The sequence below is a fragment of the Lysinibacillus sp. G01H genome, assembly GCF_028872195.1.
GTDB lineage: Bacteria > Bacillota > Bacilli > Bacillales_A > Planococcaceae > Lysinibacillus > Lysinibacillus capsici.
In genome coordinates this window covers 2,422,205-2,652,890 of sequence record NZ_CP118397.1, presented here as the reverse complement: position 1 = coordinate 2,652,890, position 230,686 = coordinate 2,422,205, and the positions used below count along the sequence as shown (strand labels likewise).

The 230,686-nt window shown below is 36.1% G+C and carries 255 protein-coding genes, 7 pseudogenes and 1 other annotated feature (2 of these 263 cut by a window edge); of the genes and pseudogenes, 195 read left to right on the top strand and 67 right to left on the bottom strand.

The window, feature by feature from the left end; genetic code table 11:
* On the top strand, positions 1 to 2,542 hold the 3' portion of the coding sequence (locus PSR12_RS13580; protein WP_274769352.1) for a cation-translocating P-type ATPase. 65 nt of this gene lie to the left of the window's left edge; only the last 2,542 of its 2,607 coding nucleotides appear in the window; its start codon lies beyond the left edge, outside the window; its stop codon occupies positions 2,540 to 2,542.
* Positions 2,543 to 2,588: 46 nt separating this feature from the next.
* Here the strand turns inward: PSR12_RS13580 and PSR12_RS13575 are convergent, their stop codons facing one another.
* Positions 2,589 to 3,071 carry a DUF3231 family protein gene (locus PSR12_RS13575; protein WP_255600825.1) on the bottom strand — a complete coding sequence of 161 codons (483 nt, stop codon included), beginning with the start codon at positions 3,069 to 3,071 and terminating at the stop codon, positions 2,589 to 2,591.
* Between the two features lie 97 nt (positions 3,072 to 3,168).
* Positions 3,169 to 3,825 carry a cupin domain-containing protein gene (locus PSR12_RS13570; protein ID WP_369354208.1) on the bottom strand — a complete coding sequence of 219 codons (657 nt, stop codon included), beginning with the start codon at positions 3,823 to 3,825 and terminating at the stop codon, positions 3,169 to 3,171.
* Positions 3,826 to 4,064: 239 nt separating this feature from the next.
* Here PSR12_RS13570 and PSR12_RS13565 point away from each other — a divergent pair, with 239 nt between their 5' ends.
* The 5 genes from PSR12_RS13565 (at position 4,065) to PSR12_RS13545 (ending at position 9,204) form a co-directional block, all read left to right on the top strand.
* Positions 4,065 to 4,286, top strand: a complete 222-nt coding sequence (locus tag PSR12_RS13565; RefSeq protein WP_274769349.1) for a transcriptional regulator — start codon at positions 4,065 to 4,067, stop codon at positions 4,284 to 4,286.
* Complete coding sequence (locus PSR12_RS13560) at positions 4,283 to 5,542, top strand: Y-family DNA polymerase (RefSeq protein WP_257522396.1); 1,260 nt, start codon at positions 4,283 to 4,285, stop codon at positions 5,540 to 5,542. Before PSR12_RS13565 ends, PSR12_RS13560 begins: the two co-directional genes overlap by 4 nt.
* 176 nt (positions 5,543 to 5,718) lie before the next feature.
* A complete protein-coding gene (locus PSR12_RS13555) occupies positions 5,719 to 6,813 on the top strand; it encodes a tyrosine-type recombinase/integrase (protein WP_274769348.1) in 1,095 nt (364 codons plus the stop codon).
* Positions 6,810 to 8,810, top strand: a complete 2,001-nt coding sequence (locus PSR12_RS13550; RefSeq protein ID WP_274769347.1) for a tyrosine-type recombinase/integrase — start codon at positions 6,810 to 6,812, stop codon at positions 8,808 to 8,810. The genes PSR12_RS13555 and PSR12_RS13550 overlap by 4 nt, the downstream gene beginning before the upstream one ends.
* On the top strand, positions 8,800 to 9,204 hold the full coding sequence (locus tag PSR12_RS13545) for a DUF6262 family protein (RefSeq protein WP_274769346.1): 405 nt from the start codon (positions 8,800 to 8,802) through the stop codon (positions 9,202 to 9,204). Before PSR12_RS13550 ends, PSR12_RS13545 begins: the two co-directional genes overlap by 11 nt.
* A 53-nt stretch (positions 9,205 to 9,257) precedes the next feature.
* Here PSR12_RS13545 and PSR12_RS13540 read toward each other — a convergent pair whose 3' ends face one another.
* Complete coding sequence (locus PSR12_RS13540; protein ID WP_274769345.1) at positions 9,258 to 10,253, bottom strand: DGQHR domain-containing protein; 996 nt, start codon at positions 10,251 to 10,253, stop codon at positions 9,258 to 9,260.
* 132 nt (positions 10,254 to 10,385) lie between these two features.
* On the opposite strand from PSR12_RS13540, the gene PSR12_RS13535 reads away from it, so the two are divergent.
* The 5 genes from PSR12_RS13535 (at position 10,386) to PSR12_RS13515 (ending at position 20,080) form a co-directional block, all read left to right on the top strand.
* Positions 10,386 to 10,745: a helix-turn-helix domain-containing protein gene (locus PSR12_RS13535; RefSeq protein WP_274769343.1), complete on the top strand. Its 360-nt coding sequence runs from the start codon at positions 10,386 to 10,388 to the stop codon at positions 10,743 to 10,745.
* Positions 10,746 to 11,225: 480 nt separating this feature from the next.
* Complete coding sequence (locus tag PSR12_RS13530; RefSeq protein WP_274769341.1) at positions 11,226 to 12,239, top strand: hypothetical protein; 1,014 nt, start codon at positions 11,226 to 11,228, stop codon at positions 12,237 to 12,239.
* 11 nt (positions 12,240 to 12,250) lie between these two features.
* Positions 12,251 to 12,388, top strand: coding sequence for a hypothetical protein (locus tag PSR12_RS13525; protein WP_274769339.1), 138 nt, complete (start codon positions 12,251 to 12,253; stop codon positions 12,386 to 12,388).
* Between the two features lie 17 nt (positions 12,389 to 12,405).
* Positions 12,406 to 17,442 (top strand): hypothetical protein, encoded by a 5,037-nt coding sequence (locus PSR12_RS13520; RefSeq protein ID WP_274769337.1) that lies wholly within the window; start codon positions 12,406 to 12,408, stop codon positions 17,440 to 17,442.
* A gap of 748 nt (positions 17,443 to 18,190) precedes the next feature.
* Positions 18,191 to 20,080 (top strand): hypothetical protein, encoded by a 1,890-nt coding sequence (locus tag PSR12_RS13515; RefSeq protein WP_274769335.1) that lies wholly within the window; start codon positions 18,191 to 18,193, stop codon positions 20,078 to 20,080.
* 506 nt (positions 20,081 to 20,586) lie between these two features.
* Here PSR12_RS13515 and PSR12_RS13510 read toward each other — a convergent pair.
* Entirely contained in the window at positions 20,587 to 23,364 is a 2,778-nt protein-coding gene (locus PSR12_RS13510; protein WP_274769333.1) for a TrlF family AAA-like ATPase, read from the bottom strand.
* Between the two features lie 434 nt (positions 23,365 to 23,798).
* Positions 23,799 to 24,134, bottom strand: coding sequence for a YolD-like family protein (locus tag PSR12_RS13505; protein ID WP_274769332.1), 336 nt, complete (start codon positions 24,132 to 24,134; stop codon positions 23,799 to 23,801).
* A 150-nt stretch (positions 24,135 to 24,284) separates the two neighbouring features.
* On the opposite strand from PSR12_RS13505, the gene PSR12_RS13500 reads away from it, so the two are divergent.
* Positions 24,285 to 24,632 (top strand): YolD-like family protein, encoded by a 348-nt coding sequence (locus tag PSR12_RS13500; RefSeq protein WP_274769330.1) that lies wholly within the window; start codon positions 24,285 to 24,287, stop codon positions 24,630 to 24,632.
* The gene (locus PSR12_RS13495) at positions 24,616 to 24,969 is read left to right on the top strand and encodes a YhjD family protein (RefSeq protein WP_221680351.1); all 354 of its coding nucleotides are present in this window, start codon (positions 24,616 to 24,618) and stop codon (positions 24,967 to 24,969) included. The genes PSR12_RS13500 and PSR12_RS13495 overlap by 17 nt, the downstream gene beginning before the upstream one ends.
* Before the next feature lie 61 nt (positions 24,970 to 25,030).
* On the opposite strand, the gene PSR12_RS13490 is transcribed toward PSR12_RS13495, so the two are convergent.
* The 5 genes from PSR12_RS13490 to PSR12_RS13470 form a co-directional block, all read right to left on the bottom strand.
* Positions 25,031 to 25,765 (bottom strand): hypothetical protein, encoded by a 735-nt coding sequence (locus PSR12_RS13490; protein WP_221680352.1) that lies wholly within the window; start codon positions 25,763 to 25,765, stop codon positions 25,031 to 25,033.
* Between the two features lie 204 nt (positions 25,766 to 25,969).
* Positions 25,970 to 26,446: a GNAT family N-acetyltransferase gene (locus tag PSR12_RS13485; RefSeq protein ID WP_274769327.1), complete on the bottom strand. Its 477-nt coding sequence runs from the start codon at positions 26,444 to 26,446 to the stop codon at positions 25,970 to 25,972.
* Between the two features lie 87 nt (positions 26,447 to 26,533).
* Positions 26,534 to 26,818 (bottom strand): hypothetical protein, encoded by a 285-nt coding sequence (locus PSR12_RS13480; RefSeq protein ID WP_221680354.1) that lies wholly within the window; start codon positions 26,816 to 26,818, stop codon positions 26,534 to 26,536.
* A gap of 364 nt (positions 26,819 to 27,182) precedes the next feature.
* Positions 27,183 to 27,308 carry a YjcZ family sporulation protein gene (locus PSR12_RS13475; RefSeq protein ID WP_081011033.1) on the bottom strand — a complete coding sequence of 42 codons (126 nt, stop codon included), beginning with the start codon at positions 27,306 to 27,308 and terminating at the stop codon, positions 27,183 to 27,185.
* A gap of 246 nt (positions 27,309 to 27,554) precedes the next feature.
* Entirely contained in the window at positions 27,555 to 27,779 is a 225-nt protein-coding gene (locus tag PSR12_RS13470; RefSeq protein ID WP_004224247.1) for a hypothetical protein, read from the bottom strand.
* Between the two features lie 199 nt (positions 27,780 to 27,978).
* Here PSR12_RS13470 and PSR12_RS13465 point away from each other — a divergent pair, with 199 nt between their 5' ends.
* On the top strand, positions 27,979 to 28,959 hold the full coding sequence (locus PSR12_RS13465; protein ID WP_274769325.1) for a DUF2268 domain-containing putative Zn-dependent protease: 981 nt from the start codon (positions 27,979 to 27,981) through the stop codon (positions 28,957 to 28,959).
* Positions 28,960 to 29,634: 675 nt separating this feature from the next.
* Here the strand turns inward: PSR12_RS13465 and PSR12_RS13460 are convergent.
* The gene (locus PSR12_RS13460; RefSeq protein ID WP_221680357.1) at positions 29,635 to 31,191 is read right to left on the bottom strand and encodes an S-layer homology domain-containing protein; all 1,557 of its coding nucleotides are present in this window, start codon (positions 31,189 to 31,191) and stop codon (positions 29,635 to 29,637) included.
* Between the two features lie 373 nt (positions 31,192 to 31,564).
* Between PSR12_RS13460 and PSR12_RS13455 the strand changes: the two genes are divergently transcribed.
* From PSR12_RS13455 to PSR12_RS13420, 8 genes are all read left to right on the top strand, one after another.
* Complete coding sequence (locus tag PSR12_RS13455; RefSeq protein WP_257522391.1) at positions 31,565 to 32,287, top strand: SDR family NAD(P)-dependent oxidoreductase; 723 nt, start codon at positions 31,565 to 31,567, stop codon at positions 32,285 to 32,287.
* A 335-nt stretch (positions 32,288 to 32,622) separates the two neighbouring features.
* Positions 32,623 to 33,171 (top strand): hypothetical protein, encoded by a 549-nt coding sequence (locus PSR12_RS13450; protein WP_221680359.1) that lies wholly within the window; start codon positions 32,623 to 32,625, stop codon positions 33,169 to 33,171.
* Positions 33,172 to 33,551: 380 nt separating this feature from the next.
* Positions 33,552 to 34,613 carry a suppressor of fused domain protein gene (locus PSR12_RS13445; protein WP_221680360.1) on the top strand — a complete coding sequence of 354 codons (1,062 nt, stop codon included), beginning with the start codon at positions 33,552 to 33,554 and terminating at the stop codon, positions 34,611 to 34,613.
* 65 nt (positions 34,614 to 34,678) lie between these two features.
* Positions 34,679 to 36,340, top strand: coding sequence for a DUF6138 family protein (locus tag PSR12_RS13440; protein ID WP_274769322.1), 1,662 nt, complete (start codon positions 34,679 to 34,681; stop codon positions 36,338 to 36,340).
* Between the two features lie 14 nt (positions 36,341 to 36,354).
* Positions 36,355 to 37,050 carry a DUF4274 domain-containing protein gene (locus tag PSR12_RS13435; protein ID WP_257522389.1) on the top strand — a complete coding sequence of 232 codons (696 nt, stop codon included), beginning with the start codon at positions 36,355 to 36,357 and terminating at the stop codon, positions 37,048 to 37,050.
* Positions 37,051 to 37,067: 17 nt separating this feature from the next.
* The gene (locus PSR12_RS13430) at positions 37,068 to 37,868 is read left to right on the top strand and encodes a hypothetical protein (RefSeq protein ID WP_257522388.1); all 801 of its coding nucleotides are present in this window, start codon (positions 37,068 to 37,070) and stop codon (positions 37,866 to 37,868) included.
* 160 nt (positions 37,869 to 38,028) lie between these two features.
* Positions 38,029 to 38,496 carry a DUF4259 domain-containing protein gene (locus PSR12_RS13425; protein ID WP_221680364.1) on the top strand — a complete coding sequence of 156 codons (468 nt, stop codon included), beginning with the start codon at positions 38,029 to 38,031 and terminating at the stop codon, positions 38,494 to 38,496.
* A gap of 21 nt (positions 38,497 to 38,517) precedes the next feature.
* A complete protein-coding gene (locus tag PSR12_RS13420; protein WP_221680365.1) occupies positions 38,518 to 38,985 on the top strand; it encodes a hypothetical protein in 468 nt (155 codons plus the stop codon).
* A gap of 61 nt (positions 38,986 to 39,046) precedes the next feature.
* Here PSR12_RS13420 and PSR12_RS13415 read toward each other — a convergent pair whose 3' ends face one another.
* Together PSR12_RS13415 and PSR12_RS13410 are read right to left on the bottom strand one after the other, a co-directional pair.
* Positions 39,047 to 40,081 (bottom strand): YdcF family protein, encoded by a 1,035-nt coding sequence (locus PSR12_RS13415; protein WP_221680366.1) that lies wholly within the window; start codon positions 40,079 to 40,081, stop codon positions 39,047 to 39,049.
* 102 nt (positions 40,082 to 40,183) lie between these two features.
* Positions 40,184 to 41,362 (bottom strand): immunity 26/phosphotriesterase HocA family protein, encoded by a 1,179-nt coding sequence (locus PSR12_RS13410; protein WP_274769318.1) that lies wholly within the window; start codon positions 41,360 to 41,362, stop codon positions 40,184 to 40,186.
* A 183-nt stretch (positions 41,363 to 41,545) separates the two neighbouring features.
* Between PSR12_RS13410 and PSR12_RS13405 the strand changes: the two genes are divergently transcribed.
* The 4 genes from PSR12_RS13405 (at position 41,546) to PSR12_RS13390 (ending at position 44,127) form a co-directional block, all read left to right on the top strand.
* Positions 41,546 to 41,980, top strand: coding sequence for a GNAT family N-acetyltransferase (locus PSR12_RS13405; protein ID WP_221680368.1), 435 nt, complete (start codon positions 41,546 to 41,548; stop codon positions 41,978 to 41,980).
* Positions 41,981 to 41,992: 12 nt separating this feature from the next.
* The gene (locus tag PSR12_RS13400; protein WP_257522382.1) at positions 41,993 to 42,484 is read left to right on the top strand and encodes a nucleoside 2-deoxyribosyltransferase; all 492 of its coding nucleotides are present in this window, start codon (positions 41,993 to 41,995) and stop codon (positions 42,482 to 42,484) included.
* A complete protein-coding gene (locus PSR12_RS13395; RefSeq protein ID WP_221680370.1) occupies positions 42,484 to 42,798 on the top strand; it encodes a YbjQ family protein in 315 nt (104 codons plus the stop codon). The genes PSR12_RS13400 and PSR12_RS13395 overlap by 1 nt, the downstream gene beginning before the upstream one ends.
* Positions 42,799 to 43,206: 408 nt before the next feature.
* Positions 43,207 to 44,127, top strand: a complete 921-nt coding sequence (locus PSR12_RS13390; protein ID WP_274769315.1) for a helix-turn-helix transcriptional regulator — start codon at positions 43,207 to 43,209, stop codon at positions 44,125 to 44,127.
* A 31-nt stretch (positions 44,128 to 44,158) separates the two neighbouring features.
* Here PSR12_RS13390 and PSR12_RS13385 read toward each other — a convergent pair whose 3' ends face one another.
* Complete coding sequence (locus tag PSR12_RS13385) at positions 44,159 to 44,590, bottom strand: hypothetical protein (protein ID WP_221680372.1); 432 nt, start codon at positions 44,588 to 44,590, stop codon at positions 44,159 to 44,161.
* 93 nt (positions 44,591 to 44,683) lie between these two features.
* Between PSR12_RS13385 and PSR12_RS13380 the strand changes: the two genes are divergently transcribed.
* From PSR12_RS13380 to PSR12_RS13355, 6 genes are all read left to right on the top strand, one after another.
* Positions 44,684 to 46,372, top strand: coding sequence for an AAA family ATPase (locus tag PSR12_RS13380; RefSeq protein ID WP_274769312.1), 1,689 nt, complete (start codon positions 44,684 to 44,686; stop codon positions 46,370 to 46,372).
* A 198-nt stretch (positions 46,373 to 46,570) separates the two neighbouring features.
* Complete coding sequence (locus PSR12_RS13375) at positions 46,571 to 47,080, top strand: TetR/AcrR family transcriptional regulator (protein WP_274769310.1); 510 nt, start codon at positions 46,571 to 46,573, stop codon at positions 47,078 to 47,080.
* A gap of 92 nt (positions 47,081 to 47,172) precedes the next feature.
* On the top strand, positions 47,173 to 47,592 hold the full coding sequence (locus PSR12_RS13370; protein WP_274769309.1) for a DUF3995 domain-containing protein: 420 nt from the start codon (positions 47,173 to 47,175) through the stop codon (positions 47,590 to 47,592).
* Positions 47,593 to 47,637: 45 nt separating this feature from the next.
* Positions 47,638 to 48,255 carry a histidine phosphatase family protein gene (locus tag PSR12_RS13365; RefSeq protein WP_274769307.1) on the top strand — a complete coding sequence of 206 codons (618 nt, stop codon included), beginning with the start codon at positions 47,638 to 47,640 and terminating at the stop codon, positions 48,253 to 48,255.
* 78 nt (positions 48,256 to 48,333) lie between these two features.
* Complete coding sequence (locus PSR12_RS13360; RefSeq protein ID WP_274769305.1) at positions 48,334 to 49,170, top strand: D-alanyl-D-alanine carboxypeptidase family protein; 837 nt, start codon at positions 48,334 to 48,336, stop codon at positions 49,168 to 49,170.
* Positions 49,171 to 49,939: 769 nt separating this feature from the next.
* Positions 49,940 to 51,202 carry a polysaccharide deacetylase family protein gene (locus PSR12_RS13355; protein WP_263081832.1) on the top strand — a complete coding sequence of 421 codons (1,263 nt, stop codon included), beginning with the start codon at positions 49,940 to 49,942 and terminating at the stop codon, positions 51,200 to 51,202.
* A gap of 48 nt (positions 51,203 to 51,250) precedes the next feature.
* Here the strand turns inward: PSR12_RS13355 and gltS are convergent, their stop codons facing one another.
* Positions 51,251 to 52,435, bottom strand: a complete 1,185-nt coding sequence (gene gltS / locus PSR12_RS13350; protein ID WP_221680378.1) for a sodium/glutamate symporter — start codon at positions 52,433 to 52,435, stop codon at positions 51,251 to 51,253.
* Positions 52,432 to 53,397: a formimidoylglutamase gene (gene hutG, locus PSR12_RS13345; RefSeq protein ID WP_221680379.1), complete on the bottom strand. Its 966-nt coding sequence runs from the start codon at positions 53,395 to 53,397 to the stop codon at positions 52,432 to 52,434. Before hutG ends, gltS begins: the two co-directional genes overlap by 4 nt.
* Before the next feature lie 140 nt (positions 53,398 to 53,537).
* Between hutG and PSR12_RS13340 the strand changes: the two genes are divergently transcribed.
* From PSR12_RS13340 to PSR12_RS13320, 5 genes are all read left to right on the top strand, one after another.
* Positions 53,538 to 54,431: a LysR family transcriptional regulator gene (locus PSR12_RS13340; RefSeq protein ID WP_274769303.1), complete on the top strand. Its 894-nt coding sequence runs from the start codon at positions 53,538 to 53,540 to the stop codon at positions 54,429 to 54,431.
* Between the two features lie 145 nt (positions 54,432 to 54,576).
* A complete protein-coding gene (locus PSR12_RS13335) occupies positions 54,577 to 55,812 on the top strand; it encodes an acyl-CoA dehydrogenase family protein (protein WP_257522371.1) in 1,236 nt (411 codons plus the stop codon).
* The gene (locus PSR12_RS13330) at positions 55,809 to 56,585 is read left to right on the top strand and encodes an SDR family oxidoreductase (protein WP_221680381.1); all 777 of its coding nucleotides are present in this window, start codon (positions 55,809 to 55,811) and stop codon (positions 56,583 to 56,585) included. Before PSR12_RS13335 ends, PSR12_RS13330 begins: the two co-directional genes overlap by 4 nt.
* 13 nt (positions 56,586 to 56,598) lie before the next feature.
* The gene (locus PSR12_RS13325; RefSeq protein ID WP_274769301.1) at positions 56,599 to 57,642 is read left to right on the top strand and encodes a phosphotransferase family protein; all 1,044 of its coding nucleotides are present in this window, start codon (positions 56,599 to 56,601) and stop codon (positions 57,640 to 57,642) included.
* A 276-nt stretch (positions 57,643 to 57,918) separates the two neighbouring features.
* Positions 57,919 to 58,152, top strand: coding sequence for a DUF3955 domain-containing protein (locus PSR12_RS13320; protein WP_274769300.1), 234 nt, complete (start codon positions 57,919 to 57,921; stop codon positions 58,150 to 58,152).
* 35 nt (positions 58,153 to 58,187) lie between these two features.
* On the opposite strand, the gene PSR12_RS13315 is transcribed toward PSR12_RS13320, so the two are convergent.
* A complete protein-coding gene (locus PSR12_RS13315; protein WP_274769298.1) occupies positions 58,188 to 58,673 on the bottom strand; it encodes a tetratricopeptide repeat protein in 486 nt (161 codons plus the stop codon).
* 210 nt (positions 58,674 to 58,883) lie between these two features.
* Positions 58,884 to 59,147 carry an SMI1/KNR4 family protein gene (locus tag PSR12_RS23900; RefSeq protein ID WP_446720635.1) on the bottom strand — a complete coding sequence of 88 codons (264 nt, stop codon included), beginning with the start codon at positions 59,145 to 59,147 and terminating at the stop codon, positions 58,884 to 58,886.
* 185 nt (positions 59,148 to 59,332) lie between these two features.
* On the opposite strand from PSR12_RS23900, the gene PSR12_RS13305 reads away from it, so the two are divergent.
* On the top strand, positions 59,333 to 60,175 hold the full coding sequence (locus tag PSR12_RS13305) for an alpha/beta fold hydrolase (protein ID WP_274769296.1): 843 nt from the start codon (positions 59,333 to 59,335) through the stop codon (positions 60,173 to 60,175).
* 645 nt (positions 60,176 to 60,820) lie between these two features.
* Here PSR12_RS13305 and PSR12_RS13300 read toward each other — a convergent pair.
* Both PSR12_RS13300 and PSR12_RS13295 read right to left on the bottom strand, forming a co-directional pair.
* The gene (locus PSR12_RS13300) at positions 60,821 to 61,396 is read right to left on the bottom strand and encodes a GNAT family N-acetyltransferase (RefSeq protein WP_274769295.1); all 576 of its coding nucleotides are present in this window, start codon (positions 61,394 to 61,396) and stop codon (positions 60,821 to 60,823) included.
* 16 nt (positions 61,397 to 61,412) lie between these two features.
* The gene (locus PSR12_RS13295; RefSeq protein ID WP_274769294.1) at positions 61,413 to 62,279 is read right to left on the bottom strand and encodes an AraC family transcriptional regulator; all 867 of its coding nucleotides are present in this window, start codon (positions 62,277 to 62,279) and stop codon (positions 61,413 to 61,415) included.
* Between the two features lie 267 nt (positions 62,280 to 62,546).
* On the opposite strand from PSR12_RS13295, the gene PSR12_RS13290 reads away from it, so the two are divergent.
* The gene (locus PSR12_RS13290; protein WP_274769292.1) at positions 62,547 to 63,302 is read left to right on the top strand and encodes a class I SAM-dependent methyltransferase; all 756 of its coding nucleotides are present in this window, start codon (positions 62,547 to 62,549) and stop codon (positions 63,300 to 63,302) included.
* A gap of 47 nt (positions 63,303 to 63,349) precedes the next feature.
* Here the strand turns inward: PSR12_RS13290 and PSR12_RS13285 are convergent, their stop codons facing one another.
* Positions 63,350 to 64,543 (bottom strand): Ger(x)C family spore germination protein, encoded by a 1,194-nt coding sequence (locus tag PSR12_RS13285; protein ID WP_274769290.1) that lies wholly within the window; start codon positions 64,541 to 64,543, stop codon positions 63,350 to 63,352.
* 141 nt (positions 64,544 to 64,684) lie between these two features.
* On the opposite strand from PSR12_RS13285, the gene PSR12_RS13280 reads away from it, so the two are divergent.
* Positions 64,685 to 65,068, top strand: coding sequence for a VOC family protein (locus PSR12_RS13280; RefSeq protein WP_274769289.1), 384 nt, complete (start codon positions 64,685 to 64,687; stop codon positions 65,066 to 65,068).
* 161 nt (positions 65,069 to 65,229) lie between these two features.
* On the opposite strand, the gene PSR12_RS13275 is transcribed toward PSR12_RS13280, so the two are convergent.
* Positions 65,230 to 66,144 carry a class I SAM-dependent methyltransferase gene (locus PSR12_RS13275; protein ID WP_274769287.1) on the bottom strand — a complete coding sequence of 305 codons (915 nt, stop codon included), beginning with the start codon at positions 66,142 to 66,144 and terminating at the stop codon, positions 65,230 to 65,232.
* A 133-nt stretch (positions 66,145 to 66,277) separates the two neighbouring features.
* On the opposite strand from PSR12_RS13275, the gene PSR12_RS13270 reads away from it, so the two are divergent.
* Complete coding sequence (locus tag PSR12_RS13270; protein WP_009370377.1) at positions 66,278 to 66,742, top strand: hypothetical protein; 465 nt, start codon at positions 66,278 to 66,280, stop codon at positions 66,740 to 66,742.
* A gap of 1,369 nt (positions 66,743 to 68,111) precedes the next feature.
* Here PSR12_RS13270 and PSR12_RS13265 read toward each other — a convergent pair.
* Positions 68,112 to 68,377 (bottom strand): annotated as a pseudogene (locus PSR12_RS13265) (class I SAM-dependent methyltransferase); the annotation flags it as partial.
* 38 nt (positions 68,378 to 68,415) lie between these two features.
* Positions 68,416 to 69,840 carry a VanZ family protein gene (locus tag PSR12_RS13260; protein ID WP_274769285.1) on the bottom strand — a complete coding sequence of 475 codons (1,425 nt, stop codon included), beginning with the start codon at positions 69,838 to 69,840 and terminating at the stop codon, positions 68,416 to 68,418.
* 425 nt (positions 69,841 to 70,265) lie between these two features.
* Between PSR12_RS13260 and PSR12_RS13255 the strand changes: the two genes are divergently transcribed.
* Positions 70,266 to 70,427, top strand: coding sequence for a hypothetical protein (locus tag PSR12_RS13255; RefSeq protein ID WP_004225101.1), 162 nt, complete (start codon positions 70,266 to 70,268; stop codon positions 70,425 to 70,427).
* Positions 70,428 to 70,895: 468 nt separating this feature from the next.
* Here the strand turns inward: PSR12_RS13255 and PSR12_RS13250 are convergent, their stop codons facing one another.
* Together PSR12_RS13250 and PSR12_RS13245 are read right to left on the bottom strand one after the other, a co-directional pair.
* Positions 70,896 to 71,357 carry a DinB family protein gene (locus PSR12_RS13250; protein ID WP_221680391.1) on the bottom strand — a complete coding sequence of 154 codons (462 nt, stop codon included), beginning with the start codon at positions 71,355 to 71,357 and terminating at the stop codon, positions 70,896 to 70,898.
* A gap of 162 nt (positions 71,358 to 71,519) precedes the next feature.
* Positions 71,520 to 71,723 carry a hypothetical protein gene (locus tag PSR12_RS13245; RefSeq protein WP_004225104.1) on the bottom strand — a complete coding sequence of 68 codons (204 nt, stop codon included), beginning with the start codon at positions 71,721 to 71,723 and terminating at the stop codon, positions 71,520 to 71,522.
* Positions 71,724 to 71,957: 234 nt separating this feature from the next.
* Here PSR12_RS13245 and PSR12_RS13240 point away from each other — a divergent pair, with 234 nt between their 5' ends.
* Entirely contained in the window at positions 71,958 to 72,467 is a 510-nt protein-coding gene (locus PSR12_RS13240; RefSeq protein WP_221680393.1) for a ClbS/DfsB family four-helix bundle protein, read from the top strand.
* A gap of 339 nt (positions 72,468 to 72,806) precedes the next feature.
* On the opposite strand, the gene PSR12_RS13235 is transcribed toward PSR12_RS13240, so the two are convergent.
* Positions 72,807 to 72,989, bottom strand: a complete 183-nt coding sequence (locus tag PSR12_RS13235) for a hypothetical protein (protein WP_274769281.1) — start codon at positions 72,987 to 72,989, stop codon at positions 72,807 to 72,809.
* Between the two features lie 999 nt (positions 72,990 to 73,988).
* On the opposite strand from PSR12_RS13235, the gene PSR12_RS13230 reads away from it, so the two are divergent.
* Together PSR12_RS13230 and PSR12_RS13225 are read left to right on the top strand one after the other, a co-directional pair.
* Positions 73,989 to 74,669 (top strand): TraR/DksA C4-type zinc finger protein, encoded by a 681-nt coding sequence (locus PSR12_RS13230; protein ID WP_274769280.1) that lies wholly within the window; start codon positions 73,989 to 73,991, stop codon positions 74,667 to 74,669.
* Positions 74,670 to 75,582: 913 nt separating this feature from the next.
* Complete coding sequence (locus PSR12_RS13225; protein WP_274769278.1) at positions 75,583 to 75,714, top strand: hypothetical protein; 132 nt, start codon at positions 75,583 to 75,585, stop codon at positions 75,712 to 75,714.
* Between the two features lie 79 nt (positions 75,715 to 75,793).
* On the opposite strand, the gene PSR12_RS13220 is transcribed toward PSR12_RS13225, so the two are convergent.
* Complete coding sequence (locus tag PSR12_RS13220; protein WP_221680402.1) at positions 75,794 to 75,994, bottom strand: hypothetical protein; 201 nt, start codon at positions 75,992 to 75,994, stop codon at positions 75,794 to 75,796.
* A gap of 214 nt (positions 75,995 to 76,208) precedes the next feature.
* Here PSR12_RS13220 and PSR12_RS13215 point away from each other — a divergent pair, with 214 nt between their 5' ends.
* Together PSR12_RS13215 and PSR12_RS13210 are read left to right on the top strand one after the other, a co-directional pair.
* Positions 76,209 to 76,436 carry a hypothetical protein gene (locus tag PSR12_RS13215; protein ID WP_274769276.1) on the top strand — a complete coding sequence of 76 codons (228 nt, stop codon included), beginning with the start codon at positions 76,209 to 76,211 and terminating at the stop codon, positions 76,434 to 76,436.
* Between the two features lie 89 nt (positions 76,437 to 76,525).
* Positions 76,526 to 76,762 (top strand): DUF3953 domain-containing protein, encoded by a 237-nt coding sequence (locus PSR12_RS13210; RefSeq protein ID WP_274769274.1) that lies wholly within the window; start codon positions 76,526 to 76,528, stop codon positions 76,760 to 76,762.
* Between the two features lie 18 nt (positions 76,763 to 76,780).
* Here the strand turns inward: PSR12_RS13210 and PSR12_RS13205 are convergent.
* Positions 76,781 to 77,074 (bottom strand): annotated as a pseudogene (locus tag PSR12_RS13205) (PBSX family phage terminase large subunit); the annotation flags it as partial.
* 330 nt (positions 77,075 to 77,404) lie between these two features.
* On the opposite strand from PSR12_RS13205, the gene PSR12_RS13200 reads away from it, so the two are divergent.
* From PSR12_RS13200 to PSR12_RS13190, 3 genes are all read left to right on the top strand, one after another.
* Positions 77,405 to 77,590 (top strand): hypothetical protein, encoded by a 186-nt coding sequence (locus tag PSR12_RS13200; protein ID WP_274769273.1) that lies wholly within the window; start codon positions 77,405 to 77,407, stop codon positions 77,588 to 77,590.
* A gap of 386 nt (positions 77,591 to 77,976) precedes the next feature.
* Positions 77,977 to 78,150: a hypothetical protein gene (locus tag PSR12_RS13195; RefSeq protein WP_274769271.1), complete on the top strand. Its 174-nt coding sequence runs from the start codon at positions 77,977 to 77,979 to the stop codon at positions 78,148 to 78,150.
* Between the two features lie 60 nt (positions 78,151 to 78,210).
* On the top strand, positions 78,211 to 78,345 hold the full coding sequence (locus PSR12_RS13190; protein WP_274769270.1) for a hypothetical protein: 135 nt from the start codon (positions 78,211 to 78,213) through the stop codon (positions 78,343 to 78,345).
* A gap of 19 nt (positions 78,346 to 78,364) precedes the next feature.
* On the opposite strand, the gene PSR12_RS13185 is transcribed toward PSR12_RS13190, so the two are convergent.
* Entirely contained in the window at positions 78,365 to 78,562 is a 198-nt protein-coding gene (locus PSR12_RS13185) for a hypothetical protein (RefSeq protein ID WP_274769269.1), read from the bottom strand.
* A gap of 117 nt (positions 78,563 to 78,679) precedes the next feature.
* Positions 78,680 to 78,880 carry a hypothetical protein gene (locus tag PSR12_RS13180; RefSeq protein ID WP_274769267.1) on the bottom strand — a complete coding sequence of 67 codons (201 nt, stop codon included), beginning with the start codon at positions 78,878 to 78,880 and terminating at the stop codon, positions 78,680 to 78,682.
* Between the two features lie 342 nt (positions 78,881 to 79,222).
* Between PSR12_RS13180 and PSR12_RS13175 the strand changes: the two genes are divergently transcribed.
* Positions 79,223 to 79,591, top strand: a complete 369-nt coding sequence (locus tag PSR12_RS13175) for a hypothetical protein (protein ID WP_274769265.1) — start codon at positions 79,223 to 79,225, stop codon at positions 79,589 to 79,591.
* Between the two features lie 205 nt (positions 79,592 to 79,796).
* Here the strand turns inward: PSR12_RS13175 and PSR12_RS13170 are convergent, their stop codons facing one another.
* Together PSR12_RS13170 and PSR12_RS13165 are read right to left on the bottom strand one after the other, a co-directional pair.
* Positions 79,797 to 80,243, bottom strand: a complete 447-nt coding sequence (locus PSR12_RS13170) for a GNAT family N-acetyltransferase (protein WP_221682963.1) — start codon at positions 80,241 to 80,243, stop codon at positions 79,797 to 79,799.
* 312 nt (positions 80,244 to 80,555) lie between these two features.
* On the bottom strand, positions 80,556 to 81,317 hold the full coding sequence (locus tag PSR12_RS13165) for a glycosyltransferase family 2 protein (RefSeq protein ID WP_221682962.1): 762 nt from the start codon (positions 81,315 to 81,317) through the stop codon (positions 80,556 to 80,558).
* 598 nt (positions 81,318 to 81,915) lie between these two features.
* Here PSR12_RS13165 and PSR12_RS13160 point away from each other — a divergent pair.
* The 4 genes from PSR12_RS13160 (at position 81,916) to PSR12_RS13145 (ending at position 85,378) form a co-directional block, all read left to right on the top strand.
* On the top strand, positions 81,916 to 82,500 hold the full coding sequence (locus tag PSR12_RS13160) for a type II toxin-antitoxin system HicB family antitoxin (RefSeq protein ID WP_274769263.1): 585 nt from the start codon (positions 81,916 to 81,918) through the stop codon (positions 82,498 to 82,500).
* 782 nt (positions 82,501 to 83,282) lie between these two features.
* Positions 83,283 to 84,641 carry a (R)-1-hydroxy-2-aminoethylphosphonate ammonia-lyase gene (gene pbfA / locus PSR12_RS13155; RefSeq protein ID WP_274769262.1) on the top strand — a complete coding sequence of 453 codons (1,359 nt, stop codon included), beginning with the start codon at positions 83,283 to 83,285 and terminating at the stop codon, positions 84,639 to 84,641.
* A gap of 210 nt (positions 84,642 to 84,851) precedes the next feature.
* Entirely contained in the window at positions 84,852 to 85,040 is a 189-nt protein-coding gene (locus tag PSR12_RS13150; protein ID WP_004225125.1) for a hypothetical protein, read from the top strand.
* Positions 85,041 to 85,249: 209 nt separating this feature from the next.
* Positions 85,250 to 85,378, top strand: a complete 129-nt coding sequence (locus PSR12_RS13145; RefSeq protein ID WP_004225126.1) for an IS3 family transposase — start codon at positions 85,250 to 85,252, stop codon at positions 85,376 to 85,378.
* 33 nt (positions 85,379 to 85,411) lie between these two features.
* On the opposite strand, the gene PSR12_RS13140 is transcribed toward PSR12_RS13145, so the two are convergent.
* Complete coding sequence (locus PSR12_RS13140) at positions 85,412 to 85,615, bottom strand: hypothetical protein (RefSeq protein WP_274769261.1); 204 nt, start codon at positions 85,613 to 85,615, stop codon at positions 85,412 to 85,414.
* Positions 85,616 to 86,177: 562 nt separating this feature from the next.
* On the opposite strand from PSR12_RS13140, the gene PSR12_RS13135 reads away from it, so the two are divergent.
* The 11 genes from PSR12_RS13135 to PSR12_RS13085 all read left to right on the top strand — a co-directional run bounded on the left by PSR12_RS13135 (position 86,178) and on the right by PSR12_RS13085 (position 96,785).
* Positions 86,178 to 87,608, top strand: a complete 1,431-nt coding sequence (locus tag PSR12_RS13135; RefSeq protein WP_274769260.1) for a calcium-binding protein — start codon at positions 86,178 to 86,180, stop codon at positions 87,606 to 87,608.
* Between the two features lie 172 nt (positions 87,609 to 87,780).
* The gene (locus PSR12_RS13130; protein WP_221682958.1) at positions 87,781 to 88,608 is read left to right on the top strand and encodes a M23 family metallopeptidase; all 828 of its coding nucleotides are present in this window, start codon (positions 87,781 to 87,783) and stop codon (positions 88,606 to 88,608) included.
* Positions 88,609 to 89,006: 398 nt separating this feature from the next.
* A complete protein-coding gene (locus PSR12_RS13125) occupies positions 89,007 to 89,432 on the top strand; it encodes an acyl-CoA thioesterase (protein WP_221682957.1) in 426 nt (141 codons plus the stop codon).
* 11 nt (positions 89,433 to 89,443) lie between these two features.
* Positions 89,444 to 89,818, top strand: coding sequence for a DUF423 domain-containing protein (locus PSR12_RS13120; RefSeq protein ID WP_221682956.1), 375 nt, complete (start codon positions 89,444 to 89,446; stop codon positions 89,816 to 89,818).
* Between the two features lie 162 nt (positions 89,819 to 89,980).
* On the top strand, positions 89,981 to 91,312 hold the full coding sequence (locus PSR12_RS13115; RefSeq protein WP_274769257.1) for an SPFH domain-containing protein: 1,332 nt from the start codon (positions 89,981 to 89,983) through the stop codon (positions 91,310 to 91,312).
* A gap of 14 nt (positions 91,313 to 91,326) precedes the next feature.
* Positions 91,327 to 92,430 carry a TFIIB-type zinc ribbon-containing protein gene (locus PSR12_RS13110; protein ID WP_257522345.1) on the top strand — a complete coding sequence of 368 codons (1,104 nt, stop codon included), beginning with the start codon at positions 91,327 to 91,329 and terminating at the stop codon, positions 92,428 to 92,430.
* Positions 92,431 to 92,872: 442 nt separating this feature from the next.
* Entirely contained in the window at positions 92,873 to 94,078 is a 1,206-nt protein-coding gene (locus PSR12_RS13105; RefSeq protein ID WP_274769254.1) for an EAL-associated domain-containing protein, read from the top strand.
* 310 nt (positions 94,079 to 94,388) lie between these two features.
* A complete protein-coding gene (locus PSR12_RS13100; RefSeq protein WP_274769252.1) occupies positions 94,389 to 95,033 on the top strand; it encodes a copper amine oxidase N-terminal domain-containing protein in 645 nt (214 codons plus the stop codon).
* 16 nt (positions 95,034 to 95,049) lie between these two features.
* A complete protein-coding gene (locus tag PSR12_RS13095) occupies positions 95,050 to 95,307 on the top strand; it encodes a hypothetical protein (RefSeq protein ID WP_221682952.1) in 258 nt (85 codons plus the stop codon).
* Positions 95,308 to 95,335: 28 nt separating this feature from the next.
* Positions 95,336 to 96,241 carry an FAD:protein FMN transferase gene (locus PSR12_RS13090; RefSeq protein WP_221682951.1) on the top strand — a complete coding sequence of 302 codons (906 nt, stop codon included), beginning with the start codon at positions 95,336 to 95,338 and terminating at the stop codon, positions 96,239 to 96,241.
* A complete protein-coding gene (locus tag PSR12_RS13085; protein WP_221682950.1) occupies positions 96,231 to 96,785 on the top strand; it encodes a ferric reductase-like transmembrane domain-containing protein in 555 nt (184 codons plus the stop codon). The genes PSR12_RS13090 and PSR12_RS13085 overlap by 11 nt, the downstream gene beginning before the upstream one ends.
* A 140-nt stretch (positions 96,786 to 96,925) precedes the next feature.
* On the opposite strand, the gene PSR12_RS13080 is transcribed toward PSR12_RS13085, so the two are convergent.
* Both PSR12_RS13080 and PSR12_RS13075 read right to left on the bottom strand, forming a co-directional pair.
* Entirely contained in the window at positions 96,926 to 98,173 is a 1,248-nt protein-coding gene (locus PSR12_RS13080) for a sensor histidine kinase (RefSeq protein WP_221682949.1), read from the bottom strand.
* A gap of 1 nt (position 98,174) precedes the next feature.
* Complete coding sequence (locus tag PSR12_RS13075) at positions 98,175 to 98,840, bottom strand: response regulator transcription factor (RefSeq protein ID WP_221682948.1); 666 nt, start codon at positions 98,838 to 98,840, stop codon at positions 98,175 to 98,177.
* Positions 98,841 to 99,056: 216 nt separating this feature from the next.
* Here PSR12_RS13075 and PSR12_RS13070 point away from each other — a divergent pair, with 216 nt between their 5' ends.
* Both PSR12_RS13070 and PSR12_RS13065 read left to right on the top strand, forming a co-directional pair.
* On the top strand, positions 99,057 to 99,608 hold the full coding sequence (locus PSR12_RS13070) for a hypothetical protein (RefSeq protein ID WP_274769247.1): 552 nt from the start codon (positions 99,057 to 99,059) through the stop codon (positions 99,606 to 99,608).
* 670 nt (positions 99,609 to 100,278) lie between these two features.
* Positions 100,279 to 100,671: a RidA family protein gene (locus tag PSR12_RS13065; protein WP_221682946.1), complete on the top strand. Its 393-nt coding sequence runs from the start codon at positions 100,279 to 100,281 to the stop codon at positions 100,669 to 100,671.
* A 52-nt stretch (positions 100,672 to 100,723) separates the two neighbouring features.
* Here the strand turns inward: PSR12_RS13065 and PSR12_RS13060 are convergent, their stop codons facing one another.
* A complete protein-coding gene (locus tag PSR12_RS13060; protein WP_221682945.1) occupies positions 100,724 to 100,975 on the bottom strand; it encodes a hypothetical protein in 252 nt (83 codons plus the stop codon).
* A gap of 425 nt (positions 100,976 to 101,400) precedes the next feature.
* On the opposite strand from PSR12_RS13060, the gene PSR12_RS13055 reads away from it, so the two are divergent.
* Positions 101,401 to 102,255 (top strand): malate synthase, encoded by an 855-nt coding sequence (locus tag PSR12_RS13055; RefSeq protein ID WP_221682944.1) that lies wholly within the window; start codon positions 101,401 to 101,403, stop codon positions 102,253 to 102,255.
* 359 nt (positions 102,256 to 102,614) lie between these two features.
* On the opposite strand, the gene PSR12_RS13050 is transcribed toward PSR12_RS13055, so the two are convergent.
* Positions 102,615 to 103,661: a DUF418 domain-containing protein gene (locus PSR12_RS13050; RefSeq protein ID WP_257522337.1), complete on the bottom strand. Its 1,047-nt coding sequence runs from the start codon at positions 103,659 to 103,661 to the stop codon at positions 102,615 to 102,617.
* Between the two features lie 90 nt (positions 103,662 to 103,751).
* Entirely contained in the window at positions 103,752 to 104,705 is a 954-nt protein-coding gene (locus PSR12_RS13045) for a helix-turn-helix transcriptional regulator (RefSeq protein ID WP_221682942.1), read from the bottom strand.
* 101 nt (positions 104,706 to 104,806) lie between these two features.
* Here PSR12_RS13045 and PSR12_RS13040 point away from each other — a divergent pair, with 101 nt between their 5' ends.
* On the top strand, positions 104,807 to 105,337 hold the full coding sequence (locus PSR12_RS13040) for a dihydrofolate reductase family protein (RefSeq protein ID WP_274773485.1): 531 nt from the start codon (positions 104,807 to 104,809) through the stop codon (positions 105,335 to 105,337).
* A gap of 14 nt (positions 105,338 to 105,351) precedes the next feature.
* Here PSR12_RS13040 and PSR12_RS13035 read toward each other — a convergent pair whose 3' ends face one another.
* Positions 105,352 to 106,359 carry a serine hydrolase domain-containing protein gene (locus tag PSR12_RS13035; RefSeq protein ID WP_274769244.1) on the bottom strand — a complete coding sequence of 336 codons (1,008 nt, stop codon included), beginning with the start codon at positions 106,357 to 106,359 and terminating at the stop codon, positions 105,352 to 105,354.
* Between the two features lie 140 nt (positions 106,360 to 106,499).
* On the opposite strand from PSR12_RS13035, the pseudogene PSR12_RS13030 reads away from it, so the two are divergent.
* Positions 106,500 to 107,020 (top strand): annotated as a pseudogene (locus tag PSR12_RS13030) (AAA family ATPase).
* 31 nt (positions 107,021 to 107,051) lie between these two features.
* On the opposite strand, the gene ku reads toward PSR12_RS13030, so the two are convergent.
* Positions 107,052 to 107,873 (bottom strand): non-homologous end joining protein Ku, encoded by an 822-nt coding sequence (ku, locus tag PSR12_RS13025; protein WP_221682938.1) that lies wholly within the window; start codon positions 107,871 to 107,873, stop codon positions 107,052 to 107,054.
* 106 nt (positions 107,874 to 107,979) lie between these two features.
* On the opposite strand from ku, the gene PSR12_RS13020 reads away from it, so the two are divergent.
* Positions 107,980 to 109,797 (top strand): DNA ligase D, encoded by a 1,818-nt coding sequence (locus PSR12_RS13020; RefSeq protein ID WP_274769242.1) that lies wholly within the window; start codon positions 107,980 to 107,982, stop codon positions 109,795 to 109,797.
* 215 nt (positions 109,798 to 110,012) lie between these two features.
* On the opposite strand, the gene PSR12_RS13015 is transcribed toward PSR12_RS13020, so the two are convergent.
* Positions 110,013 to 110,975 (bottom strand): MBL fold metallo-hydrolase, encoded by a 963-nt coding sequence (locus PSR12_RS13015; RefSeq protein WP_274769240.1) that lies wholly within the window; start codon positions 110,973 to 110,975, stop codon positions 110,013 to 110,015.
* A gap of 138 nt (positions 110,976 to 111,113) precedes the next feature.
* Between PSR12_RS13015 and PSR12_RS13010 the strand changes: the two genes are divergently transcribed.
* The 6 genes from PSR12_RS13010 to PSR12_RS12985 all read left to right on the top strand — a co-directional run bounded on the left by PSR12_RS13010 (position 111,114) and on the right by PSR12_RS12985 (position 116,872).
* Complete coding sequence (locus PSR12_RS13010; protein WP_274769238.1) at positions 111,114 to 112,589, top strand: methyl-accepting chemotaxis protein; 1,476 nt, start codon at positions 111,114 to 111,116, stop codon at positions 112,587 to 112,589.
* Positions 112,590 to 112,865: 276 nt separating this feature from the next.
* Positions 112,866 to 113,339 carry a GNAT family N-acetyltransferase gene (locus PSR12_RS13005; protein WP_221682934.1) on the top strand — a complete coding sequence of 158 codons (474 nt, stop codon included), beginning with the start codon at positions 112,866 to 112,868 and terminating at the stop codon, positions 113,337 to 113,339.
* A 46-nt stretch (positions 113,340 to 113,385) separates the two neighbouring features.
* Positions 113,386 to 114,042, top strand: a complete 657-nt coding sequence (locus tag PSR12_RS13000; RefSeq protein ID WP_257522333.1) for a hypothetical protein — start codon at positions 113,386 to 113,388, stop codon at positions 114,040 to 114,042.
* Positions 114,043 to 114,201: 159 nt separating this feature from the next.
* Positions 114,202 to 114,957: an SDR family oxidoreductase gene (locus PSR12_RS12995; protein ID WP_274769236.1), complete on the top strand. Its 756-nt coding sequence runs from the start codon at positions 114,202 to 114,204 to the stop codon at positions 114,955 to 114,957.
* Positions 114,958 to 115,300: 343 nt separating this feature from the next.
* Positions 115,301 to 116,176: a cation diffusion facilitator family transporter gene (locus tag PSR12_RS12990; protein WP_274769235.1), complete on the top strand. Its 876-nt coding sequence runs from the start codon at positions 115,301 to 115,303 to the stop codon at positions 116,174 to 116,176.
* A 495-nt stretch (positions 116,177 to 116,671) separates the two neighbouring features.
* A complete protein-coding gene (locus PSR12_RS12985) occupies positions 116,672 to 116,872 on the top strand; it encodes a cold-shock protein (protein ID WP_004225195.1) in 201 nt (66 codons plus the stop codon).
* Between the two features lie 291 nt (positions 116,873 to 117,163).
* Here PSR12_RS12985 and PSR12_RS12980 read toward each other — a convergent pair whose 3' ends face one another.
* From PSR12_RS12980 to PSR12_RS12965, 4 genes and pseudogenes are all read right to left on the bottom strand, one after another.
* Positions 117,164 to 117,562 carry a hypothetical protein gene (locus tag PSR12_RS12980; RefSeq protein WP_004225196.1) on the bottom strand — a complete coding sequence of 133 codons (399 nt, stop codon included), beginning with the start codon at positions 117,560 to 117,562 and terminating at the stop codon, positions 117,164 to 117,166.
* A gap of 218 nt (positions 117,563 to 117,780) precedes the next feature.
* On the bottom strand, positions 117,781 to 117,897 hold the full coding sequence (locus PSR12_RS12975; protein WP_004225198.1) for a YjcZ family sporulation protein: 117 nt from the start codon (positions 117,895 to 117,897) through the stop codon (positions 117,781 to 117,783).
* A gap of 348 nt (positions 117,898 to 118,245) precedes the next feature.
* A pseudogene (locus PSR12_RS12970) lies at positions 118,246 to 118,353 on the bottom strand (manganese catalase family protein); the annotation flags it as partial.
* Positions 118,354 to 118,442: 89 nt separating this feature from the next.
* Positions 118,443 to 118,952, bottom strand: coding sequence for a DUF3231 family protein (locus PSR12_RS12965; RefSeq protein ID WP_274769230.1), 510 nt, complete (start codon positions 118,950 to 118,952; stop codon positions 118,443 to 118,445).
* 270 nt (positions 118,953 to 119,222) lie between these two features.
* Between PSR12_RS12965 and PSR12_RS12960 the strand changes: the two genes are divergently transcribed.
* The 9 genes from PSR12_RS12960 (at position 119,223) to PSR12_RS12920 (ending at position 124,898) form a co-directional block, all read left to right on the top strand.
* Complete coding sequence (locus tag PSR12_RS12960; protein ID WP_221682930.1) at positions 119,223 to 119,360, top strand: hypothetical protein; 138 nt, start codon at positions 119,223 to 119,225, stop codon at positions 119,358 to 119,360.
* A 95-nt stretch (positions 119,361 to 119,455) separates the two neighbouring features.
* The gene (locus PSR12_RS12955; RefSeq protein ID WP_274769228.1) at positions 119,456 to 120,301 is read left to right on the top strand and encodes an MBL fold metallo-hydrolase; all 846 of its coding nucleotides are present in this window, start codon (positions 119,456 to 119,458) and stop codon (positions 120,299 to 120,301) included.
* 342 nt (positions 120,302 to 120,643) lie between these two features.
* On the top strand, positions 120,644 to 120,997 hold the full coding sequence (locus tag PSR12_RS12950) for a YfzA family protein (protein WP_274769227.1): 354 nt from the start codon (positions 120,644 to 120,646) through the stop codon (positions 120,995 to 120,997).
* Complete coding sequence (locus tag PSR12_RS12945) at positions 120,954 to 121,325, top strand: GntR family transcriptional regulator (protein WP_036076388.1); 372 nt, start codon at positions 120,954 to 120,956, stop codon at positions 121,323 to 121,325. The genes PSR12_RS12950 and PSR12_RS12945 overlap by 44 nt, the downstream gene beginning before the upstream one ends.
* A gap of 5 nt (positions 121,326 to 121,330) precedes the next feature.
* Positions 121,331 to 122,197, top strand: a complete 867-nt coding sequence (locus tag PSR12_RS12940; RefSeq protein ID WP_004225204.1) for an ABC transporter ATP-binding protein — start codon at positions 121,331 to 121,333, stop codon at positions 122,195 to 122,197.
* A complete protein-coding gene (locus PSR12_RS12935) occupies positions 122,190 to 122,795 on the top strand; it encodes an ABC-2 transporter permease (protein WP_274769223.1) in 606 nt (201 codons plus the stop codon). Before PSR12_RS12940 ends, PSR12_RS12935 begins: the two co-directional genes overlap by 8 nt.
* Positions 122,796 to 123,126: 331 nt before the next feature.
* Positions 123,127 to 123,501, top strand: a complete 375-nt coding sequence (locus tag PSR12_RS12930) for a DUF6713 family protein (protein WP_274769221.1) — start codon at positions 123,127 to 123,129, stop codon at positions 123,499 to 123,501.
* Positions 123,502 to 123,596: 95 nt separating this feature from the next.
* The gene (locus tag PSR12_RS12925) at positions 123,597 to 123,965 is read left to right on the top strand and encodes a hypothetical protein (protein ID WP_237898097.1); all 369 of its coding nucleotides are present in this window, start codon (positions 123,597 to 123,599) and stop codon (positions 123,963 to 123,965) included.
* 453 nt (positions 123,966 to 124,418) lie between these two features.
* Positions 124,419 to 124,898: a GNAT family N-acetyltransferase gene (locus PSR12_RS12920; protein ID WP_257522325.1), complete on the top strand. Its 480-nt coding sequence runs from the start codon at positions 124,419 to 124,421 to the stop codon at positions 124,896 to 124,898.
* Between the two features lie 131 nt (positions 124,899 to 125,029).
* Here PSR12_RS12920 and PSR12_RS12915 read toward each other — a convergent pair whose 3' ends face one another.
* On the bottom strand, positions 125,030 to 125,971 hold the full coding sequence (locus PSR12_RS12915) for a DMT family transporter (RefSeq protein WP_274769220.1): 942 nt from the start codon (positions 125,969 to 125,971) through the stop codon (positions 125,030 to 125,032).
* A 290-nt stretch (positions 125,972 to 126,261) separates the two neighbouring features.
* Here PSR12_RS12915 and PSR12_RS12910 point away from each other — a divergent pair, with 290 nt between their 5' ends.
* On the top strand, positions 126,262 to 126,822 hold the full coding sequence (locus PSR12_RS12910) for a hypothetical protein (RefSeq protein ID WP_257522324.1): 561 nt from the start codon (positions 126,262 to 126,264) through the stop codon (positions 126,820 to 126,822).
* A 334-nt stretch (positions 126,823 to 127,156) separates the two neighbouring features.
* Here PSR12_RS12910 and PSR12_RS12905 read toward each other — a convergent pair whose 3' ends face one another.
* Positions 127,157 to 127,321, bottom strand: coding sequence for a DUF2197 domain-containing protein (locus PSR12_RS12905; protein ID WP_274769218.1), 165 nt, complete (start codon positions 127,319 to 127,321; stop codon positions 127,157 to 127,159).
* A 28-nt stretch (positions 127,322 to 127,349) separates the two neighbouring features.
* Complete coding sequence (locus tag PSR12_RS12900) at positions 127,350 to 127,910, bottom strand: TetR/AcrR family transcriptional regulator (protein ID WP_274773484.1); 561 nt, start codon at positions 127,908 to 127,910, stop codon at positions 127,350 to 127,352.
* Positions 127,911 to 128,482: 572 nt separating this feature from the next.
* Here PSR12_RS12900 and PSR12_RS12895 point away from each other — a divergent pair.
* From PSR12_RS12895 to PSR12_RS12885, 3 genes are all read left to right on the top strand, one after another.
* Complete coding sequence (locus tag PSR12_RS12895; RefSeq protein WP_221682922.1) at positions 128,483 to 128,887, top strand: helix-turn-helix domain-containing protein; 405 nt, start codon at positions 128,483 to 128,485, stop codon at positions 128,885 to 128,887.
* Between the two features lie 255 nt (positions 128,888 to 129,142).
* Positions 129,143 to 129,532, top strand: a complete 390-nt coding sequence (locus PSR12_RS12890) for a VOC family protein (protein ID WP_009370423.1) — start codon at positions 129,143 to 129,145, stop codon at positions 129,530 to 129,532.
* 726 nt (positions 129,533 to 130,258) lie between these two features.
* The gene (locus tag PSR12_RS12885; RefSeq protein WP_221682921.1) at positions 130,259 to 130,579 is read left to right on the top strand and encodes a DUF1827 family protein; all 321 of its coding nucleotides are present in this window, start codon (positions 130,259 to 130,261) and stop codon (positions 130,577 to 130,579) included.
* Positions 130,580 to 130,792: 213 nt separating this feature from the next.
* Here the strand turns inward: PSR12_RS12885 and PSR12_RS12880 are convergent, their stop codons facing one another.
* Positions 130,793 to 130,990 (bottom strand): hypothetical protein, encoded by a 198-nt coding sequence (locus PSR12_RS12880; RefSeq protein ID WP_274769217.1) that lies wholly within the window; start codon positions 130,988 to 130,990, stop codon positions 130,793 to 130,795.
* A gap of 193 nt (positions 130,991 to 131,183) precedes the next feature.
* Between PSR12_RS12880 and PSR12_RS12875 the strand changes: the two genes are divergently transcribed.
* Both PSR12_RS12875 and PSR12_RS12870 read left to right on the top strand, forming a co-directional pair.
* The gene (locus PSR12_RS12875) at positions 131,184 to 131,432 is read left to right on the top strand and encodes a hypothetical protein (protein WP_004225224.1); all 249 of its coding nucleotides are present in this window, start codon (positions 131,184 to 131,186) and stop codon (positions 131,430 to 131,432) included.
* Between the two features lie 485 nt (positions 131,433 to 131,917).
* Entirely contained in the window at positions 131,918 to 132,226 is a 309-nt protein-coding gene (locus PSR12_RS12870; RefSeq protein ID WP_342456131.1) for a phosphatase PAP2 family protein, read from the top strand.
* 241 nt (positions 132,227 to 132,467) lie between these two features.
* Here the strand turns inward: PSR12_RS12870 and PSR12_RS12865 are convergent, their stop codons facing one another.
* The 3 genes from PSR12_RS12865 to PSR12_RS12855 all read right to left on the bottom strand — a co-directional run bounded on the left by PSR12_RS12865 (position 132,468) and on the right by PSR12_RS12855 (position 133,779).
* On the bottom strand, positions 132,468 to 132,893 hold the full coding sequence (locus tag PSR12_RS12865) for a ferritin-like domain-containing protein (RefSeq protein ID WP_274769215.1): 426 nt from the start codon (positions 132,891 to 132,893) through the stop codon (positions 132,468 to 132,470).
* Positions 132,894 to 132,959: 66 nt separating this feature from the next.
* Positions 132,960 to 133,223, bottom strand: a complete 264-nt coding sequence (locus PSR12_RS12860; protein WP_255601712.1) for a translation initiation factor 2 — start codon at positions 133,221 to 133,223, stop codon at positions 132,960 to 132,962.
* Between the two features lie 214 nt (positions 133,224 to 133,437).
* Positions 133,438 to 133,779, bottom strand: a complete 342-nt coding sequence (locus PSR12_RS12855; RefSeq protein WP_004225235.1) for a hypothetical protein — start codon at positions 133,777 to 133,779, stop codon at positions 133,438 to 133,440.
* A gap of 1,173 nt (positions 133,780 to 134,952) precedes the next feature.
* On the opposite strand from PSR12_RS12855, the gene PSR12_RS12850 reads away from it, so the two are divergent.
* The 3 genes and pseudogenes from PSR12_RS12850 (at position 134,953) to PSR12_RS12840 (ending at position 136,445) form a co-directional block, all read left to right on the top strand.
* Complete coding sequence (locus tag PSR12_RS12850; RefSeq protein ID WP_274769214.1) at positions 134,953 to 135,219, top strand: hypothetical protein; 267 nt, start codon at positions 134,953 to 134,955, stop codon at positions 135,217 to 135,219.
* A gap of 151 nt (positions 135,220 to 135,370) precedes the next feature.
* Positions 135,371 to 135,889: pseudogene (locus PSR12_RS12845) on the top strand (terminase small subunit).
* A 334-nt stretch (positions 135,890 to 136,223) separates the two neighbouring features.
* Positions 136,224 to 136,445, top strand: a complete 222-nt coding sequence (locus tag PSR12_RS12840) for a hypothetical protein (protein WP_221682909.1) — start codon at positions 136,224 to 136,226, stop codon at positions 136,443 to 136,445.
* Positions 136,446 to 136,523: 78 nt separating this feature from the next.
* Here the strand turns inward: PSR12_RS12840 and PSR12_RS12835 are convergent, their stop codons facing one another.
* Together PSR12_RS12835 and PSR12_RS12830 are read right to left on the bottom strand one after the other, a co-directional pair.
* Positions 136,524 to 137,015: a DUF2798 domain-containing protein gene (locus tag PSR12_RS12835; RefSeq protein ID WP_221682908.1), complete on the bottom strand. Its 492-nt coding sequence runs from the start codon at positions 137,013 to 137,015 to the stop codon at positions 136,524 to 136,526.
* Positions 137,016 to 137,154: 139 nt separating this feature from the next.
* Positions 137,155 to 137,391, bottom strand: coding sequence for a hypothetical protein (locus PSR12_RS12830; protein WP_274769211.1), 237 nt, complete (start codon positions 137,389 to 137,391; stop codon positions 137,155 to 137,157).
* A gap of 596 nt (positions 137,392 to 137,987) precedes the next feature.
* Between PSR12_RS12830 and PSR12_RS12825 the strand changes: the two genes are divergently transcribed.
* The 17 genes and pseudogenes from PSR12_RS12825 (at position 137,988) to PSR12_RS12740 (ending at position 148,388) form a co-directional block, all read left to right on the top strand.
* The gene (locus PSR12_RS12825) at positions 137,988 to 138,422 is read left to right on the top strand and encodes a helix-turn-helix domain-containing protein (protein ID WP_274769209.1); all 435 of its coding nucleotides are present in this window, start codon (positions 137,988 to 137,990) and stop codon (positions 138,420 to 138,422) included.
* A 156-nt stretch (positions 138,423 to 138,578) separates the two neighbouring features.
* Complete coding sequence (locus PSR12_RS12820; RefSeq protein ID WP_112118261.1) at positions 138,579 to 138,794, top strand: helix-turn-helix transcriptional regulator; 216 nt, start codon at positions 138,579 to 138,581, stop codon at positions 138,792 to 138,794.
* Positions 138,787 to 139,179 (top strand): DUF2178 domain-containing protein, encoded by a 393-nt coding sequence (locus PSR12_RS12815; RefSeq protein WP_274769207.1) that lies wholly within the window; start codon positions 138,787 to 138,789, stop codon positions 139,177 to 139,179. The genes PSR12_RS12820 and PSR12_RS12815 overlap by 8 nt, the downstream gene beginning before the upstream one ends.
* 345 nt (positions 139,180 to 139,524) lie before the next feature.
* Positions 139,525 to 139,761: a DUF3953 domain-containing protein gene (locus tag PSR12_RS12810; RefSeq protein ID WP_004230330.1), complete on the top strand. Its 237-nt coding sequence runs from the start codon at positions 139,525 to 139,527 to the stop codon at positions 139,759 to 139,761.
* A 334-nt stretch (positions 139,762 to 140,095) separates the two neighbouring features.
* Positions 140,096 to 140,902, top strand: coding sequence for a GIY-YIG nuclease family protein (locus PSR12_RS12805; protein ID WP_112118264.1), 807 nt, complete (start codon positions 140,096 to 140,098; stop codon positions 140,900 to 140,902).
* 168 nt (positions 140,903 to 141,070) lie between these two features.
* Positions 141,071 to 141,355 (top strand): hypothetical protein, encoded by a 285-nt coding sequence (locus PSR12_RS12800; RefSeq protein ID WP_274769204.1) that lies wholly within the window; start codon positions 141,071 to 141,073, stop codon positions 141,353 to 141,355.
* Positions 141,356 to 141,428: 73 nt separating this feature from the next.
* Positions 141,429 to 141,785 carry a hypothetical protein gene (locus tag PSR12_RS12795; RefSeq protein ID WP_274769203.1) on the top strand — a complete coding sequence of 119 codons (357 nt, stop codon included), beginning with the start codon at positions 141,429 to 141,431 and terminating at the stop codon, positions 141,783 to 141,785.
* A gap of 156 nt (positions 141,786 to 141,941) precedes the next feature.
* Positions 141,942 to 142,304, top strand: coding sequence for a DUF2513 domain-containing protein (locus tag PSR12_RS12790; RefSeq protein WP_274769202.1), 363 nt, complete (start codon positions 141,942 to 141,944; stop codon positions 142,302 to 142,304).
* Positions 142,305 to 142,364: 60 nt separating this feature from the next.
* Positions 142,365 to 142,688 carry a hypothetical protein gene (locus PSR12_RS12785; RefSeq protein WP_274769201.1) on the top strand — a complete coding sequence of 108 codons (324 nt, stop codon included), beginning with the start codon at positions 142,365 to 142,367 and terminating at the stop codon, positions 142,686 to 142,688.
* A 7-nt stretch (positions 142,689 to 142,695) separates the two neighbouring features.
* A pseudogene (terS, locus tag PSR12_RS23895) lies at positions 142,696 to 143,515 on the top strand (phage terminase small subunit).
* Positions 143,515 to 144,728 (top strand): annotated as a pseudogene (locus tag PSR12_RS12770) (PBSX family phage terminase large subunit). Before terS (PSR12_RS23895) ends, PSR12_RS12770 begins: the two co-directional pseudogenes overlap by 1 nt.
* A gap of 12 nt (positions 144,729 to 144,740) precedes the next feature.
* Entirely contained in the window at positions 144,741 to 145,250 is a 510-nt protein-coding gene (locus PSR12_RS12765) for a phage portal protein (RefSeq protein WP_274769196.1), read from the top strand.
* A complete protein-coding gene (locus PSR12_RS12760) occupies positions 145,207 to 145,992 on the top strand; it encodes a phage portal protein (protein ID WP_274769194.1) in 786 nt (261 codons plus the stop codon). The genes PSR12_RS12765 and PSR12_RS12760 overlap by 44 nt, the downstream gene beginning before the upstream one ends.
* Positions 145,992 to 146,147, top strand: coding sequence for a hypothetical protein (locus PSR12_RS12755; RefSeq protein WP_274769193.1), 156 nt, complete (start codon positions 145,992 to 145,994; stop codon positions 146,145 to 146,147). Before PSR12_RS12760 ends, PSR12_RS12755 begins: the two co-directional genes overlap by 1 nt.
* Positions 146,148 to 146,257: 110 nt before the next feature.
* Positions 146,258 to 147,160, top strand: coding sequence for a phage head morphogenesis protein (locus PSR12_RS12750; protein ID WP_274769191.1), 903 nt, complete (start codon positions 146,258 to 146,260; stop codon positions 147,158 to 147,160).
* Positions 147,161 to 147,301: 141 nt separating this feature from the next.
* On the top strand, positions 147,302 to 147,523 hold the full coding sequence (locus PSR12_RS12745) for a hypothetical protein (protein WP_066036394.1): 222 nt from the start codon (positions 147,302 to 147,304) through the stop codon (positions 147,521 to 147,523).
* 205 nt (positions 147,524 to 147,728) lie between these two features.
* Positions 147,729 to 148,388, top strand: a complete 660-nt coding sequence (locus PSR12_RS12740; protein ID WP_274769187.1) for a DUF4355 domain-containing protein — start codon at positions 147,729 to 147,731, stop codon at positions 148,386 to 148,388.
* Positions 148,389 to 148,588: 200 nt separating this feature from the next.
* On the opposite strand, the gene PSR12_RS12735 is transcribed toward PSR12_RS12740, so the two are convergent.
* Positions 148,589 to 149,767: a tyrosine-type recombinase/integrase gene (locus PSR12_RS12735; protein WP_274769186.1), complete on the bottom strand. Its 1,179-nt coding sequence runs from the start codon at positions 149,765 to 149,767 to the stop codon at positions 148,589 to 148,591.
* 128 nt (positions 149,768 to 149,895) lie between these two features.
* Positions 149,896 to 150,399, bottom strand: coding sequence for an ImmA/IrrE family metallo-endopeptidase (locus PSR12_RS12730; protein ID WP_274769185.1), 504 nt, complete (start codon positions 150,397 to 150,399; stop codon positions 149,896 to 149,898).
* A gap of 163 nt (positions 150,400 to 150,562) precedes the next feature.
* Between PSR12_RS12730 and PSR12_RS12725 the strand changes: the two genes are divergently transcribed.
* Positions 150,563 to 151,786: a DNA cytosine methyltransferase gene (locus tag PSR12_RS12725; RefSeq protein ID WP_274769183.1), complete on the top strand. Its 1,224-nt coding sequence runs from the start codon at positions 150,563 to 150,565 to the stop codon at positions 151,784 to 151,786.
* A gap of 25 nt (positions 151,787 to 151,811) precedes the next feature.
* Here PSR12_RS12725 and PSR12_RS12720 read toward each other — a convergent pair whose 3' ends face one another.
* The 3 genes from PSR12_RS12720 to PSR12_RS12710 form a co-directional block, all read right to left on the bottom strand.
* Positions 151,812 to 153,494 carry a hypothetical protein gene (locus tag PSR12_RS12720; protein ID WP_274769182.1) on the bottom strand — a complete coding sequence of 561 codons (1,683 nt, stop codon included), beginning with the start codon at positions 153,492 to 153,494 and terminating at the stop codon, positions 151,812 to 151,814.
* Between the two features lie 60 nt (positions 153,495 to 153,554).
* Entirely contained in the window at positions 153,555 to 153,884 is a 330-nt protein-coding gene (locus PSR12_RS12715) for an ATP-binding protein (protein ID WP_274769180.1), read from the bottom strand.
* Positions 153,885 to 154,207: 323 nt separating this feature from the next.
* Positions 154,208 to 154,564, bottom strand: a complete 357-nt coding sequence (locus tag PSR12_RS12710) for a helix-turn-helix domain-containing protein (protein WP_274769179.1) — start codon at positions 154,562 to 154,564, stop codon at positions 154,208 to 154,210.
* Between the two features lie 157 nt (positions 154,565 to 154,721).
* Here PSR12_RS12710 and PSR12_RS12705 point away from each other — a divergent pair, with 157 nt between their 5' ends.
* The 19 genes from PSR12_RS12705 (at position 154,722) to PSR12_RS12620 (ending at position 163,560) form a co-directional block, all read left to right on the top strand.
* Positions 154,722 to 154,955, top strand: coding sequence for a helix-turn-helix transcriptional regulator (locus tag PSR12_RS12705; RefSeq protein ID WP_274769178.1), 234 nt, complete (start codon positions 154,722 to 154,724; stop codon positions 154,953 to 154,955).
* 70 nt (positions 154,956 to 155,025) lie between these two features.
* Positions 155,026 to 155,292 (top strand): helix-turn-helix transcriptional regulator, encoded by a 267-nt coding sequence (locus tag PSR12_RS12700; RefSeq protein ID WP_237898081.1) that lies wholly within the window; start codon positions 155,026 to 155,028, stop codon positions 155,290 to 155,292.
* Between the two features lie 187 nt (positions 155,293 to 155,479).
* Positions 155,480 to 156,202 (top strand): Rha family transcriptional regulator, encoded by a 723-nt coding sequence (locus PSR12_RS12695; protein ID WP_274769176.1) that lies wholly within the window; start codon positions 155,480 to 155,482, stop codon positions 156,200 to 156,202.
* Positions 156,199 to 156,507, top strand: coding sequence for a hypothetical protein (locus PSR12_RS12690; RefSeq protein WP_257522303.1), 309 nt, complete (start codon positions 156,199 to 156,201; stop codon positions 156,505 to 156,507). The genes PSR12_RS12695 and PSR12_RS12690 overlap by 4 nt, the downstream gene beginning before the upstream one ends.
* A 133-nt stretch (positions 156,508 to 156,640) precedes the next feature.
* A complete protein-coding gene (locus PSR12_RS12685; RefSeq protein WP_237898078.1) occupies positions 156,641 to 156,919 on the top strand; it encodes a helix-turn-helix domain-containing protein in 279 nt (92 codons plus the stop codon).
* Positions 156,907 to 157,182 (top strand): hypothetical protein, encoded by a 276-nt coding sequence (locus PSR12_RS12680; protein ID WP_274769172.1) that lies wholly within the window; start codon positions 156,907 to 156,909, stop codon positions 157,180 to 157,182. Before PSR12_RS12685 ends, PSR12_RS12680 begins: the two co-directional genes overlap by 13 nt.
* A gap of 60 nt (positions 157,183 to 157,242) precedes the next feature.
* Positions 157,243 to 157,377: a hypothetical protein gene (locus PSR12_RS12675; RefSeq protein WP_255409617.1), complete on the top strand. Its 135-nt coding sequence runs from the start codon at positions 157,243 to 157,245 to the stop codon at positions 157,375 to 157,377.
* Positions 157,378 to 157,570: 193 nt separating this feature from the next.
* Entirely contained in the window at positions 157,571 to 157,729 is a 159-nt protein-coding gene (locus PSR12_RS12670; protein ID WP_274769170.1) for a hypothetical protein, read from the top strand.
* Positions 157,730 to 157,834: 105 nt separating this feature from the next.
* Entirely contained in the window at positions 157,835 to 158,554 is a 720-nt protein-coding gene (locus tag PSR12_RS12665) for an ERF family protein (RefSeq protein ID WP_274769169.1), read from the top strand.
* Positions 158,551 to 158,730 (top strand): hypothetical protein, encoded by a 180-nt coding sequence (locus tag PSR12_RS12660; protein ID WP_274769168.1) that lies wholly within the window; start codon positions 158,551 to 158,553, stop codon positions 158,728 to 158,730. The genes PSR12_RS12665 and PSR12_RS12660 overlap by 4 nt, the downstream gene beginning before the upstream one ends.
* A 14-nt stretch (positions 158,731 to 158,744) precedes the next feature.
* Entirely contained in the window at positions 158,745 to 159,866 is a 1,122-nt protein-coding gene (locus PSR12_RS12655) for a DNA replication protein DnaD (RefSeq protein ID WP_274769167.1), read from the top strand.
* Positions 159,853 to 160,152 (top strand): DUF6877 family protein, encoded by a 300-nt coding sequence (locus tag PSR12_RS12650; protein WP_274769166.1) that lies wholly within the window; start codon positions 159,853 to 159,855, stop codon positions 160,150 to 160,152. The genes PSR12_RS12655 and PSR12_RS12650 overlap by 14 nt, the downstream gene beginning before the upstream one ends.
* Complete coding sequence (ssb, locus tag PSR12_RS12645; protein WP_274769165.1) at positions 160,149 to 160,733, top strand: single-stranded DNA-binding protein; 585 nt, start codon at positions 160,149 to 160,151, stop codon at positions 160,731 to 160,733. The genes PSR12_RS12650 and ssb overlap by 4 nt, the downstream gene beginning before the upstream one ends.
* A gap of 12 nt (positions 160,734 to 160,745) precedes the next feature.
* Positions 160,746 to 160,934 (top strand): DUF6011 domain-containing protein, encoded by a 189-nt coding sequence (locus tag PSR12_RS23890; RefSeq protein ID WP_312130982.1) that lies wholly within the window; start codon positions 160,746 to 160,748, stop codon positions 160,932 to 160,934.
* Positions 160,924 to 161,469 carry a Holliday junction resolvase RecU gene (locus PSR12_RS12640; RefSeq protein ID WP_274769163.1) on the top strand — a complete coding sequence of 182 codons (546 nt, stop codon included), beginning with the start codon at positions 160,924 to 160,926 and terminating at the stop codon, positions 161,467 to 161,469. Before PSR12_RS23890 ends, PSR12_RS12640 begins: the two co-directional genes overlap by 11 nt.
* A 2-nt stretch (positions 161,470 to 161,471) precedes the next feature.
* Positions 161,472 to 162,215 carry a hypothetical protein gene (locus PSR12_RS12635; protein WP_274769161.1) on the top strand — a complete coding sequence of 248 codons (744 nt, stop codon included), beginning with the start codon at positions 161,472 to 161,474 and terminating at the stop codon, positions 162,213 to 162,215.
* Between the two features lie 11 nt (positions 162,216 to 162,226).
* Positions 162,227 to 162,745, top strand: a complete 519-nt coding sequence (locus PSR12_RS12630; protein ID WP_257522295.1) for a hypothetical protein — start codon at positions 162,227 to 162,229, stop codon at positions 162,743 to 162,745.
* Positions 162,726 to 163,157: an ASCH domain-containing protein gene (locus PSR12_RS12625; protein ID WP_274769158.1), complete on the top strand. Its 432-nt coding sequence runs from the start codon at positions 162,726 to 162,728 to the stop codon at positions 163,155 to 163,157. Before PSR12_RS12630 ends, PSR12_RS12625 begins: the two co-directional genes overlap by 20 nt.
* Positions 163,158 to 163,185: 28 nt before the next feature.
* Positions 163,186 to 163,560: an XF1762 family protein gene (locus PSR12_RS12620; RefSeq protein ID WP_274769156.1), complete on the top strand. Its 375-nt coding sequence runs from the start codon at positions 163,186 to 163,188 to the stop codon at positions 163,558 to 163,560.
* A gap of 113 nt (positions 163,561 to 163,673) precedes the next feature.
* On the opposite strand, the gene PSR12_RS12615 is transcribed toward PSR12_RS12620, so the two are convergent.
* Positions 163,674 to 163,910, bottom strand: a complete 237-nt coding sequence (locus PSR12_RS12615) for a hypothetical protein (RefSeq protein WP_274769154.1) — start codon at positions 163,908 to 163,910, stop codon at positions 163,674 to 163,676.
* A gap of 139 nt (positions 163,911 to 164,049) precedes the next feature.
* On the opposite strand from PSR12_RS12615, the gene PSR12_RS12610 reads away from it, so the two are divergent.
* Positions 164,050 to 164,484: a helix-turn-helix domain-containing protein gene (locus tag PSR12_RS12610; RefSeq protein ID WP_274769152.1), complete on the top strand. Its 435-nt coding sequence runs from the start codon at positions 164,050 to 164,052 to the stop codon at positions 164,482 to 164,484.
* A gap of 13 nt (positions 164,485 to 164,497) precedes the next feature.
* Here the strand turns inward: PSR12_RS12610 and PSR12_RS12605 are convergent, their stop codons facing one another.
* The gene (locus tag PSR12_RS12605) at positions 164,498 to 165,319 is read right to left on the bottom strand and encodes a hypothetical protein (RefSeq protein WP_274769150.1); all 822 of its coding nucleotides are present in this window, start codon (positions 165,317 to 165,319) and stop codon (positions 164,498 to 164,500) included.
* Positions 165,320 to 165,682: 363 nt separating this feature from the next.
* On the opposite strand from PSR12_RS12605, the gene PSR12_RS12600 reads away from it, so the two are divergent.
* The 36 genes from PSR12_RS12600 (at position 165,683) to PSR12_RS12425 (ending at position 192,413) form a co-directional block, all read left to right on the top strand.
* Positions 165,683 to 165,922: a DUF3953 domain-containing protein gene (locus PSR12_RS12600; protein WP_342456105.1), complete on the top strand. Its 240-nt coding sequence runs from the start codon at positions 165,683 to 165,685 to the stop codon at positions 165,920 to 165,922.
* 422 nt (positions 165,923 to 166,344) lie between these two features.
* Positions 166,345 to 166,980 (top strand): hypothetical protein, encoded by a 636-nt coding sequence (locus tag PSR12_RS12595; RefSeq protein ID WP_274769148.1) that lies wholly within the window; start codon positions 166,345 to 166,347, stop codon positions 166,978 to 166,980.
* Positions 166,981 to 167,172: 192 nt separating this feature from the next.
* Entirely contained in the window at positions 167,173 to 167,652 is a 480-nt protein-coding gene (locus PSR12_RS12590) for a hypothetical protein (RefSeq protein ID WP_274769146.1), read from the top strand.
* 39 nt (positions 167,653 to 167,691) lie between these two features.
* Positions 167,692 to 168,483, top strand: a complete 792-nt coding sequence (terS, locus tag PSR12_RS12585; RefSeq protein ID WP_274769145.1) for a phage terminase small subunit — start codon at positions 167,692 to 167,694, stop codon at positions 168,481 to 168,483.
* Positions 168,483 to 169,793 (top strand): PBSX family phage terminase large subunit, encoded by a 1,311-nt coding sequence (locus PSR12_RS12580; RefSeq protein ID WP_274769144.1) that lies wholly within the window; start codon positions 168,483 to 168,485, stop codon positions 169,791 to 169,793. Before terS (PSR12_RS12585) ends, PSR12_RS12580 begins: the two co-directional genes overlap by 1 nt.
* A 9-nt stretch (positions 169,794 to 169,802) precedes the next feature.
* The gene (locus PSR12_RS12575; RefSeq protein ID WP_274769143.1) at positions 169,803 to 171,248 is read left to right on the top strand and encodes a phage portal protein; all 1,446 of its coding nucleotides are present in this window, start codon (positions 169,803 to 169,805) and stop codon (positions 171,246 to 171,248) included.
* Entirely contained in the window at positions 171,241 to 172,254 is a 1,014-nt protein-coding gene (locus PSR12_RS12570; protein ID WP_274769142.1) for a minor capsid protein, read from the top strand. The genes PSR12_RS12575 and PSR12_RS12570 overlap by 8 nt, the downstream gene beginning before the upstream one ends.
* 96 nt (positions 172,255 to 172,350) lie before the next feature.
* Positions 172,351 to 172,938, top strand: coding sequence for a phage scaffolding protein (locus tag PSR12_RS12565; protein ID WP_274769141.1), 588 nt, complete (start codon positions 172,351 to 172,353; stop codon positions 172,936 to 172,938).
* A gap of 12 nt (positions 172,939 to 172,950) precedes the next feature.
* A complete protein-coding gene (locus tag PSR12_RS12560; RefSeq protein WP_274769140.1) occupies positions 172,951 to 173,265 on the top strand; it encodes a hypothetical protein in 315 nt (104 codons plus the stop codon).
* Positions 173,266 to 173,294: 29 nt separating this feature from the next.
* A complete protein-coding gene (locus PSR12_RS12555) occupies positions 173,295 to 174,311 on the top strand; it encodes a major capsid protein (RefSeq protein ID WP_274769138.1) in 1,017 nt (338 codons plus the stop codon).
* Between the two features lie 12 nt (positions 174,312 to 174,323).
* Positions 174,324 to 174,506, top strand: a complete 183-nt coding sequence (locus tag PSR12_RS12550) for a hypothetical protein (RefSeq protein ID WP_274769137.1) — start codon at positions 174,324 to 174,326, stop codon at positions 174,504 to 174,506.
* Positions 174,507 to 174,517: 11 nt separating this feature from the next.
* Entirely contained in the window at positions 174,518 to 174,862 is a 345-nt protein-coding gene (locus PSR12_RS12545; protein WP_274769136.1) for a head-tail connector protein, read from the top strand.
* Position 174,863: 1 nt separating this feature from the next.
* The gene (locus PSR12_RS12540) at positions 174,864 to 175,256 is read left to right on the top strand and encodes a hypothetical protein (protein ID WP_274769134.1); all 393 of its coding nucleotides are present in this window, start codon (positions 174,864 to 174,866) and stop codon (positions 175,254 to 175,256) included.
* Positions 175,256 to 175,654 (top strand): HK97 gp10 family phage protein, encoded by a 399-nt coding sequence (locus PSR12_RS12535; protein WP_274769132.1) that lies wholly within the window; start codon positions 175,256 to 175,258, stop codon positions 175,652 to 175,654. Before PSR12_RS12540 ends, PSR12_RS12535 begins: the two co-directional genes overlap by 1 nt.
* On the top strand, positions 175,647 to 176,111 hold the full coding sequence (locus tag PSR12_RS12530) for a phage tail terminator family protein (protein WP_274769130.1): 465 nt from the start codon (positions 175,647 to 175,649) through the stop codon (positions 176,109 to 176,111). Before PSR12_RS12535 ends, PSR12_RS12530 begins: the two co-directional genes overlap by 8 nt.
* Entirely contained in the window at positions 176,059 to 176,262 is a 204-nt protein-coding gene (locus tag PSR12_RS12525; protein ID WP_274769129.1) for a hypothetical protein, read from the top strand. Before PSR12_RS12530 ends, PSR12_RS12525 begins: the two co-directional genes overlap by 53 nt.
* A complete protein-coding gene (locus PSR12_RS12520) occupies positions 176,262 to 177,557 on the top strand; it encodes a phage tail sheath subtilisin-like domain-containing protein (RefSeq protein ID WP_274769128.1) in 1,296 nt (431 codons plus the stop codon). The genes PSR12_RS12525 and PSR12_RS12520 overlap by 1 nt, the downstream gene beginning before the upstream one ends.
* A 17-nt stretch (positions 177,558 to 177,574) precedes the next feature.
* Positions 177,575 to 178,042 (top strand): phage tail tube protein, encoded by a 468-nt coding sequence (locus PSR12_RS12515; RefSeq protein ID WP_205443772.1) that lies wholly within the window; start codon positions 177,575 to 177,577, stop codon positions 178,040 to 178,042.
* 14 nt (positions 178,043 to 178,056) lie between these two features.
* Positions 178,057 to 178,458 carry a phage tail assembly chaperone gene (locus PSR12_RS12510; RefSeq protein WP_036075119.1) on the top strand — a complete coding sequence of 134 codons (402 nt, stop codon included), beginning with the start codon at positions 178,057 to 178,059 and terminating at the stop codon, positions 178,456 to 178,458.
* Between the two features lie 244 nt (positions 178,459 to 178,702).
* Complete coding sequence (locus PSR12_RS12505) at positions 178,703 to 179,065, top strand: hypothetical protein (RefSeq protein ID WP_036075121.1); 363 nt, start codon at positions 178,703 to 178,705, stop codon at positions 179,063 to 179,065.
* Between the two features lie 68 nt (positions 179,066 to 179,133).
* Entirely contained in the window at positions 179,134 to 181,635 is a 2,502-nt protein-coding gene (locus PSR12_RS12500; protein WP_274769123.1) for a tape measure protein, read from the top strand.
* Positions 181,632 to 182,330 carry a LysM peptidoglycan-binding domain-containing protein gene (locus tag PSR12_RS12495; protein WP_274769122.1) on the top strand — a complete coding sequence of 233 codons (699 nt, stop codon included), beginning with the start codon at positions 181,632 to 181,634 and terminating at the stop codon, positions 182,328 to 182,330. Before PSR12_RS12500 ends, PSR12_RS12495 begins: the two co-directional genes overlap by 4 nt.
* 1 nt (position 182,331) lies before the next feature.
* Complete coding sequence (locus PSR12_RS12490) at positions 182,332 to 183,297, top strand: XkdQ/YqbQ family protein (protein ID WP_274769120.1); 966 nt, start codon at positions 182,332 to 182,334, stop codon at positions 183,295 to 183,297.
* Positions 183,294 to 183,734, top strand: a complete 441-nt coding sequence (locus PSR12_RS12485; RefSeq protein WP_274769118.1) for a DUF2577 domain-containing protein — start codon at positions 183,294 to 183,296, stop codon at positions 183,732 to 183,734. The genes PSR12_RS12490 and PSR12_RS12485 overlap by 4 nt, the downstream gene beginning before the upstream one ends.
* Complete coding sequence (locus tag PSR12_RS12480) at positions 183,728 to 184,144, top strand: DUF2634 domain-containing protein (protein WP_036075134.1); 417 nt, start codon at positions 183,728 to 183,730, stop codon at positions 184,142 to 184,144. The genes PSR12_RS12485 and PSR12_RS12480 overlap by 7 nt, the downstream gene beginning before the upstream one ends.
* The gene (locus tag PSR12_RS12475; RefSeq protein WP_274769115.1) at positions 184,137 to 185,228 is read left to right on the top strand and encodes a baseplate J/gp47 family protein; all 1,092 of its coding nucleotides are present in this window, start codon (positions 184,137 to 184,139) and stop codon (positions 185,226 to 185,228) included. Before PSR12_RS12480 ends, PSR12_RS12475 begins: the two co-directional genes overlap by 8 nt.
* Positions 185,225 to 185,881, top strand: a complete 657-nt coding sequence (locus PSR12_RS12470; RefSeq protein WP_274769113.1) for a putative phage tail protein — start codon at positions 185,225 to 185,227, stop codon at positions 185,879 to 185,881. Before PSR12_RS12475 ends, PSR12_RS12470 begins: the two co-directional genes overlap by 4 nt.
* Complete coding sequence (locus PSR12_RS12465; RefSeq protein ID WP_274769111.1) at positions 185,878 to 186,186, top strand: hypothetical protein; 309 nt, start codon at positions 185,878 to 185,880, stop codon at positions 186,184 to 186,186. The genes PSR12_RS12470 and PSR12_RS12465 overlap by 4 nt, the downstream gene beginning before the upstream one ends.
* On the top strand, positions 186,179 to 186,778 hold the full coding sequence (locus tag PSR12_RS12460; RefSeq protein WP_274769110.1) for a hypothetical protein: 600 nt from the start codon (positions 186,179 to 186,181) through the stop codon (positions 186,776 to 186,778). Before PSR12_RS12465 ends, PSR12_RS12460 begins: the two co-directional genes overlap by 8 nt.
* A 2-nt stretch (positions 186,779 to 186,780) precedes the next feature.
* Positions 186,781 to 189,408 carry an Ig-like domain-containing protein gene (locus PSR12_RS12455; RefSeq protein ID WP_274769108.1) on the top strand — a complete coding sequence of 876 codons (2,628 nt, stop codon included), beginning with the start codon at positions 186,781 to 186,783 and terminating at the stop codon, positions 189,406 to 189,408.
* Positions 189,408 to 189,629 carry a hypothetical protein gene (locus tag PSR12_RS12450; protein ID WP_274769106.1) on the top strand — a complete coding sequence of 74 codons (222 nt, stop codon included), beginning with the start codon at positions 189,408 to 189,410 and terminating at the stop codon, positions 189,627 to 189,629. Before PSR12_RS12455 ends, PSR12_RS12450 begins: the two co-directional genes overlap by 1 nt.
* A complete protein-coding gene (locus tag PSR12_RS12445; protein WP_376747240.1) occupies positions 189,626 to 189,766 on the top strand; it encodes an XkdX family protein in 141 nt (46 codons plus the stop codon). The genes PSR12_RS12450 and PSR12_RS12445 overlap by 4 nt, the downstream gene beginning before the upstream one ends.
* A gap of 84 nt (positions 189,767 to 189,850) precedes the next feature.
* Positions 189,851 to 190,054 carry a hypothetical protein gene (locus tag PSR12_RS12440; RefSeq protein ID WP_274769105.1) on the top strand — a complete coding sequence of 68 codons (204 nt, stop codon included), beginning with the start codon at positions 189,851 to 189,853 and terminating at the stop codon, positions 190,052 to 190,054.
* 64 nt (positions 190,055 to 190,118) lie between these two features.
* Positions 190,119 to 190,523, top strand: a complete 405-nt coding sequence (locus tag PSR12_RS12435) for a phage holin family protein (protein WP_274769103.1) — start codon at positions 190,119 to 190,121, stop codon at positions 190,521 to 190,523.
* Positions 190,520 to 191,191 carry a M15 family metallopeptidase gene (locus tag PSR12_RS12430; protein WP_274769101.1) on the top strand — a complete coding sequence of 224 codons (672 nt, stop codon included), beginning with the start codon at positions 190,520 to 190,522 and terminating at the stop codon, positions 191,189 to 191,191. Before PSR12_RS12435 ends, PSR12_RS12430 begins: the two co-directional genes overlap by 4 nt.
* 403 nt (positions 191,192 to 191,594) lie before the next feature.
* Complete coding sequence (locus PSR12_RS12425; RefSeq protein WP_274769100.1) at positions 191,595 to 192,413, top strand: hypothetical protein; 819 nt, start codon at positions 191,595 to 191,597, stop codon at positions 192,411 to 192,413.
* A gap of 194 nt (positions 192,414 to 192,607) precedes the next feature.
* Here PSR12_RS12425 and PSR12_RS12420 read toward each other — a convergent pair whose 3' ends face one another.
* Complete coding sequence (locus PSR12_RS12420; protein WP_274769098.1) at positions 192,608 to 193,270, bottom strand: hypothetical protein; 663 nt, start codon at positions 193,268 to 193,270, stop codon at positions 192,608 to 192,610.
* Positions 193,271 to 193,826: 556 nt separating this feature from the next.
* Here PSR12_RS12420 and acnA point away from each other — a divergent pair.
* Both acnA and PSR12_RS12410 read left to right on the top strand, forming a co-directional pair.
* Entirely contained in the window at positions 193,827 to 196,532 is a 2,706-nt protein-coding gene (gene acnA, locus PSR12_RS12415) for an aconitate hydratase AcnA (protein ID WP_004227840.1), read from the top strand.
* 216 nt (positions 196,533 to 196,748) lie between these two features.
* A complete protein-coding gene (locus tag PSR12_RS12410; protein WP_221682898.1) occupies positions 196,749 to 198,239 on the top strand; it encodes an S-layer homology domain-containing protein in 1,491 nt (496 codons plus the stop codon).
* Positions 198,240 to 198,294: 55 nt separating this feature from the next.
* Here PSR12_RS12410 and PSR12_RS12405 read toward each other — a convergent pair whose 3' ends face one another.
* Positions 198,295 to 198,879, bottom strand: coding sequence for a DJ-1/PfpI family protein (locus PSR12_RS12405; RefSeq protein ID WP_274769096.1), 585 nt, complete (start codon positions 198,877 to 198,879; stop codon positions 198,295 to 198,297).
* 141 nt (positions 198,880 to 199,020) lie between these two features.
* On the opposite strand from PSR12_RS12405, the gene PSR12_RS12400 reads away from it, so the two are divergent.
* The 6 genes from PSR12_RS12400 (at position 199,021) to ileS (ending at position 206,063) form a co-directional block, all read left to right on the top strand.
* A complete protein-coding gene (locus tag PSR12_RS12400) occupies positions 199,021 to 199,464 on the top strand; it encodes an Lrp/AsnC family transcriptional regulator (protein WP_221682896.1) in 444 nt (147 codons plus the stop codon).
* A gap of 63 nt (positions 199,465 to 199,527) precedes the next feature.
* Positions 199,528 to 200,043 carry a sigma-70 family RNA polymerase sigma factor gene (locus tag PSR12_RS12395; protein WP_221682895.1) on the top strand — a complete coding sequence of 172 codons (516 nt, stop codon included), beginning with the start codon at positions 199,528 to 199,530 and terminating at the stop codon, positions 200,041 to 200,043.
* Positions 200,036 to 201,004: a DUF3221 domain-containing protein gene (locus tag PSR12_RS12390; protein ID WP_274769092.1), complete on the top strand. Its 969-nt coding sequence runs from the start codon at positions 200,036 to 200,038 to the stop codon at positions 201,002 to 201,004. Before PSR12_RS12395 ends, PSR12_RS12390 begins: the two co-directional genes overlap by 8 nt.
* Before the next feature lie 102 nt (positions 201,005 to 201,106).
* A complete protein-coding gene (locus tag PSR12_RS12385) occupies positions 201,107 to 201,748 on the top strand; it encodes a hypothetical protein (RefSeq protein ID WP_274769090.1) in 642 nt (213 codons plus the stop codon).
* Positions 201,749 to 201,767: 19 nt separating this feature from the next.
* Positions 201,768 to 202,610: a DUF2785 domain-containing protein gene (locus tag PSR12_RS12380; protein WP_257522256.1), complete on the top strand. Its 843-nt coding sequence runs from the start codon at positions 201,768 to 201,770 to the stop codon at positions 202,608 to 202,610.
* 59 nt (positions 202,611 to 202,669) lie between these two features.
* Positions 202,670 to 202,908, top strand: a binding site (T-box leader).
* A gap of 62 nt (positions 202,909 to 202,970) precedes the next feature.
* Entirely contained in the window at positions 202,971 to 206,063 is a 3,093-nt protein-coding gene (ileS, locus tag PSR12_RS12375) for an isoleucine--tRNA ligase (RefSeq protein ID WP_274769089.1), read from the top strand.
* A gap of 42 nt (positions 206,064 to 206,105) precedes the next feature.
* On the opposite strand, the gene PSR12_RS12370 is transcribed toward ileS, so the two are convergent.
* The gene (locus PSR12_RS12370; protein WP_274769087.1) at positions 206,106 to 206,708 is read right to left on the bottom strand and encodes a LysE/ArgO family amino acid transporter; all 603 of its coding nucleotides are present in this window, start codon (positions 206,706 to 206,708) and stop codon (positions 206,106 to 206,108) included.
* Positions 206,709 to 206,818: 110 nt separating this feature from the next.
* On the opposite strand from PSR12_RS12370, the gene PSR12_RS12365 reads away from it, so the two are divergent.
* Both PSR12_RS12365 and PSR12_RS12360 read left to right on the top strand, forming a co-directional pair.
* Positions 206,819 to 208,273 carry an aminotransferase-like domain-containing protein gene (locus PSR12_RS12365; protein WP_257522254.1) on the top strand — a complete coding sequence of 485 codons (1,455 nt, stop codon included), beginning with the start codon at positions 206,819 to 206,821 and terminating at the stop codon, positions 208,271 to 208,273.
* A 324-nt stretch (positions 208,274 to 208,597) separates the two neighbouring features.
* Positions 208,598 to 209,782, top strand: a complete 1,185-nt coding sequence (locus PSR12_RS12360) for an oxalate decarboxylase family bicupin (RefSeq protein WP_274769086.1) — start codon at positions 208,598 to 208,600, stop codon at positions 209,780 to 209,782.
* Between the two features lie 36 nt (positions 209,783 to 209,818).
* Here the strand turns inward: PSR12_RS12360 and PSR12_RS12355 are convergent, their stop codons facing one another.
* Positions 209,819 to 210,970: an MFS transporter gene (locus tag PSR12_RS12355; protein WP_274769085.1), complete on the bottom strand. Its 1,152-nt coding sequence runs from the start codon at positions 210,968 to 210,970 to the stop codon at positions 209,819 to 209,821.
* A gap of 97 nt (positions 210,971 to 211,067) precedes the next feature.
* Between PSR12_RS12355 and yeiL the strand changes: the two genes are divergently transcribed.
* From yeiL to PSR12_RS12340, 3 genes are all read left to right on the top strand, one after another.
* Entirely contained in the window at positions 211,068 to 211,730 is a 663-nt protein-coding gene (gene yeiL / locus PSR12_RS12350) for a transcriptional regulator YeiL (protein ID WP_221682886.1), read from the top strand.
* Positions 211,731 to 212,116: 386 nt separating this feature from the next.
* Positions 212,117 to 213,868: a methyl-accepting chemotaxis protein gene (locus PSR12_RS12345; protein WP_274769083.1), complete on the top strand. Its 1,752-nt coding sequence runs from the start codon at positions 212,117 to 212,119 to the stop codon at positions 213,866 to 213,868.
* 38 nt (positions 213,869 to 213,906) lie between these two features.
* Positions 213,907 to 215,601: a methyl-accepting chemotaxis protein gene (locus tag PSR12_RS12340; RefSeq protein ID WP_274769082.1), complete on the top strand. Its 1,695-nt coding sequence runs from the start codon at positions 213,907 to 213,909 to the stop codon at positions 215,599 to 215,601.
* A gap of 22 nt (positions 215,602 to 215,623) precedes the next feature.
* Here PSR12_RS12340 and PSR12_RS12335 read toward each other — a convergent pair whose 3' ends face one another.
* Positions 215,624 to 215,935 (bottom strand): hypothetical protein, encoded by a 312-nt coding sequence (locus tag PSR12_RS12335; RefSeq protein ID WP_257522250.1) that lies wholly within the window; start codon positions 215,933 to 215,935, stop codon positions 215,624 to 215,626.
* A 284-nt stretch (positions 215,936 to 216,219) separates the two neighbouring features.
* Here PSR12_RS12335 and PSR12_RS12330 point away from each other — a divergent pair, with 284 nt between their 5' ends.
* The 12 genes from PSR12_RS12330 to fabG form a co-directional block, all read left to right on the top strand.
* Positions 216,220 to 217,200, top strand: a complete 981-nt coding sequence (locus tag PSR12_RS12330) for a diaminopimelate dehydrogenase (protein ID WP_009371727.1) — start codon at positions 216,220 to 216,222, stop codon at positions 217,198 to 217,200.
* 633 nt (positions 217,201 to 217,833) lie between these two features.
* A complete protein-coding gene (locus PSR12_RS12325) occupies positions 217,834 to 221,022 on the top strand; it encodes a winged helix-turn-helix domain-containing protein (RefSeq protein ID WP_274769080.1) in 3,189 nt (1,062 codons plus the stop codon).
* Between the two features lie 361 nt (positions 221,023 to 221,383).
* On the top strand, positions 221,384 to 222,202 hold the full coding sequence (locus PSR12_RS12320) for an alpha/beta fold hydrolase (RefSeq protein WP_274769078.1): 819 nt from the start codon (positions 221,384 to 221,386) through the stop codon (positions 222,200 to 222,202).
* A 1-nt stretch (position 222,203) separates the two neighbouring features.
* Entirely contained in the window at positions 222,204 to 222,737 is a 534-nt protein-coding gene (locus PSR12_RS12315) for a GNAT family N-acetyltransferase (RefSeq protein WP_221682880.1), read from the top strand.
* Between the two features lie 769 nt (positions 222,738 to 223,506).
* Entirely contained in the window at positions 223,507 to 224,742 is a 1,236-nt protein-coding gene (locus PSR12_RS12310; protein ID WP_274769077.1) for a substrate-binding domain-containing protein, read from the top strand.
* Between the two features lie 60 nt (positions 224,743 to 224,802).
* Positions 224,803 to 225,579, top strand: coding sequence for an ABC transporter ATP-binding protein (locus PSR12_RS12305; protein WP_274769075.1), 777 nt, complete (start codon positions 224,803 to 224,805; stop codon positions 225,577 to 225,579).
* A complete protein-coding gene (locus PSR12_RS12300; RefSeq protein ID WP_274769074.1) occupies positions 225,554 to 226,261 on the top strand; it encodes an ABC transporter ATP-binding protein in 708 nt (235 codons plus the stop codon). Before PSR12_RS12305 ends, PSR12_RS12300 begins: the two co-directional genes overlap by 26 nt.
* Before the next feature lie 16 nt (positions 226,262 to 226,277).
* Positions 226,278 to 227,150 carry a branched-chain amino acid ABC transporter permease gene (locus tag PSR12_RS12295; protein WP_004227888.1) on the top strand — a complete coding sequence of 291 codons (873 nt, stop codon included), beginning with the start codon at positions 226,278 to 226,280 and terminating at the stop codon, positions 227,148 to 227,150.
* Positions 227,147 to 228,163, top strand: coding sequence for a branched-chain amino acid ABC transporter permease (locus PSR12_RS12290; RefSeq protein ID WP_202340961.1), 1,017 nt, complete (start codon positions 227,147 to 227,149; stop codon positions 228,161 to 228,163). Before PSR12_RS12295 ends, PSR12_RS12290 begins: the two co-directional genes overlap by 4 nt.
* Positions 228,160 to 229,164 carry a 3-oxoacyl-ACP synthase gene (locus PSR12_RS12285; RefSeq protein WP_274769070.1) on the top strand — a complete coding sequence of 335 codons (1,005 nt, stop codon included), beginning with the start codon at positions 228,160 to 228,162 and terminating at the stop codon, positions 229,162 to 229,164. Before PSR12_RS12290 ends, PSR12_RS12285 begins: the two co-directional genes overlap by 4 nt.
* A gap of 12 nt (positions 229,165 to 229,176) precedes the next feature.
* Complete coding sequence (phaZ, locus tag PSR12_RS12280; RefSeq protein ID WP_274769068.1) at positions 229,177 to 230,088, top strand: intracellular short-chain-length polyhydroxyalkanoate depolymerase; 912 nt, start codon at positions 229,177 to 229,179, stop codon at positions 230,086 to 230,088.
* Positions 230,072 to 230,686 carry the 5' portion of a 3-oxoacyl-ACP reductase FabG gene (gene fabG / locus PSR12_RS12275; RefSeq protein ID WP_274769066.1) on the top strand. It continues 117 nt past the right edge of the window, so only the first 615 of its 732 coding nucleotides appear in the window; its start codon is at positions 230,072 to 230,074; the stop codon falls past the right edge of the window. The genes phaZ and fabG overlap by 17 nt, the downstream gene beginning before the upstream one ends.

The following is a 230,686-nucleotide window of genomic DNA, read 5'->3' as shown; positions in this document are numbered from 1 at the left end:
TTTGACTGATGATGACGTCCAAAAGAGGCAACAAGTCTATGGCTATAATGTATTAGAGGAAGGGCAAAAAACAAGTACGTTGGCTGTTTTTATGGGCCAATTCAAAGATTTATTGGTCATCATTTTACTCGTTGCTGCCGTCGTTTCCTTTCTACTAGGAGAAGTAGAAAGCACCATTGTGATCATGATCGTGGTTATTTTAAATGCCATTTTAGGTACAGTGCAGCATGTGAAGGCCGAACAATCATTAGATAATCTGAAAGCATTGACCTCTCCCATTGCCAAGGTCATGCGTAATAATCAACTAGTAGAAATTCCTTCTGAAGAAATTGTAGTAGGCGACCTTCTGATGTTGGAGGCGGGAGATTATATTAATGCGGATGGAAGACTACTAGAAAGCCATAATTTACACATCAACGAAAGCTCTCTTACAGGCGAATCAATTGCTGTGGCAAAAAGTACAGACCCCATTCGGAAACAGAATATCACCATTGCGGATAAGAAAAATATGGTGTACTCAGGAAGTTTTGTGACCAATGGACGTGGCATCGTGATGGTTACGGCAATTGGGATGCAGACGGAAATCGGAAAAATTGCGAATTTACTCGATACAGCCAAGGAAAAGAAGACGCCATTACAAATTAGTCTCGATCAATTCGGTGAAAAATTAGCCTTAGGAATTACGCTAATTTGTTTAGCAATCTTTACGATTGATCTTATCCGAGGACGAGCATTAGTGGAATCCTTTATGTTTGCTGTATCTCTTGCTGTGGCGGCTATCCCTGAGGCTTTAAGTTCTATCGTGACCATTGTATTAGCTTTTGGCACCCAAAAGATGGCAAAGGAAAATGCGATCATCCGCAAGCTTTATGCTGTGGAGAGCTTGGGGAGTGTATCGGTCATCTGTTCTGATAAAACAGGTACTTTAACAGAAAATAAAATGGTGGTACAGGAAGTTTTTGTGGACCAGAAGAAAATTCCTCATGATTGGCTCAATCCAATAAATCCAGTGGAAAAAGAGCTAATGGTAAAAGCGCTTTTATGTAGTGATGCTGTCGAGCGTGACCAGAAGGAGATTGGTGATCCTACAGAAATTGCGCTCGTGAAATTGGGGAAACAGTATGGTTTAGATGAATTGAAGATACGTGAGCAATATCCACGATTGGCTGAAATTCCATTTGATTCGACGAGGAAGCTTATGAGCACTGTCAATCAGATGGACAAGCAGCCTATCATGATTACCAAAGGGGCTCTGGATGTACTCTTACCAAAAGTGACGCGAATCAAAACATCAACAGGTATTTTTGAGATAACCCCGCAGCATCGCCAGAAAATCGAGGCGGTGAATCGTGATTTTTCTATGAATGGTTTAAGGGTGCTAGCCATTGCTTATAAGGAGGTATTGCCTCTACAAAAAGTCGATCCACGAGCAGAACGAGATTTAATCTTTGTCGGCTTAGTAGCGATGATGGACCCTCCAAGAAAAGAGTCGAAAGAGGCTGTGGAAAGCTGTATAAAGGCAGGTATTAAACCCGTCATGATTACAGGAGACCATAAAATTACAGCAACCGCGATTGCCGAACAAATTGGTATTTTGCAAAATCCAGCTGAAGCTATAGAGGGACATGCGCTCGAAGGCTTAACGGATCAAGAGCTGCAAGATAAAGTACAGGATTATTCTGTTTATGCCCGTGTTACACCCGCCCAAAAAATTCGAATTGTTAAAGCATGGCAGGATAAAGGACATGTGGTTGCCATGACAGGAGACGGTGTCAATGATGGACCTGCTTTGAAGCAAGCTGATATTGGGGTGGCTATGGGTGTAACAGGCACAGAGGTTGCAAAAGATGCCTCATCCATGATTTTAACGGATGATAATTTTTCAACAATTGTTAAAGCAATCGCCAATGGCCGTAGCATCTATACAAATATTAAAAATGCCATTCTGTTCTTATTATCTGGAAATGCAGGCGCTATTTTTGTCGTGTTATATGCAACGGTTCTGGGCTTACCTGTTCCTTTTGCACCTGTCCATCTTCTATTCATCAACTTATTAACAGATAGTCTGCCTGCTATTGCCATCGGTTTAGAGCCAAATAATAAGAAAACAATGAAGGACAAGCCTAGAAACATTCATACCCCTTTATTAAATAAAGCCTTTACCACACAAGTTGTGCTTGAAGGGATATTAATCGCCATTTCCACCATTATTGCGTTTCAAATCGGTTTATCGACAGGCGATACGTTAACAGCAAGCACGATGGCCTTTACAACACTATGCCTGTCAAGGTTAGTGCATGGCTTTAATTCTCGATCCAAACAATCTATCTTTGCGATTGGTGTATTTTCGAATAAATATACGTGGTTCGCCTTTATCATTGGTGTGCTAAGTTTACACATGGTCTTATTTATGCCGATGCTTACAACGGTCTTTGAGGTAGCTCCATTAACACCAGCACAGCTAGGCTTTATTTATAGCCTGTCGGTGTTACCATTCCTAGTCAATCAATGGTATAAGCTACTGTTCGTAAGAAATCGATAAAGATTAAAAAAAAGCTTCCGTTAGGTATTCAAACGGAGGCTTCTTTTTAGTGTGTAGAGGCTAATAACCAGCCTTTACTCTTACTTAGGTCAATCAATTTCGCTCCAAGTAGGGCATAACGCATATGGAGTTCACCATATTTGGTTAGATGTGTTTTCTTTACTGCTAGTTCTAAAGCTTGGCTTACGGCAATCAAAGAGGAGGCAATATTCATCGATAAAATAGCACTTATTTCGCCATCATTAATGAAAGATTTTCCACGAATATCCGTTATTTTCATTTTACTGTATTCTATCGATGCTGTTGGTGCCAGCACACCGTTTTCCTTTAATAGCAGGGTTAGCTGTTTATTTTCCTCTTTTAAACATTGAATAAATTCCAATGTAAGGATTTTTAAGTTTTTATCACGCGTATGCTTAAAAAAAGCATGACTGGAAGCAATATAGCCTTGATTGATCCCAAGCTGTGACCAAAGCTTGAAAATCTCCTTAAATTGTAGCGATGCTAGATTTTCATTTATCATTGTCATCCTGACACTTCCTAACTCTTAGTTTGATTTAAGATTAGGATGTAGCAGTAAATGACATTCTATTCATCTTTTACAATAAAAAATGAATAAGAGGTCGCTAATAGTAGGTACCATAAGGGTACAAAGGAGGGTAACGGTAGGGATAAGGGTATGGACATGGTTTCATATATTGCTGTGGCATGGTTGGTTTATAAGGGGCTTGATCCGTTGCTGACTCGATTCGATTACAGCCTTTTGCTGGTCCAATATAAGTCGTAGGAACAATCGGTGCAATCGTTTTCTTCCATTGTTCTTCATCTAAACAATACGTATGGGCCATCATATGGGCTGGTGTGAATTTTAAGATATCAGAGCCTAAAATGACCTCAGGCGTTGGCGCATCAAAAATAGCAAGTAGATGCGTGTCATCTTCTGTGGCTACTTCATAATGCCACCAGCCCTGTGGGACATTGGCAACCTGCCCAGGCTTGATAGGATAGTGTTGAATTTTCTTGGTAAATGGATTCAATAGAGAAACCGTTGCTGCTCCTGCAATACAATAGACAAGCTCTGCTGCATTTTGATGGTAATGTGGCTCGATGACATTGTCTTTACTTAAAAAAATATCAAGTAAAGATGTATTTTCTAATGTATTTAATTGTTCCACACCGAGAATATTAATGTAATTTCGGGAGTCTTTTTTAAAAAGCGTACTTTTATTGACATCAAAAGTGAACGCTGCAGAAGGGGAGCTATAATCGATGTTTGATCTGATACTTACATCCTTTCTCATATAAATTGAGCTATTCATCATCATAGATTATGTTTTAGGTGCTCCTAGACTTACACAAATGCCTAGCTACAGCTAGCCTCTGTCTGTATAAAAATTAGCTAAAATTACCACTTCTATTTCAGAACATACGTGCGTATAATAAAAACACAAACGTTTGTTCTTGGTTGTTAAAAACTCTGTTCAACATGAATGAAAACAGAGTCAGTAAAGGAGCATTCAACATGAAAGAGCAGTTGAGAAAAGCCATGCATCGTCACCAAATCGTCCACATGATGTATATAGCGGAATCAGGTGCCATTACGAAAAGGCGCGTGAAAATCATCCACATTAAAGGTGATTCCTTTACCGCCTTTTGTTTTACAAGGCTAGCGAAGCGTACGTTTCGTATTAACAATGTTCTAGCCCTTCTGCCCATTCTCCAACGGGAGTCTGAGGTAATATGAATTACAACGATTTCCCACAGAAAGATATTTTTTGTATTGATATGAAGTGCTTTTATGCAAGTTGTATTGCCATGCTAGAAGGGCTAGATGTGCTGACAGATCCAATTGCCGTCATCGGTAATTTTGAACAACCTGGCAGTATTGTGCTGGCTGCATCACCAGTGATGAAAGAAAAATTTAACATTAAAACAGGGAATCGGCGTTATGAAATTCCCAAACATCCAGATATTAAGTTGTTTGAACCAAAAATGTCCTTTTTTCTAGAGATGTCCATGGCCATTACGCGTCTGATTGCACAATATGTCCCTCCAGAGGCGATCCATGTTTATAGTGTGGATGAAAGCTTTATAGATCTAACAGGCACGGAGCAACTTTGGGGTTCGCCTGAGCAGGTAGCCAAATTGATTCAGGAAGACATCTATGAAAAGTTTCGCATTCCGTCCGCCATTGGCATGGGACCAAACATGTTGATGGCTAAATTAGCATTAGATTTAGAGGCAAAAAAAACAGGCTTTGCCAAATGGACCTATGCCGATGTGCCAACAAAGCTTTGGCCCGTGCGTCCTCTGTCTGATATGTGGGGGATTGGGAAACAGATGGCAGCCAATTTAAATGCGATGGGCATCCAAACAGTCGGTGGATTAGCCCATGCCGATTTAGCCGAATTAGAAAAGCGCTTTGGTATTATGGGTAATCAATACTATTACCATGCATGGGGCATTGATCTCTCCACATTAGGTGAGCCATTAGTGAACAATGCGGCATTAAGCTTTGGGAAGGGCCAAATGCTCATGAAGGATTATCACACACGAAGGGATATTGCGGTTGTACTCCTCGAAATGTGTGAGGATGTGATGCGACGTACACGGGAAGCAGGCTATGTCGGGCGGACTGTTAGCCTGGGGCTCTCTTACAGTCGCAATGCGATGACGAAAGGGTTCCATCGCTCAAGAACCATCGAAAGTCCAACCAATGAGACTCTTGTTATGTATCAGGCTTGTCTGGCCTTACTAGATGAGCATTTTGCGGGTGAGCCAGCGCGTCAATTATCTGTTAGACTGACAAACTTAGAGCCAGAACGTAGCATTCAGCTTGATTTATTTGATGAGCGTAAGGACCAGCGGCAGGTCATTGGTCATGTCATGGATGCGATTCGTAGAAAATATGGAGTGGTGGCCTTATTACGAGCAGCCTCCTATACCAGCGCTGGTACGGCTATTTCACGGAATCGCTTAGTGGGCGGGCATTTAGCATAAGGAGTGGAAAAATGATAAGAGATAGAGGAACGATGTAATCAATAGTATAATTATTGGGGGGATGTATAGTATTTAATGATACATCCTCCCTTATTTTTTATTGTTGTTTATTTCATAAAAATAGTAAAAAATTATAGTATTCAACGTATTCAATGAATTTATTAGGAGGGGATAATGTGGTTAAAGTATATGAGATAATAATTCATTCAGGAGAAAAAAGATGGATAGCCTTAAACGAGAATGGAGAACCTATTAAGGCCATTATGAAGTATATAAAGTATAAAGATAACTTAGGTAAAGCTCCAAATACTCTTAAAACGTATTGCTATCATCTTAAACTATATTGGGAATATCTAATCATTGAAAATAAAAATTTAAATGATGTTGATTTAAATTTATTATCAAGTTTCATCAGTTGGCTCAGGTGTTCAGAAAAAAAGGATAATGTCCGAGATTTAATAAAGAAAGATGACATTAATCTATCTAAAAGAAGTGAAAGTACTATTAATTTAATTATTAATTGTGTAATTGACTTTTATGATTATTTATATAGAAATAATCAAATTCATAAGGATATAAAAGGTAATGTCCTTAAGAGTATGAAAATAAAGAACCGGAAATTTAAGGGTTTTCTAGACCATATATCTTCTAATGTGACATTCAAAAATATTTTAAAAATTAAAGAACCACGTAGGATAATAAAAACTCTAACAAAAGAGCAAGCGAAAAAGATTCATCTAGCCTGCAATAATATTCGAGATGAATTAATGATACGTATAATGTATGAAAGTGGAGTGAGAGCGTCAGAATTGTTAAGCTTATGGATTGAAGATTTTAATATTAACGAAAATAGCATTATTGTGCGTAAATCTAAAACTAAAGCAGGTGAAAAACGTAAAGTTTATATTTCTAAAGAAACGATGAACCAATTTCAAGATTATATTATTGATTACCATACAGCTGAAATTGATACAAACCATGTGTTTATTAACCTAAGGGGTAAAAATAAAGGTCAGCCAGTTAAATATTGGACACTCCAAGCGTTAGTTAAAAGAATTAGTAAAAAAACAGGAGTTGATTTTACAGCGCATATGCTTCGCCATTCATTTGCTACCAATCTTCATGATTCGGGAGTCGAAGTATCGATAATCCAAAAATTATTAGGCCATAACCATGTTCAAACAACTATGGACATGTATATCCATCCTACTGATGAAACGATAAGAAGAAGTTGGGAAAAAATCCAAAGTAAAGGGGAGGGGGATATATGAATAACAATTCTATTACCTTATTAAAATCTAAAATAGAAGATTTATTAGAGGGTTATTGGCAACCAGATATATGGAAAATAGAAGATTTCCCATATCAAGAGCGTCTTGGAAATACAAAAGATAGAAAAGTAGTTAATTTCAGTTATATTAAAAATATTTATATTAAAGTAGAAGTAAAGTACTATTCAAGTTTTGGATTGAAAAATGAATGGTGGAAAATGTCATCATTTATTTATATAACATACCCATATCTCAAGCCGGTCGTTCTTTTTTTAGAGAAGGAATATCCGAAAATTAAATCTATAACCGAGATTCCTTATGAAGAAATTCTATTAAAATATAAACAGTATTTAGTTTTTTCTGGAAAACCTTTAGTTAAAATAAGCGAGAGAAGAGAAAGAACATCGATGTATATAACTACTCTTAAAGCTTTTTATTTATTTTTAGTAGATTTTTATGATGAAAGACCAGAACATGAAAAAGACAGGTGGAATGTAGAGAGGTTAGGAATTTCATATAACATGTCACGAAGAGATAAGTATATTAATTTTGAAAATATTAAACAATCATTTCGTGAGTTAGTAAAAAGATATATGTATCAAAATTTACTTGTACAACAAAAAATAACTTTTTCTACTGCTCAAAATATATTAAAAAAGGTATACTTATTCTTTGATTTTATAGTAAAAGAATATCCGGATTGGAAGGATTTAAAAAATCTGAATCGGAAAAATATTGAAGATTTTTTGCTTTATGTTCGAAATGTTGAAATGGGAGGGAGAAGTTATGTGAAAAATAGAGTTCCTAGTGATAGGCATGTTTTGGATTGTATTTCAAATGTTAAAAGATTTATAGAGTACTTACAGGATTACAATTGGGATGAAGCACCAATTACACCTGTAAATATGTTAATTTATCCAGAAGACTACCCAAAACGTAAGCACAAAATTTATGAAGACCATATTAAACATATTCCAAATTATGTGTGGGAACAGGTTCAAGAAAATCTTCATATGGTGGACCCTGAAGTTGCAAGAATAGTTCTATTAATGGAAGCAACGGGATTTCGTGTATCTGATGTTTGTCAACTTAATATTAATTGTTTACTGTACAAACATAATGGTTGGTGGTTAGCTGGAGATCAACGAAAAGTAAGGTTAGAAAATCATATTGTCCCCATTTCTGAAGAAATAGTAGCTATTGTGAAAATACAGCAAAAAATAACAAATGAAATTTTAACAATAAAAAGCAATCCAAATAACTTTCTATTCCCAGTTTTATTCGGTAAAAATAGAGGGAAGGCATTTTCCCAAAGCAAAGTAAGAAATGAATTAAATCGTTTAGCAGAAAAGTGTAAAATTTTAGATAAGAATGGAGAAGTTTATTATTTTAAAAATCACGCTTTTAGGCATAGATATGGAATGAATTTACTCAACAATGGGATGAATATTATTCATGTCCAAAAATTAATGGCTCATACAAGTCCTGAAATGACTCTTACCTATGCAAAAATCTTAGATAGTACTTTACGTAAGGAATGGGAAAAGGTTCAAAGTTCTATTCGGATAGATGAAACTGGAACAATTGTAGAGGCAGTTCTTAGCGAACAAGTTGAAGAGAATGGATTAGAACTAGAATGGATTAGACATAATATGGATTCTATTCGTTTAGATCATGGTTTTTGTATAAAAAGTCCTAAATTAAGCTGTGATTTTTTAGAGCAAACGCTAGAACCACCTTGTATTAAAAACGGATGTAGAAGTTTTCATGTTGATCAAACATTTATTAGTTATTATAATGATCAAATATCGAAAATGGAAGCCGATATAGAAATTTATAAAAAAAGTGGCCGTACACGTTCATTAGAACTAATAGAACCAAAATTAAAAAAATATAAAGAAATTAGAGACTCCATTCAATATGGAACGGGTATTTTAGGTTTGCCGAAGCACAAACGTGAATACATAGGAAATGAGCGTGAAACAAATGGCAAATAACAATCCTAATATAGAGGGTTTATTATCGCATGCAACAGAGAAAAAGGTGAATGCAAAAGCAAAAGTTGAAACAGCAATTAAAAAAATGTTAAAAGAAAATATAAATATTAATTTTAATTCAGTTTCTCATGCTGCAAATGTGTCAAAGACATTTCTCTATAAAGAACAGACGATAAGAGATCGTATAGAGTATCTTCGTAAGCAACAAGAAGGTTTATCTTCTGTTAAAAGTTTTAAAAGAAATGTATCTGAAACATCTAAAGATGTTATCATTGAAGCTTTAAAGAATAAAATAGAAAATTTAAATCGAAAAATCGCAACCCTAGAACAAGAAAAGGAACAATTGCAATTTCAACTAAAAAAAGACTTAGGAAAAGTATATGAAAATATTTAAAGTTAAAAAACCTTTTTTGACCAAATTGTTCAAAAAAGGTTTTTTAGTGAACTTTAATTTTTTAAACAATTCAAAATATCATCAGCTAGCATTTTTGACCCTGCAGCACCTTTAAGGTACTTTAAATCGCCACTTGAAGACCAATCTATAACTTTTAGATTCACTAAGAGATTGGCTATTTTAATTGAGTCAGGCTGTTGAGACTTGGTCAAATAATTATTATTAATAATTTGATTTCCTGCTATAGCTAATGCATTTAGGCAAGTAATATGTGTAAGTCTATATAATTTGTTATCATCCCATTCATCAGGGAATAATTCTTTGATTAAATTAAAGTAGAAAAGAACTAAATTTAGCTTTTTTTCTTTAGAAAGGTTCGTTAGATTTGATTTTTTAGTTAGTAGTTTTACTAAATTGTATAAATTTTGAAGTGTTATATTTTTTTCTCTAGTTCTTTTTCCAATTAAGGTTCCTTTACTGAAAAAGGGGCTTTCAGGTTTGAGGATTAAATTTGTAGCTATCCAGCTAATATCATCATTATCTCTATTAAGATAGCGACTTAATGATGTACCAATCCCTTTAGCTTTTGTATTTATTATATCAAAGAATTTAATTTCTTCATCATCATCCAAATAATGAAACGCAAGAAATGGAACATTCAAGGTACTATCTGTCTCAGTTATATATTCTTTAATCCCACCCAACCTATGTTGACCATCCATTAATGTACCTTTCTTCTTACAAATAAGTCTTCCAAAATTTTTTCTATGACTATCATATGCATGAAATTCCCAATTACCAGAGGCATTTAATAAGATAGGTGTATAAAGGGCATCTTCACCTTGAGAAAGATAATTTGCAAAATCTTTGCATCGTTTTTTATCTATAGGGCGCTGATAGCCTTTACCAGAAGGATCATTATATAGTTTAGAATATGAGAAGTTGACAGCGACCTGAGATGAGACAAAGCCTTGATAAGTAACACGGCCACGCATCTTAGATTGTAATACATTTTCTATTGCTATATTTGAAGGTAAGTTATTACTCATAATAAAAACTCCTTAAGAAAATTTAATACTAAAACATTATAGTACTTATAAGTACATAATTCAATCAAATTTATACTATATGCAACTGTAAGGTGGTACAAACCTCACATAGTCTAAATGTGAGGTGATTTTGTGGAAAGTTTAGTAAAATTAGTTGGTAGCAATATCAAAGAAATACGGAAAATGAAAAAACTCACTCAGGAAGAATTAGCTGAAAAATGTGGTCTGCAAACTTCATATTTGGCAGGGGTTGAAAGAGGGGATAGGAATATTACTATCCAAACCTTAGAAAAAATTACTGAAGGCTTGAAAGAAACACCTAGCAGTATCTTTAAATTTGATAGTATCAATTTTGATAATAAGTATTTTGAAAAAAAAGAATTGATTATGATCTTGCAAAATCTAATAGAAGATAAAAGCGAAGCTGAGGTTCGTTTAATATTAAATATTGCTAATGAAGTTTTTAGTACGTATGGAAAACAAAAAGGCTAAAACTAAACAAAGAATTTTATTTGGATAAACTTTAAAATATGATACTATTTTATGTTCATTCAGCGGAAGAATCCTACCTCTAGGGAGGAGAGATGAATCCGGACGCACTTCGCCTTAGCGGATTTGATGGTTCATAATTAGTATAAACAACCATGAGATCAGATGTAATGAAAAACTTCATAATTTTTATCCAACTAGATGCACCTTTATAAGTAGCTAAAATGAATCCTCATTGGATTACTCATCTTGTTTGAAGAAATTTGATACACTGATGATATTGAACAAAAAAGTATAAAAGTCGATATTCTCAAAATCCGAGGGTACCGGCTTTTTTAGTTACCAGTTGTTACAAAGTAGAACGAAACAAAGGAGCCAAAAAGTAGTTAACGAATAATGAAGCTGTTTAAATATGGAAAGTACATTATCCGATCATTATAATTGAAATAAGTGAACTGATGTTTTTTATAAAGGAGAAAAGATATGAGTATAAAATATAATAATTATTCTAGTGTGACAGATTATATAGACAGAAATGCTGTTCATGCTTCTAGCCAATCATTTTATGCTAACAAATTAACTTTGATAAGAGGAGCTGTAATTACAGGTTTAGCTCCTAAAGCACATCTAAGTCTTAGTAAAGAGTTATTAGAATGGAAAATTTCTACTATGCTTGCCTTTATTGATACAACTTCGCCCTTTATTATTAAAAATGCAAGCGATTTAGAGATGAGTGAAAAAGTAACAGTGGCTTATTTTATAGGAATGGTTTTCGCCCAAATACATATGCAAAAAATGTATAATGTAAGACATTTAGAGCATTTGAAAAATCCAGGTATTACTCCAACATCTTTACCAGGAGATTTAAAAAACCCAGATCTTTGGGGAATAAATCATAGAACAGGACAATCTTATATAGTTGAGGCTAAAGGGTCTACAGCTTGTAGCAATTATTTTACAAATAAACATATCATAAAAGCAGAAAGTCAATTAGAAGCTATAACACAAATTGATTATACAGTTTCAGGAGTTACTTCAACTTTTAATCAAGCAAGCTCTAATTTAGAAAAATTAATAATAGCCACTCATCCTAATTTAAATGGTGAAATGATGCAGCATATTATTGATCCAGTAGAGGAAAAAGATAAAATAGTTAAAGTAAATGGCGATGAAATGGTTTATAAACAATATTCACATCTAGTAAATTTTCTAAGTGTACAACAATCTAAAATAATAGAGTTACATAAATTATCGAAGGTTAAATTTAGAATTATCGATATTGATGCATTAAACTGCTCAATTGGTCTACTAGAAGAAATTTATCAAATATTAAATCCATTAGTGTCAAAGGAGAATTTAGTACAAGAAAATCTTACAAATATTAACAAAGATCTGAATTCGGTGTTAGATAGATTTGAAAAATTATCTAATCATGAATTAGAAAATGAGAAATTTTCTATTGGACTTGATGGAGTAATTGTTTTAGAAAAAAGCTAAGGAAGGATTTTATGTCAAAACGTAAAGAGGGCAAGGGAAATTGCTCTTTACAGCCTTGGATTATCATACAAAATGTTCCTTCAAGTGGTCGTGCTCACCGTATTATTGGTTGGAAAACAGCAAGTTTATTTTTAAACAGGAAAATATAAATTTAGGGGGATTTTTGATGAATAATTCGAAAGAACAAAGTAACCCGATTTCAACAGGTGGTGGTGGAGGTAATTTTGAAAATAAAGTTCAAGCATTGTTTTTAATATCAATGCTAAGTAAAAGTTACATGCCATTTTTACCTAATATTGAAATAAAAAAAATTAAATTACAAGGTAAGTATGATGGATATGACACGGATGACTTTATTGTTTTTGGAAAGAATCTTTTGACTCATAAAGAACAAAAAATATTAGGACAAGTAAAAAATTCTATAAGTATCAGTGCGTCAAATGATGTTTTTAAGGATGTTATACAAGCTGCTTGGAATGATTTTAATAATCAAAGTTTATTTAATAAAGATGAAGATACCATTGTATTAGTTACAGGTCCATTAAGTAATACAGATATTAAAAATACTAGAGTTATTTTAGAATGGGCAAGATGCTCAGAAAATGAAGTTGAATTTATTGATAAAGTTAATATGCCTAAGTTTAGTAGTAATGAAAAGCAAGCAAAATTGAATTCATTTAAGGCTCAATTAAAACAAGCTAATAATAATCAAGATATAGATGATAAGGAATTGTGGGAGTTTTTACGTTCTTTCCATATTATTGGATACGATTTAGATGTTGAAAATAGTCGGGATTTAAGTCTGGTAAAATCTTTTTTATCTGTATGTGGAATTGAAACTCCTAGTACTGTTTGGAACAGGGCCTTGGATTATATTAGAACCTACAATCAAAATGCTGGAACAATTACTCTTGATAAAATTCCAGATTACTTAATGGAGCCTTTTCAAAAAACCTTCACAAGATATTGGACAAGTGATTTAAGAAAATTAGAGGATCATAGTCAGTATATAATCTCTTCTATAAAAAACAATATTGGCGGATACAATGTAAGTCGCAAAAAAGATATGGATACTTTGATTGAAATGTGTAATAAACATCAATTTATTTATATTACAGGAGAAAGAGGAAGTGGAAAATCTAGCCTTTTAAAGGCTTTTATTAAAAATTTAGAAAAAAATATACCCATATATTGTTTTAGAATAGAAGATTTTAATCAATCACATCTCAATCAAGTTTTTACATCGATAGGGTTAAAAAGTTCTATTCAGGATATATCTTTATGTCTTAGTTTAATCCCTAAAAAGTATTTAATTATAGAGTCAGTTGAAAAATTACTAGAGTTAGAAAATGGACAAGCATTTGTAGATTTACTTCAATTTATTAAATCTACGGGGGATTGGACAGTTATCTGCACTGGAAGAACTTATGCCTATCAGGAAATATGTTTCAATTACTTACAACCATATCAAATGGACTTTAATTCTTTAATTATTCAAGATTTTGATAATGAACAATTAAAAGAAATTACTACTAATCTTAAAATTTTAGAACCTCTTATCAAAAATAAAAATCTCAAAGATTTAATGAGAAACCCTTTTATGTTAGACCTAGGCCATAGGTTAATGTTTTCGAACACAGAAATTAATCTCGATACGACGGAAGAAGAGTTTCAAAATTGTGTTTGGAAATATGTAATCTCTAATGAGAATGAACGAGCTAATGGTATGCCATTAAAAAGGAAAGAAGCTTTTATAAATATCGCATTACAAAGGGCTAAAGAAATGTCCTTCGGCGTTCCGATAGAAAAATATAATCCGGAAGTAATTTTTAAATTAGAAAATGATAGTTTAATCATTAGAGACAGAAAAAATGAACTAGTGAGTCCTTTACATGATGTGTTTGAGGATTGGGCTTTAACATATTTTATTGAAAGAAAATATAATGAGCATGATGAAGCGAAAAATTTTATTGAAGCAATAGGAGAAACTCCAGCTATCGGTAGAGCATTTAGAATATGGTTGCAACAAAAATTACGATTTGGAACAGATATGTCAAACTTTATTAAAAACTCACTTGTGAAATCTGATATTCCACAAAGGTGGAAAGATGAAATATTAACTGCATTACTATTATCAAATCATGCAGATATCATATTAAATAAAATAAGTACAGAATTAATGAATAATGAATGTAACTTATTAAAGAAAGTATGTTTTATTTTAAGAGTTGCTTGTATGACTCCTAGAGAAGATTCAGAGAAATCTGAGGGGATTTCTAATATACTATTTTTAAAGCCATACGGGCCAGGTTGGATGGATTTGTTTAATTTTATTTATGAGAATAGAACTCAAATATTGGATGACATATTAACAGAACTTATTCAAACATTAAAAGCGTGGGGATATATTCTACATATAGATGAGGAGCGAACAGATGCGAGGGTAGTAGGGTTGATATGTTTAGAAATACTAGAAAAAATCAAGGGTAATTATCGGTATAAAAAAGAGATATCAGAAATTATAAGTGTAATGTTACGAATACCTTATAGTATAGAGAATGAACTAACAAATTTAATAAGTGAGATAGTCAATAATCCGAATAAAAATATTTATGAGGATGAATTTTTGCAAAAAGCTCTTGTAGATATAGAGACAAGAAGTATGTGTAAGTATTTGCCGGATGAAGTGATTAAATTAGCCTATCATGCTATTTTTATCAAAGAAGAAGATAAACATTCTAGGTATCAGAGATACTATGGAAGTATAAAAGTAGATGAGTGTTTTGGAATTGAAGATTATGGAATACCTTATAAGTTTTCTCCTCCAAGTGGTTTAAAAGGACCGTTTGCAGATATTTTAAAATGGCATAGCATAAAAGGTTTAGATTTTATATTAAATTTAGTTAATACATCTGTGGAGAAGTATGTATATACAAATTTAGAGAGTCAGAATAATTATAATGATTTTATTTATTTTAAAGATGAAGTTTCAGTTCCTATAATCAAAATTGAAATTAGCGACAACTTGAAAATTCAGCAGTATTTATCTCATCGTTTATGGAATGCATATAGAGGAAAAGTAGGTATTCCATCAGTAATTAAATCAGCCTTAATGGCATTGGAAAATTGGATAATATCATATGTAAAATATGGTGAGGAAACGGATATTAGATGGATTTATGAATATGTTTTAAAGAATAGCAATTCCGTAGCAACAACGTCTATTTTAGCCGCAGTAGCAACGGGATATCCTGAAAAATGTGGTAAATTTGCTGTACCTATTTTAAAAGTTTTTGAGTTTTATTCTTTGGACTTTAGCAGGTATCATAATGAGTTCCTTATAATAAATCATCATAATAATTATTTCGATAGAAATCCACTTAAAGAGATATTTTATCTAGAAAGAAAACAATCTAATGAATTTACTTGGCGTCAAAAAAATTTGGAGGATTTATTAATAACTTTACAATTCTCAGAGCTACAAGAAGAGATATTTTTAATTATAGACAGATTTAAAAAGAGGGAAAATTTAAATGTTGATGAAAGGTTCTTTATAAACAAAGTCGATACTAGGGATCGGAAAGTAAAATTTGATGAAGAAAACAATCAAGTTATTATACCTTCTAGTGGTAAGCCTGATTTAGAAAAAAATCACATAAATAATGAAGATAAGTCTCTATTAAAATTTAGGATAGATCGTTTAATGATTTGGACAAACGATAAACTAAAAAAAGAACAAACTAGTGAAGATATATTTAAAGATTCAACAGAGTTAATAAAAGAAATAAAAGATTTAATAGAAGAAATACCATCTTCAAAGGAATCAATTACTAGCCTTTACGTATCAATTATTATTAAGGCTTGTTCTATTTGCATAACAGAGTTTTATTCAGATTTAAACCAGGAAGAATTGGAACTACTAGTGAGGATAGTATATGAATACGCTATGCGAAATATAGATAACAGTCATACAATTAATGATAAAGTGGATATGTTAGGTGAAGTATCAGCATTTCTTTCTCTAGTGAAAATATATTGGAAGATTGAGGATGAAGAAGTTAAAGAAGTTATCCGAAAAATAATTATTATAGGTCTAACTCATCCAAATAAATTAATAAGAGTTGAAGTTGCTAAGCTATTAAAAGAGCTTCAAGTGAAAGATGAAGAATTTTATAAAAAATGTTTGATTTGCATGATAGACTACTCATTTTTAAATAAAAAATATTATACATCATCAGATGAAATATATATTGCTGCATTACATGATTTACGCGAAAGTGCTCTTTTAGCAAAAGGGGATATAACAGAAAAGTTAGATAGCATAGTAATAGATTCATATGATATAGATGAAATCTTGAATATGATTTATGCAATTGATGGCAATTTAAAATCATTTATTTCCATTAATTTTCTTGTAAAATCATTTGATTTATTAATAACTATAGAAAATAAAAATTATGGATTTAGACATCGAGAGAAATTGAGATTAGATATTGATACGAAGTATGATTATTTAAAAAGACTAGCTGAAATTATATCTATAAACACACAGGAGAAGAATATTGGAATACTTAAAGATTTATTTATTGAAAGCTGTAAAAAAGCGCCGGAGTTAATGAATAGTTTGTTTACAAATTTAGAGTACGTCTGTGAGGAAAATAACATATTAGAAATTTATTGGTCTATATGGAGATTAGTTTCTGCAACAGTACAAGACATCGCGTGTTCAATAGATGGTGATGATATTTATAATGATAAAATAAGGGATTATAAGAAATTAATTAGAGGAATGCTACATGCAGACACTCCTTGGCAAAAACTAGATTATGAAAACATGAATATATTAAAAGGAAAAAAGGATATTTTATCATTTGTTGAGCAAGCAGGTGGAAATTTAGATGTTTATGAGAGTCTAAGTTCATTAATTTATCATTTTCCAGATGAATTTTTTGAAGAGGGGATATTAATACTTTCGAGTATTTTAAAAACAAAGGGTTCTATATTGTCCAGTAATACAGTGTTTTATTTAGAAATGGCTTTCCAAAAATATTTAGTGAAAAATAGTAATATGCTTATTTCTAAAGATGTATTTAAAAATTACTTATTTTTGTTAGATAAACTAGTTTTAAAAGGTTCATGTAGAAGCTATTATGTAAGAGAATATTTAATTAAAAGCAAAAAAATAAGACAGGCTTACAACTAAATATATACAAATATAGATTTGAAATAAGTCACGACGTGTATAAAAAAGTTTGACTAAAAATCCTGAGTTGATATGCAGGATTTTTTCTTGTTCGACAAACGGGCGATTTAATGGAACAACACCTTTAAAAAAATGTTAAATTTTAGGTGAGATTGTGCATTGTAAAGTTTTGTCGAATAAACATGACTTGAAAGTCATGAGTATGATTTTAAAGGAGAGCACTTAATTGGAAATTTCATATATATGGTTTCGTAATTTTAAAAATATATTTCGATTGTTATAGAAAAAAATGAGTTGATTACGTCATCAGAATTAGAAAGAAATCTAAATACTCAATTCATCTAATAAAGCATTAATAGAGACGGAGTTCGGAAAAATATGGATTTGCAACTGTAAAAATAGGCTCATTTTTATACTTAATGAGATTATTTAGATATTTATGTTAATATTGCTATATAGAGTGTAAAGAAATGCACTTAAACTATCGGCGGTATAGTTCAATAAGCAGATAACCGATACAAATGGAAAATTAACTTATAATTGAAGCTTCTATACGTTTCGAATGTATAATGGGCAGATTAATTGAGCCAGATTGTTGAAGAACCTAATATCTTTGGATTGTGAAAATGACCATCATCGCAATCTTATAGGCTCGATTAACATTGAGCAAACAAGGATTTGTTGCTAATAAAGTGAGGTTTTTGTTAAAGATATAGTTATAAGAAATAAAACCTAATGGGAGTCAGCTATGGAGAATAAATCATTTATAGTTACTATTCCAACTCTTGGAATAGTAACTATCAACTTTTATGGAATTTCATTAGAAGTAATAAATTTATTTGAAAAAACAAACGAGTTTGAACGTCAAAAAGAAATTAAACATCTAGGCTTAATTGCTAAAGTATTTGAAGGATCATCTCACTCTAGGTATGATTATGTGATGCTACAATGCGCACTTGTGGATTTAGTTGATAATCTACATAAGGGTTCTCCTAATTTAAGTCTAGGCAATCTTAAAGTAGATGGTGAAGGTATACCAGGCAACTCAATAATGAAATCTTGGTTTCTCCTTTCAAACTTTGGGCATACAAAATTCACCTTTGGTGATGAAAAAGCAATAATACTATATGCTATAAAAACAAAAGGTTTTAAATCCCAGTTACTTAGACCAATTCAAGACAGTGAACTAAAATCTTGGTGTGACAAAGTAATTATGGACTATAATTACTCTAAAATGCACTATGTTTTAGCAATAAGAAGGATATATAAAGAGACAGCACGGAATATAAAAACAAGGGAAAAATTGATTAAATTAATAAAATTATTATTGTTAGATAAAGGCCAACTCGATTTTAGAGTGAATGAAGAAAAACTTGAACAGTTGAAAAGACTTTTTAATGTAATAAGAAAATTATCTATTATTTCTATTGATGGTCATTATTCTCATATTCCTGTTACCATAGATTTAATAGCATCTATTATATCATTGGGATCAATAGAAAATACATATAATAATAAAAGTTTAATTGAACAGTTACAGCCGATAATTTCACTGCTCCATGATGAAATTTACTTGAATAAAAGGGTTTTAGAACTACAAAGAAATTATGAAATTGAATCTCAAAATTTGCTTAGTGCTTATAAAAAGGAAGGTGTTGATACACTTATTGAGTTGGCACTTACTAAAGGTTTGCATAGCAATCTCAAAAACCATTTAAAACATTTCGCTAGATTAAAGCTAAAAGATACTGTTCAAAATGAAATTGATTTCAAATCGGATTTAAATGAATTAGCCAAGGTAAGGACAGGATGTAGGGATACTGAATTTAGTATTGATTATAATCCTGTAAGTGGCCTAAGATTTATTGACTTCTTTTTATGTATGGATAAGTTTTCACACGAACAATTGACCCCATTCATTTTTAATATGTGTAATTATATCGATGGGCTAACTCGTATTCTAGAGAAAAATGCTAATTTAGATGTTGATAGAGTATTAGATAATGTTGTGTTACTTGGGGAAGAGAACGAGTTTGATAAAGAAAAATTAATTGAAATACTTATCAAATCAAGAAGATTAACTTTTCCAGAATTAAATCGTAGGTTTATGGCTGATATTATTCCATTATATAAAGAATTACTATGGAGTATTTTAAGACACTTTATTAAAGATCAATATAGTTGGGATGTTAATATACAAACAAGGAAATATCCACAGTTTATTTTCAATGTAAACGGAAAAAGTAATGGATTAAAACGTATTTTTGATTTTGCAATAGAAAATGAACCAGACAGTGATCGAGCTTTCGAAATATTGCAGCTGAAAAAATCAGCAACTCGTTCTTTTGAAGGTTTTATTCTTGCAAGCATGGCAAGAATTACAATTTATGATATCACTAAATCGCCCAATGAGAGAATAGTGACTGATATTGATTCTGTACTAATGAAGGTTAATAAAAATAAATTAATAGTAGAATTCCATGAATCTAAAAACACTAAAAGGACCCCAGAAAATAATGCAAAGAGAGATTTAAGAAATAAATTTATAAAAGTACTCAACGATAATGCTAAAGGGTATAGGATTAATGAAGTAAAAGGAATGGGTGCAAAACTTGTAGTTTCATTTAAAACTCCATAATATATTTATTTTACATATCGGACCTGCTGGTATTTTAGATTGGAAATTTATAATGAGCTTAGCTTATAGCACAAAAACAAACGGTGGTTAATCCTCGAACGATTAATTACATTTGAATAATTGAGCAAGTGTGCAAAAATAGCCATATCATACTTTAAGCTGTATTGAACATCAGAAATTTTTTAAGTCAAGGAGCTAGCTTCTGATGTTATAGTAAGTTATTCATTCTTCAACAATCAGGCGCTTTAATGGAGCGAGGATCACAAAAATTATCAAACTTTTTTATAAAAGGATAATTCAATTGAATTTAGAAAAAGCATATTTTGATTAATCTTTTTTTCAAAACATGCTTTTTCTTTTTGTCCGTTTATCAATATTATAAGTTGATTTTATCAAACTTTATTTCAAAGCAACACCAAGTCCTTGGCGGGTTACACTAAGCCACGCCCGGTTATTGCTGGATTTCCCGTCTTAACGATTGATAATTTGACTCGTTCAACTAAAAATTATTTCATCATTATGTATCTAAATCCGTATTTCAATTCTCGTAAGGCAAATGCTTCTGGTCCACCCTCTAGTATGTCACATGCATGATTTCTTATTCCTCGAGCATATAACTTGTCATTACCTTCGATTGTAAAACTACATTCTAATGAACCAGTTAAATATTCAAATCTATATGCTTCGTTTTCTAGTATCGCTGGATCTTGACTAGCTACGACTACATTTTCAGAATCAGTTAGAACTACCAGATTTGCATTATGTGTAACAATGATAATTTGCCTTTCCTTACTCTTTTCTCTAACAAAATTTACAAGGTCAGTAGAAATGGTTCTATTGTCAAGGTTATCCTCAGGCTGATCTATAAGAATCGGATGCTTCTCATCACTTATACTCAGGAATAACTCTAACAATACTAAACCTCTCTTACCTGGTGACATTACACTAATTGTGTCATGATCTTTTTCTATATCTAAAATCACTTTTGTATAAATTCTAAATGCATCTTCAATAACTCTAGATAAGTCAAAGTTCTGCTTGAATCTATCAGCAGGCAACTGTAGTATAGTGTTTAAAATTTCTTCAATTTTAGAAGTATAATTTTCTTCATCAAATATGAAATTTCTTTCTCCATCTATAATTCCTGCTGGAATAGATAAACTAAGTGATTTTCTTAAATTAAAATTCCCAATAAAAATATCTTGGAAATCTTTTTGATTAAATGATAGATTAGCTCTTACCTTTAAAGATCCTACCTCTTTATTAGATAATATTCCTATAAATTCTTTTTGATTTTCAAAAACTTCCTGTAACTTATCTAGCAAACTCTTTTTAAGATTAGTTATATTTGTTTGGAGTTGTATTTCTTCGGCTTTTAACTCATTTAACTCTAAAATATTCTTTTCATTTAGTTCAATTTTTGCTCTAAGTTCGCTAATTTTAATTTCCTTTGAATATTTACTTTCGATTACTTTAATTTGTTGAGTAATTTCTGTTAAAGTGGATTTATTTTTTAAGTCATCGGTAGCAATTATTTCTATTTTATCTTTTAATTCAGTCACCATTGCTTGGATTAACTCATTAATTTTTAACTTATAGTTTGATAATAATAATCTCGACTCTTCATTATTTAGAGTTAGTGTATCAAAATTATCCTTGATTATACTTTCAATTGAATAAATCATAGAATAAATATTTTTAAAGTCTGTTAATGAGTTTCCTACTTCTTCATTTTGACCTTGAAGTAAAGCGGCTTGAGTATTAAGTTGATGATGTGATGATTCATCTTCAGGAGTCATTTTAGAATCTTCAAGCTCTTTTTGAAGTTCTATTGATAACATATCTTTCTCTTCAAGATAAGTCTCTAAATTTTGATATTTTCTTATTTTTAAAATCAAGTCATTATATAGCTTTAACTCTACCGCAAGTTTATAGCTAGTATTATTTATAAACTCCTTAAAACTCGCTTCAAGCTCTGAAGACTTTTTCATTTTATCATTGATAACCGAATCGCTTTTCAAAATGTCCCAAATTTTTTCTTGTAAAACTTCATTTTTAGTATCTTCAGATAATGAATTTATATATAGCTGTGGAATGTAAGTAATATTACCATTATGAGTACTAGTTTTTGAATTAGCAATATTACCGTTTTTCCAATGCACTTCAAATTCAATTTGATCAATATAACTACCCTTATAGTTATTAGTCCATATTTCATCTTTAGTTCTTAAATCTACTTCTTCTGGAGATACCGTAGCTGCTATTTTGTAAAGTAATAAAGATTTACCTGAAGATTTCCCCCCAATAATAGTATTTAGACCTGAGTTGAAATGTATATCATAAGTTTGGAAATCGCCTTTTGTATCTTTAAAAAGTACTTTATCAATCACATTATATGTCATCTTTAGCTCTGGATAATCTTTTTGAATTCTAACCCTTCTTTCAGGCTCTGTAAGAATTTGTAATAGTCCGTCGAAAGTTGGATCCGCCTTAATCCATGTATATCTTTCTCCATCTGGTTTAAAAAGTGAATCCAGATTATGAGCATCACTTCCATGTATACATGGCTTAGGACATCTTAAATCTGTATTCTCTTCTAAAAAAAACTCTCTATCCTTGGGTCTACTACTAAATATAATTTGTGATTTCTGATAAATATTCTGCTTAACTCCCCTAAATTGATTATCTCTAATCCCAGATGCTCCATCAGTTTCCTTATTAGCAACTGCTGTAACATACTTTCCCTTGAATATTTGTTGTTGATCTACTTCTAATATTTTATTAATTTGATTTACATTTGCTTTAAATTGTTTAATCCCTTCTAATAATGCTGCCTTGTCACTACTAGTACTTCCAAAACTCTTGCCAAGGTCAATTAAATCTCCTTCAGTAGCGCTATAAGTTCTATTTCCATACTCGAAAGTTAACTTAGATAAAAAGTGCGACTCAATATAACTATCTATTTCTGGAGAAAAAATGACATGATAGTTAATGCCACGCTCTCTTTCCGTAGAATCTTGAAGACGTAATTCAATATTTGGAAGGATAAGTTGAATATTTCCTAATCTATTCTGATTTTGTTTATAATTTTTAACTTTGAAATAATTTTCAACACTTAAATAATCTGTTATCCCTATTACTGAGACGTCGCTTTGTTCAACTGCTTGTAAATAAGGTTCCCATCCCCCTTTAAAACCATCATTAAGTCTTGTTTCAGGGGTATGTATATGTAAGTCCCATTTTCTCCATAGAGAACCTTTTGTATTTAAAAAAGTACTAACCATGAAATCACTCCTTTTTAATTAACATTATATAACATAAAACAGGAGGATTTTCATATAATTTATTAATCAACAGTACAATTCTCAATAATTCATTCCTCTAAAGACCTTGAATTTGAGCAAGTAATAATAAACGCATAAGATTATGAATTGACTAGAGAGGGTATAATAATTTTATATTTCGTAGCAATCTCTAGAGCAGAAGATAGGTTATTAATTATTGCTCAAAATGAATTTATGGATAGATATAATAGGTATATTCACAATGTTATTGCAAAAACGAAGCATTTAGGAATCAAGGTTAAGATTGAAAAAGTAATAAAATAATTGAATAATTGTTGTATATTTATCCCAAAGAAAAACTAAGGCATTTTTTATATAGGAGTAGCATTTTGATATTCAAACCTTCTTTACCACCAACCATAGAATTACACAAACTAGTGTATAATTTCAACATCAACAATATCTAATAAATTTATTTTTAAAGTACTGTTGTCCTCGTAAACAATACAAGTTTTTCTGTAAAGATAGTCAATTTCCTTTAGGATCCCTTTAATTACATGAATCCTGTTATTAGAAAAGTATTTAATTTTTATTTTGGAATTATTTTCCAGCGCTGATTGGAAGGTCAAATTCATTTCCTCAAGTTGGTGTTCATCAACTTGAGGTTTTTTAATATCGTTTTGTTCTTCCAAATCTTTTTTTAACAGGCTTACATGCTCAGATAACATTAGAGACATATTCCATTTTTTAATTCCACGATCTTTTAACATTGGATTTCCCTCCAGTAATTGTAATGGAACGAACGTTTGTTCTGTGTTATTATAATCGAAAAGGGTTAACTTTACTATCGATAAAATGTATTTGGTAAACATTACATTATCCTTAACTATATATAAACAAAGAATGAGGTGTAATAAATAGTGGGAAATACAAAAATATGTCTTGATAAAAATATGAAATGGACAGCGATGATGCTACCAGAGCATTTAATGCTTTTGAAGGCATGGAAACAAGAGGTGTTGACAGAGTTGCCTCGGGAACATGCTGAATGGGAGCTTGAAGAATTACAGCAAATAATCACACAAGCATTCACACAGCATAACTATATTATGTTGACTATATGGGAACATGGTAACTATGTGCAATGGGGAGGTACCATTCAAGCGATGAACGAGGACCAGCTGCTACTAGAAACCATTACCACAACGAAGCACATCCCATTAAGATACATTTATGCTGCTCGTATAGAAGATGATGGATGTGATTAATGGAGAGCAACGACGATTATTACATCAATTTTTGCTGCTTGATTTAGCTGTGAAATCCTTGCAGCACGATCTAACAGTGGCGGAGCATTTTAAGATGAAGCGTGTATTTTTACCTGCTATGGATGCTTTATTAAAGCAGCTACACAATGATTATTTTCAATTAAAACGTCAGCTCGCTCAACAAAAAATACGATTAGTTGGCTGGCATCGAATTGATGATTACTTTAGTGATGTGCAGGTGGCTACCGCAGGCAATGATGAGGTACTACGCTATGCCAATCAAGCGTTAAAAACCCAAGTCGAAGAGCTAATGAATAAACATTTACACAATGCCTAGGCTTACGTCTACGACGAAAAAGCCAAAAGCTGATGACAGGAGTGGTCAGCTTTTGGCGGCTTTATTTCTCGATAGGTTTCACATCAATTTGCTCAACAAGAAATTCATTGTTAGTACGATTAAATTGATAGGTAATACGAACATCGGCTACATAAATAGGTGAGATGCCAATCGATCCAGGGATGTTTAACATTATTTTTTGATTTTCTACTGTATAAATGACCACACCACCGAAAGCAAGTTGCGCTTGATTGATATCTGGTGCTGGATCAAAGTCATAATCAAATGTAGATTCTTTTCCCTGTGCTTTCATAGTAATCGCTAATGTGCCATCATCTTTTTTAGTAATCGTTGATTCAATAGTATGTGCAACGATGTCTTCATAATGTTGGACATTCATCTCCGATAAATCCTTTCCATTTACAACATGGATCTCATAGTGATTGAGGCCTGTCCCTCGTCCAGTTTGGATAATCATAACAGCCTCTTCCTTATGATCATTCGTCAGATCTGTATAGAATAACTGAGGTTTAGTTCCTGTCTCAGGAATTGTCCAGTCAAAATTTTTTCGCTTACCATCAATATCTAAAGTTACCTCTGTAATTTCATTTTGTGCTTCATTCTGTGCAAATAATTTCACCTTCTCATCATCGGAAACGGCAATCAATGGAGCCTGTATATCCAGCTGTGATGAGACCTGTTCAGCAGGGGGGATTACTGTCTCGTTTGGAGCAGTAACACTACATCCAGCTAGTAGAGAAATTCCTAATAACCATAGCCACATCTCTTTTTTCAATGTCTAGAGCCACCTTTTCTATAGCTTATTGACTTTATTATACTGTACAAAAATGACCCATAGCAGTTGAATTCGTGAAGGAAAAGCTTATATGCCAGGGAGTGGAGGTGTAACAATGAAATTCTTAGAGATGGTAGGGGAAAATAGAATTCCGTTGTTTGTAAGGCGTCTCTCATTTTGAAAAGCAAATGAGTGACAATTTCTTTACAGCGGCAAATTCATAACGATCTGCTCACCAATAGGTCCCAATCTTCTTTCTCCATGATCCACAAAGCCTACTTTGATATATAAATTCTGTGCAGCTATATTTTTATGATTGACGACTAACACTACTTCATTACATTCTTTAAATTCCTGCTTCACAAAATCCGCAAGTGCAAACATAGCCTTTTTAGCATAGCCCCTACCTTGCTGCAGATGGTCAATGGACAGGGCAGTTAGTAACATTGCCTGAGGATTACTAGAATATTGTTGGACTCTGTCCGTTGCATGAAGAACAAAAAAGCCGACAGGTACGCCACCACTTAAAATCACAATTGGATACTGTCCGACCTTCTCGATTGAAATCTCTTGAGGAAGTGCTGTAAATTGGTGTTGTTCTTCAGGTAATTCAAAACGATTTAACTGCTCTACATAGCTTTCAGAGAAATGTACTAACTCAATATTCGTTGTTTCTTGCATAAAAAAGCCTCCTTTTCTAATAGTTTAACCATAGAACAAACGTTCGTCAAGGAGGCTTGTATTAAAATAATGTGGGGGTAGGTCATTTTAACTTAAAAGGGTACCAAAAAGTAAAATAAAAGAAATACTAATCATCACAATAAGTGTAATGACCATTGTTAAAATTCCTCGAAGCAAGGTCGTTAAATTTTTAACATTTTTCATACCGACCAGGCTTAGGTAGAAACAGACAATAGACAAGAGTAGTGTCAACAGTAGTGGATGGAAATGAAGATATGTGTCAAAGAAGTCTTTCATTGAACCTGATAGAAAAAATAATAGAATACAGCCCAAAGATAAGATAAATGACCAGAGATTTAAATTAATTCCCATTGTTTTCCTCCTTCCTATAAAAACGAATTTGTTGTAGGAATGTTCCGATGATTCCGCTTGATAGGGAAAAGGAGAAACTAAATGTGTAGTTGCTACAACAGGGTCACTCGGACGAAAGTGACCCCAAGTATCAAAAGGAGTGTAAAGTAAAGTTGAAAGAACCTTACACTACTATTATTATGTGAAGCTAGCGGTTTAAGATAGTTATCTATCTAAATTACTAGCTTTTAATTGTGAGTAAAAATAAATGAGCTAGAAAAAAACGAAAAGGAAGGAGATTAGACAGAATAGCTGTGGTAGCGATTCATTGTAAAAAGGCTTTAGCTTCTGTAATGGAACAGAGGCTAAAGCCTGAGACGATCAATTAACACATGAAGCTAGCACCAACGATAATAAGAAGGATGAATAGTACAACAATAAGCACGAATGTAGAGCTATTGCCGCTTCCATTGTCCCCGCCACAGTAACTATTGAAATTACAGTAACTCATGAAACACACCTCCTTTCTTTCTTTTAAAGTATGTATTGGACAAAAGGGGGGGTTAGCGAGTAGAGAAAAAATGAGTTGTCCCTTCATTCGGGAATAAAGCGGTGAAAGCTTTACTTTATTATTATGATGGAATAGTAGCTTGAGTTAGTTGTTAGCCTGTATAGCATCAAGAATAATGAAACAAATTTTACTAATTGTTTTGGTATTCAACACGATGTAAAAAAACATCCGTTCTAGGATGTTTTTTTAGTATAACGGCTGCTGCGTATGACAAGGGGGGAAGCCGTTCACATCATGAATCATATGAAGGTCGTATTGCTTTAAGGCAAATTGACTTTGATACAAATATTCAAGAACAAGCAGTTTTCCTCCCGATACGCCACAGAGGACACCAGAAGTTCCTTGACCATTTGTAAAAGAAACACCAACAGGCTGACCGATTAAATACGGAATTTTATGTTGCCAAGGCACAATAGCCACTCCTTTCACTATAATATATGAAAAGAGTGGCTAGAGGTTCTTACCTTCACAAAATCGTACACTCTGTTTGTGGAGATGCTAACTAAATACTGACAAATCGATCATTCTTTCATTACTATTTATATGGTAATATAATCTATAAATGGGGTTATAAAGAATTGCTAGTTATTAACGATCGGGAGGAGAATGGATGAAATTTAAAAAGGGAATCACCTTTATTCTAGGCTTCTTACTACTCATGCTTACTGCCTGTACACCAACAGAAAAAAGTGAGAGCCAACTTCATGAGAAAAAGCAAATAACAGATGATGAAGAGATGGTGTTCTCATTTGAGCACCCTCAAACCAAACAAAACTACAAAATCATTCATGCCAATCAACTGTTTTATCCATATATGGAAAAGGTCAAAGAGAATCCGAATCTTTCAAGCTCGGAAACTCTGGAACTGTATAATAAGGAGGTTATTCAACCGATCTACAAGGATTGTTTTGAAAATGGGGAATATTATCATATGGCAGAAAACCTGCTTAATACGGTTCCTAGCAGGCTAACAGAAATACAAATGGTGAGTGAAAAAATGGAGACGCATAAAGCAGAAATCAATCAACTTATTCAAGAATCGCTATTGAAATCCGCAGACCTGTTACCCTCTCAAAGCGATGTAGCCGTTTGTGTATTCCCTTCCGCAACCAATAATAGAATACCCTTCGCAGTTGGAACGGGCAAAATAATCCTCCCGCTTTATCTAAATGTTTTGGATGATGGTATAAAGTCAACTGTTGCCCACGAATACCATCACAGCGTTTGGGCGGAAAAATATTTTAATAAAGATGTCGGAGCTTCGGTATTGGATAGTATCGTCTTTGAAGGAAAAGCGGTCATGTTTGAAAAAAATGTTTATCCTGACTACGGCTATACAGCAAAGAATGTAATTTACAACAAGGAATTATGGTCTAAAGTAGAACCTGATTTACATAAGTACGACAGTAATCGTACCTCAGACATCTTATATGGGGGAAAAGGGTTACCGAAAAATTATGGTTACAGTGAAGGCTATAAGATGGTTAAATCCTATCTTGACTTGCATCCTGATCAAACACCAGAGGATTGGACAGCCTTAAGTGCACAAGAAATTTTCGAACAAGGAAAATACTTGGAACACTATCAATAACTATTTTGAAGACACTTATTTGTGAGGGTTCAAAATTAAAGACAGAGCACTTTTACTGATTACAATATGAACTCGTAAAACATCAACGTAATAATGATAGGACTTTCTCAATCGAAAAACGACAAACAATAAGTCACGACGGTTTTAAATCGCAGTGGCTTATGTAATGAGGAGAACCTTCCCAAGAATAATGCAACGGCTTATTAATGAATTAAATCTTGGGGAAATTTCCAACTAAACAGAGTATGTAAAAAGGGATAGCATTGTACAAAAACATCTTGGGGGCGATGTTAAAGGTGCTATCCCGACATTAATGTATGTGAAAGAACTTAAGAACATTACCACTGTAAGTAAATTGAAAAGTAATTGAAATAAGGGTGTAAAGCTTTTATTATAGGTATCATCTAAGGCATCATGGATAAATAACAGGTGGTTTTTCCTTGTGTGCTATGGTTGAATTTATGTTTTCATTCTAATAGAAAATTTTTGGCACATAATTTAAGTCTTTCAATTAAACCATATTATGTAAATTGTTGGCGTAAGACCACCTTATTATAGCTACCCAATCTACGAGTCATATTATCCGATTTGGGACAATGAATAAACTGTAATCGAAGAAGCCATCTGGTGTTGAAAAAATAACAACACCAGATGGCTTCTTTATTTATAAGAATATTAATAATTTTTAATCTCTTCGAAAGTCCCGAACGTTGCATCCCGTAGATTAATTGTACCATATATATTTTTCTTCCCATCAATCACTAGCACCTTTGGATGCATGTATTGTCTTGGAATACTTGATTTTTGTCCGTCCGTTTTATGGAATGCTAAAATTTGTTGCAATGTCACATCATCGGTATACGTAAATCCACTGAAATCATCATTATAGGTATGAAAAGGTACAGGTCGAATGATAGGTAAATAATAGAATGTACGATCTTTTAATACTTTTCCTTCAAATAAAACGTCTCCATCATTTGTTACTGTGTAACGCTTATCACCGATATGATTCATGGCATCTGTATCAAATACCATGACACCTTGATAGTCGAAATAATATCGGTAATGCACCGTCCTTGGTGTTCTTATAATTTCTTCATTATCAATAGATAATACATTTCCATTAATTGTATGCTCTATTATGCCAGAATCACTGTTTATGAAATACATAGATACACCTTGTTGATCGATATATCCTGCTTCTGATCCATATTCTCTTCCTGTATCTAATAATTTGTAATGCGCATCTGTAAAACTATGCATTAAGAAAAGATTCATATTAATATATCCATGTTGACCTGGAATGTATTTATTTACAATGGAGAAAGCATTTGATTGCATAAATTGATTTCTTAGCTGTAATCGTGATTCGTGAGGGCGACCAAAAAGGCTAGTCCCTTCAATTAGCACTTCTTCGTCGATGGCAAAGTTACCATCATAGCGTGCATAAATATGAAGAAGAGAATTAGAAAAGGATACTTGTAAATGGGATTTATTGACCGTTGTTACATTTGAAATTTTTTGAAATCCTAGCTCTTCAGCTGTTTTTTCAAAATGAATAACATGGTGATTGCGCTCAATTAATTTGATTGTTCTTGATAAAAAAGAAGCAAACTGCACACGTGTCACACTGTTTTTGGGATTGAAAGTATCTACATTGGAAATGCCTAAAGCATTAAGTGCCTCTATATAGGGTCTAGCTTCTTTATTTGCTTTCTGTATATCCACTACATGACTTTGCAAATCATAGGCGTAGTCAATCAATGAATATTTACGGGCTAATACCATAAGTCGGTTTAAAGTTAGTGCCATTTGTTCTCGTGTCATGTGATGATATGGATTTAGACGTCCATTTTCTCCCTTAAAGATGCCATTATCGTAAAGTAAAGTTGAATACTTTAGCAATTCACGATCCTTCACACGAAGGGGCATATCCATAAAACGATCCATTTCCTCCCAATTTTTATCAACCTTCGCTATGCCAGTCTGTTCGATATAGCGTCCCATCATGATGACAACTTGACCACGAGTAATTGTAGAGTTTGGGGAAAAAGTTGTCGGTGTTGTCCCCTTAATAATATTTCTTTTTGTTAAATCCTGTACTTCTTGTTGCATTTGATTCGGCAGTTTTTTTATATCATCAAAGCCACTTGCAGAGACAGAAATGTGATTCATTAAAAAAACGAAACAGAATAAAACGAACATTATTGTATAAATAAGCTTTCTTTTCATCTTTCACCTGCTTTAACCAATATCCACAAAATGATAGCATGTTTAAACAGATAAATTCTATTGGTAATGAATAACAAATATAAAGTGACCTAGAGCTAACTAGATTTATAGATGCTACTGCAACTACTTTAGGTTCTCTTCACAATAATTATCATATGACAATCATAAAAGAGGCAGTGGCAAGTTCAAGTGATAAAAAGAGATTAATAGCATTAAATACGTTAAGATCAAATAAGTTGAAAGTTATTCATTCTTTTCAGTTATTAGCGATAATTTTGAAAGGCAGGAATTCCTTCACGTAAGGATATATTGATCGGCCTAGGGTAAAAGATATAGGTTTTCATTACATTTTGTCATGAGAAAGGGTGGTAATATGAGTAGGAATTTTATTATCTTTGGAGCTAGCCAAGGATTAGGAGATGCATTTGTTAAGGGTTTACCTGTCAAAGGAGATACAGTATGGATGGTAGCACGAACAAGACCTAATAGTTTAGAACTAAATGACGGAGTAAATCGTCACTGGCTATCCATTGATCTGTCTAGCCAACAACAAATTTCCACTTTAAAAGAAGTGTTACAAGGCATTCCTCTCGATGTATTAATTTATAATGTGGGTGTATGGGAAAAGCATGGTTTTGAAGATAATTATACATTTGATAAGGATGAAGTAGAGGATATTTCGAACTTAATCAATATCAATCTAACCTCTACTATTACATATATACAGGCACTTATACCCAACTTAAGACAAGCAGAGCATGGAAAGATTATTTTAATTGGCTCTACAGCAGGCTTAGACCACACAAACAATACACAAGTTTCATTTGTCACATCTAAATTCGGCGTAAGGGGTATTACAAATGCACTACGAGAACATTTAAGGAAAGATAAAATTGCTGTCACATGCATTAATCCTGGTGAACTGGCAGCAGAAGTACCCTATGAAGAAGGGGCAGAGAAAGCCATTCATTTATATGAAGGTACACGAATCCCCGTACAAGATATTGTATCTCTTGTGCAATGTGTAATTAATCTATCAGCAGTCTCCTGTGTAAAAGAAATTAATGTCCCAGCCATAACGGATTTAAATGCATGATTACTCAGTGAACGCTACTCAAAATTGAGTAGCGTCTTTTAATAAAAAGGACAAATAGATTCCGTGCCTTAGAAAAAATTTTTACGATCCCTTCACACATAACACTACAATTAAGCTCATATAAATAAAGGTAGTAAAAAAATCAACATCCTTTCATCGTCATAACCAATTCTAAAAATACTTTCAGCCTATTAAATCTTAAGAAAATCTTCAGGTTCTACTAGGAAATATTTAAGATTCGCTGTGTATAATTATAAAAAAAGGAAATTAACGAAACCATTTGAAGATTTAAAACGTATTGGTAGTAGGAGAGAGAATATTAAGTAGGTGAAGATATGGCACATACGATTTACATAGTATTAACCAAAACAGGGACGTTATTATCAAAAGCGATCGGCATGTATACGGGCAAGGAGATGAATCATGCATCCATAGCCTTTGATGAGGGGCTTTTTGAGATGTATAGCTTTGGTCGAAGGCAATTGAACAATCCGTTAAGTGGTGGCTTTTTACGAGAGGATGCAGAAAGAGGGCTATTTGAGTGTGCGGATTGTGTTATTTATCGCTGTCGTATATCCCATTATCAATATTTAGATATGATGAAAATTGTCCGTTATATGTATTGGAATCGAGATCGCTATAAATATAATTTTATCGGACTTTTTGGTGTGGTGATGCAAAAGGAAGTGAGACGTGAGCGTGCTTATTTTTGTTCCCAGTTTGTAGCGACGCTACTAAAGGTGGGAGGGCTAAAAATAGTTCAAAACCCAGCATTAATGACGCCTCATTGTCTGGCGCAATTACCATATTTAGAGAAAGTATTTGCAGGGAAACTGTCAGATTATTTACAAACGGTTCGTGAACCAGCTATGCTATATGGTTAATGTATAGATGCACTACCTGACGTTTAAATAGTAAAATAGACACTCACGCGACAATCTTCTATTTTGCAAGAGGATTGTCTTTTTATCTTTCAACAGAAAACGCCCTTCTTTATCAGTGATGAGATGAATATACAAATTGTAGTTTTTTATTCAATGGGTTTCTCAATACTTGTCGAGCCAGCTCGAAAAAAACTGAACGCAATTACGCTAAGGCGCCATCAATATTAGTCATATTTACCCCATATAGAATGTCAATAAACCTAGTTACTGGAAAGTGGAAAATGAGTCCTATTCCTGTTAAAAGAGTCACCATAAAATTGCTATCATAAATAATAGATACGTACGTTCTACGAGTGAATATCAGCAAGGAGGATATGGAAATGAGTGATGAAATAGCAGCAGTTGGCTGGGATGCGATTGATCAGGCATTAGCACAGGTATATGGTGAGCAGGAGCCAAAGCATTATGGAACTTTAATTCCCTATTCACTAGGAGGACAAGATCCTTTAGATGGAATTAGTGTTTATAAAAGCGAAACATCCATCCCACATTGGCATTTTGTTACATATGGCTTTTCGGAACTATATGAAAAAGAATTTGAAAACAAGGACTATAGTGGATATGGATTTGAATTAACATTTCGTCTAGTACGTCAACTAGATGAGGAAGAGCCACCTGCTTGGGCATTGAATTTACTACAGAATATGGGCAGATATGTGTTTAATAGTGGAAATGTTTTTAGAGCGGGAGATTATTTGGATGCAAATGGTCCGATTTGCCTTGATGCTGACACGCAATTAACTGCACTAGCCTTTACACATGATCCAGAGCTTGCTGAAATCGATACACCAAATGGCAAGATGGAGTTTATCCAAATGGTTGGTATTTCAGAGGATGAGTTAGAAGCGATGCAGACGTGGAATACGCTTGGTGTACTACAGGCTGGCATGAAGCAAATACCAAGCTATACTACGGATTTAACAAGAACTTCTCTCTTACAAAACCCTGAAGTCGCCGAGGCAGTTGTGCGAGGAATGGAGGAAGATGGCTCTAATACGGGGTTTCTTTTCGTAGATCAACTCGCTTGGGAAGTAGAAAAAAAGAGCTGGTTTAACAAACAGTCTAATGTTGTTCAACTTGGGGCAAAGCAAGCAGCTGTCATTAGTAAATTATTACGTGGACGCATTCTGAAAGATAAAGATCTTACCTTAGTCGGTCAACAAATAACGATCATATTTAGAGCAGGCCCACAGGTAGGCTATTCTGAGAATGGTCAAGAAATTACGATTACATTGAACAAGACAGCAGTAGAAGAATTAAGTCAGAGGCTGATACCGCAAGAAAGTCAATTCACTATTTCTTCTTTAGCTGGCGTAAGCTTTCAAATTTTGAAGACACATATTAAAAATCAAGAAGGAGCGGTTGTGAAAACAATCGGATAAGATGAATCTCTCGCTAAGGCTTTAGCGGGAGATTTTTCTCTAACAATAGAAAGGGAAGATGTACAGTGAAGCAGTGTGTAGAGCATTTTCTAGCGGCTGTGTGGGAGCAACTCACGGCTGTTTATCAACAAGAGAGTAAACGAATAACAGAGCTGAAAGAGCAAAGTAGGTTACAAGCAGGCATCCTTCAATATTTGAAAGTTGCCTGGAAAAAGGGGAAAAGTCCTAATGGCACAATCTTTATAGATGTTTATGAGCCATTTAGTTGGAGTGATAGTTCCTATAAGGTGGAAGCGGGTCCATACATACAAGAATTTACAGATGTCCAGCATATTGAAGAGCTTTTTAGCGCTTTATGTACTAAAACAGAGGAAGTATTTCAATCTGAGCAATACGGTCACCGATTTTTTGATTACCGCTTTGAGGTTGTGCTGGAATTTGAACATGATAAAACGGTGCTTCATTATCAAAAGGAGCTGTTGAATAATCGTAAACTAGCGTCAACGAAACAAGTGCTGGCAAGCTTTATAGAAACAAAGGTGATGGCAGAGCTACCAGTCAGACCAAGTGACAATGATGAATTTTTCCTTGCGAAGCATTTGGTCAATCCACATTTTTTCCATCAAACAGCTGAGGAAGTTGAACCACTTATTCACCGGCTTCAAGAAAAGCATCGGGCGAATAAAGAACGTTTAGACAAATGGATATATTATTATACAATGGCCTTTAAGCAGTGGGCAGAGGAGCATTTTTTAACACACTATTTTGAACAAGCAGGCGATTATAGGAAAGAGTGGGTATTGAAAACAGAGGACTCGGTACAACAACTAGAGCAGGAAAAACTAGATTTCTTTCTTTATGTCGCGTTGAAGATTGGTCAAAAAGAGCCAGCCACACGATTAGAATACTTGGAACTTGCGAAGCAGCTTGGCTCGCTGCAGGCAGCTAATTATTTGGAAAAAGGAAGCGGGCGTTTTGAAAGTATTAGAAAGCGGGATGTATGCCAAGGACAGGCAAATGATATTTTACAAACGATTGATATACGAGTGATGGTAGAAGAGGAAAACGCTTATCGTGAAGCCCTTTACTATATCATTCAACTGCTACAAGAAGGTTTTCCAAAGGGCTATAAGCTGACTTTAAAGAGTAAAGCGAAAAATTATCTTCCTATTAAAAAGTTAGCTAAATCAAAGCTTCATCAGTTTTTCGCCAATTGCCTACAGTATCCAAATCTTTTCCCTTTATTAGCGGACTATGCCCAGCTCGCTATGGAGGAATTTGCTTGGTATCAGGATGTTGAGCCGAGCGAAAAATCAGCTATGCCTAGCACCTATGCGGTTTTTGGATTAGGGCTTTATAGTAAGGATTATTTTCCGCTTGTTCAACGATACATGTTACTCGTTGATACAGAGCATCAATCCGTGCAAGATGCTTATGCGGAAGCCTTTCTTGAAGCTCATGGCTTATCAGTAGAGATGATGCCTGTGTTTGTAGCTATTTTACTTGGTGCAAGTGAATCAGCTAAGCCAATAAAGGACATTGACATCATGGATTTAGATTTACTCGTGGCACTCGGACAAGAGCTTGAACAGAAAGCAGATTATCAGCGTCCATTTGTTTTGTATCGAATATTCGGTAGTTCTAAGAAGTTAGCACAACGACTAAAGCAAGAATCAGCACCCATAAGGGAAGAGCTTGAGAAATTACTGCAATGGATGGATTCCTGAAGGGGGGTAGACGAATGGAATGGACGGAAGTGAGTAAATCCAAGGACTTAGAGGTCGTACGGGAGGCCATTAGTAAATTAGATGTTAATGAGCGGGATGCAAGAGGGAGAACACCATTGATGCTTTTTATAACAAATCGAATGCTACATGAAGGAATCAAGCTTCTTTTGGCACAGCATATAGACTTGGAGGCACGAGATAAGCTTGGTGATACAGCGCTTAAAAAAGCTGTAAAGTTTAAGCAGAAAGAAGTGATTTCTTTACTACTTGCAAAGTGTGTAAATTTATCTGAGCCAGAGGGGATTACCGCGACAGCTTGGTTTGCGGCAAGGGAGCATGCAAGAATAGCTGATTTATTGTTAGATACACCAGGTGCAATCCGTCTAACTTTGAATGCAGAAGAACAACAGCAAGTTGATGCCATTTTATACGAGGATTCTCTCAATACAATGTGCCAGCGCATAAGCAAGGTATCATCAGCTGTTGTTTTACATGGCATTGTCAATAGCTATAACTGGGATGATGGCCCCGAGCCTATGCTCACAGCATTAGCTAATCCAGTTTGTGCTCCTATTACCATGCTAGACATGTTTGAGCTAATGGAAGGGGAATATTGGCTAGCACTAACAGAGGAAGAGATAGCGAGTTCCGATTGGAAGCGACCATGGAAAGAGATGGCAATAATCTTACAAGAAAAATTAAAGTGCTAGCTAGCGAGGAGAGAGTAATGGACCAAAAAGCAAGGAAAATATTAATGCAAACCTATTGGCAATCTGGTCGATGGCGTTCAGGTGGTTATACCTATACAGAAGAAGATTTTCAATATGCTAAAAGTAAGGGCTTGATGTTTGATCGATTAACGATTTCCCATGATGAATGTGTACAAAGATTGCAGCAGCTTCATGAGAAATTTTTAACAAAGGAGCTTGTGGTAAAGGCATTTTTGCATAGCTTATCGACGCGCAAAGTACATTTACGCAGTGCCTTCTCGAGCTGGGCTCTTACGCATGATTTACCAATGCATACGTATGACGAACAACCTGTGGCATTGGTCTCCTATAGTGGCTGTGGCTACTGTAATGAGCGGAAAATCATGTCCAATGATACGTATGTCAATGAAGATTTAAATGTGCTTAATTTTGAACGCATCAAGTGGGGAGGGGTTCGCCTCAATTGGCTTGTTTATTGTTTACTAGACTTAGAATGCCTAGTGAAAGAACAAGAAGCATTGAATGTAAGTGAGGATGACGTAGCCATCTTAAAACAGATGGTAGCAGCAATAGAATCCTGTAACGACACAGATGCAGCTAGACAGCTTGAAAAGCGCTGGAAAGATGTTTTCAAGTCCAATCAACATGAACGAGATGTGGTCATGGAAATCTGGGGTTACGCGGGACTACTCGTATCAAAGGATGATTATCGCAAGGAGCGTGGACGTGGAACTGATTTTATGTCAATGGCTACTTGGAGAGGACAGGATGGCTATTCACAGGAAAAGATGAAGTTTTACTTTGGCTCCTACCTATAAAAAGGAGCAGTATTCGATCAAAAAACTGACCAAAGGATGCTGAGAATTATTGATATAGCGAAGGAATTTTAAGAGCGCATATCATAATGGACTGCTGCCATGGTCATGCACTAATAATGTGCCAATTTTATGTTTACTTAAAAAAGAGAGGTGCAGTGAGATGGGGGCTTGGGGATACAAAGCATTAGAAAGTGATGAAGGGTTAGATGTAGTGGCATTTTTACAGGAGTTTATGGAACAGCATAAGGAATCCAATCAGCTAACATTATCGGGTATTGTAGAGGCAATGAAACAGCAAGGCTTTTTTGGTAAAACATTGGAGGATATTGATTTTTTCTATGATATAAGTGCCCTGGCTTTGGCAGAACTTTATAGTCAATATCTGCATACGGGAACCATTTATGGTCAAGAAAGTAAGGATAGGCAAATACAATGGATAGTAGATGAAAGCTCTTTGACATTTATATTGCGGTATTTACAGGACATTAGAGATGAAGTACCTGATCAACATGGTAGTAGAGAGATTGTAGAATTATGGCAAGAGTCCAAGAGTTGGCCAGAATGGCAGTCCAACTTAGCCTATCTTATTCAGACGGTGGAACAAGCGATTAACCGTTTGCCACAATAAAAATAGTTGGAGTGATTGGAAATGACCTATGATTTTTGGATGATGGCTTCCATCATGGAGTTGGTTGAATATCCAGATGAGACAAGCGATGACTATATAGCACATCCAACTTTACAGACGATCATGGATGTGCTTGAAATACAAGTACCAATAGCAGAGATTTACGAACGTTATTTTGGTCAATCCATTCATACAGGACATGTTTTAGTATTTGCGAATAAGAAGCAGCCACATGTCTGTGTGGTACTTGATACTTATCGAGATCCGCTCGATCAACTGGATTTAATTCAATTTGGCTGGAGAGTGAACACAAAAGATGTTCACCTAGTAAGACAGCTGACCAGAAAACTATTTGATAATTGTGAGGAGAGGATTCGTTATGAGGAAGGGCAATCCATTCTCTACCAGGTATTACAAGAACAACACTATCCTCGAAAACTTTACTATGAGACATTATATGAACAACAGCTGAAGAAATTTTGGGTATGATAGCATCAAAAAGGATTCGTAACACCTTCTATAAAAAGTGTACGAATCCATATGCTAGAACCTATACAAAGAAAAAGCTGAATAGAGATAACGCAATCGAAATGATCACAATAGGTCCAATCATTTTCATATGTCGTTTTCGTGCCATTACAACAATCGCTACATATTCACGAATCATCGCATTTGGCCAATAATAAAAGGCTGTCTTAGAGCCAATGCCCTGACTATCTAAGCCTGCGAGTCTTGCATAAATACCCGCACGAAAAAGATGAAAATTATTCGTGGTGAAAATACTGTTGTAGGCTTCACCCTGTTTCTGGGCATCCATAAGCTGCTTAGAAAATAACATATTTTGATAGGTATTCACAGAGCGGTTCTCCTGAAGTGTATGCTCAATGGGTATGCCTTTTTCAATCGCATATCGTTGCATCGCTTCAGCTTCGGGTAGATTTTCATCAGGACCTTGTCCACCAGAGAAAATAATGGTAGGTGGAGTAGTTACTGCTGCTTGCTTGTGATAGAAGTCAATTGCCTTTTGAATTCTACTAGCTAAAAGTGGAGGCACCTTATCATTAATTAATCCACTGCCTAGTACAATAATAAAATCTTGATTCAATCGAGGGCGATTGAATTGGTAAAGAAAATAAGCAGATAAAAAATTGGATAAATGGATAAAAAAATAAAACGTAATGAGTGAAATTCCACCGAAAATGGGCTGGAGGTGGACTGAAAACAAACTTGCTGGATTGATAATCGGTAATAGGATAAAAAGTAAAATGCCAATGGCCACAAGTAATGTTAAGGAATTGGCTAAACGTCTACCTTCTCGCTTCATTAATACTCTCGCATTTAAAAATAAACCAAACATTAAAGCAACAATGCCAAAAGGAATTAAGATGAAAAGAGCAATTAGTGGAATAATGACAATAAGCCTTAAAAAGTAATGGTCAGATGCCAAAGATAGAATGACGCAGAATAGCAGAAATGAACACACAAATAGATTAAATAATAGCCCGTTGATCATTTTTCTTGGGTCTTTGAAGTAAGAAATAAGAAAAACGATGAAAAGAATCAGTGGAATAATGCCAAAATACATACAAAATGCACCTCTAGTGATGGAGTTGGTTAATGATATCTCTATATTATAAGTAATTATTGGATGAAATCAACCATCGATGAAAAAGTGGAGGGGGAGCATCTAGAAGCTCCCTCTATTTTTTTGTGTACGATGATAGGTTTTATTGAGGTAATGAATATATTGGGTGCGGGTCAATCCACCCGTTTGGCGATTAAAGTCATCGTAGGAGATATCTTCTGGAAAACTAAATTCAGCGAGTGCCCGCTGACGATCTTCGCGGAAGTGAGGATGATCTAGCGACTCTGTTACAATTCCTTCCTCTTGCTTCAACCAATCACTGGCAACACCTGCATAGACACCATGATTGGTAAAACGGCTAGCTGTTTGATAGGAGGTGGAAGGTGCAGGTTTACTAATTGTTCCTGTCCCCCAGGATAGACGATATCGAGGCTCTTTCCCATAGTTTAGTGTCACACCATAGCCCATTGGAAATACAATATCGGATTCTGTTAACATTTTATGGCCTATCTTTTCATAGCATCCTCGCATAAAATGGTCATCCATCACAATATGGGTTTGAGGGGCCAATGGAGCAGATAGGATTTCCTCAAGAGAAGGCTTGCGCTCTGTCGTTGTCAACAAATAGGGCCGTACAAACAATGGCATTGTCATTACATTATGCCAAATACTATCTTCTCCAAATAGATGATCCTTTTGCATTTGACGTAAATCGCCAATGACGAGTACATAGCCATCTACAAATAAATCGATTTCTACACGAAAAATATCACCTGGCACAGTCTTATAGCGTAGACTTTTCATCTTGGTTAGCTTTTCTAGCTTGTCTGAGTAATCAGCAGGAAGCTGGGAGGGAAATTGCTCTAACCAATTCAAGAGAGCCGACTTAGTCGTTAAATGCTCAAAGCCTGTTAATGGTAGCTGGTAATATGTTTTAGTGTTACGAGCTGTAATATAGCTAGATGGATGGTTTTCATTACCTAGACCAGCAGAAAAAACAACGCCTGCAGCTTTCACAGCGGAGATATTGGTATAATTCAATTTCTTTTCTTTTCCACGCGCGGTTTGAGGGACAATGACTTCACGATTACGTGTTAAAATGTCGACATCCGCTTCTTGGTAGCTATGCTCATTCACGAAAATTCTTTTTTTAATGAGATCACCTTCAAGGCAAATAAAATAATCCTCTCGAATCGGAATCGTTTCCCAATGTGCTTCTAAAGTATGTAGGCCGAAATAGGGGCGCAATGAATTCGTTAACCAACTAGTAAATGGTGCCAAGCGGATTTCCTCCTAGCTATTGTTTTGTATTTTGGTCAAGTATACTGAATTTGGTGGGTGTCGAAAATAGTTTAGATGGAAAATAGTTACTTTTATGCAGTAGTAATAATTGCTTTTGGAGCAGATGCCTACCTTTTTCTTCAGGCTATAGAACTGCTATAATGACAGACAGAGGTGATGAATATGCATATTGTGACGATTGAAGGCATACCCTATGCTTGGCTTGAACAATTACAAGAAATCCACGCTCACGTTTTTAATGGAGCAAGTTTGCCACTCGAAAAGCTAGAAAAGAAAGAAGGCCTTCTTTGCATATTGGCAGTGGAAGGTGACACATTGATCGGCTTTAAACTAGGCTACCCACATCCAGATGACATTTTTTATAGTTGGTTAGGTGGCGTTCATGTGGCACATCGAGGTCAGGGAATTGCAAGTCAATTAATGAAACAACAGCATGAACATATTAAGACATTAGGCTTTTACAAAGTTCGTACATACGGAAGAAATACATTCAAAGCCATGCTCATTACCAACCTCAAACATGGTTTCGATATACTATCAACATTTATTGATGAAAAAGGCAGACATAAAATTATATTTGAAAAAACAATTGATTAAGGAGTTTTATACATGAAAGCATATTTAGCAAATGGGTTATTTTCGTTGGGCGATCGTTTTGTAAATGAACAATTAGCAGCAGCTATTCGCGAGGCAGTGCCAGGCATCGCATTATACGTACCCCAGGAGAATGAAGCCATCAATGATAAATCTGCCTATGCAGATAGCTTAGCGATTGCTCAAGCAGATTTAGAGATGCTACAGAGTAGCGATGTTCTGATAGCTGTATTAGATGGGGTGGAAATTGATTCTGGCGTTGCCGCAGAGATAGGTGCGTTTTCGATGCTGAATCGTCCTATTATTGGTGTGCTAACTGATGTTCGTCAGCAAGGGCGGGACAATATGCAAAAAATAGAGGCATTGATCCGAGATGGGCTAGAGAATCAGTTTGTTTATCGTAATTTATTTGTTGTGGGGTTAATTAAACGCAATGGCGTGATTACATCTTCTATTGAAGAGGCTGTAAAAGCAATACAAAAACTACAGAACGGGGAGGTATCATGATGCTATTAGCTACATCAGACATTGTGGCAGGAAAAGATATAATGGAAACATTAGGGCTAGTGAAAGGGAATTCAGTTCAATCTAGGAATATTGGTCGTGACATGATAGCAGGACTTCGCAATATTGTAGGTGGAGAAATGAAGGAGTATGCGGAGATGCTTGTGCGCTCTCGTGAAATTGCCACAGAGGCAATGGTAGAGGAAGCCAAACAATTAGGTGCAGATGCAGTTGTAGGCGTTCGTTATGCTACTTCATCTGTAATGGATGGTACATCCGAAGTATTGGTATATGGAACAGCTGTAAAATTCAGATAAAAGAGTAGCAGGACTTTCATTCAATGAAAGTCCTTTTTCAATGGTTAAAAAGTGACACATTCATCTAAAATGCTGTAAAATTTTAGTTAATTATGTCAAAAATACAGTCTATTGTGCTGCTTGAATGGTGATTTATTATAGGATGCGTATAGTACAAATTATACCAATAAAGTAGAAGTTTTATCTTGATTCAGTTTATAGATAAGAGATGAATGCACAAAATGGTTCTCTTTGATTTAGTGGGTGTTAACATACCAACTGAATCAAGATAAAAGCCTTAGCGGATGTCACAGATTTTGAAGAGGAGCTTTTTGAGCAACTCGCAAAAAATCAGGACACAATCTGTGGGAGGGCCATTTATGGCCAATGTATTGCAAGCTGGGCATGATAGAAGAAAGAGTGGGATATATGGTAGATTCACAACAAGGCAAAGGCTATCGCGTTCTATCGATGTTTGATCGATTGATGGATGGCCAAGGAATCAACAAGAAGCAAGAAGCATTGACACATCAGGTTGGTGAAAAAACCATACAACGGGATATCGATGAAATTCGTACGTATCTAGAAAAGGCTAAGCTAGATTACCATTTACAATATGTGCGTTCAGAAAAAGTGTATAAATTAATAAATACAAAAAACAATCGTTTATCTAAAGAACAGGTACTAGTCATCGTTAAAATTCTGATTGCCTCAAAAGCTCTCGTAAAATCGGATATTGGTGAGATCGTTAATCAACTTCTCTCACATGTAGCAGTCGATCCACTGTTATTAAATGAAAAAGTTGTATATGAAGATATTCATCAAAACAAGTCATTATTGTCCTTGATATGGGGAATTTCCACAGCCATTCAAAAGAGAAAGGTTATTACCATTGATTATTTACAGGAGGGTGAAGCGATTCCAACTGCAAAAATTTTAAAGCCGCTCGCTGTTATCTTTTCAACACATTATTTTTATTTAATAGGAAATAATCAAGACACCCCAACTGTTTACAGAATGGATCGTATTCAGCATTTTCGTGAAATGGCTATCCATTTTGAATTTCCATCTGTACATCCATTACAAGTAGAGGACGCTAATGACCTTACTCATATACGTCTTCTCTATAAAGGTCGTTCTCCTGAAATAGTCTACAGTCGTTTCCCAACAGCCCACCTAGTTTCACAAAACAATCATGAATATGTTTTTGAGGCAGAAGTGTTAGAATATGGCGTGAAAGAGTGGTTGCTAAGTCAAGGAGCCGATATGGAGGTATTAGAGCCAATTGAACTGAGAGAAGAAATCATTGAGACCGTACAAGCTATGCAGCAAAATTATCGTTACATATAAAAACCCGTGCGTACATGCACGGGTTTTACGCTTACTGAAACAATTGTTTGATAAATGTCATATCGATATCCTTAGTGAGCTTATAATCTTTCATATAATTTTCCTCATATAAATAAACAAATAAATGCTGGTCATCATCTAAACGCAAGCCAATTTCCCTGTTGTCATTAATTGAGAGTGTTAGCCAGTATGCTTCATTAGAATCAGAATTCGAAAACCACACTTTTTTTAAAGGTAGGTCCTTGAATGGCTGCATAATTTGATTGATTTCTGCTGCGTCAGTAATCGTTACTGTTTTTTCATCTGAGGAACGAATAATTTCAATCTCATGAATTTCCTCCATTTCGAGACGTTCTGTTACCTCTGTTGTAAAATCGGTGTCTCGTGTTAACAGCATTGTCGAGATATACAGAATAAGTAGTGGTAGTAAAATGCCTAGAAGTAGCTTGTATCTTTTTTTCATGCTCGTCTCCTTAAATTCTAAAAATTCGCACATATGTATTCTTTTCCACGCTATAATTGAGCATATACTGAAATGATGAAGGAAGGCAATTAAATGACACATAATCATGAAGAAAAAGAACTATTTTACCCCAGTGGAATCATCATGTATCGAGGTGGCGTCAAAAAGAATGATTTCGGTCACGATATTTATGACGGCAAAGGCTCGCTATTTGATCAAGAGGGAGAATTATTATTCGAGGGTGAATTCGTCAATCATATGAAGCAAGGCAATGGCATTATGTATTTGAAAGGACAACTCATTTATCAGGGTGAATTCATACAAAATAAAAAACAGGGTCATGGCATTTTATATAAGGATGGGCATATTCATTATGAAGGTCATTTTCGCAATGATTTAATGGATGGCTATGGTGTTTTATACTATGAAGAAGAAGTAATTAGCCCTTATCAAACACTACGAGCACAGTATCCACATTTAAATCAACCGCAGTATGAGGGTGACTTTGTCCATGGCATGAAAAAGGGCAAAGGCAAGCAATACTATCCAAATGGATTTTTACAATATGAGGGTGATTTTATTTGGCATCACATGCAAGGGGCTGGGAAGCTATATTATCCTACGGAATCACCAACAGCTGAGGAGCTTGCACGTGGTGTAACTACACTTCACTATGAAGGTCATTTCTTTGAGGACTTAAAGCATGGTAAAGGCAAAGTATATTCTAGGGATGGAATTCTAGAAGCGGAAGGGCAATTTAAAGAGGATATGATGACAGGGCAAGGAACGCTCTATTATGCCAATGGGCAAGCTTCCTATATTGGTGACCTCGTTCAAGGCAAAAAACATGGACGAGGTGATTATTTTAATAAAGAAGGCAAAATTATCTATAGTGGTGAATTTATCAACGATGAGCGGTTGCGCATTACACCTGAAGTCGAGCAAGAGATTGCCAAGCTACAAAAACAATTAGATAGTCTTGTAGGTCTTCCGAATGCAAAGAAGGAATTACATAATTTAATAAACTTTATTAAAATTCAAAGTCTGCGTGTGGATCATGGTTTAACAAGCTTTCCTATTACGTATCATCTTGTCTTTTCGGGCAATCCAGGCACAGGTAAAACAACAGTGGCACGCATTATTGGCCAAATCTACAAGCATCTTGGCGTCCTTTCAAGTGGGCATTTTGTGGAAACCGATCGTGCAGGGTTAGTCGCTGGCTATGTTGGACAAACAGCATTAAAGGTTCAGGAAGTCGTTAACAAGGCAAAGGGCGGGGTACTTTTTATTGATGAAGCCTATTCATTAATGAATGATAAACAGGATGCATTTGGGAAGGAAGCTATTGATAGTTTATTAAAGGCAATGGAGGATCTACGTGATGACTTAGTAATTATTGTTGCGGGCTATACAGAGCTAATAGAAGAATTTTTACAATCTAATCCAGGCTTTAAATCTCGCTTTAATCATTTTGTAAAATTTGATAATTTTAGCACGGATGAACTCTATGATATTTTTGCGATGCTTTGTCAAACGAATGATTATCAATTTGGCGAAGCATTTGCCCAACATATGAAAACACAGCTACGTCATATGCCGATTGAAACCATTCCTAATTTCTCGAATGGTCGTTATATTCGAAACTTGTTTGAAAAACTAGTGACGATCCAATCAAACCGATTGATTCAACAGGCCACAATCTCGAGAGAAGAACTCATGACATTTGAGGAGCAAGATATTTTACAGGGCATTGCAGAAAAGTTGTTTGACAATACTTTTTAAGACAAGGAGTAGACGCATGAAAAAGCTATTAGTGTTTATTTTAGTGTGTGCATGTATTTTACCACGACTAGTAACAGTTCATGTTACAGTGAATAATCATATTAATGTACGCCATAAAAACGATAAAAGTTGATGAGAGATGTATAAAGTGGTAATATAAGACAAAACATACGCTGTCGTATTTTTTGGAGGGCAATTATGCAAGTAACGAAAGAGGATTGGATTAGAGCGGGTCTAGAGCAATTAGCAGAAGCGGGGGTCCATAAAGTACGTATTGAAGCACTTGCTCGATCATTAAACATTAGTAAAGGTAGCTTTTATCATTATTTTCGAGATCGTCAACAACTATTAGATGCCATGCTAGACTATTGGGAAACCCATGCAACAAAGGCCATTATTCAAAATATGGAGCAAGTTGATGCTACTTTAGAACAGCTTTTACGGATAAGTTTTCACAAAAATAAAAAAATGGAGATAGGGATTTATGCTTGGGCCAAATATGATTCAGATGTCGCAACGCGTATCGTTCAAATAGAGGAGCAGCGAATAGCCTGTGTGGCGACACTCTATCATAAAAGTGGTATCAGCATAGACGAATCCACTGATCGTGCTAGATTAGCTTATTTAACCTATATAGGCTGGATGACACGATTTGAAGCCAATCCTCATTTCGATCTCGAAAAAATGATTAAGCTGTTAATACAGTAAGAAGGTCTCTCAGAGCTGACATGAGCTTTGAGGGACTATATTTAACGCCAGAACATACGATAGCGTATGGAAATGTGAAGAGGAGGTAGAACATGTTTATTTTCTCCATTGTCGCAGTGGGACTATTATGGCTCATCAGTGTCATACATATTTACTGGGCCTTTGGTGGTCGATGGGGTACAGAAGCTGTTATTCCTATGAAAGAAGGCAGCCAACAAGCCGTTTTTACTCCTAGAAAATGGGGAACGCTCTTTGTTGCCATGCTGTTGATGCTAGCAAGTGGTATCATCCTTGTTCAAGGAGGCTTCATGCCATTTTTTCAAGCCTCTATTTTTTCAAAAGTAGGAAGTATCGTTTGTGCGCTAGTATTTTTGCTACGAGCAATTGGTGATTTTAAGTATGTTGGTATTTTTAAAACGATTAAGCATTCCACATTTGCTCAAAATGATTCAAAATGGTATAGTCCTTTATGCTTGTTTCTTAGCTTTGTGTATGTGCTGGTGCTAGTTTAACAGCAATTTTACTTTAACAAGGGGAGCAGAACGGGGGAAATAAAAATGGAGCAAATGATTTACTTACTTCGTCATGGTGAGACGAATTATAATACGCAAGGAAGATATCAAGGACAGCTTGATTCACCACTCACTGAGCGTGGTCGGGAGCAGGTTCAGCAAAATGCACGCATGCTGAAATCACTTATTGGCGATGCAGATGAATGGACCATCCTATCAAGTCCAATGGGAAGAGCCATGCAAAGCACAGCCATACTTTGTGCAACTCTTGGCTATGACAGCAACAAGGTGAGGCAGGATTCACGTTTAACAGAGGTTGCTGTGGGACAATGGGCTGGATTAACCATGGCGGAAATACAGCAACAATGGCCTGCCTTGTTAACGAACACGGATGCCTTCAATTGGTATTTTCGTGCACCAGATGGGGAAACCTATGAAGCTGTTGTAAGCAGATTAACTGCTTTACTTGAAACGATTCAACCACTTTCAAAAGTGATTGTTGTCTCGCATGGCTTGACTGGTCGTATTTTACGCGGCGTCTATGCGGGTCTAAGCAAAGAAGAGACACTCAAGTTAGAGGTTTCTCAAGATGTAATGTTCAAATTAACAAATAAAGAGATTACAAGAATTAGTTCAAATTTCGATGATGATTTTTACCTGTGAAAATATTTGAGCTCATCCCATTTTTCTCAAGGAATATTCAGAAATGCCGCCTCTTATAATGTGTAGGAGGCGTTTTTTATGAAAAAATGGATGTTATTAGGCTGTATTTGTATTATGGTTTTCTTATTTTATTATACAAGCAAAACATATGAATTTACGCATCTAGAACTGCCATCATTACATAGTCAAAATGCTTTGTTACTCAATGAACAGGGCGATGTATTATACGAAAAAAATGCGGATGCTATTATTTATCCTGCATCCTTAACAAAGATCATGACAGCCATCGTTGCCATAGAGATGACAGATAATTTACAAACACAAACCATTGTAGAGCCCCAAACGATTGCAAACTATACGGCACAAAATGCTTCGATGGCAGGCTTTCAGGCAGGAGATTTTGTCACGATGGAGGATTTATTGTATGGTACACTCCTTGCCTCAGGTGCCGATGCAACAGGAACACTTGCAGATGCTGTCGCTGGCAGTGAGGACAAATTTGTCACGTTGATGAATAACAAGGCGCAAGAATTAGGCATGCATAACACACATTTTGTTAATTCCAGTGGCCTACATGATGAGGCACATGTATCCAGCGTGCGGGATATCAGCAAGCTTCTGCGATATGCATTAGAAAATCCTACCTTTTATCAAATATTTACCTCAAAAAGCTACACAACCTATGTGCCCAATCAATTAATCATCACAAACTCATTATTTACAAAATTACCGGGTCTAGACAGTCCGATAATAGGTGGAAAAACAGGCTATACCCCAGAAGCAGGACTGTGTCTGGCGACCATAATCGTGAAAGAGGGGAAATCTTTTTTATTCATTACAACCAATGCTCCTAGCTATATATGGACCCCACCCCCACATATTGAAGATGCCCTAACTGCTTTTGAAGCATTATAGGAGGAAAATAAATGAAAAAACCTCAACTTTTTTATGGTTTCTAACGTCTTAATAGAAAGGGGGGATTATATAGCTGAGGTTCAGTGGTGGATAACCAGCTTTTTATAGGTAACCATCAAATACGGGGAGAGCTATTCTTAATAGTGAGGGAGCAGCTACACAGGGATGAGAATCCGCTCTTGAAGGTGTAAAACCCGCTCTAAATGAGAGGGAAGCCGCTCAAAGAGGTGTAGAACCCGCTCTAAATGAGAGGGAAGCCGCTCCAAAAGGTGTAGAACCCGCTCTAAATGAGAGGGAAGCCGCTCCAAGAGGTGTAGAACCCGCTCCAAAAGAGGGGAGCGCTCCAAAAGGTGTAGAACCCGCTCTAAATGAGAGGGAAGCCGCTCCAAGAGGTGAGAGCCCCCGCTCCAAAAGAGGGTGAAGCCGCTCCAAATGAGAAGGAACCCGCTCCCAGTAAGGAGAAAGCCGCTCACCTAATTCCGTAGTCAGCTTAGGCACGAGAATCAATTCTCCAAAAAGGAGCTATCAAAAAATCTACAAAATAAGCCACCATCATTTAATTAGCATAATATATGCATAGTTTCTCAGTAAAAAGGGAAGGAGGGATGTAGAAGTATTTACTAAAATACGAATTTTAGCAGCATCGTAAAAGGGAATCTAGTTGATTATTACTATTTTATGGCAGGGTTGTTTACTCTATAATAAAAGTTAAATCCTAGCAATTTTTTAGCAAACAGACATGGAAGACATCTAAGGGCGGTGTAGAACAATGAAAAAATTTTTACCCTTTGCCATCGTTTTGACGTTTATGATGTGCATCTTGGCAGGGCAACTTTCAGTAAATGCTGAAGGGTCAGTGGTGATTCACAAGGTAGTCAAAGATACGGTTATTTTTGAAGAAGCTTCTACGAATAGTGCGGAGATCGGGGAACTTTCGAAAGGTAGCTTTGTTTCAGTAACAAAAGTAAGTAAAGGTTGGACACATATTCAAACGCCAGAGCAGGAGGGCTATGTCACATCTGATGCTTTAGTCAAGTTGAAGTCTGAGGGATACCTAGTGATTCAAAAGGGTGGTACAACATTATTTACAGCCCCAAGTCAATATGCCCAGCATGTAGGACAGCTCTATGAAGGACGAATAATTTATGTATATGGCACAGCACCTGGTGGTTGGTCTTTCGTTCAATATGGCGAGGAGATAGGATATGTAGCGACAAACGCATTAAAAAAACCAGCTCCAACGAAGAAAAAAATTAATGCTGTTGCTGGTGCTGAAATGCGTTTAACAGCTAGTCCAAACGGAGAAGTACTTGGTACACTTCCCAATAAAACAACTGTCCAGTATTACATAACACTTGCTGGTTGGGCTTATGTAGAAGCAGGCGACCTAAAAGGGTATGTCAAAGCTTCTGAGCTAGCCGATATTCAGTTAATAGATAATAAAGTTTATAATAAAGGTGTGCCAGTAGCGAAAGGCGCAAAAAAACGGGTAGCCTTAACATTTGATGATGGGCCAGATGCTAAGGTCACACCACAAATTTTGGCAACGTTAAAGAAATACGATGCCAAGGCTACATTCTTTATGGTAGGTAAAAATGTGTCAAGAAATGCTACAATCGTTAAACAAGTCTATGAAGCAGGACATGAAATCGGAAACCATACCTTGAGCCATAAAAAATTAACGACCTTATCAATAACAGGCGTTAAACAAGAAGTCAATGGCACAAGTAACGCTATTTATACAGCCATCGGGCAGTATCCAACTGTTTTCCGTCCACCCTATGGAGCGACCAATGACCAAGTACGTTCTGTCATGACAATCCCCTCGATTTTGTGGTCGATTGATACACTGGATTGGAAACATCACAATCCAGATAAAATTTTAGCGTATGTCAAAGCCTCTGTAAAAGATGGGAGTATTATTCTAATGCACGATATCCATCAAACGACAGCCAATGGTTTAGAAAATGTTATTCTTTATTTACAAAAACAAGGCTATGAATTTGTTACAGTAAGTGAGATATTACAATAATAGAAAAGCTTTGCAATCGTCTACTCAGAACGAATGCAAAGCTCTTTTTTATTTAAATAAATTGATAGTTGTAATAATAATAGGAATCCCAAATACGTCAATTAAAAATGCGCCAACAATCGGTACGACAAGAAAGGCTTTTTTAGAAGGCCCGAAGCGTTGCACAACGGCTGACATATTGGCCATGGCATTTGGTGTTGCGCCTAGACCATGTCCTGCAAAACCTGCTACCATAACAGCAGCATCGTAGTTTTTGCCAAGTAATTTAAATAACACAAAAATACTAAATACAACAATAAAGAATACTTGCGCAAAAACAATGATGAATAATGGTAGTGCCAAATCAGCAATTTCCCATAATTTAATACTCATGAGTGCCATGGAAAGGAATACACCTAATGTGACATCTCCAATTAATGAGATGCTTTTCATATTAATGGCTTCAGGTTTGAATTTATCCATAATATTGCGCACTAATACAGCCACAAACATTGCTCCTACATAGCCAGGTAGAACGAAACCTGTTGCTTCTGAGAATAGTGTGCCGACATACGTACCAACAGCCATACAGAAAGTAATTAATAAGACTTGTGTAAAGAACGAATCCGATGTAATTTGCTCATTTTTATTTTCATATTCGACTTCTTCCGATTCTTGTTCATCTGGTGTTAAATTATATTTACCTACTAAATATTTGACAATTGGTCCACCAATTAAGCCACCAGCAACTAGACCACATGTTGCGGCAGCAGCACCAATTGTCATAGCTGAAGAAATCCCTAAATCTTCTAAGGTTTGGCCAAATGCAGCTGCAGCGCCATGACCACCCTCCATAGAAACGGTACCCGCCATCATACCGATTAAAGGATGGATCCCCATAAGTGAGGCCAGAGATACTCCAATGACATTTTGCATTAACGCTAGGAAGCCACATGCTAGCCAGTAAATAATCAGTAATTTACCACCGAGCTTTACAAGTTTAAAGCTTGCACCTAAGCCAATTGTCGTAAAGAAAGTAATCATAAATAAGCTTTGTAAAGAAGTATCAAGTGATATTTCTAAAATACCCGTTGTTTTTAAGATGGTAGCAAGAGCAGCGAACAATAACCCACCAACCACTGGTGCTGGGATACAGAAACGCTTTAAAAAGCCTATTTTATTGATAAGAAAGCTTCCAAATGCAAAGAGTGCAACAGCTAGGAATACCGTTGTAATTTGATTAATTTCGATCATGAACCTTGCCCCCTAAGTAAGTTGTTCAGTGCCTCATATACAAAATAGGCACCTAATTTCACTGTACGTCCGTTTTCATCTAATAACGGATTGACCTCACAAATATCAAATGAATGGGTGTGAGGGTGTGAAGTGACTTGTTGCAAAATTGAGCGCACAGTCGATGGGTCAAGCCCAAACGGTGATGGAGCACTTACACCTGGAGCAAATGCTGCGTTCAATACATCCATACATAATGTTAAAAGAATATAATCATGCTTATCCATAAAATGGTGTAATGCATCCGTTAATTGTTGTTGATAGGCTACCGTCATTTGATCCTCATAAACATACTTCACATTTAATTCATCAGCTTTTTCGAAAAGTTCTCTTGTATTGCCGTAGCGTTGAATACCCACAACAAAATAGTCAGCATGTGGATCCTGCTCTAAAATTTGACGGAACATCGTACCTGACGAAGGCTGTTCATCATATGGTCGTAAATCAAAGTGAGCATCTATATTGATGATGCCGATTTTAGCTTCCTTTGGTAGAGCAGAACGAACGCCTAAATAATGCCCATACAGTGTTTCATGCCCGCCACCTAGCACTACACATGATAAGTTTTTTTGTAGGATTGTTGCTACGACTTCACCAAGCTCACGTTGGGCCACCTCTAAAGCATGGTTTAGACAAACGATATTGCCAACATCAATAATTTGCTGATCGTCCTCAAATGTCCACGGTAAACTGGCTAAGCCTTCTCGTAGGGCGTTTGGACCATTTGCTGCCCCTATACGGCCTTGATTTCGACGTACCCCTTCATCGCAGATAAAACCAACGAGAGCTGCACTTTTCTTATCTGAAGCGCTAACATCATTAATCGCGACTCTTTTTACTTGTTGATGTAAACGAAAGCTGCTTGTATTTGTCGTTGAATCTATTCGGCCTTTCCATTGTTTTTGATCTGTCATTGTGTACATAAACTTATCAACCCCATTGTGAATATTATTGTAGTAAAAGTATTGTTGTAATTCATTATATATTCACATAATTATAATTACTAATATATAATTAATATTAATCTATAGCTTTTAGCTATAAATTTAGGAGGTATCTATAGGTGGACATTAAACAATTACACTATTTTATCGCTGTTTCAGAACAGATGAATTTCTCAAAAGCCGCAGAAAGACTGCATATTTCGCAGCCTTCGTTAAGTAATGCGATCAAAAAATTAGAACAAGAGATTGGCTCCCCTTTATTAGAGAGAAATACTAGAAATCTGCAATTAACAGAAGCTGGAGAATTACTTTTTGAACGAGCAAAAGTTATTGTAAAAAATATGGAAGTGCTAAAAATCGAAATGGATGAAGTGATTGTTCATGGCACAAGGGACATTACCATTGGTGTCATGGAATCTATTAAGCATTGGCTGCCAAAGGTAATCGCCAACTATAAAAAAGACTATCCTCACATGAAAATTCACTTAGTAGATATTTTAGGTAGTAAGCGGGTGAAAAAATCCTTGAAAAGCTATAAAACTCATTTAATCATCACCAATCAGCTAATGGATGATCCAGAGTTGGAAGTTCAAACTTTATATGAAGAACGGTTGGTCGCAGTATTACCTTTACAACATCCGTTAGCCCAAAAGGATACTTTAACCATTTCAGATATTTGTGAAGAACCATTTATTATTAGTACCGAGGGCTTTCAAACAAGACGAGATATCTTAACGTCATTTGAACAGGCTGGTAAAAACATCAATATTCAATTTGAAATTGAGCGTTTTGAAACCGCTGTATCGCTTGTACGAGAACATTTAGGGGTGACCATATTACCTGAAAATTACTTGCAAGGGCCGACTGCCAAAACAATTGTAAAAAAAGAAATAGAGGGTCTGAATTTAAGTCGCAATGTCTATCTAGTGTATTTAAAAAACCGACACTTACCATTAGCCATCCGACAATTATTGAAGGATATCGTACAGTTTTTTGAAAATAAAATGATGTAAGTCCATAGTAATGAATTTTCTCCTTTATTAGAAAATTCAAAAATAGAACATTGCTTTACTAGAAAAATAGCGGTAACATTTATTGTAAGAATGAAAATGAACATTCATTCATTTTGCGAAGTTCAAGCAAAGGGGGTATCTTCTAATGAATTTTTCCTATAGTGAAAAAGTTGAGAAGTTACAGGACAAGCTGAAGAATTTTATGGCGCAATACATTTATCCAAATGAAGCCGTTTATGCTGCACAGGTTGAGGCAATGGAGGATCGTTGGGGAGCGATTCCACCGATTATGGAGGAGCTGAAGCAGAAGGCACAACAGGCAGGTTTGTGGAATTTATTTTTACCAGATAGTGAATATGGGGCAGGTTTAACCAACTTAGAATATGCACCTTTATGTGAAATCATGGGCCGCTCACTTCTGGCCCCCGAAGTGTTTAACTGTAATGCACCTGACACAGGCAATATGGAAGTACTTGTACGCTATGGATCGGCACAGCAAAAAAAACAGTGGCTTGAACCATTATTACGAGGCGAAATACGGTCCTGCTTTGCGATGACGGAGCCAGCCGTTGCATCCAGTGATGCTACAAATATTGAGGCAAGCATTGAACGCGATGGAGATGAATACATTTTAAATGGCCATAAATGGTGGACAACTGGTGCTGGGGATCCTCGCTGTAGGGTGGCTATTTTTATGGGCAAGCATAAAGATACAACGGCCCCTATCCACGAGCAACAGTCTATGATTCTCGTACCGATGGACACACCAGGGGTAAAGGTGGAGCGTATGCTAACGGCTTTTGGCTACGATCATGCACCAGAGGGACATGGTGAGGTTACATTTACCAATGTGCGTGTACCTGTGGACAATATTTTATGGGGTGAAGGAAAAGGCTTTGCCATTGCGCAGGGCAGACTAGGGCCAGGGAGAATTCATCACTGTATGCGTCTTATTGGTGCCGCAGAGCGTGCATTAGAGGAAATGTGTGTGCGTGTACAAGCACGGCAGGCATTTCATCGACCACTAGCAGATCAAGGGGTAATGCGGGAGCGCATTGCGGAATCTCGGATGGATATTGAGCAAGCAAGACTTTTAACATTGAAGGCTGCTTATATGATGGACACGGTAGGCAACAAAGAGGCAAAGGCTGAAATTGCCATGATAAAGGTAGTTGCTCCAAATATGGCACTCAGAGTCATTGATCGAGCTATCCAAGCATTTGGTGCTGCTGGGGTAGGGCCAGATACAACGCTTGCTGCACAATGGGCTAATTCTCGTACATTACGTTTAGCGGATGGACCGGATGAGGTGCATCGTAATACCATTGCTAAACTAGAATTGAAAAAGCATGCCAACAAACAAGAGGAGCTGGTGAAATGACGGTCCTAGAGTTATTTAGCTTAAAAGGTAAAACAGCGATTGTGACTGGTGGCGGACGTGGGCTCGGCGCACAAATTGCACAAGGATTTGCAGAGGCAGGAGCCAATGTGGTCTTATGCTCACGAAAGGTGGAGGCGTGTGAGGAGGTTGCCGCAGGACTCGAAAAGCTTGGTGTTCAAACATTAGCCCTAGCCTGTGATGTCACTAAGCCTGAGGATATTGCCAATGTGGTAGCCCAAACGATTACAACATTTGGTAGAATTGATATTTTAGTCAATAACAGTGGCGCATCATGGGGAACACCTGCCATTGATATGCCCTACGAAGCCTGGCAAAAAGTATTTGATGTCAATGTCAACGGAACATTTTTATTCAGCCAAGCCGTTGGCAAAATTATGCTAGAGCAGAAAAGCGGCAAAATCATTAATATTGCTTCTATTGCTGGGCTAGGTGGTACGCTACCAGCCTTTATGGATACGATTGCCTATAACGCGAGTAAAGGGGCTGTCATTACTTTAACGAAGGATTTAGCTGTCAAATGGGGGCCACAGGGAGTCAATGTCAACGCCATTGCGCCAGGTTTTTTCCCTACAAAAATGTCCAATGTCTTAATCGAACGTGGACAAGACTATTTGATGGGTGTTACACCGTTGAAGCGATTAGGCTCCGAAAATGATTTAAAGGGCGTAGCTTTATTTTTAGCAGCACCAGCTTCGGACTATGTAACAGGGGATGTCATTGTAGTAGATGGGGGCATGAGCTCCATTATTTAAGGAGGGAAATAGAATGGATACGATGCAAGTAAGGTCAAGTGAACGTTTAGATATGGATAAACTACATGCCTTTTTAGACAGTTATTTCACTGAGCTTCCACAGGGGAAGCTTGAAATAGCACAATTTAGTGCGGGACATTCCAATTTGACGTATTGTTTAAAAATAGCTGATTTTGAAGCTGTTCTACGTCGTCCTCCGCTTGGACCAGTTGCCAAAAAAGCGCATGATATGAAGCGGGAATTTACGATTTTATCGGCACTGCATCCATTTTTACCATCGGTTCCAAAACCATATGTCTATGTGGAGGATCGAGACATTATCGGTAGTGATTTCTTTTTAATGGAGCGCAAAAAAGGTATCGTCCTTGATACACATTTTCCAAAAGGCACAGAGCCAACAGAGGAGCTAGCACGTCAATTGTCTGAAATGATGGTCGATTCTTTAGTTGCATTACATGCTATTCCTTATCAGGACACACCGTTAAAGGATATCGTGAAGCCTGACGGATTTCTTGAAAGACAGGTGCATGGCTGGATTGAGCGCTATGAAAATGCGAAAACAGCAGAACATGCAGAAGTAGCAATGTTAACAGAGTGGTTAAAAAACAATCTTCCATCCAATCAAGAGGCAACCATTATTCATTATGATTATAAATTGAATAATGCAATGTTCTCCGAGGACTATACCGAAATGATTGGCCTTTTTGATTGGGAGATGGCAACAGTAGGGGACCCACTTGCTGATGTTGGTGTAGCAATGAGTTATTGGATGCAAGCGGATGACCCAAAAATGCTATTATATGCACTTGGTGAACCACCAGTAACTGTATTACCAGGCTTTTATACCCGACAGCAATTTATTGATCGTTATGCGGAGAAGAGTGGGCGAGATGTGTCAGCTATTCATTATTACTGCACATTTGCTTATTTTAAATTAGCCGTTATTTGTCAGCAAATCTATTTTCGCTATGTTAAAGGGCAAACGCAGGACGATCGCTTTGCTCAGATGGATAAAATGGTCGCTGCCCTCATACAACAAGCCTCTAAATCAATATGATTTTATGGAAAAACGGTTACTTTTAACAAAGTAGCTGTTTTTTATAGCTCATTATAACAGATTATCCGACATTAATTTATATAATTATTTATGCCAACTCGCACAAAATTTACTCAAAAAACATAATAAATCACGTACAAGAAATTAAAAGAGGGGGGAACGTTTGTTCTTTTGGTTAGGAGTTTTAATCAATAATATTTTATTGTTTTTCAATAAAAAATAATTGACTTATAATAAAAATAACGCTATCATCAATACCCACAAGGATTTAATAATATGGAGGAAGAAATAATGAAAAAATATTTACTTGCCACAATTCCGATGATCATGGGGATCGTCTGTTTATTTATAAAAGGCCTTATAGGAGATGAGATACTAGCAGATGGGACGATAGTAGAGAAGAACTTCTTTTTAATACCATTGAGCTATTTATTTATCTTTAGCGGTATACTTACATTCGTGATTATGGCGTTATCTTCTACATTCAAAAAGCAAACTTCCGTATCATAATGCTAAAAACAGGCCCTGAATAGGAGCCTGTTTTTTTATAACCATGTTTGATCTAGCTTATCACTGTAGTAGTGAATAGCTTTTTTATAATCTTGAATGCCTTGATGATTGGCTGTGCGTAATATAGTGTTCAATAATGTTTCCATTGATTTTGCATGTTCACCAAGATTATAGAGTGTCATGGCATAGAAGACATTGATATGCTCAGCCTTGGGGAACTCTTGAATGGCTTGTTCAAAGATCCGTTTTGCATGCTCGTATTGTCCTATACTCCTATAGGTGCTCCCTAAACCAAGATAGGCATCCACTAAAACTTCTGGTTCTAGCCCCAACTTTATCGCTTCTTCATAGTACGGAACAGCTTCTTTTTCCTGCCCTAAAGAATCAAATGTCCAAGCACATTGAAATTGATAATAAGCATTTTGAGGATGTTCCTTGACCAGTGCCACCATACATTCATTTGCTTCCTCAAGCTGTCCGTTTTTTCTTAATGTAAGTATGTGTTCTAATTGTTTGTCCATTATATTTAACCTCTTCTTTACTTAAGTAACTTACCATTCATAAAAACAATCTTCTATCAGCAACTCAAATGAATCAGCTATTCGCTTAATTTCTCCACAATCATGATCGCAAATAAAAACATGGCCTGATGGATCGATGAAAATGGAATTACCCCCACCATCCATTGAAATAACATAGCTGGTTTCTAAAATATTTGGAGATAGGAACTCTTAATATTGTTGACGAAAATCCATTGTTAAATCGACAACGGTTTCGTTTCCTAGACTTGAGCCATTAGAAAAAGCATGGATGGCTATACCTGCATATGCCCCACCAAACGTTTCAATGAACGCTACATAATCGCTGTGAAATTGTACATGAAGTTGTTGCTGCGCCTCTATTATTTCTCTTTGACTTGCAGGTTTACCCACTAACGTTTGATGCTTCTCATTAAATAAAAATGACCGCAAGCGCTTTATTAGATTTTCCTTCATAGACATTGTCCTTTTATTCAGTATACACGAACCTTCATTGCTAGGAATCTTTGGGAATGATATTGTTAATGTAAATAATAACATTTACTGGGGTGATAGAATGCTAGAGCGTTCAATGGAAAAAACACGGGAAAACCAAGAGGGAAGGGAGAGATGATACAAAAATAGAAAAGAGGATGAAGATAATGAAATATCAAAAACTTATGTGTGATGGATTTGAATTAAACTATTGTATAAAGGGGCAAGGCCAGCCAATTTTAGTGGTGGGGAGTAGTGTTTATTATCCACGTCTGTTCTCAGAAGACTTTTACCAACATTTCCAGGTAATTTTTTTAGATCATCGAGGTTTTGGTAAGCCAGCTCAAGCATTTACGCAAGAAGATTATACATTGGACAAAATAGTGAAGGATATGGAGTATGCAAGACAAATCCTACAGCTAGATGATTTGATTGTTTTAGGACATTCAGGCCATGCATTTATGGCAATGGCGTATGCCAAAGCTTATCCACAGCATGTTCAAAAACTCGTACTATTAAATACAGCAACATCGAATAGTCAAGAAAGACAGCAGCAAAGCTTGTCTTATTTTGAGGCACATGCAAGTATGGAGCGTAAACATCAATTTGCGCATGATATAGCCTTATTGGAGCAGGATCTAAAGAAGGAGCCTGAACGACGCTTTGTTCATATGTGTATTCGTATGGGGGCACATAGTTTTTATGATTTTATGTTCAATGCTACCTCTATGTGGGATAACGTTCATCCGAATATGGAAATTATTGATTATCTATGGGGAGTAGCTTTTGCGGAGCAGAACCTTTTACAACAAATGCTACAAGTTAACAAGCCAATTTTTGTAGGTCTAGGCAAGTATGATTATTTAGTAGCCCCTATCTCATTATGGGATGCAGTAGATCATATTCTCAATGTAAAGAAAGTCATTTTTGAAAAAAGTGGTCATAATCCTATGTTTGAAGAACCTGTATGTTTTAATGAACAGCTAATTCAATGGATAAACGAAGGGTAGTCGAATGGCTGGTTATGCTGTATAGCAATTAACCAGCCTATTTTAATAATGAAAAGAGAAAAGCCAGAGTATCAACTACCTCAACAAGTTTTACGTATTGCATCAATGTTTTGACAGTCCATAATGACAGGCCGTGCCCTATCATCGATTTGAAGGAAGTACCCGCAGCAACTTTGCGGAATAAGATAAATAAAGTATAATCCTAGAAATTGGCTACCATCTGAGAGGTATACATCTACTAAAGTCCCTGGTTCAAAACATTCTAAGTGACTACAAATACAGCTTTGACAATGCTTTTTAACTTGATTTTGTTTCTGATATTTTTTTTCAAATTGGGGACTATTATAATATTTTAATTTATAAGAATCTTCCTCAATAATAGGATGATCTACGCTGGGAGAGTGACCAAAGTAAACATTCTTTGATTCACAATAGCATTTAGAAAATTTATGATAATTGTTAAATTCCCAATTCATTCGTGTTAAATATCTGTTTCCATCCATTTCTAAAACGCTCCTTTATGATTACAATGTCATGCTAGCATGAGTCATCTATTTCTAGTCTATGTGAAAGAGCCCTTTAGGAGATGGTAAAATGTCCATTTATCTGTACAATATAAGAAAAGACTAAGCTCATTAGTAGAGTTTAGTCTTTCAAGTCGTAATCGCCTTTCAATAAGCCGTATATCTCTAAATCAACAACACCTTTGCCAGACCATAATGAAGCTTGTCTCAAAAGGCCTTCTTTTAAAAATCCATTTTTTATCAGAACCTTTTTCGAGGGTTCATTTAAAGGCATGACTTCTGCCTGTATTCGATTAACATTTACCTCTTCCAATAAAAATTTTACGATTGTTGCAACTGCCTCTGATGCAATGCCTTTTCCCCAGGATGCTTCAGCTAAATAGTAACCAATTGTTACCATATTTACTTTTTGATTAAAGTCCATTGCTTCGATAATCCCTACTAGTTTTTCACTTTGTGATTTTTCGAAGATTCCCCATTTAATCCTGCCTTTCTTTGTATAATCACGTTCAAAATGGCCAATCATTTTTTGAACGGTTTGAAGGTTGTGTTTTGGGATGATGCCACAATACTCAAATACCTTGTCATTATCATAAATAGCAAATAGCTCTTGTAAATGTGATTCTTCTATTTTTTTAAATTGTAAATTAGCTGAATGTAAGGTTGGGAATTGCTTAAATACTTTCTCAATATTCATCGACCTTGCTCCTTTATTATTCTTTAATGGGAATGTAGATTTTCATTTTCATCTCATGTGGATAGATAGATTGCATGACATCGGTTATTTCAAAATCAGGACCCTTATCGCGCTCATAATTAGAATTCGGCAACCATACTCCGTAAATGAAACGTCTTGTATTTTGAATTCCTTCCGCAGTGCCATTCAATGTAAACTCTGCATATTTACCAGCAGGAATTTCAAGGTGGGTGAAGCCTTCCTCTAAATGCTCCTCAAAGATTTCGACTTCCTCTCCTACAATAAAGGAAAACCGGCCATCCTCCTGAAAGTTTGTAGAAATGCCATACGCCATATTAGGGGCTACCTTATAGGAGATTCGCTCATAGTATTGCTGCTGACCAAAATCCAAATAAAAGCCTGGGATTTCTGTATAGAACTGTTCGTCTTGTAAGGACGTTTTGTATTCATAGCCTGTAATACGTTTTTTAGATAAGTGAAGTATTTCCGGTCGTTGCATAGGGAGTTCTCCTTCCAGTTTATAATCCAAAAAGTTTATTTTGGTTTGAAATGGTATGGAGTTGGCTCCTTTTCGGTATTTAGCAGGTGTGACACCAAAATACTGTACAAATGCCCGTGTAAATGCCTCCTGAGAACCATATTGAAAGTTGATTGCAATGTCAAGTATATTCTGCGTTGTTATTGCTAATAAGGAAGCTGCTTCAGAAAGCCTCCTGTTGCGAATATACTGTTGCACAGAAAAACCTGTAATGGCTTGGAAAAGCCGTTGGAAATGAAATGCTGAAAAGTAAGACTGAGAAGAAATATCTGTAATCGTTAACTTTTCATGTAGGTTTTTCTCAATAAACTCTATAGCGTTTTGAATTCTTTCAAAATAATCCATACCATCATCCTTTCTTAACTCAATGGTACCGTTGAATAGGAAGGGTTTTTTGATAATTTGTGCTAATTTGTACATTAAATTGTACTGTATAGGAAATCAATAGAAATATTGATTAAAAAGGAAAATAAATGTATAATTTATCTAAATATACAAGAAAGTGAGTGATAGATAATGATAGTCAGCTCTGTTTTCCCATTGAATATAATAAAGGTGCGGGAGAATAAATAGATTAGTTGATTTCTTCCGCAAACAATCGGAGGAGAATATATGTACAAAAATTACGGACCGTTAAGCACAGCACTTTATGATTTTACAAAACCAGTTGGATACTCGCTTGGTGGAGATATTGAATATTATCTAGAACGACTGCAAGGTGTAAAGGGGAAGATTCTAGAAGCAGGGGTTGGTTCTGGACGTTTCTATATTCCTTTTATGGAAAAAGGCTTTGATATAGAAGGAATTGATCATTCCCCAGAAATGCTAGCATCCTGTCGAAAAAGATGCCAAGAACGAGGATTGACGCCAGTGCTGTATGAAGGAAATATTTGCCAATTAACCTTAGGTCAACAATACGAAGCCATTGTTATGCCTACAGGCTCATTTTGTTTAATTGAAAATCATCAAGAAGCACTTTCAGCATTAACCTCTATGTATCAGCACCTTGTCCCGGGTGGGAGACTCCTAGTAGATTTATTACTTCCTACAGACTGGAAAACAGGAGAAATTACGACATCTTACCATCAAATTTCACAAGATGAAGGAATTGCCCTTGAAAGAAAATCGATTGCCATGAATTGGGTGGAGCAATATACGTTGATGGTTTTAAAATATGAGAAGTGGCAACAAGGTACATTAAGTGATACGGAACTGCAAAAGTTTTTATTACGCTGGTATGGGATTGAGGAATTTAAGCTCCTATTACAAAGTGTTGGCTTCTCTGCAATAACTTGTTCTGCGAATTATAAGTTCCTTCAACAACCAACTGAAGAAACGTCACTCATAACGTTTGAAGCGGTACGTTAATTAAAATGACCAGTACTCCTTAAAAGAGTACTGGTCATTTTTACGAATTAGTCAAGCTTTAATTTTGTTGCAGTTCCTATTCCTTTTGTATGCACATCGACTTCAATTTGAACTTCAAGATCAGGATAGAGGGTTAGCCAGTTCTTTTTAATTCGATTCCATGCTTGATAGTCCTCTCGGTGTAGGATATTGCTAAATTTTAACAAATCGGCTTGATAAGTTTGTTGAATCGTTTGAAGTGTACGTTCTAACCGTTCCTTGATTTGTCTGCTCGTTTCTTTATTTAAAGCATCGATGGTTTTTGATTTTGTTAAATCCAATGGGCAACTTATCTCTGCAACGTTTTGCTCAATCTCGAGTTTGATGGAAATCGAAGGTATATCATTTTGAAAATGACCTGTCACTTTAGTAGAAGAATTAATAATTTCTGTTGAGATTTTCCCTTCTTCAGGACAAGCAATAATTTCAAAAGTACTTTTTATATTATTATTTAAAAAATTATAGTCTCTGCTTTCTTGTTCTGTTAAATAGCCGATGAGTTTATAATTTTTAAAAATAGCCAGTCCACCATATTTTAATTGTGCAGGGCTATCAATTTTTTCTATATTCGAGCTAAAATCTCCAGCATCCGCATCACCATGTATATGAATAGAGGGTAAGACGGCACTATGATCAATACTGCCTAAAGATTGGATTAAATCATCAAGAATAACAGATTCTGTTGTCCCCCACACTGCTTCAGAAACCTTTAATGATTTAAACATTTTGCTAGCAGGCACATCCTCTAAAGGGGTTAAAACACTTAATATTTCTTGTGCAGTAAAATCATGAGAAACAATAAAGTTAAAATCACTTCGTCCTTCTGGGTCTCTTTGAAATAAATCTAAAACGCTATTCATACCTTCCTTAGCCATTTCTTCACCAATAATAATAATTTGGGCATGCGCATAATAAGGCTTTCTAGGTGTTAGCGCTGTTAATTTTCGAATGGCATCAAATAAAGATTTCCCTTTAGCATGGTAGGTAAAAACAGGGACTTGAATGCCAGTTGCTTTGTTCGAAGCCACTTGACTTGGATTAACAATCTGAACAGAAATTTCGAATAGCTCGTCCGATTTATCCACTCCAACAGCCGTAACAATAGCTAGTTCGTTTAACTCCCGCTTATTCCAGCATCCACCTAATAAAAGAAGTACTGACAGCAATAGGATGAATGATACCTTGTGTTTGATGGTGGACACCTCCTCTAGGTAAAGAAGACATTTCCGATACTATTAAGGATAAACAAAAGACATGCAAAATAATCAATAATAGAAATCTCAATGAATCTTTTTAAAGGAGAATAAAATGAAGAACACAAACTGTGAAAGGGAGGTAAGAAAATGAAACAATCCTTATTTAAAGGTGTAGAGGCCATTTTTATTCCAATAAAAGATCCCAAATTATCGGCTAAATGGTATGAGGAAATACTTGGATTTAAGCTTCTATATATAGAAGCGGGCGCATCAGTTATGAAGATCACTGAACAATCTCCGACGGTCATTTGCTTAGTAAAAGCTAAGGAGCATCAGCCATGTCATTTTCCAGACAATCACTTTGGTGTGGGGAAATATGTGAACTTTCTCTCTCAAAATATTGAAGAGACTTATTTATTTCTAGTGGAACATCATGTTCAAGTCGAGGCTTTAGAAGGAGAAGAGGACACCAAATTTTTTACCTTCTATGACCCTGATGGGAATCCTTTAGGTGTTTGTCAATCATTATAAGCGGGTCACTGCGTTAACAGTGACCCTAGTAACAAATCTAGGAGGTGTAAGGCTAATTAGCTTTACACTACTATAGTATACTAATTCTCTATATTGAAATAGTTAATTGCCTGGGTAATAAAAAGAAAATTTAGAATTTTGGAAAATTAAATAGGGTGAACCTATTTTTTAACAATATGCATGTAGTGGATAGTTTCAAAAGCACACAAGTAATCTGTCCGATTTTGAAAATACAGCTCTTGAATCGCTGTAGGAGATAGATGTTCATATATAAGCAATCCTAATCGATCTAACATCCTCTCCATGTCCTCATAAGCATAGCATGATTTCATTGGTTCACCACCAAGTGCGGCCATTTTGACCATGTTTTCTACTCTATTGGAGAGTCCTTTTTCCGTGAAGAGAGATTCATCAGCATAATCCAAAACAATGGAACTACCTGCTGGAACTAAGGCAAATAGATGATTGAGTAAACTTGCTAATTCATCTTTTGTTAAATAATAAGAAACACCTAATAGACTAAAAAATGTTTTTTTAGATTGGAAGCCTTGCTCTGAAAATAATTGAGATTGAAATTGCTTTGTAAAATCCATCGGTACAAAATGCAAATGATTCAAGAGGGGGAGAGAGGCTTCCTGTAATCTTCTCATTTTCGATGCCTGCGTAGTGGGATAATCCACCTCAAAAATTTCTAGCCTGGATTGTCCTTGTTGCTGACGATACGGAAAAGTATCGAAGCCAGCACCTAAGATGACATATTGCTCGACACCAAGCTGTATTTCACTGTCCAAGACTCTTTCACAATAAGCAGCACGTGCCAAAGGAGTTGGTGAGAGTTGAACTTGTGTAATCCATTTTATTAATTCCTTTGAATTGTCTTTAAACTTTGTAGCGATATCTTTATTAAAAAATTCAATGCCTTGTATCATAGTAGCTTGAATATTTTGATATTCTTCTTGTGAAATCAATTCTTTGGCTATATAATCATCAAAAATTTTCGGTGTATCAAATTGGCTATGGTAGGCTCTACTAAAGGCAGCCACTAATGAAGTGATACTAGATTCCTGTTGATTCATACCAACACTCCTTAACAAAAAATAGGATTCTCCTGGCCAGGAGAATCCTATTATATATAATATTTATTTAAATGTAAATTTTAGCATAAAAACATTTTTTGTCAAGTTTTTGATACTGAGAAAGAGGAGTAATATGAAAAAATTTATAATAGCCTTATCTTTACTCTTAGCAGTAATTGTTAGTGGTATGCTCATTATATGGAAAGAGCAAAGCTATTCTGCTACAGATCTGTTGGAAAATGCTAATTTTCAAGTGGAGAATGCCACTATAACGCTCCATCGTATAGATACAGATAAAGAAGATATCTTTTCTGAAATGAAAATATCAAAAGAAACACAGCAAGAATTGATACAGTCTTTTCAACATGCAACATTCAAAAAAACAACTATAAAAACTATTGATTACGATTATCGAATGACAATTTCACTCAATACAAGCTACCCGATGTTCATTGATTCTAAAAATAAAATATTGGTTCTCCTTAACACAAATGAAAGCTTCGAGCTGATAAAAGATAATGCTTTTTTTAGTCTTTTAGAAAAAGCAAGGGAAGATTCACAGAAATTAGTTAGTATCCAACACAAGTTAAATGAATAGGGATACTCCCTGTGAATTATGTAGATGGACCAATTGGGAATGGTAAATTTCACCTCTCCTTTTATAGTGACCATTCTGATGGAACTCGGTATCCGATAGGAAAATAAAGGCACACAATTATTTAGCTGGAGTGTCACAGAGTCAAAAAAATATGGGCTAAAGGTACAGTAGCTGCTGAAGAACAAACATCATTACTGGAAAAAGAAGCCTATATGAGTCTGAGGGAGCGTGTACTATTCAATTAGTTGGTAGATGGAGCTGACGGCGTGTTTGATTTTGCGATTTAATTTGTAGCGTAAAAAATTTTTAAGAATGTGTAACTTTTTAAAACATCAGCCGTCTAACTCATCAGTAGAATACAAAGAACTAAAGCAAACTAGTAACATTCACTTTTCACAAAAGGGCCAGGATTCACATTTTTTCGTGTTTCCTGGTCTTTTTGTGGTGGTGGTCCTATATTTTAAAGAAAAAATAAAGAATTTATGAAACCTTTAGCCTGTTCATTCGTATTGTAATTTGAATCTAAAGCTAGACAAAAATTTAGTAAGATTCACTTTCACTTAAAAGACTAGAGCTTACATCATCATGTGAGAATCTAGTCTTTTTTGTATGGTTGTTTAGATATTGTTCAGTATAATATGTTAATCTATGAAAGAAGATTTTTCATAGTCTTCAACCTAAACGCAAAATGACCAGTTCTCTTTAAAAGAGTGACTGGTCTTTTTGTTTAATGTTCCTTTAGCAGACTGTGCTTCTTCAGCATGTTTTATTAATAGCACGAAAAAGTTATGAAAGGGAGAAATTAATTTAAGTATAGTTGCTTCACCTATCATAGTTAAGATCATAGAGACCTATATGTTTGTAACAGAGATGTCTAGCTTGTATTGCTTTCGGTATCACCATGCGAGAATAAAGAAGTAAATTTCATTAATTATTCAGTTAGAGTAGGGGGAGCATTGTTATCAATTTCAGTTTGTAGAAACATAATTTAAATTATGTGAAAATAGCAAACAGTCATCCACCTATTCAATGGGGCTGTCATTGGTAAATGACCATGTGTCATTAGCAAAGGTTAGTCATTTATGAGATTTCATTATTTCTTTTTTAATGAAAGTAAGAAAACTATAAAATTTGATAGAATGATTTATTTTCTCGAAAAAGCATTAATTTCCCCTAAAATCCTATTGGAAAATATTTTAACTTGTTCAGCGCCTCAAGTTGTCGTAGTATTATAACGAATCAAAACTAAGTAAGTTAGTAAGATTCACTTTCACAATAAAACCAGATGCTCTCTTTTGGGGAGCACCTGGTTTTTTGTTTATATGTGATATTAGCGATACCCAATACATATTGCCTGAGCACACAGTGATTATTTTTTCTCTGCTGCAATGATTAAAAACATAGGTCTCCGTAGTTATCCTGCATGTCCGGAATATTTTTTAGCACTTCCTCTGAAGGCATAGGTTCCTTCACCGTACTTATCGTATAGCTAGCTTGTATTAAGACATTCATATAAGTAGACAGTGTGCGATGGTACTTAATAACATTTTCGGTAAGGTAGGTTGTTTCCCGAATGCCTTCTGTCTGATAGTGATCAACTGCCCAATGCAGGCGGTTGCCATTCTCATCGTAGTATCAAGTCTGGCTTTCCTTAGTAAACAGTATCAAAAAAGCTATTTTCTCGCCTGAATCAATGTGAACCAACTTTTTCCATTGAGTGTGCCAGAAACTCTGTATATGGGTTGATAGAAATCTTTTGTATCGTACATATAAGAGAGCTCTATTAAATCGACAGTAAGTTGATCGCCTTTTTTTATCAATAGTTCTTCTTCCGTTACAAGTGCATTATATTTTATCTGTGGAAATTCGCCATTCTTAATTCGCTCATACACCTCTGCAGGTGACAAAATATTTACTTCACGGATTAATTGATGCTCATGAATATTATACGATAATGAATACATACTACCATCTGATTTCAAACCGAGCTCTACTTCACCAAGCCAATAATCTTGGTTCAATTCAGCTTGGTCAGGAAGCGTCCATTCAAATACGCCATTATCCAAAGCTGTAAACGCCCCATCTTTAGGAAGGAGAGAAAGCTCATCCATCATGCTCTTTGCCTTCTTCACGAGTGTTTCTTGCACAGCTAAAGAAGGTTGCACTGGCGTATAAAGATCGTCTGTTAGCGACCAATTTCCCTCTGAATTAATAAATAACGTATAGGAGTTCTCTGCTTTATCTTTTAATAAGAGCTCACGATCACCACTAATATCCTGCTGATTTAACTCTGCTAAATCAAATTTCTTTTGCAACAAAGTCTCAACTTCATCTGTATGAATAATTTTTTTATACACGGGGGCAACGGTAGATGCTGTATGTAAATCTAATGAGGTGGTTACATCAACATCCGACATATTTGATTTTGTGTAGGCGTTTATTGCTAAATGACCAAATTCCTGTTGAGCGTAGACAATCATCATGCCAATAAAAATCAAACCCATCATGAGAGGAATGGCTAGGTTTCCGATCAAGCTTTTCACTTTTATTTTTTTATGCTGAACAATAGAAGATCCTAGTCTATATAACTGGTATCCAATAATCCCCCCAAGCGAGTTGTTGATTAAGTCAGCAAGCTCGAAAATCCCTGCTCCTGTAAGTGTTTGATACGTTTCAATGGATAAGGTTGCAATCACCACTACAGGAAGAAGCCATTTAAACAGTTTGAATTTAGAGAAAAGTAAAGGTAAGAAAACGCCTAGCGGTACAAACATTAAAATGTTGAAAATACAATTTTGAAGATCACGTAACGAGTATTTCTTCCATGCATCTATATAGCCACTAAATGGTTGAAGATTCATTTGCATGAAATGGGAAGAACCACGCCCAAAAATCGTTAGTTCACACACAAAAACAATATAGCCGATAAAGAGTGCTACAAGTATCAGTTGCTTAAAGTTTATTTTTTTCCGATTTGACTGTTGGTTTTTATGATAGAGGAAATAATAAAGTCCAATAAGTAAGAACTCAGCACCAATAATAAGGATGACTGGCAACATTAAAATCCGAATGTTATTCATAATATCTGTAACGCCCAAGACAAGATGCTCCTAACTATGTTAATCTATTGTCGACTTTTCTTATTGTAAATGGTAATTATTAATAATTATTGAGAAAAATTATGAAGATTTCTTAAGATTTTGTAGCATATCTACTTGAGGGAAAGTGCTTATAGTAAATATGCTTTTATTTTGCGTAAAAAAAGGGGAGGAACAGTTTGGGGATTATCAACAAAGTTTGTGGAAATTGCACGTTTAGAGCCGTAGACAAAATAAATAAAACCTCTTGCTGTTCGAATTATCAGCATAATTTTATGGGCAATAAAGTATAGATAGACGTTTTTTATAAGACTTCCGTTGTATTGTCTTGTCAGTCCTTGTAATCAAAATTGACATAAACAATTGTCAGAAAATATCAATATACCCTATAATAAATAAAAAAGCTGAGAATAAGAGGTGAACTTATGGGGAAACCAGTAGATTACAATCTATTTCCGGGTTATCAAAACACACTTGACTCCAGACTTGATGAACGTAAGGAAGAATTTATTGAAGAACTAGAAAGAGCAAAAGTTGATGGACATATACTTGAATTTGAGAAAACACCAGAAGAATTGCCCCAATAGTAAGATCAAAGCATCTTGAAAAGAGATGCTTTTTTCTTTTACTTGGAGCTTGTTTTTATATGTATAAATTGGGCTTTTCACTTCAAGGAGCTCTTCCTTTTTAAGCGATAATAATTGATAGAAATGTCTATAATCAATAGGATGTAAATTACACTAAATACATTTAAAGTTAACGAAGGCAGAGGGAAAATGACATCTCTGATCAATATTAACCAAATAGTGGTTGATATTAAAACAAAAGCATCCAATACAATAACCATAGTATGTTTGTAGGCTTTAAAAATAAAATTAAATACAATTAATCTTACTAAAATTGGTGTCGTGAAGAAGTAAAATGAATAGATCTGTGTAATTTCTTCTAGGCTCACATGCATCTTCCTTTGGTGTTATTTGTGTTAAATAAGCGGCAGCAAACAAAAATAGGACTATTAACAATAGTCCCATTTTAAGAGTATAGCATATAAATGTCTATTTTTCCATTTTACGTAAATAGGCGAGCTGTCCAATATGATAGGCATTATGAGTAGCGGCATTAGATATGATAGCCCACCATTGCGCTTTCACAGGGAACCCATTTACGATAGATAAAAGTCGCTCTTCCTCAATTAATTCTTGCCACTTAAGTAGAATATGTAATAACTTTTCTTTTAATTCATTGAAAGTTACCTTCTCTTTAACTAGAAACGTATTCGCATTATTTGTTTGCGAAGGGGCCTTCACTTGATTTTCTCGATACCGTATTTGCCAAATTTCATTCCAATAGATTAGATGCTGGACAATTTCAGCCATACTATGGCTAGAAGAATCGGGTTTCCAAAAGGCTTCTGCTTCAGATAGCCCTTCTACGACTTCAGAAAATGAGATATACCAACTTGGGTCATTTGCATTAGCTAAAAGTTGATCTAACAAAATGGTCTTAGCCTCCATCATTCACGTTTCCTTCCTCAAAATATTTTTTGAATAGTATAACATTTTAAGTTTGAATGTACGGATAAAATACTAGTTTGGTGCAACAATAAAAAAGCTGCAGCTTATTAGAGCTACAGCAAATATAGATGAGGATTTTAACACTAGTCAGTTAAAACAGGCAAATCAGCTTCTATTTTCAGCTTTTTTCGATTCTTCTTTTTTACTTCTAAGTAGTAATGCCATGAATAAGAAACTGGCCACCCAAAAGGCAAAGAATAAATTTTCTAGCAAAGCCCAATGACCATTTTTAATATAATTCCAAATGGTTGTAAATAAAAAAATGATGATAAAGAATGCGATATATAAGCATTTTCCGAATGTAGTCACTTCAAGCACCTCTGTTATTAATCATCACACATAAGAAATAAAACCCTCTGTTTCATTCATTATGGGTAATACACTCAAGGTTAGTGTGTGTAAATTTTGGTTACTTATACATCCACCGAAAAGATAGAAGGTAATACTTACCGAATAACAACTTTTTAATAAAATGTAAAAATTAGTGTATTCGCATTATGGTAGACTGAACATGAAGAAGTAGATGGAAGGGAGGGAAATAGAGTGAGACAGTATGCGAACAAAGAAGAATTAATTAGTACGATTGACGAAAAGTATAAAAAATATATTGCCGAATTTAATGATATACCCGAAATCTTAAAAAATAAACGGATTAAAGAAGTTGATAAAACGCCGTCTGAAAATCTTTCTTATCAACTTGGATGGATAAATCTATTGCTTCACTGGGAGCAAAAAGAACAAAAGGGAGAAGAAGTACATACACCTGCAGAAGGCTATAAATGGAATAATCTAAGTGGATTGTATAACTCTTTTTATAAACAATACGGAGAGTACTCTTTGAAGGAACAACAATCCATGCTTAATGAAGCTGTCAATCATTTATGTGAGTGGTTAAATACCCTTTCAGAAAAGGAGTTATTTGAAGTTGACCAAAGACGATGGGCAAAAACACAAGCTAATTGGCCTGTTTGGAAATGGGTTCATATTAACTCAGTTGCTCCATTTACAAATTTCAGAACCAAAATTCGTAAATGGAAGAAGATGAACCTTTAAAAAATTGAATATTCCTTACTATAACAAACCAAACGAATTTACTTTAGCCTTCCACAAATGGAAGGCTTTTTATTATCCACTATGACAACAAGTGTGATGGGCTATGGTACGTGCTACTGTATCTCGATGCTTCATATGAATTCTTAATTATTGAGCAAGGAGAGGTGGTAGGGAATGAGTCAAGAAACAATCTTTCAACGGGCTGCTATAATGGTAACCACGTCTAAGAAAAGATAACTCTTATCCATATCAGTCCCTCTCTACAAAAGTAGTGAAGTTTTTTTATGCCTGACGGAGCTGAGTTGGTTCATTAGCGCTTTTGTTCATACGAGTACTTAGTTATTTTTTACTTTTTATAAAGCCCAAATTAGGAAATAAAAATTTTAAACCGGTAATTAACATAACGAACCCTGAAATCTTTAATGTTAGATTTGTAGATGTCTCTCCATTTTCAGTGATATTCATTAGTAAACTGCCAAAGGCAATAAAAATAAATCCAATAAAACCAGAAATATATTTCAATCTATCATCCCCTTATTTAAATAATCACTAATTTTTACTCCACTCCAAAAGCAGATTCTTTAAACAAAGATTAGCATCCAACCTTTCTTTCAATACAATTATTTCAGTTGGAGGTAAATGAGGGACTCATTGTATGTATAAGAGTAACTACTCATGCTTAATGTATAAAACTATTTAAAAGTGTACCCCACTTAAAAGTATTTATAGAAGTTTAGATGGTAGTAAATATCATGTTAGAAAAATCGCTATTTATATTAACTATCAAGAAAAGCATCCCTCTATTTTTCACCCTTCCAGTTTCCTTAGAGCAAAAACCCGACTGAATCATACTTTTGTGCAGATGAAAGAAGGGACTATGGCAAACGAAAAAAGCATCGCAACGAAGCAATGCTAAGTACGTGGGGTTTTTGACAACTTTACTACATAAAAAACAAAGCCTATAAATCCACAAATAAAGAAAATATATGCTACTAATATGGACATAGCTTCTAAGTTGTTAGTGAATATTCTATATCCTCCTAGAGTAAATAAAGCCAAACTGCCAACCGAACTAAGTAATATTCTATTTTTGTCAGTCAACACACACACCTCCAAATAATGGTATGTATATATGTTAACATAAAATTTATTTTTAGTTAACATATTATGTTTTCATTGGTGAGTGTCATAAAAACAAACGAATTTTACTGAACACTTTGAATAAAATGTTCAGCAAGGAAGAGGATTCTTGCTGAACATTACTTTACATATAATGATAATAATAATTCATAAATAGCCTTCAATTATCAAATGTAATGGCATTTTATTCGAAGGCAATAACTTTTAGGACAATCTAAAGGGCATAGAAAACATGCGGATATAATATATCCTTATTCGCACGCACGCTAAACTAATTATATTTGGCATATTTATTAAAGAGTATTTTTGTCTTTAAACTTATCCTTACAAACAAATAATTCAATCAAATTCGTTCATAATAATGAAAAGGACGTGATGACAATGCTAAATGAGAAGAAGATATCAAAGCTAAAAAATATGTTAATTGAGCAAAAACACTCGCTCCAACGAAGAATGGATACAGATGATGAATATTTAGAACGAGATAGTTTACGGGATTCAGTTGATGAGTTGTCAACAGTCGATAATCATCCAGCAGATCTGGGTACCGAATTATACGAGCGTGAAAAAGATATGGCATTAAAGGTCCATGACAATGATGAGTTAGCAAAAGTAAATACGGCCTTACAAAAGATTGAGGATGGTACCTATGGCGTATGTGAAGTTTGTCAACAAGATATCCCATATGATCGATTGGTGGCACTGCCTTATACCTCTTTTTGTATTGAACATACTGCAAAAGACGTTCCAACAGATCGACCAGTTGAAGAGCAAGTGATGCTTCCTCAAGTAGACAATTCTTTTGCTGGCCGAGATGACAAGGATGATATTCATGATTATGAAGATATGTTTCAAGTTGTGGCGAAATATGGAACTTCTGAAACACCTTCCGATTTTGAAGGGGATTTTGAAGATTATGATGAATTATATGAGGACCCTGAAGAAATTGCCGTTAATGACGAATGGGATTCATACCATATCTCTAAAACAGATGAACTAACACGCCAAGTTTCCATTCAGGAAGTAGAACACGCGAGAAAATTTGATTATTTAGAGGATTAAATGTGGGATTCAAAAAGATAGGCACAATTGTTATAAATGAGTGCTTTAATAAAATGTTTAGAACGAATGTAAAACTTGCAGCATGTTTTGTAATAAGAAAAATATGATGTAAACTCGGAGGTAGGTCCTTTGGTATTTACAATAACCTCAATGTTAGGGAAAAACAGACCAACGACCGACCTACATCCAAAATAACGTGGTGTCGCTCTATCACGAGTTGCAAGTGAGCTCTCCACAATAGGATTACCATAATATTTAAGCTTTCATCTTAGGATGGAGGCTTTTTCTTTTGCTTCGAAAACTGCACCAAACAGCCAAAACACTATGAGTTGACAGGGCAGAGTTTGGTTAAAAGTTGAATATTTTCGGCAATTGCCGTGAAGTCACGTGTGATTATGTTGGCTACTAGAGATCGGTTTGCACTTGCGACCCTAGTAATAAGAGAAAAAAAGTAATTGATATGGGATTAAGGCAGTTAGAGCAACTTGAATAATATGCTGGACAAGGATTCCCAAGTAACTATAATTTCAGAAATTACGCAAACGGGTCTAAATACCGAAAAAGGAGCAAATAAAGCGTGTCGGAAATAGTGTGTGTGCCTCCTGACTTGCCAGAGGCTGTTGTATGAGGGAATTTACCAGAAATGTGTGCTAGCAGCAGTCGATATGCTGTGAATATATGAAAGAAAATGTGAAGGAGTAAATCAAATTAAAAAGTGTAAGAAGTGGGGGGAAAAGTGGTGGTTACAGGCGATATTATTGTGCTTGCAGATGGATATGAAATTGAGGAATTTAAGTGTAAGAAATGCGAAATCACTTCGAATTAGAAAGAATTTGTGCAGAAAGAAAAAAGGTGAAATTCTTGATTGCGGTAGTATTAGTCAATTTATATTCAAAAGATGCATTTGCCAGCGATGGATGATGAATTACTGGACGAAGCAATTGAAATTGTTCGTCATAGAAATGAAAAATTCAAAAGTGAACATTGTTACGTTCAACGGAGTATTGACTATGTAAGTAAAGAAGAAATTGCCAGAAAAGATTGATAAAACCGTAGCAGAGATTAGTTGAAAAGAAAGAAACGAAAAAGGGTCACTAGGTTGGAAGTGACCCTAAACAGAAGTTTTATGTGAATTTTTTAGGATTAGCAACTTTGAGTGATGCAATCTCTCCGCAGTTTTTGCAAAAAGTCATAAGAATTGGTGAACCAAAAGCCATTTTTGAACCAATCGGTCTTATATTACCCGAACTACTATTACCACCAACTTGACCGCTTATAAAGGAATCCTTACCACAAGTCTTACAAACTAATTTATTATTTTCCATAATATCACCTCTTTATGTAATGTATGTAAATTATAGCATAAAAAACCTGAAATATTTTACACGAATACAACAAACAACTGCACAATATGAACATATTACACAGTAACTAAAAAAAGCACAGCGTCATCACTCGCCACAGCTCAAATTGGTTTATGCCCTTTTAGGCTATTCAGATAAGTAATTATGACAAAGTTAAGAAAGAGGATTTACTTCAGTGGATTGTAAATTATCGTTGGATAGTGGAACAATCGAGGAAGCAAAGCAGCCAGTAGCAAAGGTAAATAACAATAGTTACATTGGGGTGAAAACGGCTATGTATGGGATTGAGGCAACATTACCAAAAGCTAGTGGTGGAATCAGTGATCCAGTGTATACAGCAGTACAATGCCGAGTGTATTCCCTTAATTATACACGTCCGGTCCATATTTTTTTAAGAGATTAGGTATCTTAATAAATTTAAAGCTTAAATATTTACAATCATTTCCATGACTTCTTTTTTGTTATATGATATTTAAAGAGGAGTGGAATATTATGCTTAACATTTTACAAATTGTTTTTGCTATCATTACTGTCTCTCTTTCAGTTTACCTACTTATAACACGTGATTACGATCTGACTTTTTTAATGGTATTCTTCTCAGGTTTATTCATGTTAACTAAAGGAATTGAAGCATTTCAGAGCGAGAGAAAAGTTTATGGTTGGTTATTAATCGGGCTATTTTTATTTGCGGTTTATTTATCAATATATCAATTCACAGCTTTACTATGACCAACATTAAGGAATTGTAAATACCTTGATATTTAATCTTCCACTTTCAAGTAAAGTGACCATTTTTATCGATAATGTCTGCCTTAACTGGATTTTTTGGGTTAGTACGACGAGCCTTTTCCCAGGCATTTGCATTGGTTCCATCAAAACAATAAATCTTATTAACTCGAACTGCATTTGTTTTATCTAACTTTAGTTCTTTGCCTAAAATGGCCTCCATATCGTCAAGTTCGTATCTCGCTTGAGTGGAACCTCCAATAATAAAGAAAGCCCTTGGTTTTTGAACTTGGCAATGTGCATTAAAAAAAGTAGCTTTAACAACTCCAATTGAGTTTTTGACGTTACCCAAAGTCTTTGAAGCCCATAGGAACGCCATTATCAGGCGTTTAAACATCGAGATAGCACAGAGTTTACAAGCTGGAGAAATCTATACAGACATGGCCATTAGAATCGAGAATGATATGGGATGGACTAGAAAGAAAGGAATTGTTGTTACCCGAGTAGAAGAAAAAATTTAATGGTGAGGTGTAGTAAGACCATATATAAATGATCATCTGTTGCTTCTTTCAAGGCTGTTCTTGCGATTATAAGTGAAAATAGTGTATTATAGCATTCATGTTGTAAACAAAAAGGACGGATGTAATGAAATATAATAAGACAATCATGCTAAAGCTTATAAATGAACATCGAGCATTGCATGATGAATTAAAAAAACTAAAAACTGAAATGGGTTTAGAGAAAAATTTCGCAGTAAAGGCATTGTATCATTCGTTCGTTGCAGAAGATGGTCCTTATATGAAAGAATATCAGGATTTAGAGCGATTATAATAAATCATAGTGCCACTAACAAAGTTGTTGGCAAGATGAATAATAATTTTTAGTGCAAGAATTGAATACTAAGCTTGTGATTGAGCCATTCATTTTGAGTGGCTTTTTATTTTGTCTTTTTTCTCCCAGACGCTATAAAGAACGAGAACAAATACACTTTTGAACAATTTAGGAATTATTACAGATCACTAAATTGGGCAAGCAGGAAAATACAAAAGAATAAGTAATTGAAATGTATGAAAATGAAAAGGGTAACCCCCTGAAAGTTGAAAGGGAATTGGAAAACCTTAAAACAATGATTGGCTATGCGAAAACGCAGATACAAGGAGCATTGAACTCAATTGGTTAATGATCACTAGAAAGAAAATGTGCAGGAGGATAAATGAATGGCTGAAATCACATTAGAAGAAATTAAAAGTCGCATATTCAAAGACCATGAAGGGGTTAGTAACTACATCCACGTAAGCATTGAAGAAATGGATTGGTTAGTTGAACAAACTGAAAAAGTTGCACGTTTAGAAAAAGAGAACAAGAAAGAAAGCATATCAAACAGGTTATAAACAAGGGAAATTTGATGAATTGATGGATAATTTTTAATTGAAAGTAAAGTAGGTGGCACATTGAAAAAAGATACATTTTACTATGGTTTCACAGTAATGTTGCTATCTATTATTCGAAAAGAAAAAGTGAATAAAACAGAATTAAAAAAAGAAATCAATCGAATTATAGATGCCATGTACAAAGAATTTACTTGAAAGAAATTGTTCAGTAAAGTTATTTATCTTTTAGAGGTTTTACAAAGAATGAAATGAACATAACAGAAACCCCTATAACTATAAATAGTATTGCTATAGATTTATTTGAAATAAATGAATTGTATTCTAGGGCACCTGTTAATCTCGCTGATCCGATTGAAAGCGATAAGATGCCTAAAACAAATATGATATGTCCAATTTTAGAATGTGTTTTCATTTTATAACAACTCCTGATATTTAGGTTAACAACTTACAAAATGATAACATGATTAGTTCGGTTTGATTACTGCGCAATATGAGGAACATGCTTGAAAGAAATTGATTGATAAAACTATTAACCTCTTTCTTTTTTGGGTTTAACAAAGTAAGAAATGAACATTACAAAAAAGCCCATAGAAATGTATATTAGTGCAACAGATTTATTTGGAATAACTGAATCATAATCAAAGAAACCAGATAATCTTCCCACTCCACTTATAAGCAAAGTAATGCCAAAAATAAATATGATCCATCCAAGTGTAGACATTGTTTTCATTGAATATCAACTCCTCATATATAGATAAACCTATATAAGGATAACATAATTGGGTAATATATGAAAATATAGAATGATACATTTACTGAACAATATGAGGAAAGTGTGCACTTAAAAACTTTTATCATAAGGTTGGTGAGCCGATAGTGACTGAAAAAACTGTTCAAAAATAAGTAAAAGAAAAAGCCATGGCGTTTGCAGACGCCACAGCTCGAATTGGTTTATGCCTTTCTAGGTTAGTCAGATAAGTAAATATAACTCAACTTAGGAGGGCAGACCTATGTTAAAAGGGCAAAAGAGAATTTACTTCAGTGGATTGAGAATTATTGATGGATGGTTGAAATGATGGAGGAAGCACGGCAGCTGGTAGCGAAGGTAGAAGAAGTAGAACGTCGTGTATATTCACTAAATTATCGGATTAAGGAATATGAGCATAAGATTGCAGAGGTGCAGAACCGCATTCCATTTGTAGAAGGGGATAGAGAGGTTGAAGTCTTTCATAGATTACTAGATGGGAATAGCATGCATGCAATTGGAAAGCAAATGAGATTATCTAGTACGACAATTTTTAGAGTAAGAAATAAAATTTTGAGTCAGATGATGAAGGAGCCAAGGAGTTATTTCTTTTTAATAACATATGTTCAACATTCGGGCCAGATTGTAGAGGAACGTAAAACATATATTAGTATATATAATGTTACTGAATTTTGAAAGTTTATACTAAACTAGCAGGCAGTTTAAATGAAGAAGCAACATAAAAAAGAACGTGTTTTGTAAAAAATTGATCAAAACACGCTCTTAATAATTAAATTGGTTCATTTTTTTATAAAAAGTTTAATCATTTCCTATTTATGTTACTCAACAACCTGATCCTTTAATTTAATGTCTAAATATTCATTGTGGTAAAATCAAGTGCTTACAAGGAATACTTAGCTAATTGTTCACCCCAAGATGATAATTCAGTCTCAATAAATCCTACCTTTTTATATACAAATTTTGCAGTAAGATTTTCAGGATCATATCCAATCATTATTAAAGAAACGTTTGCAGTATTATTTCGTCTTATCTCTTCAATAACCTGATATATTGCTTGTTTACCTATACCTTTACCTTGAAATTCTTCATCAATCATAAGTCTATAAATCCAATAATTATGGTCATCAGGGTCTATTCCAAACATAGTAAATCCTATCATTTTATTTTCAAGATAAATACCTTTTGCATAGAAATTATCTAGAAATTGAACTTCTGCAATAGAATAAAGATTGGATGCAATAAATGTTTGTTGTTCTTCTTTAACAGATAATCTAATTGCTTCTTCCCAATTACTTTTATCAATAGGCTTTAAATAAATTTTCTTCAATCTGGTACGCTCCCTTTGAAGGGGAATCACGTAGTTTATGGGCTATTGAAACGTTATCCCCTTGTTTTTTCGCCCAATCAAGTATAAATAATTTCTCATCGACAACGCCTCCTTAAAAGTACAAAAAACAAGTAATTATATTCAATATCTTACTGTAATTTAGTAAGTGCTATTCAATTAATTGGCCCATAGATGGAACAACTTATTGACACTAAACAGTTCCTTAAGCTTTTTCAATTTAAGATGTTCTTTTCATTTTCACACCAATGCTAGTTATCTGTTTTAATATAACACAATTGAGTTTACTCATTATCATCTTGCTTGATCGTCGTAATAGGCTTCATTTGCAGCCTTATGATTATTGCCTTTTAGATAAGCTAAAATCATACTAGGTCGTTTAAGTAAAATCCAGTCCCCATAATGGTCAAAGCGCCTGCAAGAAGTAATCATACCATTTTTTATTGTTCCGTATTTTTTACCATTTGTTTTACCCAATTGTTTTAATCGTTTTGCAAAATCAGCATCTTCAGCCATCAGCATCTTCTCATTAAAACCTTTTATTGCTTGAAAGTCCTTTCGATAGCACCAAAAAATCCCTACAGAAATCAAACCATATTTAAACAATAAGGGAACAATCAAGAGAAAGGTAGAAACAATGATTCCAAGCGAAATTCTTTCAAAATTTCCGTTTACGCCGCCTCCAATATATTGATTAGATGCTAGATGCTTTTCAGCTTCTGATAACAAGTGTTCAGTCATTCGAGTATCTGCATCAATTGTAATTAGAATTTCTCCTTTTGCTAGTGCTGCTCCTGCATTTCTAATTTTGGATAAATTTTTATCTTCATTAATCAATGTTACACAATTGTATGACTTTGCAATTTCCTCTGTTCTATCTGTACAACGATTAAGCACAACAATCACTTCTACTTGATCTTTATAAAGTTGTGCAGCTTTGACGATTGATTCTAGGCATCCCCCGATGTACTTTTCTTCGTTGTGAGCGGGTATTATTACGGAAAATTTCACATTATTTTCATTTATATCCTTAATAAATTGCTTGCTTTCGGACATAGCAAAATCCCTCTCTCCTATATAATTAGTACTTACAAAAAAAGTATATCATTTACATATAAATTATTTTATGGCAATTTCGTAACAATATATTCAAAATATAGCTACTTCATAACAGCTAAAATCGCTAATCAAATTGTAACCAGAACCAAAAGTGGCGTGGCTAGAGCCAAAGCCCTTGCAAGGTACACTATCTGGAGAAATCGCATTCTCTTGAATGTTAAGAATTGCATTGATAAGTTCAACAAAAATAATCAGGCGCTCATATAAAATTGAGTTCCTAGTATTTATTGTTTACTCGTCATAGGGTTTGTAATTGCCTGATAACCCTTTTGCTTCCTCTTTATTGAAAGGTGGATTTTATTGAGTAACAATAAAGTTGTTTCTCAATCGTGCGCGATTCTATAACAAAGAACAGCGCTCGTTTTCAATTAAGGTCCAGATTGTTGAATAACAAGCTCTTAAGAAATGTTTACCAACGACGCTTTGGGACATTTTTGCTTCAAAATAATGCAGCGTTTCAGTTGAGATTTGATCATTACAATTTTCCTAAAATAATTTATTATAAAGAAATAGAGTAATTAAAGGATGTGTAGCTATGGTAAATCTCGATAGATTAATTTATCCAGCTTTCATACAGCAAGATGATGAAGGAATATTTTGTGTTTATTTCCCTACTCTGTTTCTTGAAAATGGATGGGAATATCCATTAACAAGAAGAGAAACTAGACACAAAGCAATACAAGATGCCAAAAAGGATTTAGCTTACACTTTGGCTGGAATTCTTTATGACAATGAAGAGCTTCCTGAACCTTCCTATCTAAATAGAGATGACCTTTCCGAAGGAATGGAATTAGTGGAGATAGAGACATCATTTGAACCGTATGCTGAAGAAATAAAGGAGCATTTAAAAGGTCGTCATTGGCATATCACTTATTATGACGAAGAAAATGATGATTATATTGAAGCTATTGGGTATAAAAATGAACAAGGAATGTGGGACATTTATTTTGAAGATTATTCTACGAAAGTGGAATATGATAATTTTGATTCTCCCAATCAAAAAAAACTTAAATACCCTATGGACCCTTTGCTCTTTAGTGTCAAATGTTATTCCGATGCAGAGGAGAAATTCAGCCAATATGTTGAAAATGTAATACTAAAGCAACGTGGTAATAAATGATTCAATCTACATGGTTTTCATTGAACTAATAGGTACTCAATTCAACAAGGGAAAAGAAACAAAAGGAACAAATGTAAAACATGAACGATAGTTTGTGGATTTAAAGTTTGTATTGTAAACTCGGAGGTAGGTTCGGTAGGAGTAAGGCTGATGTAAAGGAGTAGTGGCGGAATAGGTAGACGTAATGTAGTGGTGTAGCTAATGGCTCTTTGTAGAGGGCGCTGAAGCTCAGCAAGATCGGGCATAAACTAGATACCACGAAAATTACCATACAAGGTGCAAATCTACTTTTACTTATTCCTGTCTAAACAAGAACTATAAAAGCATTGTAATAGCTGTAAAAGCTTTATGATGCTTTTTTCTTTTGCTTTGAAAACTGCGTCAAACAGCCAAAACACTTCGAGTCGAGAGGGCAGAGTTTGGTGTGGTTTTGAGAGCAAACATATACCAATGATTAAAGTTGAAGTAAATGCTCATGCAGCTTTACTTTCGCATTTGGAGATTTCGACAAAATTTTTTTCCATTTAAAAGTAAAACACAATTTATTGTTAGAGAAAAAATCGTTAAACAAATTATTATCAAAACATCCTTCGGAGCAAAGTTTCCTCCCCTTTGATTCGTCAGTGTTCTATGAGCGTAGGTTATTATTATTGATTCATAACAACTACGTTTAAATGTGATTAGGTGAAAAGATTTACAAAATATTAATAACTAATTAAAAAACACATGTTATTTTGTTTAGATAAAAGAATTAATTACCTACAATGAGAGGAGAAGAAATAATGGAAAAAAACATTGAAGTTTTAAGAACAGAGGGGGACATTAATTTAACAAAAACTCGTTCTTTATGGCAAGGAAAACACTTGAGCAAAGAATCATTTGAGCTTTTAAACGATGATTCCAAGTATTATTTACATCAATCTCTTTCTACTCCTTGTTTAAATATTATTGAAAAAAGCTATGGAATTTACATAGAGGATATAGATGGAAGAAAGTATATGGATTTTCACGGAAATAATGTTCATCAAATAGGTTATGGTAATGAGTATGTTATTCAAGCAGTAAAAGAGCAGTTGGATATTCTTCCATTCTCACCAAGACGTTATACAAATAAAGTTGCGATCCAGTTGGCAAAAAAATTAGTTGACATTGCACCAGAAAGTTTAAATAAAGTACTGTTGACTCCTGGGGGAACTTCAGCTGTTGGAATGGCTTTAAAACTTGTTAGAAAGGTAACAGGTAAATTTAAAACTATATCTATGTGGGATTCATTTCATGGTGCATCTTTAGACGCTATTTCAGTTGGAGGAGAAGCACTTTTCCGTAACGGTATGGGTCCTTTAATGCCAGGGAGTCTGCATATAGCTCCTTACAATTCATATCGTGGTTTGTTTGATGATGACAATGGTAGATTTAAATCCCTTGATTATTTAGAATATGTACTTGAAAGAGAAAATGAAATCGGTGCAATTATTTTAGAGCCTGTTCGTTGTACAGACGTGCATATCCCACCAAAAGAGTACTATCAACGTTTACGTAATATTTGTGATAGGAACAATATATTATTGATTTTTGATGAAATTCCAACAGCTTTAGGTCGAACAGGTAAAATGTTCACTTTCGAAAACTTTGGAGTTATGCCAGATATTGTTTTATTGGGAAAAGGATTGGGTGGAGGCGTATTTCCAATGGCAGCGATACTCGTAAAAGGAGAACTTGATGTTGCCCAAGATATTGCACTTGGTCATTACACTCATGAAAAAAGTTCATTAGGTTGTGCAGCGGCATTGGCTACTCTTAATTATATCGAGGATTTTAAATTAATTGATAAGGCTAATCAATTAGGAAATTATATGAGAAAACGTCTTAAAAAGATGCAAGAAAAATATGAAATTATAGGTGATGTTCGAGGAATCGGTCTTTTATACGGAGTAGAATTAGTATTAAACCGCAATTCGAAAGAAAAAGCTATATCTGAAGCAGAGCAAGTAATGTATAAATGTATGGAAAAGGGATTAAGCTTTAAAGTATCCCAAGGAAATGTGCTTACTCTCACTCCACCACTTATCATTAATGAACATGAATTAGAACTAGCAATGGATATTTTGGAACAATCTATCCAGGAGGTTATAGGACAGTAATATAGATTTATGAAGAATTTATACAATTTACTAGACTGAAGCAACTAAACATCTCATATGAGGTGTTTTTATTATATAAAGAAACTTGATGTAACCATTCCAAAACAAACAAAGGTCGATGGAGGTGGGGGTGTTCAAGGCTGTTCTTGCGATTATAAGTGAAAATAGTGTATTATAGCATTCATGTTGTAAACAAAAAGGACGGATGTAATGAAATATAATAAGACAATTATGCTAAAGCTTATAAATGAACATCGAACATTGCATGATGAATTAAAAAAGCTAAAATCTGAAATGGGTTTAGAGAAAAATTTCGCAGTAAAGGCATTGTATCATTCATTTGTTGCAGAAGATGGTCCTTATATGAAAGAATATCAGGATTTAGAGCGATTACAATAAATCGTAGTGCCACTAACAAAATTGTTGGCAAAATAAGTAATAACTTTTAGTGCTAGAATTTAAATACTAAGCTTGAGATTGAGCCATTCATTTTGAGTGGCTTTTTATTTTGTCTTTTTTCTCCCAGACGCTATAAAGAACGAGAACAAATACACTTTTGAACAGTTTAGGGATTCTTATGGATAACTAAATTGGGCAAGGAGGAAATCATGAATGAAAAGTTAAAGAAGAAAATAGAAAAGTATATGGATTACTATAATAACGATCGAATTAAACAAAAATTGGCCGGCATGGGTCCGGTAAAATACCGAGCTTATGCCAGCCGATTAGCTGCATAAATAAAACTCTAACTTTAAGGGTTCACTTCACAGCTACATGCCGTCTTGGTCTATTTTCATTTCATTTAATATTTGTTTGCGTTCTAGAGTCAATTCCATAAACTCCTCTAAATCTTCCTCTAATGCGTGGTTTTTAATAAAGCTACGCGCTCTTGATCGTGCGCTAATGTATTTTGCACGCTCTTTATTCTTCTCTTGCCAACGTTTATTAGCTTCAGTCTGAAAATTCTTCTCCATTTTAATCCTTCCTTTTTTTAAAATATACTATGATATTTAATATCACTAAGATTAAACAAAAAGAGTAAATAATAATCATAGATACATCGAAGAAGCCTGGTTGTTTCCAATTCACCATATTAATCAAAGCGTAAATAGCAAATGCAAAAGCTACTACATATCCGATATTTTTCATAATACAATGGATATGATAAGATTATAGGGAAGGAGTGGCTAACCTCCTTCGCTTTGGGTATTTGCGACGTTTCCTCTTGGTAGAGGGGCGTCGCTTTTTATTTTGCTTACCTGTTCGCATGCCTTGAATATTTTTTACTGAGCCTTTCAGCAAATTAATTACAGTAGCGACTGCGACTAAATAAGCTAAAACCTTATCATAATCTACTTTGTTCACATCCTTTCTATACTTTAATTACACTAGTACTAGTATAAAAGGTTAATAAATATTTCATTTATTTTCCTTAAAATAAAATATATTCCCTTGAAAAATAAGAACATATGTTCTATAATGTAAGCGAGAACAAATGTTCTTATTAAAGGGAGCTTTCTATAAAATATAAAGGGGATGATTTCTTTGGCATTTACAGTCAAAACAGAAGCAGAAAAAATCTTTACTAACCTTATGGGAGATGGTGCAGTACGTTTGGCAGCAGATTCAGGATCAAAAACTAACTTCCATGATATTTTTGGTACATTAAAGAAATCAGAAGGAGTTACACGTCAACGTGCTGGAAGTCAATTGCTATTCTTGACATCACTTTACTCTAATGCATCTTCTGCGACAGTTCGTGGTCAAATCTTGACTCGTATTCACCGGATTTTAATCAACTATAAATCATTTATTAATCCAGCTAACCCAAACAATATTGGTCCAGAAAATCCAATTTTAGCTTTAGGAGCTTATGCAGCATTGGCTTTAGCAAAAGATGCTAATATGGTTTCATATACACAAGCTAGTTCTTCTAACCCAGTAACTCAAACTGAACTTAAATCATTACTTACTAGTTATGTTAGCAACTTCTACACTCGTATCACTGGTGAAGCTGGTTACAAAAATGTAAATCAGCCAAATGGTAAAGGAGTAACAGTTAGTGTTGGTTTATTAGCTGGGACTAAGCATTCTACTACGGCACTTAATGGTACAATCCTTGGTTTAGGAGCAGTTCACTTTATCAATGCTGCTATTAATGGTGCAGGTAATGCAATTTATTCTGATTTAAGTGCTTGGTTCACAAATATGTGTGCTCGTTTACGTGCAAATTACAGTAACTCTCGTGTAAACAATGGTTTAACTGAACTTTGCGTAAACATTGGTGCAGGTCGTGCTGGTGATAACGGTGGTAATATTGACCAAATGCGTGGATACTTCCCTTCTTCTGGTTACAACGCATTTGTTATCTGGGGGCTTAACCTAGCAGCTCGTGCTTACCGAATTGCTGAACTACGTTTAACTACACAAGTTCCTCAATTTAAAAATGCGGTAGCTTTAAGTTCTCATGTTTGTCAACAAACGGCAGCAGAAATCATGAACTACTACAATACTCAAATTTTAAACGAAGGTCGTTCGTTCGAAATTGGTCTTCCTAACTTTATGCAAGGTAGTCCAAACGCAGCTCCTGGTGGTTCAAAAGAACCGGGTAGTTCATCTGCTCCAACGTCTGGTTATGCTTTAGCGGGTTATCAACACTTCACTTCTAAGAGTATTCCTGAAGCAAAATATATTGCTAACTCTAATTTACAGTACAATATTCTCGTAGAACAAAACGGTGACCCAGCTTCAGTAACAGCTTATCTTTACACTGCAGCTTGGTATGGAGGTCACACTTTAGTAACCTCTGGTAAATTGACTTCTGCAATTGCTAACCATGCAGGTTCAGCAGCACTTCCATATAACATTGTTACAACTAATACTGGTGTGAAAGCAGAAGCTGGTGCATCACGTATCCTTCAAGGCTTAGCTGGAGCCATGAACAGTGGTATAACAACACTGAATTAATACAAAAATAATCACTAAGTTATAGAAGAAAGAAATTAAAAAATTTAAGCCCATTAGCTTAATTGGTAATGGGCTTATTCTATTAACTCGGTATTATTTTTTAGTATTTATATTTGGTTAATCCTTGAAAAATATAAAAGTAATAGTTTAAAGATTGAAAGGAGAATGTTTGATGAAACAGGTATTTATAAAACCAGCTGAAGGTATTTATACAAGCCTTTATGGCATGAGAAGTGGTTCAATGCATTATGGAGTTGACATTGCAAATAGTAGCGCCAATGTACCTATACACGCTTCTGCTGCGGGTGTGATTAACAAAGCCGTTGGTGGTTGTTCTAATAATGGCTCTATCGGTAATACATGTAATGGCGGTTACGGAAACTATGTGATAGTTCGACACAGTATTGATGGGAAAACATATGATACACTTTATGCTCATTTACAATCTATTGGTGTCTCTGTTGGTCAAACTATTAATCAAGGTGACAAAATTGGTGTTATGGGGAACAGTGGGAGTTCAACTGGTCAACACGTGCACTTTGAAATATATGAAAAAGCACGAGTGTCTCAATCGGAGGCGGTAGATCCTATGCCTTATTTAAACGGGGACAAGCCAACAGTTAGCTACCATACTTATGATGGAACTTGGGCAACGATTACAATTACTCAGAAAGCAAATGTGTTCAAAAATGTTGGATATGAAATTATCGGTCAACTTGAAGCTGGTGGAAAATACAAAGTGTATGGTCAAAGAGAATATGCAGCTGATGGAACTCTATACTATAATGTTGGATCTGGCTATATCCACAATGCTTATGGAACTATTGCTAATCACCATGCAACTGTTACAACTACTATTCATACGTATAGTTCTCCTAATGGATCATTTAAACGCCAATTAGCACCAGGAACTTATAAAGTACATGCAGCTAAAGACGGTTGGTACAATTTAGGTGCAGAATGGGTTAAAGCTGATCAAGTATTAATAACTAAAAACTAAACTCAAAAGATATTTTAATAAGATTAAAGACTAGCCAAGCAATGATGCAAGGGTAATCTTTTTTTACAGAGGTATTTTTAAAAAATAACCAGGCGCTCGAATGAGTACCTGGTTTTAATCATTTACATCAAATTTTTCTCGTGTAAAAATAGGTACCATTTCTGATTTACAGCACCTGCCCAGTATCTCTTTTATTTTTAAATTGTTGTACCCCAGTGTACCCCAATTAAGTGGGGTACAACGGGTAAAAACGGAAACCAACATTTTTTACCAAATATATTTCTGAATCTAATTTCAAATTTTTGCAAAGTTAAATTTTTTAACCTTTTCTAATCAATAGAGCAAAAACCCCACCAAATCAACACTTTTACGCTATAATGTAGGACGAGGTGAAGAAAATGTTTGTGAGTGAGAAACAAATTGAAATACGGTACGCAGAGACAGACCAGATGGGCGTGGTGTACCATGCGAACTACATCATTTGGATGGAAATTGGGCGTACCCAGCTTGTAAGTGATGCTGGCTTTGAGTATGCTGCATTAGAAAAAGATGGCTATGTATCGCCTGTGATGGATTTATCGATTTCATATAAAGCAGCCATGCATTATGGACAAGTGGCGACGGTGCGCACTTGGGTAGAAAAGCATGATCGTTTACGAACTACGTATGGCTATGAAATTTTACATGAGGATGGCACGGTAGCAGCCACAGCTCAATCCGTACATATTCTTGCGCACAAGGATTCATTGCGACCGGTATCTTTAAGTAAGATTGACCCTGCTTGGGATGCCAAATATAAAGAAATTGCCCTTGAGGCAAAATAGGAGAACAATAGATGGAAATGTTTCTAGCTTTAGGCGCTATTTTGGCAGCTCTTGGTGTTGTTTTAGGTGCTTTTGGTGCACATGCACTCAAGGATAAGTTTGCCTCGCCGCATTATGCAGCCGTTTGGGAAACGGCTGTGCAATATCAGATGTATCATGCTTTAGGGATTTTAGCCCTTGGCATTCTATCCAATGATGCATTTTTAGGAAGCTCTAGTCTACTTTCCTGGGCAGGCTACTTGATGTTTACAGGGATTGTATTCTTCTCTGGTAGTCTATATGTGCTTGCTGTGACAGGTGTGAAAAAGCTAGGTGCGATTACGCCAATTGGTGGCATGTTATTTATTGTTGCGTGGGTGCTTGTTATAATAGCTGCCTTATCCTGATACAGAAAAAGTAACGAGAACGTTCTGATGATTTATATCATAGGAGCTTCTCGTTTTTTAGTTGAAAGTAAGAAAATGAAACAATTTGTCTGATTTTGCGTATTACATAATATTAAGAGATGTTAAAATAAGCTAAACATCAATGTGAAGGTGGGAATATTTATGGGTTTATTGAAAGCAGGCGTTGGGGCATTAACAGGTGTTTTAGAGGATCAATGGCGTGAGTATTTTTATTGTGAGGCATTATCCTCAGATGTTCTAGTAACTAAGGGTGTTAAACGCACTTCTAAACGAGGTTCAAATAAAGGAAATGACAACATTATTAGCAATGGCTCCATTATTGCCGTCAATGAAGGGCAATGTATGATGATTGTTGAACAGGGGAAAGTTGTAGAGTTTTCTTCAGAAGCTGGGGAATATGTCTATGATACATCAACAGAACCTTCGATTATGTACGGCTCAGATTTATCCCAAGGCATAATAGAAACATTTAAACAGATAGGCAAGCGTTTTACATTTGGTGGGGAACCTGCTAAAGATCAGCGAGTTTATTATTTTAATAAAAAGGAGATTGTTGGGAATAAATATGGCACTCCTGCACCAATTCCATTCCGAGTTATTGATCGTAATATCGGATTAGATATCGACATTGCCATTCGTTGCCATGGTGAGTATTCTTATAGAATCATTGATCCGTTATTATTCTATACAAATGTATGTGGAAATGTAGAGCGTGAATTTACGCGAGAGGCCATTGATAGCCAGTTAAAATCAGAATTAATGACAGCATTACAGCCAGCTTTTGCACAAATTTCAGCAAGTGGCGTTCGTTATAGTGAAATACCTGCGCATACGGTTGCCTTAGCAGACGCACTCAATAAGGTATTATCAGAAAAGTGGCTTGCTACACGTGGTTTAGCTGTTGTGTCATTTGGCATTAGTACCCTGAAGGCTTCTGAGGAAGACGAAGCCATGATAAAACAACTACAACGCAATGCGGTCATGCGTGATCCAGGTATGGCTGCTGCCCATTTAACAGGCGCTCAGGCAGAAGCGATGATTGCAGCTGCTAACAATGATGGTGGGGCAATGGCAGGCTTCATGGGGATGAATATGGCTGCACAAGCAGGTGGAGTCAATGCTGGTCAGCTTTATCAAATGAATGAGCAAAATAAGCAAGCGCAAATGGCTCAGGCTGCGTTGCAAAATCAATCAGCCAAAGCACCTGGAACATGGACATGTGCATGTGGTCATGACAACACAGGGAAATTCTGTTCAAATTGCGGCGCAGCAAAACCAGTGGAAGAGGGCTGGACATGTACATGTGGAGCGGTGAATAAAGGAAAGTTTTGTAGCGAGTGTGGCTCTAAAAAACCAGCTGGTGCTTTACTCTATGCATGTGATAAATGTGGGTGGGCACCAGAGGACCCTGCCAATCCGCCTAAATTCTGTCCAGAATGCGGCGATGTTTTTGATGAAAAGGATGTCAAGTAAGGAGATGATGACCTATGTCAACGCAAGAAGTTGAACATGTCAAACAAGTAAAGCTTGACTTTGATGCAGAATGTCCGTCCTGTAGTGCATCAATTGAGTTTAATCCTGCTACAGGTAAGCTGACTTGTCCGTATTGTGGATTTGAATCTGAAATTGCAACCCCTGAACAAGAAGAGGAAAAGGTTGCTCAGGAAATGGATTTCTTAAAAGCAGAGGAACGTGGGAATTTCAATTGGGGCGTGGAGAAGAAAACAGTTATTTGTAAAGCTTGTGCGGCCGAGACAATTTATGATGCCCTGCAGGTCGCTGACAGTTGTCCTTACTGCGGCTCAAATCAGGTCATGGAAGCGAGCGCTGAAAATACGCTTGCTCCCAATGGCGTATGTGCTTTTGAAGTAACGGATAAGCAGGCAGGAGAACATTTTCAGAAATGGATCAAAGGTCGATGGTTTACACCAAAGGCTGCCAAAATAAGTGCAAGGCCTGATGCTTTTAAAGGGGTATACCTCCCGTATTGGACGTTTGATTCAAAAACAAGCTCTAGATACTCCGCAAGATATGGACGACATCGAACGGTTACGGATAAAGATGGTAAAACGCATACTGAAACAGATTGGTATTCAACAAGTGGTTTTTATCAGGAATTTATAGACGATCATTTAGTGAGTGCCACAACACGCTATGATCGGGACATGATGCGAAAAATTGAACCATTTAATCTTCTTAATAATAAGGCCTATAAACCCCAATATGTAGCTGGATTTTTATCAGAGCGTTACAGTGTTGGTTTGCAGGATGGCTGGAGCCAAGCAAAAAGTGAAATCCATGATCATCTCCATGCGCAGATTACGTCCAAAATTCGTTGGGAAAATAATGCGGATGTAGTATCCAATCTACGTTTTTCCACAAACCATGATGATATTACATACAAATATTTAATGTTACCCATTTGGTTATCTTCTTTCCGCTATAAGGAGAAGGTTTACCGCTTTATGGTGAATGGACAAACGGGTCGAGTTGGCGGCAATGCTCCTATCTCGCCGCTTCGCGTAACAATTGCTGTTATTTTATCCTTAGCAGTAATCGCTCTGATTTGGTATTTCTTTATGTCTGAATAATAATAAACAGTATGCCAGTAGGAGCCTTTTGTTGTCCTTTTGGGATACTGTTTTTTCATAAAATTGTCCTTAAATACTGGGTAAATGACTGAATTAATTGGCTTATATAGGATAATCATCATCCATTATCACGGCTGTCATTGCGTCAAGTTGCATAGATTAAAGGGAGAGTAAAATATTAGAACAGCCTTGGATGGACAAAAGCATAAAGTTGCAAGATGGTGTAAAAAGCAACTTACTATGTAGGAAAATCGTTAGAAATAATGCAATTATGGTGGTTAAAAATTAGGACGTATTTCCATTAATGATGAGAAGTGAAGTTGCGATTTTACTTTAAACAACTTATTATACAGTCAGAGAGCATTTTTTAAGCTAGTCATGATAAATGTAATGTTATTTTTGAATAACAACGAAAACGTTATTCATATTGGAGGTTTCGATGATGGACGCAATTGAAGTGTTAACAAATTTAGATCAAATACATGGGTATTATCAACCGATATTTAGCGCAGACGCGCATACGGTGATTGCCTACGAAATTTCCGGATATCTACAAATTCAAGGTCAGCAAATTAATTTAAAGGATTTCGTCAACAATGAAGATATTCCAGAAGAATATCGAATTGATATGGAACACAAAATTTTACATGCGGCATTAGCCAAAATTGATGAAATTGCACCAGAAATTGATATTTATATTCCAAGCAATCCAAATTTATTGATGCAAGATTTTGGTGAAAGTCATTTTAATATTATCCAACAATATATAGAGGAAAAAGATTTACAGCGTATCGTACTTGTCGTATCAGAGCATCGTTTTATAGGGGATATTAACAAATTACATCACGCCCTACGCTATTTTACGACGTTTGGAGTGAAAATTGCCGTACAGGAAGTAGGAGCCGAAAGTCACTTAGAGCATATTGCGCTATTGGCCCCACATATCTTAAAAGTCAATACACGTGATTTAAATTACCATTCTTGGTCCGCTCAATCGGACATGATTTCTGCCATTGGTAGCCTAGCTTATAAAATTGGAGCGAATCTATTATTTGAAGATATTGAAACGGTTTATCAGCTACAATTCGCATGGAAAAATGGCGGTAGATTTTATCAAGGGCCATATCTAGCTAATCCAGCTATGACTTTTGTTGATAAGGATATATTAAAGGAACGTTTTAAAAAAGAATGCCAGCAATTTATTACTTCCGAAAAGAAAATGCTGGAGGCGCAATATTTGCAGTTGAAAAAATTAAGGGAGGAATTAGAGGCGATTGTTCACCGTGTGAAACCAACAAGCGACAATGTCTCCCATTTAGAGTACTTAGCTGAATTATTGGATAACTACTCCTTCCGTCTCTATATTTGTAATGAGGACGGATTCCAGTTAACGCCTAACGTTATGCGAATTGATGGGAATTGGGAGCTACAGCCACGTGCCATCAATAAAAATTGGAGCTGGCGTCCTTATTTCCTTCAAACAATTATTAAAATGCGCAACGATCAAAGTGGGGAAATCTCTGAATTGTATCGGGATATAGAAACAGGAGAAATTACAAGAACATTCTCCATTGCGATCAACGAGCATGAATATTTGTTTGTTGACCTTTCCTATGACTATCTTTATGAGCACAAAATCTTTAGATGATATTAGTAATTTCTTTAATGACAACATATCAGGAGTACAATTGCAATTCGATATATTTAGTGAACTAGGTATGATGGGAGAATCCTAAAAGCCTAGTAAAATACTGAAGTTGCCTTCTATTTTTGTAGAAGGCAATTTTTTTGATTTCAATCAGGAATGCTATTTAAATTCTCATAGAAAATTACCTACCTCTATCGAAACAAAAATGGCAAGCAATACATTTGTTAAATTTGTATTGAATGATTTTGTTTTTTCAGTATTTTTTCATTTAGCTTAATTAAGATGGAAATAACATAAAGGAGCTGAAAAAATGAGGATTATCAAAATACTTCTAATTATGATTTTAATTTGGCCATTTGTTGATACCAAAATAGCAAAAGCGGATGATGAAAATGATTATAAAAAATACGAGGGTGATGTTCATAAAAAGCACGATGATGATTATGAAGAGGAAGATGAAGAGGAAGATGATGATTATGATTATTATAAAGAAGAGGATGAATACGATTATTATGATCAAAGATACCTTGAAACAAATAGTAATACATGGAATATTTGGACAAGATCGACTTATGTAAATAAAGGAGAGTTACCTTTGAAAGAAGCGAAAGAAATTCAGTTAAAACTAGAAAATAATACAAAGTCTCTTTACTTGATTCCTTTAGATGGGGAAATATATGTGCCAGGTAAAATTATTGCTGAACTTTTAGGTGCAAAAGTAATTAATTATGATAATAGTAAAATATTAGAAATTAATAAAGGTGATACAGAATTAATTTTTCGTGCGGGGACAAATGTTGTGTACTATAACGAGATAAAATCACCGATACCAGCTGTTACATTTTATTTGAATGATAATATATATGTTCCAATTAGTGTAATTTCAAATGGTTTGGGCTATGTGGCTGAATGGCAAGAAATGAATAACTCTGTTTTATTTAAGTTTTTAAAGTAAAAAAGGAGATGATTAAATGAAAGATCAAAAGAAAGCTAAATGGATATTAGGTACCTCTGGAGTAATATTATCTTCTTTACTATTAACGCAATTTAATAATGTTCCATCAGATACAAACATAGCTGATCTAAATTTGACAAATGAACAATCAAAAAAAATGTCAGACCGAGAAAGGGAACTTGTTCAATTGGATTGGACAAATTTTGAAATTGTGGGAGTGAATCAACTACAACAAAATAAAATCCGTACCGATCGAACTACCAAACGATCCTAGACATAGTTTGAAGTGGAGTTGAAGTTGCTTGGATACCCTATCATTAAACACGATGAATACAAACTTTTATATTGAAATTGCTGGAACACAAAAAAATGATTGGAAAGACAAAGTGGTGAAATGGTTGCAATACGTTGCAAGAGAGTGGTCAAGATTTGAGCCAAATAATGAGTTAAATCAAATTAATCAACTAAAGGTAGGAGAAATCGGCAGAATTTCTCCTGCATTATACGATTGTTTAAAAGAAGCAGATAACTATTATACATTAACTAATAATATATTTTCTCCGTATTTAAAATTACATTTAGAACAACATGGGTATGATCGATCCTTTCCTTTTCAAGAATCAACGTATAAGCCAATACAAATAGAAAAAAAGGCAAATAAGCCATTTCTTTTTTTGGATCACAATGAAGTTTTAAAAACGGATAATCAATTAATTGATTTAGGTGGATTTGCCAAAGGATACGTAGTTGAAAAAATAGCTGATTGGCTTAGACAGGTTTCTCCAGAGTTTGGAATTGTAGATGGTGGTGGAGATATGAAAATGTGGTCGTCAGGTAAAAAGACATGGACCATTGGGATTGCTCATCCATTTCATATACACGAAGAGATCAGTACAATTAGAATTCAAAATGGAGCAATTGCCACTTCAAATCGTATATTTAGAAGTTGGAAACAGCAGGGGAAAGAAAAGCATCACTTATTAGATGGAAGAACTGGAGAGGTAATCATTAGCCCTATCCTTCAAACAACAATAATAACAAACTCATTATGTCAAGCAGAAGTGGCAACAAAACTTGCTTTTTTATTAAATGAACAAGAATTACAAGTATGGTTTGACAAACTACAGATGCCTTGTGCTTGCTTGATAGCAAAAGATGATGGAAGTATATATTGGTTGAAAGGAGGAGAAAAGTTAGATGTTATTTAGTACTTGGGAATGGATTCGATTATTAGGGCTTTTAAGTTATTTTTACTTCAGTATGTCCATTTTTTTTGGTTTACTAAGGAAATCTTCTACTCTCAAGTCCAATAAAAACTTGTACTTTCAATTACATCAAATGAGTGGATGGATGGGATTTATAACTGTTATTGTACATTTACTTTTACTAATGATTGATCAATACGAACCCTATACTATTTCTGATATCGTATTACCTTTTAGCGCTAACTATCAGGCATTGTTGTCTGGGCTGGGAACCATAGCTTTTTATTTATTTTTAATAGTTCTTGTAACATCAGATATATGGATAAATAAAATGAAATTCTCACTTTGGAAGAAGATGCATTTTCTTGTTTTACCTGCTTGGATATTATCACTTATTCATGGGCTATTCATTGGTACTGACACTAATCAAATGTTAGTAATTTTATTTTATAGTAGTACGGTAATGGTTATAATTATCGCACTACTTGTAAGGTTGATGAGTGATGGGTTTAAGAAGAAAGATCAAAAGCAAGGGGTTAGCAAGTAAGCGGTGCTTGAATGGAGGAAAGGCAGTTTCTCCATGTTAGCTAGGCTGCCAAAGTAGCTCAAAAAATAAACTAGTTGAATGGCACTACTGGTTCATGTAATGCCATTCTATGGTTTATCCATCATGTAACGATAAATAGCCTACTTTTTATTATAAAGAGGAAATTGAATACAAAATGTTGTACCTTTTTCCAACTCGCTTTGAACTGTTAATGTTCCTCCGTGATCTTGAACAATAGAATCAGCTATAGCAAGTCCCAGTCCTGTTCCGTTTCTGTTTCTCACAGCATCACTCCGGAAAAATCTATCAAAAATAAAAGGCAGGTCTTCCTTAGAAATCCCAATGCCTGTATCTTCAATGTAGATATATATCATTTTATCAGTTTGTAAAAGCTTTAGATAGATGGATCCTTTTTGTGTGTACTGGGCTGCATTATCTAATAATATATAAATTAATTCAGTTATATTATTTGAATTTCCAATAAATTCAACATTAGGTTGGATTTCTATTTCGAAAACGATTGTTTTTGGTAACGCTCTTTTAAACTTCCTACTAATCGTTATTAGCAACTCTGTTAAGGAGATTTTTTCTTTAGTTGATTTAATACGATTTTTGTCATGTCGGGCTAAAAATAATAGTTTATCTAATAGCTCTTTCATTAACGCTGCTTCATGCTTTAAATCTTCGATTAATTCTTTACCGAAATCACTCATATTATTAGCTTCATCAGATTCTAAAATATCGAGTGAACTATAAAATACACTTAGCGGTGTTCTTAACTCATGAGAAGCATCTGAAACAAAACTTTTTTGTTTTTCAAGTGCATGTTGAATGGGGATCATGGCTTTTCCTGCCATGTAGTAACTTAAGAATCCAATTATGATCGTAAAAATTATAATTAAAACAATAAACAGTAAAATCATTTTTTGAAAAAAATGATATTGTGATGTGGTCGATTTGCCTATAACAATATATCCTAGGAATTCATCGTTAGTCTGAATGGGTTTCGATAAAATTAAAAGATGTTTATCGCGCCAATTTAAATTTTTTACAAAACGTTTAGAAGGATTTTCCGTTTGAATGATTTTTTCTAGATCTTTAAATAAACCTTGATAGTTTTCGTCACCGTGGACTAGTATCTGGTCTTTTGTATAAATATAGTAAAAATACATACCATTTGGGTTAAATTCTAATTTCCCTTCATTATCATTTTTGTGCTCAAAAAAGTCATGATATTGTTCTTCGTAATAAGTTTCTAGTTCTTCTACTTGTTGATAATTCATTAGTTGAACTAATGAAAAATAAAGAATAATAAGAAAAGCAAAGAAAAAGCCTATAAAATAAATGGAGTTAAATAAAGTTAATTTTTTACGAGTTTTCTTAAACATGCTACCTCACTCTGTATCCTATTCCTCTAATGTTTTCAATAATGGATTTTGATCGATTATAATCGATTTTTTTACGAACTAGTTTTACTAACGCATCAAGGTTGTTGTTAGTCATTTCATGATCAAATCCCCATACTTGTGTATAAATTTGTTCTCTAGTAAGAATGATGCCTTTGTTGATAAAAAGGTACTCTAACAATAAAAATTCGTTTTTAGTTAATAGTATTTCTTGATTATCTTTATAAAGTGTCCTGGAATCCAAATATAACTTTAAATCATCAATTTGAATTATTTGATGAATGGATTTATTTTTTCTTCTTAAAATGGCACGTATTCTCGCTAAGAGTTCTTCCATTTTAAATGGTTTAACAACATAATCATCAGCACCTGCATCTAATCCAAGGATGATGTCATTGCTATCATCCTTTGCTGTTAGTATTAAAATGCCACCTTCATAACCATTTCTTCTAGCTTCTTTGCACACATCAATACCGCTTAATTCTGGCATCATCCAATCTAGAATGACGAGGTCGTAAGAATGAAATAGTATGTATTCTAATGCATGCTGACCATTATCTACAGCATCGACCTGATGAAATTCTTTTTGAATGATGTGAACAATGTTTTTCCTTAACCGATTATCATCTTCTGCTATCAGTATTTTCAACAAAGCTCCTCCTACCTTTTTTATATTCAATATAACTAATTTATAACAACATTATGAAATCCACCTGAATTTTTTGTGTGACCAATCTTCTACTTATTCTAAGCCAAAAAGAAATTTTAGTTAAATATCATAATTTTTTCTAGTGCCGTTTTTCAGATTTTTTTCATATTGTTTGCTTAGACTAATGTTGAAACTCAATATGGAAGGAGACCTCCTATGCGATATTTAAAATTTTTTGGGATAGTATTGGTAGTTATATTTTTTATGTATGATGTAAATCCCATTTATGCAGATGATATTTTTGAAGGAAAAGATGAGTATGATTATGAGGATAACGGTAGACAACAACACGAGGAAGGACGTTATGAGGATATTGGTGAATTAATTGGTTGGTGTACATTTATAGGAATTGGTGCAGCTGGTATGATTTTTCCTATTCGAACCTTCATGAAGTCTGTAATTCGTACATTCCCACAATCTAAAGGGCTATATTTATCTGCAGCAAAGTTAATAGGTAGATATCATATTCTTTTTGGCACAATGGCATTGTCGTTAGGTATAGGTCATGGGTTAATCATGTACTTTAATGAGGGTGAATTGGAGAATGAAGGAATTATTGGCTTGATTGCAATTATTCTTTTGTCTATTACTGCTATCGCAGGAATGAATTTTTTCAACTATAGAAAAAATCGAAGCTTACGAACAATCCATATCTCCATAGCCGCATTAAGTGTTATTGCAGGAGGGATTCATATTTTTATCTCTTAGTCATGTAAACATGACTCGGCTCATAATTACTCAGCTTAACATTTTTGTTGCCTATTGTATTCTTTTCTATATTTGTTTTATAAACAATGTCTTAGACAAAGAATCTCTAGTATTTGAGCTAAATGCAAAAAGATCGCACTAGGGAAGTGTGATGTGTAATTATATTTAAGTTTATAGTTCTTGTATTGGTTAAGGTATTTTTCCGTATAAGAATTCTACACCTCAACTCGCTGTAGGTGGACAAAACTTAGTCACCGACACGACCCCAAAATAACGAAAAAACTAGGTACGCCAAAGAGGGGTACCTAGTTCTATTATGCAAAGGGACACTTGGGATGGAGTGACCCTAGTAACAATTTCGGAGGTGTAAGGCTAATTTAGCTTTACACTACTATATATATGTTGTGATTGCTATAGTTGAATAGTTAATTGCCTGAGAAATAATAAATGAAATGATAAATAGTTTGGGTATTTCATTGATTATCTAGGATAGAAATGGTAAAGTGAACATAACTTTAGGGACAAGGAGGAGAATTCACATGAAAAAAAGAGCTATTCGTTTTTTAAGCATGGGTATAGGGTTCTCCACAGCTGTTTTTTTCTAAAATCAACAAACGAGGGATAAGTCTGCCCTTTTTTAGAAAAATACGATCCTAAAGGAGAAAAGAATATGAAAACAAACATAATACGTAAAAATCCAATACAGGTACCTAGCCCTGTGGGGGAATATAGCCACATCACAATCATTCCGAAAGATGCAACATTGTATGCATTTTCTGGACAAATAGGGGTTGATCAAGATGATCAATTGCCTGTAGGATTAATTGAACAAACGACCAATACATTTAAAAATATTGAAACGCTTTTAGCAACTGAGGGATTGGATGCTTCTCATGTGGTAAAGGTGAATATATGGGCGACAGAGGAGATTGATTGGCATCATTTCGATCAGCAATGGGAAGTAATGTTTGGTCATTCCTATCCCTCTATGACTATTGCTTATGTATCAGCATTAGGGCTACCAGAATTAAAAATAGAGATTGAACTTTGGGCTGCTAAATAGCCTAAAAAACGACAATATCCATGTGGTATTGTCGTTTTTGTATAACATGGTATTAACGTAACATCCTTTTTAATTGTTTCATTTCATAATTTAATTCATCAATTTGCTTTTGTAGTTTGTCAATATCATTGCTATTACTTTCATTTTCCTTTTCCTTCAACTCATCTTCTAGCGCAAGACCAGCCGCAATGGTCGCTAGAGCGTCTCCAAGTGTTGTGATCGCCCCTGCAATGACAGCCAGCTTAGCTGCTTGACTCACGGATTCCAATCCCTCACTATTCCGATTATCTTTATTTTTCTTCATATAATCCTCCCTACAAAAAAGGGTATTATTTGCATTGTATGCTTAGGATAAGTAACAGGTGAAGAATTTATGGGCATCAAAGTATGTAACAAGGGAAGTTGGTTTTTATAAGGCATTTTTCAGAAGTTTATGGTCTTTTCAAAGATGATTCCAATGACATTCAGAGGATAAATGAATATTTTAACTCATGTAAAAATGAGTTGTCAATAATAAATTTGTAATTTTATTAAAAAATGTTATAATAGTATTACGATAATTTTTTATAAACGTATTTCGAATTCCGATGTCCTATTTTGCAGAAAGAATTTGGATACGTTTTTTTATTTTTTAAACGGAAAAAAATCGAAATTGTTTAAAGAAGTTATTTAGAAAAATTTACTATCTAATAGTAACTTAATTTTTATTCCATAAGGAGGACTAGATGAATGAATCTAATTAATAAGAAAGTTACACACAAGCGTTTTGGCATAGGTAGTATAGTTAATCAAAATGATTCAAGTATTGAAATACATTTTGCATCAGAAAATAAAAGGTTTGTTTTTCCAGATGTATTTGGAAAGCACCTAACAATACATGATAAAAGTGATGCTAAGTTACTTGAGGAAATCATACAAAAAAAGGAAATTGAACGAAAAGAAGAAGAATCGCGGATGGAAGAGGTAAAAGAACTTCAACGGAAAGAACTCTTGCTTCGCTTGGAACACGAAAAACTTATGAGTAATCATAAACTTCATCCCGCATCCCAGATGGTTTTTTGGTGTGATTCAGAGGAACAGAATAGTTCTGTTTCAGAGTGGAATGTTTTTTCAGGTATATTAAAGAGTGGTAATAACAAAGGGAAGCCAAACAAGCCGAGCCGCTTGCACCAAAATAGCGCTGTCCTTTTAACAGCAAGAGATTCCAGCCAGCCTGAAAGTGATAGACGCATCTTAGGTATCTATATGGTGAATGAAAAATTCGTTGGCAAGCTGTGTGAAGATGGACATATTCCTGCCCATTCAAAATACAGAATTCAACTGACAGAGCAGGAATCGGATCAGCTGCTTTTCTGGCAATATTATATAAATGAAAAATTCCCTGAAAAAATGACATGGAAGACAGGGAAATATCGTTATTTTGAAAATTTATGGATGGCTCAAATTTTACTTGATATCATTTCATTAAAAAGTGACCCGAAAGAACGGGAGTTGGCACAACAATTCTTTAAACATTTTTGTAAAATGAATCAGATAGCAGTTCAAGAAATACCAAAGCCTACTGGCGCATTAACCCGCATTTAGAACAGTGAACCAATTTTCAAGATGAAGAGACATACTCGCTTGCAAGAGAAAAATAATGGCAATGAATACAAGTCACGGGATTTTATAATCCCGTGACTTGTATGTTTATGTCCCAGTAACTTTATTTGCTTTTAATACCTATTCCCCACAAAGTACCCCCAATGATTCACTTATTAGGTTTAATAAAAGTAAAAGAAACAGCGTTAACAATGGATTAACGCTGTTTTTAAATTAGTCACTTCGGTGACCAAATAAAATGGGGATGTGTTTCTTGCTGAAGATATGAGCAAAGATGGAAAGCGAGTAGGGTACATTACCAATATATGATGTTTACCACCAAGCTGATAGGTATTTATCCTTTACGATAAATAATCTTTCTTACTTTGTCTTAGGGGAGGAATTGTCCAATATGTCCCGATTCGCCATAGCCATTCCATAGGGCCAAAGCGGAAAAAGTATAGCCATAGCTTACTAAAGAGCAATTGGCAAACATAAATGCCTAAACAAATCCACAAAGATTCAAGATAGCGAAGTTGTCCGATTAAACCGAAAGCATGGCCAATTAAGAGAATGAGCACTGTTTGCCCCAAGTAATTAGTCAAGGCCATGCGCCCATATGCTTTTAACGGTGCCAATAGTCGCTGGAACAAAGTACTTTGTAATAATAGGATAATTGTTCCCATGTAAAAGGCAGAAGCAAATGGGCTAAACTGTAGTCCAATTAATGAAAATTGCTCGATATTTGTAATATGAGGCTCTAGCTGATCCTTGGGCAAATGTTGGATATTAACAAGAGGCTCAGGGACATACTGCCATTGATAAAACCAGCTAGCCATGCTTATAAAGCCCATTACAATCGTCACTAACCTGATTTTATTTCGATGTAACGAGATATTTTCAAATAAATGATATTGACCCGCAGCTAGACCAAGCAAAATCAGTGGAAATGGCATTAAAATTTTTAGACCAAAATAGGCGGTGATGGCTAGTAGGATGAATCCAAGGATGAGATTGATGTCTTTGCGCATTTTATAAAAAGGTAAGGCTACAAAGCCAAAGATAGCATAGACAGTTAAGGCTTCACCTGGTTGGAAATAAAAATGCACAAGCCCCATACACAGTAAAATCAAAAGTCTACGACTAAATAAGGCATAGGCTTTTTCGCCCCTTGCCTGAGCGCGTGAAATAAAGAGATAGAATCCTATTCCAAATAAAAATGAAAAAATGATAAAAAATTTACCCTCTACAAAAAGTGTTAGAAAGCGGCTATAGGCAATATCATTAGCCAATTCAGGTGGTTCAATCCACATTAATGAGGGGATATTGACTAAAATAATGCCTAGTAAGGCGAACCCTCTTAAATAATCTAATGTATCAATTCGTTTATTACTGTTGGTCGGTTGCAACGTATATCTCCTCCTTCAAAACCAATTATAAGGAAGATCTTTTAAAAGTAGTAACGATGAATGTTACGTGAATCTGACAAAATTGTCATCTTATAGAGGCTCTATTGGCTCAGGGTAAATCGCTAATAGCTCATGTGCATGCTGACGCATAAGCTGAATTAATGCTTGCGGTTCTTTAACAATCGCATGTTGTCCAAGGCGAAAGAATAGGGAGCTATTAAAGTGGAGCTCATGTTGATCGATGATCGTATCGATATAACCTGTTCCATCACTTTGATGAACAACCGCTTTTTCAAGATGGGGCTCACTTAAACATTGACGAACGCCCTCGCTTGATAATTCAACATATAAGCGAATAGGCTGCTGAGGCTCATAGTCATTTTCAAGCCATTGCTGCAAATTCATCGTCGTTTTACGGTTTGTTTCACTAACTTTTATGTTTTTAATTCGATCTACACGGAAGAGTAATATTCTTTCATTTGATAGTAGTAGCGCAGGCATATACCATAAGCCATCATGAGCGTACACGCCAATAGGCTGGATATGTTTAGAGGTGATACCAGACTTCGATTCATATTGGATATGCAATTGTGATTGGTTGATGATAGCCTCTAAAACGTCCGTTAAGAGTGGTGTTGTTATGGTTCTTTTAGGGTTCCAAAAAGCAATATAGGATTGCAGCGTATCCACCTTTTTCTTGGCTTCCTTCTGTAAGGATTCATACAGCTTGTGAGAGACAGACTTCATTTCAGTATTAAAAGGTAAATCACGATAATAGTGCAAAGACTGAAATGCAAAGAAAATGGCGACCGCCTCTTCCTCGGTAAATAATATCGGTGGGAGAATGGCATTTGATAGCACCGTATAGCCCCCATGTCTTCCTTGTTCCGCGTAAATGGGTAGCCCCATATCACTTAAATCCAAAAGGTAACGATGCACCGTTCGCACGGAAATATGGAAAGTGTCAGCAATTTCCTGCGCTGTAAATTTCTTTTGCGCACTGACAAATAGCAAAATATCAATTAATCGTTTAGCTTTGGTCATATTTTTTTCACCTTTTTATTTAATCATGCCAAGAGTTGTCATGTTTTATATTTAGTATAGAGATTGTAGAAGAGATTTTCAAAAGAAGAGGAGCTGACATGATGTCACGAGAAATACTAGTATTTATTGCAGGGAGTTTAGATGGATTTATTGCCAAGGAAAATGATGATCTACAGTGGCTAGAGGAAACAGAGGGAGAGGGTGATAATGGCTACGCTGATATGTATCAAACCATTGATACCGTCATTATGGGAAAACGAACATATGATTATATCCTAGAACATATGGAACCTTTCCCCTATTCTGATAAAAAATGCTATGTGTTCTCAACAACTCGAACTGGGGAAAATGAGCATGTGACGTTTATCCAAGAGGATGTCATCACATTTACAAAACGTTTAAAAGAGCAAGAAGGCACAAAGATTTGGATGGTAGGGGGAGGGGACATTTTGGATGCTTTTTTACAGGAGCGGCTAATTGATGAATGGATTATTACGATTACACCGCATTTATTGGGCTCAGGAATACCCTTGTTTAAATCGCCACGTCCATTCGAAAACTTAAGGCTATTGGAAACAAAGCGATATGGTCAAATGGTACAACTGCATTATGGGGTAAAGAAAGAGGCTTAAATCAAGCCTCTTCTTTATTTGATAAAGGAACGATAGATATCTCCTAAGAGACCTTGCATTTGATGGACGCCTGTATCGGTGTTAATCATGGCAACAAAGCCTTTGTCTAGGTGGGGGTAGGCCACTAGCATACATTGATAGCCAACGCCCCAGCCAAGCGAGGATATTTCAAGCTGCTCACCAGCACCGTCAAGAAATACACCAAGGCCCAGCCATTCTTTACAGCCCTGAGGACGAATTAGCTCATGGATTGAAGCTAAACCAAGTGTACCTTTTCCCTTTAAGGCCTGCATTACCTCTTGTAATAATTTTGCTAGATCTGACGGTGTTGTCCATAATCCACAAGCTGCATCATACGGGTAAATAGGGTATCTTTGTGCTGTTACGGTGCCATCTTTATGATGACCACTTGCTGTATTGGCAGTTGGAACTGCGGAAGAAAAAAAGCTATTTGTCATGGCTAGTGGTCGAAAAATCAGGTCAGTCATAAGTGTTGAAAAACTTGAACCCATTGTATCCTCAATTAGCAATTGAACAATACAAAAGCCAGCATCTGAATAGTGAAATTCTTGCTCGGCCTCATAAGTACTATCGATTGGTATAGAACAATAAGGAGTTGAACCTTTTAATAAGTCGACCATCGAAGGCGTCTGCCATAGTGAATGTAAGGGAGAGAAGCTGCCTTTAGGGTCAATAATCCCCGCCTGATGACTTAACAAATGTCGTAATGTTACTTTTTTTTCCTGAGTGTAGCTATGATCTGGCATCTTCCAAGATGTAAGCTTTTGATTAATATCCTCATCTAAATCTACTATCCCTTGCTCGACCAGCTTTATCACTAAAATGCTTGTAACTAGTTTACTAATTGAACAGGCATTGAAGATGGTTTCGGTATTGATTCTGTTAGTTTTCCCGACCTCTAATAGACCAAAGCAATCTGCTTTCTGAAGCTCACCATCCTTTATATAGGCAATGCTGAGGCCAGCTATTTGTTGTTGCGACATTTGCTCAAGTATTGTCATGAATAAAGATCTCCTAGTTTTTCCTTCATCATACCATAAGTGGGAACGAATGTTCTTGGGAAACTATCGTTATGTAAGCTGAAATCTATTGTATAATAAAGGAATTATTTCTACAAAGGTACATCTAATGGAGGGGTTCTGTGACAAAAGCGTTTCCACAAAAAATACATATCATTGGGTCCGTTGGCAGTGGGAAAACGACATTGGCGAGGAAATTATCTAAAACCTTGCAGATTCCTTATTATGAGCTTGATAATGTGGCATGGATGCGAAAGGAATCAGGGGATATTCTAAGAACAGATGAAGAAAAAAGGAGCACTTACGAACCATTCTCCAAACGAACAGTTGGATTATAGAGGGGATCCATCAGGAGGAGTGGGTTGTTGATAGCTTCCAGCAAGCTGATTGCATTATCTTTCTCGATATCCCTTATAAAATTCGAGTCTTTCGTATTTTAAAAAGATTTATGAAACAGAAAATGGGCATCGAAAAAGCTCACTATCAACCTACTTTTTCGATCTTTTTTAAAATGTTTCGTTGGAATAAACGCTTTGAAAGGGTAGGAAAGCCTAAATTCTTTAAACAGCAACATGCTGTATTGGCTAAACTTTTAATGATTCAGCGCAAAAAGGATTTAGATTCCTATTTTCGACAATTTTAAAGCGTATCCAAATGTCAGGATACGCTTGTTCTTAGGCATTTTTCTTTGTCCGTGTTGTCCGTTTTCTTGTAGCGGGCTTTTTTGTTTTTTCTAAAGAGGCCTGTAGTGCTGTCATTAAATCCGTGACATTTTCAGGAATTGGACGTTGTTTATCGCTTGTAGCGATCGAATTTGTAGCTTTCTTTTCTTCAATTAGTTCTAATAAAGCATTGCGGTAATCGTCTGTATATTTTTCAGGGTTGAATGTAGTTGTTAGCTGTTCCACTAACATGAGGGCTGTATCGAGCTCCTTTTGTACTACATCCTGTTCGCTTGGAATATTAGGTACATCGCCAATACTTCTTACCTCATCTGGATAGTGAATTGTTTCCATCACGAGGGCATTTTGATAAACACGCACGATGGCAAGCTGCTCTTTAGAGCGGATAATGATTTTGGCAATGCCAATTTTTCCTGATTGTTCTAATGTTTTTCGTAACAATGAATAGGCTTTGGCACCCGTCGAATCGGGTGATAAAAAATAGGTGCGTTCAAAATAGATTGGATCGATTTCAGTTAATTGCACAAAATCAATAATTTCCACAGCCTTATCTTCATTTTCCTTACGCAAGTTTTCTAAATCGTCTGGATCCAACACAACAAATTTATTTTTGGCATATTCATAAGCCTTCACGATATCCTCATCTTTTACCTCTTGGTTACAGCCCTCACAAACCTTTTTATAGCTAATCGGCGTATGGCAGTCTTTGTGAAGCTGACGCAATTTGACATCTTTATTTTCAGTAGCAGCATGTAGTTTCACAGGAATATTAACAAGTCCAAAGGAAATACTGCCTTTCCACACTGTATGCATTGTTGTCACCTCGTTTTTCTTACTATGATGTATTTTGAGGTTTTTTATGTATCTTAAAATGAAATCTTCAAACACTGAATATAAAAAGCAAAGTAGGTATAGCGGAATGAAACCAATGCTTTTATCGGAAACAAACGATATTCCTAGTGGAGATGAATGGCTATTTGAAACGAAATATGATGGTTTTCGCTGCTTATTAGTTTGGGATGAGGAGCCGAAGCTCATTAGTAGAAATGGGCGACAATTAAATCACCTGTTTCCCGAAATTTTAGCTTTTTGTCAGCAAATATCTGCATCCATCCAAACCTTTTTACCCCTAACCTTAGATGGTGAGTTAGTTTATTTACGCAATCATTATAAAAGCGATTTTGCTGTTGTTCAGAAGAGGGGGAGAATGCAAAATCAAGACGTGATTCAGGAACATGCTCATTCATGTCCTTTTCACTATCTAGCATTTGATGTTTTAACCCTTAATGGAGAATCTCTCCAAAACCACTATTTAAAAACGCGTAAGGAGCTATTGGTCAAGCTTGCTACGAAGTTCAAATGGCCAAGCGTTAACTATGAGAACCCAACGCCTATCCAAGTTATACATGGTAGTGAGGAGCATGAGAGCTTATGGCAGTCCATCAAGCTTTACAATGGGGAAGGCATTGTTGCTAAGAAGAAAACAAGTAAATGGCTTGAAAACATACGATCAAATCATTGGTTAAAGATAAAAAATTGGCGTTATGTCACAGTCATTGTCACACAATACGATCATAGCAATAGTTATTTTCATGGTGCAGTTTTTGAGAACAATCAATTACGAGAAGTCGTTACGTTTAAGCATGGTATGACAGAGGAAGAGCATCAAACACTTGTCAAATTCTTTCAGACTAATGGACTGCGTAAAAAGCAGTTATGGGTACTTGAGCCTTCTATTTGTGTTGATATTGCCTGTATTGATTTTGATGGTAGTAAGCTTCGTGAACCTAGATTTCATGCCTTTCGATTAGAGATGTCACCTGAGGAATGTCATTGGCTGCACATGCAACGTCAACTGTATCCTATCCCTGAATCAGTTGCTATCACACATCCAGACAAGCCTGTATGGCCAAAAATGGGTATTACAAAGGATCAATACTTGTTCTATTTGCAAAATATCTCGTCCTATTTAATGCCATTTCTAAAGGATCGCCCTCTAACGCTAATACGCTATCCACATGGTGCTCCAGGTGAAAGTTTTTATCAAAAAAGTAGGCCAGAGAAAATACCTAATTTTATGGCAACAGCTGTGATGGATGATATTGATTATATCGTGTGTAATAACTTGGAAACGTTATTGTGGCTTGGAAATCAGCTGGCATTAGAGCTCCACATTCCATTTCAAACACATCATTCTCAATACCCGACAGAAATCGTTTTCGACTTAGATCCTCCCTCAGTACAAGATTTTTCATTAGCCGTTTCAGGAGCACTTGATTTAAAGAACATTATTGATTATTTTCAGCTACAGTCCTTTGTCAAAACATCAGGTGGAAAAGGTTTACAGCTATATATTCCTTTACCAGCAAATACATTTACTTATGAAGAGGTACGTATATTTACAGAATTCGTTTGTCGCTTTTTATGTGAGCAAAAGCCAAATTTATATACAATTGAGCGTTTAAAGAAGAATCGTCATGAAAAATTATATTTAGATTATGTGCAGCATGCAGAGGGCAAGACCATCATTGCCCCGTATTCCACTCGTGGCAATGAAATGGGTTTAGTAGCCACACCGCTTCTGTGGGAGGAGGTTAATGAAAACCTAAAACCCACACTTTTTACGATTCCTTTTGTCATGGAGCGCATGAAAAAAATGAGCAATCCCTTTCAATTATTTCGTGAAGTAGGGGAGCAACAAAATTTTCAAGCAGTTCTAGATCAATTAAAGGAATGAAGACAAGGAAAAGCCTCTATATGTGGAACAGGGCATGGTCACTACTGATGAGATTTGGTGCGCTTTGATCAGAAAAGAGAGCGGGTTCACCTGAAAAAAGAGCGCTTTGCGATAAAAAAAGAGCGGATTTTCCAAAAAAAGATCGCTTCGGCCAATATTATTAGCGAATCTAAAAAAAGGTGTCCACAAAATCATTGGAGACACCTCTTTTCCTATTAAAGTGGAACCTGTGCATTTGCTTTTTCGAGGTAATCCAGTATTCCCATTGCGGACACAATGGTATCGAATGGGATGGTTTGATAGACAGGATGATCGGACGGAATGCCGTTTTCCTGTAGATAGTTGAATAAAAGTTCCTTTAAGCGAGCATCTAAGTAGTGAACTTGTTCTTGGAACTGGCTGGATGCCGCTTGCGCTTTTCTACCTTCTTCTAAAAAGAGCGGTGTCCAATAGCGCACCTGACGATAGGCTTCTGCTGGATTTTTATAAGCCCCATAGTGACCGAAGTATAATTCACTTGCTTGAAGCTTTTCGTATAATTTTAAAGATTGTTCCATTGTTTCAGGGTTGTATTGATTTGGAGAGGTGGACGGAATGATTAAATCAATTGCTTCCTCATCCATTTCGGGATAGCGAACACCTGTTGTATCACCTACAAACAAGCCATTTGTAGCGGAATAAAGCATTGAAACATGATGCTTAGCATGCCCCTCAGTATGATAAAACGTTAAATGATGTTGACCTAGTTGCAAACGCTGTTCGTGATAAACTTCAATAATTCTTGCAGCGTCAATGGGTACAATTGGATCAAAAAGGCGGTCAAATTCAGCGCCATAAACCCCTTTAGCACTGAGGATAAGACGACTTGGATCAATCATATGGGCTACGCCTCGTGGATGAACCACGAATTTAGCATTGGGACAGCTTTGCAAAAATAACCCTGCTCCGCCTGCATGGTCTAAATGAATATGTGTCACGATGACATAGTCTATATCCTCTACTGCAATATTTAATTTCTGTAACCCTTCCATAATATAAGGTACAGATGGGCTGGCTGAAGTTTCGATGAGAGCTATCTTTTCATCGATTAATAGATAGGAGCTTGTTCGCTGCTCTCGACCTAAATCATGTGTATCGATACAGTAGAAATTTGGTGCGATTTGTTGGACGCTAGTCAATTTAATTTCCCCCTTTTATTTCAAAAATAAGCTAATTCTGCTTATAAATACAATATTTAGCTACAAAAAGTAGTTGTTATACTATATAATAATAGAAAATTAAACTGAATGTCTATTCATTTTTTTAGGGGGATAGTAATGGAGCATAAAATTCGTTATGATACACGAAAAGTTCATCGTGTAAATTTGGCTATTATCTCAATTTTGGCCATTCTAATATGTGGACCTATGATTCTATCAAAGGGCATACATTTTTTATTTATTGGGTTAGCTGTCATTGCCTTGGCAGTATGTAATTATTTTTTACCTATAAAAACGTATGTCAAAGGCTTTATTTTTGGCCTCATTCCATCAAGTGTTGTGTTTACCTTATTTTTGCTTGATAGCTTTTCATTAAATAAACATTATATTTTACTGTGTACAGTGGCTATTATTGCCCTGTATTTTAAAAAAGAATTGATTGTTTTCTTTGGGATTTTAACTAATCTTAGTTTTTTCATTTTATATATGGTCAACTCGTCATCCTTGTTAGGACCATTTGATGACACCATTGTCTTTGTGACACTTCTTGCAATCATGAATGGGGTCATTATTGCTTTTTATTTGCTGGCAAAATGGGGGAATGAATTGATTCAACATGCAGAAATCCAGCAAAATGAAGTGCAAGCATCCTTCAATCAACTACAAAATACATTTCAGGAAATCGAAAAGAGCAGTCAGGCATTGGACAAGCATGTCACACAATTCCAACAAACAATGCAAAAGATTTCTGGCTCTAGTAAGCAAATTTTAGTAGCAACAGAGGACATCTCTGCAAGTATTCAGCAGGAGGCATCCAGTTTACAAATGATCCACGGTACAATGGGTGACTCGGTTCATTTTGTCAATAAAACATTGACAATTTCGAAGGATACGGTCGTTAAATCTACTGAGCTACAACAAGAAGTATTAGCAGGATGGGATAAAATGCAGGATGCAATGACTCAAATGAGCGTCATGAGTCATGCGATGGGCTCAACTGCGGAAACTGTCAACGAGCTACAACATAGCCTACAAACGGTGGATAGTTTATTAAAGGGAATTACCCATATTGCAGAACAGACTAATTTATTGGCCTTAAATGCGGCAATAGAAGCGGCTAGAGCGGGAGAACACGGAAAAGGATTTGCGATTGTAGCAGATGAAGTGCGTAAGCTAGCAGAAGAAAGCGCTGCAATAACTGTCAGCATTACCAATGTGACGAAAACCTTGTTTGAAAAATCAACAGAGGCCCATAAACGTTCTGATGACGGTGAAAAGGCACTCCAGCATGGAGAACAGCTTTTACAGGATGTCAGTCATTTCTTTAATAGTTTAAAGGATTCTTTTACGGAAACGAATACAGATTTAACAAGAGGGATGCATGAATTAAGCAGTGCCATCTCACAATTCGAGGTAATCCAAAAGCAAATTGAAAAACTGAATCACATGACGGAGCAAAATGCAGCTTCTACGGGAGCTATTTTACATTCAGTGGAGGACGAAAATCAACTTCTTGTTAGCATGACAGATACCACAAACCACATTCAGGCTTTAAGCAACACGTTAAAGTCATTAGTGATGGCAAAGGTATAATAGAACCATTGATATTGAAATAAATGGTAGGGTAAAATAAGAGTAGGATTAACCTACCTAGATGGAGGGTATATAGATAGTATTCATCTACATTTCTACATTGTTTTATCCATATCTGGTTATGGTGATTGTTTTTGAGTTTGTATGAGCCTCAGCACAATAACTTAAATACATTTGTAGTGCGTTTGCTGTGGTGAATGTCACCATTTATATAATAGCTGTAGATATATTCAGACTATAAGTCTGTTGTATGACTTGAAAAGGAGGAGGGATTCCATGAATATTCGTAGTGTACAGAGTTCAGATTACTATACTTTATCTCCATTGATTAATGAGTGGTGGGGCGGTAGGAATATGTCAGATAAGCTGCCTAAATTATTTTTTGATCACTTTACAAATACGAGCCTTATTATGGAGAAGGATGGCGAAATTATCGGCTTCCTCATTGGCTTTTTATCGCAGTCCAAAACGAATGAAGCGTTCATCCATTTTGTTGGGGTCCATCCTGATTATAGAAAACAGAATATTGCAAAAAGATTATATGATGTATTCTTTCATGTGGTGAAGCAATACCATCGAAATATTGTGAAATGTGTTACGTCGCCTATTAACGAAGTGTCCATCGCCTTCCATAAGAATCTCGGTTTTAGAATGGAAAAGGGTGACAAGGTGATCGATAATACGTCCATTCATAGTAATTATGGTGGTGAAAATCAAGATCGTGTGTTGTTTTATAAAATTCTACCGTAATTTACTTTAGATAATTGGCATATAGTCCCGAATAAGGGGGCTATACATGTTTATTAAAAGGTTATTTACGTTATGGTTTCTACTTTTAAGCATTGTTTGTGGTGCATTTTTCTTTTTTGCAAATGCACCTATTCAATATGCTGAAAAAACCAATGTTTCTATGTCACAACCTAGTAATGATGAATTATTGCGTTATATTCAGCAATATCAATTTTTAATTAGTGAGATTTCTTATACATTGCGCAAAGAATCCTATAGCTTTCTATTAGATTATGGAATTTTACCTAATGGAAAAATAGAGCTCCTTGTGTCATTACCCGACAAGGTTGATCACAAGACAAAGCAACATATAGAAGAAACAATGCTGGACGTTATCAAAGCTAATGAATTAAACCCCATCTCTTTTCAAATAACATTAAAGCAACTCTATGAGCCAGCAGAAACGATCTCAACTCGGCTAAGTTATAATGATGTCATGGCCAATCTATTTGAGACAATGTTTACACAAGATTTTGGCACTTTCAGCGTTGACCATAGTATGACGTCTGAGGAAATTCAAGTAAGGATTAATTTAACAGAAGAGAAAAATGACAAGGCTAAAAAGAAGGCTCAACAGTTAGCCGAAGATACGATAAAGCAACATCAATTTGATGTAGAAGCCTTTTCTATTGAAGTTCAAAATCAGATTAAAGTTTTAGATTAGAAAATTAACACGAATTTTGTTTGACTAGGTATGGTGGTCATTTCAAAGGATGTTCAGTGTAAGGGCTTTGATTTCTAAAAACGGAGCAGACCATTATGGTAATGCTCTTTTTTTATTAATAATCTCAATAACCATCAAAAAGCATGGGGGTAAAAAGAAATGAAAAAAACAAAACGTAAAATAGCAATCATTACAGGTGCAAGCCACCCTCAAGATATTGGAACAGCTATTTGTAGAAGATTGGCTACAGACGGTGTCAATGTTTTTTTCGCACACTGGCATGCTGATCGTAAGTGGATAGGAGAATTCAAACAGGAAATTTTGAGTACGGGTGTTTCATGTGAAGAAATGTCAATTGATTTAGCAGATTCCCAAGCTCCAAAAAGGATACTCCAAACGGTTTTCGAAAAACTAGGTGTACCTTCTATTTTAGTAAATAATGCTGCCCATTCAGCACAAGATGGTTATTTAGCGTTAGATGCTCAAACATTAGACGAACATTACGCGGTGAATATGAGGTCAACCTTACTACTTTGTGTGGAATTTGCACGTCTTTTTGAAAAAGCTAATTTAAATTCAGGGAGAATCATTAATATGACATCTGGTCAAGATTTAGGTCCTATGATGGGAGAGTTAGCCTATGTAGCAACGAAAGGGGCAATTTCAGCCTTTACTAGATCATTAGCACAGGAGCTAGCACCACTGGGCATTACCGTCAATGCTGTTAATCCAGGGCCAACAGATTCTACATGGATGAATGATGAGATTAGGGGTTATCTGTTACCAAAATTTCCAATGGGGCGGATTGGGACACCAGTGGATGTGGCTAAGGTGATTAGCTTTCTTGCTAGCGAGGAGGCTACATGGATAACTGGACAAATAATCCACTCAGAGGGCGGATTTCTACGAGGATAATTGAGATGAAAAGCCTTGCTACAGTTGTGGCAAGGTTTTTTACGTGCTTATAAGTACGTAAAAAGGGTCACTCCCGAAAATGGAAATGACCAAGGTTTGTTAGGTGTGTTCGTTGGAGGAAAAAATCTTAAAGAACAGATACACTACTATTTTATTCGGTTAGTATAATAATTTCTAGGCTTTGAACCAGTATCTGAGTTTCTTCCTAATGGCTTTATTTTTTCCCCTCATCAACACTTTTATATTCCTCCTACTTATGTATAGTAGTGCAAAAAGGTTGCTGTAGACCCACTCGATGTTGGGTTGTTATGATGATAATGTACGTAAGTGGGAGGTAAGTGAATTGGAAGCAGAAAGATACAATAATCTTAAATTAGGTGAACGTGGTGCCATCATCAGTATTATTGCATATATAATTTTATCCATCATAAAAGTTGGCATTGGTTACTTGAGTGGTTCAGAAGCTTTAAAAGCGGATGGATTGAATAATACGACAGATATTATTGCCTCTATTGCAGTACTCATTGGACTAAAGCTTTCACAAAAACCAGCAGATCATGATCATCGCTATGGTCATTGGAAAAGTGAAACCATTGCATCAATGGTCGCTTCATTTATTATGATGGCCGTTGGTATTCAAGTATTGGTCGGTGGTTTTTCTTCCATTTTTCAGGGTGGAAAAGAGTCGCCGGATATGGTTGCAGCCTATGTAGGGGGAGGATCAGCATTGGTGATGTATTTTGTCTATCGTTACAACAAACAATTGGCTGAAAAGATCAATAGTAAAGCCGTTATGGCTGCAGCTAAAGATAATTTGTCAGACGCTTGGGTAAGTATTGGAACCGCTGTAGGAATTTTGGGGTCACAACTACATATGCCTTGGTTAGATACGGTAACTGCGATCGTTGTAGGTTTCATCATTTGTAAAACAGCTTGGGAGATTTTCAAGGAAGCTTCTCATGAACTATCGGATGGATTTGATGAGAAAATTCTGCAAACATACAAAGAGATTATTTTAAAAATAGATGGCGTTAAAGGATTGAAAGAAATCAGAGGAAGAAATTATGGGAATAATGAGGTAATTGATGTCGTTATACTTGTAGATGCAAAGCTAGATATCACGAAAGCACATGATGTTGCTTCGGTTGTTGAAAAAAATATGGTGGAAGAGCAAGGAGTTTATGAAGTGCATGTCCATGTGGAGCCTAAGGAAGCATAGGGCAATTATGTCCTAAAATGTAATATTCAGCTTCAAAAAAATATACGGAATTAATGAGGTAAGGAATATCGCTATTGAAATACAAAAATAATTGCCTCTAGCTACTATAGCTGCGGGTTATCATACTGTTGGGCTAAAGGCTGACGGCACGATGTTAGCTGTTAACAGGAATAATGAAGGCCAAGGTAATGTAGTTTCCAACTCCTCAATAAATAATCTGTAGCTACTTAATGGCGGTGAAATGACTAATTTTACCCCTTTAAATAAGTGGTATATGAAAGTTTTAGCCTTTCATTGATAAAAAATTTCACTTTACACTGGACTAATACGATTTTTTATCATATACTGTATGTAATAGAATCTTTCTTAAAGAAATAATAAATTCACATATTACAAAGAGTAATCGTGTTTTGTTAGTTACTTTTTGTAATATGTGAATTTTTTTCTTTGGAAGTTGTATGATTTTATTTAATAACATTATTGGAGGTCATTTAAATGACACAAGGTACAGTAAAATGGTTTAACGCAGAAAAAGGTTTTGGTTTCATCGAAGTAGAAGGCGGACAAGACGTATTCGCTCACTTCTCAGCTATCCAAGGTGAAGGTTTCAAATCACTTGAAGAAGGTCAAAAAGTTGAATTCACAGTTGAAGAAGGTCAACGTGGACCACAAGCTGCTAACATCGTTAAACTTTAATTTTTAAATGAAGAAAAACATTCTTAAATAGAGTGTTTTCAGTAGACAAAGTCGATTTTTTCGACTTTGTCTTTATTTTTTTTCTCATTATTTTTCAAAACTTATGGTTTATTAAAAAAATAAATCACTAAAAACTAAACTTAATCATTGACCCATCCACATGTAAAGAATACATTTGTTACTTGCCTATCTCGACGAAAGAAGTGAGGATGTGAGGTTTTACCAAGAAAGGTCTACCATCTAATAAAGGATGTAAAAGCAACAGGAGGGAGTTTGTTCAGTATGACCTGTTTACAAATCAAAACTACCTAAAACCATAAAATCTACAATAACGCCACTTACTGGATTTTCTGATCCTAATACACTAATTCCTAATACTGTCACACCACTAATATTTGTAATATTAGCAGAGACATATTTCCCACTAATATTCTTCTCTCTCATTTGAACTCTCGGTCTTAAGTTTATCGTTGAATTTGTCGAGTATACACTTGCCACTGCATAGTCAATGGTAGATAAGAGCGGATTGCCATTAGCTAATGCATTGTCTGTAAAATATAATGTGGCTATTCCATTTGCATCAGAGGTAGCTTGTCCATAAACAATTCGCTTTACTTTTTTTGGATTTGCATCTCCTGCTTTAAACACTTGCATGACTGTTGGGGCAAGTGTAATAAAATCAATGCTCATAGGCATTCTCCTTTGTTATTTTTAGCCCTAATTATGCTTGATATATTCTATGAACTGTTTGTTAGATTAGTACACTGTGTGAATAACAAACTTGACATATGTAAGCTTCCTACATATATGCTTCTATGCTACAAAGTAAGTAGTAAAAAAGGGTCACCAAGGTGGGAGACGACCCTTTGATCCTAGCATGAATATTTGAGGATATTAGAAGGTAAATATTAATGATATAAGAAAGTAGCGCCAGCAATAATTAAAAGAATAAAGAGGACAACAATTAGAGCGAATGATAAATTATCATGCTTGCCATAGTTTGAACCGTAAACTTCATATCCCATATGAAAGTCCCTCCTTTCGAGAAGCTAGAATATGTAAAGTATAGAAAGCTTCAAGCCAAATAATCGAATTTAAAACGAGATATAAATAAATGAATAAATATTGAAGGGTCACTCGGCTGAAAGTGACCCTAAGTAACAATTCGGGAGGTACAAGTTAAACTAGATTAGCTTAACACTACTATTAATATGAAAAGTTAACTCATTGTGCATAGTTTATTGCCTTTAAAATAAAAATAAGACTATCACGGTCAACCAACGTCACAGCCTATGAAGTGTGCGATACAAATATAGTCTATTTATACATTCAAAAAGCTGCAGCGTCGCAAACGCTACAGCTAAAAATATTTTATTTTTCAGGCCAGGACTATATTCATTTGGCATCTCTGGCATAACAGGTAATGGGAATCCTTCTGGTGGAGGGGACACATTTAATTCTCCACCATTTCTACTTGGAGTTTGTGCTTAGAAGTTTTCCCCTAATCTACCCCTAAAGCATATCCCATCTATACGTACGTATCTAGTACTGTACTAAACTAAGGGAATCTTTATTTTTCAGGATAATTAACATGTAATGGTGGTGGTACAAGCCAGCCTTTATTTTTGTTTAAACGTAAAAGTTTTGCACCAAGTTGAGCTTTAGCCATATGGAATTGCCCATACATTAATGCGATGTCTTCACGAGTAGAAGTACCCATTGCCTGACTACATGCAACTAATCCAGCTACTAGGTCAGCAGTAAGGGCAGCACTTATTTCTGGATCATTAAACTTAGCACCTGGAGGAATATCTTCAAGTCTTGCTACAGGTCTCTCAGGTGATGAAGGAGGTAGTGCAATCCCGTTTGTTTTTAGAATTTTTTCTAATTGCTTTACTTCTTCCCTGCATGTTTCGATGATATCTTCAATAATTTTTTTAAGATCTTCATCACCAGCATGATTATAAAATGTTTGATAGCCAGATATCATGCCATAGTCTGCAATTAAACCCGACCACACACTAAATACCTCACCATAATGCAACGGTTCATCTTTTGGATTTCCACCAAGAATACCCATCTGTACACATCCTTTTCTTATTTTTCGCCGTTAAAGCTAAGTTAGTATGGCTGAAAAAATAAGTAAAATTCACTTTTAATAAAATTTTTAATGTAAAAAATAAAAGAAGCCACAGAGAAAGAAATCTCTGCAGCTCTTTAAGTAGTGAGACACTACGCACTTATAGAATGGGTGTTTTTTGGTTATTTATACGTTTGATAGCTTTGAAAAAAATGAAAAGTATAGATTTTCTTAATAAGGCCACTTTAAAGCATATTGGAGGTGAGTGTTTTGTCAAAAGAAAAGCAAAAGAATGAAGCAGAGCAAGAAGAACTAGCAATGGAATTTAATCCTGAAGAATTAGAAGCGGTAAAAGAGGAACAAGAGCAAAAGAAAGAACAACCCTTCAATAAAAAAGAAAAGAAGTAAGAAGATAAGTATGCCATGCTGTGGCATTTCCATAAATAAAACTTCATTGTTGTGCTTGAACCTCCAATGACTTAATTGAAAGAAGATGATTTAAAATGGACAAGAATTTGAATTACGGGGAAGATTATAAATTTATCCCAGCAACTTCTGTTGGAAGCGGTGTAGGTATAGACATATTACCTGATTTATATCAATACACGATTCAAATTGTAAATATTGTACTTTATGGTGAACCCCAGATGAAAGATTTTGTGCTAATAGATGCGGGGATGCCCAAAAGTGCGGATGAGATCATTTCAGTTGTTGAAGAACGTTATGGTTCTAAGTCTCGACCGAAGGCAATTATACTGACTCACGGTCATTTTGATCATGTCGGAGGACTCATAGAATTAATAGAGCGGTGGGATGTTCCTGTTTATGCGCATATATTGGAAATACCCTTTTTATCTGGAAAACAAAATTATCCCGAGCCTGATCCAACGGTCAATAACGGCTTGGTTGCTAAAATGTCACCTATTTTTCCAAATGAAGCTATAAATTTAGGTGGTAACCTCAAAGTTTTACCTTCTGATGGTAGTGTTCCATTTATGTCAGGTTTCCAATGGATTCATACGCCAGGCCATTCACCAGGGCATATATCTTTATTCCGTGAGAAGGATAAGGTGCTTATTGCTGGCGATGCATTTGTTACGGTCAAACAAGAATCTCTTTATAAGGTGATTACACAGACAAAAGAAATCAGTGGTCCCCCTCAATATTTTACAACAGATTGGCTGGCTGCTCGAGCATCTATTGAAAAATTAGCCATACTAAAACCTTCCGTTGCCATCACAGGGCACGGATTACCAATGAAGGGCGAAGAACTGACAAGCAATCTAAAAAAACTTGTCGATGATTTTGATCAAATCGCACTACCCAAGCAGGGTAAATATTTAAATTAATTAAGGAAAAAACAAAGAAAAAGCCGCAGCGTCGTCACACGCTACAGCCATTGTCTTGCCAATTTAGTCAGATGATTCATTATATCATAAATTATCAAATTGCAACTGTAGAATGAACATATTTGCATGACAAGACACAATCAATGGCCAAGTAGTTAATAGGAGCCTGTTTTGATAGCTATTATCAAAACAGGCTCCTTCTATGTATTTGAATGCCACAGCTCATTTCACGGTAAAATTTCCTTTAAACCCAAAAAAGTGGTTGAACAAATTTTTTAATTGTGTATATAATGTTTATATAGTATATATACAATATAACGAATTGGTGGGGGGATTGTTTAAGTGGTAGGCACTGAAAAAGCGCATGAAAGTAATCTGTTAAAACGATGGATTATCACTATCTGTATATTTTTAATTGTTCAATTGATCTTTATTACGGTCGATGGCACTGCTCTGGAGCCGAACATGAACGATAGTAATAATTTAGTTGCCAGAATGGGAAGATGGATTTTGGATTCGAGGCTTTTCACCGAATGGATAACACCTTATTCCTTTCCTTTTTTTAATATGTTCATCACAATCCATGTTATTGCTATACTGATTGCAGATTTTTTCAACGATATTCTCAAAAAAATAAAGAAGAGGGATTGGCATGCAAATAATTATTTCGAACAGTTCAAAGGAGCCAATTTATGAACAAATTACGAATCAAATTAAATCACTTATTTTAGCAGGTGAACTACAGGAGGGCACAGCCATACCATCCATGCGTAACCTCGCAAAGGATTTACAAATTAGTGTAATAACAACAAAACGGGCTTATGAGGAATTGGAGAAGGCAGGCTTTATCTATTCCATTGTTGGCAAAGGATCGTTTGTAGCGGAGCAAAATTTGGAGGTTATACGGGAAAAGAAGCTGAAGGTTATTGAGGAACAGCTGAGTGCGGTCATTGCGAATAGCAGAGAAATAGGCCTGTCACTTGAGGAGCTAAAGGAATTATTGAAGATTTTATACGAGGAGTGAAAGGGATGGAAAATGTAGTCGAGTTAAAGAATGTAACAAAGAGGTTCAAAGGCTTTTCCGTAAATCATATAAATTTACAGGTAAAGCGAGGCTTTGTAACGGGTTTCATTGGAGCGAATGGAGCGGGTAAGTCCACAACGATAAAAACGATGATGAATCTATTAAGGCCAGATGCTGGAGAAGTTAAGCTTTTTGGATTGGACTACAAGACGCATGAGAAGGAGATTAAGCAGCGCATTGGGTTTGTATACGATGGCAATATATTTTTTGAAGGGTTGAACTTAAAAGATATAAAACGTATCGTTGCACCTGCTTACAAGCGATGGGACGATACATTATTTTATCAATACGTAGAACAATTCGAACTACCGCTTAACAAAGCAATCAAAACATTTTCAAAAGGGATGCAAATGAAGGCTTCATTGGCAATAGCCCTCTCACATCATGCAGAGCTAATCATTATGGATGAGCCAACAGCAGGATTAGATCCCATTTTTAGACGGGAGCTGTTAGATCTTTTACAGGAATTAATGGTTGATGGCAATCGCACCATTTTCTTTTCTACGCACATTACAACTGATTTAGATCGTATCGCAGATTACATAGCTTTTATACAGAAAGGGGAATTAGTATTTAATCAATCTATACATGATGTAGCTGAAAACTATGCCCTCGTTAAAGGCGAGTTGAATCTACTTGATAGAGACACTGAAAAAGCATTTGTTCATGTACATCGTGCATCTACAGGATTTGAAGCGTTAACGGATAATATCAAAGCAGCGAAAAATATTTTTGGAGACACAGTTATTATTGAACGTGCCTCTCTGGAAGATATCATGTATTACTTTAAAGGAGGCATCCATCATGCTTAACTTAATTAAACGCGATGTCATACTACAGAAAAGGCAGCTAGTACTTTTTATTCCTTTTATCTTAGTTTTTATTTTGGTGGGGACACCACCCGTTTTAATTTTTCTGGTCGCCAGTATTTTTATTCCCTTTAACACGTATGCATACGATGAAAAAGTTGAGACGAATATATTATTAAACTCCTTACCATACACACGTACAGAAATTATCGCATCCCGCTATCTTGGAGCGATTGCCTATATGATTTTATCCATAGGTGTTACAAGTCTAGCGCTTCTAGCTTTCAATAAACATTTTACGATATCTGACATTGCCATTGGTAGTGGCTTATTCTTACTATTTGCTGCGCTTACCTTCCCATTATTTCAGATATTTAAACAGGGTTATATTACAATTGTTATACTTATTAGCTTTATCCTCTTAACTTGGATTTCACGACCGATTGCATTGTATATGAATGAACACTTAACAACGATTATTGATTTTGTAGATAACACATCCGTTACGGTTATATATACAGGGTCGACACTTTTCATTATGCTAATCTATATTATTTCTTGGGGGATTACACATATTATTTACCAACGAAAAGCCTTCTGATTGTGTGCTTTTGTTTACTCCTAGAAGATTACTTGAAAGTGGTCAAATTTAAAATTGAATGCAAGATGAATTTAAATGTCTAAATGCAAAAATTAATGAAGTAAAAAAGGTTATAACTGATAATCATCCTTATGAAGAACCTATAATAAATATAATTCCTTTATTAAACTAAAAATTCATGCAGTTAAAAAATGTATAGAATACCACTAATATAAGAAAAAGAATGAAAGCCTCCTTAGTCCTACAAATCGACATATTTAGGCGTGTTTACTTAGTATTTCGTTAGTGATTTTATAGTAACATTTGGTATATATACTGTAGGAGGTTTGATATGCCTGATTTATTACTCATTCTTTTTTTATTTAACTTTTCTTTATTTCTTCTGCACGAAATGGATGCAATAAGACGCTCTGAGTGGCGATTGTTTATAATACTTAAAGATATGGAAGATTCAAAGGCTTATAAAGTATTCACTTTTATTCATCTGTTTCTTTACGTATTCATCCTTTCCTTACTTTTCAGTCAGTATCAAACCATCATTTTTTGGGTCCTTGATTTATTCTTCATTATTCATGCAATCCTGCATTTATTTTTTGAAAGGCATCCTCGAAATGAATTTAAAAATAGTTTTTCAAGATCTATTATTTATCCAATGGGGGTCCTTGCGGTAATACATTTAGCACTATTAATTAATATTTCGACTTAATTGTATTATAAACGAAGTTTTCAGCTAGTAATTTGCAGAAAATTATTCCAATTTGTTGGTTTTCTGCTTATTATAAAGATGGAGGTGATTATCAGATGTATAGTAATACGGCAAATATGTTGAAGCAAACGAACAATCTTATCAATGCATTGAAAAAGTTGAAACAAAATCTATCTTTTGTGAAATTGTATATTAATAACGATAGAATACTGGCTATCTATTTTTTAAGTAATGCGTATAGTGATTTTAATTTATTTAAAACAATTTATTTATCTGTAACACCTGGTGATCAAACGATTGATAAGTTTTTACAGGAGTATGAAAAATTCTTTGTAGAAGTGAATAAATACTTAGAGGTCTTTAATGATGATAGCGTTGTCGAGGATAGACTTCATAAGGAAGTTTTGTTTGCGATTAATGAATTAGAAAGATATTTGTTAAATCTGTTAGATGTGTATAGATAAAAAGTTAGACATTCCTTATTTCTGAGGGGTGTCTTTTATTTTAAAGAAACTTCTTAGATAAAGCCTCTCTGTTTATAGGGATAGTGTTAGAAAATGAATAAGGAATGGTAAGGGATGGGAGAATGATTAGAAAAATTGAAATGGGCTTGTTTGTAATTGGAGTAGTCATGGCCTTAATAGGTATGCCTTATTTATTGGGGTATTCAACGAATGCATGTTTAAAATATCCTCTCTATCTAGGGTTAATATTAATGGTTGCCACTATACCTGTAACCATATCCAAGAGAAAGTATAAGTAACAACAATGCCAAGGTACTCAAATTAATGTAGAGCTTAGGCATTTTTAGGTGATTTTTTTATCTAACGTACGTGTTTTTTCGAAATTTCAAATAAAAGAATGACCACAACCTAATAAAATGGTAAAGTATAGAAAAGTGAATGGAGAATTATGTAATGGAAAAATTGAAGAAGGTTGAATTAAAGCATTTTTCAAGTGAATATATGCAAGAACTGAACGCTTTTGTCCTTACTGAAGAGCAACAACAATTTTCTGCACTGCCGAGCAATTTTGAGGAAATTAATGAAGGACAGCATCGCATTGTAATTCTAAGTGAAAATACACCTGTTGGTTTCTTTCTCCTAAATTCTAATGAACGAGTTAAGAAATATTCTACGAATAGAAATGCGATGCTCTTATCTGCATTATCAATTAATCATACGGAACAAGGGAAGGGCTACGCAAAACAAGGAATGACATTACTAGTTGAGTTTGTTAAAGCAGAATTTCCTAATTGCGATGAAATTGTTTTAGTTGTAGACAAAGATAATATACCAGCACAGAAACTATATGTAAAAGTAGGGTTTGAAGATACGAATGAAAGGCTAATAGGACGTATCGGCGAAGAAATCATCATGAGGCAATTAATAAAATAAAGATGGACCACAATCGTTACCAGAGTTTATGCTACATTTCGTAGATGAACTCTGGTTTTATGTTCTGGGGGAAATGTCGCATCCATTCTTGAAAAAGAGTTTCATCGTTCAAGGTCAACAAAGGAAATTATTTAAAATAGCCTAATTAAAATTACACCAGCTATCATCACCATTAAACCAATTATTTGTAAAGGTTGAATTCGATTCTTTATCGAGTTAAACAATCCGAATTGCTGTACCAGTAGGCTACCAGTGATTTGACCGAATAAAGCAAGGACTACAGTTTGGCCATTTCCAATTTGATTGACAAGAAACACATTGATTAGAACATAAGATCCTCCTAAGATCCCGCCAATCCATATCCACCAAGGAGCAGATTGTTTAAAAGGCTCTTTAATATTTGTGTAAGAACGATCCTTTAAACCAACAATCATAATCAAGGTAATAGTACCAACAAAGAATGAAACAAGGGCAGCATGAGAAGAAGAGTGAAGAACTTTTCCTAATTGCCCATTAACAGCGATTTGGATAGCTAGTAACATTCCTGCTATAATCCCTACTATGCGCCAAATCCATAGATTCCGCACACTCTCCTTATTTGTTTGGGGAGAATACTGTTCATTTTTCTTGCTTCGTATAGCTGTTGCTAAAAGGACACCTAGTAAGACTAGTAATATGCCAAAGATTCGATTCCAACCAAAGGAATATTGTGTTGCATTAATCCAGCCATTATGATCGATTAACATACTCATGAGAGTCATGCCAAAGATCGGTAGGATAGCTGTTTGCACACTTCCCAATTTAGGAAACAAGAGAATGTTAGTAGTTATCGCAATAGCGCCACCAATTCCCCCCAACCATATATAGATAGGTTGGTTCAACAATAAATCTAAGGGAATCCCCAGTGATGAACCACTACTTACTAATGTAATAGTTAAGAAGATGACACCAACAGCGAAAGAGATCATTGAAGCTAAAAAAGGAGAAATCACATACTTTCTTAATTGAGCATTAATGGCTGTTTGCACAGCAAGAATAGCTCCAATACTTATAGCCAAAAGTACTGCAAACATAAAAATTCATCACAACCTTTGTTGAAGAAAATGTAAAGAAAAAGAAATGTAAAACAACGCATGATTGATTATATCAAAGTACGTGTTGAATTTTATAAAGTTAAGCATTGAACGCTTAGTAGGAAATAGATTTTATTAATGATGTCGAACGTCACCAGTTTAAGCACATTAAAGTTGACGAAGAAATGATGTTTCATGTATAGAAGCGGTTAAGAAATAGAGCTTTATGTTAATAAAGTATAGTGTAATCTCTTCATATTCTGTATATTGGTGTATGAGGAGGAGATTTAATGGCAAGAAAATGGATACTACCATTATTTTTATTACTAGGTGTTTTGATCTCTGGTTGTAGTGAGGGCCAGGAAAAAGGTAGCAAAGATGGTGGAGATGTAGAAGTAACTATTCCAGCTATATTTTTTGAGGGTCAGGACATTGATTCTGTTATTTCAAAGGCAAAAAGCAGTGGGATGAAGGAAGTCAGTAAGAATGAGGATGGTTCTTTAACTTATAAAATGTCTGAAACAGAACATAAAGAAATGATGAAAGGTTTAAAAGAAGGCATTCTAGCAAGTGTAGATGAGCTTAAAGCAAGTGAAGAGTTCAAATCTATTAAAGATGTAACCTATGACAAGTCTTTTTCAGAATTCACTTTATCTGTAAACAAAGAAGAATTTGATAATAGTCTTGACACAATGGCCTCATTAGGACTAGCTTTAACAGGTATGTACTATCAATTATTTAATGGTGTGGATGAAAAGGATTATAAAGTCAAAGTAATTTTTAAAGATGAATCAAATGGAGATGTAATTAACACGATAGTTTATCCAGATGATTTAAACAAGAAAAATTAATCGGAAGAGCACCTAACATAGGTGTTCTTTTTAAATGCTTTGAGTGCAATCGAGTTGTGCAGTAGTAGTTGTTCCTGATTCTTGATGGCTTTTTATTTTTGCAAAGGTTTTGTGTTCAAAGTAGAATGTCAGCAGCAAATTCTTAATGCACACATGAATAGGCATAAGAAAATGATAGAATTTGTTTTGAAAAACGACTGACGATAGCATAGTTGTAAGTAGAGATAGACCTAAATGATTCCACAAAGCCCAGATACTCATTAATTTTGAGCCTGGAATTTATACTTATTTAACTTGTAGTCCCTTTTATTATTCTCAAGATCTGCTGAAGGAGCTATCTAAAGAAATTTTTAATAGCATCCATACGAGTTTTACTAGAACATTCTTCGCAACGAAAAATCTTATCGGTTCTTTCCTTTAACTGTCTGAATCTCAGTGACCCCTCGTATACTTTGAATTTATTTCTACAACTAGAACAAATTACCTCATAGTAATGCATAGCTATCCTCCTCAAGTTTTCTGACATATTATTTTTTAGTTGATTTAACGAATATTGTAATTAGTTCTCTCGTATATTCCTCAACATTTAACTGGGGATTTCTCATTAATTCAATAGTGAAACCGTCAATGGAATTTCTTATCGCTAACGCCATTACTCTTGAACCCAATTTGGTGAATTCTCGGAAAACACCCGCGTGCATTCCTAGTGTAAGTATGTTTTCTATGGGAAGAAAAATAGCATCATCATGGTCCGCCGCAAATCGAAGTTTGCCATCAGCAGTTCTTTCATTAGAAACAATTTCAATGACAGTGAAAACATGTTGCCGATTTTCATCTATGAATCTAAGATTTGATTCAATATAAACGCTAAGCATATCTAAAGGAGATTTTTGATTTTCTATTAGAGGAGCAGTATAAGCTTGACATACCATATAGTAATCATAAATTACTTGCTCTAATAATTCCCCCTTGCTTGCAAAGTGATAGGAGATAACCCCCTTACTGATTTGTGCACGCTTTGCAATTTGACCTAAAGAAGCTTGAGCGTAACCCACCTCTGCAATGGTTTCAATAGCACATTCCACAATTTGAGTTCTACGAGCTTTTTCAATAAATGACTTTTCTTTTTGATTAGTTGTTTTATTTTTTTACTCATGCATTTATTTTAGCACGGTTGTACTAATCAATCGATTAAAAAAACATTTAGGGAGATTCCTAAATGGAGGCTTTTCTTTTACTTCGAATTTAAACCAAAGCTTGTTCAAGGCTGTTGACATGGAGTCGGCTCCATCTTTTAAGATGAATGAAATCAAAGAATGGAGTGATGGAGATGATAATTTTTACGATTATACTAATTGGGTTGTACGCAGTTTTAATAGGAGTAGCAGGGATAAAAAAATGGAAAGAAGTTGGATTTGAAGTACGAACATTCATATTTGTTATCGTATCGATAAGTATTCTCTTAATACTATGTATACCAAACAAAGGTTGGTTATTTATATTACTGATAATTGCATTTATCTTGTTACATATACTAGCAGTTACAGAAGGGAGGTTAACACATGGACGAATTACTTTCAGCCATCATATCATTCGTTTCATTTTCCATTGTATAATTGCCCTAATGGTTTATAAATTTATATTATAGAAGGGGATCATAATGAAAATTGGTGAATTTGCAATATGTACTGGTCTTAGTAAAGATACGATACGTTATTATGAAAAAATGAAATTATTGCATCCAGAAATTAAAAATAAGCACCGTAATTATAACAAGAAAGACATTGATACAGTGGAAGCAATCCTTAAACTTAAACAAACGGGATTTACTCTTCAAGAAATCAAAATGCTTTTTGATTGGTCGGGAAATATTGATCAAAATAAAAAACTGACAAAAGAAGAAATACAAAACCTGCTTGAAATAAAAGTTATATTCCAAGAAAAGTATGAGCAGATGATACAAAGAGAACATCAGATTATACAAATTAAACAAGTATTATTAAATACAGATAATAAAATAAAACAAATTTTAGAGAAAAATAAAGAAGAAAATTGTTGGTTTTAATGATGTGTTTAGAAAATAAAGGAATAGAATATACCAATAATTAAAGCTGTTTGACGTTCGAATTGAACGTTTGAAACGAACGTCTGAAGATGAGAAACAATATTTTAAGCTGCTTCTATTTAGTTATTTCTAAAAGTGTTGTTCCTTCAACTTATCGAGAAGGTTAGTACAAGAAGGAATAGTAGAATATCACGTTGAAATAGAAAAAATATAGAGTTCCACAAGTAGAAATAAATTATTAAGGAGGATGTATTTGTGACTAGCCATGACTACAAATCACCAATAAAAAACAGAATTGGAGGTGTATTTGTTCCAGTTCGTAACCTAGAGAAAGCAAAAGAATGGTACAGAAAAATACTAGGTTTGGAAGGGGGAGAAGAATATTTTGGACATTTATTCGTGGTACCTATGAAAGGTACAGCTGGATTAATTTTAGATTCCATGCCAAAGTGGAGAAAAGAAGATGGTGATATTTCCACTTACCAAGTTCCGTCAATTCAGCTTTTGACCGATGATATTGAAGCTTCTTATCAATTTATGAAAGAGAATAATGTTGAACTTGTTACAGAGATTCAGGATAATTTTTATTTTGTGTTCAAAGATTTAGATGGCAATTTACTAATGATTTGTAAAGAAGCTTCTTAAAAAGATGTGAACATTGCCTTTGGGACTTACTAAATAAATCAAACCTTATTGAGTTGATCTACAGTCTGCTAAAACTACTGGAGGTATTAATAAAACAGAAAGATTACTGGAAAGAAAGTGGTGCTTCAATAGCAACTGAATATGCATTGTACAAACTGAGGTACAAAAGTGCGCGTACCGCAGTTAAATACATTTAGATACGCTTCGTTAGACAGGTATAGAAACCCCTTGATATCAAAGGGGTGGGGAGGTTCGGTGTAAACCGTACCTCAATTTGTACCCCACTTTTAATAGTTTTAGAGAGATTGATCAAAATGAAAGAATTGACGCATTACTTGCAACGGACCAGTCTGTGGAATTGCAGATTTATAAAAATTAGAAGATAGTCTATAACAATGAAAGCAAAACAACAAAAATATCCGAGATTTTATGATATTTTGTTCAGAAGTTGTACAGGTTGAAGTGTTAATCTACAGAAGCAATACTCCGACGACAAAAAGCCCAGGTACTCAATTTTATGAGCCTGGATTTTTTTGTATTTAATATTTTATCATTAAAAAATTAACGAGTTATATATATATCTTAGTTTTATAGTATTTAAAAGAAAGAATTTAATCACTATCAAATAACAAAGTTTTTTTATTTTCATAAATTTTCCCTTGCTTAAGAACAAACGTTTGCTCTATTATAAATACAAACGAATGTTCTGAAAAAGGAGAGGTCAAAATGGCGAAAATATATAATTTTCCAACTAAAACATTTCGAGATATAACAAAAGAAAGAGTCGATGTTGTAACTATTGCTTCTGGTTTTATGGGTGGCGTTGTAAAGGTATATGAATGTGAAGGGACAGTCATTATTCATAGTGAAAATAAGAAATCTAGCCATGCTAGTATTTCAAATGATCTTGGTCAGGTTAAAGAATGGGAGATTAGATATACAATAGAACATATTTTAAAAAGAGGCATTACAGAGGTGAATATAAAAGTTAGTAATACAGGAGTTGTTCATATTCGTAATAAAGAAATTAATTTACTTTCTCAGTAAAGTCAGGTCACTTATAAAAATATGAGTACTGGTTATATCGTTAATAGTCTTTTTTAAACGTAGATGGCAACTATCACTTCGACTTTTAGAGGCTTTTTAAATTGTTCCTGCTAACTCTGATAGCAAGTAATTATCAAATTGCTTGGAATGATCATGTACAAGAAATAACAGGTCAATTGGAGTTAAATATCTAAGAGATATTGTTCTGTAAAGTTATTTAACTTTTAGAGGTTTTACAAAGAATGAAATGAACATAACAGAAACCCCTATAGCAATGAGTAGTATTGCAATAGATTTATTTGAAATAAATGAATTGTATTCTAGGGCACCTGTTAATCTCGCTGATCCGATTGAAAGTGATACGATGCCTAAAACAAATATGATATGTCCAATTTTAGAATGTGTTTTCATTTTATAACAACTCCTGATATTTAGGTAATAACTTACGAAATAATAACATGATTAGGTAATATTTGAAAATGTGGTTTGGTTTGATTATTGCACAATATGAGTATTTGATGTTGATGGAGGAAGTACAAAATTGCGAAAGTCAATATGGGCTGTCAGTAAATTGATATGAATTGATAATAAAGGAGTATGTTTTATGAAACCATTTATGTTACGTCATAAGCTGGGGTGGCTACCTAGCAAATTAGAGTATCGCAGAACCTATACCATAGGTTTTAAAGTTGAAACATACGATAGTTATACTTTCAAGCTAACTAAGAATAGTAAGTATGTAAGATTAGTAAATAACAATAAAGAAATGGTTGTTAGGAAAAGAGAATTAAAGAGATATTTCAAGGATGGTTGTTTACAGTTTCTAACTACACAATATGAGGAAGGTGCTTGAAAGATAGTAAACTATTAACCTTTTTCTTTTTTTGGTTTAACAAAGTAAGAAATGAACATTACAAAAACGCCAATAGGTATGTATAGTAGTGCAACAGATTGATTTGGAATAACTGAATCATATTCAAGGAAACCAGATAATCTTCCCACTCCAGTTATCATCAAAGTAATACCGAAAATAAATATGATATATCTATTTGTAGAATGTATTTTCAACGCATAACAACCCCCGAGGCTTCCTAATAATTTATATAAGGATAACATAAAGTGGTAAATATTGCATTATTCAGATTGATTCAATTATACATTATGAATATGCAAAAAAAAACACGTTCACTTGTACGTGTAGGAGACAACTAATCATTAAGAGTTTCAAATCAAAATGACAATAATATTAGGATAATGCTCATGTGCGCCAAGTATTGCTTTCGTTTTGGCTGAAATTATAGGGAAATTTGCAGGGTTATTACATTTTAATCACCAACCATTTGCTGTCCTTTCGAATACAAATCAGTTGATAGAAAAAGAATAAATAATTCATTTCCAAGTGATCATACCATATTATTTTTTTCATTCTGTATGTCCCTTTGGTTATTGAAAAAAGGAAAATGGATTCTATGGATTTTGCTTGCTATATTAGTCGGAATTTCACGTATTTGGATAGGAGTTCATTATCCTTTAGAGGTAATTGTAGGTGCTCTTATTGGTATTATTTCTGCAATAATCATTCATTTTACACTTTCGAAATTAACACTAAGGGAGAGGAACTACAGGCTGTTAGAAAAGTTAGAGTAAGAACCACGCTAGAAGCGGCTAATGTTAACCATAAGCAAGGTGCAAAAAATAGAAGAAATGGTGCAGAATGTGCCTGAAATAGTGGATGAATCTGTCAAAGAACAAAAATATGAACTGCTGAGTTTGTTTTGAAATTAACATATACAAATTTAGTTTTTTATAGCTCTGTAGTGAATTGAAAGTATTATTCATAAGTACAGTTAATAAATAAAAAAACCGACATTTAGTCGGTAATGTTTCTTTATCTATATTGGTTAATAAAGAATAAAAACCAAACTGCATGATTTTGTTCATCTGAAGCATTTGAACTAAATTGATTACTAATATAAGGAATATTATATTCTCTAGCAACACGGTGATAAAATTCAACTGCTTCTTGTTCATCTTTAAATGCAGTTAGGATACCACTCTTAAAATTCTGTGGTAATGTTTCGTTTATCTGTGGAGATGGTTGTTGACCAGTTAGGTAAGTATAGGTATAAACAAAACCTTGGAAATGTCTCATTTCATCTTTTCGTATTTCTAGTATACGATTTTTAACTTCTTCATTTGGAGCAAGTTGTGCTAAATGCTTATAAAATCGAATAGCATTATATTCGCCATTAATGGCTTTATTAAGGTCGAGAATTAATCTATTGTTTAAAGTTTGTTGTACATTGTATTGCAAATGTTTACCCTCCTTTTTACTTATTATTTTCAATGTCATTTTTAAAAGTATTTAGGAAAAATTAGGTTATTTCATTAATTTTTTTACTTGTTTTAGTTCGTTTATTAAATAATCTATTTGCTTCTGAAGATCTTCTACTTCTTTAGATTGGTCACTATTTTTGGCTTGAGGATTCTCGTTATTTGATTTTTCTAGAGCATTTAATGCTAAACCAGCTGCAACAGCAGAAAGACCATCGCCCAGAGTTGCAATTGAGGCCCCAATATAGGCAAGTCTTGCTATCTGAATTTCTGTAGTCACAGAAGGTTGTTGTGGATTATTTTTATTCATTTTAATTAATATCCCCTTTACTTTCATAGTGATGAATTACCTCAAACGTATTCTATGTATTTCAGTATAGAAAGGTGACGACAAAAATTGACTGTAGGGTTTTACTCAAAGCCTCGATCAGAGAGAAATTGAAAGGGGAAATGAATAATACGAAAAGCCTTATAACTGAGTATAAGGCTTCCTAGATTTTAATTGATAAAATCTGTTTATAAAATTAAAGAATCGGTGTTAATTCTGAGTTCACAAATCGTTGGGCATCGATGATTACACCTGATGCTGTTCGACCGTAAACGCTGTATAATCCACCTGTTTGATTAGGAACAATCTCAACTTCATATTGAGCAGATCCACCTACACTTGGCGTTACAAAAGTAGAAGCGTTGGCATTAGCAGCAAAAGGTGTTGTTGATAATAATTGTCTCGTGCCGTTTAGTCTGAAAACCCTTACTACTCCTGTTAATAAACCTCCAGTGAGATTAAGAACTTTGATACGAACGCTAGATGCATTAGCTGGTAGATTTCCTGTATTTTCAATTGGCCCAGTAGTTAAAGGCATGTAATTTTCACCTCCATTTAACGAAAGATTAATAATCTGCAGATTACCTTTTCATAATATGCATTACGCTTCTACATTCATTAGACTTATTAATCAAGTTTCTTTAAAAATAAAAGCAAAGTGTGAATTGTTTAGTAGAAAGTGTAATAGAAGTGAATCTGTAAACAAAGGTGAATCCATATACAAAGACAAAATACCGTAGTAGTAACACCTAATATTGTGTAAGCGATATTGAAAATTTTAAAGATTAAACGAAAATAGAACGATTATACATTTTTAGAAGATTTATTTGGTAAAATTATGTATCGTTTAGAAAACAAATTTTGAGGTGTCAAATGGATTTAAAATTAATGGAGCAGTATAGTTGAATAACGATATGGGTTTTTGTGGTAAAAAAGTAGACGGTAGGTGCATCTTAATCTTTACAGGAAAGAATAGCCAAACCAGAAGCAATAATCTTTGAGAAAGCAGCCTTAAACTAAGAGGCCCGATGTAGTTAAATTTATGAAATGTTACAAATGTGCCAAATGGAGGGGAGGTAGGACAGGTAAATCCTTCTTCACTTGGTATTTATAAAAGCCTAAATGCAAACAATATGTGCGGGTTGTGAGAAAAATCAATGTTTCTTTAGATTCTAAGCCCCATGTATATCAGAAAATGCAATCATAACTGGATTAGTTTTAAATGTACGTGATAATACACTAACAGCTGCAGATACAGTAACGGCTGAAGAAAGTTATTAGTAGAAGCTGTGGTTTTACTGACCCCATTTCAACAGGTGTTATTGCTTCAGTAACAGGGCCAAATACTGCCGCAAACCCCAATTGCTGTGGTTCAACAACAGCTAACTATGCTATAAATAAATGTGATTTATTATCTGTCAGAATTGTAACAGGTGATGGGGCTCTTCCATTTGGAGCAGCAGTGACAGTTATGTATGTACTTCCTTCATTAATTTACAAAGCCATAACCAATAGGTGTGGCTTTTTTATTATGCAATTAACTATGAAAATGGTAATTTGTTAAATAAGTTAAACACCTTTATAATGGTGTTAATTAAATAGGATTTAAGAGGTGTTTTTATTCCATTTCCTAAGATGTTAATTAATATCTCATGTATTAAAAATATACATGGTAAAGATGACTTTATAGAGAGAAAGGAAGAGTCGTTAAATGATTAAAGACACAAACAATCAGGATGATATATTGTATACTGAAAAGATTTTAGAAAAATATATGGAGAATTTAGAATTAATTCAACAGTCATTAAAACAGCTTGAACTAGACACTTCTAGATTGCAAAGTCAGGGATTTGTTGAAATAGAAAAGTTGGCTAATGAGTTAAGTATGTTGCAGAAACTTTCAACAAGTATAGAATTTAAAGCTAAGCTTATTACATGTAATAAACATGATTCCATAGAGTCATTACCGGATGAATAAAATACAAAAGTTTATTTATACTTTATGTGTAACAGAGTTTTTTGATAAATAAATATAGCTTTCAGATCACGTTCATTCGAGCGTGGTTTTTTATTTTCATTGAATTAAGCAACTAGCATAATGGGGTGATTACAAAACAAAAAAATGAGATATGGCTAGAGCAAGGGATCCAAGACGTGACCAAGCGTATAATATTTACAAAGCACATAACGGTGATATAAAGCAAAAGGATATAGCTGAGCAACTAGGTGTATCTGATGGAACTATACGTGGGTGGAAAAACAAAGATAGCTGGTATGATCGTCTTGAAGCGGAATCGCAAGCAACTGTACAGTTTGATATTGTCCCAAGTGACGGTCTCAACGATAAACAGTTGCTTTTTTGTATGTATTACGTTAGATACTTCAATGCTACAAAAGCTTATCAAAAAGCATATCAATGCGACTAGATAACAGCTAATCGAAATGCTCATCGTTTGATGGTAATTGAAGGTATAAAAGAAGAAATCATGCGGTTAAAACAGCAATTAGCTGACAGTGTGATGTTAGATGCTCGTGATGTGTTGCAAAGGTACATTAATATAGCATTCGCTGATATTACGGATTATTCAGATTTTGGCAAGGTTGAGGAAATTTTAAAAGATGAAACCGGCAAGCCGCTTCTACCGTGATTATGTTGAATATGTAAATCTTAGCCATTAGTCAGGCTCATGTAGAGCAATGGATTCAAAGTTTCGGTGATGTGAAGAAAAATTCAGAATTTCTCCCTGCCTTTAAGCAAAAAAATAATATAAAGAACTTTTTGAAAAGTTTATACTTTCGAGTTAAATTTTACAAAGTGGATGCCGTTCTCTGCTCGACTATCGAGCAAACATTATATAAAGTAGAAAAAGTTTACTATTCTTAATTAAAAAAATGAGGGGAAAGCACCCCAAGTTGAAGAGATTATAGCCAGTTATGCTTATAAAGAAAGTCACTCATTCGAAAAACAGTGAGTGACTATTTTTGCATTATTTTCAAGTGAGTACATATTCTCTATCACCGTTGCCTGAGTTAAGTGCTGCAGGCATGGAATTCGGAAAAAAATTAGAGAGTGATGAACTGTACTTTGGTGATTTTATGGATGGTCGATATGCATGGGAGCTGAAAACAATGAAAGTTTTACTTGAGCCAGTGCCAGCTAAAGGACAATTGAGCTTGTGGAATTGGGATGATGGGAGCAAGTGAAAGAAATTGTTCAGTAAAAAAGTAACCAAAAAGAATAAATCTCTTAGGTTACTAGAAACGTAAATAATATGTTTCAACTTAATTTTTTAATACTAAGTTATTTGGAGAAGTTTTTATAAACTTATTAAATAAAAAACGTACAATTGGTCCCATAATAATAATTTGCAAAGGTAATGCTACAATAAAATTCCTACAAAACACAGAAAGGAATTCTTTAATAATCGAATTGGAATAAAATCCATTGTGAAAATAACTTGTTATCAAACCATAAATAGACATAAAAAAAGCCATTCCAATAACCATGCATGTAGATATTGTTAGAATCTTAAATAGAACATTTGATGTATTTGCTGTTAATTTGAAAGCTATTTTTTTAGCTATAGGTCCCACTAGGTACAAGTCAAGAATGATAGCAACAATAAAACCTATTAAAAAATTAGTAATTCCACCTAAGAAAGAAATTTGTCCAAATGTATCATTAAGGTAGAAGTTATAAAGGGTCATAAAAAGTACCATTCCAAAACACATTATTAAACCAAAATATAGACTTTCTTTTCTAGTAGTTGGCATACGTCAACACTCCTTTCGTTACTTGAGTAAGTATATAAATTTTATAAATACTTAGTAAGTGACAATTCTGTGAAGGTTTTTGTGGGAATTATAAATATATATTACTGCACAATATGAGGGTTAAATGAAAATAGAGCGATTATAATATCGCTCTAAAAAACTCATAAAATCCCATGTTCATTGGGATAGCCCAAATAAAGAATCCAAGAAGGGCAATTGGGCCAAGCAAAAAGTTGTAAACCTTCTTTGGCAAAATACTGCCCAATAGGATTTTATAAATTACGGCACATCCTATCATTACAACTGGCAGCAAGATCATTGGTGGTATAAAAAACCACAGACTTCCGCCACTCGATATATCTGTAAATATGTCCATTGATGATTACCTCGTTATGTATTTTTTGTAAATTGTAACACAAAAAAGCTACAGTGTCGTAACTGGTAAAGCAAACTAAAAAGGATGTAAGGAAATACGAAAAAAGGAAATAGACATAATCGTCTATTTCCTTTTTCATAGCTTTTAATTTTGCTTTATGTTTGGCTTTTGGAATCGAGTGATACTGCTCGTATCGGCACATTCTACATGAGCAATGAATTTTTCCTTTGCTTAATGTACCACGTACAGGCATGAACTCACTTTCACGTAACATTACATCTTTTAAAATTGACCATTTCTTTCGGATAATTCGCTCTCTCTGATGGCGAATATAGGCTTTAGAACGGTTTTTCATTAATATCAGCTCCCTTGAGAAACCCAAGCTTGCAGGGAGGTCAAGGGAAGAAACAGCACTCCCTACAAGCTTGGTTTGTAGCTGATATATTGAATTAATTGGTTCATATCATCATTCCTTTTTTTTGAAAAAGCCGCAGCGTCATCCCACGCTACAGCTCGAATTGGTTTATGCCCATTGATGGCTTGTTCGTTAAGTTATTATACCATACCTACCAGTGTGGGAATAGTAGGGCTAAACTATGTTAACAGGGCGAATTAAAGTTACAAAAGAGGATTTACTTCAGTGGATTGAGAATTATCGGTGGATGGTTGAAACGATTGAGGAAGCAAGGCAGCCTGTAGCGAAAGCTAATAACAATAGCTACATTGGGGCTAAGACGGCTATGTATGGCATCGATGCAACATTACCAAAGGCTAGTGGTGGGACAAGTGATCCAGTGTATACTGAAGTGCAACGCCGTGTTTATTCACTAAATTATCGAATTAAGGCATATGAGCAAAAGATTGCAGAGTTGCAAAAACGTATTTCGTTAGTACATGGAGATAGAGAAATTGAGGTACTTTATAGATTGCTTGATGGCGATAGCATGCGAGCGATTGGTAAGCACATGAATTTATCCAGCACGACGATATTTAGGGTCAGAAACAATATTTTAATTCAGATGATGAAGTAGCCTAAAGGTTGCTTCTTTTTTTTTAGTTATGAAAAGGATTGAATTCAAGTGTACTAAAATTTGATGTAAAAGATATTTGACATGCAATCGTTTAATTGGGTATTATTAGGATGTAAAAGATATTTTACACCTTAATAATATGAAGGTGGTTATATTATGAAAAATAATATTAAAGAACTAAGAGAAAAATGTAGCATTTCACAAGGGAAGTTGGCAGATCTGTGTAACGTAACTAGACAAACAATTAATGCTATTGAGAATAACAAATACGATCCAAGTTTAAAGCTCGCTTTTGATATTGCAAGAGTTTTAGGTGCCACTATGGAGGAATTATTTATACCACAGGAGAATGGGGAGAAAAAGAATGGATAAATCAAAAAAGATAATAGGACTTATTGTTTTTGTAGTTTTTTGTGGATTTGTAAGCTACACATTATACAGATGGATGCGATTCGGAACAATAGATGGGGGTTCTATAATTTTTAGTTTCATTGCCTTGTCTTATCTTTTCAACTGGATTAATTGGGGTAACCATAATGGTGTTAAAGATAAAGATGAATTAGATAGACATATTGAAACTCAGAGTGCAAAGCTTGGGTATTATGTTTTAATGATTATGGCATGTCTAATTTTGTTTATTTCAGAGGGTGTATCCAATTTAAATGACATGAAAAATTACCCTTTACTCATAGTTGTTGGGCTTACATTCGTTACATCTCCAGTAATTGAATTTGTATATTCAAGAAAATATAAATAAACGATAAGATTAAATACTTTGAATCTAATAAACCAAAAGTAAGTACAAAGGAACAAATGTAAAACATGTAGCATGTTTTGTAAGAGGAAAAATATGATGTAAACTGGGAGGCAGGATGGTGCGGTAAGGTTTTCCTCTCTTGGTATTTATAAAAACCTAAATATTAGGGAAAGACAGACCGACGACCGACCTGCGCTGAACAAACTTGTTCGGAGTATGACATACATGGCCGGCCCAGATTTTTAAGGGATTAGGTATCTTAATTAATATAAAAGGCTAAATATTTACAATCATTTCCATGACTTCTCTTTTTGTTATATGATATTTAAAGAGGAGTGGAATATTATGCTTAACATTTTACAAATTGTTTTTGCTATCATAACTGTCTCTCTTTCAGCTTACCTACTTATAACACGGGATTACGATCTGACTTTTTTAATGGTATTCTTCTCAGGTTTATTCATGTTAACTAAAGGAATTGAAGCATTTCAGAGCGAGAGAAAAGTTTATGGTTGGTTATTAATCGGGCTATTTTTATTTGCGGTTTATTTATCAATGTATCAATTCACAGCTTTACTATGACCAACATTAAGGAGTGGTTTATATGTGAACTTCGTCCACTTTCCATAATTTCACTCAAACTTACTACATCAACAAAGTGCACGGAAATGCACTAAACACAATTCGTTACTTCACTAAGTATTTACTCCTGTCTAAACAGGAACTATAAAAGCATTGTAAAGGCTGTAAAAAGCTTTATGATGCTTTTTTCTTTTGCTTTGAAAAGTGAGCATCGAGCAGAGCTTCTTCCTTTTTATTGGATGGAACATTCTTATGCAAAACTAAATGGAAATTATTAAGAAAACTATTAGTAATTTGGTATAATTAGTTATTCATAAATGAAGGGAAGAGAATTATGTTTGATGTATTAGAACCAATTCTAACTACAAGTGGACTTGCTAGTATGTTTAAGTTGAAAGAAAGATATGACAAAACAAATGAATCAACACCGTGGGTAAAGTATAGTGTAAAGCCAAATTTCTATAAAATTAGAGCTTTTGAATTATGGGATAATGAACCAAAAAGATTTTTTAGAATTTATCATGCACCTGATATGAATGAATACTTAAAAAATACGTTAATGTCATTACCTGAAGTTGTTAAAAAAGGAACGTATTATATTGATTTTCAAGCAGCTGATTACTTACAAATAGCAACTAATATTGCTGAAATATTGGCTTCAGAAGAAATAATACAAGAAAGTAAAGCAACTAGTAGACTTGCACATACATCCAGGTTTGAAGGACTGGAATTACCTGATGTTGATGTATCTCAAGAAGAGGTGCTAGGACAAACATTTTCCTGGAGAGAGATTATTGCAATTTGGGAAGATAATTCAGAGCAGAATAATTTGAAAAAAGTTTTAAGTCAAAACGGAATTTATATTCAACGCTCAGAAGATGGCAAAAGTCGATATATTGGTAGTGCTTATGGTACAGGTGGGATTATAGGTAGGTGGATGACTCATTTAGGGTTTTTAGGTGATGCACATCATTTGAATTTATATATTTTAGAAAACGGCTATAATTCAATTACTTTTTCCGTCATTGAGTTTATGGAAGGGACGAATTCAGAAATAATCCAGAAGGAGTCTATGTGGAAAAAAACGTTTGGAACAATCAATAAAGGTCCCTACAATGGAATTCAGCTAAATAAAAATTAGAGTATTAATAAAGCACCCTCAGGGTGTTTTTCTTTTGCTTTGAAAACTACATTTAACAGCCGAAACGCTATGAATTGAGAGGACAGAGTTTGGTGTGGTTTTGAGAGCAGATAGTTATTACATATATTTCATCTGCTAGGTTATGATTGGGTGGGAGGTATTGAGGCGATGAAAGGATATACAAAGTGGATTAACATTATATTAGCACTGTTGTTGATATTTGTAATTTTAATACTAAGCATTTTAACGATATATATTGTTAAAAACTCATCATTCATAGAAAGTGAAACTGTCTTAGCTGGTTGTTTGGGTCTAGTGGGTGCAATAGTAGGAGGGGTAGTTACATATTTAGGAGTAAAAGAGACAATACAAGAAAACAGGAGAGAGGATAATGAAAATAAGTTACCTAAAAAGATTATTAGAGCCAATAACCTTATTGGGCAGTTAATATAGTACATTATCATTTGTTGAGTTCAATTTAAGACTAATAGAAGGAAAGTTATTAAAATTCCCTAGTTTAAGCAAATTGGATATAAGTGAAATTATTGAAACGCATCATAAAGTGTGTGACAAAATTAATGAATTAATAGGAAAAGTTTTAAATCAATCAGAGCTAGATATTAGTTACGAAAATTATGAAATTATTATAAATTTTTCAAATGAGTTTGAGAAAATTAAAAAGAACACCCTTAAGACTGTCTCGAATTATGAATATAATTTTAAGATGGGAGAAGGAGAGGAAGATGAAGATAATACAAAAGCAAAAATAAAAGAGAACATTGAACAATACATAGTGCAAATTAAAGAACTTATAACGAAAGTAGAAAAAGAAAGGGAATCAGATATTGTTGAATATAAGACAGCAATAAAAGCAAAGAAGTAAAACATCCTTCGGGGTGTTTTTTATTTTGCCCTGAAAAGTGAGTATCGAGCAGTTTCATCCCCTTTGACTGCTAGAGAACGGTACTTACTTTTGAGAGCAAAAAGTTATTACGTATATTTCATTTTCAGGTTTATTATTAGGTAGGAGGTGATTTTGATGAAACGAGATTTGAATTTAGTGAGAGAATTATTACTACTTATTGAGAGTAACGATGATAAAAAAGAGTTAGTTATCCCTGAAAACTGGGACAGAGAAGTGGTTGCGTACCATTTAGAAATATTAGATCAAGCTGGATATGTGAAAAATAGCACTCGATGGGCTGATAACAAACCTTTTTGGTTAATGGCATCAATGACTTGGGATGGACATGAATTTTTAGACTCAGTTAAAAATAACGGAATTTGGAATAAAACTAAAGAAGGTATATTGAACAAAGGGTTAGAACTTGGTTCAGTTCCTTTAGATGTTGTTAAGGAATACGCCTCTTTACAAATTAAAAGTTTATTTGGAATAAGCTGAGCATCCTTTATGGATGCTTTTTAATTTTTCCGAAGCATTTAGCATAATGGGGTGATGCCATTGGATATCGTAGTTACGATTCCTAAGAGCGAATATGTAAATGATGATAAAGAAACTGCTATGTATGAACAAGGTGGATATGAACAGTTCTGGCAACTATCCAGACAGCCTAAAAAGCTAAACATTGGTGATAGAGTGTATTTCATAAAAAACGGATGTATTGAGTCATCGATGAAAGTAATACGAATCAAAACTAAGGCAACTGCTGTATGCGAGGTAACTAATCGCACATGGAATGGTTGTCTTATTTTTATGGATGATTTAAGACAGGAACAGTTAGAACAAGTAAGAGGCTTCCAAGGCTTCAGGTATAGGTGGTGGTGATTATGCGATGGCTAGAGCGAGAGATCCAAATCGAGATAAAGTATTTGAAATTTATAAGGAACATAACGGTGATATTACAAATCGAGCAATAGCAGAAATGTTAGGAGTTCCAGAAAAAACAATCGGCTCTTGGAAATCAAAATCTAAAGACAATTGGAACGAAAAATTAAATGGAGTACTCCAAACAGACGAACGGAGTACTCCAATAAAAACTGTTAAGAGAGAAAGAGGCGCTCCTATTGGTAATGCTAATGCAAAAGGTAATAGAGGCAATAAAAATGCATCAGCTCCAAAACAAAACTCAAATGCCCTGACACATGGCTTCTTTCAAAAGTTCTTGCCAGAAGAAACACTCGAAATCATGGAGGCAATGAACGAACGTTCTCCAGCCGATTTAATTTGGGATCAAATACAGATTCAGTATGCTGCAATCATAAGGGCTCAACGAATTATGCACGTTGAATCGAAAGACGAAATCATAAAGGAGCTCAAAAAAAGCAAAATACGAATACTATCCGCGTTCTAAAGAAGATGGCGGAGGCGTAGAAAAGGCTGTAACAGAGGAAGAATATGAATTCCAATTCGCATGGGAACGACAGGCGCAACTACTCACTGCTCAATCGAGAGCAATCGGGGAGTTGCGTTCTTCTATTCGTCAGTTTGTTGAGATGGCAGACCAAGATGATGAGCGCAGACTTAAACTTGAACAGATGCAATTGAATATTAACAAAACGAAAGCTGAAATCAGTAAACTCGAAAACCCTGATAGTAATAAGCAAGAATCAGAAATTGCGAAAATGTTACGTCGCATGGCTGGTGAAGAGTAATGGCTGAATTAACAAAAAAACAACAGACCGTTATGGATTCTTATGTAAAAGAAAAACCTAAAATCATAGTCGCAAGTGGCGCAAAGCGAGCAGGGAAAACATTCGTGTTTATCTTGGTTTTTTTAATGCACATTGCAAAGTATGAAGGACAAGGGCTATCGTTTATTATCGGTGGTGCTACACAAGCGAGTATAAGACGAAACGTACTAGATGATATGGAAATGATATTGGGCAAAGAATTGAAGCTCAATAAGGCCAATGCTGTTACGATTTTCGGTAATAAGGTATACGTGTTTGATGGGGCGAAAGCAGATTCATGGAAAAAGGCACGTGGATTTACAGCAGCAGGGGCTTTCGTCAATGAAGGAACTGCATTACATGACACATTTGTAAAAGAAGTTATTTCACGTTGTTCTTACCCAGGAGCTAGAGTATTAATTGATACAAACCCAGAGAATCCAGCGCACAGTATCAAGAAAGACTACATTGACAAAGATGGTCAAACTTTAGAAAGTGGTCGTTTGAACATTCGCGTATTCAATTTTTCTTTATTTGATAACGATAAATTAGATGAGGAATACATCGAATCAATTGTAGCAAGTACACCTTCTGGTATGTTTACTGAACGCGATATTTACGGCCGTTGGGTAGCTGCAGAAGGTATTGTATATAAAGATTTTAAAGAGGAAGTACATTTTGTTTCTTTGGAGGAATTCGCCAAAAAGAATATCGTAAAATATTTTGCTGGCGTTGACTGGGGATATGAGCACTTCGGATCTATTGTTGTACTGGCAGAAGACGACCAAGGCGATGTGTATTTGTGTGAAGAGCATGCTCATCAATATTATGAGATTGATGATTGGGTAAAGATAGCGAAAGATATTAAAGTGTGTTATGGCAATATCAATTTTTATTGTGATGTGATACAGCTCGACCAGAACATATTGCACGTTTCAAACGCGAAAAAATACGAGGATTCAATGCAAAGAAAGCAGTTGTTGCAGGGATTGAAGAAGTAGCTAGACGTTTCAAACTGGAAAGGTTGTTTGTTGTTCGTGATAAAGTGAAACGTTTTGAAGATGAAATTTTTCAATACGTGTAGAATTCGAGCACAGGAGAACCAGTTAAATTGTGGGATGACGTACTGGATGCTCTACGCTATGCGATTTATACGCATTATTACAAAGAAATCATCACAGGAAAGAACCGATAAGGAGGTGGTACAGTGAACGAATACATAGCTTATATAGATGTAAAAGGTGTTACTCCTTTATTACTGAATAAGCTAGTTGATGAAACAAAGGCTGAACGTAACAAACGATTGCTCAATTACAATCGGTACAAAGCAGAATTATCGGCAGTACCGATTTTAACTCGTAAGCCAACTGATTATGCTCAAGGTAATGATCATGTGGTTCGTGTTGATGACAAGGTAAATAATACACTTAATAACCCTTTAGACGCTGAAATAGTAGATACCAAGGTTGGCTACATGTTCGGTAATCCAATTTCATACGTAGTAGACAAACAAGCTCAAGGCCTTGATAAATTATCCGAGGCGATTGAGCTTTTTAATTTGCGTAATTCTATTGATGATTTGGAAAGTGAATCCGGAAAGAAAACAGCAATTTGTGGCTATTCAGCACGACTGCTTTACATTGATACGGATGGAAATGAACGGGTTACGGCCATTGATCCATGGGAAAATCATTCTTTCAGAAACAGCAGACGTTAGTGAACCTAAATATGCTATGCGATATTTTAAAAGCGCTGAATTAGATGCTGAGGGTGAAAAAGTAGAAATTGAGCAGCTGGTCTTTTACGATGCAACCACTGAAAGATTGTACACTCGCACTGATACTGATTCACCTTTTGTTTTGAAAGATGAACGGAAGCACTTATTTGACTATTGCCCTTTATTCGGTGTTCCCAATAATGAGGAGCTGCAGGGGGATGCAGATAAGGTGTATAACCTGATTGATGCTTACGACAGAACTTTATCGGATGCATCGAACGAAATTGAACAGTTTCGATTGGCCTACCTGGTGCTTAAAGGTATGGGGATGGATGAAGAAGAGGCAAACAAGTTAGCTAGAACAGGTATCTTTGAACTGATGGGTGAGAATGACGACATTAAATATCTAACTAAAGATGTTAATGATCAAATGATTGAGAACCATTTAAACCGTCTTGAAGAGAACATCATGCGTTTAGCTAAGAGCGTGAACTTCAGTGATGAATCGTTTGCTGGTAATGCTAGTGGAGTGGCTATGAAGTATAAACTTATGGCACTTGAGAACAAATGCAAAACGATAGAGCGAAAGTTCACGACTGCTCTTCGCTACCAATTTAAAGTGCTATGTAGTGCATGGTCCAAAAAAGGTATTTGCTCAAAGGACGATTACTTGAAAGTTTGGTATGAATATAAGCGAAACATTCCTATTGATGCTCAAGCTTCTCAAGCTTCAAAAGTGTAGTGTCAGAACGTACTCGACTTTCTAAGCTGTCAATTGTTGATGATGTGGAGTATGAACTTGGAGAGATGCAGAATGATGAAAAATTGTTTGGTAATGGGCTTGAACCTTTGAACGAGGATGACGATGATGATACAAAAGAAGTTGATGACTCATAAATCAACAGGAAATCAATCGAATCGTAGATGATTTAGAAGCTAAAGCTGAGAGGGACATTGAGGTTGTTTTTGCGAGACGTTTAAAGTCTATTCTTGCCCAGATGTTAGACATGCATCGGAAGTTTGCCAGAAATGGCGAAGCTACTTGGACTGATGTTAATAAGTACAACCGATTCAACCAAGAAATGAAGTTAATTGCTCAACAACTGAACGCTGATTACAAAGAGATTATTAAGCTTATACAAGCGTCAGAGGAACGTCTCTACATTGAAAGATACTTATTGATGGCTTACCTCTTACAACAGTCTACAGGCGAGGAAATGGGCTTTAAAATACCATCTGCTGAGATGATTCATGTAGCGTTAACTAATCCTGTTGAGTTTCTTACTCTTCCTAAGATATTTGAAGTCCATAGGAACGAAATTATCAGGCGTTTGAATATTGAGATAGCACAGAGTCTACAATCTGGTGAAAGTTACACAGACATGGCTATCAGGATTGAAAACGCTATGGGATGGACAAAGAAAAAAGCAATCCTTGTTGCTCGTACAGAGGGTGGCCGAGTTAGATCACAAGTAGATTTAGCAATTGAGGAACAGGCAAGTAAAACAGCACGGCTTACTAAAGTATGGATGTCGTCGCTTGATACCAGAGTTCGTAAGTCCCATAGAAAGCTAGAGGGTCAGAAAGCTGATAAAGATGGCTACTTTCACTATGGCAAGTGGAAATCAAAAGCACCGAGGTTATGGGGCATTGCTTCAATGGATATCCAGTGTCGTTGTCATACGATATACATGATTAATGGCAAGCTTCCTGAATATCGAAGAGGTAGAGATTACATGGATGATACTTACCAAAAGCAATTGGCTGCACGTATTGATGCTTATATGTCTGATCAAGGGCTAACTTATAGACAAGCTTTTAACAAAGCGTATAAACAGGTTAAACCGCCGAGTGTAACGGTGCCATTTATGAGTTATGAAGAGTGGAAGAAAAAATTTAGCGCAAATTGAAGTTTGAAAGTTTCTCAAGGGTAATCAAAATTATTTTGTAATTAAGTAAGGAAAGTTATATAAGAATTTTAATCGTGTGGTAAAATAAACCATAATAACGTATGGAAATAACAAAAAACATTTAATTAGGAGGTGGATTTTATGAATGATAAGAAGAATAATAAATTACAAATTTTAGCGATATTGCTGATGATATCATTATTGGTTGGGGCATTTGTTATTTTTTACTTAGGTCATTACATGGTGGGTTCAGCTTTATTTGTAATTTTTATGCTTATTTTGAACGGTATTAGTAGTTGGAAGAAAATGAAAAATGATGAGTACATTCATTTGAAAAATTATAAAAATAATGAGAAATGGTAATTAAACTACTTATTCTGCTTTTTCAAAACTTGGTTTTTTCTCATGATATTAATCAAAATTGTTATAAACCTACACAAGTCATTCACTTAGAATGGCTTTTTATTTTTGTCTTTCCTCTCGAAGACGTTATAAAGAACGAGAACAAATACACTATTGAACAGTTTAGGGATTCATTCGAGTAACTAAATTGGGCAAGGAGGAAATTATGAATCAAAATCCATTCAATCTTAAAACGTTAATACCTTTAGATATTCAAATGCTTGCGGGAGAAGGAGATCCTAATCCAGAGCCAACGCCTGAACCTACACCGGAGCCAGCATCAGGAGGAAACGGTCAAGGGGCTACATTGACACTTGAATCGGTTCAATCATTTCTAAACGACGATGATGAGGGTAAGAAATGGCTTCAATCATTTGCTGATACTCGAGTAACTGATGCGATTAAAACGTACGAAACTAAAACTCTTCCAAAGAAATTAGAAGATGAGATTTCCAAGCGTTACCCACCAGAATCGGAGGAAGCGAAACAGTTACGTGAGTTAAAGGCACAATTTGAGCAATCTCAAAAAGAAGCTGCGCGTGAAAAGTTGTTTAATCAAGCTTTATCTACTGCTACTGAAAAGAGCTTACCAGCAAAATTAGTTGGGTTCTTTGTAGGCGATGATGCAGAAAAAACAACTGCCAATTTAGGCATCTTAGAAAATATTAACTTTAAAGGAATTTATATATCTTTCTTTCCTTATAAAATAGTACCTGTCCAAACCTTCTTTATCTACATTTTTACGAACTGGGGCACCATTTTAAAAAAGTTACAGGTGCCCCAGCAAGTGCCCCAAAAAGTACCCCAGTTAAATACATTTAGATAGGCTTCGTTAGACAGGTATAGAAACCCTCACTAATACAAAACCTTGATATTATGCACATCAAAAAATTAAAAACATCAGGATAGAAACCAAGGTCATAAGTTATGCTTATCAACACTATGTATTGAAACCCCTTGATATCAAAGGGGTGGGGGAGGTTCGGTGTAAACCGTACCTCAATTCGTACCCCACTTTTAATAGTTTTAGAGAGATTTATCAAAATGAAGGAATTGACTCATTACTTGCATCGCTTGTTTTTCTCTTTCAGCGAAGGAATGCGCATATGTTTTCAAGAGGGTAGATGTAGTCATACCAAGAATTTTGGCAATCGTTGTAGGCGGTGTACCAGATGCAATTGAAATTGTAGCAAAGGTATGTCGTAATCCATGTGGGGAAATAAATTTTGCCCCATGTAACTCATGCATCCGTAACAAAGTTGATGCCGCAGCATTTTGATTCAGTGGATGACATGTTTTACTAATGAAAACTAAATCATCCACTGCATGTTGTATACCGTAGGCTAGCTTCCTTTCAATACACCATTTACGGTATTGTTCCAGCTGTTTTGCTAAATCATCAGTCATATCAATTGTCCTGATACTATTTAGTGTTTTTGCTGATCGTTCCCCATGAACGTCTCTAGTGCGACTAATATTTATTAATTTATTATTAAAATCAATTTCGGACCAACGTAAAGCCCCAGCTTCGCCCCGTCGCATTCCTGTAGCCGCAAGAAGGGAAATTAAAGTATATCTAGTAATATCACAAGATTCTTTTACGCAGCGCAATAAATATGCTAACTCTGTAGATGTTAAATAATTTCCTTCTACTTCGTCAGTATTTTGTTTCTCCGCACGTGGTAAATCAACCTTTGCAATTCGATTTTTATCTATTATTTCATCTTCTACCGCAGCATTTATACAACCTATAAAAAAATTATGGTATGTTACAATACTTTTTGGTGCAGCGATAGGTATTAATCTATCAATAAATTGTGATTGATAAATACTTTTGGTTAGACGTGAAAGTTTATGATGACCAATGAATGGGTGAATATAAGAATCAATGATATTACGATAAGTTTTAGGGGTAGTTCCTTTCCATTTTGATTTTTTGCGATCAAAATAAATTTCTACCCATTGTGAAACCGTCATATTATCATTTAAAGCAATCTTTTCTCCACCATTTAAAATGGTACTTTTAATAGCAATTAGAGCTCTTTCTGCGGCAAGTATCGTATCAAATCTATATTTTGATTTCTCTCTACGCTTACCGTTATGATCGTAATATTTGTAACGGTAAGCATATTTCTTTTTCTTATCGGCATCCATGTACCAATAAATATCCTCTTTTTTTGTAGTGTTTAATTGATATCTAGCCATTTTATCCACTTCCTATCTAACTAACCCGGACAGGCATAGTAGCGTATAGGACAACTATTTACATCACTCCTTTCATAGTGGTAGCTAAAGCGGTTAACATCTCACTTATGACCTGTCCTTGTCATTCATCATCTCATATTTAGGAAGGCCATATTATGCAACCTCTGCATAATCTGCTTATTGTTATATTGTGTTAATCTCCTGAAAGCAAAATCGTATTCTACGTTAAAGATTTGCATTACTTTCATAATTGTTTGTGGTGTATGATCGTCTATTGACAAAGCCTCCAACATAAAAGTAGGAATACAAGCGTGGTACATAAAATTGTTGGCCTTGAATTCCTGATATTCACGAAATAGGGGATACATATGAAATTGATCACCTGTATGTAATAAGACATGTGATAGCTCATGGCAAAAGTCTTGCCATTGTTGTTGTGGCGATTGATTTTCATTCAGGAAAATATAATACCGTCCATCATTGTATAAGGCTTGGCTTGAATCTGACCAATAAAAAACATGAATTCCAAGTTTATTAGATATTGTTTTTATACTTAACTGCTCAGCTGTCAGAATGTTCATCTTATGATAAAACTCTTTAATAAAATCCTCTGTATATGTTGTATAACCCATCACAACATCTCCATTTTAAGAACAAATGTTCCTGTTATTTTAAACGTAAATTAAATTAAATGGAAGTGTTATTTAATAATTTACTAAAATAAGTTAGAATATATGGTTTAGATATTGTTTATAGAAATAAACCTGGTATAATTTTTTTAAGGAGTTGAACAGGTTGAAGATAATTGATTTATTTGCAGGTGCTGGAGGTTTATCAGAAGGGTTTAGGCAAGAGGGATGTGAAATTGTTGCCCATGTGGAAATGGATAAAAGTGCTTGTAATACTCTGAGAACTCGCGAAGCATTTTACTACTTAAAAGAAAACAATTTGTTACATATATATATAGATTATCTATTGAAAAGTATAACTAGAGATGAATTATATAGTAATATACCTCAAGCTGTATTAAATAGAGTAATTGAGGAAGAGATAAGTAATAAAACTATCCCTGTGATCTTTAGTCGCATAGACGACTTATTAAGAGAAGATACAGTAGATTTAATTATAGGTGGTCCACCTTGCCAAGCGTATTCAACAGCTGGTATATCGAGAGACCCAAATAGAATGAAAAATGACCCACGGAATTATTTTTATCGTTATTACATTCGTTTTCTCAGAAAATATCAACCCAAAATGTTTGTTTTTGAAAATGTTAGAGGAATCTTAACAGCACAAGAGGGTAGAGTGTTTAAAAATATCCGTAGAAATCTTAGTAATGCAGGTTACAGAATGGATTATCGGATATTAAATGCTAAGGACTTTGGTGTTTCTCAAATCAGAGAACGGGTTATTATTATCGGTTGGAAAAAAGAGTTAGAATTTCAATATCCTGACTTCAACTTAGAAATAGAACCACCAACAATTAGAGATTTATTTATAGATCTTCCTAAAATTAAAGCTGGGGAAAGTGTCAATGGAGAGGGAGAATATTATCTCGAAAAGAATATTGCAATACCAAGTATTAGAACAGAAGATTGGAGTTTACTAACACAACATATTGCCAGACCTAACAACGATAAAGATTTAAGAATTTACAGACTTGTTGTTGAAACTTGGAATAAAGAAGGACGTTTATTAAAATATAATGAACTACCTTTAGAGCTTAAGACACATAAAAATGATGCTTCTTTTTTGGATAGATTTAAAATGGTAAGATATGAAGCTTTAGCACACACAATTGTAGCTCATATTGCGAAAGATGGGCATCATTTTATACATCCAGATATTGAGCAAAACAGATCCTTATCAGTGCGTGAAGCAGCAAGAATACAGTCATTCCCGGACGATTTTTATTTTGAAGATTCAAGATCGGCAGCATTTAAACAAATTGGAAACGCAGTACCACCTTTAATGGCAAAAGAAATTGCTAAAAAACTAAAAAGTACAGAGTTGATATAGCAAAGCTCTGTACTTTTTGTATTAGTTATATAGACTTACAAATAAATTCAATAAAGAATATAGAGTTTTGCCAATTAGATTGTAATTGATTTATTGTAACTGTTTTATCTGTCCAATGCATAGCTAAGTTTATATCATCAATACAGTGAGCAAGATAATCAAGATGTTTTAATGAGCGCGCGTCAAATTGATTTGTTTTTGACAAATATCTTTTAAAATCCATTAACTTAGTTTTGATTGGAATATCTTTTTCCTCAATAGAACTGCTTTTTGTAATTTTTCGTTTAATATTATTGTCAGAATTAATGATATAATCCTTGAAATGTGTTTGAAGACTTACTAGATTTTGTCTTAAATATTCATCCATCATAACTTCAGTAAGACTTCTTAAAAGAAAACCTGTAGCAAGTGGATATTTATCAATAATTATTGTGGTAACTTCATTAACTAAATTTGCTACTTTAGGAGATTGAATATTTTTTTTAATTTCAGGATCAATAATTCCAATAGTAGAGAATTTAGTATAAGTATTTTTAGAGCCCACCACAGAAGCAGAGCCAGCCCCAGTACTAGAACCAGCCCCAGAAGCAGAGCCAATCCTAGTACTAGAACCAGCCCCAGAAGCAGAGCCAACCCCAGAACTAGAACCACCGCCAGAAGCAGGGCCAGCGCCAGAACTAGAACCACCGCCAGAAACAGGGCCAGCGCCAGAACTAGAACCACCGCCAGAAGCAGGGCCAGCGCCAGAACTAGAACCACCGCCAGAAGCAGGGCCAGCGCCAGAACTAGAACCACCGCCAGAAGCAGGGCCAGCGCCAGAACTAGAACCACCGCCAGAAGCAGAGCCAGCGCCAGTACTAAAACCACCGCCAGAACCGTTTTGAATAAATATGTTTGGCCTCTTAGGATTTCCTAAGCTTTTTACATGACTTTTAATTGCTTTAACGGCTTCTTCTCTATCTTTACCAAACTGTGTTACGATAATATCAATTATTTTGTGGAAATATTTAGAGGTTTCATTTCGAATAAATCCCTCTCTGTTAGTTTTCTCTTCTAGATTATACGAATTAAAAGGGTCAAGTATCACATAACCGAATGTTAATTTATTATCAATATTTTCGGCTGGCTTCATTAATCTCTTTTCAGCTAATTTTAACCAATCTTCCTTACCATGCCCATAAATTTTGTAATTGTTTCTATAAACATTAATACCTTGATAGGCACTTAAAAATTTTAATTTTAATTCAAGCTCTCTTGATTGAATAACATTACTAAATTTTTTATCAAAAAAGAAATTATGAATGTATACTTTTGTACGACCGATAAAAATATTCTCTACATTTTGTTCTTTTATTGATTCTTCTATTGAAATCATGCTGCTGTTTTCATATAAGACAGTGTTATGAAATTTACAAATAAATTTATATGATACAATTTTATTCCCTTCAAATTCAGCTATTGCACTAAATGGAGCTTCTGCTATAGACTTGATAGGGTTTTCGAATTCAATTTGTGGGACATCACTAGGGTACAATACCTCAAATTTTTTAGGTTGAAATGGAATATTATAATTTATTAAATCTTCATGTATCTGTGATAAATCTAAATTATTTAATTTAGTTAACCTAATGCAAGTACCATTACCCTCAGTTGTAGTACTTTCGTGAATAAGTATTTTATAATCTGTTATATCTGAAAATTTTTCCAAATCACTTTTTTCTAATGTAAATGTACATTTCTTTCCATTAGAAATGGTAATAATTTCTATTTATTTAGCTAATCTGAATAGACTAAAACGCCCAATTCCTTTTCCGCCTAATTGTGTTAAATCGTTACTTTTATTACTTGTAGCTACTAGTAACCAATTTTCTTTAATTTCATCTAAAGTCATGCCGGAACCGTTATCTCTAATTTCAACTACATCATTTTTAAAATTGGAAAAGTCTACTATTATATTTTCTGCACCAGCATCACTGGCATTTTTTATTTGCTCAGCGATTGCAATACTATCTAATTCAATAATTTTATTACCTAGTGCTTCATATAATAATCGTGGATCTAATTTAATATCCGTAGTATGTTCAATAACTTCATTCATTTTTGACACCTCTAATGTATTAAGTAATTAGTTTAAATATTCAAATTCAATATGGGACTATATGATATTTCTTCCATACTAACCCCTGTGTCTTAAACTCTCTGAGATATAAAAGGAATCGTCAAGTGGTTTAAAGTATAGAAATAGAACCATCTTACAACAATCGGGTTGTATTTAAAGTTTGCATCTGTGAGATTATACACTTTGCATATCCAATTCCAATATCAATAAATAAGTCTATGTATTTCTTTAAAACACTGCTATAAATGTTTTATATTTACAGATACAGGCTGATTTAAAGGACATGCACCTTCATGCATGTCCTATTTTTCATTCTTAATAATTTCCCACATCTTTCGTAGCTTCTCCAAATCTTCTTCCTTCGACTTCGGCAATTCTTTGTACCATTTTTCAAGGGTAGGGTTATTGGCAAAAGCCTGAAACTCTGCTTCGTCTTTTTCTTGTTGAGAAAGGGGAGCTGGATTATTTGTATTACCGAGTAGGTAATCAGTTGTCGTATTTAATGTATTTGCTAAAAGTACAAGCATTTCATTAGAAGGAGTACTGTGCCCATTCTCATAATTACTGATGGTACCTTTAGTTGTTTGAACTTTAGTTGCTAATTGTTCTTGCGTCATTTTTTTTGCTTTTCTGGCTATTTTCAAACGATGGTCCAACATGAAATCACTCCTTGTACAAGTAAATTGTACTATTTATTTATGATAAGTGCACAATGAAAATAAAAAGTACAAAAAAGTCATACAATAATGTTGACGTATGAGAATCTTGTTGTTATTATTTTAGTACAAGTTATTCATACAAAGGAGGTTGTACTGAATGAAAAACTTGAATTTGATTACTGCTAGAAAAAAGAAACAACTTACTCAAGCCGAATTAGCAAATTTACTTAAAACTGTTAGTAAAGCTGCTATTTCCAATTGGGAAACAGGATACTCAAAACCTAGATTAGAAGTAGCTTTGGCTGTTTCAAAAATTTTAGAAGAAGATGTAGCCTTTTTATTTGGTTATAATGTACAAGATTCTTGTACAAAAAGATCTGCCATTTCATAAAAAATTTATCCATCCTAATAGCTCACGAAGCGGTAGCAACGCTAATTCACCAATGAAAGGGGGTGTGAGCATGACTAAATCAAAGCGTAAAAAGAAACGCAAAGAGCAGTTTCCTTCACAGCAATTTCGAAATCTTAAAGGTTCTAAACGCGAACGAATGATTGCTGAACGAAAAGCCAAGGGTCTTTCACAGGGACAACTCGGAAAATTAATTGGTTGTTCAACTGCTCTGATTAGTCATTTAGAGGTTGGACGAGCTAATCCAAATATAGAGCTTTCAATGAAGCTAGAACAGGTTCTAGAAACACCATTTTTTGAATTGTTCCCAGACTTATAAAAAAGTTCTTGACTTGAGGTTGTCTCCTTTTTTCCAATTTTAAAGTTAAATATACTTCGTTGGATAGGTCAAACTCGTAAATGAAGTTAGATACATCAGAATACATCAGGATAATAAGCAAGTTAATTCCAAAAATGTCAAAACGCCAATTTCTATAATAAATAGTATTAGAGAAGGAGGTCTCAAAATGAATCAATTATCAAGGAATATCCCGAGTACAGAAGTTGCAGAAATGGTCGGACGTGACCATAACGAAGTCTTGAAAGATGTGAGGCGCATTATTGCTCAATTAGGAGAGGGGAATTTACCCCAGTCCTATTTCATCGAATCTACTTATACAAATAGTCAAAATAAGCAGCAACCTTGCTTCTTGTTAACTAAGAAGGGGTGCGAATTATATGGCACTCGTATGACTGGCAAAAAGGGCACACAATTCGCGGTTAAATACATCGAACGCTTCAATGAAATGGAGCAACATATTGAAAAGCAACTATCACAAGATCCTATCACATTAGCGCTTGAATCAGCGTTAAATACGCGGAAGCAATTGCAGAGCATCCAAATGGAAGTTGTTGAAGTTAAAGAAACTGTACAAAACCTTGTTGTCACAATGCGTATTGATGGCAATCAAGAAGCGCAGATAAGTAAGCGTGGCCGAGAAGTTGTGATAGCTGCGTTAGGCGGCAAAGAATCGAATGCCTACAAAAAAATAAGCCGTCAAGTATTTTCAGCTTTTTGGCGAGATTTCAAAAATCACTTTGAAGTCCCACGGTATGGAGAAATTCCTAAAACACGTTTTGCTGAAAGCATCAAATTTATCTCCATGTGGCAGCCATCTACTACGCTAAGAATGGAAATTAACGCGTACAACCAACAAGCATTAAAACTTGTTGAAGGTGGTGCCAAGTGACTGTGATTAAAAATGATACAGATATTACTCAATTGGTACTCGAGAACGCTGGTCTTACTAAAAAAGAACTATTAGAAAGGTACGACCAAATAGTACAAGCCACCATTAGGAAACGAACACTGTATTGGGATATCGATGATCTAGTTCGAGAAACTAGATTTAGTAAGGCGTCATTAGAAAAATATATTCTTTGTGACCCTCGCATTAGGGAGCACCAAAGACAATTAGGCTCTAGATACAAAAGGGTTTGGTTAGCAGAACCCACAGCTAAAGTGCTCGATGAAATTTTGAATAAAGATTACTAAAAAACAACTACCCGGACAGGTATGTAAAAGTGATTGGGGCAAACAATCTATATCTCAACTATAAAGATAACTTAATAGAGAAACCATGCGTGGTAAGCATAATATGCACTTTCTGCATAAGGAGGTGATTTCATTGCATGTAGATGTTGGAGAGTTAATCAGAAAGTGCCGCAAGAAAGCAAAATTATCGCAGGAAGCCTTCGCGGAGCTTATGCACACTACGCAATCTACGATTAGTCGAATTGAGCAAAATCTCATTGCTTGTGAAGCTAAATTTTTAGCTCGAGCTGCAGCTATTACAAATTCTCAAGACACAGTAGTAGCAGCATTATTTAGCGCAGATGCAGCAGTGCAGTTTTTACAGACAGTACCAATGTTTATAGGAGGAGGGATTTTCAATTGGATCATGTAAAGAAATTGGAGCTAGAGATAGCCGCAAAGAAAGCGTGCATTGAGGATTTACAAGGAGCCATGGCATTTCATAGACAGCACGGTACATACAACTTAGCAGCTGAATGTGCTTGGCGGATTAAAAAGGCAGAACATGCTATCAGACGTTTAGAAGTCCAGCTACAAGATAACAAAAATTTTGGTGGGTTAATTCAACATTTTAGTAGGCGAGGTATTTCCCTAAAGGTGGTGAAGAAACTTGCTAATGAAAATATTAAAAGTTAATAAATGGAGTAATTTGTCATTGCAAGAACGCTTAGTGTCAGTAGGGAAGTGGTGGTCAGCATGGTGAAATGGCTAGTGAATTATTTGTATATGCCAGATGACGGCCGGGATCAAGAACATAAGGAGTTCTGTGTGAAATGCGGAATTGTCATGGTTGCTATTGGCGTACCAATCATTATTGCTTGCTGGCAATAAAAAAGCTGCTTAATCGTTGGAGCGATTAAACAGCAGATCTAAGTTTAGTCTCAATAATTATAACATATATCCTGACGTTTGCGAGTTTCGACTCGCTCTCGTCAAGCAGTCTATAACCCGTTCCTCCCCTTGACGGATTGCTTTGCAGTTATAGGCTGCTTGATGGGATTCCATCAGAAAGTAGGTGATTGAAATGTGTATTGTGTACTTCAAGCGTTTATCAGATCAAAAAGAATTTCGATTTTTACAAGTAAAGAATACTGGGCTTGAAGGAGTCGCTATAGATGGGGAAGTTGTGACATTGAAATTTATTGAACGTTCCACTCTTTATTCACAGGCATCTACAAAGTAAAAAACCACTGTTTGCGGCAGTGGTCTGAAAAAAATATTTGCAAAAATAGTTACTTTGTATTTTACGCCCAAGATTTCAAAAAATCAACTAACTAGGAGGAAGAATATGCTTTTTTCCGAGAGTAATGTAAACATTTCGGCAGCATTAGCTAAAGCATGGGCAACTATTCAAACACCAAAACATAATGCAAAAGTAAATGTCCGCACCAAAAATGGCGGTTCATATACGTTTGAATACACAGATCTCAATGGCATTTTAGATGCTGTCAGACCTATATTTGTTCAAAATCATTTATCCATCATTCAGAACAGCTATACAACCGTTGAAGGCAATTTAACAATGGCTTGTGTAGAAACCATATTCCTGCACGAATCAGGAGAGTATGTGAAATCTTATCCACTCAAATTTCCAGCAGCCAACAGCATGCAAGATTTCGGTGGTCAGATTACTTATATGAAGCGCTATAGCTTGTCGGCTATGTTAGGGCTTGCTACAGAGAAGGATGATGATGCAAATGGAGCGAGCGGAAACGATTATCAATATATGAATCAAGCTACTCCGAAACAGCCAAGTAACAGTGGTCAGCTACAGCAACAAAAAAATCAGCCTAACCAAACAGGTTTAAGGACTCAAGAACAATTTAATGAAATAGCAAAATTGTTGAGTGAAGTTGCCACAGCATATGGTTCCGATCCTAACACAGTTTATAACGGTGCCATGCAGAGATGCAAAATTCCTGATAAGAATTCGGATTTATTAACAATGAAAGAAGCAGATAGCTTAATTCAATATTTACGTGCTATCAAGATGCAAGTGCCTCAATGAATTCTGTACCGCACAGAGTGTTGTTACCACAATGGATTTTTGAACAGGCGGTAGGTGATGAAAAGGAAGTGTATCGCCTTGTACGCCGGTACATATGGCAGGGCTACCCTGATTACAAGTTGATCGAAATCAAAGGCAGTTTTGCCATTTGTAAGCGAACAGATGGATTTTTATAAGGAGGGCAAACCAAATGTTTACAACAGGAAATACAACAGTAGATGCGATTGGACAGATGCATTTAGAAGGGAATGTCATCCCACATACTTGGTATGAAAACATCCGATTAAGCACAGGTAAGCCTGATTTAATTGCTATCACATTGCTCAGTGAAATTGTTTATTGGTATCGCCCTACACATGTGAAAGAAGAGGCATCAGGGCGTTTACTGGGCATAAAAAAGAAGTTTAAAGCAGATGCGTTACAACGTTCTTACGATAGTTTTGTCGAGCAATTTGGCTTTAGTAAAAAGCAAGTAAGAGAAGCCATGGATCGTTTGGAACAACTAGGTTTAATTACACGTGATTTTCGGACAATCACATCCAATGGAACAAATTTATCCAATGTATTATTTATCGATTTAAACATAGGACTTTTAGAGGGTATTACCTTTTTGGGTAATAGGGTGTTACCCAAAAAGGAAAGAGGGTATTGCCCAAATGGGAAAGAGGGTGTTACCGATATGGGCAATAGGGTATTACCCAAACGGGAAACACCTATTGCCCCTGAGGGTAATACGTATACAGAGATTACTACAGAGATTACAAATACAGAGATTACTAAAAAGAATACTAGTCGCAAACGAGTTTACGACGAATCTTCTGTTGAATATCAATTAGCAAATAGGCTTTATGAAAAAATTCTTGCTAACGATGCCAATTTTAAAAAGCCAAATTTGAATAGCTGGGCTGATCATATTCGTCTCATGATGGAACGAGATCAACGGACTGCTCAACAAATTGAATACTTGATTGACTGGTCACAAAACAACAGTTTCTGGCAATCAAATATTCTTTCAACTAAAAAACTACGTGAAAAAGCAACCACATTAATCCTTCAAATCAAAGGGGAAAGGGAGAAAGCTAACGGAAGTATTCTTCCACAATATCAACGGGGGCGGAGAGAGATTGTTCCACAATGGTTTAAAGAACGGCAACTTGAAAAACCACAAAATGGAGAAATCATCGAATCATCAATACTTATTACGGATGTAGAGGCGGAGCTGTCGGAAGAACAGAAAGCTTACTTTGAAGCAGAACGACAAAAAATCTTAGCAACGCTAGGGAAGGTGGAAGAAAAATTTGAGCAGACATGATGAACATATGAAAATACGTGACCATTTCGCCAAGGTTGCTCAGGCTAAAGGTACTTTTACTAATGGCACTGACCAAGCACTGGTACGGGCAGTGACACATGATGAAGTAGCGAAGCGTATTAACCAACTTGTCAGTGATTATCAGTTCCCGCTTCCAGTCCTACAAGACGTACAGAAGTGGTTAAGTGACAGCAACTGCACCCATTATGCAATGCAACAACTTAGATATTTAGAAAACAATGTGCATGCTGGTATCGCCACAAAAAGGGAGGATTCAAACAAATGATTAATCGTGTCGTATTAGTTGGCCGTCTTACCAAAGATCCTGAGTTACGTTACACACCGAACGGTATTGCATCTTGCCGCTTTACAGTAGCCATTAACCGTACATTTGCCAATCAAAATGGTGAGCGTGATGCAGATTTTATTAACTGCCAAGCATGGCGTAAAGCAGCTGAAAATCTAGCAAACTATCAGCGCAAAGGGGCACTGATTGGTTTAGAAGGTCGTATTCAAACGCATAGTTACGAAGATCAGAATGGACAAAGAGTGTATACCACAACGGTTGTAGCGGACAGTATCCAATTTTTAGAGTCACGTAGTCAAGCTAGTGGTCAACAGCAGCCTAATTCATATTCATCACAACAGCAACAACATCAATATGGCGGACAAGCTTACGGCAACAAACAGCCAAACTATGCCAGTGGGCAATCACAGCAACAATTCGGTGGTCCTATGCCAGGGCAAGGTGCTTATCAGCAAAATCAGCCGCCTATGAATCAATCTAGCTATACAAGAGTAGATGAGGACCCATTTGCGAATAGTCGAGGACCGATAGAAGTGTCTGATGATGATTTGCCATTTTAGGAGGCTGATAGGATGAGGCGTTGTAAAAGATGCAACAGACCCTTAAAAAATGGAGAATCCATTGTAAGACAGTATGGGGTTACTTGCTGGAAGCGGCACTTGAATGATCTTGAGCAAGAGTTTTTGAAGAACCAGCTCACCATTTTTGACGTGCTAGAGGCAGAAAATCATGAAGAAATGAGGGCGCAGAATGTTTTATAATCAATCAACTAAGCAGCGTGCGAAATCAGTAACACATGCTAACCGTGGCAAGTTTTTAGAACGTGTCATTGATATGGCCAACACAAAATATCGTAATGCGGGATTAGCTGACATTCGTAAAATTCCAACGCCTGTACAAATTACAAAAGATAAAGGCTCCCAAGTAGAAGGACGGAAGGAAAAGCCTGAATGGGTGGACTATGCAGGTGTCTGTAATGGACGAGCAGTGGTATTTGATGCAAAGGTAACGAAGGGCAAAAGTTTTCCGCTCCAAAACTTACATGATCATCAATACGAATTGCTCCGCTCCTGGTACGAAAAAGGCGCTATCACTTTTCTACTTGTGTATTTCAGCGAGTTGGATAAATACTATCGCTTACCATTTCCACCGCTTCAAGCAGCTTGGCAGACAGCTCAAAGTGGTGGGCGTAAATCGATTCCACTGGCAACATTTGAAGAACATGCAAGCGAAGCTGTATCGATGGATGGCTATACATTGCACTACTTGCTGCCATTTATCGAAAGTAGGTGGTGAGGATGTTACAGGGAAAATGTGTTGATACTGGAGGTTCTACTAATCTCACAAAAGGTGAACTGTACTATCTTTTCCCACATGGCGGTCATGCATATTGTGCTAGCCGCTTCCCTAGACCCGGATCTCACTTTGGAACCTACCAAAAGAATCACTTTGAGTTAGTGGATGTTGCTATTGATGCGCCAGCTCAAGTACTTAATAAATATTTGGCCCGTGTAGTGAAGCCACCATCACATTTCTATCGAACTGACGAGGAATACATCATTACGGAGCCAAAATCAGATGGTTACTACAGTGTGTTTTTTAAACATCGTCCAGATGGTCCTCCAATCGGCGCATATAAACGTACAGAATGTTTTGAGCGTATTGTGTCTTTTGAAGAATCAGCAACAGAAACCACTACCATATTTGAGGTTGGCGATATTGTAGAAATTGTGGATGCATCACTTATCAGGCATAAACATTATGAAAATGGTGTGCAGGCAACGGTGATAGAGAATTTTTATGGTTGCATATCAATTAAAAGAAATGAGCCCGTAGATAGGATGGTCATAGGTAGCGTGCTTTTAGTAGGAGAGGAACTACAGGCTATTAGAAAAGTTGGATCGAGAACCGTACTAGAAGAGGCTATGGTGAACGATAAGCAAGAAAAGGTGAACCAAACGACAAAAATTGAGTGCGAAATATCTGAAATAGTGAAATTAGCTGTCAAGAAGCAAAAATATGAGCAGTTGAGCTTATTTTAGGAGGGACTGAAATGAATGAGCAATTAAGTTTTCGTGATGAATTACGAAAGCAAGAACTAGAACGCCCATGGTTTTTACAAGCAAGTTCTGCACCAGTTGTCCGATTTGAAGGAAGTAAATCAGAGCGAAATCTACCAAAGGGATCATTATGTTTTGTTAATGGCTGCAGATCAGGTGAATTTGATACCCATGTTTGGTCCCGAAGTAAAAGTTCATTTGTAGATTACTTAGATTTAGTGCCCATGAAAGTAATCGACTTTACAGAGGAAGAATTGACAAGAAAATATCCAAAAAGGTGGGAGCATGTACGAATTATTTCAAATGCCACACTACAAGTTGTAGACGAAGGGTTACTTGCTGTCATTGGACCACAATGGTGTGAGTTAACAGAGAAACTTTCCAAAGGTGGATATACCCAAAATCGGAGAGTGGATATGCTAACTAGTCATTTCGATGGTTACAAACCCGCACGTCTTTTGGTCTACAAAGACGAATTAGAGGAGAACACAAATGAAAGCAATCACAATTAAACAACCTTGGGCTACTCTTATTGCTTTAGGTGAGAAGCGGTTCGAGACACGTAGCTGGCAGACGAAATATCGAGGTCCTATTGCTATCCACGCTGGTAAAACAATGGATAAGGAATATTGTGAATATCCGCCAATTAAGAGAGCGCTTCAAAGACATGGAATTAAAAATGAAGATTTACCACTTGGAGTTGTCGTTGCTACTGCAGAATTAGTTGAATGCCATTTAATACCGAACGAGTTAAGTGCTGCAGGCATGGAATTCGGAAAAAAATTAGAGGGTGACGAACTGTACTTTGGTGATTTTATGGACGGTCGTTATGCTTGGGAGCTGAATACAGTGAAAGTTTTACTTGAGCCAGTGCCAGCTAAAGGACAATTGAGCTTGTGGAATTGGAATGATGGGGGAAAGTGATAAAAAATGTACAGCAGGGGGTGAGGTATTGAAATATGAATTAGTGCCACTTGAATTGGTAGAGGCACAAGCATTTGTAGATAAGCATCACAGGCATAATGTAGCTCCATACAGAGACAAATTCCGTATTGGTCTAGCACTAAATGACGAACTAGTAGGTGTGATTATGGTTGGTCGTCCAGTAGCACGGCACAATGATGATGGCTGGACATTAGAGGCTGTAAGATGTTGTGTCTTAGATGGTCATAGAAATGCTTGTTCAAAATTGTATGCTGCAGCTTGGCGAGCAGCACGAAATTTAGGTTATCAAAGGCTGATTACTTACACACTTATATCAGAGCCAGGCACTTCATTGATCGCAGCAGGTGCAAAAAGTGATAGGACAAACACAAGCACGCCCTAAAGGATGGGACACGCCATCACGTAGACGGAAAATGGCAGAACGATACCCTACAGAACAAAAAACAATTTGGGAGTTTTGCTGAACAATATGAGTATTAAATAAAAATAGAGCGATTAAAGCATCGCTCTAAAAAACTCATAAAATCCCATGTTCATTGGGATAGCCCAAATAAAGAATCCAAGAAGGGCAATTGGACCAAGCAAAAAGTTGTAAATCTTCTTTGGCAAAATATTGCCCAATAGGATTTTATAAATTACAGCACATCCTATCATTACAATAGGTAGCAATAACATCGGTGGAATAAAACATAGTAAACTCCCGCCAAGTGATAGTCCTGTAAATATGTCCATTGAATTACCTCGTTATGTATTTTTTGTAAATTATAACTTAAAAAAGCCGCAGCGTCATCACACGCTACAGCTCGAATTGGTTTATGCCCTTTGATGATATTCACAACTCTAGTATATCACACCGTAGGAGGGCAAACCTATGAAACAAGGGCAAATTAATGTTACGAAAGAGAATTTACTTCAATGGATTGAGAATTATCGATGGATGGTTGAAACTATTGAGGAAGCAAGGCAGCCAGTAGCGAAGGTTGATAACAATAGTTACATTGGGGCGAAAACGGCTATGTTTGGTATTGAGGCAATATTACCAAAGGCTAGTGGTGGGACAAGCGATCCAGTGTATACAGAAGTACAACGTCGTGTATATTCGCTAAATTATCGAATTAAGGAATACGAGCAAAAGATTGCAGAGGTGCAAAAGCGTATTCCATTGGTGCAAGGTGATAGAGAGATTGAGGTACTTCATAGATTGCTGGATGGGGATAGTATGCGAGCGATTGGTAAGCACATGAATTTATCAAGTACAACAATTTTTAGAATTAGAAATACGATATTAATTAAAATGTTAAAGTAGCCGTTTGGCTACTTTAATTTTTTTGTTTATCTTTATCATAGGATTTGAGATGTTTATATTTCATATCTAACAAAATGGCTATCTCTACTTTTTCATTGATATTCACGGGAACATTTATTTCTTGAGAAGGGTTACGAGTAATTTTCTTCTTTCTGTTCATCATTGGTAGTAAAGTATAATAACTTGCTAAAACATAAATTATCATTGCAATAAACATATAATAATATGCAGAGTTATCAACATTGGTATTTTTATTATCCTCAACGGGTTTAAATCCTTCTTCATTTGGTTGTGTTAAATGAGATTCAATATTTTGAATTCTCTTTTCTAAATATTCCGTATTATTATTACTCTCGTTAGCACTAAATGTAGTATAAAATAATAACAACATTGTAACAAGAAATGTTAAAAAGTTTGTAATTGCACTCAAATTAGTTATCGCATTTTGATCTAAATCACTATCTAGAAATGACTTTTTCATAGGTGAAGTAAAAACAAAAAGTAAAATTATCGAAGCAATAAAAGATATAATCATTGCTAATATTAAACCAATAAAGTTTATCCAAATTTTCATTATAATCCACACAAAAATAAGAGATAAAGCCGGTACAAAAATACCTGCGAGACCTATTTGACAAACTAACATAATAAATTGCTTCTTGGTAACAATTCTTTTTTTAGACATTATGTATTGTGCTAGTAACAATGAAAGTATAATAACTATATAAAAAAGTAATGTTACTTTGTCTATGGTAAGTAAAATGTATACCCAAACTGAAATAGTTATTAATAAAAGAAATATTAAGAGTAAATTTTTCATTATCTTATTTTTCATATTTTACCTCCTATTATTTACTATATACCCATTTAATTTTTATGAAAAGTTATAATTTCCTTTTTTAAGATGTAACAAAAGGAACAAACGTAAAACATGTAGCATGTTTTGTGAAAGGAAAAAAATAATGTAAACTCGGAGGTAGGTCGGTGCAGTAAGGTCTTCCTCTCTTGGTATTTATAAAAACCTAAATATTAGGAAAAGACAGACCGACGACCGACCTGTGCTCCACAAATTCGTTCGGAGCATGACATACATGGCCGGCCCATATTTTTTAAGAGATATAGGGAAGGATAAATATATGGTAATTATATCCATATCGCCAATTGTATTGTATAATCAAACTATAATATTTAAAAGGTGATGGTAAATTTGCTAACAATATTACAAATTCTTTTTTCAATCATAGTAGTATCACTCTCAACTTACTCAATGATAACAAGTGATTACCAGTTGAGTTTCCTAGTGTTATTCTTCTTAGGATTATTGATTTTAGTTCTTGGAATAAAAGAATTTCAAAGAGAGAGAAAAGTTTCTGGTTGGTTCCATATTGGGGTATTTTTATTTTCAATATTTGTTTCAATTCAAATCTTCTTTAAATAAAGGAGTGGTTTATATGTGAACTTCGTCCACTTTCCATAATTTCAATCAAACTTACTACATCAACAAGTGCACGGAAATGCACTATAAAACTAGAACACAATTACGAAATAACGTGGTACGCTCTGCCACGATGTCAAAAGTGAGCACTCGATATTAGGATTATCACAATATTTAAGCTTTCATCTTCGGATGGAGGCTTTTTCTTTTGCTTTGAAAACTGCATCAAACAGCCATACAAATACAATGGACTGGTTTACGGGTGACCAGGTATCTCAGGAACATTAGATACCGAGGAGCGCTGGCATGTACTAGTAACCGATAGGGCGGAGTTTGGTGTGGTTTTGAGAGTAGAAAATTATAGTGTAATTTAAATAGTTTTGTCCTATTATTGTCTAAGACAAATTGTTTAAGGGGGCAAAATTATGAAAGAAAGATGGAAAGACATTTTTATAGGTATCACCCTACTTCTAATGGGGATTTTAGCAATGATTGCTCTTACGGATATCTTTTTAACAAAAACTTTAAAATTAGATTTTACTGCAACAGTAGGGTTTATAGGAGCGATTGTAGGTGGAGCATTATCAGGAACTATAACACTTGCTGGAGTTAAAATGACTATAGATAATGATAAAAAAGAAAAATTTGTTGAGAAGTACCCATTAATGTTAAAGGAATATAGTAAAATACATGGTTGGGCACTTAATGTACATTTAGTTTCTAAAGGGTTGTTAAGCAATGATGAAATAAGTTTAGAAAAGTTAGAAGTAAGAAATAAAGGGTTAAAAGCACTATTAGACGAATATAATACGACAATTGGAGATGTTGCTCTAATTTATGGTCCGAAATTATTCAATATTGTTCATGAAATTTTTGATAGCTTAAACAGTGTAACACTTACTAACGATTTTATTATTTCGGTAAGTAAATTAGAAATGCAGGAAGTTGTGGAGTATCCGCAGATATATGCTGACGAAATAATGAACATTGAGAAGAAGTTAAATGAAATTGAAAAAGCTAAAATAGAAATAAGAGAAAAAATCAATAATTATAATTTTTGATATAGGAATACATAAGTAACAATGAACATCCTAAGGGATGTTTTTATTTTGCCCTGAAAAGTGAGTATCGAGCAGATTCCCCCTTTAATGCCTAGGGCAACGGTACTTACTTTTGAGAGTGAAATCTAATATCAAAAAATTATTGAGGTTTTGTATAAGCTTCTTGTTCTATTATGAATGAGAGGTGAAAAAATGAGAGAGAATTATAAAGTATTAATGGTTCCAAAAGAAATTTATAAATATTTTATTTTTGCTTACAAACATTTGGATACTTATGATACACATACAATAGATTTCTATTTAAGGACTACATGGGCAGAAATTACCCTAAATGATTTAAAAATTATGGATAAAACTATTATGGAAGGTAAAAATAACAGTAGTGTACTAAATTCTTTAATGAGTTCTGGGTTGAGTATAATAGTTGCTCTAGCTATTGGATTTATTGCTGCTTTTATTACAATTATTGTAACTGATAAAAATATAGATAAATATAGTTTCCTAACATTTGTTGCGATATTTACTGTGATATTTCTAATATGGATATTTACTTCTTTTATGCATAGTTTAGCTTTAAATCATAAAACAAATAAGTTACACACAATGATTAAAGTCATGATAGAAATTAAAAAATCTAAACAGAATAAGTTGATTAAGGCTTCCACTTTGTAAGTGGTAGCTTTTTTATATTGGAGGTGGTGTCTATGAGATATGGCTAATTGGAATGAAATTAAACAGGAGTGGGAAACCACAAAGATTACACTTGCTGATCTTGCTGAAAAGCATGACATAAAGCTTGGTACATTAAAGAGCCGTAAGAGTCGTGAAAAGTGGTCGAGGGATGCAACTGAAAAGAATGCAACCAAAACTAATAAGGTTGCAACTATTTCAAGTAAGGATGCAACCGAAGAAAACCAGATAGGAGCCCCGAAAGGCAATACCTACGCTGTTGGAAATAAGGGTAATCCTAATCCGCAAAACCAATTTACAAAACGGAACACTGCTGCTGTTACTCATGGCTTCTTTCAAAAGTTCTTGCCAGAAGAAACACTCGAAATTATGGAAGCAATGAATGAACGTTCTCCAGCTGATTTAATCTGGGACCAAATACAGATACAGTATGCTGCAATCATAAGGGCTCAAAGGATTATGCACGTCGAATCTAAAGACGAAATAATTAAGGAGCTCAAAAAGGCAAAATACGATTACTACCCACGTTCTATTGAAGATGGTGGAGGCGTAGAAAAGGCTGTAACAGAGGAAGAATATGAATTCCAATTCGCATGGGAACGACAGGCGCAACTACTCACTGCTCAATCGAGAGCAATTGGGGAGTTGCGTTCTTCTATTCGTCAGTTCGTAGAGATGGCTGATCAGGACGACGAGCGTCGATTGAAGCTTGAGCAGATGCAGTTGAACATTGATAAGACAAAAGTGGAAATCACTAATCTTGATAAAAACCGTGATAAAGAAATTAGAGTGGTGATTGTGGATGATGTGTAATGGCTGAACAGCGTATTAGCTTAGCGAGTATCATTACAGAACAATTCAAACCGTTTTGGCGCGCCTCCAGAGCAAAGGAACATCTGCGATATGTACTAAAGGGTGGTCGTGGTTCTGGAAAGTCGTTTCACATTCCAATGCGAATCCTGTTAGATATCATGGAATATCCAGTGTCGGCACTTGGTATCAGAAAAGTGCAGAACACGATTTTAAAGTCCGTGTACGCTAATTTTAAGGCAGCCGCAAACATAATGGGAGTACGTGACCAATTCCGTTTTGTTGATTCCAAGCTTGAAATCACTTACTTAGGCAGAGGAAACAAGATTTACTTTGCTGGTGCTGATGATCCTGAGAAAATTAAATCTATCAAAGATGCTGATTTTCCATTAGCTATTGTATGGTTTGAGGAATTAGCAGAGTTTAAGTCAGAAGATGAAGTAACGACAATTGAAAACTCAATTCTACGTGAGGAGTTGGAAGGGAAAATCTTTTCGCAAGCTGACAGACAGCAAGCATACCCTTTTGACTACTCTTTTTATTATTCTTACAATCCACCGAAACGTAAGCAGTCGTGGGTGAATAAGAAGTATGAGAGTTCGATGATTGATGCCAATACTTATGTACATCATTCGACTTATTTAGGTAATCCACACCTATCGAAAAAGTTTATAGAAGAAGCAGAAAATGTTAAGAAAAATAAGCCCTTAAAATACCGTTGGGAATACCTCGGTGAAGCAATAGGGAGTGGCATTGTACCGTTTGATAACTTGGAGATTAAGAAGGGCTCAATCACTGATGATATGGTTGCATCCTTTGACAATATTCGAAATGGTGTTGACTTTGGTTACGCGACTGATCCACTGGCATTTGTTCGATGGCATTATGACAAGAAGAAAAACGGTATCTATGCTATCGATGAAATATACGGTGTGAAAATCAGCAACCGTGAATTGGCAAAACAATTGAAACAAAAAGGGTACCAATCAGATGAAATATTTGCTGATAGTGCCGAACCGAAATCAATCGCAGAGTTGAAAAATGATCATGATATTAAGCGAATAAAAGCTGCTAAAAAAGGGCCTGATAGTGTTCAGTATGGTGAGGAATGGCTTGATGATTTAGATTTCATTTGCATTGACCCGGCCCGTACACCAAATATCGCGAGAGAGTTTGAAAATATTGACTATCAAACAGATAAAGAAGGCAATCCGCTTCCTCGTTTAGAGGATAAGGATAATCATACTATTGATGGTACTCGCTATGCATTTGAACGAGATATGAAGCGACCATCCATGTCAGTTTTAAAGTGAGGTGATTAAATGCTAATTGAGGATTTATTTAGACCACGTTGGCATGAACAGATGGAGGAGGTGATAAAACGAATGGTTGAAGGTGTTATTAAAAATGAACAAGTACTTCTTAATGAGATAAAGGAGTGGGAGGATTCTCCAAAACGGAAGCTCATGTTAACGGGCGATAGGTATTACAAAAATAAGATGGACATTGAAGAAAAGAAGCGGGATGCAGAGTGGAAGTCCAACTTAAAGCTGATACATGGCTACGTGAAGAAACTTGTTGATCAAAAGATTGGCTATGTTCTTTCGAAGCAACCTTCAGTCACTAGTGAAAATGAAGGTTATCAGAAAAAGTTAGATGACATATTTGATGCTGGCATGATTAACCGCTTACGTAAAGTAGGAAAAGAGGCCGTTAACAAAGGTGTAGCTTACCTGCATCCGTACTTTAATGAAGTTGGTGAGCTTAGTTTTATGCGTTTTCCATCCGAGCAGATCATACCGTTTTATGCTGACCCTGAAAATATGAAAATTGAGGCGTTTTTACGGGTGTATGAAACCAATCATTATGATGGTACGACCAAAAAGACGTTGAAAAAGGTAGAGCATTATCACAGTGATGGGATAGATCACTACGTATTTGAAGGTTCAACACTCATCTCTGATGTCCCAGCGGGAGGAAAACAAGGATATCACTTTTTATTAGGTGATCAACCGGTTCTGTGGGAAAAGATACCCCTTATTCATTTCAGGTATAACGAGGAAGAGCAGCCTTTAATTGAGCTAATTAAATCACTCGTTGACAATTACAATACCCAAGCTTCTACAAATGCAGATGTTCTTGCTGATATTCCTAATTTTATCTATAAACTCATTAACTATGGTGGGGTCGATTTAAAAGAGTTTCTTCATGATCTTAATGTCTATCGTGCAGTCAAAACGGATGAAAATGGTGATGTTGATAAATTATCGGCTGAGATTCAAACTGAAGCTAACGAAAAAGAACTTGAACGTACACGTAGAGCTATCTATGAGCTTGGCCGTGGAGTTGATACATTACATGAAAATCTGGGCAATGCATCTGGGGTAGCACTTAAATTCCGCTACAGTGATTTAGATATGGATTGCAACATTTTAGAAAGTGAAATGCAGTCTAGTATTGAGCACATGATGTGGTTCATTACACATTATTTGCAAATGATTGGAGAAGGTGATTTTACTGAAGAAAAAGTAAAATTTGTTTTTAATCGTGACATTATTATTAATGAAGTTGAAGCGGTTGAAATGTGTGAGAAGTCAGTAGGGATTATTGATGATCAAACCAACCGTGAAAATCATCCATGGTACACGCCAGAAGTTGAGGATAGGTTAGCCAAACAAAAAGCGGAAGAACGGAAAGAGATAGATGAGTATCAAGAGGCTTTGGAGAAACAGCGCCAGTCTCAATCGGAAGTGATTGACAATGAGTAAGTATTGGGAAAATCGTGCTGCACAACGTGAATTGGAATCACAGCTTATTGCCAGTAAGTACCTTGCTCGTATGGAAGAACAGCTACGCATGGCACAAGTGAACATCATACAGCAGATTGAGGTGTTTTATTCTCGTTATGCTATTGATAATAAGATTTCCTATGCAGAGGCTAAGAAGTATTTAACGGCCAAAGAGTTAAAAGATTTTCGTAATATTACATTGCAGCAATACAAAGCGCTTTCCTTGTCAGGGAATCCAGAATACGATCGTATATTAGAGGCAATTGGCTATCGTGCACGTATCTCTAGATTAGAGATGCTCCATTTACAGATTCAATTGCAGATGCTTGAGTTATATGGTGGTGCGAAAGGGTTACAGGCTTATACGTATACAGGTTTAACAGAAGTATACGAAAACTCTTATTATAAAGGTTTATATGACATTGCCACATTCACTGCTGTTTATCAGCCTGTCACTAGGTTAACGGATAGCGTTATGAAAGAAGTACTCACCTATAACTGGTCAGGTAAGGAGTTTTCAAAGCGCATTTGGGGCCATGAAGCGGCAACTATGGTTACGATTAGAAAGGAGTTAGAAAAGGCATTTAGGCAAGGAAGCTCCCTTAGTAAAACATCAAGGGCAATCAGCAAAGCTACTGACGTGGTATTAAGTAGAGCAGAGGCACTGGTAAGAACAGAAGCTAACTTCTTTCATAACATTGCCGCTAATAACTCATACACTGAAGCGGATCTGGAACGTTATCAAATCTTTGCTACTTTGGACAATCGCACATCTGAAATTTGCCAAGAGCAGGATATGAATATTTACTTTGTGAAGGATTACAAGCCAGGTACTAATGCACCCCCATTTCATGCGCGTTGCAGAACTACGACGATTCCATTTTTTGATGAAGCTGAGTATATGGCTTATGAAACACGAAATTCTGCTAACGGTAGGATTAAGAAAATGAACTATAAAGAATGGGAAGCAAAGTATGTTGCATAAAGCTGATCCTGCGTCTTTTTTGCTTTGCAGACGTAAAAGATTCAAAGCAAGAACCTATCGTGCGTACTACGATAATGCGAAATAGGAGGCTATACGATGAAAAAAGAAGATTTAATTGCTTTAGGTTTATCAGAGGAACAGGCAGATAAAGTAATAGCAGGTTTTGGCACCATGGTTCCTAAAAGTCGTCTTGACGATAAAATCAACGAAGTAAAGGACCTAACAACTCAATTGAAAGAACGTGACACTCAGCTAAATGATTTGAAAAAAATTGATGCAGCTGGGTTACAGACAAAAATTGAAGAGCTGCAGCAACAAAACGAAAATGACAAGGCTGAATATGAAGCGAAAATCAAGGATACCCAACTTAAAAGTGCTTTGAAATTAGCGCTTGTTAGTAAAGTACATGATACGGACCTCGTTACAGGTCTTATTGATAAATCAACAATTGAATTGGACGAAGAAGGTAACGTAAAAAAAGGCTTAGATGAGCAGATTAAAACACTGCGCGAATCTAAAGCCTTTTTATTTACACCTGAAACTGAGGAAAAGCCGCTACCAAAGGGAACTAAACCGGGTGAAGGTAAAACTGACGATAAACCATCTACATCAATCAGTGCTCAAATCGCTCAACAATTAAATACACGCAGTCAGTCAAGTGAATCAAAATCTATTTGGGATTAGGGAGGACATTATATGCCATATGTAAGTAATGTACAAAAAGCAGAACGTGTAAATTTTTTAGCATCATCAAAGGTGCAATCGTTTACGTATAAGGTAAGTGATGTAGGCGTAGTTGCAGGTTCAAACGGTAAAAAGATTGTTAAAGCAGGGACAGTACTACCTGCAAATGACGGTACTGCGAAAGGTATTTTGTATACCGATGTGGATGTAACAAACGGACCACAACCTGGTTCGTTAATTGATCAAGCTTACATTTTAGAAGCTCGGTTACACACGGCACCTTCAGAAGAAGCGAAAACAGCTTTAAAGAATATTACATTCCGTTAATAGCGGCCATTTGAAAGGAGTAAACGAATATGCCAGATGTATTAGAATTATTCAATCAAAAAACTATGCTTGATTACTCAAAAACACGGGAGTATAAGCCGTTACTAGGAGAAACACTTTTCCCAGAGGTTAAGCACTCTACGCTTGAGTTTGACATGATTAAAGGTGGAAGTTCATTACCGACAATTGCTTCAGTACATGCATTTGACACAGAGGCTGAAATTGGTAGTCGGGAAGCTTCTAAGCAAGCTTTAGAGGCAGCCTATATTAAACGTAAAATGCAAATTACTGAGAAAGATTTAATTGCATTGGCTCAACCTCGCAATGAAGCTGAAAAGAATTACTTAATGCAAAATGTATTTAATGATGTTGATACACTTGTGAATGGTGTACGCGCCCGTGTTGAATTAATGCGTATCGAAGCGTTATCAAAAGGTAAAGTAATGTTGAATGAAAATGGACTTAATATGTCTGTCAATTACCATGTGCCGCTTGACCACCAAGAAACTTTAAGTGGTGCTGGACTATGGACAGCTGATTCAGCTGATATTATCGGTGATATGGAACGTTGGGCAGATACTTTAACTGATAAACCCACACGTGCATTAACTTCTACTAAAATACTTCGCTCAATTTTAAGAAATGCTAAAATTATTACTGCTTTATTTGGTAAAGATTCAGGTCGTATTCCAACTCGACAAGATTTAAACTCTTTTTTACAACAACATGATTTGCCTGTCATTGCAGTATATGATGCAAAGTATCGTAAGCAAGCTGCCAATGGATCTTATACATCACATCGTTACCTTGATGAAGACAAATTTGTCATGTTTGGTGATGGAACTTTAGGTGAAACGTTATATGGTCCAACACCAGAAGAAAGCCGTATGTTGCGAGAAGGTGCAGACGTGTCGAGCGTAGGTAAAATCATTACTATGGTGTTTGAAGAAGGACAAGACCCTGTTTCGACTTGGACGAAAGCAGCCGCTACAGCTATTCCATCATTCCATGCTGCCGATAACGTATTCCAAGCTCAAACTATATAAGGAGGTTGCTAAATGAAAACTCTTGTGAAAGTCAAAGAGAACAGCTTCCCTGTACGCTATGATGACGAAGTGTATAAAGTTGGTGAAGAATTAGAGGTGCTTAGTGAACACGCAGAGCATCCTAGTTTTGAAATCTTATCAGTAGTAGAAGCTTCGAAGAAACGCAGTACGAAATCTACGGAACCTACTGAATAGGAGGTTTTAACTTGAACGTATTTGATATCGTAAAAAGTAAAGTTCAACCAGATACATTTACTGCAGAGGAGCTACTTCTAAAAATTGAAGAGGTTGCTCAAGTGATTAAAACGTATTGTAACCGAAGTGATATTCCGGACAACATAAAATTCGTGCATGCGAATATGACACTTGATCTAATCAACTATGAAATGAAATCAATGAATCCATCTGATTTTGCTGTTGCTAAATCTGTCAAAGAGGGCGATGTCACTGTTGAATTAGGTACCAGTACAACGACAAGTGAACAAATGACGATCCAAATACTCACTAACTACACATCTCAGCTTAACCGCTTCCGGAAATTGAGGTGGTAGATTGAACATTCGAAAGCTATTGGCTACAGCAACAAAGTCTGTTGAGCTCATGTATGATCGAGTGGCCACAGTGAAGCGGTATGAAGAGTATGAAAAGCCTAATAGTTCAACCGGACAGAAATGGATTACAAAGCATGCCAATGTGCCTTGCCGTTTATCTACAGTAGGAATGCAGACACTTAATAATACTGTGGAAGGAGAAGTAAATCAGATTCTATATGATGCTAAGCTGTTTCTTTCTTCAACCGTTGATATTTTAGCAGGGGATGAAATAACGGTTCAGTTATTTGAAGATGGTGAGCTAGTAATGTCGGATGAATTTACATCAGCTAAAGAGTCTTTTCTTTATGTAACACATCAGGAAGTGCTTTTGAAGAAGAAGGTATATGCTTAATGGCCTTTGAATTTGAAGAAGTAAGACAACTAGCAGAAAAGATGAAAGAGCTCACCATTGCATCTGGTAAGATCCATAAAAAAGTAGCAGAAAGAATTGCTCAATTAGCCATTCGTAAAGTTAAAATGCTCACGCCTGTTGATACAGGGGATTTACGCAATAACTGGAAGTATCACATCATTAAGCAAGACGATACGTACAAAATTATTATCTATAACAATGTAGAATACGCACTTTTTGTAGAGAAAGGCCACCGTATTGTAATAGCTGGCAGTACAGTAGGGTTTGTTGATGGACAGTTTATGTTAGAACTGACAGAACAAGAAATGGAAAGGCTGGCACCACGAATGTGGGAGCGTGAAATAGAGAAAGAATGGAGGCGTATTCTAGGTGAGTGATGTAAATGTAACAGAAGGCATTAAGACACTTGCAATTAGGCAAATACGTTCTCTTTACCCAACAATGAAAGTGTACGATAAACCAGTGAAGCAGGGCTTAAAAGCACCTGCTTTTTTAGTACGTATTTTTAATGTACGTCAAGAACGAGGCATGAAGTATCAAGCCAATCGAGCCTATTCTTTTAGCATGGTCTATTTCCCTGCTACAGACGATATAGACGAAGAATGCCTAAATGTATTAGAAGTCGTGCAAAACAACTTTAAATACCTCGCTGACAGGTTTCACGTACATGAAATTGATGGTGAAATAGTAGATGAAACGCTTGTAATTAAATATCAAGTCAAAGCTTGTCTACACGACATATTAGAAGAAGTGAAAATGAGAACATTGGAGGGCGTTAATTTTGACACAAGAGACGACAAACAAAACGAACACGAAGAAGCAGCCGGAGAATAAAAAGTTCTCTAAGGTTGCTTTTTTAGAGTCCGCTTCTTCCACAAAAGCTCGTTTAGAGTATGAGGTAGTGCTTGAAGATGGTAAAAACTATACTAAAAATGAAGCTGATAAATTGGTCGATGAGTGGAAAAAGAAAGGGGTTGGAGCTTAATGGGTGGCATGTGGGAAACACAAAATAAAGTACGGCCAGATGCGTATATCAATTTTGAAACTAATAGCTTAAATACGATGGGGCTAGATTCAAATGGAGCTCTAGTAATACCTGTAATGTTCGATTGGGGAGAAGTTGGGAAGTTTATTAAACTTTCTTCTAACACTAAATTTCGGGCTTTATTTGGTAAATCACTAGACGCTATTTTACCAGTTCGTGAGGCATTTAAAGCTACTAGTAACATCTTTCTTTACAACTTAAATGGATTAGGTGAGAAAGCAAAGGCAACTGCCGAAAGTTTTACTGTAACTGCGAAATATGGTGGTACAGACGGTAACAAGATTCATGTCACTGCAACAGTAGGGTTAGATGGCTCTACAACAGTAAAAACATATTTTGATGCTATTCAAGTTGACTCTCAAAAGGTGTCCACTTTCGGAGAATTAAAATCAAATGATTATGTAGTGTTCAGCGGATCTTTACCAACAGGAGATGCCACATTGACGTTGGTTGGTGGAACTACAGTAGCAGCTACAAACGAATCTATATCAGAGTTTGCTTCTGCATTAGATACATTAAATTTTAAGGTTGTTGCTTACGGAACTGATGACAATACTACAAAAGCTTTATTGTCTTTAAAATCAAAAGAGTTTCGTGAACAGGTTGGAAAGAGGGTAACTTTTGTAACGAACAATTACAATGTAGCAGACCATGAGAGTGCCGTATCCATTAAAAATGGCGTCACTTTGGATGGTGGAGAAGTGCTAACAGCAAAAGATGCTGTATATTGGTTTGCTGCAGCATTTGCCGCTTCAACAGTAGGATCGCTTACCTATGCGACATATCCAGGAGCTATTGAGGCAGAAACAATGACCAATGATGAAATTATTCAAGCATTAAAAGACGGCCATATTGTCTATTCATTCAATAATGATGAGGTTGTGGTGGAGCAAGATATTAACACATTCCGTTCATTCACACCGAAAAAAAATCAGGATTTCCGGAAGGGGAAGATTGATCGTGGCATGTCTATTATCGAGAACAACGCTCGTCATATTTTCCGTAAATACTTCATTGGTAAAGTGAATAATGATGCGAATGGCCGAGATTTATTTAAGAAACAACTTATGAAAACTGTTCTTGATCCTTTTGTAAGACTAGGTGTAATTGATCCATACATGCCAGAAGATGTTGTGATTGAACAGGGCGATGAAAAAGATGCAGTCTTAGCAGTATTAGGTATCAAGTTTATTGATGCCATGGAAAAATTATATATGCGTGTCGAGTGCAAATAAGAAGGAGGTAAGGCTTGATGGCACCAAACGTTATGCAAACAAAAGACGCTATGTCCTCACGTGAGGGCTTGGTGTTTATTAATATTGAAGGTCAAACATTTGAAATTGCAGAAATTCTAAAGTTTAAAGCAGAAGTAGAATATAACAAGGTGGAAGTAAAGCGTCTAAATGCTCGTATGGAAGGTTCGAAAATTGTTGGAGCTAAAGGTGTTGGAGAGATGACTATGTACTATCATCGTCCAGAAATTCGCGCCATGGCTTCGGATTATTTGCGATCAGGGAAGTCACCGATGTTTGATGCAACAATCGTCAACGCAGATATTACAAGTGCAGCTGGTAAACAAACAGTAGATATTCGAAACATTGTACCAGACAAAACCCTATTGGCAATGCTTGATGCAGATAGCGCTGATACATTAAAAGACGAATTCCCATTTACATTTGATGATTTTGAAATCTTAAACCAATTCAGTGTTATCCAATAAGGAGGAACTTATAAATGAGTAATTTTAAAGCTTTTATGAAAGAAAATGTACGTCAGGCAGATCCAGTAGAACTGAAATTAGAAAGATTTACAGAATCAATTAAATTACGTCCTTTAACATCAGCGGAGTCCGATTTAATTAATGACCGCTGCTTTAAAAATAAGCCTGGTAGAAAGGGGCGCCAAGAGCGTGTATTTGATCCAGTCGCTTACAACCGTGGTATTAGTGTAGCTTCAATTATTTATCCAGACTTAAATGATACTGAACTACAAAAATCATATGGAGTAAAAGGTGCTGAGCAATTGTTTGGTGCAATGTTCTGGGTTGGAGAAGCATCTCAAATTTCTGAAAAAGTATCAGAGATTAGTGGTTTAGATCATGCTTTAGAAGATGAAATAGAAGAAGCAAAAAACTAATACAGGGCAGTGAGGATGAGCGTGACGGATTAGCTTTCTATGCACATGTTGCGCTACATCGGTTCAATATACTGCCCAATAGCTTTTTAAGTATGGATCGTAAAGAGAGGGCGTTTATCATTGCAAGTTTGGACATAGAGCTTGAAAAAGAGGCAGAAGCGGCTAAGAAATAGTAGATTTATGCCAATACAGTATAGTGAAATCCCTCCGAGTTATGTATATTTGTGTATGAGGAGGGATACACATGGCTCAAAATAAGGTACTTGCGGGAGATTACGAAGGAAAAAACATAATGATTGGCCAACAGGGGTTCTTCAGTAAAGAAGAGGTTTTTTTATTCACAGGATTTACTAAAAAATTTCCTTTAAATAAAGAAACTGTTGAATCTTATGAATTAATTACGGAAGAACATAGAAAAAGTGCAGTAAGCGGCGTGACTCGGGGATTAGTTGGCGGAGCATTATTAGGACCTGTCGGACTCTTAGCAGGCTTATCTGCAAAAAATAAAGGTACACATACATTGGTTATTGAGTTCAAAGATGGCAAGAAAAGTTTGATTGAAGTTAATGAAAAAATTTATAAGTTATTGATGCAAAAAATGTTTTAAGCACTCTTATTGAGTGCTTTTTATTTTGGCTAGAGAGGAGGACGATTAAACTGTCTGTACGCACAACAATGTCATTAACAGATAAAATGACTGGCACTCTTCAAAAAATGATGAAAGCAATGAATAGTACCATTAGGGCAATGGAACAAATGCACACAGCATCTAATAGAGCTAGTGATATGCGCAGTTTGCAGAGAGCTCGGCGAGACATAGAAAGTGCAAGTGCTTCTTTTGAGCGTTTAAGATCAAGTGCTAGGTTGGCAGGTAGCGAGGGGCAAACTTCAGGAAATAGATTAAGAGATAGTCTAAATGGAGTCCGAGATAGTGCGAATTCGGCCACCAGTAGCGTACGTATATTGTTAACTAATCTATTGGGTTTTACAACTGCGTACCTATCTATTCAAGGCATTACTAACGGGTTTAGTAAATTTACACAAGCTTCTGATAATTATTCAAATACTAATGCCCGTTTAGCTAATATTAACGACGGATTGCAGACCCAGAAGGAGTTGCAAGACAAGATTTATAGGGCATCTCAACGAAGTTTAAGTTCATATAACGATACAGCGTCAAGTGTTGCTAAGTTAAATCTATTAGCTAAAGATGCTTTTGCAAGCAATGATGAAGCTTTACGTTTTACAGAGCTTATGAATAAATCATTTAGCGTATCAGGAGCGGGGACACAAGAGAAACAAGCAGGTATGTACCAATTGACACAAGCGATGGCTTCAGGGCGACTACAGGGCGATGAATTTCGTTCAATAATGGAAAATGCTCCGCTCCTAGGCCAAGCGATTGCTGATGCTACAGGTGTTGGAATGGAAGGCTTGAAGGATATGTCGTCAGATGGTGAAATTACTGCTGATATTATTAAAAAATCTTTATTTGCTGCAGCTACGGAAATTGAAGACAAATTCAATAAAATGCCACTGACATTTGCTGATGCTATGACAGTCTTGAATAACTGGGCACAGCGAGCTTTCGAGCCGTTATTCGTACGTTTTAGACAATTTGTAAATTCCAATGCTTTCGGAACTTTAGCAGGGCATGCAATGGTGTTTATTAATCTTTTTGTATCAGGGCTATCATTTGTATTCTCGATTCTTGAGGTATTGTATAACATGATTGGGGCTATAGGCCAGTTTATGTATGATAATGCTAGTTTGGTGGTACCTATTTTAGTTATTTTAGGAACGATTATAGGATCAATAGTAGCAATACTAGCAACTAAATATGCAATATTAGGTTTAATTAGAGTAGCCACTCTTGCTTGGGCAGCGGCACAATGGGTTGTAAATGCTGCATTTCTTTCAAATCCAATAACGTGGGTACTTATTGCCATCATTACAGTAATTGCCTTAGTAGTAATGGCCATGGTTATGTGGGGTGAAGAGACTGCCACGGTAGTTGGGTTTGTAGCAGGCATTTTCGCAGCATTAGGAGCCTATATCCTTAATCAATTTATAAATATAGCAAATTTCTTAACAATTTTTGCCGAATTCTTTATTAATTTATTTATTGATCCCGTTTATGCAGTAAAAAAATTATTTTATGATTTGGTTATGATGGTAGTCGAAAATATGTCAGCTATGACAGGGAGTTTTGATAGTGCTGCAACAGCGTTAGGAAATGCCTTTGTTGCAGGCGTTAACATTGCTATCAAGGCTGTAAATGGATTAATCACCTTAGTTAATAAAATACCTGGTGTTAATTTCGGTAAAATAGGTGAGTTACAGACTGGTAAATCAAATGTTATTACAAAACATTGGCAGAACTTTGCTGCAAATATTAAAGCTCCAACCAGTGATAAAAACGTAGTTAGTTTGTCTAAGACCAAGCTCTTTAGTATCCCAGATACTTTTAATAAAGCAAACGAATGGGCATATGACGGTATGATGAGCGCTGCTGATAAAGTGAGTGGCTTAGTTGATAAGGCAAAAAGTTTAGCAGGATTAGGTAAAAATGATAAAAATAAAGAAAATCCTTTTCTTGATAAAGCAAGCTTAATGGACGACGTTGTAAAAACCGCTCCTTCTGAATCTGGATTAGGTGCAGCAGGAGATCCAGACAAAGGAAAATTAAAAGGTGGTAAGCTTGATAAGGTCAAAAAGATTGAGGACAAAATAAACCTTGCAGACGAATATCTTGAGATATTTAAAGATATAGCAGAGGGTAAGGCGATTAATAACATTGTTTCTTTAACACCAAACTTACAGGTCCATAATAAGTTTGAGGATACCACAGGTAGCAAAATGGAGAAGATGCTTAATAAATTTGGTGATTTGTCTAGGGTAGGCGGCAATACAACGGAAATTAATGATCTCGTATCCCAAACATTAACCTCTCCGTCAAGAGATGACGTTGCAGTGTCAAAAGACATCCGTGAAAATGTTTCCGCTTCACCAATTACCAACAATAACAAAACCATAGTACAGCATATTAAAAGTGATCCTAAAATTGAATTTTCAGGTGATATTCATAAGGATGTGGACTTACAGGAACTAATCAAACAAATTGTTAAGTGGTTAAAAGATGAGCAAGATCGTTCAGTTGAGGGGGTATATACATGATAGGCATCTATCTTAGTGCTAAAAATGATACCGAGGGCTTTCGTATACCTGTAAATCCGCCTGAACTCCCTTTTAAAAATACCGCCGATGGTGAAGAATTTTCCATCGCTAAAAAGGGAACTGTTAATGTACCTAAACCAATGAAACTAACAGAGTTTGCATTCTCATCATTTTTCCCTGCTGATGATACACACTATGCAGAAACTCAATTCAAAGAGCCTCAGATATATATAGACCAGATAAACAAGTGGATGGCCGCAGAAACGGTTATCCGCTTTATTTATGTTGGTGGTTCCTTTTCCGTTAATGAATTGGTGACAATTGAAAGCTTTGAACCAAAGGATCAATTTGGCACAGAAGATGTAGATTACACGATTTCTTTTAAAAAACATGTGCCGTTTGGTTTTAAAAAGATGGAAGTAGTAAAAAAGAATGCTGCTAAAAAGGGAGCGGCCACTAAGCAGCCTGTAACAGTTGCGAAAAAGGAAGCTCCGCGAGATAATCCTAAACCTGTTCCACAGACTTATAGTTTAGTAAAAGGGGATTCTCTTTGGAAGATAGCTCAAAAGTATACCGGAAATGGAGCAAACTACAAGGCGCTACAATCGTTGAATGGAATAAAGGACAGTGAGTTAAGAAAATTACCTATTGGCCTAAAAGTAAAAATACCACCTGAGTGGACAGCTAAGAAATGAGGTGACAGGTATAGAAGTATTAATCGACAATCGTGATGGAAAGATATATGAAGTTCCTGTCACGTCAATTAGTTGGAAAACAGAAAAAACAGGAAAAGCTTCTGAACTGAATGTTAATCTGTTAAATCCTAAGCCGCTCGAAAATAAAGTTGTATCTGGTGCGATTGTAAGAGTGACTGATGAAAAGCGCAAAATTTTCTATGGTTATTCATTTAAAGCTGAATTGGGAAAAAGCAGCGAATTTAAGATTACTGCTTATGACCAACTGAGATATTTAATGTACAATGACACATTTGTTATGAAATCAATGCAATCCGAGGCTGCTATAGCTCAAATATGCAGCCAAGCTAAATTAAAATTAAGTGTATCTACGAAGACTGGCTATAAAGCACCAGCAATGATAGAGGAAGATAAAAAAGCCTTAGATGTCATTATGAAGTATATTGATTCGGCTATTGTAGCAACCAACCAAAGTTTTGTTTTCATGGACGATTTTGGCTCGCTTGGGCTTCATAATATTAAAGATTTAATTATCCCACCTACTGATTTTTATATAGGTGAAGATAGTCTTTTGTATGATTATGATTATTCCATCTCTATAGATGATAGTTACAATCGCATTAAACTCGTTTTAGATGATAAAAAGGCATCAAAGAGAAGGGTATTTATAGCGCAGGATAGTAACAATATCGCTAAATGGGGACAATTACAGTATTACGAAAAAGTAGATGAAAATATGACGAAAGCGCAAGTTGAGAGTCTGTTAGATGCATTACTAGCTGTACACAATAAAGAAAAAAAGAAACTATCTTTGAAATGTTTAGGTGACTGGCGTGTACGAGCAGGCAAAATGGTGTTTATCTTCATCGAAAAGCTAGGGTTAAAACAATTGTTTTTGGTGGATACTTGCACCCATGATTGGACACCTAAAGTCCATACAATGTCAATAGAATTAAAGGTGATATGATGAGTTTACTAGATTTAATCAAAACAACAGCCATGGCTGCCTTCCAAGCATCCAATCCAGTCAATATCGTTGTAGGTGAAGTAATTGAATCGAAGCCACTTAAAATAGAAGTCCATTCCAAGCTCATCTTAACGGATGAGTTTTTGCTTGTTGCAGAGCATTTGACAAGGCATGAACGTATAGTTTCGCTTGCTTATGAACATACACAAAATTTTTCTAGTGGCCGTATGGGAGATGCATTGAAACAAGCAAGTTCTACTCGGAAAAATATAGGTGAATCTGCACCTAATCCTTATGAAAAGTACGAGATGAAGTATGCACAGTTTATTTATGAAGATGGACTTAAAATTGCTGATAAAGTTGTGCTCCATAGAGTGCAGGGCGGTCAAAAATATTTTGTATCAGACAGATATAAGGAAGGTGATAGTGTATGGTAGTCCCAACAGAGGCAATAACAATAACACCAGAAATTGAGGTAATCGAAGCCGTTGAATTACCCACTCGAACATACCACTTGGATTTCAAAAAAGGGTGTTGTACAGGATTTATTGATGGTCAGAAAGCAATGGAACAAGCAATTTTCAAAGCTTTAAATACCATCCGCTTCGAACATCTTATCTACACAAATAACTATGGTTTTCAGAATATGGTTGGTTATGATGAATTGTATGTAAGAGGGGACTTAGCTAGGCGTATTCATGATGCAGTCCTACAAGATGAGCGTATTACATCATTAGAAAATTTCAGCCTTGAATTTACTTCAAAGGAAGATGTATTAGTGACTTTTACTGCTCGTACTATTTATGGTGATGTAAGTCTCTTGAAGGAGGCGATAAGAATTGCTTGATTACTTAGAAGCTCAATCTTTTGATAGTATCTTAACAGCATTGCTTGAACGGGTTCCAGATGACGTTGATAAGCGAGAGGGTAGTGTCATATACGATGCACTTGCTCCATCAGCGTTGAAACTTGCTGAGACTTATTGGGATATGGCTGTGCTCTATCGTCGCACTTTTGCTGCTACGGCAGACGGTGATGATCTTGAAAAGCGTGTAAATGAGCATGGAGTTGAGCGAAAAAAAGCAGGTAAGGCTATTCGTCGTGCTTTGTTTACAGATGCTGATGGACAACCACTTGATGTGTCAATAAGTAGTCAATATCGTTTAGATGAAATTGTATATACGATAATTGAACGGATAGAAGCGGGTGAATTTAAAGCCGAAGCTCAGACAGCTGGATCCGTTGGAAATAAAGATTATGGTGAAATGCTCCCTTTAGAGGCAAACAATCAGTTAGGGAAAGCGGTTTTAGCAGATGTCCTTGTGCCTGGTGAAGATGATGAAACAGACGAATCGCTTTATCAAAAGTTTTTAGACCATATTCGTGAGAAAGCTTTTGGAGGGAATCGTGCTGATTATAAGAAAAAGTTAAGGGCCATACAAGGTGTAGGTGGTGTTCGTTTAAGGCGTGCGCCATTTGGAGGGGGAACAGTAAAGGCTATTATTATTGATTCTGATTTTAATGTACCGACACCAGAGTTTGTATCCTATGTTCAAGAGATTATAGATCCAATCGAGTTTAAAGGTGAGGGCTACGGCACGGCACCTATTGGCCATGGAGTCACCGTGGAAGGTGTAGGAAAAAATGATATTGTTGTTGAAAGTGAACTAATTCTTAATGGAGTAACTATTGGGCAAATCGAGGCACAAATAAATGAAACTTTAAAAGAATATTTTGCAGAACTACGTGCAATTTGGTATAAGGATTTAGACATAAATGTGCGGATTACCCATATTGAAGCGAGACTTTTGGAAATCGAAGGAGTAGAGGATATTGCTTCAACCACGTTAAATGGTCTTGATAAGAACATCAATTTGATTGAAGATATCCCTGTTCTCTCACAAGTAATACTGAGGGAAGTGAGTACATGACCAATCCCTTTTTAGAGGAATTACCGCCTTACTATAGAAGTATTAGAGAGTTTCGTGAGATGTCCAACACAGTTACAGCAAGTTGGGACCAACTTGACGAAGCTCTTTTTGATGTGAAAAATGATCAGTTTATATTAACATCAAGCGAAACTGCTGTTGCGATGAGAGAAAAAGATTTCGGGATTCGTGCGGACTTGAAAAGTGAAACATTGAAATTTCGCAAGCTAAGATTACTTGCTCGTATGCAAGATAAAGCGCCCTATGTATTTGAACACTTAATTAAGGTTCTTACTAATTTATTGGGTGAAAATAAACATCAAATTTTACTAGACATTGATCATTTCGAAATGGAAGTAGCCATTGATGTGGAGCATACCATGTACTATAAAGAGGTAATAAATATAATTGAGCGCATCGTGCCTTTAAATATCGACTTGATGGCGACAATACTTGCTCTTAAGGATTCTTTAGTGTTGATCGCTGGAACATATGCTTGGAATTTTAACAATAATCGTATATGTGGCCGATTTAAAACAGCTTCAAAATCAGCAATCATAGGGAAAGAAAAAATAAGCATACAAGATGGATCGTATGCTTTTTTACTTCGCGCACGTGTTTGTGGCCGATTTAGAGCAGGAGGTGGAATAGTGTGAGCGAAATACAGCCTTTATTAATACAACTTACAGAAGCATTTTTAAGTAATTTGGTAGTTGGGGCAAAGGTAACAATTGATGGTGTGGTTTATGATAAACCTATTTCACATACTAGTGATCGTTATGGATTGAGAAAATATGTGAAATTAACAACCGAAAAAGGTCTAATTACTCGAGTAGTTTTAGTAGATTCGATGGGTCGAGAGCTATATGTGAAAAGTATGAACTACCAAAAAGGAGCGCAAGGCTATACCATTGCATTCCCTCTCACTGTTGAAGCAAAGGAAGTGGAAGTAAATGGCTGAATTTATGACAGGAGAAATTCCTTTGAATTTTAAAACAAATCCATATAAACGAGTGGAATGGGAGGATGATTTAACTGACCCCAACACTGGTGAAGTGCTAGAAGAGGGCACGATTTTTTGGGCGGAATATGGAAATAATCTTGAGTGGGGTCTTTATAATGCATACCGTTTTTTGATAGAACAAGCTCGTCAAATGCAACGTATGCAGATCCAGATGGAATTGGACGGGCGAGTACCTGGGAACTCTGGGACATTTGCTGATCCTTTAGACGGCAGCACAAACAAAATTAGCTTGGATAAAGCCTTAACGGACATTATCGAGTCTGCGGCAATAGGTACAACTACTTTAACAGTGGCTAGTGTTGATGGTTTTACACCATTTACGCAAGTCACTATTTTTGATGATGTGGCGAAAGAGGACGTAGTGATCACTGAGGTAGGAACAAATACTATCAAGGTGCAAGCCCTGAAAAATACGTACAAAAAGGGTGCTAAAGTGGCTCGTAGTAATGTTTCAATTGATACGGTCAATGCTGAAATGGGTGTCGGTGATTGGCAAACATTTAGTGTTGATTTAGTGGAGGTGGTATAAGGATGGCACAGTATTATTATGATAAGTTTACGGCGATAAGTAATACCTATAGGGCGGACAATGCACCGTGGAAAACCCACCCTGCAGGTGGATTTGCAAAAGGGTCATTTTCTGGACAACCTAGCGGATATTCTCACGATGGAAGTTCAAACACATACACAACGGCAGGGTCATGGGCGCATGGCGCACCCATAACGCCAGGGGCATCGTTCTTTCAACCTGCTACTAACGCACAAAGCATTGTTCGACAAGTAGCTTTGCAGTCGGGTGTTGCAGGTTATGATAGTGTAGACACTACATTAGAAATCAAATACGCGTCCGAAAACTCACAAAATACAACCTACTCAAAAGGTGCCCTGGTGCAAGCGAAGATTCCAGCAGAGGACGGCACGTACCCAGCGAACGGACGCCATACCGACGGGTATTGGTACGTGAAAGGTGCGGCAGTTGGGCCGTTAGGGCCTGGTGTGATTACCAATTCAGCGTACAGCAAGGCAAATTTTGGTGATAAAATTACACGTTTATCTAATGGTTGGTTAGTAGCTGCTGCTAAACAAGATAACACCGAGATATTTTTATTCAAGTCGATGGATGGTGGAGTATCGTGGACGCCTTTATGTTCGGTCAGTCAAGGAGCGACGGGATCTATCGGCACATATGCGATTGCGAGTGACGGCACTAAAGTTTACGTGGCAGTAGCACGTTCAATCACAAATAATACAGTGAACTATACAGTATTCGACGCCTTAACGGTGCAGAATACACGTTTAACGGATTATACGACTAAGCAAATTAATAATGTGACACATGCAACCGTTACGCAAATACAGATATACGTTGATCCACTAACGAAATTTGTGCATGTAGCGTGGATAGCGTCGTCGTCAGGGTCGTCACCTACTCAAAATGTTTACCATTCTGTGAGTACAAACGGCGGTACTACATGGTCTAGCACTACAATGGTTACAACAGCTATCACAACTGACGGGCGTTATAGCTACACAAACCTAGGACTAACGACTGATAGCAAAGGGTTCGTGACTATATTCGCTACTAGTGGTATACGTTTAATGCCATCTAATTCATCAGCCGCAGTGTATTGTGTATACGTCTTTAAAAATAACACGACTTTTGGCACGACACATATGTATGTTAATAGTGGTTGGTCGTTTAAAATTGCATATGATCCTAACAGCACTAGCTTTATCCAAACACAGGTAACGGGCGTAAAAGATAAAGACGGTTATTTCCATGCTACGTGGTTAGGTTACGATACTGTTATAAATAATATATACAATGTGTTTTATGGGCGAAGTAGAGACGACGGTGCGACGTGGGAACTTGTCAAAAGGATAACGAACCAATCAAGCGGTCAACATAACTATCCGACTATATCAGTGGATAAGTCTAACAAAGTAGTCATTACGTTTGCGTGGCAAAATCCTAGTCAAAGCAGCAGATATTTTGTTTATCAGATGGTAAGCACAGACCGCGGTAGCGTTTTCGGAGCACCTACACAGGTAGATGGTCGCCTCGACGCAAATACACAGTGCCCTTCTGTGCTGTACGACCCAACGTTTACAGTCTCATTTGGTGATATAGCACCGATTATGTATGAACAAACAACGAAGGGCATTTATTTCAAAGGTAACATCATTACAAACAATGCGCCATCTGTGACGATAACATCGCCAACAAACAACCAAACATTATACGAAAACGACACAATTAACATCTCAGGCGATGCCTACGATGCAGATAAAGACCAATCAATCACAGTCTACTATCAAATTAACAGTGAGCAGCGTAAAGTATTAGCAACAAACCTAAGTCAGACACAAATAACATTATCGAAGCAGCTCACATTCAAGAATGGTAAGCTGTACGATGGCGAAACGGTGCTTACTGGAACGCTTGCCGAAGGTGTAGCACACACTTTAAAAATTTGGGCAGTCGATAGCGAGAATGAACAATCAGCTACAATCGAGAGAACATTTTATGTTGTGCCTAACCGAGCACCACTACTATTTATTGATGCGGTTGTACCTGTAGGAGTTATCGATTCAGACAAATTTAAAATCAGTGGTACTTCATCTGATCAAGATGCAAATTCAACAGTTAAAGTAACCAAAAAGTTAAATGCTAATAACCCTGTTGAAATCTATAGTGGACCAGGTGGTGCTTGGGAATTTGATGTATCACTCGCTGAACTTGTTATAGGTGAAAATACGATTGTCGTTGAGGTAATTGACAATTATGGTGCCAAGACAAGTAAAACTATAAAACTAAAGAAGAATGAAGTAAAAACGCCTATTTTGCATGCTGTGGCGAGGTACAAAGTTACACCTCCTACTGGATCTGCAAAGGGCGTTTTATTATTCATTGAGCGTGATGAGGATATGGATCTTAAAGTTGAACTTTCCATGACATTAGCTGGCGAGCAAGAGCAGTATGAAACGCTAACAGCTGATAACACAGCTCCTATGCCTAACACTAATGGCATTGTCGAAGATACGTATTATCATGAAACGACAGAGCCGAAAGACAATATCATTTTGAAACTTTCTACAACACGTCCAGATGCGACAGTTAATCATAAAATCCACTTAATATCGGGGGCGATTGAGTAATGGTTATGGAATATAAGCAGCGTGAATCCGATGGCTCAATGGGCCAATCTGTAAAGGTTGGAACTGGATTGAGCATAGATGAACAAGTATTATCACTAGGCGAACAATTAGCCCAAGAGAAGATTAAAGGGATTCAAAAAGACCTTCTTATTAATAGTCTTGGCCAAACAGTTACTCAATTAAAGCTAGAAGTAATGACATTGAAAGGAGGTGTTTCATGATGCAATTTTGGCAAATCGCTTTTATGTACAAATGGGTGACTGCAGAGCAATTAAAATTAGCAGTTAAAACAGAAGAAAATCCATTTGGGGAAATCACGCCTAAACAGTACAAAGAAATTACAGGTAAAGAATTTTAATTAATTTTAATTAATTTAAAATTGGTATTAAAATATAGATTCCTATCGATTAGAATGTTAAAAATCGAAAGGAGCAAACTTAAAATGAGTAAACAATTATTATCTTTTATATGTTTTTTAAAGGCCTCTTTATATGGTTGTCTAGCAATGTTAATTTTTGTTCAGCTTTTAACTGGGAATGATTTAATAACAGCTTTATTTGCTAGATCTGTATTAACACTAACGTTCTTAATCTCAATACTTGAGATGATAGTTAATGTAGCTGATATACCGCAAAAATTAAAATAGGGTTGAATTCGAAGGATACGCCATATGCGTGTCCTTTTTATTATTCTAAAAGGGAAGTGTTCAGATGGAAAAATGGATTGCTGTAGTGAGTGGAACGATAGGCACTATCGTTTCATATTCAGTGGATGGTCTAGGAATGGCTGTTACAGTTTTGATTGGCTTTATGGCAATTGATTACCTTACAGGTATTATGGGCGGAATTGTTAACCAAAATTTAAACAGTCGTACAGGCTTTAACGGCATCATACGCAAGATTTATTACTTAATGCTAGTTGGATCTGTTTATTTATTGTCTGTTGTAATACCTGGCATCGAGTATGCAGGGGATGGGGCAGCCATTGCATTTTGTGTCCTTGAATTCATTTCAATCACGGAAAACGGTACTAAAATGGGCTTGCCAATGCCTGACTTTGTAAAAAATATTTTAGCTATCGTTAAGGATAAATCAGGAGAGGGTGAAGTCAAATGACAAGCGTAACTCAAACATGTCGAGATTTAAGCGAATTAACTGCAGCTGCTCAAACAGCATGTCGCCTATTGTTCCAGGAATGTTTCAAAGCTGGAATTGTAGACATTTTTATCACAGAAACATACCGCAGCCAAACGCGCCAAAATTATTTGTATGAGCAAGGTCGAACAAGACCAGGGCAAGTAATTACCTGGACACGCAATAGTAATCATACATCACGTAGAGCCTGGGATATTGCCATAGCACCGCCTAGAAATTTATACGACATTTCTACTTTATCAAAAGTGGGGGCAATTGCTAAAAAGCTAGGGATTACTTGGGGAGGCTATTGGCCAGTTGGACAGTATGATGCACCTCATTTTGAAATACCTACAAATTGGTCAATGCCTAAAGGTTACAAGTTAGAAGGACAAGTAATCGTGCCAACAAGTAGTGCTGTAAGAGTACAGCTCATTGTAGAGGATAAACCACAACAAACGGAAAAGGATGATGATATTATGAAATTCACTAGTACAACCGCAAAAGCTGCAGTTCGAGATTATATTCAACAAGCAGTCAATAAAAAATTAATTGATAAATCTTGGTTGGAGAAATTTGATAATGGCGCTATAACAAGTGGTGATTTTGAAGGATTAAAAATTATCATTGCACAGCGGAATAGTAATTAAGAGAAAAGAGGGGCACTGAAAAATAAAATCTACATCAAGTGCCCTCATAAAAACTATTAATTAATTTCCTATTGCTACGGTATAACTGATACTCCATATAATTAAAATAAACGTAATTGTCATAACAGTTGCTTCGACATTTGTATCATTCTGTCCCTTTATTAATTTCTTTATTAATTTTATAAAATAGAAACAAAACAAAAACCCATATACTGGCATAAGAAAAAAGCAACTGAAAGAAAAAAATGCCTCCATTATCTAAACCTCCCTATCTATGTATTATTATAATAAACTAATATACTTCTGAAAAAACTAGTACTTTTTATTCAAATTTAAATTATTTATCCAAAAATGATAAAATATGTATATAATAAAAATTGTAAAAAAATTGGGAGGTAGGGAAATGAAGAAAAATAGTATTTTAATGTTTTTAGGTGTCATTTTTGCACTAACGTTGGGATTCAATCATCAAGTTGAAGCCGCAGAAGGTGAACCATCTTTAACCGATGCTGAAAAGAATTATTTATATGGATTGAATTTTAGTGAGACAGAAGTTGAGAATATGCCGTATGAAGAACTAAAGTTCTTAGTTGATAGCGAGGCTGAAATTTTAACAAGTTTCGAAGAGATTTATAGTTTTGATGAAGTAACAAACGATCCATCAGAAGTTACAACTTTTGGTGATATTCCGAGTGCAGATATGAGTTTTAAAGGTAATGTGTTAAAGTTGAATAATAGTACTGTTTCTGGTTACAATGCATTTTATGCACACGCAAACTTTAGATGGTTAAATAAACCAATTTGGGCTTTAACAGATAAAATAGCTATTGGTTTCCCATCAAGTCTTGGTGTTTACATGCCAGCTCAATCTGGTAAACTTCAAGGTTTTAACTCAACATATTCTTTATACAATACTTCAACAGGAGGAACTACGTTAATGTCAAGTAGTTCTACACCGTCAACGTGGGATCCATCTTTAGGAGTAGCAGGTTCGTTTGATCTTAATGGATCTTTAAATAAATTCCAAACTCATGAAGGCACAATTGCTCAAACTTTCTATATTAAGTCTTCATCTTCAGGTAAAGCAACAATTAAGTTCGAATATGGTCATAAGAAATTATCAGGTACAGTAGGTATCTCAATACTTCCTGTCGGAGTAAGTATTACACCTAATCAATCAAATGTTGATGTTAGAAGTTATGGTGCTAGCTTTAGTTATTAATTAAAACGAATTGAAACTTATCTAATGAAATAGACCAGGTACTCAATTGAAAGTGAGTACCTGGTCATTTTTTATTATTCTTCATATGGTCTACACTTCGGTAGCTCTCTAGCTATTTCTTTTCTTTTGTAGAATATACAACTATGTTAAAAATATATAATATTATCAATTAAAAATGAGCGACTTTTTTTAATTTATTTTAATATAGCGTCATTTATCAATATACTAAATTCTTCAACTTGGCTTTCGTCTGAAAAGTCTTTACGTAAAACGAAATTTGAAATTGTTCCTTCGACTGTTATTTTTTGACCAACTGATAATTCAGCTTCTTGATCTAAATCAACAATGGCAAAGTTTGTTATTTCTTCTGGATAAACCCCAAGGAAAAAATCTTCTTTATTCTTATCTTTATCAAAGAGCTCATCGTAATCAATGAACTCGTAGTTTTCAATGTCTCTATTGCCCATATAGATAATAAACTTATCAGCACGTATAGCAGTAGTTGAACCTTCTCTTCTTCTTTTTTGACCAATATTTGAACTTTCAAATACAAATTCAGTGATTACACCAGAAGCAGTTGCTTTCCTACCAAGTAAATCAAAATCATCTTCAAATTGTTTTCCATTTTTATGGCCAAGAATAATCATATCCACCAATTTTTCATCTTTTACAGTTAGTAGTTTATTTGTAAAATCCGCTATTGTTTTCCCTTCTAAATTTTCATCTATAAATTGTTTGCTTTGTTCTTCTAATGATGCTTTCTTTACAGTTTCTTTTGGTTTTGAGGAATCACTTTCACCGCATCCAGTTAGTGCTAGTGTAAGAATAAGTGATGCACTTAAAATGAGTTTCTTCATATAAGTATTTGCTCCTTGTATGAGTTGTAATAATAAAATTGTATCAATATTGGAAGGTGTTGTCAGTAATATAAATGTAGATTAATATAGTTTTTAAATAGCCATATTATGTGGGATCTTTTTGTTTAACTGCGAAGAATTTAATTATAATCTTAAAGTAGAAGTAAGTATTTCTAAATAATTTTTTGTTATGATTTCTACTATTAATATGTACCTGTCCGGGTGAAGGTTGTATTATTTTCTACTGGGGTACACATTTTACAAAAAGTCCGCGTACCCCAGTTTGTACCCCACATCGTACCCCAGTTAAATACATTTAGATAGGCTTCGTTAGACAGGTATAGAAACCTTCATTAATACAAAACCTTGATATTATGCACATCAAAAAATTAAAAACATCAGGATAGAAACCAAGGTCATAAGTTATGCTTATCAAAAAAGATAATATTAATGTAATTTACTTATGAATATAAATGCGCTATCATGGGTATTGGAGAAAAGATGCTACACATTTTTAAAGCCTTTTCAAAAAGATATATATTAGGGGGATCCGCAAATGGCACAAGGTAATTTACACAACAGCCGTGCATCATTCGAAGTGAATGGTAAAACTTACAATTACTATGACTTAGCTGCGATTGAAAAAGCTGGCGTTGCAAAAGTTTCAAACCTTCCTTACTCAATCAAAGTATTATTAGAATCTGTTTTACGTCAATATGATGCGTATGTAATTAAAGAAGAACACGTAAACGAATTAGCAAAATGGGGTAACGGTGCTGACCCAGAGGCAGAAGTACCATTCAAACCTTCTCGTGTTGTATTACAAGACTTTACTGGTGTACCAGTAGTTGTTGACCTTGCATCTCTTCGTTCTGCAATGAAAGAAATGGGCGGCGACCCAAGCAAAATCAACCCTGCTATTCCAGTTGACCTTGTTATTGACCACTCAGTACAAGTTGACAAATATGGTAATGCATCTGCATTACAAGCGAACATGGACCTAGAATTTGAACGTAACGCTGAGCGTTATAACTTCTTAAAATGGGCTCAAACTGCTTACAATAACTTCCGTGCTGTACCACCAGCAACAGGTATCGTTCACCAAGTAAACTTAGAGTACTTAGCTCCAGTTGTACACGTAAACGAAAATGCTGATGGCACATTCGAAACATTCCCAGATTCAGTAGTAGGTACTGACTCTCATACAACAATGATCAACGGTATCGGCGTTCTTGGATGGGGCGTAGGTGGTATCGAAGCTGAAGCAGGTATGCTTGGTCAGCCTTCATACTTCCCAATTCCAGAAGTTATCGGTGTTAAATTAGTTGGCGATCTTCCAAACGGAACAACTGCTACTGACTTAGCATTAAAAGTAACACAAGTATTACGTCAACGTGGCGTAGTTGGTAAATTCGTTGAGTTCTTCGGACCTGGCGTATCTAAATTACCACTAGCTGACCGTGCGACAATCTCTAACATGGCTCCTGAATATGGTGCTACATGTGGTTATTTCGCAATCGACGAAGAATCATTAAACTACATGCGTTTAACTGGTCGTGACGAAGAGCACATTGCGGTTGTAGAAGCTTACTTAAAAGCGAACCACATGTTCTTCGATCCAACATTAGAGCCAGTTTACACAGATGTTTTAGAAGTAAACTTAGCTGAAATCGAACCAAACCTTTCTGGTCCAAAACGTCCACAAGACTTAATTCCACTATCTCAAATGCGTTCTCGTTACAAAGAAGCAGTAGTGGCACCACAAGGTACACAAGGTTTCGGTTTAACAGAAGATGAATTCGCAAAAACTTCTGTAGCGAAATTCGCTGAAGGCGATGTAGAAATTCCAACAGGTGCTGTTGCGATAGCTGCGATCACTTCTTGTACAAACACTTCTAACCCATACGTATTAATCGCTGCGGGCTTAGTGGCGAAAAAAGCTGTAGAAAAAGGTCTAACAGTGCCGAAATGGGTAAAAACTTCTTTAGCACCAGGTTCTAAAGTTGTAACTGGTTACCTTGAAGATTCAGGTTTACAATCATACCTTGACCAAATCGGTTTCAACACTGTAGGTTATGGTTGTACAACATGTATTGGTAACTCAGGTCCATTATTACCTGAAATCGAAGAAGCAATTAAAGCAAATGACTTATTCGTAACTTCAGTTCTTTCTGGTAACCGTAACTTTGAAGGTCGTGTACACCCACTTGTAAAAGCTAACTACTTAGCTTCTCCACCACTTGTTGTTGCTTATGCACTTGCTGGTACAGTGGATATCGATCTACAAAAAGATTCATTTGGTAAAGACAAAGATGGTAACGAAGTATTCTTCGCTGATATCTGGCCATCAACTGAAGAAGTTAATGCAGTATTAGGTACTGTTGTTAACCGTGAGTTATTCCAAAAAGAATACGAAACTGTATTCACAGCGAACGAAAAATGGAATGCAATTGAAACATCAACTGAGTCTCTTTACACATTTGATGACAAATCAACTTACATCCAAAACCCACCATTCTTCCAAGGTCTTGCAAAAGAGCCAGAAGCTATTAAAGGCTTAGACGGCTTACGCATTATGGCGAAGTTCGGTGACTCAATCACAACTGACCATATTTCTCCAGCTGGTGCAATCGGTAAAGAAACACCTGCAGGTAAATATTTAATTGAAAACGGTGTTGCAATCCGTGACTTCAACTCTTACGGTTCTCGTCGTGGTAACCACGAAGTAATGATGCGTGGTACATTTGCAAACATCCGTATCCGTAACCAAGTTGCTCCTGGTACAGAGGGTGGATTCACTACTTACTGGCCAACAGGCGAAGTAGAGTACATCTATGACGCATGTATGAAATACCAAGAACAAGGTACTGGCTTAGTCGTACTTGCTGGTAACGACTACGGTATGGGTTCTTCTCGTGACTGGGCTGCGAAAGGTACATTCCTACTTGGCGTGAAAACTGTTATCGCGCAATCTTACGAGCGTATCCACCGTTCTAACCTAGTAATGATGGGTGTTCTTCCACTTCAATTTATGCCAGGTGAATCTGCTGATACATTAGGCTTAACTGGTAAAGAAGAAATCTCTGTTAACATTACTGACAACGTAAAACCACGTGAAATCTTAACAGTAACTGCTAAATCTGAAGACGGCACAGTTAAAACTTTCCAAGCTTTAGCTCGTTTCGACTCAGAAGTAGAAGTAGACTACTACCGTCATGGTGGTATCCTACAAATGGTTCTACGCGCAAAAGCTGCTGAGTAATCATCATCATAAAAACCGATCTCTTAGGAGGTCGGTTTTTTTATTTATTAAGAGAGTGTTTGATAGAAGTGGCCAAAATATGTATAAATAGCACCAAATGACGGATTTAATGGATAATTATAATTTAATTTCCAATGAACCTAGCATTTTTCCAATTCTTTCGGTAAAATTAATAGGTAAGGATAAAATTTTTACATAAACGGGGGACGATTGATTATGACAAAGAAAAAACATAAGTTTTATACAGCGGCAACAGCTGCAATGGCGGTTACTGCTGTTGCTGTAGTACCTGTATCGGCGGCTAGTCCATTTTCAGATGTGAGCGAAGATTATGCACATTTTAATAGTATTTCCACATTGCATGCAGCAGACATCATTAATGGCTTTCCAGATGGTACATTTAAGCCCTCAAAGGATGTAACACGCGGACAGGCAGCGAAGATGATAGCAAGTGCATTTCATCTAACTACAACGGATACGGCTGTCGAGAATCCGAATTTTAAGGATGTCGACTCATCTAGCCCATACTATAAAGCGATTGTTACATTAGTTAATCTTGGCGTTGTACAAGGCTATGAGGATGATACATTCCGTCCAGATGACACAATTACTCGTGGTCAAATGGCGGTAATGGTAGCAGAGGCTGCAGGTTTAACAGCAGAAGGTAAAAGTCCATTCACAGATGTACAGCAAGATAGTCCATTTGCAGATGCAGTAACAGCCCTGTATGAGGCAGGCGTTGCGAAGGGTGTTACTGCCACAGAATTTGGTGTAGATAAAAATGTTACACGTGGTCAATTAGCAACATTTATTGTGAACGCATTAGGCTTAGCTGAGGATACACAGCCTACAACGGAAGTAAAAGAGGAAGAGCCTAAAGAGGAGCAAGTAACAGAAGAACAGCCTACTACAACACAGGATAGTGCTTTGTTAGAGGAAGTATTTACGAAAACATTAGCCAAGCAAAAAGAGCTAAAAAGCATGAAGGCTACCATGACGATCTCTCAGACAGTAGAGGCAAACGATGGTAAGGAAACCATGAAAATGGATTCTAAAGGCAACATGAAGATGGAAATTGTTACAGAGCCAATGCAATTCTTTGCTGATGGTTCAATGGCTTTAACAGATCCAACAAGCGGTGAAGCGATTAATTTGCCGATTAAAATGTATATGACGGCTAAAGATGGTATGTATATGTATGAGGCAGAACAAAAGGCCTGGGTAAAGTTCCCGAAACAATTATTTGAAGATGTACTGAGCCAAACAGGAATGCAGCCAGATGCAACTGAACAATTGGAAATGCTACAAGCATTTGCTGAAGATTTCACATTAGTAGAATCAGCAAACCGTTATGAGTTAACATTAAAAGGTTCTGGCGATAAATTCACAGAGCTAGTGAAGCAGCAGCTTGGCGCAATGGATTTAGGAATGGAAGCCGATCTAGAGGCACAATTAGGCAATATTTCCTTTGATGGTCTCACATATAAATTATTGATTAATAAAGAAACATTCGATGTAGAAGAAATTGCTATGGATATGACATTAAAGATGCAAGTAGAAGGCAATTCGATCAAAACAAGACAGCAAACAACGATTAAATATCATGATTTCAATGCGGTAACTACAATTACGATTCCAAAAGATGTGCTAGACAATGCAAAGGAAATGGATTTAAGTGCATCAGAACCAGCACCAGTAAGTAAATAATACAAAAAGTAGGTTTATGCCAAGTATATTGGTGTAAGCCTACTTTTTTTATGCTTTAGTGGAAGCCCATTAATTCTTTTACTTTCGATGTGTTTGGAGCAGATGTTAGAGTTTCTAGTAAGCGAAAGGCAACATCAAAGGCTGTTCCTGGATTGGAGGAGGTGATGATATGATCAGTTTGCACAATACGCTCGTTGACAATTGCTGCGCCATAGCCCTTTAGCTGTGCTAAACGTTTACTTGTTGGATGATTATAGGTTGTTGCTTGACGGTGCTGAAGAATTCCACTGTGGCCTAAAATAAGAGAAGCTACACAGATTGTTGCAATCGGTTTTTTGTGTTCATCAAAGTGGCGAACAACTGCCTGAAATTCCTCGCTAAACGCATCCTCATAAAAACCGGCTTCCTCAAAGCCTCCAGGAATCGCTAATGCATCAAAATCCTCTAATACAATTTCATGGAGCAATTTTTCAGGAGTGACTTTAAAATTCCAGGTGCATTGCAGCTGTTCATGCAGGCCGACCGTAACCACATCTGTTGTACCATCTCCTTCCCACTTATTCCAGCCGAGCACATCAGTAAAGACGCTTGCCTCCACCGCTTCAAAGCCATTTGCTAATAGTAACAATATTTTTTTCATGTTTGATTTGCCTCCTTTATTGATATTATTGTAAACAAAAGGGAGAAAAGATTACATACGTTGTATAATGGATTTTAGGTAAAAAACTTTATTTGAAAAGGTATTATGTTATAAATAATTTATTTAGAAAGGTGATGGACCATGGATCATATTGATACACAAATATTACAGCAGTTACAGCAAAATGCCAAAATCTCTATGAAGGAATTAGCCACTACCGTTCATTTATCCTCTCCTGCCGTTATTGAAAGAATCAGAAAGCTAGAGGAGCAGGGTGTGATTGAGGGCTATCATGCAAAGGTAAATCTGAAAAAGATGGAGCGTACGATTGAAGCCATTATTTTATTTAAGTCCATTGATTGTAAAAGTCTTTCTTCATTTTGTAATGCTCATCCTGATGTTTTGGCATGTTATCGAGTGGCTGGGGAAATTAGCTATATTGTTAAATTAGCGACCTATTCAGTAGAAACATTAGAACAATTTATTGATGCGGCTATGCCCTATGGCACACCTTCTACTAATATCGTGCTATCTTCAACGGAAAAACAAGTGATTACACCATTTGCTGACAATGATTTGGGGTAATTGACAAAAAAGCAAACCTCGAAGCCGCGAGCTCCGTTTATAGGGTAGAGAGGAGGAAGAATGTTGCTAATTCATGAACTGGAAAGAATAATGGAACAGCATACAGAGAGGCTTATTCGTCTTGCCTTTTACTATGTGAGAGATTTACAAAGTGCCGAAGATATCGTACAGGATGTCTTTATTAAATTCTATGATAAACAGCAAAACTATGAGGAACGTGGGGAGCTAAAGGCGTATTTATCGAAATTAGTTAGTAATCGAAGTAAAGATTATTTACGCAGCTGGACCTATCGGAAAATTCAAGTGCAACAGAAGATTTTTCCGCAGCAAACCGTTATGAGAAGAGATATGCTTGTACAGCAAGATGAACGTACTTTGATTGAAAATGCGATTCTAGCTCTCCCTTTCAAACAGCGAGAGGTCATTATACATTTTTATTTTGAAGAAATGCCTGTGGTAGACATTGCAGAGCTGTTAACGATTCCTGAAAGCACCGTTAAAACAAGGCTACGTCGTGGGCGAGAGTTATTGAAGCTACAATTACAGCATGTTGAATGGGAGGTGCTCCTGCATGAGTAAAATGGATGCTCGCGTAGTAAGGGATTTATCAGAAAGTAAAAAGCGTGTGATGACAAATGTGGTTCAGCATTTACAGCAACGCCATGAAAAAAAATCGGCAAAACGCTGGCCATATGGTGTTATGGCTATGATTTTAAGTGTCTGCATAGGGCTGTTTATATATCAGCAATATAATGAACAACAACAGCAAGCTTCTACTATTCCACCCGTATTAGATGAGCGGATTTTAGAGCTATATTTACAACTTGATTCTTTTATGAACGGAAAGAATCGTTTATATAAGGCAAGCTTTGATAATTTTTTATATTTTGAATCGACCTTTGCTTATGCGCAATCGAAAAAATTAGTACCTACACAAGAGCAAGTAGATAAGGCACTCGAACAGTTCATGCAAGAGTGGAGCTATGAGGATGATACTCGGCCAACTTATGATAAGCTTCTGCAAATGTTGCAAGTCACAAACGAAGGGTTTATAGAGAACTATGGCAAGCCAATTGCCTATAAAATGGCTACATTTGATTTATTATGGGAGGTAAGCCAAGCCGATTATAAGGATGTAAGTAATCCCATTCGTACATGGCTTGTTGAGCAAGCAGCCATGAATTATTTAGAACAACATTATCATAAAGACATTGCCTCCTTAAGAGAAAAATATAAAATCCCAGAAAAGGACAGCCAAATGAAGCTCATCAGAAGTGGAACGGTCTTAGCGATCAAGGAACATGAATTTTTAGTTGTCTCAGGCGTCTTGGCTAGCGAGGTTGGGCAAAAATCTGTAGATGAATTAGTGCAAAAACATAGTAATGGTACATGGTTCCCTCTAGTGGATGTTCCGCAAACACTTTCAGTTGGTGATCGAGTAGAAGTACAGTATAGACAGTCGATTGGGAACGATGACACTCAGCCATTCCTTGATTATAAGGATATCGTAGAGATGAAAATAGTAAAGGAATTTCACTAACAAGAAGCTAGACATTTAATGATTTTAGAATGTCTAGCCTTTTCTTTAGATTTGGATTCATATACAATAGTTGTAATATTTTTCTAAAATAGAGGTGTTGATTTGGTATTTGCTATATTAGATAATGCGACAGCGTTTTTCCTAAGCTTACCTCTTCTACTGATTTATTTAAAAAGTATGTCACAGGAAGAATCCTTTTGGCGTTGGTCAATGCCCTTATGGCTGTTGAATTACTTTTGCATTCGATATTTTGTCTCGGATGGAGAAATTTTTTGGGTTGTCCTCTTTTGGCAGCTACTATTTTTATGGCCAATTAGTCTAGCAATCTATATCTATTTATACAACAAGGAAAAGAAGTGGGCATTTTATATAGGCTTAAAGAAAAAGCATGTTGTGATTGTGGCAACATTGATGCTGCTATTTGGGAGCTCACTCGTTTATTCACTTTATCAGGCAAATCAGCAGGTGATTGCGTTCCATCAGCAAGTAATGCAGGAGCTTGAGGATAGTTCAGATCGACAGCTTTATTTGATGCACAATACAATGAAGCCTACGACGCTTCTTGAAGTAGCGGATGATATAGCTGATGTGCGAAAGGGGCAGGCGAATGCATTTACCTTTCCTTGGCGCAGTAAGGTGATTGTACACCAAGATAATTGGCAAAAGGAATTTACATATGTCCGTTTTAATGAGAGCTGGAAGTTAGATGGGATATACCGAGAGAGTGAGTATCAAAATAAATAAGCAAAGGGGAGTCAAAGAGTTGATACAAGATGTACTGAAGGAAGAAAAATTAAAGGATCGATTAAAGGCATTGAAAAAGGGGCAAGCAATAATGGAGCTAGAAAATCAAGAGCAGCTTGTGCATTCCATGTTAGCACATATCGGTTCTATTGATAGTGAGCTACGAGATACTTATATTTATGGCAGCTTTTATGAATGGATTTTAGAAAAAAACTTGCTAGACCATCGTTGCTTAACGGAGTTATGGGATTATAGCTTAAACCATTTAATAGTTAAGGGGATTGGAGAAAAGGAATCAGATTGGGTCTTTACTCGCTCCTTTACATCATTATTAGTAGCGCTTATTTTAGCAAGAGATCTACAGGATAATTTTTTGCCCAAGGCTAGCATAGAGGACTGTCAAACAAAGTTACTAAGCTATGTATCATCTGAAAAGGATGTAAGAGGCTATGTGCCTGGCAAGGGATGGGCACATAGCGTGGCGCATGTTTCAGATGCTATCGATGAACTAGTGAAAAATCCAAAATCATTGAAAACAGCCTATCCGGATATGTTACATGCATTATGGTCCATCTATTTACAACCGGATTACATTTTTATCCATGATGAGGATGACCGACTATTAGTGCCTATATTCGCGATGTTGGAGCAGGGGCTGGAACAAAATGAAGTCATCCATATAGTGCAGCAAATGCCATTAACCTTAGCCTCAATGAAGGAACATCTGAGTGAAGAACAATACAGAATAGTGCTATTCAATAGTAAAACATTGCTGAAGAGCTTTTTGATTCAAACCATTCAACAGCCACAATATGCTGATCTCCATCAAAGTATTGCCACTTGTCTCAACGAAATTTTTTAAGATTGTCCATTGTTGACAGACAATTGGTAATTTGCTAAGATGAAGGACAATAAAAGCATACAAATTCGTTGATGAGAAAGAGTAGTGTTTCACTTTGTTCTACAGAGAGCCGACATTTGGTGGAAGTCGGTGTGCAGGTGTTACATGAAAATCCTCTCTGAGAAGATTAGCTGAATGGAGTAAGCTAATCCGGGTGTCTACCGTTAAAAAGAACACGTATGATTGTACGTTGCTGAGTGCTATTGGCCATCGTGTCAATAGAATTAGGGTGGTATTCGCGGTTAACCCCGTCCCTTTTTCCTTGGGACGGGGTTTTTTGTATGCCTTTTATACAAATTCGCTTGTATAGGAGGAACTAATATGCAGAAAGAACAAAAGAAAGAAACAACGGTTGAACGAGAAACAAGGATTCGTACATTATGGGCGCAAGAAGGGACCTTTGCCAAATCCGTAAGTAATCGCGCTGGACAGCAGCCCTTTGTATTTTATGAGGGACCCCCAACAGCAAATGGGTTACCACATGTCGGCCATGCCTTTGGTAGAACCATAAAAGATGTGGTGGCACGTTACAAAACAATGCAGGGCTATTTAGTTGAACGAAAAGCAGGTTGGGATACACATGGGTTGCCTGTGGAATTAGGGGTAGAAAAGGCATTAGGGATCTCAGGAAAGCAGGAGATTGAGAACTACGGGGTGGAGCAATTTATTCAAGCATGTAAGAAGAGCGTTTTTACCTATGAGCAAAAATGGCGTACCTTTACAGAGCAGCTTGGCTACTGGCTTGACATGGATGAACCTTACCTAACTTTAAGTAATGACTATATTGAAACTGTATGGCATATTTTAAGCCACGTTCACAAGGAAAAACTGTTATACAAAGGACATCGCGTCTCACCTTATTGCCCTAGCTGCCAAACTTCCTTAAGCTCTCATGAGGTGGCACAGGGCTATAAGGATGTCAAGGATTTATCCGTCACTGCAATGTTTAAGCTAGAGGATCGAGACGAATATATCTTAGGCTGGACAACGACGCCTTGGACATTACCAGCCAATGTAGCCTTGGCTATGAATCCTGCTCTTCGATATGTCCGTGTAAGGCATGCAAACAGCATCTATATACTAGCCAAATCGTTGGTATCAAAGGTTTTTTCAGAGCCTGTAGAAATATTAAGTGAGCATGACGGACAGGAGTTTGCAGGTGTTTCCTATCGATCGCCATTTTCCTATGTAACCGTCCATAAAGGACATATCGTTGTCATGGCAGATTATGTGACAGAGCATAGTGGAACAGGAATTGTACACATAGCACCTGCTTATGGAGAGGACGATTATAAAACGGTGCAGGAACATGGCTTGTCCTTTGTCAATGTAGTTGATCTTAAAGGTTGTTATACAGAAGCGGTACCTGAGCTTGTTGGACGTTTTGTGAAGGACTGTGATGTCGACATCATTAAAATGCTTGCAGCAAAAGAGCTTTTATTTGCTAAAGAAAAATATGAGCATAGCTATCCACATTGCTGGCGCTGTGATTCACCATTATTGTACTATGCAACAGATAGCTGGTTTATCAAAATGTCGGCATTAAAAGAGCAGCTTTTACAAAATAATCAGCAGGTGACATGGTACCCTAGCCATATTAAGGATGGACGATTTGGCAACTTCCTAGAAAACTTAGTGGATTGGAATATTAGTCGTAATCGTTATTGGGGGACACCACTCAATGTGTGGATCTGTCAGGATTGCAATCATGAGGAGGCACCTAACAGTGTTGCAGCACTACAACAATTAGCCAAAGGAGCTGTCAATGAACAATTAGAGCTCCATAAGCCATTTATAGATGACATTGTCTGTACCTGTCCTGTTTGCCAAGGCGACATGAAACGTACGCCTGAAGTTATCGATGTTTGGTTTGACAGTGGCTCGATGCCATTTGCCCAACAGCATTATCCATTTGAAGATGTAGCGAACTTTCATCATCAGTTTCCAGCAGATGTGGTCATTGAGGGAATCGACCAAACGCGAGGATTTTTCTATAGCTTATTAGCAGTATCGACCTTGTTTACAGGAAAACCACCTTATAAAAATGTGCTATCGTTAGGGCATGTACTCGATGAGCATGGACAGAAGATGTCCAAAAGTAAAGGCAATGCATTAGAGCCTGTTGAGTTAATCGAGGAGTATGGAGCAGATGCTCTACGTTGGGCATTTTTAGTTGATAGCTCCCCATGGAATCCAAAGCGTTTTTCAAAGAAAGTTGTCTTAGATGCGAAATCTAAGCTGGTAGATACACTCGACAATACGTTTAGATTTTATGATATGTATGCCCAGATCGATGGTTTTACGTATGATGCTACAAATACAGGTACACGTTCACAGCTAGATCATTGGATATTGTCCCGCTTACATCACACTATCCAGCTTGTCACAACCTCCATGGATGATTATCAATTTACACAGGCTACACGGGAAATTGGTCAATTGGTGGAGGAATTAAGCAACGGGTATATTCGTCGTTCGCGTGCTAGATTTTGGGCAAATGGAATGACAGCAGATAAACGAGGTGCATTTAGCACACTTTATGAGGCACTGACATCCATTTGTCAATTAATAGCACCGTTTACACCATTTATAGCAGAGGATATCTACCGTCAACTATGTGGAAAAAGTGTTCATCTTGAGAAATACCCACTATTCGACGATCAACTAGTGGATGTGAGGCTTGAACAAGAAATGGCAACAGTCTTAACAGTTGTGGAACTTGGACGTAGCATTCGCAATAGTCAGGGAATAAAGGTCAAGCAGCCTTTAAGTGAACTCATTGTTGCCCTAAAAGGTGAACTGTCGGATTACCAAGCCTATAGCGAACTCATTCAGGATGAGTTAAACATCAAAGCTTGTAGATGGACACATGATTTTTCTGCCTATGAAAGCGTGCATTATAAGTTAAACTTTAAATCAGCTGGCGCGGCATTTGGTCCAAAGGTTAATCAAGTAAAAGAGTATGTGTTGGCATTAACAGATGAAGAGAAACAAAGGCTACAACACCATGGAACAGTGGATCTCATGATGGACGGTCAACAGCTAACATTATTAAGAGAACATGTAATAGCTGAATCAATCGTCAAGGACCATTATATTTTAGCAGAGGATAGCACTTGCCGTGTCTTGATGAATGTTCAACTCACAGAGAGCTTACTACAAGAAGGACAAATACGAGAATTAATTCGTACAATACAAGATGCACGGAAAAAATGGCAGCTACCAGTGGCGCAATATGTATCGATTGCCTTTATTGGTAGTGCAGAGGTAATTTTTAATATTCAGCAGCACGAAGCGTTATTACAAGAAAATGTATTAGTTAAAGCTATTCATTATGGTGAGGAATGGCCTCATGCAAAATCCATTGAGACGGCATTGTTTAATGAAAAGCTCACTTTATTTGTTTCTCTATAAAAGAAAAGCTCAGGGTTACCTCCTGAGCTTTTTCTATGTACGTTAAAATAAGCCACTTGCGAGATAACATGCTGTTGCCCAAATAAAGACAGCGGAGCATTTATTAAATACTCGCATCAATTTTCCAGAGCCGTCTAGTTTTTTGAACGAGGCGCCAGTAAAAGTGAGACCGAAAAACCATAGCCAGGAAATGAACACACAAGCAATAGTGAACATCATTTGCTCGGCTCCACTATATTTTAATGCGCTTGTACCAATAACACCGATTGTATCTAAAATAGCATGTGGATTTAGAAGTGACACAGAGAGGGCAAAGAGAATTTGTTTTTTAATAGGCAATGCTTCGCTATTTTCAGTGTTGGCTGGATTTGAACGCCAAATGCTATAGCCCATGTAAAGTAAAAAAACGATACCAATACCCATTAACGTGATACGCAGCCACTCAAACTGTAGAACAATTAATGACAGACCGAATACCGCAAGTAGAATAAGCAGTGTATCACAGATCGCAGCTGTCACACTCGCTGGCAAAGCGCGTAATAAATTTGGTTGTGTAGCACCTTGTGAAAAAACAAAAACATTTTGTACGCCTAATGGCAAAATGAGTCCAAATGCTAAAATGATCCCATGAAGAAAAGCTTCCAACGATCATTCCTCCTTTCTTTACTTATTTTAGATATGGTATAACTAAAAGAAAACGACCAATTGGTTGGTTTTTTATCCACCCAATTCTATAGCATGGAAGGAGAGGGAACATGAGCTGGCAGCCGAATAGACGAAGTGATAATACATTACAGCAGCAGATTGTACAGTGGGTAACGGCCAATGTGGAACGAGGAGACTGGGCAGCAGGGACAAAACTACCTACCCAAAGACAGCTGGCCATGCAGTTCAATGTGAATCGTAGCACAGTTCAGCAGGCTTTAGAGGAATTAAAAGCAATGGGCATTCTTGAAGCAAAAGTAGGCTCTGGTGTTTATGTTACGTACAATTCCTGGCATGCATTAATCCAACAAACACAGCCGAATTGGCAAACTTATATCGAAACAAGCATCCACAAGCCAAACTACCACACCATCCAATTAATTAACGAATACGAACAGCGTGAGGATGTAATACGTTTAGGAACGGGAGAGCTAGCACCCAGTTTGTTGCCTACCGAGGAAATAGAAGCTTCACTGCGAGAGCTATCCTTTCAACCCAAAGCATTAGGCTACTCTTCGCCACAAGGCAATGATCAGCTCCGTAAAGCTATTTGTAAATATGTTCAAAAAAGAGGCATTCCCGCTGAGCCTCAAAACGTCTGTATTGTCTCAGGGGCTCTTCAGGCACTACAATTGATTGCTGTTGGCTTATTAGAGCAAGGGTCTATTGTGTTTCAGGAGCCAACCTCCTATTTAAATTCTGTTCACCCTTTTCAGTCGGTTGGCATGCAAATGATTAGCATTGATCGTGATGAACAGCTTGCTCAAACATTGGCGCAAAGGAAACGAAAGAAACAAGCCGTGTTTTATGCCATACCTACTTTACATAATCCAACAGGTCATGTATGGACAACACGAGAAAAAGAACAGCTATATGAAGCCTGTCAGACATCACGCATTCCGATTGTAGAAGATGATGTTTATCATGAATTGCTTTTTGAAGAGGCATCACCGCCGCTTAAGGCCATGGATAATAGCGGACAAGTTCTTTATATTGGCAGCGTCTCTAAAACCTTAAGCCCAGGGCTACGCATTGGTTGGCTCATCGGTCCAACCACTGTCATTGAGCGGTTAGCTGATATAAAAATGCAAACAGACTATGGCTCAAGTGCCATTTCTCAAGAAATTGTCCTACATTGGCTGCAATCAGGAAAATATGAAAAGCATCTCGCAGGATTACGTCAACAATTACAGGAGCGAGCCGATTTTACGGAACAGCTTTTAAAGGTGACATTTACAGATGTGGCGAATTGGAGCAAACCAAGAGGAGGCTTTTATATTTGGCTCAAGTTTCATGAGCCGCTTGTAGATAAAGACTTCTTTATGATACTGTTGCAGCAACAAGTATTAATCAATCCAGGCTATATCTACGATCCACAAGATCATCATCATATTCGTCTATCCTACGCCTATGCAACCTATGAAGAATTACAGGAAGGCTTACAAATCCTACATGAATGTGCGGTGGAGGCTATTGGACGAAGAGTAAGTAAGGGTTTGTCCTGAAGTTAGGGAAACGAGAGAAGGTTGCTCTACATAGGTTGAGAAGTGATCAAAGAAGTGAGAAACCCGCTCTAAAGTGGTTGAGAAGTGATCAAACAAGTAAGGAACCCGCTCCAAAGTAGATGAGAAGTGATCAAACAACTGAAGAACCCGCTCCAAAACCAGTGAAAAGTGATCATATAGCAAGCTCCTCTCTCAATTAAATATCCAGGCTTAGCCACCCAACCCACTGATAGAAAAGAAAGTGAATAATCCAAGCCGTGTATCCATACATTTTAGAAGAATAGAAGTATTTTATTTTGATTACGAACATAAAGAGGTGAACGATTGGAAAATTTGCCACCAGGTTATTTTCAGGTGCCTCAGCCTATTCGAGGTGATGGGGCTGGAGGGGTGGATAAGGGGCCACGGGATATTATGAGGGACTTAGAAAATCCTGATATGCTGGTGCCACCAACGACTGATGCGGGTTTGATTCCAAATTTACGATTCTCGTTTTCAGACACGCATATGACCTTAAATCAAGGTGGGTGGTCACGGGAAATTACGGTTCGTGAATTACCGATTGCTACGACTTTGGCGGGTGTGAATATGAGTTTGGCACCAGGGGGCGTACGTGAGCTGCACTGGCATCAACAGGCGGAGTGGTCTTATATGCTGCTTGGTCATGCTCGCATTACGGCTGTCGATCAAAATGGTTGTAACTTTATAGCGGATGTGGGACCTGGTGATTTATGGTATTTTCCGCCTGGCATTCCTCATTCCATTCAAGGACTTGAGGACGGCTGTGAATTTTTATTAGTATTTGATGATGGGCATTTCTCTGATCTGAATACACTGTCAATTTCGGATTGGTTTGCTCATACGCCAAAAGAAGTGTTATCAGCGAATTTTGGGGTTCCTATCGATGCTTTCGATCACATCCCGAGTGAACAAGTATATATTTATCAGGATCGGGTTCCGGGGCCAATCGATTCTCAGAAAGTGCCATCTCCATATGGGGAGGTTCCGCAAACCTTTAAACATCGTCTGTTGGCACAGCCTCCATTAAAAACACCTGGAGGCAGTGTGCGCATTGTCGATTCGACTAACTTCCCAATCTCTAAAAATATCGCGGCTGCACTGGTGGAAATTGAGCCAGGGGCGATGCGAGAGTTGCATTGGCATCCAAACAACGATGAATGGCAATATTATCTGCAAGGAAAAGGCCGTATGACAGTTTTCACAGGAAATGGAACGGCTCGAACATTTGATTATCGGGCGGGAGATGTTGGCTATGTCCCATTTGCCACGGGGCATTATATTGAAAATACTGGAACAGAGCCATTATGGTTTTTAGAAATGTTTAAAAGTGATCGATTCCAAGATGTATCCTTAAATCAATGGATGGCGTTAACTCATAAAGAATTGGTGCAAAGAAATTTGCAGGTTGGTCCTGAGTTGCTTGAGGCTCTCAGAAAAGAAAAATGGCCTGTAGTAAAATATCCTGGTTTTTCCTATTATCCGAAATAATCAAAGCAGGTGAGGAAGTTCTCACCTGCTTTTAGTTTAAAATTGATATTTTTTGCGTGTCAGGAGCAAAATAGCGATGGCTGGTATTGTACAAATGAGCATGGCTGCGAAGGACAGACCTGGCGATATTTCGTATAAATAGCCACCTAAAAATGTAAGGATGGCAGTACTTAAGCCCATAGCTAATGCAGAGTATAAACCCTGTGCATTAGGTATTTGTTCCTTAGGTAGCGCTTTTGTTAAGTAGCGAATAAAGGCAAAATGGGCTAATGCAAAGGATAATGCGTGCAAGGTTTGTGAAGCGATAAATACCCAGACATTTGGGAACATGAAGATTAGTAACCAACGTAGGGAAGAGCCGCTCGCTGCTAAGAGTAATAAGGACGATGAGCGCCATTTCGTCAATAACGTATCAGCCTTCATAAAGTAAAGAATTTCACAAATAACAGCGATATTAATAATCATACCCATATAGAATGGATCAACCTGTAAATCTTCTAAATAAATATAACCGTAGCTATAATAGGAGGCATGTGCACCCTGTAGCAAGATGACGATGAATAAAACAATGGGGAAGCCTTTGATAGTCCATAGTGTTTTCATCGACAATGATTTTGCACGCTGTTCTTTTGTTGGGACTACCAGTAATTCCTTTGGTGTTGCAAATTGCTGCATAAGTAACATGCCCATCAACCCTATAATCATGCTCCAAAAGATGATGTTCTTTCCAAAAACGCCTGTCAGCATACTAATAATTAACACAGCGATGACAAAGCCAAATGAACCATAGGAACGGCTTTTACCATAATGAATATTGCCATACTGGACAAGCGTAGCTGCACTGCTTTCCACAGCAGGTAATAGCGCTGGGTAAAAAACACTAAATAAAATGGTCACGATTAATAATGCTGTAAAGCCTGTGCTTGGAATATAGAGCAAGGCAGTTAGCAACGAGCCTATTGCTAAAATAGTAATGAGTCGTTTATTGTGTACATATTTTGCAAGTGTTGGGAAGAAGAAAAGATTGGATGTGGCACGAGCTAGGAGCCCACAGCCCATCACTACACTTGCCTGCGAGACGGTTAGATGTTTCGCATCCACCAGCCAACCTGTCCAGTAGGGTAAGAAAATGCCCCAAGTGATAAAAAATGTAAAGAAATTCTGAGAAAGCCATCGTTGATTGTTCATATAATTTCCGTACCTCCATTAACTATGTTGAATAATAGCATGTTCATCGCTACAATAATGTGAGATATCTCATATTTTTTATAGGAGAGAGTAAAAAATGCATATTTTAACAGCTGAAGCCCGTACCCATTATCTTGAAAAATATCCAATCGATGATTTTTTCTCATTTGATATCAATCCCTATTTAGAAGTCCGCCAGTTTGACAAGGGTGAGTGGATCTTCCAGGAAGGCTCATTTCCAGACACCGTGTATTACATGATAGAAGGAAAGGCGAAGCTCTATATGACACATAAAAATGGGAAGGTTTCACTTATTGAATACCTAGAAGCCCCTCTATTTATGGGGGAAATTGAATTGTTAAATGAGGCTAGGTATACAAAGGGGATACAAACCGTCACCAAAACAATTTGCTATTCGATTACACAGTCATGTAAGGAGAAGTTACTTGCGGATGCCTTATTTTTACGTAGACTTTGTGTATTTTTAGGGGAAAAAGCGACAAAAATGACATCTAAATATACACAAAATCAGGCATATCCGTTGGAAAATCGCTTAGCAGCCTTTATCCAATTATCTGCCGACCAAGGTGTCTACAGGGAAAAACATACGGAAATCTGTGAGTATTTAGGAGTTTCTTATCGCCATTTATTATATGTTTTGGCACAGTTTTGTGAAGAGAAGATATTAGAAAAGCGGAAGACTGGCTACCAAATTATTGATAAAAAACGTCTCGCGCAGCTTGCACAGGAAATACTATAAAAACAACCAATCCATAAAGGAGGGTCTCAAAAATTATTTGAGATCCTCCTTTTTTTCTTTGAAGAGCAGAGCGTAATTGCCTAATTAAAAATAATTATTCTAGACAAACTAAGTATTCTTTCACTGTACAGAATTGAACTGTGATAAAACTCCTGTATTTTTCAAAAAGTAGAATAGTAAAAATTGTTAGGACTTTTATAATGGTTCTTTAGAATTTAATTTGAACTAAAATATTACATTTTATAGATTGTTTTTCTTAGTACCTGTGTTTATACTATTTTTAGTTATGACAGCTAAGAAAACACATGAGAAAAAATAAGAATAATAAAAAGGAGGGAGTTGCAACGCCTTTAGCCCATTTGCTAGAGCTATGCAGCGAGTGAAAAATGTTTTTTTCTAGGAAAGTAGCTGGAGATTATAATTATTTTTCTGCAATAAACTATTCAGATATAGAATCCAATGAGCGATTTAAAGAAAAGTTAGATTTTTTAGCCTTTTCGAAAAATAGGAGAGAGCTAGTTCGTTATTTACGTACTATCTATGAAAATAATCGAAAGGAAATTTTAGACAACCTAACTGAACGTTTATATGACGTACAGGACTTTGCAAAAATAGCTCAGAAGTACCCGGAGTTAGGAGGAGAAAAGCAATTAATCGATGACTATTTTGAGAGCTTGTTTGAGGACGAATTAAATCTTCAATATGTTTTTAAAAGAAGAAAATTATCATCCATACTTTTAAGTGTGGGGATATTACCTAATCAAATTATTGCTATCTATATGTTAATCAATCAATTGATGATCCCGCTTATCGTAAAAGAATTAGCTCGAAATCCTAAAAATATGCTGGATGTTTTGCTTGCATTCGAAAGCCTATTGAATATAGATCAGCAAATTATCTTTGAAACCTATATAGAAAACCAGGCTAATTCTGTTGTGACAGGATTAGGGGAAATTATTAAATATAATACACAACTCGTTTCAATCAAAGAACTAATTGAGTTTCAGGAGGTGCAGCAAAAAGAAATTATTGCCGCCAATCAATCGATGCAGGTTTTAGAAAACAGCATTGAAGAAATTGCTGTTTCTGTAAGTGATATTTCCGCTCAGACTAAAACAGCATTGTTTGAATTAAATGAAGATCTCGCCTCTTTAAAACATGTTACGTCTATTTTGCAGGTAACGGATGAAAACCAAAAATCAATGCAAGTAAATATCGGTCTTTTAGTAAACCATGTAAACAGTGTGGCGAAGTTAATGGAGTTAATTAAATCGATTGCTGATCAGACGAATCTTCTGGCACTCAATGCAACAATTGAGGCAGCAAGAGCAGGAGAGGCAGGAAAGGGCTTTACAGTAGTTGCGGAAGAAATACGTAAATTGGCTGATGATACAAAATCGTCCGTACTTTCTATTCATACGGACATCAATGAATTACTGCTCATAACAGCAGACATACAAGACGTTACACAGCAGTTCGCCAAAGACTTGCATAAAGGCGTAGTCGATACAGCGATGATTACAGAAACACTTACAAATTTAAACGATACCATTCAGCAGCAAGGTATTCGTTTTGGGGAGATTGCAGAAACAGCTAAAAGTCAAGCTGCATCGGCTAATTATATTGCTGAGTGCAATCAAAATATCACTGAAAGCATGGAGAAAAGTAAGGAAATTGTATTTCATATGGGCTCCTCCATTTACGAACTAAGCAATATGATTGATGATTACCGTACCAAAACGATTTCAAATAATTACATCATTAGTCAGGAAGATATTATCGAATTAGCGATTACAGATCATTTGCTCTGGAGTTGGAAAATTTATAATTTACTATTAGGATTTGAAAAAATGTCCGAAGAAGAAATAGCCTCCTATCAAAATTGTCGTCTCGGTAAATGGTATTACGGGTTAGGAAAAACATTGCTTGGAGATAAAGTTATTTTCAAAGAGCTCGAAGAACCCCATATGCTCATCCATGAGCTGGCAAAAAAAGCTGTACAGGCATTCAACCATGGCTACAAAGATCAAACGGAAGCTTATCTTCGTGAAATTACCTTGGTTTCTCATAAAGTAGTGGATAAGTTACAGCAATTAAAAGCTCTTTTAGTGAGTGAAAAACAGCAATATGAACGTTAAAAGGGTCTTAGGTTTTAAACATTTCTGGAGGAATAAAAATGGGCATAATTAAACTTAAATCAGTGCGTCAGAAAAATTTATTTGGTTTTTTGCTTGTCTTACTGCTAATGATTATTCTTTCTATTTTTACCATTGAATCGATGAAAAAAATTCATAGAGATACCGATCATATCATGCAAGAGCAGCTACCATTGCTTATGCTGGATCAATCAATGGCCTTTAACACAGCAGAAAAAATTGCATTAGCTAGAGGCTATATTTTGACAGGTGATAGTTCTTATAAGAATGAGTTTCAGAAATATGCTGAGCAAGCCAGTATTCTAGAAGAAGAGTTGCTACAACAAACGGAATCTCCAAAGACCGAGGAGCTTCTATTGTTAGGAAGAAAATGGAATGAAATGATTGTTGAAAATGTTTTTCCGCTTTTTGAGCAAGGAAAAATCGAACAAGCTGAAGCGATTTTAAATGGGGAGGCTCAAGACTACGCAAGAGAATTAATGAGTGGTTTTACAGCTATGGCTGACGAGCGTAAAAAGGAGGTATTACAACAAGGTATCCAAGTGATTGAAATAGGTAATAAAAATATTCAATTCAACTCAATTTTCACTATTCTGATAGTTCTAACAGGAATTATTATTGCCCTATTTGTAACAAATGGTATAGTGAAACCTATCAAATTGGTTATGAAACGTTTACAAAAAATTGCTGAAGGTGATTTAACTGATCCACCATTAAAAGTTAAATTTCAAGATGAAGTGGCAGAACTGATGAAGGCATCTAATTTTGTTAGTGAAAATAATAATCAGTTATTGCAGCAGGTAAAAGTATCTGCGAAGGAATTACATCAACAAATTGGCTATATTGCACAATCTGTAAAGGATGTATTTAATGGATCAGAGCAGATAACTGAAACGATGATAGAACTTGCCTCAGGCACCGAAGCACAAGCAAATTTAGCAAGTGAAATGGTTTCTAAAATGGAAGTATTTTCTAAGAATATTTGCGAAATGAATGAAAATGGTCAGCATATATTTCAGAGGTCACATGATATCTTAGATATGACTGGTCAGGGAAAAGAGTTAATGGATCAATCCTTGTTACAAATGTCCATCATCCATGAGGTATTTGAGGGGACAGTAACGAATGTCAACAATTTAGAAAAGCAGTCTCAAGAAATTAATCAGCTTGTCACTGTGATTCGAGAGATTTCTGACCAAACGAATTTATTAGCATTGAATGCTGCAATTGAAGCAGCTCGTGCAGGTGATGCGGGAAAAGGCTTTGCTGTCGTAGCAGAGGAAGTAAAGAAATTGGCAACTCAAGTTTCCTATTCTGTAGTTGAAATTACAGGCATTGTGGAGAACATTCAACAGGAAACCAACACAGTGACAGAATTTCTGCAAAAGGGGTATGTAGAAGTCGCGAGGGGATCAGAGCAAATGAAAATGACTGGGCATACCTTTGAAAATATTAATGAAGCCGTTAAAATGGTGACGATTACTATCCAAGATACATCTGAAATAATTGAAATCGTCATGAGGGATAGTGAAAGTGTAAGTAAAATGATTGAGGAAATAGCTGCTGTCACAGAGGAGGCTGCAGCTAGTGTGGAGCAAACCGCTGCATCCGCAGAGCAATCCAGTAGCTCGCTTCAAGTTGTTACGAGCAGTGCAGATCAGTTAACCCGAACAGCCGATCAACTAGAGGAATTAATCCAGTTTTATAAGTTATAAATTAAAAATGGGTTTGACTTCTTTAAATGAAGTCAAACCCATTTTTGTTGTATTCACTTTTTTTAATGAACCAGCGAGCGATATCCTTTCCACTATGGTAAAATTCCACTTCATTTACCTTGTTTTTTTGGATGGAGAGGTCAGGGATGTTTTCTAAAACGTCAAAAGGTAAAACACCGATACATAAATGATTATTTGTTAGATAATCTCCTTGTTGCTTACTGCCACTTTGTATCGATTCACTATGCTTGTTCATTGAGTTTTGTGTCATATGGAATGCAAGTAGTTCTCCTTGTGCCAATGCTGTGCTTGATGAGTAACCAGTACTTTTCATTCAACATGCCCCCTTTTGTCGTTACATTTATTGTACAAGACTAGATGGGAAAATAGCCGTTATTTACAAGGCTTTTACAATAACTTTAAGGTACATGGAAGATTTAGTAATTTGTAACCGTATTCATACCTTTATGGGATATAAACCATAGAAAACTGATATAAATTCTTTTTAAAAAACTCATACTCAAACTATTGTGAATTTTTCTAACACGAAGTATTATTGTAATTAGATTTAACGTGAAAGTTTTCACAAAGTCGCGAAATCGTTAGGAGGAATTTTTAATGAGTGCAATTCGAGTAGGTATTGTAGGATATGGAAATTTAGGACGTGGTGTGGAGTATGCCATTTCACAAAATCCAGATATGGAATTAGTAGCAGTGTTCACACGACGTGATCCTTCAACAGTAAACGTAGCAAGCAATGCGAGCGTATATTTAGTAGATGACGCTGAAAAATTCCAAAACGACATTGATGTTATGATTTTATGTGGTGGTTCTGCAACAGATTTACCAGAGCAAGGTCCACATTTTGCACAATGGTTTAATACAATTGATAGCTTCGATACACATGCGAAAATTCCTGAATTTTTCGATGCTGTAGATGCAGCGGCACAAAAATCTGGTAAAGTATCTGTTATCTCAGTTGGTTGGGATCCAGGTCTATTCTCTTTAAATCGTCTACTTGGAGAATCAGTATTACCAGTTGGTACAACATATACATTCTGGGGCGATGGCCTAAGTCAAGGACATTCAGATGCTGTTCGTCGTATTGAAGGCGTAAAAAATGCTGTTCAATACACATTACCGATTAAAGAAGCGGTAGAACGAGTTCGTAACGGTGAAAATCCTGAACTAACAACACGTGAAAAACATGCACGTGAATGTTGGGTTGTATTAGAAGAAGGTGCAGATGCAACAAAGGTTGAACAAGAAATTGTCACAATGCCTAACTATTTCGATGAATATGACACAACAGTGAACTTCATTTCTGAAGATGAATTTAAAGCAAATCATACTGGTATGCCACATGGTGGTTTTGTCATTCGTAGTGGTGACAGTGGTGCAAACGATAAACAAATTCTCGAATTCTCATTAAAACTGGACAGTAATCCAAACTTTACATCTAGCGTATTAGTGGCTTATGCACGTGCAGCACACCGTTTAAGTCAAGCGGGTGATAAAGGTGCGAAAACAGTATTTGATATCCCATTCAGCCTGCTTTCGCCAAAATCAGCTGCTGAATTACGTAAAGAATTACTATAATCATAGCTAATGATCCCGATTATCATATAGTTGATAATCGGGAATTTTTTTAAGCCTAATTTATTTGCTAAAGTTGGTTGCCAATAAAACGGTACGGTTGTGTTATGATATTTCGTCCATCTTAGAAATTCATCTACATGTCGAATGCCAAATTCTAAGACTGCTTGATAAATAAAAATGGAGGCGTATTGTGTGGGAAGATGAAGTAATGCTTCCTTTATAGCAAGAATAGTTTTTCTAGTTGCCGCTGTTAAATTTTCTTTCATAAATGATACTAAGTCTTTGACATTGCCCCTTTTTGGCTATTGGAAAATAACCACATATCCATATTTCACTCAAGTTCCTCCGCTCGGTAAAGCAGTTTAAAATAATATCCATTAAAATCGGAACTCGTATAATCTCTATATTTAAAGGCGGTTCATTTAGCCACTTTCCTTCTAAATTTTAGTAATATAACAGAGTACAAAAATTAGGAAGAAAATACAAACTAAATTCTACTTCCATTACTCAAACAAAAAATGGGGATAAAATCTATAAAAATACATAAAAAATATGGTAAACTGTCAATAATTTAATAATCTGAATTTTTGTAGAAATTTTTGTAACCTTACAAAATATGGAGGTTATGTTTAAATGACAGCAGATATTGTTATTCAATCAAAATGTATGGCGCCAAATCCATCCACGCATTGCATTAATAGAGCAACACTAATGCGAACGCTAAAGAAAACTCGTCATCATACTTGTACTTTTTTGCATAGCGGTGCAGGGTATGGTAAAACAACCATTCTAACTCAATTTCTTGCAACCGAATCAAGTACATTTTCTTGGTACAGTATTTCTGATGAAGATGATAATTTATTACCCTTTTTGAGACATCTCTTTTTTAGTATACAGCGCGTCGTACCGAAGTTTGGTCATACATTTGGTGGATGGGATCAATTATCACGCTTTCCTAAGATGGATGAGCTCAATCGTTGGTATAAGCTATTTATCAATTGCCTCTGTGATATAGAGGAGCCTCTTCTCATCGTGATTGACGACTTTCACCTAGTAGACCATGTTTTTCCTATTAATTATTTCATGGAAAAAATCATTGAATTTGCTCCACCTAGCATTCATTTTATTATTGCTTCAAGAACACTACCCAATTGGGATATTATGAGGAAATTAAGGCTGCAAAAAAAATGGTTGGTTATGAAAGAGGACGAACTGGCCTTTTCAGCTGAGGAAATTGCGGTGTTTTTCGAAGAATATGTAGATGTACATTTATCCGAAGCTGAAATAAAAAAGGTTTTAGAGATCACTGAGGGCTGGGCCATTAGCCTCTCTTTATTGGCAGAGCAATGGCATCATGCTTCGTTAGATCATTGGCTGAGGATTCCCACAAATGAGCTATTCACATATTTATCAGAGGAAGTTTATAGTAGAATGACTGCTACTGAGCAGGAGACTATCTTAAAATTAGCGATTTTTCCAACTTTTTCTGCGGAGTTATTGGAAGCGTTTTATGGCACTGAGATTGCGCAAATGCTAAATGCATTAACTCAGCGTCATTTATTTATTCAACCTGTGACAACAGATGGCTTATATCGTTTTCATGCATTGTTTAGTCGATTTTTAGAAATGAAATGGCGACAGTTTCCAACTCTACATGCGGATCTTCATAAACAAGCAGCTTTGTATTATGGAGAACTTCAAAATATTCAAGCTGTCCTGTATCATGCCTTTAAAACGAATGATCATCATTTTTGTGGAGAGCTACTACAGCTTCATGCAAAATCAATCGTACATGCTGGTCAATTTGAATGGTTGCTCGAAAAAATCAATCGATTTAGTGCACAGGAAAAAGATAAATTTTATAAATTATATTATTTTGAGGGCGAATGTCATCGCTACCGAGCTTATTATGAAAAAGCAAAACAATCCTATGAAAAATGTGCAATCATCGCACAGCAGCAGCGTGATCACCTATTTATGACAAAGTCTCAAGCTGGGATAGCCCATATTTACTTAGACACCATTCAACCTGCTTTAGCAGAGCCATATCTTGAGAAAGCATTAGAGCTAGCGAAACATACACCATTGCGCAAAGAGGAACTACTAGAACTTCAACGGCAATACGCTGAAAATTTAGTGAATCTAGGGAAGGCCAAGGGTGCACAGATCTTTATGGAGGACTTTGCATTGCCAGAGAATGTCATACAACGAGCGAATGTCGATGTGCGTGTTTTACTACGAACAGGACAACTACAGGAAGCCAAGGAGTTATTAGCGCAGCGACTTGAATTACCGCCTCAGCTTGTTGCAACCCATCGCGAAAGTGAACTGCTGGCAGCTTTCGTTTATGCATTGTTAGGTCAGGGCAAAGAAGCCTGGTATGCTGCCCAACATGGAATTCGAAGAGGAATAAAGGAGAAGTCTATTTTCATAGAGGCGGTTGGGTATATCAGAAAGGCTCATGCACTGCTGTTAATGGATTATCCAGATCATCAGGGGGCATGTCAAGCCTATGAAAAAGCATTGACCCTCATGAATGCCATTAATATTTCTCGTGTGAAGGCTGAGCCATATATGGGGTTAGCCATTGTCAAACATTCGTTAGGAGATATGGTAGCGGCGAAGAAATACTTAGCACTGGGCTTACAGGAAACCGAGCAAGTTCAAGATGCTTGGATGACTGCGCTTATTCTTTTAGCAGAAGTAAAAATCATCCTTACTGAGCAAGAAATGGGGAGAGCGAAGCAATTATTAAAGAAGACACAGCAACTATTTCAGGAGTGCGGTGATCGCAATGGCTTGATGCATGTGTTATTTTATCAATCAATGATTGCCCTGAAAGAGTGTAATAAGAAGCCGTTTCAACAGTATTTTCAACAGTTTGCACAACTATGTGTTTCAAATGGCTATGAATACTTCTTACAAAGACCAACGATACTTGGTCCAAGCAATCGAATGGTTTTTTACGAGCTATTGCAATTTAGTCAAATATGTCAGATGGAGCATCCAGCTATCTTATCATTGCAAAGTCATTTTCAGGTCGAGGATAGTATTAGTTATCCGCATGATGAAGTACAGATGAATCTTTTTGGAAGTTTACATTTAATTCGTACACAACGAAAGCTGGAAGACAAAGAATGGCAACGTGATAAATCGAAGGAATTATTCGTGTACCTCTACTGCCATCGCCATCGCTTTACTCCAAAGGAAGAAATAGCACAGGCATTATGGCCCGAGCGTAGTGTCGAGTCCTTGGATCGAGATTTTAAGGTGGTCTTAAATACGTTACTCAAAGTGTTAGAGCCACAACGCCATGCAAGACAAGAGGGCTTTTTCATTCAGCGGAAAAATAATATGTATCAGTTACAAAATATTGCTTTTCTCCAAATTGATGTTGAATGCTTTCACTATTATTACAGCTTAGGAATGAACGAATTTGATCCACAGCTGTCCAATGAGTGGCTCTTATTAGCAGAAGCAAGCTATACGGATGTGCTCTATGCGGAAAAAAAGCAAATCGACTGGCTAACGCAGGACCGTGAAAAGCTACAATTTTTATATATCGAAGTTTTGGAACGATTGGCACAAAATGCAACAAGGCAACAGCAATATAAAAAAGCCATTTTTTTCGCAGAAAAGATGCTACGCGAGGATGCACTTTGGGAGGAAGCGTATCGCCTGCTCATGTATAGCCACTACCAACTTCAAAACCGCTCCTTGGCCTTAAAATGGTATGAAAAATGTGTCCAGCAATTACAACACGAGCTTAACACAACCCCGATGGAATCCACCATGACAGTCTATGACTTGATAATGGGTTAGCCAGTGTTGTTTAGGCTAAGTGAAGTGTATTGAACCGTTCCTAAGTAATATGAAAGTGCTCCTATTGAGGGGGAGGCCCGCTCCTAAGAGGAGACAAAGCGCTCCAACAGAGGGAAGAGTCGCTCAAAAGTGAAGTGAAAGGGCTGTAACTAAGGATGGAGGCGCTCCTAAGTAGCGTCAAAGCGCTCCAACTGAGGGTAGGGCTGATCCTAAGAAGAGTGAAAGCGCTCCAACTAAGAGAAAAACCGCTCCTAAGTAGCGTCAAAATGGGCAACATGCTCATAAACCATGTCAACTCGCTCCAACAGTGGCGTAGTCTATATAAACTATAAAAAAATGTAACCTATTTGGAGGAACAACAATGCCATTTTGTCAGATGAAAAAAGCGAATATATACTACGAAATAATTGGAACAGGGATACCTATCATCATGCTACATGGTTTTTCTCCTGATCATCGTTTGATGAAGGGCTGTATGGAGCCTGTATTTAAAGAACGTGAAGGGTGGAAACGTATTTATGTGGATCTTCCAGGAATGGGGAAGACAACAGACTATACATCGATTCAGAACTCGGATGAAATGCTAGAAGCAATTATCGAATTTGTACACACAATCATTCCGCAAGAATCGTACCTGTTGGTTGGTGAATCTTATGGTGGCTATTTAGCGCGCGGTATTATGAGGAAATCAGTGGATCAACTTTTAGGTACGGCCTTTATTTGTCCTCTCATCATTCCTGAAAAAGAACAACGTACGGTGCCACCGCATTGTATTGTACAAGCAGATACTGCTTTTTTATCAACATTAAGTCAGCAGGAGCAAGATGATTTTATGTCTAATCAAGTTGTCTTAGATGCCTATAATTGGGAGCGCTATTCAACCGAGGTGTTGGCAGGGTGTAATCTAGCAGATCAGGCATTTTTAGAAAAAATTCAGCAAAGCTACGGATTTTCCTTTACCGTTGACGAAAAGTCCTTTGATAAGCCAAGTCTCTTTTTGCTTGGTAAACAAGATTCTGTGGTTGGCTATAAGGACGCGTTTTCACTTCTAGAGAAGTTTCCCAGAGCAAGCTTCGCCATTTTAGATAGAGCTGGCCACAATTTGCAGATCGAGCAACCTGGATTGTTTACTGAGCTGATGAGTGAATGGCTGAGTCGTGTAGAGGGAGAGATGGATTAAAGTGATACTTGCAAATGATAAATTACTTTTAAGAGAATTTAGGCAGCAAGACTGGGTTGATGTGCATAAATATGCCTCCCAGGAGGTTGTTAGTAGGTATCAAACATGGGGACCGAATTCAGAAGAGGATACAAAAGAATTCATTCAGGATGCTCTCGATGAAGCCACACAAACACCAAGGGAACGATATGTTTTTGCTATTATTCATCAAGAAACGGTAATAGGTGCAGTAGAAATGATGATTAAGGATTTTACAAATAAAGTTGGGGAAATTGGCTATATTGTAAATCCAGACTATTGGGGTAAGGGAGTAGCAACGCAGAGTGCTAAATTATTGGTCACTTTTGGCTTTGAAACATTAAAGCTCCATCGTATTTATGCAACTTGCGACCCTCGAAATATTGGATCATCTAAAGTGTTAGAAAAAATAGGAATGTCAAAAGAAGGAGTATTACGTGAAAACATGTTAATGAAAGATGGCGTTTGGCGAGATTCATTATTGTATAGTATGTTGAAACAAGAATGGTTATCATGAAACGTACGATTAAAAGTCATCTTTACGGTATAAAACTAGGCAGAAGGAAAAAAGCAATAAGAATCCAATGTATCACTGCAATAATGAGAAACAAATTATAAGAAATAAATGTGAACTCTAAAAAAGCAAGAATGTTGATTTCTAAACATTCTTGCTTTTTGTTTTAAGAAATGTTGTTTAGTTGCCATTCTGGTTCGCTGCATTTTCGGAATAGAACTATGTTTGTCCCTGTCGTTACGCTTCGCTACACTTTCGGGACAGAAAAATGCTCTGCACGAAATGGCATAATCTTAAAATCTTTTGTCCCTGTCGTTACGCTTCGCTACACTTTCGGGACAGAAAAATGCTCTGCACGAAATGGCATAATCTTAAAATCTTTTGTCCCTGCCGTTACGCTTCGCTACACTTTCGGGACAGAAAAAGCTCTGCACGAAATGGCATAATCTTAAAATCTTTTGTCCCTGCCGTTACGCTTCGCTACACTTTCGGGACAGAAAAATGCTCTGCACGAAATGGCATAATCTTAAAATCTTTTGTCCCTGCCGTTACGCTTCGCTACACTTTCGGGACAGAAAAATGCTCTGCACGAAATGGCATAATCTTAAAATCTTTTGTTCCTGTCGTTACGTTCACTACACTTTCGGGATAGAGCTAGGTGGTTCATATTTGAGCCATCTAGCTTGTAACTATTTTGTAACTGAACTTTTATATAGTGTTGTCATAGCAAGAAAGCGCTTTCTAGGGAGCTTATTTTGAAGGGGGATATGGGATGAGGAAGCAGTGGTATTGGTTTCTTTTAGTGATGTTGGCTGTGTTGTTGGTGGCTTGTAATGGGGAAACGAAAGACGGTGCAACGGAAGCGGATTCTTCTGATGGGGAGACGAAGGTGGTCACTGCGGAAGGTGGCACAATTAAAATTGGTGTGCTTGCATCGTTAACTGGGGCGCTTGAGTCATATGGGAAGCAGACGCAGCGAGGATTTGATTTAGGCATTGAGTATGCAACAGGCGGCACGATGGAGGTCAATGGTAAGAAAATAGAAATTGTATATGAGGATACAGAGACAAAGCCAGAGGTGGCTGTGCAAAAAGCGACAAAGCTTTTAGAAGATGATCAGGTTGATTTTTTAGTCGGCTCTTCAAGCTCGGGTGATACACTCGCTGTTCTACCGCTTGCCGAGGAGTATGAAAAAATTATGGTGGTAGAGCCTGCGGTGGCTGACAGTATTACAGGTTCAGAGTTCAATGAGTATATTTTCCGAACAGGTCGTAATTCATCACAGGATGCCTATGCAGCAGCAGCGGCGATTGCAGGCAAAGGTGTGAAAATCGCTACATTTGCGCCAGATTATTCGTTTGGCTGGGATGGGGTGAATGCCTTTAAAACAGCGGCGGAGAAATTAGGGGCTGAAATTGTACTAGAGGAGTATGCCGATCCTGCTGCAACAGATTTTACTTCCAATTTGCAAAAAGTGATTGATGCGAAGCCAGACTATTTGTTTGTGGTTTGGGCGGGGGCAAATTCACCATGGAATCAAATTGCAGATCTTAAAATTCAAGAAAAGGGCATTAAAATTTCGACGGGTGCGCCGGATATTATTGCGCTTCAATTTATGAACCCATTGGTTGGGATGGAAGGCTTCTCGGTGTATTATCATACACTTCCTCAAAATGATGTCAATGAATGGTTAGTAGATGAACATCAAAAACGTTTCAATGAAGTGCCCGACTTATTTACTCCTGGCGGCATGTCTGCGGCGATTGCGATTGTGGAGGCATTGAAACAATCGGATGGGGATGCAGACGCCAACAAATTAATCGACGTTATGGAAGGTATGTCCTTTGAAACACCAAAAGGAACAATGACATTCCGTGAAGAGGATCACCAGGCGCTACAATCCATGTATTCGATTCGCTTAGAGCAACGAGATGGTGTGGATTATCCAGTACCAGTACTTATTCGGGAGCTAAGTCCTGAAGAAACAGCACCTCCCGTTATGAATTAAAGAATTGAGAGGCAGCATGGCTGTCTCTCTACATAAACGTGAGAAGGAAGGGAGTAGAGAATGGAGCCTATATTATATACAGATAATTTAACAATTCGTTTTGGGGGACATACGGCTGTGGATGGCGTTAATTTTCAAATGCCTGAGAAGCATTTAAAGTCCATTATTGGGCCGAATGGTGCTGGGAAAACAACCTTCTTTAATTTGATTAGTGGTGAGCTAAAGCCAACTGAGGGTGATGTTTATTTTAAAGGGCAATCACTTGCACAAAAGTCGGCCATTGAAAGAACTCGAATGGGATTGGGACGATCTTTTCAGATTACCAATGTTTTTCCAAACTTAACGGTTCTCGAAAATGTTCGTTTAGCCGTCCAATCCAAGGAGAGAATTCGTTATCAGCTATTTCGTCATTACAAAAGCTATCAGGCGATTACGGACAAAGCGGAGGAGTTATTGGCACTTGTGTTACTCGACAATAAACGAGATGCCCTGACAACAATGCTATCCCATGGAGAGAAAAGAAAGCTTGAGATTGCCATGCTACTCGCGTTAGATACAGAAATTCTACTGCTCGATGAACCAACTGCAGGGATGTCATTAGAGGAAGTACCTACGATTTTAGAAATTATTCGAAGCATAAAACAGCAGGGGGATAAAACCATTTTGCTCATTGAACACAAAATGGATATGATTTTGGATTTATCGGATTCTATTATGGTGTTGTTCAATGGTCAGCTATTAGCAGATGGTTCACCAGAGGAAATTATGAATAATGATACTGTGCAACATGCATATTTAGGAGGGCTGTACGATGACCACCTTACTGACATTAAATGAGGTTCACACGCATATTGCTCAATATCATATTTTGCAGGGCGTTAATTTTGAAGCGAAGGAGGGGCAGGTTACTGTACTGCTCGGACGCAATGGCGCAGGGAAAACGACCACCCTGAAAACGATAATGGGTTTAACGCCTGCAACAAAGGGTGACATTGCCTTTCGCTCCCAATCGATAAAAAAAAGCCCTACCCATAAGGTGGCTAAATTAGGAATCGGCTATGTACCTGAAAATCAAGGGATTTTTGCAGATTTAACGGTAGAGGAAAACATGAAGGTAGCGATGCGCAAGGAGGATACAGCCACATTAGAGCGACAGCAATATGTGCTAGAGCTGTTTCCTGACTTAAAGAAGTTTTGGAAAAAAGCTGGTGGGCATTTATCGGGTGGTCAAAAGCAAATGCTGTCCATGGCAAGAGCCTTTATCAATGATAGCCAATTAATACTGATAGATGAGCCTTCCAAGGGACTTGCTCCGATAGTTGTGGAAAAAGTGATGGAAGCGATTGTGGAAATGAAAAAGAAAACGTCCATTGTTCTAGTGGAGCAAAACTTTATCATGGCTAGTCGAATTGGTGATACCTATTCATTAATCGATGATGGGAGAACAGTCAATTCGGGCAATATGCAGGATTTGATTTATGATGAAGAGCTAAAACGCAAGTATCTTGGTATTGGATAGAGGGGGGTGCCTAACATTGGAGCTATTGGTCAATTTAATCATTAATGGCTTAGCCACTGGAATGTTAATTTTTCTGCTAGCAGCTGGTTTGACATTAATTTTCGGTTTAATGGATGTATTGAATTTTGCGCATGGTGGGTTATTTGTTTGGGGGGCCTATGCGGGCATCTTTACCTATATGTTGACAGAAAGTTTTATCGTTGGGATTATAGGCGCGATTGTGACTGGAGCGTTGCTTGGACTGTTGACAGAGAAATTCATTATTACGCCTGTTTACGGCAATCATATTCAGCAAATTTTAATTACCTTAGGGCTGATGCTCGTTTTGCAGGAGCTTATTAAGGTGGTCTTTGGTCCAAATGGGGTGGCAGTAAAAACACCAAGTTATTTAGCTGGAAGCTGGGAAATTGGTGATGTGATCATCATTAAATATCGTTTATTTATTATTGTCATAGGGTTTGTGATTTTTGGTATTTTCCAATATATGCTGAAGCGCACGAAGATTGGCTTGATCGTTCGGGCTGGGGTGCAGGATAAGGAAATGGCGCAGGCTCTCGGTATTCATATTAAGCGTGTATTTTTATACGTCTTTATGGTGGGCGCTGCTCTGGCGGCACTTAGTGGGATGTTGATGGCTCCCTACTCAGGTGTGATTTATGCAGAAATGGGCATGGAGTATGCCATTTTAGGCTTTATTGTTGTGGTAATTGGCGGTATGGGTAGTTTTTCCGGCTCCTTGCTTGCAGCGATTTTAGTGGGGCTAGCAGGTAGCTTTATGGCTTATTATGTCCCTGTGCTGTCACTAGCGGTCAATATGATTTTAATGGCAATCGTTTTAATTTTTCGTCCTCAGGGGCTGTTTGCGATGCGAAAGGAGCGAACATCATGAATAACAAAATATCCTTACGCGCTTTCGCTTTTTTCCTGTTACTTGTCATTTTTATTATCCTTCCTTTTGTCAATGATTCAAGGACACTACTTATTTTACTCACACAAATCTTTATTTTTGGGATATTGGCAATGAGCTATGATATTTTACTAGGCTATACAGGCATCGTCTCCTTTGGGCACGCCATGTTCTTCGGCATTGGTGCCTACACAACAGCAGTCATGCTGAAGCAGATCGATCACACACTCTTGATTTTTGTACTGTCTATCGTGATAGGCATGATATTAGCAGGCTTCATTAGCTTTTTAGTAGGTTTATTAACCTTACGCTTAAAAAGTCATTTTTTTGCGATGCTGACGCTAGCCTTTTCGGGGTTATTTTTAGTTTTAGCTGAAAAGTGGCGCTCTGTTACGTATGGCAATGATGGCTTTACATTCAGAGCACCTGATCTATTTAGAGATCGAATGACCTTCTATTTCTTTGTGCTAGCAAGCTTGGTTGTCATCTTTTTGGCGCTCTACCGCTTTGTGAATTCACCAACAGGTCGTATTTTAATTGCCGTTCGTGAAAATGAACAGCGGACGAAATCATTAGGCTTTAATACGTTGCACTATAAAGTCATTGCCTCAGTTGTGGCAGGCATTGTAGCAAGTTTTGCTGGCTCCTTATATGCAGTGTCATTGCGCTTCGTTAACACGAGTGTGATGGCCATGGATATTACGCTGGATGCATTGTTAATGACGATTATCGGTGGGGTTGGTACTTTAGTGGGGCCGTTATTAGGCTCGGCGGTCATTGAATATGCGCAACATGCACTGTCAGGGCTTGCAAGAGATTATCCTATTTTTGAACGTTGGATTATCTTCTTCGGGATTCTCTATATTTTAGCCGTTATCTTCTTCCCCAAAGGTATTATTGGCTCACTAAGATTGCTCTTTTGGAAGTGGCGAGGAAGGCTAAAGCAACGAAAAACAACAGGTCCCCTGCCTCAGGAAAAGGAGCGATTTGAATGACAGTTGGTATTGTAAGTACGGGTATTTATCTACCTCAACAGAAGATGACATCGCAGGAAATTGCGGCTGTTTCCAATATTCCTGAGGCCATTATCCGTCAAAAAATGGGCATTCATGAAAAGCCAATTCCTGATAAGTCTGATCATACAGTGCAAATGGGTATCTGGGCAGCACAGGAGGCGATTCAAAAAGCGAATATAGACCCTAAGGATATTGATGTTGTCATCTATATGGGGGAGGAACATAAGGAATATCCACTCTGGACAGCCTCTATTAAAATGCAGGAGGAGCTTGGTGCAGTGAATGCATGGGCATTTGATGTGCAATTACGCTGCGGCACAACAATCATGGCGTTGAAAGTGGCGAAAAGCTTAATGGCTTCAGATGACACGATACGAACCATTCTGTTAGCAGGTGGTTATCGCAATGTTGATTTTATCGATTACAGCAATCCACGAACGCGCTTTATGTACAATTTAGCGGCTGGTGGAGGCGCCATGTTATTACAAAAAAACTATGAAAAAAATCTGCTACTAGAGACAGATATTATAACGGATGGTTCTTTCTCAGAGGATGTAGTCGTGCCAGTCGGGGGAACGAAAAATCCATTAACCCCAACCCATTTAACCGAAAATTTATATAAGCTTGACGTTTTGGACCCCATTGGGATGAAGGAGCGGCTAGAACAAAAATCTTTAAGCAATTTTTTGAAGGTCATTCGCAGTTCTTTAGCGAAAAGTGGATACAGTGACGATCAGCTAGATTATTTAGCGATGTTGCACATGAAAAGATCTGCACATGATTATATTTTAACGGAGCTTGGCTTACAGCAGGAGCAGTCTATTTATTTGCAAGACTATGGACATATAGGTCAGATCGATCAAATATTGTCCCTACAGCTAGCACAGGAGCAAAATCAAATTCAAGCAGGCGATATTGTGACGCTTGTTAGTGCTGGCATTGGCTATGTATGGGGCGCTATCACAATACGTTGGGGATAAGGGGGAAATGGCATGGTAAAAACGATTCAACTAGCAAATGGAGAGACAATGGCCTATCGCAAGCGATCAGGTGGAGGTCATCCTTTAGTGTTAGTACATGGCAATATGACATCTTCTAAGCATTGGGATATTCTGATGGATGCTTTAGACGACAAATACACCATTTACGCGATAGATTTACGTGGTTTTGGTGAATCATCCTATCTTAAGCCAATCACAGCTATTAAAGATTTTAGTGATGATGTCAAGCTATTTGTGGATGCACTACAACTGCAAAGCTTTGATATGATTGGTTGGTCAACAGGTGGAGCTGTCTGTATGCAGTTTGCAGCCAATTATCCAGGATACTGTCAAAGACTGATTTTACTTGCGTCTGCTTCTACACGTGGCTATCCATTTTACACGGATTTAGGAACAGGCAATCCAGACTCCTTTAAGCGAGCCTATCATTATGAGGAGGTATTGGTGGATACATCCAAAACAAAGCTTATTCAAGGCTTCTACGATGCAAAAAATGCGGAAGGCTTACAGTCTATATGGAATGCATTAATTTATACGCATCATCGACCAAACGAAGGAAAATATGAAGAATATGTAGAGGATATGCTTACACAGCGCAATTTAGCAGAAGTATATCATGCACTTAATACATTTAACATAAGCGCTGTTGATAATGAGGTGGCAAAAGGCGCTCGGGAGGCCATGTTGCTTCATATCCCAATTTTAGTGCTACGAGGGGATCGTGATTTGGTGATTACAGAGGAAATGAATGCAGAGTTATTACAGGATTTAGGCAAAACAGCACAGTTTGTAGGTCTAAAAGACTGTGGGCATTCACCGTTAATCGATGATTTAGCACAATTGACAGCTGAAATTGAAGCTTTTTTAGAAATTGGAGGAAGACAGTATGCGTTTGAACAATAAAGTGGCTATCATTACAGGCGCTGCAAATGGTATTGGCTATGCGGCGGCTGAACGTTTTATCGAGGAGGGGGCATGGGTGTTTATCGCCGATTTTGACGATAAAGCAGGCATTCTAGCAGCACAACAACTAGGTGAAAATGCTGTATTTATACAAGTAGATGTTGCAAGTAGAGAGAGCGTTAAACAGCTGGTGACGGCAGTGATCGAACAGGCAGGACGGATTGATATTTTAGTGAATAATGCGGGGATTACAAGAGACGCCATGCTGACAAAAATGACGGAGGATCAATTTCAACAGGTGCTAGATGTCAATTTGACAGGTGTCTTCCATTGTACACAGGAGGTCATTCCCTATATGGTGGCAGCAGGTGGAGGCAAAATTATAAATACATCCTCAGTTAGTGGAGTATATGGCAATGTTGGTCAAACTAATTATGCAGCGACAAAAGCAGCGATTGTAGGTATGACAAAAACATGGGCGAAGGAGTTAGGGCGTAAGGGGATTAATGTTAATGCAGTGGCACCTGGCTTTACAGAAACAGATATGGTCAAAAAAATGCCTGAAAATATTTTGACTCAAATGCGATCAATCGTCCCC

Bases quoted from the DNA above. Each gene is read 5' to 3' on its own strand.
- PSR12_RS13040 (WP_274773485.1), top strand. From the start codon at position 104,807: ATGTCACGAGAAATACTAGTATTTATTGCAGGGAGTTTAGATGGATTT.
- PSR12_RS13360 (WP_274769305.1), top strand. From the start codon at position 48,334: ATGAAAAAATGGATGTTATTAGGCTGTATTTGTATTATGGTTTTCTTA.
- PSR12_RS12615 (WP_274769154.1), bottom strand. From the start codon at position 163,910: ATGGACATATTTACAGGACTATCACTTGGCGGGAGTTTACTATGTTTT.
- PSR12_RS12675 (WP_255409617.1), top strand. From the start codon at position 157,243: ATGGTGAAATGGCTAGTGAATTATTTGTATATGCCAGATGACGGCCGG.
- PSR12_RS13510 (WP_274769333.1), bottom strand. From the start codon at position 23,364: ATGGTTAGTACTTTTTTAAATACAAAAGGTTCTCTATGGAGAAAATGG.
- PSR12_RS13210 (WP_274769274.1), top strand. From the start codon at position 76,526: ATGCTTAACATTTTACAAATTGTTTTTGCTATCATTACTGTCTCTCTT.
- PSR12_RS13420 (WP_221680365.1), top strand. From the start codon at position 38,518: ATGACCTATGATTTTTGGATGATGGCTTCCATCATGGAGTTGGTTGAA.
- PSR12_RS12995 (WP_274769236.1), top strand. From the start codon at position 114,202: ATGAAAAAAACAAAACGTAAAATAGCAATCATTACAGGTGCAAGCCAC.
- PSR12_RS13520 (WP_274769337.1), top strand. From the start codon at position 12,406: ATGAATAATTCGAAAGAACAAAGTAACCCGATTTCAACAGGTGGTGGT.
- PSR12_RS13425 (WP_221680364.1), top strand. From the start codon at position 38,029: ATGGGGGCTTGGGGATACAAAGCATTAGAAAGTGATGAAGGGTTAGAT.
- PSR12_RS12925 (WP_237898097.1), top strand. From the start codon at position 123,597: ATGTATAGTAATACGGCAAATATGTTGAAGCAAACGAACAATCTTATC.
- PSR12_RS13375 (WP_274769310.1), top strand. From the start codon at position 46,571: ATGCAAGTAACGAAAGAGGATTGGATTAGAGCGGGTCTAGAGCAATTA.
- PSR12_RS13055 (WP_221682944.1), top strand. From the start codon at position 101,401: ATGAATCTAATTAATAAGAAAGTTACACACAAGCGTTTTGGCATAGGT.
- PSR12_RS13100 (WP_274769252.1), top strand. From the start codon at position 94,389: ATGAGGATTATCAAAATACTTCTAATTATGATTTTAATTTGGCCATTT.
- PSR12_RS13525 (WP_274769339.1), top strand. From the start codon at position 12,251: ATGTCAAAACGTAAAGAGGGCAAGGGAAATTGCTCTTTACAGCCTTGG.
- PSR12_RS12550 (WP_274769137.1), top strand. From the start codon at position 174,324: ATGAAAACTCTTGTGAAAGTCAAAGAGAACAGCTTCCCTGTACGCTAT.
- PSR12_RS12470 (WP_274769113.1), top strand. From the start codon at position 185,225: ATGACCAATCCCTTTTTAGAGGAATTACCGCCTTACTATAGAAGTATT.
- PSR12_RS12830 (WP_274769211.1), bottom strand. From the start codon at position 137,391: ATGGACATATTTACAGATATATCGAGTGGCGGAAGTCTGTGGTTTTTT.
- PSR12_RS12740 (WP_274769187.1), top strand. From the start codon at position 147,729: ATGAATCAAAATCCATTCAATCTTAAAACGTTAATACCTTTAGATATT.
- PSR12_RS12420 (WP_274769098.1), bottom strand. From the start codon at position 193,270: ATGAAGAAACTCATTTTAAGTGCATCACTTATTCTTACACTAGCACTA.
- PSR12_RS13085 (WP_221682950.1), top strand. From the start codon at position 96,231: ATGTTATTTAGTACTTGGGAATGGATTCGATTATTAGGGCTTTTAAGT.
- PSR12_RS12815 (WP_274769207.1), top strand. From the start codon at position 138,787: ATGGATAAATCAAAAAAGATAATAGGACTTATTGTTTTTGTAGTTTTT.
- PSR12_RS12290 (WP_202340961.1), top strand. From the start codon at position 227,147: ATGAATAACAAAATATCCTTACGCGCTTTCGCTTTTTTCCTGTTACTT.
- PSR12_RS13430 (WP_257522388.1), top strand. From the start codon at position 37,068: ATGGACCAAAAAGCAAGGAAAATATTAATGCAAACCTATTGGCAATCT.
- PSR12_RS13575 (WP_255600825.1), bottom strand. From the start codon at position 3,071: ATGACAATGATAAATGAAAATCTAGCATCGCTACAATTTAAGGAGATT.
- PSR12_RS12570 (WP_274769142.1), top strand. From the start codon at position 171,241: ATGAGTAAGTATTGGGAAAATCGTGCTGCACAACGTGAATTGGAATCA.
- PSR12_RS12425 (WP_274769100.1), top strand. From the start codon at position 191,595: ATGAAGAAAAATAGTATTTTAATGTTTTTAGGTGTCATTTTTGCACTA.
- PSR12_RS12340 (WP_274769082.1), top strand. From the start codon at position 213,907: ATGGGCATAATTAAACTTAAATCAGTGCGTCAGAAAAATTTATTTGGT.
- PSR12_RS12355 (WP_274769085.1), bottom strand. From the start codon at position 210,970: ATGAACAATCAACGATGGCTTTCTCAGAATTTCTTTACATTTTTTATC.
- PSR12_RS12430 (WP_274769101.1), top strand. From the start codon at position 190,520: ATGACAAGCGTAACTCAAACATGTCGAGATTTAAGCGAATTAACTGCA.
- PSR12_RS12920 (WP_257522325.1), top strand. From the start codon at position 124,419: ATGGAAAAATTGAAGAAGGTTGAATTAAAGCATTTTTCAAGTGAATAT.
- PSR12_RS13255 (WP_004225101.1), top strand. From the start codon at position 70,266: ATGGGGAAACCAGTAGATTACAATCTATTTCCGGGTTATCAAAACACA.
- PSR12_RS13065 (WP_221682946.1), top strand. From the start codon at position 100,279: ATGAAAACAAACATAATACGTAAAAATCCAATACAGGTACCTAGCCCT.
- terS (WP_274769145.1), top strand. From the start codon at position 167,692: ATGGCTAATTGGAATGAAATTAAACAGGAGTGGGAAACCACAAAGATT.
- PSR12_RS13330 (WP_221680381.1), top strand. From the start codon at position 55,809: ATGACGGTCCTAGAGTTATTTAGCTTAAAAGGTAAAACAGCGATTGTG.
- PSR12_RS12610 (WP_274769152.1), top strand. From the start codon at position 164,050: ATGAAACAAGGGCAAATTAATGTTACGAAAGAGAATTTACTTCAATGG.
- PSR12_RS12715 (WP_274769180.1), bottom strand. From the start codon at position 153,884: ATGAATGAAGTTATTGAACATACTACGGATATTAAATTAGATCCACGA.
- PSR12_RS13135 (WP_274769260.1), top strand. From the start codon at position 86,178: ATGATTTCTTTGGCATTTACAGTCAAAACAGAAGCAGAAAAAATCTTT.
- PSR12_RS13290 (WP_274769292.1), top strand. From the start codon at position 62,547: ATGTACAAAAATTACGGACCGTTAAGCACAGCACTTTATGATTTTACA.
- PSR12_RS12655 (WP_274769167.1), top strand. From the start codon at position 158,745: ATGTTTACAACAGGAAATACAACAGTAGATGCGATTGGACAGATGCAT.
- PSR12_RS13405 (WP_221680368.1), top strand. From the start codon at position 41,546: ATGCATATTGTGACGATTGAAGGCATACCCTATGCTTGGCTTGAACAA.
- PSR12_RS12505 (WP_036075121.1), top strand. From the start codon at position 178,703: ATGGCTCAAAATAAGGTACTTGCGGGAGATTACGAAGGAAAAAACATA.
- PSR12_RS12875 (WP_004225224.1), top strand. From the start codon at position 131,184: ATGAAACCATTTATGTTACGTCATAAGCTGGGGTGGCTACCTAGCAAA.
- PSR12_RS13495 (WP_221680351.1), top strand. From the start codon at position 24,616: ATGATGGATGTGATTAATGGAGAGCAACGACGATTATTACATCAATTT.
- hutG (WP_221680379.1), bottom strand. From the start codon at position 53,397: ATGTACACAATGACAGATCAAAAACAATGGAAAGGCCGAATAGATTCA.
- PSR12_RS13550 (WP_274769347.1), top strand. From the start codon at position 6,810: ATGAATAACAATTCTATTACCTTATTAAAATCTAAAATAGAAGATTTA.
- PSR12_RS12405 (WP_274769096.1), bottom strand. From the start codon at position 198,879: ATGAAAAAAATATTGTTACTATTAGCAAATGGCTTTGAAGCGGTGGAG.
- PSR12_RS12965 (WP_274769230.1), bottom strand. From the start codon at position 118,952: ATGGGTATTCTTGGTGGAAATCCAAAAGATGAACCGTTGCATTATGGT.
- ssb (WP_274769165.1), top strand. From the start codon at position 160,149: ATGATTAATCGTGTCGTATTAGTTGGCCGTCTTACCAAAGATCCTGAG.
- PSR12_RS13395 (WP_221680370.1), top strand. From the start codon at position 42,484: ATGCTATTAGCTACATCAGACATTGTGGCAGGAAAAGATATAATGGAA.
- PSR12_RS13095 (WP_221682952.1), top strand. From the start codon at position 95,050: ATGAAAGATCAAAAGAAAGCTAAATGGATATTAGGTACCTCTGGAGTA.
- PSR12_RS13020 (WP_274769242.1), top strand. From the start codon at position 107,980: ATGAAACCAATGCTTTTATCGGAAACAAACGATATTCCTAGTGGAGAT.
- PSR12_RS12880 (WP_274769217.1), bottom strand. From the start codon at position 130,990: ATGAAAACACATTCTAAAATTGGACATATCATATTTGTTTTAGGCATC.
- PSR12_RS13005 (WP_221682934.1), top strand. From the start codon at position 112,866: ATGAATATTCGTAGTGTACAGAGTTCAGATTACTATACTTTATCTCCA.
- PSR12_RS13060 (WP_221682945.1), bottom strand. From the start codon at position 100,975: ATGAAGAAAAATAAAGATAATCGGAATAGTGAGGGATTGGAATCCGTG.
- PSR12_RS13140 (WP_274769261.1), bottom strand. From the start codon at position 85,615: ATGGAGAAGAATTTTCAGACTGAAGCTAATAAACGTTGGCAAGAGAAG.
- PSR12_RS13415 (WP_221680366.1), bottom strand. From the start codon at position 40,081: ATGTATTTTGGCATTATTCCACTGATTCTTTTCATCGTTTTTCTTATT.
- PSR12_RS13000 (WP_257522333.1), top strand. From the start codon at position 113,386: ATGTTTATTAAAAGGTTATTTACGTTATGGTTTCTACTTTTAAGCATT.
- PSR12_RS13250 (WP_221680391.1), bottom strand. From the start codon at position 71,357: ATGATGGAGGCTAAGACCATTTTGTTAGATCAACTTTTAGCTAATGCA.
- PSR12_RS13305 (WP_274769296.1), top strand. From the start codon at position 59,333: ATGAAATATCAAAAACTTATGTGTGATGGATTTGAATTAAACTATTGT.
- PSR12_RS12935 (WP_274769223.1), top strand. From the start codon at position 122,190: ATGCTTAACTTAATTAAACGCGATGTCATACTACAGAAAAGGCAGCTA.
- PSR12_RS13455 (WP_257522391.1), top strand. From the start codon at position 31,565: ATGAGTAGGAATTTTATTATCTTTGGAGCTAGCCAAGGATTAGGAGAT.
- PSR12_RS12590 (WP_274769146.1), top strand. From the start codon at position 167,173: ATGAGAGAGAATTATAAAGTATTAATGGTTCCAAAAGAAATTTATAAA.
- pbfA (WP_274769262.1), top strand. From the start codon at position 83,283: ATGGAAAAAAACATTGAAGTTTTAAGAACAGAGGGGGACATTAATTTA.
- PSR12_RS12510 (WP_036075119.1), top strand. From the start codon at position 178,057: ATGAGTAATTTTAAAGCTTTTATGAAAGAAAATGTACGTCAGGCAGAT.
- PSR12_RS12310 (WP_274769077.1), top strand. From the start codon at position 223,507: ATGAGGAAGCAGTGGTATTGGTTTCTTTTAGTGATGTTGGCTGTGTTG.
- PSR12_RS13105 (WP_274769254.1), top strand. From the start codon at position 92,873: ATGGACGCAATTGAAGTGTTAACAAATTTAGATCAAATACATGGGTAT.
- yeiL (WP_221682886.1), top strand. From the start codon at position 211,068: ATGCATATTTTAACAGCTGAAGCCCGTACCCATTATCTTGAAAAATAT.
- PSR12_RS13280 (WP_274769289.1), top strand. From the start codon at position 64,685: ATGAAACAATCCTTATTTAAAGGTGTAGAGGCCATTTTTATTCCAATA.
- PSR12_RS12345 (WP_274769083.1), top strand. From the start codon at position 212,117: ATGTTTTTTTCTAGGAAAGTAGCTGGAGATTATAATTATTTTTCTGCA.
- PSR12_RS12455 (WP_274769108.1), top strand. From the start codon at position 186,781: ATGGCACAGTATTATTATGATAAGTTTACGGCGATAAGTAATACCTAT.
- PSR12_RS12565 (WP_274769141.1), top strand. From the start codon at position 172,351: ATGAAAAAAGAAGATTTAATTGCTTTAGGTTTATCAGAGGAACAGGCA.
- PSR12_RS13165 (WP_221682962.1), bottom strand. From the start codon at position 81,317: ATGTCCGAAAGCAAGCAATTTATTAAGGATATAAATGAAAATAATGTG.
- PSR12_RS13080 (WP_221682949.1), bottom strand. From the start codon at position 98,173: ATGTTTAAGAAAACTCGTAAAAAATTAACTTTATTTAACTCCATTTAT.
- PSR12_RS12695 (WP_274769176.1), top strand. From the start codon at position 155,480: ATGAATCAATTATCAAGGAATATCCCGAGTACAGAAGTTGCAGAAATG.
- PSR12_RS12445 (WP_376747240.1), top strand. From the start codon at position 189,626: ATGATGCAATTTTGGCAAATCGCTTTTATGTACAAATGGGTGACTGCA.
- PSR12_RS12855 (WP_004225235.1), bottom strand. From the start codon at position 133,779: ATGCCTTTAACTACTGGGCCAATTGAAAATACAGGAAATCTACCAGCT.
- PSR12_RS13450 (WP_221680359.1), top strand. From the start codon at position 32,623: ATGGCACATACGATTTACATAGTATTAACCAAAACAGGGACGTTATTA.
- PSR12_RS13195 (WP_274769271.1), top strand. From the start codon at position 77,977: ATGGCTGAAATCACATTAGAAGAAATTAAAAGTCGCATATTCAAAGAC.
- PSR12_RS12735 (WP_274769186.1), bottom strand. From the start codon at position 149,767: ATGGCTAGATATCAATTAAACACTACAAAAAAAGAGGATATTTATTGG.
- PSR12_RS12625 (WP_274769158.1), top strand. From the start codon at position 162,726: ATGAAAGCAATCACAATTAAACAACCTTGGGCTACTCTTATTGCTTTA.
- PSR12_RS13475 (WP_081011033.1), bottom strand. From the start codon at position 27,308: ATGAGTTACTGTAATTTCAATAGTTACTGTGGCGGGGACAATGGAAGC.
- PSR12_RS13540 (WP_274769345.1), bottom strand. From the start codon at position 10,253: ATGAGTAATAACTTACCTTCAAATATAGCAATAGAAAATGTATTACAA.
- PSR12_RS12520 (WP_274769128.1), top strand. From the start codon at position 176,262: ATGGGTGGCATGTGGGAAACACAAAATAAAGTACGGCCAGATGCGTAT.
- PSR12_RS13390 (WP_274769315.1), top strand. From the start codon at position 43,207: ATGGTAGATTCACAACAAGGCAAAGGCTATCGCGTTCTATCGATGTTT.
- PSR12_RS12400 (WP_221682896.1), top strand. From the start codon at position 199,021: ATGGATCATATTGATACACAAATATTACAGCAGTTACAGCAAAATGCC.
- PSR12_RS12460 (WP_274769110.1), top strand. From the start codon at position 186,179: ATGGCTGAATTTATGACAGGAGAAATTCCTTTGAATTTTAAAACAAAT.
- PSR12_RS12335 (WP_257522250.1), bottom strand. From the start codon at position 215,935: ATGAAAAGTACTGGTTACTCATCAAGCACAGCATTGGCACAAGGAGAA.
- PSR12_RS13400 (WP_257522382.1), top strand. From the start codon at position 41,993: ATGAAAGCATATTTAGCAAATGGGTTATTTTCGTTGGGCGATCGTTTT.
- PSR12_RS12435 (WP_274769103.1), top strand. From the start codon at position 190,119: ATGGAAAAATGGATTGCTGTAGTGAGTGGAACGATAGGCACTATCGTT.
- PSR12_RS13295 (WP_274769294.1), bottom strand. From the start codon at position 62,279: ATGGATTATTTTGAAAGAATTCAAAACGCTATAGAGTTTATTGAGAAA.
- PSR12_RS13505 (WP_274769332.1), bottom strand. From the start codon at position 24,134: ATGTTAAAAGATCGTGGAATTAAAAAATGGAATATGTCTCTAATGTTA.
- PSR12_RS12485 (WP_274769118.1), top strand. From the start codon at position 183,294: ATGATGAGTTTACTAGATTTAATCAAAACAACAGCCATGGCTGCCTTC.
- PSR12_RS12600 (WP_342456105.1), top strand. From the start codon at position 165,683: ATGGTAAATTTGCTAACAATATTACAAATTCTTTTTTCAATCATAGTA.
- PSR12_RS13230 (WP_274769280.1), top strand. From the start codon at position 73,989: ATGCTAAATGAGAAGAAGATATCAAAGCTAAAAAATATGTTAATTGAG.
- PSR12_RS13565 (WP_274769349.1), top strand. From the start codon at position 4,065: ATGAAAGAGCAGTTGAGAAAAGCCATGCATCGTCACCAAATCGTCCAC.
- PSR12_RS13185 (WP_274769269.1), bottom strand. From the start codon at position 78,562: ATGAAAACACATTCTAAAATTGGACATATCATATTTGTTTTAGGCATC.
- PSR12_RS13460 (WP_221680357.1), bottom strand. From the start codon at position 31,191: ATGAAAAGAAAGCTTATTTATACAATAATGTTCGTTTTATTCTGTTTC.
- PSR12_RS12665 (WP_274769169.1), top strand. From the start codon at position 157,835: ATGCTTTTTTCCGAGAGTAATGTAAACATTTCGGCAGCATTAGCTAAA.
- PSR12_RS13320 (WP_274769300.1), top strand. From the start codon at position 57,919: ATGGAGGAAGAAATAATGAAAAAATATTTACTTGCCACAATTCCGATG.
- PSR12_RS13515 (WP_274769335.1), top strand. From the start codon at position 18,191: ATGGAGAATAAATCATTTATAGTTACTATTCCAACTCTTGGAATAGTA.
- PSR12_RS13560 (WP_257522396.1), top strand. From the start codon at position 4,283: ATGAATTACAACGATTTCCCACAGAAAGATATTTTTTGTATTGATATG.
- PSR12_RS13035 (WP_274769244.1), bottom strand. From the start codon at position 106,359: ATGACAATACTTGAGCAAATGTCGCAACAACAAATAGCTGGCCTCAGC.
- PSR12_RS12365 (WP_257522254.1), top strand. From the start codon at position 206,819: ATGAGCTGGCAGCCGAATAGACGAAGTGATAATACATTACAGCAGCAG.
- ku (WP_221682938.1), bottom strand. From the start codon at position 107,873: ATGCATACAGTGTGGAAAGGCAGTATTTCCTTTGGACTTGTTAATATT.
- PSR12_RS12820 (WP_112118261.1), top strand. From the start codon at position 138,579: ATGAAAAATAATATTAAAGAACTAAGAGAAAAATGTAGCATTTCACAA.
- PSR12_RS13300 (WP_274769295.1), bottom strand. From the start codon at position 61,396: ATGAATATTGAGAAAGTATTTAAGCAATTCCCAACCTTACATTCAGCT.
- PSR12_RS12700 (WP_237898081.1), top strand. From the start codon at position 155,026: ATGACTAAATCAAAGCGTAAAAAGAAACGCAAAGAGCAGTTTCCTTCA.
- PSR12_RS12750 (WP_274769191.1), top strand. From the start codon at position 146,258: ATGCATCGGAAGTTTGCCAGAAATGGCGAAGCTACTTGGACTGATGTT.
- PSR12_RS13370 (WP_274769309.1), top strand. From the start codon at position 47,173: ATGTTTATTTTCTCCATTGTCGCAGTGGGACTATTATGGCTCATCAGT.
- PSR12_RS13145 (WP_004225126.1), top strand. From the start codon at position 85,250: ATGAATGAAAAGTTAAAGAAGAAAATAGAAAAGTATATGGATTACTAT.
- PSR12_RS12640 (WP_274769163.1), top strand. From the start codon at position 160,924: ATGTTTTATAATCAATCAACTAAGCAGCGTGCGAAATCAGTAACACAT.
- PSR12_RS12660 (WP_274769168.1), top strand. From the start codon at position 158,551: ATGAATTCTGTACCGCACAGAGTGTTGTTACCACAATGGATTTTTGAA.
- PSR12_RS12580 (WP_274769144.1), top strand. From the start codon at position 168,483: ATGGCTGAACAGCGTATTAGCTTAGCGAGTATCATTACAGAACAATTC.
- PSR12_RS12810 (WP_004230330.1), top strand. From the start codon at position 139,525: ATGCTTAACATTTTACAAATTGTTTTTGCTATCATAACTGTCTCTCTT.
- PSR12_RS12440 (WP_274769105.1), top strand. From the start codon at position 189,851: ATGAGTAAACAATTATTATCTTTTATATGTTTTTTAAAGGCCTCTTTA.
- PSR12_RS12915 (WP_274769220.1), bottom strand. From the start codon at position 125,971: ATGTTTGCAGTACTTTTGGCTATAAGTATTGGAGCTATTCTTGCTGTG.
- ileS (WP_274769089.1), top strand. From the start codon at position 202,971: ATGCAGAAAGAACAAAAGAAAGAAACAACGGTTGAACGAGAAACAAGG.
- PSR12_RS13130 (WP_221682958.1), top strand. From the start codon at position 87,781: ATGAAACAGGTATTTATAAAACCAGCTGAAGGTATTTATACAAGCCTT.
- PSR12_RS12850 (WP_274769214.1), top strand. From the start codon at position 134,953: ATGATTAAAGACACAAACAATCAGGATGATATATTGTATACTGAAAAG.
- PSR12_RS12910 (WP_257522324.1), top strand. From the start codon at position 126,262: ATGGCAAGAAAATGGATACTACCATTATTTTTATTACTAGGTGTTTTG.
- PSR12_RS12555 (WP_274769138.1), top strand. From the start codon at position 173,295: ATGCCAGATGTATTAGAATTATTCAATCAAAAAACTATGCTTGATTAC.
- PSR12_RS12410 (WP_221682898.1), top strand. From the start codon at position 196,749: ATGACAAAGAAAAAACATAAGTTTTATACAGCGGCAACAGCTGCAATG.
- PSR12_RS12480 (WP_036075134.1), top strand. From the start codon at position 183,728: ATGGTAGTCCCAACAGAGGCAATAACAATAACACCAGAAATTGAGGTA.
- PSR12_RS12330 (WP_009371727.1), top strand. From the start codon at position 216,220: ATGAGTGCAATTCGAGTAGGTATTGTAGGATATGGAAATTTAGGACGT.
- PSR12_RS13045 (WP_221682942.1), bottom strand. From the start codon at position 104,705: ATGACCAAAGCTAAACGATTAATTGATATTTTGCTATTTGTCAGTGCG.
- PSR12_RS23890 (WP_312130982.1), top strand. From the start codon at position 160,746: ATGAGGCGTTGTAAAAGATGCAACAGACCCTTAAAAAATGGAGAATCC.
- PSR12_RS12595 (WP_274769148.1), top strand. From the start codon at position 166,345: ATGAAAGAAAGATGGAAAGACATTTTTATAGGTATCACCCTACTTCTA.
- PSR12_RS13435 (WP_257522389.1), top strand. From the start codon at position 36,355: ATGGAATGGACGGAAGTGAGTAAATCCAAGGACTTAGAGGTCGTACGG.
- PSR12_RS13175 (WP_274769265.1), top strand. From the start codon at position 79,223: ATGATGGAGGAAGCACGGCAGCTGGTAGCGAAGGTAGAAGAAGTAGAA.
- PSR12_RS12805 (WP_112118264.1), top strand. From the start codon at position 140,096: ATGTTTGATGTATTAGAACCAATTCTAACTACAAGTGGACTTGCTAGT.
- PSR12_RS12975 (WP_004225198.1), bottom strand. From the start codon at position 117,897: ATGGGATATGAAGTTTACGGTTCAAACTATGGCAAGCATGATAATTTA.
- PSR12_RS12535 (WP_274769132.1), top strand. From the start codon at position 175,256: ATGGCCTTTGAATTTGAAGAAGTAAGACAACTAGCAGAAAAGATGAAA.
- PSR12_RS12670 (WP_274769170.1), top strand. From the start codon at position 157,571: ATGTGTATTGTGTACTTCAAGCGTTTATCAGATCAAAAAGAATTTCGA.
- PSR12_RS12790 (WP_274769202.1), top strand. From the start codon at position 141,942: ATGAAACGAGATTTGAATTTAGTGAGAGAATTATTACTACTTATTGAG.
- PSR12_RS13380 (WP_274769312.1), top strand. From the start codon at position 44,684: ATGACACATAATCATGAAGAAAAAGAACTATTTTACCCCAGTGGAATC.
- PSR12_RS12940 (WP_004225204.1), top strand. From the start codon at position 121,331: ATGGAAAATGTAGTCGAGTTAAAGAATGTAACAAAGAGGTTCAAAGGC.
- PSR12_RS12450 (WP_274769106.1), top strand. From the start codon at position 189,408: ATGGTTATGGAATATAAGCAGCGTGAATCCGATGGCTCAATGGGCCAA.
- PSR12_RS13275 (WP_274769287.1), bottom strand. From the start codon at position 66,144: ATGAATCAACAGGAATCTAGTATCACTTCATTAGTGGCTGCCTTTAGT.
- PSR12_RS12945 (WP_036076388.1), top strand. From the start codon at position 120,954: ATGCAAATAATTATTTCGAACAGTTCAAAGGAGCCAATTTATGAACAA.
- PSR12_RS12305 (WP_274769075.1), top strand. From the start codon at position 224,803: ATGGAGCCTATATTATATACAGATAATTTAACAATTCGTTTTGGGGGA.
- PSR12_RS12710 (WP_274769179.1), bottom strand. From the start codon at position 154,564: ATGTTGGACCATCGTTTGAAAATAGCCAGAAAAGCAAAAAAAATGACG.
- PSR12_RS13325 (WP_274769301.1), top strand. From the start codon at position 56,599: ATGGATACGATGCAAGTAAGGTCAAGTGAACGTTTAGATATGGATAAA.
- gltS (WP_221680378.1), bottom strand. From the start codon at position 52,435: ATGATCGAAATTAATCAAATTACAACGGTATTCCTAGCTGTTGCACTC.
- PSR12_RS12575 (WP_274769143.1), top strand. From the start codon at position 169,803: ATGCTAATTGAGGATTTATTTAGACCACGTTGGCATGAACAGATGGAG.
- PSR12_RS13365 (WP_274769307.1), top strand. From the start codon at position 47,638: ATGGAGCAAATGATTTACTTACTTCGTCATGGTGAGACGAATTATAAT.
- PSR12_RS13200 (WP_274769273.1), top strand. From the start codon at position 77,405: ATGAAATATAATAAGACAATCATGCTAAAGCTTATAAATGAACATCGA.
- PSR12_RS12745 (WP_066036394.1), top strand. From the start codon at position 147,302: ATGAATGATAAGAAGAATAATAAATTACAAATTTTAGCGATATTGCTG.
- PSR12_RS12980 (WP_004225196.1), bottom strand. From the start codon at position 117,562: ATGAGCATTGATTTTATTACACTTGCCCCAACAGTCATGCAAGTGTTT.
- PSR12_RS13465 (WP_274769325.1), top strand. From the start codon at position 27,979: ATGAAATTTAAAAAGGGAATCACCTTTATTCTAGGCTTCTTACTACTC.
- PSR12_RS12285 (WP_274769070.1), top strand. From the start codon at position 228,160: ATGACAGTTGGTATTGTAAGTACGGGTATTTATCTACCTCAACAGAAG.
- PSR12_RS13530 (WP_274769341.1), top strand. From the start codon at position 11,226: ATGAGTATAAAATATAATAATTATTCTAGTGTGACAGATTATATAGAC.
- PSR12_RS12515 (WP_205443772.1), top strand. From the start codon at position 177,575: ATGGCACCAAACGTTATGCAAACAAAAGACGCTATGTCCTCACGTGAG.
- PSR12_RS13110 (WP_257522345.1), top strand. From the start codon at position 91,327: ATGTCAACGCAAGAAGTTGAACATGTCAAACAAGTAAAGCTTGACTTT.
- PSR12_RS12985 (WP_004225195.1), top strand. From the start codon at position 116,672: ATGACACAAGGTACAGTAAAATGGTTTAACGCAGAAAAAGGTTTTGGT.
- PSR12_RS13180 (WP_274769267.1), bottom strand. From the start codon at position 78,880: ATGAAAACAATGTCTACACTTGGATGGATCATATTTATTTTTGGCATT.
- phaZ (WP_274769068.1), top strand. From the start codon at position 229,177: ATGGTAAAAACGATTCAACTAGCAAATGGAGAGACAATGGCCTATCGC.
- PSR12_RS12730 (WP_274769185.1), bottom strand. From the start codon at position 150,399: ATGGGTTATACAACATATACAGAGGATTTTATTAAAGAGTTTTATCAT.
- PSR12_RS12705 (WP_274769178.1), top strand. From the start codon at position 154,722: ATGAAAAACTTGAATTTGATTACTGCTAGAAAAAAGAAACAACTTACT.
- PSR12_RS12930 (WP_274769221.1), top strand. From the start codon at position 123,127: ATGCCTGATTTATTACTCATTCTTTTTTTATTTAACTTTTCTTTATTT.
- PSR12_RS13385 (WP_221680372.1), bottom strand. From the start codon at position 44,590: ATGAAAAAAAGATACAAGCTACTTCTAGGCATTTTACTACCACTACTT.
- PSR12_RS13115 (WP_274769257.1), top strand. From the start codon at position 89,981: ATGGGTTTATTGAAAGCAGGCGTTGGGGCATTAACAGGTGTTTTAGAG.
- PSR12_RS12905 (WP_274769218.1), bottom strand. From the start codon at position 127,321: ATGCATTACTATGAGGTAATTTGTTCTAGTTGTAGAAATAAATTCAAA.
- PSR12_RS12560 (WP_274769140.1), top strand. From the start codon at position 172,951: ATGCCATATGTAAGTAATGTACAAAAAGCAGAACGTGTAAATTTTTTA.
- PSR12_RS12885 (WP_221682921.1), top strand. From the start codon at position 130,259: ATGGCGAAAATATATAATTTTCCAACTAAAACATTTCGAGATATAACA.
- PSR12_RS13125 (WP_221682957.1), top strand. From the start codon at position 89,007: ATGTTTGTGAGTGAGAAACAAATTGAAATACGGTACGCAGAGACAGAC.
- PSR12_RS13355 (WP_263081832.1), top strand. From the start codon at position 49,940: ATGAAAAAATTTTTACCCTTTGCCATCGTTTTGACGTTTATGATGTGC.
- PSR12_RS13150 (WP_004225125.1), top strand. From the start codon at position 84,852: ATGAAATATAATAAGACAATTATGCTAAAGCTTATAAATGAACATCGA.
- PSR12_RS12320 (WP_274769078.1), top strand. From the start codon at position 221,384: ATGCCATTTTGTCAGATGAAAAAAGCGAATATATACTACGAAATAATT.
- PSR12_RS12800 (WP_274769204.1), top strand. From the start codon at position 141,071: ATGAAAGGATATACAAAGTGGATTAACATTATATTAGCACTGTTGTTG.
- PSR12_RS12325 (WP_274769080.1), top strand. From the start codon at position 217,834: ATGACAGCAGATATTGTTATTCAATCAAAATGTATGGCGCCAAATCCA.
- PSR12_RS13270 (WP_009370377.1), top strand. From the start codon at position 66,278: ATGAAAAAATTTATAATAGCCTTATCTTTACTCTTAGCAGTAATTGTT.
- PSR12_RS13120 (WP_221682956.1), top strand. From the start codon at position 89,444: ATGGAAATGTTTCTAGCTTTAGGCGCTATTTTGGCAGCTCTTGGTGTT.
- PSR12_RS13315 (WP_274769298.1), bottom strand. From the start codon at position 58,673: ATGGACAAACAATTAGAACACATACTTACATTAAGAAAAAACGGACAG.
- PSR12_RS13335 (WP_257522371.1), top strand. From the start codon at position 54,577: ATGAATTTTTCCTATAGTGAAAAAGTTGAGAAGTTACAGGACAAGCTG.
- PSR12_RS13480 (WP_221680354.1), bottom strand. From the start codon at position 26,818: ATGGGAATTAATTTAAATCTCTGGTCATTTATCTTATCTTTGGGCTGT.
- PSR12_RS12860 (WP_255601712.1), bottom strand. From the start codon at position 133,223: ATGAATAAAAATAATCCACAACAACCTTCTGTGACTACAGAAATTCAG.
- PSR12_RS12300 (WP_274769074.1), top strand. From the start codon at position 225,554: ATGACCACCTTACTGACATTAAATGAGGTTCACACGCATATTGCTCAA.
- PSR12_RS13445 (WP_221680360.1), top strand. From the start codon at position 33,552: ATGAGTGATGAAATAGCAGCAGTTGGCTGGGATGCGATTGATCAGGCA.
- PSR12_RS12630 (WP_257522295.1), top strand. From the start codon at position 162,227: ATGAATGAGCAATTAAGTTTTCGTGATGAATTACGAAAGCAAGAACTA.
- PSR12_RS13160 (WP_274769263.1), top strand. From the start codon at position 81,916: ATGGTAAATCTCGATAGATTAATTTATCCAGCTTTCATACAGCAAGAT.
- PSR12_RS12825 (WP_274769209.1), top strand. From the start codon at position 137,988: ATGTTAACAGGGCGAATTAAAGTTACAAAAGAGGATTTACTTCAGTGG.
- PSR12_RS12635 (WP_274769161.1), top strand. From the start codon at position 161,472: ATGTTACAGGGAAAATGTGTTGATACTGGAGGTTCTACTAATCTCACA.
- PSR12_RS13545 (WP_274769346.1), top strand. From the start codon at position 8,800: ATGGCAAATAACAATCCTAATATAGAGGGTTTATTATCGCATGCAACA.
- PSR12_RS13070 (WP_274769247.1), top strand. From the start codon at position 99,057: ATGCGATATTTAAAATTTTTTGGGATAGTATTGGTAGTTATATTTTTT.
- PSR12_RS12390 (WP_274769092.1), top strand. From the start codon at position 200,036: ATGAGTAAAATGGATGCTCGCGTAGTAAGGGATTTATCAGAAAGTAAA.
- PSR12_RS12835 (WP_221682908.1), bottom strand. From the start codon at position 137,015: ATGCCAACTACTAGAAAAGAAAGTCTATATTTTGGTTTAATAATGTGT.
- PSR12_RS12495 (WP_274769122.1), top strand. From the start codon at position 181,632: ATGATAGGCATCTATCTTAGTGCTAAAAATGATACCGAGGGCTTTCGT.
- PSR12_RS13225 (WP_274769278.1), top strand. From the start codon at position 75,583: ATGGATGATGAATTACTGGACGAAGCAATTGAAATTGTTCGTCATAGA.
- PSR12_RS12895 (WP_221682922.1), top strand. From the start codon at position 128,483: ATGAAAATTGGTGAATTTGCAATATGTACTGGTCTTAGTAAAGATACG.
- PSR12_RS12500 (WP_274769123.1), top strand. From the start codon at position 179,134: ATGTCATTAACAGATAAAATGACTGGCACTCTTCAAAAAATGATGAAA.
- PSR12_RS12955 (WP_274769228.1), top strand. From the start codon at position 119,456: ATGGACAAGAATTTGAATTACGGGGAAGATTATAAATTTATCCCAGCA.
- PSR12_RS23900 (WP_446720635.1), bottom strand. From the start codon at position 59,147: ATGAAGGAAAATCTAATAAAGCGCTTGCGGTCATTTTTATTTAATGAG.
- PSR12_RS12605 (WP_274769150.1), bottom strand. From the start codon at position 165,319: ATGAAAAATAAGATAATGAAAAATTTACTCTTAATATTTCTTTTATTA.
- PSR12_RS13485 (WP_274769327.1), bottom strand. From the start codon at position 26,446: ATGCAAGAAACAACGAATATTGAGTTAGTACATTTCTCTGAAAGCTAT.
- acnA (WP_004227840.1), top strand. From the start codon at position 193,827: ATGGCACAAGGTAATTTACACAACAGCCGTGCATCATTCGAAGTGAAT.
- PSR12_RS13220 (WP_221680402.1), bottom strand. From the start codon at position 75,994: ATGGAAAATAATAAATTAGTTTGTAAGACTTGTGGTAAGGATTCCTTT.
- PSR12_RS13010 (WP_274769238.1), top strand. From the start codon at position 111,114: ATGGAGCATAAAATTCGTTATGATACACGAAAAGTTCATCGTGTAAAT.